The organism is Streptomyces sp. NPDC033216, from assembly GCF_055577115.1.
The window spans coordinates 57,672-267,511 of the sequence record NZ_JBVIQK010000010.1; the positions used below are offsets into that span (position 1 = coordinate 57,672).

195 protein-coding genes, 2 tRNA genes, 1 rRNA gene, 1 other RNA gene, 4 pseudogenes and 2 riboswitches are annotated in these 209,840 nt (G+C 72.0%); of the genes and pseudogenes, 110 read left to right on the top strand and 93 right to left on the bottom strand.

Features of this window, described 5'->3' with window-relative positions; translation table 11 throughout:
* Positions 1-19 precede the first annotated feature (19 nt).
* Entirely contained in the window at positions 20-211 is a 192-nt protein-coding gene (locus tag ACZ5Y0_RS19795) for a hypothetical protein (RefSeq protein ID WP_469129975.1), read from the bottom strand.
* Between the two features lie 237 nt (positions 212-448).
* Here ACZ5Y0_RS19795 and ftsE point away from each other — a divergent pair, with 237 nt between their 5' ends.
* The 5 genes from ftsE (at position 449) to ssrA (ending at position 4,449) form a co-directional block, all read left to right on the top strand.
* On the top strand, positions 449-1,138 hold the full coding sequence (ftsE, locus tag ACZ5Y0_RS19800) for a cell division ATP-binding protein FtsE (RefSeq protein WP_067235911.1): 690 nt from the start codon (positions 449-451) through the stop codon (positions 1,136-1,138).
* Between the two features lie 36 nt (positions 1,139-1,174).
* Entirely contained in the window at positions 1,175-2,092 is a 918-nt protein-coding gene (gene ftsX / locus ACZ5Y0_RS19805; protein WP_469129976.1) for a permease-like cell division protein FtsX, read from the top strand.
* 68 nt (positions 2,093-2,160) lie between these two features.
* Entirely contained in the window at positions 2,161-3,330 is a 1,170-nt protein-coding gene (locus ACZ5Y0_RS19810) for a S41 family peptidase (protein WP_469129977.1), read from the top strand.
* 68 nt (positions 3,331-3,398) lie between these two features.
* On the top strand, positions 3,399-3,941 hold the full coding sequence (smpB, locus tag ACZ5Y0_RS19815; RefSeq protein ID WP_469129978.1) for an SsrA-binding protein SmpB: 543 nt from the start codon (positions 3,399-3,401) through the stop codon (positions 3,939-3,941).
* A gap of 119 nt (positions 3,942-4,060) precedes the next feature.
* Positions 4,061-4,449: a transfer-messenger RNA gene (gene ssrA / locus ACZ5Y0_RS19820) on the top strand.
* Between the two features lie 294 nt (positions 4,450-4,743).
* Here ssrA and ACZ5Y0_RS19825 read toward each other — a convergent pair.
* Positions 4,744-5,988 carry an MFS transporter gene (locus ACZ5Y0_RS19825; RefSeq protein ID WP_469129979.1) on the bottom strand — a complete coding sequence of 415 codons (1,245 nt, stop codon included), beginning with the start codon at positions 5,986-5,988 and terminating at the stop codon, positions 4,744-4,746.
* Between the two features lie 83 nt (positions 5,989-6,071).
* On the opposite strand from ACZ5Y0_RS19825, the gene ACZ5Y0_RS19830 reads away from it, so the two are divergent.
* The 9 genes from ACZ5Y0_RS19830 (at position 6,072) to ACZ5Y0_RS19870 (ending at position 17,713) form a co-directional block, all read left to right on the top strand.
* A complete protein-coding gene (locus tag ACZ5Y0_RS19830) occupies positions 6,072-7,031 on the top strand; it encodes a LysR family transcriptional regulator (protein WP_469129980.1) in 960 nt (319 codons plus the stop codon).
* A 346-nt stretch (positions 7,032-7,377) separates the two neighbouring features.
* A complete protein-coding gene (locus ACZ5Y0_RS19835) occupies positions 7,378-8,793 on the top strand; it encodes a nitrate/nitrite transporter (RefSeq protein ID WP_469129981.1) in 1,416 nt (471 codons plus the stop codon).
* 100 nt (positions 8,794-8,893) lie between these two features.
* Positions 8,894-10,078, top strand: a complete 1,185-nt coding sequence (locus ACZ5Y0_RS19840) for a uroporphyrinogen-III synthase (RefSeq protein WP_469129982.1) — start codon at positions 8,894-8,896, stop codon at positions 10,076-10,078.
* Positions 10,079-10,648: 570 nt separating this feature from the next.
* Entirely contained in the window at positions 10,649-11,245 is a 597-nt protein-coding gene (locus ACZ5Y0_RS19845) for a CGNR zinc finger domain-containing protein (protein ID WP_469129983.1), read from the top strand.
* Positions 11,246-11,587: 342 nt separating this feature from the next.
* Positions 11,588-12,109, top strand: a complete 522-nt coding sequence (locus ACZ5Y0_RS19850; RefSeq protein WP_010039908.1) for a sigma-70 family RNA polymerase sigma factor — start codon at positions 11,588-11,590, stop codon at positions 12,107-12,109.
* Positions 12,109-12,939 carry an anti-sigma factor family protein gene (locus ACZ5Y0_RS19855; RefSeq protein ID WP_469129984.1) on the top strand — a complete coding sequence of 277 codons (831 nt, stop codon included), beginning with the start codon at positions 12,109-12,111 and terminating at the stop codon, positions 12,937-12,939. Before ACZ5Y0_RS19850 ends, ACZ5Y0_RS19855 begins: the two co-directional genes overlap by 1 nt.
* 60 nt (positions 12,940-12,999) lie before the next feature.
* On the top strand, positions 13,000-15,378 hold the full coding sequence (locus tag ACZ5Y0_RS19860) for a HelD family protein (protein WP_469129985.1): 2,379 nt from the start codon (positions 13,000-13,002) through the stop codon (positions 15,376-15,378).
* A gap of 301 nt (positions 15,379-15,679) precedes the next feature.
* Positions 15,680-17,095, top strand: a complete 1,416-nt coding sequence (locus ACZ5Y0_RS19865; RefSeq protein WP_469129986.1) for an NAD-dependent malic enzyme — start codon at positions 15,680-15,682, stop codon at positions 17,093-17,095.
* Positions 17,096-17,431: 336 nt separating this feature from the next.
* Entirely contained in the window at positions 17,432-17,713 is a 282-nt protein-coding gene (locus ACZ5Y0_RS19870) for an HU family DNA-binding protein (RefSeq protein ID WP_004000874.1), read from the top strand.
* 148 nt (positions 17,714-17,861) lie between these two features.
* On the opposite strand, the gene murA is transcribed toward ACZ5Y0_RS19870, so the two are convergent.
* Positions 17,862-19,208 (bottom strand): UDP-N-acetylglucosamine 1-carboxyvinyltransferase, encoded by a 1,347-nt coding sequence (gene murA / locus ACZ5Y0_RS19875; RefSeq protein WP_363088558.1) that lies wholly within the window; start codon positions 19,206-19,208, stop codon positions 17,862-17,864.
* Positions 19,209-19,470: 262 nt separating this feature from the next.
* On the opposite strand from murA, the gene ACZ5Y0_RS19880 reads away from it, so the two are divergent.
* The 11 genes from ACZ5Y0_RS19880 (at position 19,471) to ACZ5Y0_RS19930 (ending at position 32,649) form a co-directional block, all read left to right on the top strand.
* Positions 19,471-20,043 (top strand): YqgE/AlgH family protein, encoded by a 573-nt coding sequence (locus ACZ5Y0_RS19880; protein WP_469129987.1) that lies wholly within the window; start codon positions 19,471-19,473, stop codon positions 20,041-20,043.
* A gap of 29 nt (positions 20,044-20,072) precedes the next feature.
* Complete coding sequence (locus ACZ5Y0_RS19885) at positions 20,073-20,357, top strand: DUF3039 domain-containing protein (protein WP_280881958.1); 285 nt, start codon at positions 20,073-20,075, stop codon at positions 20,355-20,357.
* 232 nt (positions 20,358-20,589) lie between these two features.
* Positions 20,590-21,882, top strand: a complete 1,293-nt coding sequence (locus tag ACZ5Y0_RS19890; protein ID WP_469129988.1) for an extracellular solute-binding protein — start codon at positions 20,590-20,592, stop codon at positions 21,880-21,882.
* A 4-nt stretch (positions 21,883-21,886) separates the two neighbouring features.
* Positions 21,887-22,834 (top strand): carbohydrate ABC transporter permease, encoded by a 948-nt coding sequence (locus tag ACZ5Y0_RS19895; RefSeq protein WP_469129989.1) that lies wholly within the window; start codon positions 21,887-21,889, stop codon positions 22,832-22,834.
* Entirely contained in the window at positions 22,831-23,685 is an 855-nt protein-coding gene (locus tag ACZ5Y0_RS19900; protein WP_469129990.1) for a carbohydrate ABC transporter permease, read from the top strand. The genes ACZ5Y0_RS19895 and ACZ5Y0_RS19900 overlap by 4 nt, the downstream gene beginning before the upstream one ends.
* Position 23,686: 1 nt before the next feature.
* On the top strand, positions 23,687-25,321 hold the full coding sequence (locus ACZ5Y0_RS19905) for a beta-N-acetylhexosaminidase (RefSeq protein ID WP_469129991.1): 1,635 nt from the start codon (positions 23,687-23,689) through the stop codon (positions 25,319-25,321).
* A gap of 275 nt (positions 25,322-25,596) precedes the next feature.
* A complete protein-coding gene (locus ACZ5Y0_RS19910) occupies positions 25,597-26,490 on the top strand; it encodes an FAD binding domain-containing protein (RefSeq protein WP_469129992.1) in 894 nt (297 codons plus the stop codon).
* Entirely contained in the window at positions 26,487-28,208 is a 1,722-nt protein-coding gene (locus ACZ5Y0_RS19915; RefSeq protein WP_469129993.1) for a (2Fe-2S)-binding protein, read from the top strand. Before ACZ5Y0_RS19910 ends, ACZ5Y0_RS19915 begins: the two co-directional genes overlap by 4 nt.
* Positions 28,205-30,514, top strand: coding sequence for a xanthine dehydrogenase family protein molybdopterin-binding subunit (locus ACZ5Y0_RS19920; protein WP_469129994.1), 2,310 nt, complete (start codon positions 28,205-28,207; stop codon positions 30,512-30,514). Before ACZ5Y0_RS19915 ends, ACZ5Y0_RS19920 begins: the two co-directional genes overlap by 4 nt.
* Positions 30,515-30,947: 433 nt before the next feature.
* Positions 30,948-32,129, top strand: a complete 1,182-nt coding sequence (locus ACZ5Y0_RS19925) for an SUKH-4 family immunity protein (protein WP_469129995.1) — start codon at positions 30,948-30,950, stop codon at positions 32,127-32,129.
* A gap of 28 nt (positions 32,130-32,157) precedes the next feature.
* Entirely contained in the window at positions 32,158-32,649 is a 492-nt protein-coding gene (locus ACZ5Y0_RS19930) for a hypothetical protein (protein ID WP_469129996.1), read from the top strand.
* Between the two features lie 33 nt (positions 32,650-32,682).
* Here the strand turns inward: ACZ5Y0_RS19930 and ACZ5Y0_RS19935 are convergent.
* Positions 32,683-32,754: transfer RNA gene (locus ACZ5Y0_RS19935), tRNA-Cys, on the bottom strand.
* A gap of 254 nt (positions 32,755-33,008) precedes the next feature.
* Between ACZ5Y0_RS19935 and ACZ5Y0_RS19940 the strand changes: the two genes are divergently transcribed.
* The 5 genes from ACZ5Y0_RS19940 to ACZ5Y0_RS19960 all read left to right on the top strand — a co-directional run bounded on the left by ACZ5Y0_RS19940 (position 33,009) and on the right by ACZ5Y0_RS19960 (position 39,965).
* Positions 33,009-34,463 carry an MFS transporter gene (locus tag ACZ5Y0_RS19940; RefSeq protein WP_469129997.1) on the top strand — a complete coding sequence of 485 codons (1,455 nt, stop codon included), beginning with the start codon at positions 33,009-33,011 and terminating at the stop codon, positions 34,461-34,463.
* Positions 34,464-34,746: 283 nt separating this feature from the next.
* Positions 34,747-36,540, top strand: coding sequence for a DEAD/DEAH box helicase (locus ACZ5Y0_RS19945; protein ID WP_469129998.1), 1,794 nt, complete (start codon positions 34,747-34,749; stop codon positions 36,538-36,540).
* Positions 36,541-36,926: 386 nt separating this feature from the next.
* Positions 36,927-37,571: an IclR family transcriptional regulator gene (locus ACZ5Y0_RS19950; RefSeq protein ID WP_073495779.1), complete on the top strand. Its 645-nt coding sequence runs from the start codon at positions 36,927-36,929 to the stop codon at positions 37,569-37,571.
* A gap of 246 nt (positions 37,572-37,817) precedes the next feature.
* Positions 37,818-38,609 carry a S16 family serine protease gene (locus ACZ5Y0_RS19955; protein ID WP_469129999.1) on the top strand — a complete coding sequence of 264 codons (792 nt, stop codon included), beginning with the start codon at positions 37,818-37,820 and terminating at the stop codon, positions 38,607-38,609.
* Positions 38,610-38,738: 129 nt separating this feature from the next.
* The gene (locus ACZ5Y0_RS19960; protein ID WP_469130000.1) at positions 38,739-39,965 is read left to right on the top strand and encodes a cytochrome P450; all 1,227 of its coding nucleotides are present in this window, start codon (positions 38,739-38,741) and stop codon (positions 39,963-39,965) included.
* A gap of 287 nt (positions 39,966-40,252) precedes the next feature.
* Here ACZ5Y0_RS19960 and ACZ5Y0_RS19965 read toward each other — a convergent pair whose 3' ends face one another.
* The 10 genes from ACZ5Y0_RS19965 to ACZ5Y0_RS20010 all read right to left on the bottom strand — a co-directional run bounded on the left by ACZ5Y0_RS19965 (position 40,253) and on the right by ACZ5Y0_RS20010 (position 49,459).
* Complete coding sequence (locus ACZ5Y0_RS19965) at positions 40,253-41,515, bottom strand: cytochrome P450 (RefSeq protein ID WP_469130001.1); 1,263 nt, start codon at positions 41,513-41,515, stop codon at positions 40,253-40,255.
* The gene (locus tag ACZ5Y0_RS19970; RefSeq protein WP_469130002.1) at positions 41,512-42,129 is read right to left on the bottom strand and encodes a GTP-binding protein; all 618 of its coding nucleotides are present in this window, start codon (positions 42,127-42,129) and stop codon (positions 41,512-41,514) included. Before ACZ5Y0_RS19970 ends, ACZ5Y0_RS19965 begins: the two co-directional genes overlap by 4 nt.
* On the bottom strand, positions 42,110-42,466 hold the full coding sequence (locus ACZ5Y0_RS19975; RefSeq protein ID WP_469130003.1) for a DUF742 domain-containing protein: 357 nt from the start codon (positions 42,464-42,466) through the stop codon (positions 42,110-42,112). The genes ACZ5Y0_RS19970 and ACZ5Y0_RS19975 overlap by 20 nt, the downstream gene beginning before the upstream one ends.
* Positions 42,463-42,882 (bottom strand): roadblock/LC7 domain-containing protein, encoded by a 420-nt coding sequence (locus tag ACZ5Y0_RS19980; RefSeq protein ID WP_469130004.1) that lies wholly within the window; start codon positions 42,880-42,882, stop codon positions 42,463-42,465. Before ACZ5Y0_RS19980 ends, ACZ5Y0_RS19975 begins: the two co-directional genes overlap by 4 nt.
* Before the next feature lie 117 nt (positions 42,883-42,999).
* Positions 43,000-44,877, bottom strand: coding sequence for a sensor histidine kinase (locus tag ACZ5Y0_RS19985; RefSeq protein WP_469130005.1), 1,878 nt, complete (start codon positions 44,875-44,877; stop codon positions 43,000-43,002).
* Between the two features lie 437 nt (positions 44,878-45,314).
* Complete coding sequence (locus tag ACZ5Y0_RS19990) at positions 45,315-46,262, bottom strand: glycine betaine ABC transporter substrate-binding protein (protein WP_469130150.1); 948 nt, start codon at positions 46,260-46,262, stop codon at positions 45,315-45,317.
* A 5-nt stretch (positions 46,263-46,267) separates the two neighbouring features.
* Complete coding sequence (locus ACZ5Y0_RS19995) at positions 46,268-47,089, bottom strand: ABC transporter permease (protein WP_469130006.1); 822 nt, start codon at positions 47,087-47,089, stop codon at positions 46,268-46,270.
* Complete coding sequence (locus tag ACZ5Y0_RS20000; RefSeq protein ID WP_469130007.1) at positions 47,086-48,318, bottom strand: betaine/proline/choline family ABC transporter ATP-binding protein; 1,233 nt, start codon at positions 48,316-48,318, stop codon at positions 47,086-47,088. Before ACZ5Y0_RS20000 ends, ACZ5Y0_RS19995 begins: the two co-directional genes overlap by 4 nt.
* Positions 48,311-48,958, bottom strand: a complete 648-nt coding sequence (locus ACZ5Y0_RS20005; protein ID WP_469130008.1) for an ABC transporter permease — start codon at positions 48,956-48,958, stop codon at positions 48,311-48,313. The genes ACZ5Y0_RS20000 and ACZ5Y0_RS20005 overlap by 8 nt, the downstream gene beginning before the upstream one ends.
* A gap of 6 nt (positions 48,959-48,964) precedes the next feature.
* Complete coding sequence (locus ACZ5Y0_RS20010) at positions 48,965-49,459, bottom strand: Lrp/AsnC family transcriptional regulator (protein ID WP_469130009.1); 495 nt, start codon at positions 49,457-49,459, stop codon at positions 48,965-48,967.
* A gap of 122 nt (positions 49,460-49,581) precedes the next feature.
* On the opposite strand from ACZ5Y0_RS20010, the gene hppD reads away from it, so the two are divergent.
* Positions 49,582-50,727, top strand: a complete 1,146-nt coding sequence (gene hppD, locus ACZ5Y0_RS20015) for a 4-hydroxyphenylpyruvate dioxygenase (RefSeq protein WP_469130010.1) — start codon at positions 49,582-49,584, stop codon at positions 50,725-50,727.
* Positions 50,728-50,796: 69 nt separating this feature from the next.
* Here the strand turns inward: hppD and ACZ5Y0_RS20020 are convergent, their stop codons facing one another.
* Complete coding sequence (locus ACZ5Y0_RS20020) at positions 50,797-52,263, bottom strand: tetratricopeptide repeat protein (RefSeq protein WP_469130011.1); 1,467 nt, start codon at positions 52,261-52,263, stop codon at positions 50,797-50,799.
* A gap of 92 nt (positions 52,264-52,355) precedes the next feature.
* On the opposite strand from ACZ5Y0_RS20020, the gene ACZ5Y0_RS20025 reads away from it, so the two are divergent.
* The gene (locus ACZ5Y0_RS20025) at positions 52,356-53,762 is read left to right on the top strand and encodes an FAD-binding oxidoreductase (protein WP_469130012.1); all 1,407 of its coding nucleotides are present in this window, start codon (positions 52,356-52,358) and stop codon (positions 53,760-53,762) included.
* Between the two features lie 9 nt (positions 53,763-53,771).
* Here ACZ5Y0_RS20025 and ACZ5Y0_RS20030 read toward each other — a convergent pair whose 3' ends face one another.
* Positions 53,772-54,248: an SsgA family sporulation/cell division regulator gene (locus tag ACZ5Y0_RS20030; RefSeq protein WP_469130013.1), complete on the bottom strand. Its 477-nt coding sequence runs from the start codon at positions 54,246-54,248 to the stop codon at positions 53,772-53,774.
* Positions 54,249-54,489: 241 nt separating this feature from the next.
* Between ACZ5Y0_RS20030 and ACZ5Y0_RS20035 the strand changes: the two genes are divergently transcribed.
* Both ACZ5Y0_RS20035 and ACZ5Y0_RS20040 read left to right on the top strand, forming a co-directional pair.
* Positions 54,490-56,121 (top strand): RDD family protein, encoded by a 1,632-nt coding sequence (locus tag ACZ5Y0_RS20035; protein WP_469130014.1) that lies wholly within the window; start codon positions 54,490-54,492, stop codon positions 56,119-56,121.
* A gap of 203 nt (positions 56,122-56,324) precedes the next feature.
* On the top strand, positions 56,325-57,032 hold the full coding sequence (locus ACZ5Y0_RS20040; protein WP_469130015.1) for an RDD family protein: 708 nt from the start codon (positions 56,325-56,327) through the stop codon (positions 57,030-57,032).
* 66 nt (positions 57,033-57,098) lie between these two features.
* On the opposite strand, the gene ACZ5Y0_RS20045 is transcribed toward ACZ5Y0_RS20040, so the two are convergent.
* Positions 57,099-57,371 carry a hypothetical protein gene (locus ACZ5Y0_RS20045; RefSeq protein ID WP_469130016.1) on the bottom strand — a complete coding sequence of 91 codons (273 nt, stop codon included), beginning with the start codon at positions 57,369-57,371 and terminating at the stop codon, positions 57,099-57,101.
* Between the two features lie 354 nt (positions 57,372-57,725).
* On the opposite strand from ACZ5Y0_RS20045, the gene ACZ5Y0_RS20050 reads away from it, so the two are divergent.
* The gene (locus ACZ5Y0_RS20050) at positions 57,726-60,071 is read left to right on the top strand and encodes an immune inhibitor A domain-containing protein (protein WP_469130017.1); all 2,346 of its coding nucleotides are present in this window, start codon (positions 57,726-57,728) and stop codon (positions 60,069-60,071) included.
* Between the two features lie 145 nt (positions 60,072-60,216).
* Positions 60,217-60,561 (top strand): hypothetical protein, encoded by a 345-nt coding sequence (locus tag ACZ5Y0_RS20055; RefSeq protein WP_469130018.1) that lies wholly within the window; start codon positions 60,217-60,219, stop codon positions 60,559-60,561.
* A 48-nt stretch (positions 60,562-60,609) separates the two neighbouring features.
* On the opposite strand, the gene ACZ5Y0_RS20060 is transcribed toward ACZ5Y0_RS20055, so the two are convergent.
* Both ACZ5Y0_RS20060 and ACZ5Y0_RS20065 read right to left on the bottom strand, forming a co-directional pair.
* Complete coding sequence (locus tag ACZ5Y0_RS20060) at positions 60,610-61,197, bottom strand: nicotinamidase (protein ID WP_469130019.1); 588 nt, start codon at positions 61,195-61,197, stop codon at positions 60,610-60,612.
* Positions 61,198-61,296: 99 nt separating this feature from the next.
* The gene (locus ACZ5Y0_RS20065) at positions 61,297-62,643 is read right to left on the bottom strand and encodes a nicotinate phosphoribosyltransferase (protein ID WP_469130020.1); all 1,347 of its coding nucleotides are present in this window, start codon (positions 62,641-62,643) and stop codon (positions 61,297-61,299) included.
* A gap of 55 nt (positions 62,644-62,698) precedes the next feature.
* Between ACZ5Y0_RS20065 and clpS the strand changes: the two genes are divergently transcribed.
* The 7 genes from clpS to ACZ5Y0_RS20100 all read left to right on the top strand — a co-directional run bounded on the left by clpS (position 62,699) and on the right by ACZ5Y0_RS20100 (position 67,465).
* Complete coding sequence (gene clpS / locus ACZ5Y0_RS20070; RefSeq protein ID WP_469130151.1) at positions 62,699-63,016, top strand: ATP-dependent Clp protease adapter ClpS; 318 nt, start codon at positions 62,699-62,701, stop codon at positions 63,014-63,016.
* An 11-nt stretch (positions 63,017-63,027) separates the two neighbouring features.
* Positions 63,028-63,630, top strand: coding sequence for a DUF2017 domain-containing protein (locus ACZ5Y0_RS20075; protein ID WP_469130021.1), 603 nt, complete (start codon positions 63,028-63,030; stop codon positions 63,628-63,630).
* A gap of 342 nt (positions 63,631-63,972) precedes the next feature.
* Complete coding sequence (locus tag ACZ5Y0_RS20080) at positions 63,973-65,406, top strand: amino acid permease (RefSeq protein ID WP_469130022.1); 1,434 nt, start codon at positions 63,973-63,975, stop codon at positions 65,404-65,406.
* Between the two features lie 130 nt (positions 65,407-65,536).
* Entirely contained in the window at positions 65,537-65,959 is a 423-nt protein-coding gene (locus tag ACZ5Y0_RS20085) for a M67 family metallopeptidase (protein ID WP_469130023.1), read from the top strand.
* 79 nt (positions 65,960-66,038) lie between these two features.
* Entirely contained in the window at positions 66,039-66,134 is a 96-nt protein-coding gene (locus ACZ5Y0_RS20090; protein ID WP_309504872.1) for a putative leader peptide, read from the top strand.
* Between the two features lie 91 nt (positions 66,135-66,225).
* Positions 66,226-66,504 carry a MoaD/ThiS family protein gene (locus ACZ5Y0_RS20095; protein WP_469130024.1) on the top strand — a complete coding sequence of 93 codons (279 nt, stop codon included), beginning with the start codon at positions 66,226-66,228 and terminating at the stop codon, positions 66,502-66,504.
* Between the two features lie 10 nt (positions 66,505-66,514).
* Positions 66,515-67,465 (top strand): PLP-dependent cysteine synthase family protein, encoded by a 951-nt coding sequence (locus ACZ5Y0_RS20100; protein WP_469130025.1) that lies wholly within the window; start codon positions 66,515-66,517, stop codon positions 67,463-67,465.
* A gap of 220 nt (positions 67,466-67,685) precedes the next feature.
* Here the strand turns inward: ACZ5Y0_RS20100 and ACZ5Y0_RS20105 are convergent, their stop codons facing one another.
* Entirely contained in the window at positions 67,686-68,147 is a 462-nt protein-coding gene (locus ACZ5Y0_RS20105) for a type II toxin-antitoxin system PemK/MazF family toxin (protein ID WP_469130026.1), read from the bottom strand.
* Between the two features lie 251 nt (positions 68,148-68,398).
* Here ACZ5Y0_RS20105 and ACZ5Y0_RS20110 point away from each other — a divergent pair, with 251 nt between their 5' ends.
* A complete protein-coding gene (locus tag ACZ5Y0_RS20110; RefSeq protein ID WP_469130027.1) occupies positions 68,399-69,151 on the top strand; it encodes an MBL fold metallo-hydrolase in 753 nt (250 codons plus the stop codon).
* A gap of 93 nt (positions 69,152-69,244) precedes the next feature.
* Here the strand turns inward: ACZ5Y0_RS20110 and ACZ5Y0_RS20115 are convergent, their stop codons facing one another.
* Positions 69,245-70,552, bottom strand: coding sequence for a PTS transporter subunit EIIC (locus ACZ5Y0_RS20115; RefSeq protein ID WP_469130028.1), 1,308 nt, complete (start codon positions 70,550-70,552; stop codon positions 69,245-69,247).
* A gap of 201 nt (positions 70,553-70,753) precedes the next feature.
* A complete protein-coding gene (locus tag ACZ5Y0_RS20120) occupies positions 70,754-72,052 on the bottom strand; it encodes a PTS transporter subunit EIIC (RefSeq protein WP_469130029.1) in 1,299 nt (432 codons plus the stop codon).
* A gap of 179 nt (positions 72,053-72,231) precedes the next feature.
* Between ACZ5Y0_RS20120 and ACZ5Y0_RS20125 the strand changes: the two genes are divergently transcribed.
* The 4 genes from ACZ5Y0_RS20125 to rdgB all read left to right on the top strand — a co-directional run bounded on the left by ACZ5Y0_RS20125 (position 72,232) and on the right by rdgB (position 74,561).
* Complete coding sequence (locus ACZ5Y0_RS20125; protein ID WP_469130030.1) at positions 72,232-72,465, top strand: PTS sugar transporter subunit IIB; 234 nt, start codon at positions 72,232-72,234, stop codon at positions 72,463-72,465.
* A gap of 79 nt (positions 72,466-72,544) precedes the next feature.
* Complete coding sequence (gene rph / locus ACZ5Y0_RS20130; RefSeq protein ID WP_469130031.1) at positions 72,545-73,282, top strand: ribonuclease PH; 738 nt, start codon at positions 72,545-72,547, stop codon at positions 73,280-73,282.
* A 234-nt stretch (positions 73,283-73,516) separates the two neighbouring features.
* Positions 73,517-73,927 carry a hypothetical protein gene (locus ACZ5Y0_RS20135; RefSeq protein WP_469130032.1) on the top strand — a complete coding sequence of 137 codons (411 nt, stop codon included), beginning with the start codon at positions 73,517-73,519 and terminating at the stop codon, positions 73,925-73,927.
* 31 nt (positions 73,928-73,958) lie between these two features.
* The gene (gene rdgB, locus ACZ5Y0_RS20140; RefSeq protein ID WP_469130033.1) at positions 73,959-74,561 is read left to right on the top strand and encodes an RdgB/HAM1 family non-canonical purine NTP pyrophosphatase; all 603 of its coding nucleotides are present in this window, start codon (positions 73,959-73,961) and stop codon (positions 74,559-74,561) included.
* 55 nt (positions 74,562-74,616) lie between these two features.
* Here the strand turns inward: rdgB and ACZ5Y0_RS20145 are convergent.
* The 3 genes from ACZ5Y0_RS20145 to bcp all read right to left on the bottom strand — a co-directional run bounded on the left by ACZ5Y0_RS20145 (position 74,617) and on the right by bcp (position 75,951).
* A tRNA-Leu gene (locus ACZ5Y0_RS20145) sits at positions 74,617-74,692 on the bottom strand.
* Complete coding sequence (locus ACZ5Y0_RS20150; protein WP_469130152.1) at positions 74,654-75,367, bottom strand: HNH endonuclease signature motif containing protein; 714 nt, start codon at positions 75,365-75,367, stop codon at positions 74,654-74,656. Before ACZ5Y0_RS20150 ends, ACZ5Y0_RS20145 begins: the two co-directional genes overlap by 39 nt.
* Positions 75,368-75,483: 116 nt before the next feature.
* A complete protein-coding gene (gene bcp / locus ACZ5Y0_RS20155; protein WP_469130034.1) occupies positions 75,484-75,951 on the bottom strand; it encodes a thioredoxin-dependent thiol peroxidase in 468 nt (155 codons plus the stop codon).
* Positions 75,952-76,052: 101 nt separating this feature from the next.
* Between bcp and ACZ5Y0_RS20160 the strand changes: the two genes are divergently transcribed.
* From ACZ5Y0_RS20160 to ACZ5Y0_RS20170, 3 genes are all read left to right on the top strand, one after another.
* On the top strand, positions 76,053-76,382 hold the full coding sequence (locus ACZ5Y0_RS20160) for a DUF3618 domain-containing protein (protein ID WP_469130035.1): 330 nt from the start codon (positions 76,053-76,055) through the stop codon (positions 76,380-76,382).
* Positions 76,383-76,426: 44 nt separating this feature from the next.
* Positions 76,427-76,783, top strand: coding sequence for a GroES family chaperonin (locus ACZ5Y0_RS20165; protein WP_073496233.1), 357 nt, complete (start codon positions 76,427-76,429; stop codon positions 76,781-76,783).
* A 54-nt stretch (positions 76,784-76,837) separates the two neighbouring features.
* Positions 76,838-76,910: riboswitch (guanidine-III (ykkC-III) riboswitch) on the top strand.
* Between the two features lie 35 nt (positions 76,911-76,945).
* Positions 76,946-77,266 carry a DMT family transporter gene (locus tag ACZ5Y0_RS20170; protein ID WP_469130036.1) on the top strand — a complete coding sequence of 107 codons (321 nt, stop codon included), beginning with the start codon at positions 76,946-76,948 and terminating at the stop codon, positions 77,264-77,266.
* Between the two features lie 4 nt (positions 77,267-77,270).
* Here ACZ5Y0_RS20170 and ACZ5Y0_RS20175 read toward each other — a convergent pair whose 3' ends face one another.
* The gene (locus ACZ5Y0_RS20175) at positions 77,271-79,679 is read right to left on the bottom strand and encodes a transglycosylase domain-containing protein (protein ID WP_469130153.1); all 2,409 of its coding nucleotides are present in this window, start codon (positions 79,677-79,679) and stop codon (positions 77,271-77,273) included.
* A gap of 641 nt (positions 79,680-80,320) precedes the next feature.
* Here ACZ5Y0_RS20175 and ACZ5Y0_RS20180 point away from each other — a divergent pair.
* Genes ACZ5Y0_RS20180 through ACZ5Y0_RS20195 form a run of 4 tightly spaced genes read left to right on the top strand, consistent with a single transcriptional unit; the run spans position 80,321 to position 83,671 of the window.
* Positions 80,321-81,121, top strand: coding sequence for an ABC transporter permease (locus ACZ5Y0_RS20180; RefSeq protein WP_469130037.1), 801 nt, complete (start codon positions 80,321-80,323; stop codon positions 81,119-81,121).
* A 43-nt stretch (positions 81,122-81,164) separates the two neighbouring features.
* Complete coding sequence (locus ACZ5Y0_RS20185; protein WP_469130154.1) at positions 81,165-81,989, top strand: ABC transporter permease; 825 nt, start codon at positions 81,165-81,167, stop codon at positions 81,987-81,989.
* A gap of 10 nt (positions 81,990-81,999) precedes the next feature.
* On the top strand, positions 82,000-82,989 hold the full coding sequence (locus tag ACZ5Y0_RS20190) for an ABC transporter ATP-binding protein (protein WP_469130038.1): 990 nt from the start codon (positions 82,000-82,002) through the stop codon (positions 82,987-82,989).
* Positions 82,990-82,999: 10 nt separating this feature from the next.
* Entirely contained in the window at positions 83,000-83,671 is a 672-nt protein-coding gene (locus ACZ5Y0_RS20195) for a DUF1707 SHOCT-like domain-containing protein (RefSeq protein WP_469130039.1), read from the top strand.
* 150 nt (positions 83,672-83,821) lie between these two features.
* On the opposite strand, the gene ACZ5Y0_RS20200 is transcribed toward ACZ5Y0_RS20195, so the two are convergent.
* Entirely contained in the window at positions 83,822-85,195 is a 1,374-nt protein-coding gene (locus ACZ5Y0_RS20200) for an SGNH/GDSL hydrolase family protein (protein WP_469130040.1), read from the bottom strand.
* A gap of 183 nt (positions 85,196-85,378) precedes the next feature.
* Between ACZ5Y0_RS20200 and ACZ5Y0_RS20205 the strand changes: the two genes are divergently transcribed.
* Complete coding sequence (locus tag ACZ5Y0_RS20205) at positions 85,379-86,689, top strand: DUF445 domain-containing protein (RefSeq protein ID WP_469130041.1); 1,311 nt, start codon at positions 85,379-85,381, stop codon at positions 86,687-86,689.
* A gap of 53 nt (positions 86,690-86,742) precedes the next feature.
* The gene (locus ACZ5Y0_RS20210) at positions 86,743-88,314 is read left to right on the top strand and encodes an MFS transporter (RefSeq protein ID WP_469130042.1); all 1,572 of its coding nucleotides are present in this window, start codon (positions 86,743-86,745) and stop codon (positions 88,312-88,314) included.
* 447 nt (positions 88,315-88,761) lie between these two features.
* On the opposite strand, the gene ACZ5Y0_RS20215 is transcribed toward ACZ5Y0_RS20210, so the two are convergent.
* Positions 88,762-89,247 carry an ATP-binding protein gene (locus ACZ5Y0_RS20215; RefSeq protein WP_469130043.1) on the bottom strand — a complete coding sequence of 162 codons (486 nt, stop codon included), beginning with the start codon at positions 89,245-89,247 and terminating at the stop codon, positions 88,762-88,764.
* Between the two features lie 213 nt (positions 89,248-89,460).
* Here ACZ5Y0_RS20215 and ACZ5Y0_RS20220 point away from each other — a divergent pair, with 213 nt between their 5' ends.
* Entirely contained in the window at positions 89,461-90,321 is an 861-nt protein-coding gene (locus ACZ5Y0_RS20220) for a helix-turn-helix domain-containing protein (protein ID WP_469130044.1), read from the top strand.
* A 9-nt stretch (positions 90,322-90,330) separates the two neighbouring features.
* A complete protein-coding gene (locus ACZ5Y0_RS20225; protein ID WP_469130045.1) occupies positions 90,331-90,573 on the top strand; it encodes a DUF397 domain-containing protein in 243 nt (80 codons plus the stop codon).
* Between the two features lie 54 nt (positions 90,574-90,627).
* Here the strand turns inward: ACZ5Y0_RS20225 and ACZ5Y0_RS20230 are convergent, their stop codons facing one another.
* Complete coding sequence (locus ACZ5Y0_RS20230) at positions 90,628-91,755, bottom strand: 8-amino-7-oxononanoate synthase (RefSeq protein WP_469130046.1); 1,128 nt, start codon at positions 91,753-91,755, stop codon at positions 90,628-90,630.
* Between the two features lie 151 nt (positions 91,756-91,906).
* Here ACZ5Y0_RS20230 and bioB point away from each other — a divergent pair, with 151 nt between their 5' ends.
* The 4 genes from bioB to ACZ5Y0_RS20250 all read left to right on the top strand — a co-directional run bounded on the left by bioB (position 91,907) and on the right by ACZ5Y0_RS20250 (position 96,162).
* Positions 91,907-93,097 carry a biotin synthase BioB gene (gene bioB, locus ACZ5Y0_RS20235; protein WP_469130047.1) on the top strand — a complete coding sequence of 397 codons (1,191 nt, stop codon included), beginning with the start codon at positions 91,907-91,909 and terminating at the stop codon, positions 93,095-93,097.
* Complete coding sequence (locus ACZ5Y0_RS20240) at positions 93,090-94,370, top strand: adenosylmethionine--8-amino-7-oxononanoate transaminase (RefSeq protein ID WP_469130048.1); 1,281 nt, start codon at positions 93,090-93,092, stop codon at positions 94,368-94,370. Before bioB ends, ACZ5Y0_RS20240 begins: the two co-directional genes overlap by 8 nt.
* Before the next feature lie 2 nt (positions 94,371-94,372).
* The gene (gene bioD / locus ACZ5Y0_RS20245; protein WP_469130049.1) at positions 94,373-95,125 is read left to right on the top strand and encodes a dethiobiotin synthase; all 753 of its coding nucleotides are present in this window, start codon (positions 94,373-94,375) and stop codon (positions 95,123-95,125) included.
* Between the two features lie 311 nt (positions 95,126-95,436).
* Positions 95,437-96,162: a class I SAM-dependent methyltransferase gene (locus ACZ5Y0_RS20250; RefSeq protein WP_469130050.1), complete on the top strand. Its 726-nt coding sequence runs from the start codon at positions 95,437-95,439 to the stop codon at positions 96,160-96,162.
* Between the two features lie 82 nt (positions 96,163-96,244).
* Here the strand turns inward: ACZ5Y0_RS20250 and ACZ5Y0_RS20255 are convergent, their stop codons facing one another.
* Both ACZ5Y0_RS20255 and ACZ5Y0_RS20260 read right to left on the bottom strand, forming a co-directional pair.
* Positions 96,245-96,619 carry a fic family toxin-antitoxin system, toxin component gene (locus ACZ5Y0_RS20255; protein ID WP_469130051.1) on the bottom strand — a complete coding sequence of 125 codons (375 nt, stop codon included), beginning with the start codon at positions 96,617-96,619 and terminating at the stop codon, positions 96,245-96,247.
* Positions 96,620-96,623: 4 nt separating this feature from the next.
* Complete coding sequence (locus tag ACZ5Y0_RS20260) at positions 96,624-96,866, bottom strand: toxin-antitoxin system HicB family antitoxin (RefSeq protein WP_469130052.1); 243 nt, start codon at positions 96,864-96,866, stop codon at positions 96,624-96,626.
* Between the two features lie 137 nt (positions 96,867-97,003).
* Here ACZ5Y0_RS20260 and ACZ5Y0_RS20265 point away from each other — a divergent pair, with 137 nt between their 5' ends.
* From ACZ5Y0_RS20265 to mug, 8 genes are all read left to right on the top strand, one after another.
* Entirely contained in the window at positions 97,004-97,810 is an 807-nt protein-coding gene (locus ACZ5Y0_RS20265) for an ABC transporter ATP-binding protein (protein WP_469130053.1), read from the top strand.
* A gap of 4 nt (positions 97,811-97,814) precedes the next feature.
* Complete coding sequence (locus tag ACZ5Y0_RS20270; RefSeq protein WP_469130054.1) at positions 97,815-100,382, top strand: ABC transporter permease; 2,568 nt, start codon at positions 97,815-97,817, stop codon at positions 100,380-100,382.
* A 154-nt stretch (positions 100,383-100,536) separates the two neighbouring features.
* Positions 100,537-100,962, top strand: coding sequence for a GNAT family N-acetyltransferase (locus tag ACZ5Y0_RS20275; protein ID WP_469130055.1), 426 nt, complete (start codon positions 100,537-100,539; stop codon positions 100,960-100,962).
* A gap of 237 nt (positions 100,963-101,199) precedes the next feature.
* The gene (locus tag ACZ5Y0_RS20280; protein ID WP_469130056.1) at positions 101,200-102,534 is read left to right on the top strand and encodes a hemolysin family protein; all 1,335 of its coding nucleotides are present in this window, start codon (positions 101,200-101,202) and stop codon (positions 102,532-102,534) included.
* Positions 102,531-103,544, top strand: coding sequence for a hemolysin family protein (locus ACZ5Y0_RS20285; RefSeq protein WP_469130057.1), 1,014 nt, complete (start codon positions 102,531-102,533; stop codon positions 103,542-103,544). The genes ACZ5Y0_RS20280 and ACZ5Y0_RS20285 overlap by 4 nt, the downstream gene beginning before the upstream one ends.
* Positions 103,545-103,642: 98 nt before the next feature.
* The gene (locus ACZ5Y0_RS20290; protein ID WP_469130058.1) at positions 103,643-104,431 is read left to right on the top strand and encodes an SGNH/GDSL hydrolase family protein; all 789 of its coding nucleotides are present in this window, start codon (positions 103,643-103,645) and stop codon (positions 104,429-104,431) included.
* 83 nt (positions 104,432-104,514) lie between these two features.
* Positions 104,515-105,957: an adenylosuccinate lyase gene (gene purB, locus ACZ5Y0_RS20295; protein ID WP_469130059.1), complete on the top strand. Its 1,443-nt coding sequence runs from the start codon at positions 104,515-104,517 to the stop codon at positions 105,955-105,957.
* Positions 105,954-106,499: a G/U mismatch-specific DNA glycosylase gene (mug, locus tag ACZ5Y0_RS20300; protein ID WP_469130155.1), complete on the top strand. Its 546-nt coding sequence runs from the start codon at positions 105,954-105,956 to the stop codon at positions 106,497-106,499. Before purB ends, mug begins: the two co-directional genes overlap by 4 nt.
* 32 nt (positions 106,500-106,531) lie before the next feature.
* Here mug and ACZ5Y0_RS20305 read toward each other — a convergent pair whose 3' ends face one another.
* Genes ACZ5Y0_RS20305 through ACZ5Y0_RS20315 form a run of 3 tightly spaced genes read right to left on the bottom strand, consistent with a single transcriptional unit; the run spans position 106,532 to position 108,676 of the window.
* Positions 106,532-106,972 carry a hypothetical protein gene (locus ACZ5Y0_RS20305; protein ID WP_469130060.1) on the bottom strand — a complete coding sequence of 147 codons (441 nt, stop codon included), beginning with the start codon at positions 106,970-106,972 and terminating at the stop codon, positions 106,532-106,534.
* Positions 106,973-107,030: 58 nt separating this feature from the next.
* Complete coding sequence (locus tag ACZ5Y0_RS20310) at positions 107,031-107,753, bottom strand: ABC transporter permease (RefSeq protein ID WP_469130061.1); 723 nt, start codon at positions 107,751-107,753, stop codon at positions 107,031-107,033.
* Positions 107,754-107,755: 2 nt separating this feature from the next.
* Positions 107,756-108,676 (bottom strand): ABC transporter ATP-binding protein, encoded by a 921-nt coding sequence (locus tag ACZ5Y0_RS20315; RefSeq protein ID WP_469130062.1) that lies wholly within the window; start codon positions 108,674-108,676, stop codon positions 107,756-107,758.
* A 108-nt stretch (positions 108,677-108,784) separates the two neighbouring features.
* Between ACZ5Y0_RS20315 and ACZ5Y0_RS20320 the strand changes: the two genes are divergently transcribed.
* From ACZ5Y0_RS20320 to ACZ5Y0_RS20330, 3 genes are all read left to right on the top strand, one after another.
* Positions 108,785-109,939 (top strand): sensor histidine kinase, encoded by a 1,155-nt coding sequence (locus tag ACZ5Y0_RS20320; RefSeq protein WP_469130063.1) that lies wholly within the window; start codon positions 108,785-108,787, stop codon positions 109,937-109,939.
* A gap of 14 nt (positions 109,940-109,953) precedes the next feature.
* Complete coding sequence (locus ACZ5Y0_RS20325) at positions 109,954-110,628, top strand: response regulator (protein WP_469130064.1); 675 nt, start codon at positions 109,954-109,956, stop codon at positions 110,626-110,628.
* An 88-nt stretch (positions 110,629-110,716) separates the two neighbouring features.
* A complete protein-coding gene (locus ACZ5Y0_RS20330) occupies positions 110,717-111,874 on the top strand; it encodes an ROK family transcriptional regulator (protein WP_469130065.1) in 1,158 nt (385 codons plus the stop codon).
* Positions 111,875-112,036: 162 nt separating this feature from the next.
* On the opposite strand, the gene ACZ5Y0_RS20335 is transcribed toward ACZ5Y0_RS20330, so the two are convergent.
* Together ACZ5Y0_RS20335 and ACZ5Y0_RS20340 are read right to left on the bottom strand one after the other, a co-directional pair.
* Positions 112,037-112,798, bottom strand: coding sequence for a GntR family transcriptional regulator (locus tag ACZ5Y0_RS20335; protein WP_469130066.1), 762 nt, complete (start codon positions 112,796-112,798; stop codon positions 112,037-112,039).
* A 405-nt stretch (positions 112,799-113,203) separates the two neighbouring features.
* A pseudogene (locus ACZ5Y0_RS20340) lies at positions 113,204-113,479 on the bottom strand (RNA polymerase subunit sigma-24); the annotation flags it as partial.
* A gap of 158 nt (positions 113,480-113,637) precedes the next feature.
* Here ACZ5Y0_RS20340 and ACZ5Y0_RS20345 point away from each other — a divergent pair.
* On the top strand, positions 113,638-114,468 hold the full coding sequence (locus ACZ5Y0_RS20345) for an alpha/beta fold hydrolase (RefSeq protein WP_469130067.1): 831 nt from the start codon (positions 113,638-113,640) through the stop codon (positions 114,466-114,468).
* A gap of 93 nt (positions 114,469-114,561) precedes the next feature.
* Here ACZ5Y0_RS20345 and ACZ5Y0_RS20350 read toward each other — a convergent pair.
* Positions 114,562-115,407: pseudogene (locus tag ACZ5Y0_RS20350) on the bottom strand (EamA family transporter); the annotation flags it as partial.
* Here ACZ5Y0_RS20350 and pdxR point away from each other — a divergent pair.
* The 3 genes from pdxR (at position 115,398) to ACZ5Y0_RS20365 (ending at position 120,168) form a co-directional block, all read left to right on the top strand.
* A complete protein-coding gene (gene pdxR / locus ACZ5Y0_RS20355; RefSeq protein ID WP_469130068.1) occupies positions 115,398-116,825 on the top strand; it encodes a MocR-like pyridoxine biosynthesis transcription factor PdxR in 1,428 nt (475 codons plus the stop codon). The pseudogene ACZ5Y0_RS20350 and the gene pdxR overlap by 10 nt on opposite strands.
* A 156-nt stretch (positions 116,826-116,981) precedes the next feature.
* Positions 116,982-118,556 (top strand): alkaline phosphatase D family protein, encoded by a 1,575-nt coding sequence (locus tag ACZ5Y0_RS20360; protein WP_469130069.1) that lies wholly within the window; start codon positions 116,982-116,984, stop codon positions 118,554-118,556.
* A gap of 238 nt (positions 118,557-118,794) precedes the next feature.
* The gene (locus ACZ5Y0_RS20365; protein WP_469130156.1) at positions 118,795-120,168 is read left to right on the top strand and encodes a GNAT family N-acetyltransferase; all 1,374 of its coding nucleotides are present in this window, start codon (positions 118,795-118,797) and stop codon (positions 120,166-120,168) included.
* A 198-nt stretch (positions 120,169-120,366) separates the two neighbouring features.
* Here ACZ5Y0_RS20365 and ACZ5Y0_RS20370 read toward each other — a convergent pair whose 3' ends face one another.
* Entirely contained in the window at positions 120,367-121,584 is a 1,218-nt protein-coding gene (locus ACZ5Y0_RS20370; protein WP_469130070.1) for a trans-sulfuration enzyme family protein, read from the bottom strand.
* A gap of 60 nt (positions 121,585-121,644) precedes the next feature.
* Between ACZ5Y0_RS20370 and ACZ5Y0_RS20375 the strand changes: the two genes are divergently transcribed.
* Positions 121,645-122,136 carry an Lrp/AsnC family transcriptional regulator gene (locus ACZ5Y0_RS20375; protein WP_469130071.1) on the top strand — a complete coding sequence of 164 codons (492 nt, stop codon included), beginning with the start codon at positions 121,645-121,647 and terminating at the stop codon, positions 122,134-122,136.
* Positions 122,137-122,169: 33 nt separating this feature from the next.
* Entirely contained in the window at positions 122,170-123,861 is a 1,692-nt protein-coding gene (locus ACZ5Y0_RS20380; RefSeq protein WP_469130072.1) for a DUF885 domain-containing protein, read from the top strand.
* 374 nt (positions 123,862-124,235) lie between these two features.
* On the opposite strand, the gene ACZ5Y0_RS20385 is transcribed toward ACZ5Y0_RS20380, so the two are convergent.
* The gene (locus ACZ5Y0_RS20385) at positions 124,236-124,733 is read right to left on the bottom strand and encodes a rhodanese-like domain-containing protein (protein ID WP_469130073.1); all 498 of its coding nucleotides are present in this window, start codon (positions 124,731-124,733) and stop codon (positions 124,236-124,238) included.
* Between the two features lie 122 nt (positions 124,734-124,855).
* Between ACZ5Y0_RS20385 and ACZ5Y0_RS20390 the strand changes: the two genes are divergently transcribed.
* Positions 124,856-125,302, top strand: a complete 447-nt coding sequence (locus tag ACZ5Y0_RS20390; protein ID WP_469130074.1) for an Lrp/AsnC family transcriptional regulator — start codon at positions 124,856-124,858, stop codon at positions 125,300-125,302.
* On the opposite strand, the gene ACZ5Y0_RS20395 is transcribed toward ACZ5Y0_RS20390, so the two are convergent.
* The 5 genes from ACZ5Y0_RS20395 to ACZ5Y0_RS20415 all read right to left on the bottom strand — a co-directional run bounded on the left by ACZ5Y0_RS20395 (position 125,296) and on the right by ACZ5Y0_RS20415 (position 131,957).
* The gene (locus tag ACZ5Y0_RS20395; RefSeq protein WP_469130075.1) at positions 125,296-128,286 is read right to left on the bottom strand and encodes an AAA family ATPase; all 2,991 of its coding nucleotides are present in this window, start codon (positions 128,284-128,286) and stop codon (positions 125,296-125,298) included. The two genes, ACZ5Y0_RS20390 and ACZ5Y0_RS20395, sit on opposite strands and share 7 nt — an antisense overlap.
* Positions 128,287-128,437: 151 nt before the next feature.
* The gene (locus ACZ5Y0_RS20400; RefSeq protein ID WP_469130076.1) at positions 128,438-129,601 is read right to left on the bottom strand and encodes an exonuclease SbcCD subunit D; all 1,164 of its coding nucleotides are present in this window, start codon (positions 129,599-129,601) and stop codon (positions 128,438-128,440) included.
* A gap of 421 nt (positions 129,602-130,022) precedes the next feature.
* A complete protein-coding gene (locus tag ACZ5Y0_RS20405) occupies positions 130,023-130,649 on the bottom strand; it encodes a YigZ family protein (protein WP_469130077.1) in 627 nt (208 codons plus the stop codon).
* A 31-nt stretch (positions 130,650-130,680) separates the two neighbouring features.
* Positions 130,681-131,229, bottom strand: a complete 549-nt coding sequence (locus tag ACZ5Y0_RS20410) for a SixA phosphatase family protein (protein WP_469130078.1) — start codon at positions 131,227-131,229, stop codon at positions 130,681-130,683.
* A complete protein-coding gene (locus tag ACZ5Y0_RS20415) occupies positions 131,226-131,957 on the bottom strand; it encodes a hypothetical protein (protein WP_469130079.1) in 732 nt (243 codons plus the stop codon). The genes ACZ5Y0_RS20410 and ACZ5Y0_RS20415 overlap by 4 nt, the downstream gene beginning before the upstream one ends.
* A gap of 128 nt (positions 131,958-132,085) precedes the next feature.
* On the opposite strand from ACZ5Y0_RS20415, the gene ACZ5Y0_RS20420 reads away from it, so the two are divergent.
* On the top strand, positions 132,086-132,493 hold the full coding sequence (locus ACZ5Y0_RS20420) for a CoA-binding protein (protein WP_469130080.1): 408 nt from the start codon (positions 132,086-132,088) through the stop codon (positions 132,491-132,493).
* A gap of 55 nt (positions 132,494-132,548) precedes the next feature.
* On the top strand, positions 132,549-133,772 hold the full coding sequence (locus ACZ5Y0_RS20425) for a 4-hydroxybenzoate 3-monooxygenase (RefSeq protein WP_469130081.1): 1,224 nt from the start codon (positions 132,549-132,551) through the stop codon (positions 133,770-133,772).
* Positions 133,773-133,805: 33 nt separating this feature from the next.
* On the opposite strand, the gene ACZ5Y0_RS20430 is transcribed toward ACZ5Y0_RS20425, so the two are convergent.
* The 3 genes from ACZ5Y0_RS20430 to ACZ5Y0_RS20440 all read right to left on the bottom strand — a co-directional run bounded on the left by ACZ5Y0_RS20430 (position 133,806) and on the right by ACZ5Y0_RS20440 (position 135,957).
* Complete coding sequence (locus ACZ5Y0_RS20430) at positions 133,806-134,366, bottom strand: YbaK/EbsC family protein (RefSeq protein ID WP_469130082.1); 561 nt, start codon at positions 134,364-134,366, stop codon at positions 133,806-133,808.
* Between the two features lie 43 nt (positions 134,367-134,409).
* Positions 134,410-134,982 (bottom strand): helix-turn-helix domain-containing protein, encoded by a 573-nt coding sequence (locus tag ACZ5Y0_RS20435; RefSeq protein WP_469130083.1) that lies wholly within the window; start codon positions 134,980-134,982, stop codon positions 134,410-134,412.
* 192 nt (positions 134,983-135,174) lie between these two features.
* On the bottom strand, positions 135,175-135,957 hold the full coding sequence (locus ACZ5Y0_RS20440; protein WP_469130084.1) for an acyltransferase: 783 nt from the start codon (positions 135,955-135,957) through the stop codon (positions 135,175-135,177).
* A 109-nt stretch (positions 135,958-136,066) separates the two neighbouring features.
* Between ACZ5Y0_RS20440 and ACZ5Y0_RS20445 the strand changes: the two genes are divergently transcribed.
* Positions 136,067-136,594 carry a gamma carbonic anhydrase family protein gene (locus ACZ5Y0_RS20445; protein ID WP_469130085.1) on the top strand — a complete coding sequence of 176 codons (528 nt, stop codon included), beginning with the start codon at positions 136,067-136,069 and terminating at the stop codon, positions 136,592-136,594.
* 32 nt (positions 136,595-136,626) lie between these two features.
* Here ACZ5Y0_RS20445 and ACZ5Y0_RS20450 read toward each other — a convergent pair whose 3' ends face one another.
* Positions 136,627-137,280, bottom strand: a complete 654-nt coding sequence (locus ACZ5Y0_RS20450; RefSeq protein ID WP_469130157.1) for a DedA family protein — start codon at positions 137,278-137,280, stop codon at positions 136,627-136,629.
* A gap of 262 nt (positions 137,281-137,542) precedes the next feature.
* Positions 137,543-139,459: an RICIN domain-containing protein gene (locus tag ACZ5Y0_RS20455; RefSeq protein ID WP_469130086.1), complete on the bottom strand. Its 1,917-nt coding sequence runs from the start codon at positions 139,457-139,459 to the stop codon at positions 137,543-137,545.
* Between the two features lie 396 nt (positions 139,460-139,855).
* On the opposite strand from ACZ5Y0_RS20455, the gene galU reads away from it, so the two are divergent.
* Entirely contained in the window at positions 139,856-140,818 is a 963-nt protein-coding gene (galU, locus tag ACZ5Y0_RS20460; RefSeq protein ID WP_469130087.1) for a UTP--glucose-1-phosphate uridylyltransferase GalU, read from the top strand.
* A gap of 406 nt (positions 140,819-141,224) precedes the next feature.
* Here the strand turns inward: galU and ACZ5Y0_RS20465 are convergent, their stop codons facing one another.
* A complete protein-coding gene (locus tag ACZ5Y0_RS20465; protein WP_469130158.1) occupies positions 141,225-141,662 on the bottom strand; it encodes a DUF4442 domain-containing protein in 438 nt (145 codons plus the stop codon).
* Between the two features lie 163 nt (positions 141,663-141,825).
* Here ACZ5Y0_RS20465 and ACZ5Y0_RS20470 point away from each other — a divergent pair, with 163 nt between their 5' ends.
* The gene (locus ACZ5Y0_RS20470; protein WP_469130088.1) at positions 141,826-142,839 is read left to right on the top strand and encodes a DUF8017 domain-containing protein; all 1,014 of its coding nucleotides are present in this window, start codon (positions 141,826-141,828) and stop codon (positions 142,837-142,839) included.
* An 85-nt stretch (positions 142,840-142,924) separates the two neighbouring features.
* Positions 142,925-144,283, top strand: coding sequence for an MFS transporter (locus tag ACZ5Y0_RS20475; protein ID WP_469130089.1), 1,359 nt, complete (start codon positions 142,925-142,927; stop codon positions 144,281-144,283).
* Positions 144,284-144,545: 262 nt separating this feature from the next.
* On the opposite strand, the gene ACZ5Y0_RS20480 is transcribed toward ACZ5Y0_RS20475, so the two are convergent.
* The 3 genes and pseudogenes from ACZ5Y0_RS20480 to ACZ5Y0_RS20490 form a co-directional block, all read right to left on the bottom strand.
* Entirely contained in the window at positions 144,546-145,391 is an 846-nt protein-coding gene (locus ACZ5Y0_RS20480; RefSeq protein WP_469130090.1) for a spermidine synthase, read from the bottom strand.
* 370 nt (positions 145,392-145,761) lie between these two features.
* Positions 145,762-146,931 carry an elongation factor Tu gene (gene tuf / locus ACZ5Y0_RS20485; protein ID WP_469130091.1) on the bottom strand — a complete coding sequence of 390 codons (1,170 nt, stop codon included), beginning with the start codon at positions 146,929-146,931 and terminating at the stop codon, positions 145,762-145,764.
* Between the two features lie 339 nt (positions 146,932-147,270).
* Positions 147,271-147,468 (bottom strand): annotated as a pseudogene (locus ACZ5Y0_RS20490) (DNA alkylation repair protein); the annotation flags it as partial.
* Between the two features lie 49 nt (positions 147,469-147,517).
* On the opposite strand from ACZ5Y0_RS20490, the gene ACZ5Y0_RS20495 reads away from it, so the two are divergent.
* Positions 147,518-148,312, top strand: a complete 795-nt coding sequence (locus ACZ5Y0_RS20495) for a TVP38/TMEM64 family protein (RefSeq protein WP_469130092.1) — start codon at positions 147,518-147,520, stop codon at positions 148,310-148,312.
* A 25-nt stretch (positions 148,313-148,337) separates the two neighbouring features.
* On the opposite strand, the gene ACZ5Y0_RS20500 is transcribed toward ACZ5Y0_RS20495, so the two are convergent.
* A complete protein-coding gene (locus tag ACZ5Y0_RS20500; protein WP_469130093.1) occupies positions 148,338-149,507 on the bottom strand; it encodes a thiolase family protein in 1,170 nt (389 codons plus the stop codon).
* A gap of 149 nt (positions 149,508-149,656) precedes the next feature.
* Here ACZ5Y0_RS20500 and ACZ5Y0_RS20505 point away from each other — a divergent pair, with 149 nt between their 5' ends.
* A complete protein-coding gene (locus ACZ5Y0_RS20505) occupies positions 149,657-150,130 on the top strand; it encodes a winged helix-turn-helix transcriptional regulator (RefSeq protein ID WP_469130094.1) in 474 nt (157 codons plus the stop codon).
* Positions 150,131-150,241: 111 nt separating this feature from the next.
* Here ACZ5Y0_RS20505 and ACZ5Y0_RS20510 read toward each other — a convergent pair whose 3' ends face one another.
* Both ACZ5Y0_RS20510 and ACZ5Y0_RS20515 read right to left on the bottom strand, forming a co-directional pair.
* Entirely contained in the window at positions 150,242-151,168 is a 927-nt protein-coding gene (locus ACZ5Y0_RS20510) for a DUF6807 domain-containing protein (protein WP_469130095.1), read from the bottom strand.
* Positions 151,165-152,334: a Gfo/Idh/MocA family protein gene (locus ACZ5Y0_RS20515; protein WP_469130096.1), complete on the bottom strand. Its 1,170-nt coding sequence runs from the start codon at positions 152,332-152,334 to the stop codon at positions 151,165-151,167. Before ACZ5Y0_RS20515 ends, ACZ5Y0_RS20510 begins: the two co-directional genes overlap by 4 nt.
* A 306-nt stretch (positions 152,335-152,640) precedes the next feature.
* Between ACZ5Y0_RS20515 and ACZ5Y0_RS20520 the strand changes: the two genes are divergently transcribed.
* Entirely contained in the window at positions 152,641-153,516 is an 876-nt protein-coding gene (locus ACZ5Y0_RS20520; protein WP_469130097.1) for an undecaprenyl-diphosphate phosphatase, read from the top strand.
* Between the two features lie 568 nt (positions 153,517-154,084).
* On the opposite strand, the gene ACZ5Y0_RS20525 is transcribed toward ACZ5Y0_RS20520, so the two are convergent.
* Positions 154,085-154,663 (bottom strand): TetR/AcrR family transcriptional regulator, encoded by a 579-nt coding sequence (locus ACZ5Y0_RS20525; RefSeq protein WP_469130098.1) that lies wholly within the window; start codon positions 154,661-154,663, stop codon positions 154,085-154,087.
* Between the two features lie 71 nt (positions 154,664-154,734).
* On the opposite strand from ACZ5Y0_RS20525, the pseudogene ACZ5Y0_RS20530 reads away from it, so the two are divergent.
* Both ACZ5Y0_RS20530 and ACZ5Y0_RS20535 read left to right on the top strand, forming a co-directional pair.
* Positions 154,735-155,336: pseudogene (locus ACZ5Y0_RS20530) on the top strand (dihydrofolate reductase family protein).
* Between the two features lie 116 nt (positions 155,337-155,452).
* The gene (locus ACZ5Y0_RS20535; protein ID WP_469130099.1) at positions 155,453-155,632 is read left to right on the top strand and encodes a hypothetical protein; all 180 of its coding nucleotides are present in this window, start codon (positions 155,453-155,455) and stop codon (positions 155,630-155,632) included.
* A gap of 139 nt (positions 155,633-155,771) precedes the next feature.
* On the opposite strand, the gene ACZ5Y0_RS20540 is transcribed toward ACZ5Y0_RS20535, so the two are convergent.
* Positions 155,772-156,887 (bottom strand): AI-2E family transporter, encoded by a 1,116-nt coding sequence (locus tag ACZ5Y0_RS20540; protein ID WP_469130100.1) that lies wholly within the window; start codon positions 156,885-156,887, stop codon positions 155,772-155,774.
* A gap of 148 nt (positions 156,888-157,035) precedes the next feature.
* On the opposite strand from ACZ5Y0_RS20540, the gene ACZ5Y0_RS20545 reads away from it, so the two are divergent.
* Both ACZ5Y0_RS20545 and lnt read left to right on the top strand, forming a co-directional pair.
* Positions 157,036-157,512, top strand: a complete 477-nt coding sequence (locus ACZ5Y0_RS20545; protein WP_469130101.1) for a nuclear transport factor 2 family protein — start codon at positions 157,036-157,038, stop codon at positions 157,510-157,512.
* Between the two features lie 90 nt (positions 157,513-157,602).
* Positions 157,603-159,168: an apolipoprotein N-acyltransferase gene (gene lnt / locus ACZ5Y0_RS20550; RefSeq protein WP_469130102.1), complete on the top strand. Its 1,566-nt coding sequence runs from the start codon at positions 157,603-157,605 to the stop codon at positions 159,166-159,168.
* On the opposite strand, the gene ACZ5Y0_RS20555 is transcribed toward lnt, so the two are convergent.
* Positions 159,086-159,997: a Gfo/Idh/MocA family protein gene (locus ACZ5Y0_RS20555; RefSeq protein WP_469130103.1), complete on the bottom strand. Its 912-nt coding sequence runs from the start codon at positions 159,995-159,997 to the stop codon at positions 159,086-159,088. The two genes, lnt and ACZ5Y0_RS20555, sit on opposite strands and share 83 nt — an antisense overlap.
* Before the next feature lie 532 nt (positions 159,998-160,529).
* Between ACZ5Y0_RS20555 and ACZ5Y0_RS20560 the strand changes: the two genes are divergently transcribed.
* Together ACZ5Y0_RS20560 and ACZ5Y0_RS20565 are read left to right on the top strand one after the other, a co-directional pair.
* Positions 160,530-161,042, top strand: coding sequence for a DinB family protein (locus tag ACZ5Y0_RS20560; RefSeq protein WP_469130104.1), 513 nt, complete (start codon positions 160,530-160,532; stop codon positions 161,040-161,042).
* Positions 161,043-161,159: 117 nt separating this feature from the next.
* A complete protein-coding gene (locus tag ACZ5Y0_RS20565; RefSeq protein ID WP_469130105.1) occupies positions 161,160-161,669 on the top strand; it encodes a hypothetical protein in 510 nt (169 codons plus the stop codon).
* A gap of 16 nt (positions 161,670-161,685) precedes the next feature.
* On the opposite strand, the gene ACZ5Y0_RS20570 is transcribed toward ACZ5Y0_RS20565, so the two are convergent.
* The 7 genes from ACZ5Y0_RS20570 to ACZ5Y0_RS20600 all read right to left on the bottom strand — a co-directional run bounded on the left by ACZ5Y0_RS20570 (position 161,686) and on the right by ACZ5Y0_RS20600 (position 167,705).
* A complete protein-coding gene (locus ACZ5Y0_RS20570; RefSeq protein ID WP_469130106.1) occupies positions 161,686-162,165 on the bottom strand; it encodes a hypothetical protein in 480 nt (159 codons plus the stop codon).
* 100 nt (positions 162,166-162,265) lie between these two features.
* Entirely contained in the window at positions 162,266-162,949 is a 684-nt protein-coding gene (gene ung / locus ACZ5Y0_RS20575) for a uracil-DNA glycosylase (RefSeq protein WP_469130107.1), read from the bottom strand.
* 79 nt (positions 162,950-163,028) lie between these two features.
* Entirely contained in the window at positions 163,029-164,612 is a 1,584-nt protein-coding gene (locus tag ACZ5Y0_RS20580) for an ABC transporter substrate-binding protein (RefSeq protein WP_469130108.1), read from the bottom strand.
* A 212-nt stretch (positions 164,613-164,824) separates the two neighbouring features.
* Positions 164,825-165,586 (bottom strand): SDR family oxidoreductase, encoded by a 762-nt coding sequence (locus tag ACZ5Y0_RS20585; protein ID WP_469130109.1) that lies wholly within the window; start codon positions 165,584-165,586, stop codon positions 164,825-164,827.
* Positions 165,587-165,605: 19 nt separating this feature from the next.
* On the bottom strand, positions 165,606-166,367 hold the full coding sequence (fabG, locus tag ACZ5Y0_RS20590) for a 3-oxoacyl-ACP reductase FabG (RefSeq protein WP_469130110.1): 762 nt from the start codon (positions 166,365-166,367) through the stop codon (positions 165,606-165,608).
* A 169-nt stretch (positions 166,368-166,536) separates the two neighbouring features.
* The gene (locus tag ACZ5Y0_RS20595) at positions 166,537-166,953 is read right to left on the bottom strand and encodes a DUF3037 domain-containing protein (protein WP_469130111.1); all 417 of its coding nucleotides are present in this window, start codon (positions 166,951-166,953) and stop codon (positions 166,537-166,539) included.
* The gene (locus tag ACZ5Y0_RS20600; protein WP_469130112.1) at positions 166,950-167,705 is read right to left on the bottom strand and encodes a HipA family kinase; all 756 of its coding nucleotides are present in this window, start codon (positions 167,703-167,705) and stop codon (positions 166,950-166,952) included. Before ACZ5Y0_RS20600 ends, ACZ5Y0_RS20595 begins: the two co-directional genes overlap by 4 nt.
* A 199-nt stretch (positions 167,706-167,904) precedes the next feature.
* Between ACZ5Y0_RS20600 and ACZ5Y0_RS20605 the strand changes: the two genes are divergently transcribed.
* Complete coding sequence (locus ACZ5Y0_RS20605) at positions 167,905-168,393, top strand: Rieske (2Fe-2S) protein (RefSeq protein WP_469130113.1); 489 nt, start codon at positions 167,905-167,907, stop codon at positions 168,391-168,393.
* Here the strand turns inward: ACZ5Y0_RS20605 and ACZ5Y0_RS20610 are convergent.
* Positions 168,380-169,033 (bottom strand): cysteine hydrolase family protein, encoded by a 654-nt coding sequence (locus ACZ5Y0_RS20610; protein ID WP_469130114.1) that lies wholly within the window; start codon positions 169,031-169,033, stop codon positions 168,380-168,382. The genes ACZ5Y0_RS20605 and ACZ5Y0_RS20610 overlap by 14 nt on opposite strands.
* 160 nt (positions 169,034-169,193) lie before the next feature.
* Here ACZ5Y0_RS20610 and ACZ5Y0_RS20615 point away from each other — a divergent pair, with 160 nt between their 5' ends.
* Positions 169,194-169,661 (top strand): pyridoxamine 5'-phosphate oxidase family protein, encoded by a 468-nt coding sequence (locus ACZ5Y0_RS20615; protein ID WP_469130115.1) that lies wholly within the window; start codon positions 169,194-169,196, stop codon positions 169,659-169,661.
* 32 nt (positions 169,662-169,693) lie between these two features.
* Here ACZ5Y0_RS20615 and ACZ5Y0_RS20620 read toward each other — a convergent pair whose 3' ends face one another.
* The gene (locus tag ACZ5Y0_RS20620; protein ID WP_469130116.1) at positions 169,694-170,596 is read right to left on the bottom strand and encodes a LysR family transcriptional regulator; all 903 of its coding nucleotides are present in this window, start codon (positions 170,594-170,596) and stop codon (positions 169,694-169,696) included.
* A gap of 75 nt (positions 170,597-170,671) precedes the next feature.
* Between ACZ5Y0_RS20620 and ACZ5Y0_RS20625 the strand changes: the two genes are divergently transcribed.
* Positions 170,672-171,625, top strand: a complete 954-nt coding sequence (locus ACZ5Y0_RS20625; RefSeq protein WP_469130117.1) for a DMT family transporter — start codon at positions 170,672-170,674, stop codon at positions 171,623-171,625.
* A gap of 353 nt (positions 171,626-171,978) precedes the next feature.
* On the opposite strand, the gene ACZ5Y0_RS20630 is transcribed toward ACZ5Y0_RS20625, so the two are convergent.
* A complete protein-coding gene (locus ACZ5Y0_RS20630) occupies positions 171,979-173,310 on the bottom strand; it encodes an aminotransferase class I/II-fold pyridoxal phosphate-dependent enzyme (protein WP_469130118.1) in 1,332 nt (443 codons plus the stop codon).
* Positions 173,311-173,345: 35 nt separating this feature from the next.
* Here ACZ5Y0_RS20630 and ACZ5Y0_RS20635 point away from each other — a divergent pair, with 35 nt between their 5' ends.
* Positions 173,346-174,047, top strand: coding sequence for a pyridoxamine 5'-phosphate oxidase family protein (locus ACZ5Y0_RS20635; RefSeq protein ID WP_469130119.1), 702 nt, complete (start codon positions 173,346-173,348; stop codon positions 174,045-174,047).
* Positions 174,047-174,682 (top strand): FMN-binding negative transcriptional regulator, encoded by a 636-nt coding sequence (locus tag ACZ5Y0_RS20640; RefSeq protein ID WP_469130120.1) that lies wholly within the window; start codon positions 174,047-174,049, stop codon positions 174,680-174,682. The genes ACZ5Y0_RS20635 and ACZ5Y0_RS20640 overlap by 1 nt, the downstream gene beginning before the upstream one ends.
* 196 nt (positions 174,683-174,878) lie before the next feature.
* Here the strand turns inward: ACZ5Y0_RS20640 and ACZ5Y0_RS20645 are convergent, their stop codons facing one another.
* The gene (locus tag ACZ5Y0_RS20645; RefSeq protein WP_469130121.1) at positions 174,879-175,883 is read right to left on the bottom strand and encodes an EamA family transporter; all 1,005 of its coding nucleotides are present in this window, start codon (positions 175,881-175,883) and stop codon (positions 174,879-174,881) included.
* A 75-nt stretch (positions 175,884-175,958) separates the two neighbouring features.
* Positions 175,959-176,543: a hypothetical protein gene (locus ACZ5Y0_RS20650; RefSeq protein WP_469130122.1), complete on the bottom strand. Its 585-nt coding sequence runs from the start codon at positions 176,541-176,543 to the stop codon at positions 175,959-175,961.
* 499 nt (positions 176,544-177,042) lie between these two features.
* On the opposite strand from ACZ5Y0_RS20650, the gene ACZ5Y0_RS20655 reads away from it, so the two are divergent.
* A complete protein-coding gene (locus tag ACZ5Y0_RS20655) occupies positions 177,043-177,480 on the top strand; it encodes a type II toxin-antitoxin system Rv0910 family toxin (protein ID WP_469130123.1) in 438 nt (145 codons plus the stop codon).
* A gap of 84 nt (positions 177,481-177,564) precedes the next feature.
* Here ACZ5Y0_RS20655 and ACZ5Y0_RS20660 read toward each other — a convergent pair whose 3' ends face one another.
* The 4 genes from ACZ5Y0_RS20660 to ACZ5Y0_RS20675 form a co-directional block, all read right to left on the bottom strand.
* Positions 177,565-178,185: a PadR family transcriptional regulator gene (locus ACZ5Y0_RS20660; RefSeq protein ID WP_469130124.1), complete on the bottom strand. Its 621-nt coding sequence runs from the start codon at positions 178,183-178,185 to the stop codon at positions 177,565-177,567.
* A gap of 346 nt (positions 178,186-178,531) precedes the next feature.
* Complete coding sequence (locus tag ACZ5Y0_RS20665; protein WP_469130125.1) at positions 178,532-179,374, bottom strand: class II glutamine amidotransferase; 843 nt, start codon at positions 179,372-179,374, stop codon at positions 178,532-178,534.
* A 70-nt stretch (positions 179,375-179,444) separates the two neighbouring features.
* A complete protein-coding gene (locus ACZ5Y0_RS20670; RefSeq protein ID WP_469130126.1) occupies positions 179,445-179,867 on the bottom strand; it encodes a DUF7144 family membrane protein in 423 nt (140 codons plus the stop codon).
* Positions 179,868-180,377: 510 nt separating this feature from the next.
* Positions 180,378-181,436 carry an NAD-dependent epimerase/dehydratase family protein gene (locus ACZ5Y0_RS20675; RefSeq protein ID WP_469130127.1) on the bottom strand — a complete coding sequence of 353 codons (1,059 nt, stop codon included), beginning with the start codon at positions 181,434-181,436 and terminating at the stop codon, positions 180,378-180,380.
* Positions 181,437-181,512: 76 nt separating this feature from the next.
* On the opposite strand from ACZ5Y0_RS20675, the gene ACZ5Y0_RS20680 reads away from it, so the two are divergent.
* The gene (locus tag ACZ5Y0_RS20680) at positions 181,513-182,322 is read left to right on the top strand and encodes a PhzF family phenazine biosynthesis protein (RefSeq protein ID WP_469130128.1); all 810 of its coding nucleotides are present in this window, start codon (positions 181,513-181,515) and stop codon (positions 182,320-182,322) included.
* Positions 182,323-182,399: 77 nt separating this feature from the next.
* Here the strand turns inward: ACZ5Y0_RS20680 and ACZ5Y0_RS20685 are convergent, their stop codons facing one another.
* Together ACZ5Y0_RS20685 and ACZ5Y0_RS20690 are read right to left on the bottom strand one after the other, a co-directional pair.
* On the bottom strand, positions 182,400-183,179 hold the full coding sequence (locus ACZ5Y0_RS20685; RefSeq protein ID WP_469130129.1) for a CPBP family intramembrane glutamic endopeptidase: 780 nt from the start codon (positions 183,177-183,179) through the stop codon (positions 182,400-182,402).
* A 160-nt stretch (positions 183,180-183,339) separates the two neighbouring features.
* Positions 183,340-184,857, bottom strand: a complete 1,518-nt coding sequence (locus tag ACZ5Y0_RS20690; protein ID WP_469130130.1) for a glutamate-cysteine ligase family protein — start codon at positions 184,855-184,857, stop codon at positions 183,340-183,342.
* Between the two features lie 578 nt (positions 184,858-185,435).
* Between ACZ5Y0_RS20690 and ACZ5Y0_RS20695 the strand changes: the two genes are divergently transcribed.
* Both ACZ5Y0_RS20695 and ACZ5Y0_RS20700 read left to right on the top strand, forming a co-directional pair.
* Positions 185,436-186,020, top strand: coding sequence for a hypothetical protein (locus ACZ5Y0_RS20695; protein ID WP_469130131.1), 585 nt, complete (start codon positions 185,436-185,438; stop codon positions 186,018-186,020).
* Positions 186,021-186,376: 356 nt separating this feature from the next.
* Entirely contained in the window at positions 186,377-186,583 is a 207-nt protein-coding gene (locus ACZ5Y0_RS20700) for a DUF5999 family protein (RefSeq protein WP_469130132.1), read from the top strand.
* Positions 186,584-187,025: 442 nt separating this feature from the next.
* Here the strand turns inward: ACZ5Y0_RS20700 and ACZ5Y0_RS20705 are convergent, their stop codons facing one another.
* From ACZ5Y0_RS20705 to ACZ5Y0_RS20720, 4 genes are all read right to left on the bottom strand, one after another.
* Entirely contained in the window at positions 187,026-188,087 is a 1,062-nt protein-coding gene (locus ACZ5Y0_RS20705; protein WP_469130133.1) for an endo-1,4-beta-xylanase, read from the bottom strand.
* A 56-nt stretch (positions 188,088-188,143) separates the two neighbouring features.
* Positions 188,144-188,908, bottom strand: a complete 765-nt coding sequence (locus ACZ5Y0_RS20710) for a carbohydrate ABC transporter permease (RefSeq protein ID WP_469130159.1) — start codon at positions 188,906-188,908, stop codon at positions 188,144-188,146.
* Positions 188,909-188,970: 62 nt separating this feature from the next.
* On the bottom strand, positions 188,971-189,969 hold the full coding sequence (locus ACZ5Y0_RS20715) for a carbohydrate ABC transporter permease (protein WP_469130134.1): 999 nt from the start codon (positions 189,967-189,969) through the stop codon (positions 188,971-188,973).
* Between the two features lie 6 nt (positions 189,970-189,975).
* Positions 189,976-191,268: an extracellular solute-binding protein gene (locus ACZ5Y0_RS20720; protein ID WP_469130160.1), complete on the bottom strand. Its 1,293-nt coding sequence runs from the start codon at positions 191,266-191,268 to the stop codon at positions 189,976-189,978.
* Between the two features lie 722 nt (positions 191,269-191,990).
* Between ACZ5Y0_RS20720 and ACZ5Y0_RS20725 the strand changes: the two genes are divergently transcribed.
* From ACZ5Y0_RS20725 to ACZ5Y0_RS20740, 4 genes are all read left to right on the top strand, one after another.
* Positions 191,991-192,386: a TOBE domain-containing protein gene (locus ACZ5Y0_RS20725; protein ID WP_469130135.1), complete on the top strand. Its 396-nt coding sequence runs from the start codon at positions 191,991-191,993 to the stop codon at positions 192,384-192,386.
* A 170-nt stretch (positions 192,387-192,556) separates the two neighbouring features.
* Positions 192,557-193,378 (top strand): molybdate ABC transporter substrate-binding protein, encoded by an 822-nt coding sequence (modA, locus tag ACZ5Y0_RS20730; protein WP_469130136.1) that lies wholly within the window; start codon positions 192,557-192,559, stop codon positions 193,376-193,378.
* A complete protein-coding gene (gene modB / locus ACZ5Y0_RS20735; RefSeq protein ID WP_469130137.1) occupies positions 193,375-194,208 on the top strand; it encodes a molybdate ABC transporter permease subunit in 834 nt (277 codons plus the stop codon). Before modA ends, modB begins: the two co-directional genes overlap by 4 nt.
* Entirely contained in the window at positions 194,205-195,296 is a 1,092-nt protein-coding gene (locus tag ACZ5Y0_RS20740; protein WP_469130138.1) for an ABC transporter ATP-binding protein, read from the top strand. Before modB ends, ACZ5Y0_RS20740 begins: the two co-directional genes overlap by 4 nt.
* Before the next feature lie 71 nt (positions 195,297-195,367).
* Here ACZ5Y0_RS20740 and gcvP read toward each other — a convergent pair whose 3' ends face one another.
* The gene (gene gcvP / locus ACZ5Y0_RS20745; RefSeq protein WP_469130139.1) at positions 195,368-198,253 is read right to left on the bottom strand and encodes an aminomethyl-transferring glycine dehydrogenase; all 2,886 of its coding nucleotides are present in this window, start codon (positions 198,251-198,253) and stop codon (positions 195,368-195,370) included.
* 183 nt (positions 198,254-198,436) lie between these two features.
* A riboswitch (glycine riboswitch) is annotated at positions 198,437-198,532 on the bottom strand.
* 117 nt (positions 198,533-198,649) lie between these two features.
* Between gcvP and ACZ5Y0_RS20750 the strand changes: the two genes are divergently transcribed.
* A complete protein-coding gene (locus tag ACZ5Y0_RS20750; RefSeq protein ID WP_469130161.1) occupies positions 198,650-199,021 on the top strand; it encodes a PRC-barrel domain-containing protein in 372 nt (123 codons plus the stop codon).
* Positions 199,022-199,502: 481 nt separating this feature from the next.
* On the opposite strand, the gene ACZ5Y0_RS20755 is transcribed toward ACZ5Y0_RS20750, so the two are convergent.
* The 11 genes from ACZ5Y0_RS20755 to rrf all read right to left on the bottom strand — a co-directional run.
* Positions 199,503-200,924: a DNA polymerase IV gene (locus tag ACZ5Y0_RS20755; protein ID WP_469130140.1), complete on the bottom strand. Its 1,422-nt coding sequence runs from the start codon at positions 200,922-200,924 to the stop codon at positions 199,503-199,505.
* Positions 200,925-200,993: 69 nt separating this feature from the next.
* Positions 200,994-201,677, bottom strand: a complete 684-nt coding sequence (locus tag ACZ5Y0_RS20760; protein ID WP_469130141.1) for a MerR family transcriptional regulator — start codon at positions 201,675-201,677, stop codon at positions 200,994-200,996.
* 239 nt (positions 201,678-201,916) lie between these two features.
* On the bottom strand, positions 201,917-202,390 hold the full coding sequence (locus ACZ5Y0_RS20765; protein ID WP_073494403.1) for a bifunctional nuclease family protein: 474 nt from the start codon (positions 202,388-202,390) through the stop codon (positions 201,917-201,919).
* Positions 202,391-202,469: 79 nt separating this feature from the next.
* On the bottom strand, positions 202,470-203,207 hold the full coding sequence (ftsR, locus tag ACZ5Y0_RS20770; protein WP_469130142.1) for a transcriptional regulator FtsR: 738 nt from the start codon (positions 203,205-203,207) through the stop codon (positions 202,470-202,472).
* 43 nt (positions 203,208-203,250) lie between these two features.
* Complete coding sequence (locus ACZ5Y0_RS20775) at positions 203,251-204,138, bottom strand: FHA domain-containing protein (protein ID WP_469130162.1); 888 nt, start codon at positions 204,136-204,138, stop codon at positions 203,251-203,253.
* 82 nt (positions 204,139-204,220) lie between these two features.
* Complete coding sequence (locus ACZ5Y0_RS20780; RefSeq protein WP_469130143.1) at positions 204,221-205,084, bottom strand: DUF881 domain-containing protein; 864 nt, start codon at positions 205,082-205,084, stop codon at positions 204,221-204,223.
* A gap of 5 nt (positions 205,085-205,089) precedes the next feature.
* Positions 205,090-205,422 (bottom strand): small basic family protein, encoded by a 333-nt coding sequence (locus ACZ5Y0_RS20785; protein ID WP_003988855.1) that lies wholly within the window; start codon positions 205,420-205,422, stop codon positions 205,090-205,092.
* The gene (locus ACZ5Y0_RS20790; protein ID WP_469130144.1) at positions 205,419-206,315 is read right to left on the bottom strand and encodes a DUF881 domain-containing protein; all 897 of its coding nucleotides are present in this window, start codon (positions 206,313-206,315) and stop codon (positions 205,419-205,421) included. The genes ACZ5Y0_RS20785 and ACZ5Y0_RS20790 overlap by 4 nt, the downstream gene beginning before the upstream one ends.
* Before the next feature lie 107 nt (positions 206,316-206,422).
* Complete coding sequence (locus ACZ5Y0_RS20795; protein ID WP_469130145.1) at positions 206,423-208,918, bottom strand: sugar phosphate nucleotidyltransferase; 2,496 nt, start codon at positions 208,916-208,918, stop codon at positions 206,423-206,425.
* A 116-nt stretch (positions 208,919-209,034) separates the two neighbouring features.
* Positions 209,035-209,643 (bottom strand): CDP-alcohol phosphatidyltransferase family protein, encoded by a 609-nt coding sequence (locus ACZ5Y0_RS20800; RefSeq protein WP_469130146.1) that lies wholly within the window; start codon positions 209,641-209,643, stop codon positions 209,035-209,037.
* A 109-nt stretch (positions 209,644-209,752) separates the two neighbouring features.
* Positions 209,753-209,840: ribosomal RNA gene (gene rrf / locus ACZ5Y0_RS20805) — 5S ribosomal RNA — on the bottom strand; the annotation flags it as partial.

Sequence of the window (209,840 nt, forward strand, 5' to 3'; positions counted from 1 at the left end):
GGGTCGGTGTCGTACGGGGCTACGCGGTCTGGTGGGCGAGCAGCGCCACCGCGGCCACCAGCACCGCCAGCAGCGCGATCAGTGCCATCGGGTTCAGTCCCGCGAAGAAGTTGTCCTGTTGCAGCCGCTCGCGGTTCGCGCGGCACACCGAGCACCGGCCCTCGCTCACGGGCGCGGCGCAGTTAGCGCACACCAGCCGGTCGTACGTCATGCGCTCGCCCTCCTTGCACCGGTTCCACGTAGAGAACGCCCGCCCTGACGCAAACGTTCCCCTCCACTCTGCCAGGTTCCGCGGGATTCAGCGCGGGGTCCCGGCAGGAGCTGCCTCACAGGGCGGTGGCCGTACAAAAACGCACAAGCCGCACGCAACCGTGACCGGTGCCTGCGCACGCCTCCCCGGTTCGCGTATGGTCACGCTCATCTACCCCCGGCGACCCGTGGTGCATCCGTGATCCGATTCGACAATGTCTCCAAGGTCTACCCCAAGCAGACCCGCCCCGCACTCAGGGATGTGTCCCTGGAAGTGGAGAAGGGCGAGTTCGTGTTCCTCGTGGGGTCCTCCGGCTCCGGGAAGTCCACCTTCCTGCGGCTGGTCCTCCGTGAGGAGCGGTGCAGTCACGGTCAGGTGCACGTCCTCGGCAAGGACCTCGCGCGCCTGTCCAACTGGAAGGTGCCGCAGATGCGCCGCCAGTTGGGGACGGTCTTCCAGGACTTCCGGCTGCTGCCCAACAAGACGGTCGCCGAGAACGTCGCCTTCGCGCAGGAGGTGATCGGCAAGTCCCGCGGGGAGATCCGCAAGTCCGTGCCGCAGGTGCTCGACCTCGTCGGGCTCGGTGGCAAGGAGGACCGGATGCCCGGCGAGCTGTCCGGTGGTGAGCAGCAACGGGTGGCCATCGCCAGGGCCTTCGTGAACCGGCCCAAGCTGCTGATCGCCGACGAGCCCACCGGCAACCTCGACCCGCAGACCTCCGTCGGCATCATGAAACTGCTCGACCGGATCAACCGGACGGGTACCACCGTGGTGATGGCGACGCACGACCAGAACATCGTGGACCAGATGCGCAAGCGCGTCATCGAGCTGGAGAAGGGCCGCCTCGTCCGCGACCAGGCCCGCGGCGTCTACGGCTACCAGCACTGACCGCGACCGTCCACGGAAAGGCTTGAACAACCCGCCATGCGCGCCCAGTTCGTACTGTCCGAGATCGGTGTCGGTCTCCGTCGCAACCTGACGATGACCTTCGCCGTCATCGTCTCCGTCGCCCTGTCCCTCGCCCTGTTCGGCGGGTCGCTCCTGATGAGCGACCAGGTCAACACGATGAAGGGCTACTGGTACGACAAGGTCAACGTCTCGATCTTCCTCTGCAACAAGAGTGATGCCGAGTCGGACCCCAACTGCGCCAAGGGCGCGGTGACCGAGGACCAGAAGAAGCAGATCAAGTCCGACCTCGGCAAGATGGCGGTCGTCGACTCGGTGACGTACGAGTCGCAGGACGACGCCTACAAGCACTACAAGGAGCAGTTCGGCGACTCCCCGCTGGCCAGTTCGCTCACGCCGGACCAGATGCAGGAGTCGTACCGGATCAAGCTGAAGGACCCGCAGAAGTACGAGGTCATCGCGACCGCCTTCGACGGGCGGGACGGCGTGCAGTCGGTGCAGGACCAGAAGGGCATCCTCGACAACCTCTTCGGGCTGCTCAACGGCATGAACTGGGCGGCGCGGGCGGTGATGGCGCTGATGCTCGTGGTGGCGCTGATGCTGATCGTCAACACCGTGCGCGTCTCGGCGTTCAGCCGACGGCGTGAAACCGGGATCATGCGCCTGGTCGGCGCCTCGGGCTTCTACATCCAGGCGCCGTTCATCGCCGAGGCCGCGGTCGCCGGTCTCATCGGTGGCGGAGTCGCGTGCGGATTCCTCGTGCTCGCCCGGTACTTCATCATCGACCACGGCCTGGCCCTGTCCGAGAAGCTGAACCTGATCAACTTCATCGGCTGGGACGCGGTGCTGACCAAGCTTCCGCTCATCCTCGCCACCAGCCTGCTGATGCCCGCGCTGGCTGCGTTCTTCGCCCTGCGCAAGTACCTGAAGGTGTGACGCATGCCAAGGGGGTCGTACGGTCAAGCGACCGTACGGCCCCAACGCGTTCCCCTAGACTCACCGCCATGTCAGGCCGCGTCCCGTTCAGTTCGTCCCGCCGCTTCGGCCGCGGGGCCGCCCTGACCTTGGTGTTCGCGAGCGTGCTCGTCGCGGGCGCGGCGACCGGCTCGCTGCCCGACGACGGCGGCGGGGCCGCGTCCGGCACGGCCCGCGCCACCGGCCCCACCAACTCTCCCGAGGCCGTGACCAGGGCCGCCGAGGAGGCGATGGCCGACGGAAAATCGCCCCTGGAGGCCGCCGAGCGCGCCGTCAGCCGCAGCGGGGACCGCTGGGCGGCGGTGTACTCCGAGCGCGAGTACGAGGAGTTCGCGGAGTCCCTCGACGGCCAGTACACCGGCGTGGGCCTGGAGGCGCGGCGTGAGCGGAACGGCCGGATCGAGGTCACCAAGGTGCAGGCCGGGTCGCCGGCGGCCGCCGCCGGGATCCGCGCGGGCGACCGGCTGCGCGCCGTCGACGGACGCGCCGTCGACGGACGTCCGGTCACCGACGTCGTCTCCTTACTGCGCGGTGACGCGACGGACGCGCCCGCCGGCACCACCGTCCGTCTCGGCCTGGAGCGCGGCACACGCGCGTGGACCGAGACGCTGCGCCGGGCCCGCCTGTCCACCGACTCTGTCACCGTGCGCACCCTCGCCGGGGGCGTCACCGTCATCAGGATCACCGCGTTCACCAAGGGCGTCGGCGACGCCGTCCGCACCGCCGTCGACTCCACCCCGGACGGCACCGGGATCGTCCTGGACCTGCGCGGCAACTCCGGGGGCCTGGTCACCGAGGCCGTCGCCACCGCCTCCGCCTTCCTCGACGGCGGCCTCGTCGCCACCTACGACGTCGACGGCGAGCAGCGCGCCCTGCACGCCGACTCCGGCGGCGACACCACGCGCCCCCTGGTGGCCCTCGTCGACGGCGGCACCATGAGCGCGGCCGAACTGCTCACCGGTGCCCTGCGGGACCGCGGCCGGGCGGTCGTCGTCGGCTCCCGCACCTTCGGCAAGGGCTCGGTCCAGATGCCGAGCCGGCTGCCCGACGGCTCGGTCGCCGAGCTGACCGTCGGCCACTACCGCACCCCGTCGGGACGGACCGTCGACGGCACCGGCGTCACCCCGGATCTGGAGGCGGACGAGGAGGCGCTGGAGCGGGCCGGGACCGTGCTGAGCGGGCTCGGGGACGCCTCGTGAGCGTCCGGCCACGTCCCTGGTAATCGGCTTTCCCTCCAGGCCCCCGCAGGTGCGAAAATGGCCCGACTATGAACAAGGCAATGTACGTACCCAAGGAGTCCCAGCCGAAGCAGGGCAAACCGGCCGCGGAGAAGACCAAGGGCCAGCGCAAGATCGTCGCGCAGAACAAGAAGGCCCGGCACGACTACGCGATCATCGACGTCTACGAGGCCGGTCTCGTGCTCACCGGCACCGAGGTGAAGTCGCTGCGCCAGGGCCGTGCCTCGCTCGCCGACGGCTTCGTGCAGATCGACGGGAACGAGGCGTGGCTGCACAACGCCCACATCCCGGAGTACAGCCAGGGCAGCTGGACCAACCACTCCGCGCGCCGCAAGCGCAAGCTGCTGCTGCACCGTGAGGAGATCGACAAGCTGGCGTCGAAGTCGGAGGAGACGGGCCACACGATCGTGCCGCTCGTCCTGTATTTCAAGGACGGCCGCGCGAAGGCCGAGATCGCGCTGGCGCGAGGCAAGAAGGAGTACGACAAGCGGCAGACCCTGCGGGAGAAGCAGGACCGGCGGGAGTCGGACCGCGCGATCGCGGCGGCGAAGCGGAAGCAGCGCGCCCAGTAGCGGACCGGTGGCCGGTCGACGGAATGGACTGGCATCGTGCCGCGTCGGTCACGTACGATGGCCACAGTCCTCCACAGAGGGGACGTGCCGCCCCCTCGGGGGCGTTGAAAAATCAACATGGGGATGATCGGTTTCGACAGCGGCTGTTGAAGCAGGGGAAGCGTGTCGAGGAAGCGGCAATGATCTCGTAAACCATATGTCGCAAAAAATAATCGCCAATTCCAAGAGCGATTCCCAGTCCTTCGCCCTCGCTGCCTAATAAGCAGTGAGTGAAGGACCCTTAATGGGTGTCAGCCCGGGAGTGTTCCCGACCCGGATCCTGGCATAATCTAGGGGACTAAACCATCGAGCCCGGCCACGGGGTTCGATGGGAAACCAAACAGTGGCTGGGCCCGTCGGCGACTTGTTCGCGTGATCGCCGGGGCCGAGAAAATCACAGCGAACTGCACACGGAGAAGCCCTGATTCTGCACCGTTGGACGCGGGTTCGATTCCCGCCATCTCCACCACCCCATGTGAAGAGAGAGCCCCGCCCCCTCACGGAGGCGGGGTTTTCTGTTGTCCGTCGGACGAGAGCCGGGCGCGTGGGCCCGTGTCACCCCCTTCCTCGGACCGGCCGGCAGCGGGTCGCCTTCCGCACCTCCTCGCCGGCCGGCTTCCCCGTCAACGGCTGCACCGTCGGCGTGCGCTCGAAGGTGTCGCCCGGGCGTGCACGCACCGCGTCGTCGTGGACCTGCTTCGGGCGCGTCGACGGGGATCGCGGGATGCGGCCGGGCCCGGGCTCGCAGGGTGTCTCGTCCGGGTCAGGCGAGCCCGGCCCGCCCCGGACGAGAGGCCCTGGCCGCGCCGGTCGTCTCCGGTACGCCCCGCCGGACGGCCGCCAGGGAGATCAGCAGCGCCGTCGCCGCCGCGAGCACCGGTATCCCGTAGCCCGCCTGCGGGGAGACCTGGTCGGTGACCCAGCCGCCGGCCGCGCTGCCGCAGGCGATGCCGCCGAGCAGGCCCGTCACGGCCAGGGTCATGCCCTCGTTGAGGCGGCCCGGCGGTGTGCGCTCCTGGACCAGCGCCATCGTGGTGACCATCGTCGGTGCCGTCGCCGTCCCCGCCACCAGCAGCGCGCCGGCCAGCAGCGGCAGCGAACCGGCCACCGCCGCCGCGAACAGGGGCAGCGTCAGCAGGACGGTCATCGCGGCCACGCTCCACGGATGCCGGCGCGTGGCCGGGCCCGACAACCGCACCGCCCCGAACGCCAGCCCCGCCGCGCACGATCCGGCCGCCTGGAGCGCGAGCACCGCACCGGCCGCGGCGGCGTGCCCCCGCGTGTCCGCGAAGGCGATCGTCACGACCTCCGTCGCCCCGAACACCGCCCCCAGCGCCAGACAGCACAGGAGAAGCGGGACGACGCCGGGCGCGCGCAGCGGCGACGGTCCGGCCGCCGTACGGGGGTGGGGCGGCGGCTCGGTCGCGCGCTGGGCGGTGAACACCAGGATCCCGGTCACCAGCAGCGCGGCCCCGGCCAGCGTGCCGGCCTCCGGGAAGAACGTGCCGCACAGGAAGGCGGCGAGGACCGGGCCCAGCATGAAGCACAGCTCGTCGGCGGCCTGCTCGAAGGAGTTCGCGGTGTGCAGGCCGGCCGGGTCGCCCTGGAGAAGATGGCTCCAGCGGGCGCGGGACATGCCGCCGGTGTTGGGTGTGGTCGCGGTGGCGGCGTACGCGGCGAACAGGGTCCAGTCCGGGGCGCCCCCGCGCACGCACAGGACCAGCGCGAGGCTGCCGAGCAGCGCGAACAGCGTGGCGGGTACGGCGATCCGGGCCTGCCCGTACCGGTCGACGAGTCGCGCGATCCAGGGCGCGACCAGCGCGGTCGCGGCGAGCCCGGTCGCGGTGACGGCACCGGCGAGGGCGTACGAGCCGCGCGTGTCGGCGATCATCACGACCGCGCTCACGCTGAACATGCCCATGGGCAGGCGGGCCATGAGGTTCCCGGCGGTGAAGGCACGGGCGCCGGGGACGGCGAGGAGGCGGCGGTAGGGGTTCGGCTGCGGCATGCCTCCACCGTCGCCCGCGGACGATCATGAGGTCCAACACCTGTTCGATGCGGATTCACGCACGCACGTTGTAAGTTCGCCCGATGCCCGCTCATCTCGATCCCCGCCTGCTGCGTGCCTTCCTCGCCGTCTCCGAGGAACTCCACTTCACCCGCGCCGCGGCCCGCCTCTACGTCGCCCAGCAGGCCCTCAGCCGGGACGTACGGCGGCTGGAGCGCGAGCTGGGCGCCGAACTGTTCCTGCGGACCACCCGGCAGGTGACGCTCACCGCCGACGGCGAGCGGCTGGTGCCCCACGCGCGCGACGTGCTCCGCGCGCTGGACGACCTGCTCGCCGCGTTCGGTCCGGCCCGCCCCCTGCTGGTCGACCTGAACTCCCCGGGACTGGCCACCGGCCGCAGGGTGCTGCACCGGGCCCAGGAACTCGCCCCCGAGCACGAGCTGATGGCCCGTTTCGAGAGCGGTCTGACCGGTGCCGCCGTGGAGATCGTCGCGGGCCGGCTGGACGCGTCGTTCGGCCGGTACGCGGGCCTGGACCCGGTGCTGAGGGCCCGGTTGGACCACCAACTCGTGCGCTACGAGCCGATGGCGGTCCTGCTGCCCGAGGGGCACCCGCTGGCGTCGGCGGCGGAGGTTCCGCTGTCCGCGCTGGCCGGGGAGCGGGTCTACGCGGGCGCGGGGAATCCGCGGACCCCGGAGTGGACCGACCTGGCCCGACTCCTGTTCGAGGGGCGCGGCATCGAGATCGCGCCGCCCGTCCCACTCGCCGTGGGGGAGGAGGAGTTCCGGCGGATCATGGCCAAGGAGCCCTCCCCGATCCTCGCGGTAGTGGGTTTTCCGGGCATGCCTGGAGCCGTGCTGCGGCCGCTCGTCGACCCGGTCCCGCTGTCCCCCGTGTCGCTGGTCTGGCGGAAGGGGTCGGCCCATCCGGCGCTCGATGTGCTGCGCCGGGCTGCGGTCGAAATCGGGGGTGCCGAGGGGTGGCTGGAGCGTCCCGCCGGGGGATGGATTCCAGCCATGGACATGGCTGGTGTGCAGGAATGAGACGGCGCGTACCCGTGAACGGGACATCGAACGCCCGGTCCGCCGGGGGCACGGCGCGACCGTCCTGATGGCCCCAGCTGCCGCCCGGCCGGCCGCTCACGCGGGCTGTGCCGTCCGTTTCGGCCTGGGGAGGACCTGGCGGAGGGACGACGCCCGAGGATCCGGCCGACGTACGGCCGGAAGCCCACCGGGCCCGACCTCTCATCCCGCCCGCGCGCGAGGTGAGAGCAACGTTCCCTTCCGGTCACCCACAGCCACAGGCCGGAAACGCGCCCTCCCTACCTTCGGGACTCATCACCGCTCGTCCCCCCGAACCACCCCGAGCCCCGGAGCACGTGGAGGCGTCATGACAGCCCCTGGTACAGCCCCCGCACCCCCGACCGACCCGCATGCCGCCTCGGCCCCCTCGAAGAAGGGAAGCCGCTGGATCGAGGAGTGGGACCCGGAGAACGAGGCCTTCTGGAACGCCAAGGGCGAGAAGATCGCCCGGCGCAACCTCCTCTTCTCCGTCCTCTCCGAGCACATCGGCTTCTCGATCTGGACCCTGTGGTCGGTGCTGGTGCTCTTCATGGGCCCGGAGTACGGCCTCACCCCCGCCGACAAGTTCCTGCTCACCTCCGTGGTGACCCTCGTCGGCGCGGTCGTGCGGGTGCCGTACACCTTCGCCGTCGCCGTGTTCGGCGGACGGAACTGGACGATCATCTCCGCCGCCATGCTGCTCGTCCCCGCGACCGCCGCGTTCACGGTGATGGAGCCGGGCACGTCGTTCAGCACCTTCCTCCTCGTGGGCCTGCTGGCCGGCGTCGGCGGCGGCAACTTCGCCTCCTCGATGACCAACATCAACGCCTTCTTCCCGCTCCGTAAGAAGGGCTGGGCGCTCGGCCTCAACGCAGGCGGCGGCAACATCGGCGTGCCGGTGATCCAGCTGGTCGCCCTCGCCGTCATCGGCGCGGGCGGCGGGCCGCGCGTGCTGCTCGGGATCTACATCCCGCTGATCTTCGTCGCCGCGACCCTCGCAGCGCTGTACATGGACAACCTGGCGTCCGTGAGGAACGACACCGGGGCCGCGATCGACGCCGCGAAGGACCGCCACACCTGGATCATGGCCTTCCTCTACGTCGGGACGTTCGGGTCGTTCATCGGGTACTCCTTCGCCTTCGGGCAGGTCCTCACCAACCAGTTCGGGCGTACGCCGCTCCAGGCCGCCTATCTCACCTTCGTCGGCCCGCTCCTCGGCTCCCTCATCCGCCCCGTCGGCGGCTGGCTCGCCGACCGCTACGGCGGGGCCCGCATCACCCTCTACAACTACGTGGGCATGGCCGCCGCCACCGCCGTCCTGGTCTTCGCCAGCATGCAGAAGTCGCTGCCGCTGTTCGTCTGCGTCTTCGTCGTCCTGTTCGTCCTCACCGGGCTCGGCAACGGGTCGACGTACAAGATGATCCCCGGCATCTTCCAGACGAAGGCCGTCGCGAAGGGACTCGTGGGCGAGGAGGCGGCCGCCTACGGACGCCGGCTCTCCGGCGCTTCCATGGGACTCATCGGAGCCGTCGGCGCGCTGGGCGGCGTCGGCATCAACCTCGCCTTCCGGCAGTCCTTCCTCTCCTACGGCACCGGCACCGGTGCCTTCATCGCCTTCCTCGCCTTCTACGGCGTGTGCTTCGCGGTCACCTGGGCCGTATACCTTCGCCGCCCGGCCGGTCGGATCACCGCCTCCGGCACCGCATCCGAGGCGAAGTCGCAGCTCAGCTACGCCGAGGTGTGACGTAACACTGGCGACACGAAGCCGAACCGAGCCTGTCACGCACCCTTGGCAGGCTCGCTCGGCATGTAGGTCCATACGACTCCAGTGCGGGACGAGAGTGATGTACGAGCAGCAACAGCAGCGACCGGACCACGACCCGGACGGCCGGGGCGCCGAACAGCACGGGCTCCTCGCCGGCTTCACGGTGGGGGTGACCGCCGCGCGCCGCGCCGACGAGCTCGGGGCGCTGCTCCAGCGGCGCGGGGCGGCGGTGCTGCACGCGCCCGCTCTGCGGATCGTGCCGCTCGCCGACGACGGCGAACTCCTCGCCGCAACCAAAAACCTCCTCGACCAGGCGCCCGACGTCGTGGTGGCCACCACCGCCATCGGCTTCCGCGGCTGGGTGGAGGCCGCCGACGGCTGGGGGCTCGGCGAACAGCTGATCGCCCGCCTCGGCGGTGTCGAACTGCTCGCCCGCGGGCCGAAGGTCAAGGGCGCGATCCGCGCCGCGGGGCTCACCGAGAAGTGGTCGCCGTCCAGCGAGTCGATGGCCGAGGTCCTCGACCGGCTGCTCGGGGAGGGCGTCGAGGGCCGCCGCATCGCCGTCCAGCTGCACGGCGAACCGCTGCCCGGCTTCGTGGAGGCACTGCGGGTCGGGGGAGCGGAGGTGGTGGGCGTGCCCGTGTACCGGTGGATGCCGCCGGAGGACATCTCGCCGGTCGACCGGCTGCTGGACGCCGCCGTCTCGCGCGGACTGGACGCGGTCACCTTCACCAGCGCGCCCGCCGCCGCCTCCCTGCTGTCCCGCGCCGAGGAGCGGGGCCTGCTGCCCGAGCTGCTCACCGCCCTGCACCACGACGTGCTGCCGGCCTGTGTCGGCCCCGTCACCGCGCTGCCCCTTCAGGAGCGCGGGGTGGACACCGTCTCTCCCGAGCGGTTCCGGCTCGGGCCGCTCGTGCAACTGCTGTGCAGGGAACTGCCGGGCCGGGCCCGCGCGCTGCCCGTCGCCGGGCACCGGGTCGAGATCCGGGGTCATGCCGTGCTGGTCGACGGCTGCCTCAAGCCCGTACCGCCGGCCGGGATGTCCCTGCTGCGGGCGCTGGCACGGCGGCCGGGCTGGGTCGTGCCGCGCGCCGACCTGCTGCGGGCGCTGCCCGGGACGGGGAAGGACGAGCATGCCGTGGAGACGGCGATGGCCCGGCTGCGGACCGCTCTGGGGGCGCCCAAGCTGATCCAGACCGTGGTGAAACGGGGGTACCGGCTGGCGCTGGACCCCGCGGCCGACGCGAAGTACGCGGACGCGTGAGGTGCGCAGTGTGACCGACGCGGAGGCTGCCTCCCCCGGACCCCCGCTTGCGGCCTGAACGGCCTCGGCCACGAACTCCCCTGGCGGGAGAAGGACTCCCGGACGGGCTGACACCTCCGACCCCGGCGTCACGGAGGAACAGGGGACGGGCTGATGTTCCGGCCCCTGTGCCGGGTGGTTCCCTGGGCGGAGCGGGGGTCCGCTCCGGTGCCGGGAGGACCCCCGACGGGCCGGGGGTCCGCTCCGGTGCCGGTAGGTACCCCGGACGGTTTGATGTTCCGTCCCTGTGCCGGGTGTTCCCTGGGCCGGCCGGGGGCCCGCTCCCTTGCCGGGACGGAGACCCCCGACGGGCCGGGAGTCCGCTCCCGTGCCGTGAGGGACCCCGGACGCTTCGATGTTCCGGCCCCTGTGCCGGTTGCAGGCCGGGAGCTTCTCCCCGGCGCGCGGGAAGGACCGTCTGACGGGCCGAAAGACACACCCCCGTCCGGGGTCTTCCGGCGACCCGCCCCCGCCCCGCACTGTGAAAGGTGACGCTTCCCCAAGCAGCCTCTCCTCGGCGGTGACAGGCACATGGCACTGGGCACGGGCACTCCCAGCTACGACCTCCGCTTCGACGCCGGGCGGATCTGCCTGGACCTCCTCGCCACCGCCCACCCCCTCGAACGGCTCGACGCGCTCCCGCCGTTGTGCGCCTGGATCGCCGGGTCCGGTCTCGTGCCTCCTGGCACCCCGCTGCCCCACGCCGGTCCCTCCTGGCCGCCCGCCTTCCGGGAACTGCGCGGCAGTGTCCGCCAGTTGGTGTCCGGATGGCTCGCCGGCGAGACGCGGCCGGTGTACGGTCCCGCCCTCGCGCACGTCAACGCCGTCGCACGTGCCGCGCCCCCGGTCCCCCGTGCCGTACGAGCGCAGGACGGTGGGCTCGTGCGGGAGCTGGAGGGGGGCCCGGAGTGCGCGGCGCTGCTCGCGGTGGTCGCGCGGGACGCGGTGGAGTTGCTCACCGACCCCGTCGCGCGAGCGGCCCTGCGGCAGTGCGCGGGGGACAACTGCCCGATCGTGTACGTCGACACGTCCCGCGGGCGGCGTCGGCGCTGGTGCTCCAGCGAGGTCTGCGGGAACCGCGAACGAGTCGCCCGGCACCGCCGGCGCGCGGCGCTCGCGCGTGCCTGAGCGCCGCAGCGAGGCAAGTGGGCTGTCCGCTATGGGGTGTTCGTGACCGTGCCGTCGAAGTGATTTCGATTACACGCCGTTTACCTTCGCCCGTCACCGGGAAGCGCTTCCCGACTTCTCGCCTGTGGGGGAAATGTAAAGAAAGAGGGGCGGGAATGTGCCCCGATGTTCCCCTTGTCATGTCAACTCACAGAAATCTGTCACTCCGGTTTGAACACGCGTGGGGCCGCGTCCGTACCGGTGGGGGAGCGACCGACTCGGGGGAACCCCCGGACACCGGAGGTGGGCGTGCGCAAGGATGCGGCCGTGGCCAATGAACGTGGATCGAGGGCCCGACATCGCATGTCCCAGCCCTCGGAACCCGATGAGGAGCTGATGCGTGCTCTGTATCGGGAGCATGCCGGACCTCTCCTCGCGTATGTCCTGCGACTGGTTGCCGGCGACCGGCAGCGCGCGGAGGACGTCGTGCAGGAGACACTCATCCGAGCCTGGAAGAACGCCGGTCAGCTCAACCGGGCGACCGGATCGGTACGCCCCTGGCTGGTGACGGTCGCGCGTCGCATCGTCATCGACGGCCACCGCAGCCGGCAGGCCCGGCCGCAGGAGGTCGACCCGTCGCCGCTGGAGGTCATCCCCGCGGAGGACGAGATCGACAAGGCGCTGTGGCTGATGACGCTGTCAGACGCTCTCGACGACCTGACCCCGGCCCACCGGGAGGTGCTCGTCGAGACGTATTTCAAGGGGCGTACCGTCAACGAGGCGGCCGAGACGCTGGGCATACCCAGCGGCACCGTGCGCTCACGGGTCTTCTACGCCCTGCGGTCGATGAAGCTGGCTCTCGAGGAGCGGGGGGTGACGGCGTGATGAGTGTTTACGGGGGATTCGGAACGGGTGGTTCGGGTATGTCTGGCCCCATGCAGGGATCTATGCAGGGATCTCCGAGCCCGAGCGAACACGAGACCGTGGGCGCCTATGCCCTGGGGATTCTCGACGACGCCGAGGCAACCGCTTTCGAGGCGCATCTCGCCGGGTGCGAGTGGTGCGCGCAGCAGCTCGACGAACTGGCCGGGATGGAGCCGATGCTGGCCGCGCTCGCGGACCTGCCCGGCGCCGGGACCCCCGCGATCGGTGAGTCCCTGTCCGCGAAACCGGGCCCGCGACTGGTCGAGAAGCTCGTCGTGGAGGTCTCCGACCGCCGCGCCCAGAAGCGTCGGCGCAGCATGTACATGATCGCGGCCGGTGTCGCGCTGATCATCGGCGGCCCGCTGGTGGCCGTGGCGGCCGGCGGCGGCGACGACAGTGGCGGCACCGGCATCGAGGCGGGTGTGAGCCCCGCGAAGTCGGCCTTCGAGACGCTCTCCGACAAGGTCACGGGCACCGACCCGGGCACCAAGGTCACCGCGACCGTCGCCATGGGCGAGAAGGCCTGGGGCACCGAGGCCGTGGTCGAGCTGAAGAACGTGGCGGGCCCCAACAAGTGCTCGCTCATCGCCGTCGGCAAGAACGGCGAACGGGAGACCATTTCGTCGTGGTCCGTCCCGGAATGGGGTTATGGCCTGCCCAACGCCAAGACCGAGCAGGCCAAGAACCCGCTCTACGTCCAGGGCGGCGCCGCGTTCACCCCGAACGAGATCGATCACTTCGAGGTCATGACCTTCGACGGAAAGAAGCTCGTCGAGGTCGACGCGCCGTAGCCTCCGGGGTCCCCCTTCGCGTACGGTTGACGGCTGCCCAGCACGTCAGAAGGGGGCCCGGTGGCCGCTCAGGCTCAGCAGGAATCCGCGGTCGACTCGGTTCAGGACTCAGTTCGTGACCGTGAGATCAGCGTCGAGCAAGAACACCTGGACCGGGTGTACCGGCGCCTCGAGGAGAAGATCCACGAGGCCGAGTTCCTCATGCACGACGCGGCCCGCCGCGGCCAGGTCGGCACGCCCGGCGCCCTGGCCGAGCGGGACGCGCAGGTGTTCCGGGCGGGGGTCCACCTCAACCGCCTCAACAACGAGTTCGAGGACTTCCTCTTCGGCCGGATCGACCTGCTCCCCGGCAAGGACGGCAGGAAGGGCCCCGACGGCGCCTACACCGCCGTGGAACCCGCGGACGGCGCGATCCGCGACGACAACACCGCCGACATCGCCGAGACACTCCACATCGGACGCATCGGGGTCCTCGACGAGGACTACGCCCCGCTCGTCATCGACTGGCGCGCCCCGGCAGCCGCGCCGTTCTACCGGTCCACGCCGGTCGACCCCGGCCGGGTGGTACGCCGCCGGGTCATCCGGTCCAAGGGGCGCCGGGTCCTCGGCGTCGAGGACGACCTGATGCGCCCGCAGCTCACGGCCCGCCTCGACGGCCGGGAACTGCCCGTCATCGGCGACGGCGCCCTCATGGCAGCCCTCGGCCAGGCCCGCAGCCACACCATGCGTGACATCGTCGCGTCCATCCAGGCCGAGCAGGACATGGTCATCCGTGCCCCCGCCGCCTCCGTCACCTACGTCGAGGGCGGGCCGGGCACCGGCAAGACCGCCGTCGCCCTGCACCGGGCCGCGTACCTCCTCTACCAGGACCGCCGCCGGTACGCGGGCGGCATCCTGATCGTCTCCCCGACCCCGCTGCTGGTGGCGTACACCGAGGGCGTCCTGCCCTCCCTCGGCGAGGAGGGCCAGGTCGCGATCCGCGCCATCGGCTCCCTCGTCGACGGCCTGGAGGCCACCCTGTACGACTCCCCGGCGGTCGCCCGCGCCAAGGGGTCGTACCGCATGCTGAAGGTGCTGCGGAAGGCGGCGCGCGGGGCGCTCGAAGTGGGGCGGCCGGGCGACGGCGCCCCGGCCGGGCAGCTCGCGTTCGGGGAGGACGACGACGCCGAGGCCCGTCCGCGGACTCCCGCCGGTACGCCCGACCGGCTGCGCGTCGTCGCCTTCGGGCGGCGTCTCGAACTGGAGGCGGGGGATCTCGACGCCATCCGGCAGAGCGCCCTCAGCGGCACCGCGCCGGTCAACCTGCTGCGCCCGCGCGCCCGCAAGCTCCTCCTGGACGCCCTGTGGGAGCGCTCCGGCGCGTCAGGCCGGCACAGCGACCCCGAACTGGCCGCCGAGCTGCGCTCCTCCTTCGACGAGGACGTGACGGGTGAGGACTCCTTCATCGCGTTCCTCGACGCCTGGTGGCCCGAGCTGACCCCGACGTCCGTCCTCGCCGCCATGGCCGACGAACGCCGGCTCGGCCGCTGGGCCCGTCGGATCCTCAACCCCGGCGAGGTCCGCAAGGTCGCCCGTTCGCTGAGGCGAGAGGGCCACTCGGTGCACGACATCGCGATGCTCGACGAGCTGCAAGCGATCCTCGGCGCCCCGGCCCGCCCCCGCAGAAGACGCGAACTCGACCCGCTGGACCAGCTCACCGGCCTGGAGGAGCTGATGCCGGTGCGTGAGGAATCGCAGCGCGAGCGGGCCGAGCGCCTCGCCCAGGAGCGCACCGAGTACGCGCACGTCATCGTCGACGAGGCTCAGGACCTCACGCCGATGCAGTGGCGCATGGTGGGCCGCCGCGGCCGGCACGCCACCTGGACGGTCGTCGGCGACCCGGCCCAGTCCTCGTGGTCCGACCCCGACGAGGCCGCCCAGGCCCGCGACGAGGCCCTCGGCAGCCGCCCGCGCCGCCGCTTCCAGCTCACCGTGAACTACCGCAACCCGGCGGAGATCGCCGAGCTGGCCGCGAAGGTGCTGGCGCTGGCGATGCCCGGTGCCGAGTCCCCGTCGGCGGTGCGGTCGACGGGAGTCGTACCGCGTTTCAGGGCGGTGGAGGACACCCTGGGCACCACCGTGCGGGCGGAGGCCGAACGTCTCCTGGAGCGGGTCGACGGCACCGTCGGCGTCGTCGTGGCCATGAACCGGCGCGAGGAGGCCCGGCGCTGGCTCGCCGGACTCGGCGGCCGTGTGGTGGCCCTCGGCAGCCTGGAGGCCAAGGGCCTGGAGTACGACGCGACGGTGGTCGTCTCCCCGGCAGAGATCGCCGACGAGTCCCCGGCCGGCCTGCGCGTGCTGTACGTGGCCCTGACCAGGGCGACCCAGCAGCTCACGGTCGTCTCGGCGGACCGCGACGAACCCGACGGGGACGGGGTGCCCGATCTGCTGAGGGACTGATTCCCGGGAAGTACGCGCACGGGAATGGTCTTTGGGGATCCGTTTGTTAGCCTGGGTGTGACACCGGCTCGATCCAAGCCCCCGGGCCCAACCTTCGTCGCTACGAGCGACCACTTGCCGCGAGGCGAGCATGGCGGGCCGGTGTCATAGACAGACGAGAGAGGCCCACGTCCGTGTGACGTGGGCCTCTCTCGCTGTGAACTCAACGTTCGCAACCCAGGGGTGGCTAACGCCTACCCAGCAGTAGGTGCGACGATCGGACGGCATCCAGCGTCACAGGTGAAAGCAGAGGAAGTCGGCCATGGCAACGGCGCCCAGCGTCTCCTACTCGATGACGGTCCGGCTGGAGGTGCCCGCGAGCGGAACCGCGGTCTCCCAGCTCACCGGGGCCGTCGAGTCCCACGGAGGCTCGGTGACCGGCCTCGACGTCACGGCTTCCGGCCACGAGAAGCTCCGCATCGACGTCACGATCGCGGCCACGTCCACCGCGCACGCCGACGAGATCGTCGAGCAGCTCCGCGGTATCGAGGGCGTCACCCTGGGCAAGGTCTCGGACCGTACGTTCCTGATGCACCTCGGCGGCAAGATCGAGATGGCGTCGAAGCACCCGATCCGCAACCGCGACGACCTCTCGATGATCTACACGCCGGGCGTGGCCCGCGTCTGCATGGCGATCGCCGAGAACCCCGAGGACGCCCGCCGCCTCACCATCAAGCGCAACTCCGTTGCGGTCGTGACGGACGGCTCGGCCGTGCTGGGCCTCGGCAACATCGGCCCGATGGCCGCCCTGCCGGTCATGGAGGGCAAGGCCGCCCTCTTCAAGCGGTTCGCCGGCATCGACGCCTGGCCGATCTGCCTGGACACCCAGGACACCGACGCGATCGTCGAGATCGTCAAGGCCATCGCCCCGGGCTTCGCCGGCATCAACCTGGAGGACATCTCCGCCCCCCGCTGCTTCGAGATCGAGGCCCGGCTGCGCGAGGCCCTCGACATCCCCGTCTTCCACGACGACCAGCACGGCACGGCGATCGTCGTCCTCGCCGCCCTCACCAACGCCCTGCGGGTCGCGGGCAAGGCCATCGAGAACATCCGCGTCGTCATGTCCGGCGCGGGCGCGGCCGGTACGGCCATCCTCAAGCTGCTGATCGCGGCCGGCGTGAAGAACGCCGTCGTCGCCGACATCCACGGCGTCGTGCACGCGGGCCGCGAGGACCTCGTCGACGCGGCCCCCGGCTCGGCGCTGCGCTGGATCGCCGACAACACCAACCCCGAGGGCCTCACCGGCACGCTGAAGGAGGCCGTGCGCGACGCGGACGTCTTCATCGGCGTCTCCGCCCCCAACGTCCTGGACGGCGACGACGTGGCCGCCATGGCCGACGACGCGATCGTGTTCGCGCTCGCGAACCCCGACCCCGAGGTGGACCCGGCCGTCGCCCGTCAGACGGCCGCCGTCGTGGCCACCGGCCGCTCCGATTTCCCGAACCAGATCAACAACGTGCTGGTCTTCCCGGGTGTGTTCCGCGGCCTGCTGGACGCCCAGTCCCGCACCGTCAACACGGAGATGATGCTCGCTGCCGCGAAGGCCCTCGCCGACGTGGTGACCGAGGACGAGCTGAACGCGAACTACATCATTCCGAGCGTCTTCAACGACAAGGTCGCCGGCGCGGTGGCCGGGGCCGTGCGGGAGGCCGCGAAGGCCGCCGGGGCCACCGTCTGAGAACCCGCCGTCCGCGGGGGGCTGTGAGGATCGCCACGACGTGCCATGAAACCGGCGCGTCGTGGAACCCGGTACGCATGACCGCCATCTATGGTAGGCGGCTAGTCAGTGGCGCTTTCGTGTGACTCCCAAGGGTGTTCTCACGACTCCTGCGGGTGCCGGATTGGCTTTCCCGCCGCAGGTGGGGGCAGGATGCGTCTCTGGGCGCGAGGGTCTGACATGGGACCCGGTCCGGGGACTTTCCGAGGACCCTGGCAGCATCGGCTTCGCTGTGCCCAACATGCGGCTCCGCCGCGTGGCACGCCTCAACGGCAAGAAGAACACGGGAGTAAGAACATGAACCGCAGTGAGCTGGTGGCCGCGCTGGCCGACCGCGCCGAGGTGACCCGCAAGGACGCCGACGCCGTGCTGGCCGCGTTCGCCGAGGTCGTCGGCGACATCGTCTCCAAGGGCGACGAGAAGGTCACCATCCCCGGCTTCCTGACCTTCGAGCGCACCCACCGTGCCGCTCGCACCGCCCGCAACCCGCAGACCGGCGACCCGATCCAGATCCCGGCCGGTTACAGCGTGAAGGTCTCCGCGGGCAGCAAGCTCAAGGAAGCCGCCAAGGGCAAGTGACGCTCCGCTGAGAGCGCCGTGGGGTGACTGCGGGCCGTCTGTGCGGCACGCAGTTCCCCGCGCTCCTTCGGACGCGTCGAGATACGCCGATGGGGCGGCGACCCGGTACCGGGTCGCCGCCCCATCGGCGTATCTCGCGCGGGAGCCGCTATCCGAGTGCCTTGCCCGGCAGCTCCACCTTCGCGCCCAGCTCCATCAGCTTGTCCATGAAGTTCTCGTAGCCGCGGTTGATCAGATCGATCCCGTGGACGCGGGACGTGCCCTGGGCCGCGAGGGCGGCGATCAGGTACGAGAAGCCGCCGCGCAGGTCGGGGATGACCAGGTCGGCGCCCTGGAGCTTGGTCGGGCCGGACACGACCGCGGAGTGCAGGAAGTTGCGCTGGCCGAAGCGGCAGTCGGAACCGCCCAGGCACTCGCGGTACAGCTGGATGTGGGCGCCCATCTGGTTGAGCGCGGACGTGAAGCCCAGCCGCGACTCGTAGACCGTCTCGTGGACGATGGACAGGCCCGTGGCCTGGGTGAGGGCGACGACCAGCGGCTGCTGCCAGTCGGTCTGGAAGCCCGGGTGGACGTCGGTCTCCAGGGCGATCGACTTCAACTGGCCGCCGGGGTGCCAGAAGCGGATGCCCTCGTCGTCGATCCGGAAGGCGCCGCCCACCTTGCGGTAGGTGTTCAGGAAGGTCATCATCGAGCGCTGCTGGGCGCCGCGGACGTAGATGTCGCCCTCGGTCGCCAGCGCCGCGGACGCCCAGGAGGCGGCCTCCAGACGGTCCGACAGGGCGCGGTGGTCGTAGCCGCCGAGTTTGTCCACACCGGTGATGCGGATCGTGCGGTCGGTGTCCATCGCGATGATGGCGCCCATCTTCTGTAGGACGCAGATCAGGTCCTCGATCTCCGGCTCGACGGCCGCGTTCGCGAGTTCCGTGACGCCCTCGGCGAGGACGGCCGTCAGCAGGACCTGCTCGGTCGCGCCGACGGACGGGTACGGCAGCACGATCTTCGTGCCGCGCAGCCGCTGCGGGGCCTCCAGGTACTGGCCGTCCGCCCGCTTCTCGATCTTCGCGCCGAACTGCCGCAGCACGTCGAAGTGGAAGTCGATGGGCCGGCCGCCGATGTCGCAGCCGCCCAGGCCCGGGATGAAGGCGTGTCCGAGGCGGTGCAGCAGCGGGCCGCAGAACAGGATCGGGATCCGGCTGGAACCGGCGTGCGCGTCGATGTCGGCGACGTTGGCGCTCTCGACGTAGGTCGGGTCGAGCACCAGCTCACCCGGCTCCTCACCCGGACGGACCGTCACCCCGTGCAGTTGCAGCAGGCCGCGTACGACCCGCACGTCACGGATGTCCGGAACGTTGCGCAGTCGGCTCGGCTCGCTGCCCAACAGGGCGGCGACCATGGCCTTGGGTACGAGGTTCTTCGCACCGCGGACACGGATCTCGCCCTGAAGCGGGGTTCCGCCGTGGACAAGCAGGACGTCGTCTGAGCCGTTGACGGTCATGTATCTCGCGTTCCGTGGAGTGGGGCAGGGCCGGAGAGGACAGAGTAATCGCCGTGGACCCCCGTCCCGTAAGCCCGAGGGCGGCTCAGGGTCGTCATGGCTGTGTCACAACACGAACCGTTTCCTGTCGGGTACATGGCGTCACCGTGGGCCGGCCGGCGTCCTCGTGCGCCCGGACCGCATCCGTGCGCCCGGCCTGCCCTCACTCCGTATGCCCCGGTCGCCTCCCCACGCGCGGGGAAGATGGGGGATCATGTCTGGCATGACCGAGGTGTCCTCGCTCACAGGGCGGCTGCTCGTGGCAACCCCCGCCCTGGCGGACCCGAACTTCGACCGCGCGGTGGTGCTCCTCCTCGACCACGACGAGGAGGGCTCGCTCGGTGTCGTCCTCAACCGCCCGACGCCGGTGGGTGTCGGCGACATCCTGGAGGACTGGGCGGACCTCACCGGTGAGCCGGGTGTCGTCTTCCAGGGCGGCCCGGTCTCCCTCGACTCGGCGCTCGGCGTCGCCGTGATCCCCGGTGGCACCGCCGTCGACGGCACGCCGCTCGGCTGGCGGCGGGTGCACGGCGCGATCGGCCTCGTCGACCTGGAGGCCCCGCCGGAGCTGCTCGCCTCGGCCCTCGGCTCCCTGCGGATCTTCGCCGGGTACGCCGGCTGGGGTCCCGGCCAGCTGGAGGACGAGCTGGTGGAGGGCGCCTGGTACGTGGTGGAGTCCGAGCCCGGCGACGTGTCCTCACCCTCCCCGGAGACCCTCTGGCGCGAGGTCCTGCGCCGTCAGCGCAACGAACTGGCGATGGTGGCGACGTACCCGGACGACCCTTCGCTCAACTGACGCGTGTGACCTTCAGTACCCTTGGCCGTATGAGCACTCTTGAGCCCGAGCGCGGCACCGGAACGGGGACCCTCGTAGAGCCGACGCCGCAGGTGTCGCACGGCGACGGTGACCACGAGCGCTTCGCGCACTACGTCCAGAAGGACAAGATCATGGCGAGCGCGCTCGACGGGACTCCCGTCGTGGCGCTCTGCGGCAAGGTGTGGGTGCCCGGTCGCGACCCGAAGAAGTACCCGGTGTGTCCCATGTGCAAGGAGATCTACGAGTCCATGGGGTCCGGCGGCGACGACGACAAGGGCAAGGGCGACAAGTAGCCGGTAGTCCGGCGGCCGGCTGACTTTCCCGGAGGCCCCCAGGGTGCGCTTTGGCGCACCTTGGGGGCCTCTGTGCCGTTTGCGGGCCGTGCCGCGTTGCAAGGGATGCGTCGACTGGTCACAGAGTGGTGGAGACCTCTTGTGGTGGTGTTCACCGAGTCCCTAGCCTCCCGAGTGTTGTGCACAGCGAAACCGTCATTGCGCATGTTGCAACGCCTCGGAGGAACGCTCCATGAAGCCGTCCGTCCGCATCGCCGCAGTGCTGACCGCCCTGGTCACCGCCGCCTGCGCCCCACAGACCTCCGCCAACCCCTCCTCCGCCAAGGACGACAAGAGCGGCACACTGCGCGTGTGGCTCTTCCAGGAGGTCGGCAACGATCCCAAGCGGAAGGTCGTCGACTCCGTCGTCGCCGGCTTCGAGAAGACCCACGCCGCCACGGACGTCGAGGTGGAGTACATCCCGGTCGAAACCCGCGCCCAGCGCGTCAAGTCCGCCTTCAACGACCCCGGGTCCGCGCCCGACGTGATGGAGTACGGCAACACCGACACCGCCGGCTACGTGAAGGACGGCGGACTCCTCGACGTCACCGAGGAGTTCACCTCCTGGGCCGAGACGAAGAACACCGACCCCACCGCCCGCCGGTCCGTCACCGTCGACGGGAAGATCTACGGCGCCCCCCTCTACGTCGGCGTCCGCGCCCTCTACTACCGCACCGACGTCTTCGGGGAACTCGGCCTCGCCGTCCCGAGGAGCATGGCCGAACTCGCTTCCACGGCCCGTACGATCCGCGCCGCGAAGCCCGAGCTGTACGGCCTCGTCGTCGGCGGCGCCTACACCTACGGCGCGCTGCCCTTCGTCTGGGCCAACGGCGGTGACCTCGCCACCGGCAAGGACGGCTCGTACGCCTCCGCCATCGACAGCGCCGCCGCGCAGAAGGGCATCACGGCGTACACCGCGCTGTTCGGCGACGACAACTGCCCCGCCGCCAAGTGCGCGGGCATGGGCGGCAACGACACGATCACCGCCTTCGCCGCGGGCAGGGCGGGCATGGCGATCGGCGGCGACTTCAGCCACACCGCCGTCGAGGCCGGCAAGGTGAAGGGCGAGTACGCCGTCGTGCCGCTGCCCGGCGTCCGGGCCGGCTCGATCGCGCCGGCCTTCGCGGGCGGCAACAACCTCGGCGTCCTCAGGAGCACCTCCCACCGCACCCTCGCCGTGCAGCTGACGCAGGCGCTCGCCTCCAAGCGGACGCAGGCGCGGCTGTTCGACGCGATGGGCTTCCTGCCGACCTACACGGACGTCCGTGACGCGGCGGCGGAGCGCAAGCCGTACGTGAAGCCGTTCGTGGAGACCCTGGCGGCGGGCACCAGGTTCGTGCCGTCCTCGCCCGCCTGGTCACGGATCGACTCCCAACTGGTCCTGCCGACCATGTTCCAGGAGGTCGTCAGCGGCCGGAAGGACGTGGCGGCCGCCTCGGGGGAGGCGGCCGAGAAGATGGACGCCGCCTTCGGCAGCGTGGGCTGAGCCGATGGTCGCGCACGGCACGGCGGCCGTGGAGAAGCGCCCCGCGCCCCTCACGGCCCCGGCCCCCCGCAGGCGGACCCGCGGTGCCTGGACCCCCTGGCTCTACCTCGCCCCCGCTCTCGTCGTCCTCGCCGGGCTGCTGGGCTATCCGATCTACCAGCTCGGCCTGATCTCCCTCTTCCGTTACACCCAGGCACAGGTCAGCGGTGGGGAACCGACCGTCTTCCGGGGTTTCGGCAACTATGCCGACCTCTTCGCCGACGACCGGTTCTGGCAGGTGCTGTTCGCGACGGTCGTCTTCGCGGCGGGCTGTGTGCTGTCCACCCTCGCCGTGGGCTGCGCGCTCGCCGTGCTCCTCACGCGCGTGCGTGCCGTGCCGCGGCTCGCGCTGATGCTGGCCGCGCTGGGCGCCTGGGCCACCCCCGCGGTCACCGGCTCGACGGTCTGGCTGTTCCTGTTCGACCCCGACTTCGGACCCGTCAACCGCGTCCTGCGACTGGGCGACCACTCCTGGACGTACGGCCGTCTCAGCGCCTTCCTCCTGGTCCTGCTGGAAGTGGTGTGGTGCTCCTTCCCGTTCGTGATGGTGACGGTGTACGCGGGCATCCGCGCCGTACCGTCCGAGGTGCTGGAGGCGGCCGCCCTGGACGGCGCCTCGCAGTGGCGCACCTGGCGGTCGGTCCTCGCGCCGATGCTCCGGCCGATCCTGGTGGTCGTCACCGTCCAGTCGGTGATCTGGGACTTCAAGGTCTTCACGCAGATCTACGTCATGACCAACGGCGGCGGCATCGCCGGCCAGAACCTCGTCCTGAACGTCTACGCGTACCAGGAGGCGTTCGCGTCCTCGCAGTACGGGCTCGGCGCGGCGATCGGCGTCGTGATGCTGCTCATCCTGCTCACCGTCACCCTCGGCCACCTGTGGCTGCTGCGCCGCCAGGGGGAGGAGACATGAGACTTCCACGGTGTCCGGGAGGAGTCGTGCGGCACCCGTGGCGGGCCGCCGCCGACGCCTGCGCGCTGCTGGTCACGGCCGTCGTCGCGTTCCCGCTGTACTGGATGGTGCTCGGCGCCTTCAAACCGGCCGGTGAGATCGAGTCGAGCGAACCCCGTCCCTGGACCCTTTCCCCGTCCCTGGATTCCTTCCGCCGCGTCTTCGGGCAACAGGAATTCGGCCGTTACTTCCTCAACAGTCTCGTCGTCGCGGTCACGGTGGTGATCGTCTCGGCGGCCGTCGCGTTTCTCGCCGCGACCGCCGTCACACGATTCCGGTTCCGCTTCCGGACCACCCTGTTGATCATGTTCCTGGTGGCCCAGACGGTGCCGGTGGAAGCCCTCACGATCCCCTTGTTCTTCGTCATGCGGGACGCCGGTCAGCTGAACACCCTGGGCGCGCTGATCCTGCCCCACATCGCCTTCTCGCTGCCGTTCGCGATCTGGATGCTGAGGGGCTTCGTGAAAGGCGTTCCCGAGGCGCTGGAGGAGGCCGCGTACCTCGACGGGGCGAGCCGTGCGCGATTCCTGTGGCAGATCCTTTTCCCGCTCGTGCTGCCGGGCCTGGTGGCCACGAGCGTGTTTTCCTTCATCTCCGCCTGGAACGACTTCCTCTTCGCCAAGTCCTTCATCATCAGTGACACTTCGCAGTCGACCCTGCCGATGGCGCTGCTGGTGTTCTACAAGCCCGACGATCCCGACTGGGGCGGGGTGATGGCCGGTTCGACGGTGATGACGATTCCGGTGCTGGTGTTCTTCGTACTCGTACAGCGACGACTTGTCTCCGGCCTCGGCGGAGCGGTGAAGGACTGACGTGACTTCTGGCGACGACATCATTCCGGCGCCGCGCGCCGTCGAGGGACCCATGCGGTGCGGGGAGCTGCTGCTGGACGCCTCCACCACCCTGTGGGCCGCGCCCGGCACGGAGAGCACCGAACGCTGGCTGCGGGCGACGATCGGCGCCGCGCACGGCCTGCCGCTGCGGCCCGGTCCCGAGGAGGCACGCGACGGCGTACGGCTGCTCGTCGACGACACGTTGGAGCCGGAGGCGTACCGGCTGAGCGTCGTCGTCGACCGGGGCGTCGAGATCCGCGGCGGTGACCCGGCCGGCGTCTTCTGGGGGGCGCAGACCCTGCGCCAGCTCCTCGGTCCCGAGGCGTTCCGGCGCGCTCCGGTGCGCCCCCGCACGTGTCACGGAATTCCGCACCAGATCGTCGAGGACGGCCCCCGTTTCCGCTGGCGGGGTCTCCTGCTCGACGTGGCCCGGCACTTCATGCCCAAGGAAGGCGTCCTGCGCCAGCTGGACCTGATGGCCGCGCACAAACTCAACGTCCTCCACTTCCATCTGACCGACGACCAGGGCTGGCGGATCGAGATCGAGCGCCACCCGCGACTGACCGAGGTCGGCGCCTGGCGCTCCCGCACGAAATTCGGCCACCGTGCCTCGCCGCTGTGGGACGACAGACCGCACGGCGGCTTCTACACCCGCGACGACATCCGCGAGATCGTGGCGTACGCCGCCGAGCGGCATATCACCGTCGTCCCCGAGATCGACGTGCCGGGGCACTCGCAGGCGGCCATCGCCGCCTATCCGGAACTCGGCAACACCGACGTCGTCGACACCTGCGCCCTCTCCGTCTGGGACACCTGGGGGATCAACCCGAACGTACTCGCGCCCACCGACAACACGCTGCGCTTCTTCGAGGGGGTCTTCGAGGAAGTCCTCGAACTCTTCCCCTCGGAGTTCATTCACGTCGGCGGTGACGAATGCCCCAAGGAGCAGTGGCGCGCCTCGCCCACCGCGCAGGCCCGCATCGAACAACTCGGTCTCGCCGGCGAGGAGGGACTACAGGCCTGGTTCATCCGGCACTTCGACACCTGGCTCGCCGCGCGCGGGCGGCGGCTCATCGGCTGGGACGAGATCCTGGAGGGTGGTCTCGCCGCGGGCGCCGCCGTGTCGTCCTGGCGGGGTTACGCCGGCGGGATCGCCGCCGCGCGCGCGGGGCACGACGTCGTCATGTGCCCCGAGCAGCAGGTGTACCTGGACCACCGGCAGGACGGCGGTGCCGACGAACCCGTGCCGATCGGCTACGTCCGCAGCCTGGAGGACGTCTACCGGTTCGAGCCCGTGCCGCCCGAGTTGACGGCCGAGGAGGCGGCACACGTGCTGGGCCCGCAGGCCAACGTGTGGACCGAGGCGATGGAGGATGCCGCGCGCGTGGACTACCAGGTCTTCCCCCGGCTCGCGGCCTTCGCCGAGGTCGCCTGGAGTCGGCTGCCCGCCCCCGAGCGGCGGGACTTCGCCGACTTCGAGCGGCGGATGGAGGCCCACTACGAGCGGCTCGACGCCCTGGGCGTCGCCTACCGGCCGCCGGGCGGTCCGAAACCCTGGCAGAAGCGCCCCGGCGTGCTCGGCCGGCCGATCGAGGGCGCGCCCCCGACCCGCTGAGCCCAACTCCCCGACGCCGAACCGCTGGGCTCGCTCCGCACGCCCCAGTCAGGAAAAACCCCGGCAGGGTCACCGAAGACTGGCGATCCGCGCACACCGGCGAAGTCATGCGAATACGGACCATGTTCCGGACGAGGTGGGCGAATGCCTCCTAGCGGACCCCCGCGCTCGGGCCTTGCGAAGATGTGCCAGAGTTGCCACGTCCGCCCTGTCAGCACGTACCGTACGGCAGCACAGGTGGGACCAGGTGGGGCAGCGGGAAGGGGCAGCCGGTTTTGACCACGCACGCACCGCACGCGGGGCAGGCCGTCACGCTGCCCGCGACACTGGACGAAGCAGTGGCGGCACTCGCCGCCACGCCGGCCGCCGTGCCGGTGGCGGGCGGCACCGACCTGATGGCCGCCGTCAACTCCGGCCAGCTCAGGCCCGCCGCCCTCGTCGGCCTCGGCCGCATCAGCGAGATCCGCGGCTGGCAGTACCAGGACGGGCACGCCCTGCTCGGCGCCGGACTCACCCACGCCCGCATGGGCCGCCCCGACTTCGCCGCCCTCATCCCGGCGCTCGCCGCGGCCGCGCGCGCCGCGGGCCCGCCGCACATCCGCAACGCGGGGACCCTGGGCGGCAACATCGCCTCCGCGGCCCCCACGGGCGACGCGCTCCCCGTGCTGGCCGCGCTGGAGGCGACCCTGATCATCGCGGCCCCGGGCGGCGTCCGCCGCGAGATCCCGGTGTCGCACCTGCTGGCAGGGATGGACATGCTGCGCGGCGGCGAACTCATCGGGTACGTGCGCGTGCCGCTGCTGCACGCCCCCCAGGTCTTCCTGAAGGCGACCGGCCGGACCGGCCCCGGGCGGGCGGTCGCCTCCGTCGCCCTCGTCCTGGACCCCGCCCGGCGCGGAGTCCGGTGCGCCGTGGGCGCCATAGCGCCGATGCCGCTACGGCCCCTGGAGGCCGAGCAGTGGGTCGCCCGGCTCATCGACTGGGACAACAACCGGGCCCTCGTCCCCGAGGCGCTCAGCGCCTTCGGCGAGTACGTCGCCGCCGCCTGCATCCCGGACCCGGTCCCCGCCGAGGACGGTTCCGTGCAACCGCTACCGCCCGCCGTACTGCACCTGCGGCGCACCGTCGCCGCCCTGGCCCGACGAGCACTGGGGAGGGCACTGTCATGACCGACGACCAGCAAGGACAGGGCGCGCCACCGGGCGGCGGCCGCTGGGACCCGCTGCCCCAGGGCGACTACGACGACGGCGCCACCGCCTTCGTGAATCTCCCCGAGGGCGGCATCGACGCCCTCCTGGCCGCCCGTGGCGACGGCAGCCCGCTCGCGGCGCCCGGCCACGGATACGTGCCCCCCGAGATCGAGGCGACGCACGACGGGGCCGACCCCGCGGCGCCCGGCAACGGCACCTGGGCGGCGTCCGCGGGCGGCACGGACTGGCCCGCGCCGGCGAGCGGGACGGCCGGCGGCGACCGGTTCACGTACCACCCCGGCGCCACCGGGCAGTGGACCTTCGACGACACCCGTGCGCCCGCGGAGCCCGCCCCCGCGCCCGGCCACGACGTGACCGGTCAGTGGTCGATCCCTGTCGCGGGCGGCGATCTGCCCGACGAGTCGGGCGAGTTCACCACCTCCGCGCTGGTCGAGCAGTGGGGCGGCGGAACGCCCCCGGCCACCCTGCCGGGCGGCGCGTCCGCGCCCTGGGCGACGGAGCCCACGCCGGACGAGCGGTCCTGGAACCCGGCGACCGACGGGGCCGGCGCACCGCTCGCCGAGGCCGCCGGAGCGCGAGCGGACGCGCCCGCCTTCGGGCACGCCCCGCGGCACGAGGCCGCCGACCCCGTCTCCCACGAGCACCCGGACTCCCACGAGGGCCCGGACTCGCACGAGGACCCGGACTCCCACGAGGGCCCGGACTCGCACGAGGGCCCGGACTCGCACGAGGACCCGGGCGAGCGGCCGCCGCCCGGAGGGCCGTACGAGGCCGCGTCCGGCCCCGTGGAGGCCCAGCGGCCGTCCCCCGAGGGTCCCGATGGCCCCGGAGGTCCCGAAGCCGCTCACGAGCCCACCGAGCGCGCCGGGGCCGCCGAGGACCCGCGGCCGGCGGCAGCCCCGGACCCGGCCACCCGCGCGGACGAACACCACGACCACCCCGAGCAGGCCGCCTCCGGCGCGTCGTCCACGCGCGTGGACGACGACCCCGAGGCGGAGCCCGCGGGTGAGGTGGAGCCCGCGGGTGAGGCGGCCCACCACGAGGACCACCCCCTCGCCTCCTACGCCCTGCGGGTCAACGGCTCCGACCGGCCCGTCACCGACGCCTGGATCGGCGAGTCGCTGCTCTACGTCCTGCGGGAGCGGCTCGGACTCGCCGGCGCCAAGGACGGCTGCTCCCAGGGTGAGTGCGGGGCCTGCAACGTCCAGGTGGACGGGCGCCTCGTCGCCTCCTGCCTGGTCCCGGCCGTCACCACCGCCGGCAGCGAGATCCGCACCGTGGAAGGCCTCGCCGTCGACGGGCAGCCGTCCGACGTGCAGCGGGCGCTCGCCCGGTGCGGGGCCGTGCAGTGCGGCTTCTGCGTGCCCGGCATGGCGATGACCGTGCACGACCTGCTGGAGGGCAACCCCGCTCCCACCGAGCTGGAGGCCCGTCAGGCGCTCTGCGGCAACCTGTGCCGCTGCTCCGGCTACCGGGGCGTCCTCCAGGCCGTCAAGGACGTCGTCGCCGAACGCGAGGCGCATTCCTCCGCGGACGCCGAGCCGGACGGCGACGAGGCACGTATTCCCCACCAGGCGGGCCCCGGCGGCGGCGGCATCCACGCGTCGGCCTTCGAGAACCCCGCGCAGCCCCACCCGCACGACCCGGCGTACGGCCAGGACGGAGGCCAGGCGTGACCAACGAAGCAGCCACCGTGACGAGCCCCGCGGAGGCCGCCCCGGCCCCCGAGCCGATCCCGCACGGCCTCGGTGCCTCCCTGCCGGCCGCCGACGCCCGCGCCAAGACCGAGGGCACCTTCCCGTACGCGGCCGACCTGTGGGCCGAGGGCCTGCTCTGGGCGGCCGTACTGCGCTCCCCGCACGCCCACGCGCGCATCGTCTCCATCGACACCACCCACGCGCGGGACATGCCCGGCGTGCGGGCCGTCGTCACGCACGAGGACGTGCCCGGCAGACCGCTGCACGGACGCGGCCAGGCCGACCGCCCGGTGTTCGCCTCCGAGGTCGTACGCCACCACGGCGAGCCCATCGCGGCCGTCGCCGCCGACCACCCCGACACCGCGCGGATGGCCGCCGCGGCCGTCATCGTCGAGTACGAGGTGCTCGACCCGGTCACCGACCCGGAACTCGCCTTCGAGGCCGAGCCGCTGCACCCCGACGGCAACCTGATCCGGCACATCCCGCTGCACCACGGCGACCCGGCCGCCTCCGGTGAGGTCATCGTGGAGGGCCAGTACCGCATCGGCCGCGCCGACCCCGCCCCCATCGGCGCCGAGGCCGGTCTCGCGGTGCCCAGGCCCGACGGCGGCGTGGAGCTGTACCTGGCCTCCACCGACCCGCACAACGACCGGGACACCGCCGCGGCCTGCTTCGGCCTGACACCCGATCAGGTGAAGATCGTCGTCACCGGCGTGCCCGGTGCCACCGCCGACCGCGAGGACCAGGGCTTCCAGCTCCCGCTCGGCCTGCTCGCGCTGCGGACCGGCTGCCCGGTCAAACTCACCGCGACCCGCGAGGAGTCCTTCCTCGGCCACGCCCACCGCCACCCCACACTGCTGCGGTACCGCCACCACGCGGACGCCGAGGGCAGGCTGGTCAAGGTGGAGGCCCAGATCCTCCTCGACGCGGGCGCCTACGCGGACACCTCCGCCGAGGCCCTGGCCGCCGCCGTCTCCTTCGCCTGCGGCCCCTACGTCGTCCCCAACGCCTTCATCGAGGGCTGGGCCGTCCGCACCAACAACCCGCCCTCCGGCCACGTCCGCGGCGAGGGCGCGATGCAGGTCTGCGCCGCCTACGAGGCGCAGATGGACAAACTGGCCAAGAAACTCGGTGTGGACCCGGCGGAGCTGCGGCTGCGCAACGCCATGGCCACCGGCGACGTCCTGCCGACCGGCCAGACGGTGACCTGCCCGGCGCCCGTGGCCGAGCTCCTCCAGGCCGTCCAGGACTTCCCGCTGCCCGCCCTGCCGAAGGACACCCCCGAGGAGGACTGGCTGCTGCCCGGCGGTCCCGAGGGGGCGGGCGAACCGGGCGCGGTGCGGCGGGGCGTCGGCTACGGCCTCGGCATGGTCCACATGCTCGGCGCCGAAGGCACCGACGAGGTCTCCACGGCCACCGTCAAGGTGCAGGACGGCGTCGCGACGGTCCTGTGCGCGGCCGTCGAGAGCGGCCAGGGCTTCACCACGCTCGCCCGGCAGATCGTCCAGGAGACGCTCGGCGTCGACGAGGTGCACGTCGCGTCCGTCGACACCGACCAGCCCCCGGCCGGCCCCGGCTGCCGCGGCCGGCACACCTGGGTCTCCGGTGGCGCGGTGGAACGCGCGGCCAAGATGGTCCGCACCCAGCTCCTCCAGCCCCTCGCGCACAAGTTCGGCATGTCCACCGAACTCCTCCAGATCACCGACGGCAAGATCACCTCGTACGACGGCGTCCTGTCGACGACCGTCGCCGAGGAACTGCGCGGCAAGGAGCTGTGGGCCACCGCGCAGTGCCGCCCGCATCCCACCGAGCCGCTGGACGGGGCCGGTCAGGGCGACGCGTTCGTCGGCCTCGCCTTCTGCGCGATCCGCGCCGTCGTCGACGTCGACATCGAGCTGGGCTCGGTACGGGTCGTGGAACTGGCGGTCGCCCAGGACGTGGGCCGGGTACTCAACCCGGCACAGCTCGCCGCCCGGATCGAGGCGGGCGTCACCCAGGGCGTCGGCATCGCCCTCACCGAGAACCTGCGCACCCCGCGCGGTCTGATCCGTCACCCCGACCTCACCGGCTACGCCCTCCCCACGGCCCTGGACGCGCCGGACATCCGGATCGTCAAGCTGGTCGAGGAACGGGACGTGGTCGCGCCGTTCGGCGCCAAGGCGGTCAGCGCGGTCCCGGTCGTGACGTCCCCGGCGGCGATCGCCTCCGCCGTGCGGGCGGCGACCGGTCGCCCGGTGAACCGGCTGCCGATAAGGCCGCAGGCGGCCGTCGTCACGGGCCAGTGAGCATCGCCCCGGCGTGACGGGGCGCGAGGAGCACCCCCGGCGTCGACGGGGAGGCCCACTGGGGCTGCGGCTGCGGCTGGGGCTGGGGCTGCGGCACCGGCCCCGATGGTCGGCGCGGGGCCGCCGCGGACACGGACGCGCGCGTCGCCCGACGCCCGTCGCCCGACGCCCGTCGCCCGACGCCCTCGGGCGGGACGCGACGCTCGGCGCCCGTCCGACGACGGCGTCCACCGGACCGGTCCGCACGCGCACGTCACGCATCCGACTCCGCCCGGACACCACGCAGTTGTCCGCGGGGGAGCGGGCCGACGCGATACTCGAGGGGAGGGAACGCGCGCGCGTGGCCCGACGTCCTTGCTGTCGAGGGCCGTTGTCAGTGGTGCCGCGTAGGGTGCGGAGCAGTGGGACGGCGAACTTCACGCACGGGGGACCGATGAGCACGACCAGCACCACCACCGGCACGCCGGTGATCACCCTCTCCGAGGCCGAGCTGGATCCGTACGTCACCCACGCGCCGAGCCGCCGCTGGCTGACCGGCCCCGGACTGCCCGACGTCGGAGCGCTGGTGACGTTCGAGGCGCTGCGCGCGGACGGCCTGCGCCCGGTCGCCGAATCCACCGCCGACCCCGACCACCGGCTCCCCGACGGCCTGCGCGGCCAGCTGGTCATCGGCGGACTCCTCGGCCTGGCGGGCCCCGAGACCGAGTCCGTGCTCCTCGACGGCGCGACCGGCGAGATCACGTCGACGTACTTCCTCCACGACCGTCCCGACCTGATGGACCGTCGGCCCCTCGCCCCCTCCCTGGAGAAGCTCGTTCGGTTCGCCACGGCCGCCGACGAACTCGCCGCACTGAGAGGCCAGTTCGCGGCCTACGCCGGGCGTTTCGGGCCCGAAGCGGTGGCCGAGGCGTCCGGACAGCTCCTCGCGCTGTACGAGTCGGGGACGGACGGCGAGGTACCCCCGTTCTGGCGGCTGGCCGCCGTGATCCGTCCCCTGGCGCTGGTCGCGGGCCCCGGCACCCGCTCCGGGCTCGCCCTGGACCTGCCGCCCAGGCTGCTCGACGAGGAGTTCGACACCGGCGCCATCGTCCGCTTCGAGGAGGTCGACTTCCCGGCCGCCCTCTCCCACGAGCCGACCCGCCGCTTCCTGCGCGAGACGGGACTGCCCGAGGAGTGCGTCTGGTTCTCCCTCGACCTGGACGTCCCGCTGCCCACCCTCGCCGCGCACCGGGCGGACGAGCCGCACACCGAACTCCCCGAGGGCGCCGACCGGCTGATCCGCCTCGGCCACCTCGTGGAGGACACCAGCCTCGTCCTCGACGGCGCCACCGGCGCGGTGCTGGCCTGGAGCGAGACGGAGGCCAGACTCCGCCCGTTGAACGCCGACATCTCGACCCTGGCGTTCACCCTCTGGCTCGTCCACCGCGAGCACACCCTCGACGCCGAACACGAACTGACCGTGGCCTACGACCAGTTGGCCGCCACCATGACCCGTACCCTGGCCGCCCTCGACCCGGTCGCCTGCGACCCGACCCCGAGGACGCCCACCGACGACGGCTGGCGCTACTGGCCGGGCATGTTCGAGGACGAGGCGGGTGGCGGACTCTACGCTTGACCCCGGTCCGCGTCGTAAGGTCCCCCGCATGGACTGGCTGGCTCCCGTGAACACCCTGACCGGCGCGGCTATCGGCATCGGATCGACCCTGCTCGCCGACCGCCTCCGATGGCGCCGCGACCGCGAGGCCCTCCACCAGGACACCCGACGGCAGGCCTACGCGGCGTTCATGGCGGCACTGTCCGACGCCTACAGCCGCCTGCACGAGACCGCCCGCGAGGCCCTCCCCCCGGCGGAGGCCCGCACGGCGGCCCACGAGGTCTTCACCACCAGCAACCTCTACCCGCTGCGCTACGAACTCGCTCTGATCGCCCCATGGGACGTCATGGCCCCGGTCAACGAGGCCTTCTGGAAGGTCCGCGCCCTGCGCGACCTGGTGGCGACGGGCACCGCCACGGACGCCCCGGAGTTCCGGACCCACGTGCGCGACTACCTGACGGCCACGGAAGCGGCCCAGGCCGCGATGCGCAAGGACCTCGGCACGACATGGCCGGAGGAGAGGGCCGGGCGGGAACCGTAGACCGGGACGCGCCCGGCGAGAGGACGGTGTGGGAGGCCGTGGCGGGATTCGAACCCACGTAACTCGCTTTGCAGGCGAGCCCCTGAACCACTCGGGCACACGGCCGTTCGGCGGGTCCTCCGGGGAGTGCCTCCCTTCGAACCGCTTGGACATGACCGTAGGCCCCGGAAACCGGGGGCTCAAGGGAGCCGCGGTGGCCGCAACGCGACTGCCATGTTCCGTTCACGAACAGGGGCCCCGTGCCGTTCACGAACCGGGCGATCCGGCGGCGGTCGGGAGTGGCGTAGGACCAATGGACGAGGATCGGTCCCGACTCCCGACAGGGGTCAATGTCAGTTGCGGGCCTTACTCTGGCCGTCATGGCCGTCCATGAACCTCGCGACACCGGTGTCGCAGACGTACCCGGGAAGTCCAGCTCGCGTCGGCCGGAGGGGACCGTGCTCGGGCGGGACCACCGGGCCCTGAGCATCGGGATCGTGTCCGTCGTGCTGCTGATCGCCTTCGAGGCGACCGCGGTGGGGACGGCCATGCCGGTGGCGGCGCGGGAGCTGGACGGGCTGTCCCTGTACGCCTTCGCGTTCTCGGGGTACTTCACGACCAGTCTCTTCGGCATGGTGCTGGCCGGTCAGTGGTCCGACCGGCGAGGCCCGCTGGGTGCGCTGACCTGCGGGATCGCCGCCTTCGCCGCGGGCCTTCTGCTGTCGGGGACCGCCGGGGTCATGTGGCTGTTCATCCTGGGGCGGGCCGTGCAGGGGTTCGGCGGCGGGCTGGTCATCGTCGCGCTGTACGTCGTCGTGGGACGGGCCTACCCGGAGCGGCTGCGGCCCGCGATCATGGCGGCCTTCGCGGCGAGCTGGGTCGTGCCGTCGGTCGTGGGGCCGCTGGCGTCCGGCGCGGTGACCGAGCATCTCGGCTGGCGGTGGGTGTTCCTCGGGATCCCCGCCCTCGTCCTCTTCCCGCTCGCCCTCGCGCTGCCGCAGATACGGCGGCGGGCCGCGGGCCCGGTCGACGGCGCCGCGAACGCCTCCTCCGGCCGGCGCCGCATCCGCCTCGCGCTCGGCATCTCCCTCGGCGCGGCACTGCTCCAGTACGCCGCCCAGGACCTGCGCCCGCTCTCCGTCCTGCCCGCCGCCGCGGGCGTCGCCCTGCTGGTGCCGGCCGTTCTCGGGCTGCTGCCGCACGGCACCTGGCGGGCGGCCCGCGGCCTGCCCTCGGTGGTGCTGCTGCGCGGTGTCGCCGCGGGGTCGTTCATCGCCGCCGAGTCCTTCGTGCCGCTGATGCTGGTCACCCAGCGCGGCCTCAGCCCGACCCTCGCCGGGTTCTCCCTCGCGGCCGGCGGGGGAACCTGGGCGCTGGGCTCCTGGGTGCAGTCCCGGCCGCGCGTGGAGCCGTACCGGGACCGGCTGACGACCGGCGGGATGCTGCTCGTCTCCGGGGCCATCGCCGCCGCGCCGAGCGTTCTGATCGACGCGGTGCCCGCCTGGACGGTAGCGGTCGCCTGGGGCTTCGGCTGTTTCGGGATGGGCCTGGTGATCTCCTCGACGAGCGTGCTCCTGCTCCAGCTGTCCGCCCCCGAGGAGGCCGGTTCCAACTCGGCCGCCCTCCAGATCTCCGACGGCCTGTCCAACGTGCTGCTGCTGGCCGCGGGCGGTGCCGCCTTCGCGGCGCTCGGTGGCGGGACCGTGTCGCACGCGACCACCGAGGCCTCCGGCGCCTCCCATCCGGCCGCCTTCGCCGCCGTCTTCCTGCCGATGGCGGCGGTGGCTCTGGTGGGGGCGTGGGTGACGACGAGGCTGCGGGACGAAGCCGGCTGATGCCGTCTGGTGCCCTGCTGCACATGTGAGGGGGCGTCCTCGCGGTACGCAGTCCGACGTCGACGAGGCCGAGCGGTCGTCTTCGATGTCCGTCAGGGCGCTCCGGACGTTCCGAAGATCGCCGCCCGGCTGCCGGGCTCCGCACGCGGAGCGGCGGACGCGATGTGAAGTGAGTCGCATCGACCGGTGACAGGGTGCCGTCCGCGGTGACGCCATCCGGCCGCCGGTAGGGTGGCCCGGTTGTCATACGTAGCCGTGCCGAACGACCCACGAACCGGAGACCGTGACTACCACCGCCGCCTCCACCTCGCACCACCTCTCTCCCGCCTTCCCCGGCCGGGCCCCCTGGGGTACCGCCAGCAAGCTGCGTGCCTGGCAGCAGGGGGCGATGGAGAAGTACCTCCAGGAGCAGCCACGCGACTTCCTCGCCGTCGCCACCCCCGGCGCCGGCAAGACGACCTTCGCGCTGACCCTGGCGTCCTGGCTGCTGCACCACCACGTGGTGCAGCAGGTGACCGTGGTCGCACCCACCGAGCATCTGAAGAAGCAGTGGGCGGAGGCGGCCGCGCGGATAGGGATCCGGCTGGACCCCGAGTACAGCGCCGGGCCGCTCAGCAAGGACTACCACGGCGTCGCCGTGACGTACGCGGGCGTCGGCGTGCGGCCGATGCTGCACCGCAACCGTGCCGAGCAGCGCAAGACCCTCGTCATCCTCGACGAGATCCACCACGCCGGTGACTCCAAGTCCTGGGGCGAGGCCTGCCTGGAGGCGTTCGAGCCGGCCACGCGGCGGCTCGCGCTCACCGGTACGCCGTTCCGCTCCGACACCAACCCCATCCCCTTCGTGACGTACGAGGAGGGCAACGACGGCATCCGGCGCTCGTCCGCCGACTACACGTACGGCTACGGCTCCGCCCTCGCGGACAACGTCGTCCGGCCCGTCATCTTCCTCTCCTACAGCGGCAACATGCGCTGGCGCACGAAGGCCGGCGACGAGATCGCCGCGCGGCTCGGCGAGCCGATGACGAAGGACGCGATCAGCCAGGCCTGGCGCACGGCGCTCGACCCGCGCGGCGAGTGGATGCCGAGCGTGCTGCGCGCCGCCGACCAGCGGCTCACCGAGGTCAGGAAGGCGATCCCGGACGCGGGCGCGCTGGTCATCGCCTCCGACCAGGAGTCGGCCCGCGCCTACGCCAAGCTGATCCGTGAGATCACCGGGTCCAAGGCGACCCTCGTCCTGTCCGACGACGCCGGCGCGTCCGACCGGATCGACCAGTTCAGCCACAGCACCGACCGGTGGATGGTCGCGGTGCGGATGGTGTCGGAAGGCGTCGACGTGCCGCGCCTCGCGGTCGGCGTGTACGCCACCACCATCTCCACGCCACTGTTCTTCGCGCAGGCAGTCGGCCGGTTCGTCCGGTCGCGGCGGCGCGGCGAGACCGCCTCCGTGTTCCTGCCGACCGTGCCCGACCTCCTCGGCTTCGCCAACGAGATGGAACGCGAGCGCGACCATGTCCTCGACAAGCCCAAGAAGGACGGCGAGGAGGACCCGTACGCCGAGGAGGACAAGCTCCTCCAGGACGCGGAGAAGCAGCAGGACGAGGACACCGGCGAGCAGGACATGCTGCCCTTCGAGGCACTGGAGTCCGACGCCGTCTTCGACCGGGTCATGTACAACGGCGCCGAGTTCGGCATGCAGGCCCACCCCGGCAGCGAGGAGGAGCAGGACTACCTCGGCATCCCCGGACTCCTGGAGCCCGAGCAGGTGCAACTGCTCCTCCAGAAACGGCAGGCCAAGCAGATCGCGCACAGTCGCAGGAAGCCCGACACGGAGGCCGACCTGCTGGAGCTGCCTGCCGAACGGCGGCCGGTCGTCTCCCACAAGGAGCTGATGGAGCTGCGCAAACAGCTCAACACGATGGTCGGCGCGTATGTCCACCAGAGCGGCAAGCCGCACGGGGTCATCCACACCGAGTTGCGGCGGGTGTGCGGCGGGCCTCCGAGCGCCGAGGCCACGGCCGGGCAGCTGCGGCAGCGCATCGCCAAGGTGCAGGAGTGGGCGACCCGGATGAGGTGACGCCACGGGGCGTTCCGACGTTCCGCCGTCACCGTCGCGCCGGAGTCGGCACTGCGGGGCGTTCCGACGTTCCGCCGTCACCGTCGCGCGGGGTCGGCGCCGCCAGACCACGACCGTACGTATGGGGACAAACACAGGTAGTCCATACCGGCCACTGACCGGATTCTGGACGGAGCCTTCCGCTGAGCGAACCTGCTTCGCTACTGTCCCGCTACGCACACGCCCCGTGGCAGCGCCGCCGCGGAGCGCAGCCGTGAAGCGACCGGGTCCGGACACGCCGGGCCCCTCTGCCGATCGGCGGCCTCTGACGCGCGTCGCTGACGGGACTCGGCGACGCATCCGCCGCTGTGGAGGCCGCCGACCTCACCACTTAAGGAGTGGGCGTCGTGACCGCGGAGACCTCCCAGACGCTCGACAGGGGACTGAGGGTCCTCAAGCTGCTGGCCGATACGGACCACGGGCTGACCGTCACCGAGCTTTCCAACAAACTGGGCGTGAACCGGACGGTTGTGTACCGGTTGCTCGCCACGCTGGAGCAGCACGCACTGGTACGACGTGACCTGGGCGGACGAGCCCGGGTCGGACTCGGGGTGCTGAGGCTGGGCCGGCAGGTGCACCCCCTGGTGCGGGAGGCCGCGCTGCCCGCGCTCCGGTCGCTGGCCGAGGACATCGGGGCGACCGCGCATCTGACGCTCGTCGACGGGGCGGAGGCGCTGGCCGTCGCCGTTGTCGAGCCGACGTGGACCGACTACCACGTGGCCTACCGGGCCGGGTTCCGGCATCCACTGGACCGGGGGGCGGCGGGCAAGGCGATCCTTTCCGCCCGGCAGCGAACGGCCTCCGGGGAGCCCGGGTACACCCTGACCCACGGCGAGCTGGAGGCCGGCGCGAGCGGGGCCGCGGCCCCGCTGCTGGGCGTGACGGGGGTGGAGGGCAGCGTGGGTGTCGTGATGCTGGCCGACGCGGTGCCGGAGCGGGTGGGGCAGCGGGTGATGGACGCGGCGCGGGAGGTGGCGGAGGCGTTGCGCTGACCGCGCCGGCCGACCTGTCGGCGGCCGCTCGACGCTGCCGTCTCCCCGCTGATCCGACGCCGGCCGCTGCCGTTGCCCGGCTGATCTGACGCCGGCCGCCGAGCGGGGGCGCGGGGCCGCACTGAGCCGGGTGTGGTGCGCGGGACCGGGTGGGCGCCGGGAGGAGCGGGCCGGCGGGCGGCGGCGAGGGGCGCGGGCCGGGCACCGGCGCGTGGTCGGCGTCGAGGGGCGCGTTAGATTGGGCGCGTGCTCTCACGCCTCACTCGTCCCCAGGCCCTCGTCGTCTGCGCGCTTCCGCTCGTGGCGTTGTTCGCCACCGCGGGGCTGGCGCCGTTGCCGTTCTCGGTGGCGCAGCCGGGGATGACGGCGAACGTGCTCGGCGAGAACAAGGGCACGCCGGTCATCACGATCTCGGGGGCACCCACCCGTGACACGAGCGGACAGCTGCGGATGACGACCATCGAGGCGACCGGCCCGGACGCGGACGTCTCCCTGGGCGATGTGATCGACGGCTGGTTCCGCACGGACCAGGCGGTGTTGCCCCGTGACTCGGTCTACCCCGCCGGGGACAGCACGAAGGAGATCGAGCGGTACAACACCGAGCAGATGGAGGAGTCCCAGGACACCGCGACCGAGGCCGCCCTGAGGTACCTCGACCGCACCGACGACGGCATCAAGGTCACGCTGAAGCTCGCCGACGTCGGCGGCCCCAGCGCGGGCCTGCTGTTCTCCCTGGGGATCGTCGACCGACTCGACGGCGACGGCAACGGCGGCGACCTCACGGGCGGTCGTACGATCGCCGGCACCGGAACCATCGACGCGGACGGCAGGGTCGGCGCGGTCGGCGGCGTGGCACTGAAGACGCAGGCCGCCCGCCGGGACGGCGCGACCGTCTTCCTGGTGCCGAAGGCGGAGTGCTCCGACGCCGAGTCCGAGCTGCCCGAGGGGCTGCGCCTGATTCCGGTGACCACCCTCGAGGGCGCGGTCGACTCCCTCGTCAAGTTGGAGAAGGGCCAGGGCTCCGTGCCGAGCTGCTAGCTGCCGGACGGGATCGGTTTTCGGCCAACGATCGTCCATCGTTGAACAGCTGGCCGGGACAGGCTGTCCCGGCCGCGGAGTGATCAATAACCTTGTGCGGTAAACCGGTTACCGATCTCAGGGAGCTCCATGCCCACCGCTCAGCAGGTCCCCGACATCCTGTCGCCCGAGTTCGCTGCGGATCCCTACCGGGCCTATCGCATCATGCGCGAGAGCGCCCCGCTCTTCTGGCACGAACCCACGCGGAGCTACGTCATCTCCCGTTATGAGGACGTCGAGCGCGTCTTCAAGGACAAGAGCGGCGAGTTCACCACCGACAACTACACCTGGCAGATCGAGCCGGTGCACGGCAGAACGATCCTTCAGCTCAGCGGACGGGAACACGCGGTGCGGCGGGCCCTCGTCGCCCCCGCCTTCCGCGGCAGCGACCTCCAGGAGAAGTTCCTGCCGGTGATCGAACGCAACTCCCGTGAGCTGATCGACGCCTTCCGGTCCACCGGCTCCGCCGACCTGGTGGCCGATTACGCGACCCGCTTCCCCGTCAACGTGATCGCGGACATGCTGGGCCTGGACAAAGCCGACCACGCCCGGTTCCACCGCTGGTACACGTCGGTCATCGCCTTCCTCGGCAACCTCTCGGGCGACCCCGAGGTGGCGGCGGCGGGGGAGCGTACCCGGGTGGAGTTCGCCGAGTACATGGTGCCGATCATCCGGGAGCGCCGCGACAGCCTCGGCGACGACCTGCTGTCGACGCTGTGCGCCGCCGAGGTCGACGGCGTGCGGATGAGCGACGAGGACATCAAGGCCTTTTGCAGCCTGCTGCTCGCCGCGGGCGGCGAGACGACCGACAAGGCCATCGCGGGCATCTTCGCCAACCTGCTGCGGCACCCCGAGCAGCTCGCGGCCGTCCGGGAGGACCGCGGCCTCATCGCCCGCGCCTTCGCCGAGACGCTGCGCTACACGCCTCCCGTGCACATGATCATGAGGCAGTCGGCCGCCGAGGTCACGCTCAGCTGCGGTGTCGTACCGGCCGGAGCCACCGTCACCTGCCTGATCGGCGCCGCCAACCGGGACGAGGACCGCTACCGGGAGCCGGACCGGTTCGACATCTTCCGCGACGACCTGACCACGACCACCGCCTTCTCGGCCGCCGCCGATCACCTCTCCTTCGCGCTCGGCCGGCACTTCTGCGTCGGTGCCCTGCTCGCGAAGGCCGAGGTCGAGATCGGTGTCGGCCAGCTCCTCGACGCCATGCCCGACCTCCGCCTCGCCGACGGCGCCGAACTCGTCGAACAGGGCGTCTTCACGCGGGGACCGCAGGCGCTGCCGGTGCGGTTCACCCCCGTCGCGGACTGAGTCCGGACCAGGGCCGCGCGCGGGGGACCGCCGCCCCGGGGCGTGGGCGTCCGCGCCGCGTCGGCGTCCGGTGCGGTGCCGGCGGACGCGGGCCGGGACCGCAGGGGACCTGCCGCCGCCGCACGCGTCCGCGATCGGCGGTCTCGCCGCGCCCTTTCACGCGACCCGTCGCGCCCGCGTCCGCGATCGGCGGTCCCGCCCGCCGCACGCGCCACGGACCTGGGCCGGCCGGCCCGGAGCGGTCCCCGGTTTCCGGTCTCCGCCGCCCCGCCCCGGCCGGTGCTCGGCTACCGCACCGCCGGGGTGAACTCCACCGGCAACGAGTGCAGGCCGCGCATCCACACGGACGGGCGCCAGGTGAGCTCCTCCGGCTCCACGGAGAGGACCAGGTCGGGCAGGCGTTCCAACAGGGTCTCCACCGCGGTGCGCGCGATCACGTCGGCCAGCAGCGGGGCCGGGTAGGGGCACCGGTGCTCCCCGCTGCTGAACGACAGGTGCGCCGAACTCTCCGCCCCGACGTGCGACTCGGGCCAGATCTGCGGGTCGGTGTTGGCCGCGGCGAGTCCCAGCACCAGGCAGTCGCCCGCCCGGATCAGACGTCCGCCCAGCTGGGTGTCGCGCACGGCCCAGCGGCCGATGAAGTTCTGTGTCGGTGTGTCGAGCCAGAGGACCTCGTTGAGCGCCTCGCCCACACTGAGCCTGCCCCCCGACACGCTCAGGGCGAACCGCTCGTCGGTGAGCAGCAGCCGTAGCGTGTTGCAGATCCAGTTGGCGGTCGGCTGCTGCGCCGCGGCGATGACGGAGATCAGGTCCTGCACGACCTCCTCGTCGGTCAGCCCGGCCGGATGCAGCAGCATGCGCGAGGTGACGTCCGGGCCCGGACGCTCCCGCTTCTCCTTGACCAGTTGCTGGATCCGCTCACCCACGCGCGTGTACGCGGCCACCGGGTCGTCGCCCTCCGCGGCGTCGAGGGAGATCCGCAGGTCCTCCACGAGCTGCCGGGTGGCCTCGCCCGCGTGCGGCATGCCGCACATCTGGACTGCGGCGCGCATCGGCAGCGCGTGCGCGTACATGCTCATCAGCTCGGCCTGGCCGCTTCCGGCGAACGTCGCGATGAGCCGGTCGGCGAGCTGCCGGCAGTCGCGCGACAGCTGGAACTGGTCGACCCCCTCCAGCGCCTCGGTGATGACCCCGGCCCGCCGCCGGTGCTCCTCGCCCTCGGTGAACAGCACCGAGGGCTGGTACCCGACGAACGGCAGCAGCGGCCAGTCCGCGGGGATGTTCTCCCACTGGTTCCAGCGCCGTGAGTCGCGGGCGAACAGCTCGTCGTGCCCGGTCACGTAGCCGACCTCGGCGTAACCGAGGACCAGCCAGGCGGGGATGTCCCCGTCGAGCAGCACGGGCGCCACCGCGCCGTGCTCCCGGCGCAGGGCCCGGTACAGGTGCGCCGGTGTCTGCTGGTACTCCAGACCGCCCAGCCGCACGGCGCCCGCGTGCGCCGGGCAGGCCGGACCGGGCGTGTGCGGGGGACGGGATCCGGTGTCGGTCACGGTGTCATCTCCTGGGCCATGGCCAGTTCGTGGAGGTGGTCCACGAGGGTGATCAGTACGTCCTTGCCCGATGCGCGGACGCGCGCGTCGCAGTCGACGAGCGGCACGTGCTCGGGCAGGCAGAGCGCCTGGCGGATCTCGTCGAGGGAGTACCGGTCGGGTTCGTCGTCGAACCGGTTGACGGCCACGACGAAGGGCGTCCTGTGGTGCTCCAGCCGGTCTATCGCGTACCAGGACTCGTCCATCCGGCGCGTGTCGACCAGGACGACCGCGCCGAGGGTGCCGGAGAAGAGCCGGTCCCACAGGAACCAGAACCGTTCCTGTCCCGGCGCGCCGAACAGGTACAGCACCATGCGCTGGTTGAGGCTGATGCGGCCGAAGTCGAAGGCGACCGTCGTGGTGCTCTTCGTGGCCACCTGCCGCGTCTCGTCGACACCGACCCCCGCCTGCGTCATCACCTCCTCGGTGTTGAGCGGCCGGATCTCGCTGACCGAGCGGACCAGGGTCGTCTTGCCGACCCCGAAGCCGCCCACGACGACGATCTTCAGGCCTGTCTCGGCGGCATCGGACAGGGGCGTACGCAGGGAAGGCAGGTCAGAGGTTGCGGAGCCCATGCAGCACCTCCTTGAGAAGGGCGGAGTCGGGGAGCGCTGCGAGGGACCGCGGCGCGGGCGGGTGGCGGGCGGTGACACGGCCCATGGCGAGCAGGTCGCCGAGGAGGATGCGCACCACCGTGATCGGCAGTCTCATCTCCGCTGCGACCTCCACGACGGCCGTCGGATGCCGGCACAGATCCAGGATCCGCGCGTGCTCCGACTGCATCCCGGAGGTGGGTGCGCTTTCACTGACTATCAGGGTGACCAGGTCGAATGCGTTGTCCGCACGGCTGCGCCCGCCCGTGATCGTATAGAGCCGGTCGGGGTCACCGGTGTCCACGGGCCGACGCGTCACGACGATGCGCTCCCCTGCGCGCCCCTTCGGGGCTCGGCCCGCAGGTGCTCGCCGATCTGCTCGACCAGCTCGGTCATCTGGTGACCCACGACTCCGGGGTCGGCGCTCTCCTCGCCGAGGAGTGCCAGGTGCGCGCCGTCACCCGCCTGCACGATGAAGAGCTGACCGCCGTGGAACTCGGTCATGGAGTGACGGACCCCACCGCTCCCGTCGCCGAACTCGACGGACGCACCCTGGGCGAGAGCCTGCATGCCCGAGCAGATGGCTGCCAGCTGGTCGGCCTGGTCGAGCGCCAGGTGTTCCGTCCAGCACAGTTTCAGGCCGTCCCGGGACAGGACGAGGGCGTGCCGGGCGCCGGGAACGCGTTCCAGGAGGCCCTTCAGGAGCCAGGTGAGGCTGTTGTCGGTGGTCTGCATGGTAGGTGATGGGACGGTAGGGCCGGGGGCCCGGTCACCGCCCCGTCCTCCAATCTCACGAGCTGAAGCGGGGAAGAGGGCGCCGTGGCTCCGGCGCCGGAGGGCAAGGATGCGGGGTTACCGGGCGGCCGGCGGCTCGGGCCGGGTGCCGGGTCCGGCCCCGGACGCGCCGGTCTCGCCGGTCTCGCCGGCGGAGGTGCGTCCGCTGTGGAAGGCACCGAAGCGGGTGCCCGCGTCGCGGGCCGGAGGAGGCGCCTGCCCCGGTGCGCCCGACGCGGGGGTGTCGGCGGTCGTCCGGCGCTGCCGGCGCTCCTGCTCTGCCTCGGCCATGGTGCGGCCGGGGGCGCGGACGGGCAGGCCGTTCGGCGTGGCCGCCGGCGCCCGGCGGGACGCGTCGCGACCGAGCGCCTCCGCCGGAGCCGGAGCCGGAGCCGGGGTCGGAGCCGCAGCCGGGGTCGGAGCGGCGGCAGCCGGCCGCACGGCGCGAGCGGGCAGTCCGTCCGTCGTGGGCGCTTCGCCCGCCAGGGGCACTCCACCCGGCAGGGACACCTCGCCCGCCGGCTGTGCGGCGCCCGTGGTGGGCCGCGCGGACCCGGGCGCAGACGTCCCGTCGACGGGGCGGTGTGCCGTCTCCTGCGGCGCGGCGTCGCGCCGCTGGGCGATCAGCTGCCGGGGCAGCAGGACGACGACGCCGGTGCCGCCGCGGGACGAGGGCCGGTAGTTGACGCTGATGCCGTACTTGACGGCCAGCCCGCCGACCACGGCCAGGCCGAGCCGCGTGCCGGGCAGGGAGGCGAGGTCGGTCATGTTCCCCGCCACGGCCTCCTCGGCGTGCCGCATCGCCGCGTCCGCCATCTTCAGGCCGCTGTCCTCGACCGTGACGACGAGCCCGGCGCTGTGCTCGTCGACGTACACGTGGACCTCGTCGATGGGCGGCGAGAAGTTGGCCGCGTTGTCCATCAGTTCGGCGATCAGGTGCATCACGCCTTCCGCGGCGAAACCGGAGATCGCGGCGTTCGTGGAACAGTGCAGCCGTACGCGCTGGTAGGCCGCGATCCGACCGGCCGCGCCGCGCAGGATGCTCTCCATCACGATCGGCTTGTTCCAGGCGCGGCTGGACCGACCGCCCATGAGGAGGGCCAGCCGGTCGGTCATGAGGCCCAGCTGGGAAGTGCTGTGATCCAGCTTCAGCAGGTCGCCGAAGATCTCCTCGCCGTGCCGTTCCTGCATCTCGCGCAGATCGGCGAGCATGCTCACGGTCTTGGCCTGGACCCGGCTCAGGGCCTTCGCGGAGGCGGCCTGCGCGGCGGCGGCCCGCCGCTCGCTGCGGGCGAGTTCCCGTACGAACGCCTCGACGGGCGCCCGCAGCAGGGAGGACGGCGGCCATTCCCGCCCGGCCAGCACGGTGTCGGCCGAGTTGCCCTCCCGCAGCTGCCCGACCAGGTCGGGCAGGACCGTCCGCGTCACCTGCGCGACCTCTTCGGTGACCTGCGCCAGTTCCTCGCGGGAACGCCGCCGTTCTGCGTCCGAGGCCGCCGCGTACTGCACGACCTGCTCCAACGCGGAGCTGAAGGCCTCCACGGTCCGGCGCAGTTGGGCGTCGGCGGGCAGCGTCACCTGCTCCAGGGCGTCCTTGGCCCGCGCCCCTTCCCGGAGCCGGTTCACGAGGACGGGCACGGTGACGTTCACCAGGTGCGCCGACTCGGCGGACTGCTGCGCCGACTGCCCGGCCAGCCGGGCGACTTCGGCGTCCTTCGCGGCGGTGGCCCGGCGGGCCCGCCGGAGCAGCAGGACGCAGACGAGGACGGTGGCCGCCACGCAGCACCAGGCGGCCACAGCCGTGACCACCGTCCAGGTGCGGGCCGTGGCGGGGGCCGTCGCCACGGCCGTACCCGCGGCCGCGGCGCTCAGCAGCAGCACGGTCACGGGTACGGCCGGCGAGGCGTGGGGGAGTTCGGCTGACCGACGCTGACTGGGTGGTGCAGGCAGAGGCATGCCGCGGTTCCTCGGTCCTCGAGAGCAGGAAGAACGGATCGACCGACACGACGGCCGCAGGCCCGGAAGAGAGGATGATGTGATCTTCTGATCCGGGTACCGGCTCATGCTAGTCATTGCGCCGGGAGTGGTGATCACACCGCTCGCCCCGCCTGCCGGGGAGACGATTTCGTCGCAAAGCCGCTGGTGGAAACGGGCATCGTGCTCTCCCCAAAAGGGTGTTTTTCTCCCGATGTCCCGCCCGCGCAACGGGCGGCGAAGGGCTGGAATGCCACGGGGCCCGTGCCCGGAGGGCGTGGTCGACGAGAGCGGAGCGTCGGTTTCCGGTCAATTCTGAAAGCCCGACGCCCAGCACGAGTCGAAACACGTACAGGCCAATCACAGATTCCCCATGAAATCCGCCATGCGGGGTGGGGGGGACAGCCGGTCGCGGGCCCCTACTTCACGAGCCCCTCCGCCTTCATCCAGTCCAGCGCGACCTGATGCGGGTCCTCCCCGGCCACGTCCACCTTCGCGTTCAGTTCCTGGGCGACCGCGTTGTCCAGTTTCGCGGTCACCGGGTCGATGACCTTCGCGATGGCCGGCCACTTCTCGAAGGTCTTGGTGTTGATCACCGGCGCCGCGTTGTAGTTGGGGAAGAACTTCTTGTCGTCGGCCATCACCACCAGACCCATGGACTTGATACGACCGTCGGTGGTGAAGACCTCGCCGTAGGTGCAACTGCCCTTCGCGGCCTGGGTGTAGATGATCCCGGTGTCCATCTGCGTGACCCGGTTCGCCGGTACGGTCATGCCGTACGCCTTCTGCATGCCCGGCAGTCCGTCCGCGCGGTTGGCGAACTCGCTCTCCACGCACAGCGTGACGGCCTTCGGGTCCGACCGGGACAGCGCGGCCACCTCCGACAGCGTCCTCGTGCCGTACCTCCTGTAGTTGGCCTGGTTCATCGCCAGCGCGTAGGTGTTGTTCAGCCGGGACTGCGGCAGCCAGGTCACCCCGTTGCGCACGTCCGCGTCACGCACCGCCTCCCACTGCTTCCGCGGGTCGGTGACGGGCTCGCTGTTGCCCTGGTACGTGATCCAGGCGGTGCCGGTGTACTCGTACATGGCGTCGGCGTCGCCCGTGCGGATCGCCTCACGGCCGCCGATGGAACCCTGGATGCCGGTGCGGTCCAGGACGTCCGCGCCCGCCGCCTCGAAGGCGATGCCCATCATCGCGCCGAGGATGAGGTTCTCGGTGAACGACTTGGACGTCACGGTGAGATGGGCGCCCCTGAGCGGCTCGCCCTGCCCGATCGAGCCGGGGGAGACGTCGTCGACCATGGGGGAACCGCTGGTCAGCCCGCAGCCGGAGGCCAGCACCAGCGCGCCCGCCAGCCACAACCGCATCCTTCTCACCGCCCCACCTCCAGGCCGCGCGGCCGCAGCAGCACCTCGGCCAGCGAGGCCAGCCAGTCCACCAGCAGGGCCAGTGCCACGGTCAGGACGGAGCCCAGTACCAGTACCGGCATGCGCTGGTTGGTGATGCCGGCGGTGATCAGCACGCCCAGTCCGCCGCCCCCGCCGAAGGTCGCCAGGGTGGCCGTGCCCACGTTCAGGACGAGCGCGGTACGGACGCCGGCCAGGATGAGCGGCACCGCCAGCGGCAGTTCCACGCGGGTGAGCACCCCGAGCGGGGACATGCCGATCCCGCGGGCGGCCTCCAGCAGCGTCGGGTCGTTCGCCTTCAGGCCGGCGATGGTGTTGGAGAGCACCGGCAGGACGGCGTAGGCGATGATGCCGATCAGGGCGGCCCTGCGGCCGATGCCCAGCCAGATCACCAGGAGCGCGAGCAGACCGATCGCAGGGGTCGCCTGGCCCATGTTGGCGACGGCCATCGCGGCCGGGGTGGCCTTGCGGAAGGCCGGCCGGGTCAGCAGGACGCCCAGCGGGATCGCGATGAGCAGCACGAAGAAGGTGGAGATCACCGTGAGCTGGACGTGCTGCCACAGCGCCTTGGACACCTGCCCCCCGGCCAGCGCGTTCTCGGAGAGGGAGTCCAGCTCCGCCTGCTCGAACCAGAGCCAGGTGGCGAGCAGCATCGCCACCAGGAACGCGGGCACGAGGGTCAGTTTCTGCCAGCCGACGTGGCGGCGCGGGGGAGCGGGAGCCGGTGTCGCGGGCTCCTCCTGGTCCGCTCGCTCGTCCAGCCGGTCGTCCAGCTCGGGGGCGCTCACGCCTTCGCCTTCCCGCCGGGACCCTCCTGTTCCGCGTGCGTCTGCGCGGCTCGGGCCTCCTCCAGCTCGTGCTGGGCCTCCAGCGCCTCCAGCCGGTCGGCCTCCAGCAGCTCGTGCACCGAGTTCATCAGCGTCTCCATGTCGACGACCCCGGTGTACTCGCCGCGCCGCCCGGTGACCGCTACCCGGCCGGTGTTGTCGGTCAGGACCGCCTCCAGGGCGTCCCGCAGGGTCGCGTCCCGGGTCACCGTGTCGGTGACCAGCGTGCCGGCGCGGGCCAGCGAGCCCTTGGCCCGCATCAGGTCGCCGCGCCTCAGCCACTTGTAGGGCCGGCCGCGCTTGTCGAGGAGCAGGATCTCGTTCGTCCCGCTGGAGCGGATCCGGTTGAAGACGGTCTGGAGCGGGTCGTCGACGGACACCGTCGGGTACCCGGTGATCTCCACGTCCCGCACGCGCGTGAGGTTGAGCCGCTTCAGGGCGGCACCGGCGCCCACGAACCCGGACACGAAGTCGTCGGCCGGGTTGGTGAGGATCGCCTCCGGGGTGTCGAACTGGGCGATGTGCGACCGTTCGCGCAGCACCGCGATCCGGTCGCCCAGCTTGATCGCCTCGTCGAAGTCGTGGGTGACGAACACGATCGTCTTGTGCAGCTCGTGCTGGAGCCGGATCAGTTCGTCCTGGAGGTGGTCGCGGGTGATCGGGTCCACGGCGCCGAACGGCTCGTCCATCAGCAGCACCGGCGGGTCCGCCGCCAGCGCCCGCGCCACGCCGACCCGCTGCTGCTGTCCTCCGGACAACTGGCGCGGGTACCGGTGGAGGAACTCGCCGGGATCCAGCCCGACCAGGTCGAGCATCTCCTCCACCCGTTCCCTGATCCGGCCCTTGGGCCAGCCGATCATCTTCGGTACCAGCGCGATGTTCTGCGCGACCGTCATGTGCGGGAACAGCCCGGACGCCTGGATCGCGTAGCCGACCTTGCGGCGCAGCTTCACCGGGTCGATGTCGGTGACGTCCTCGCCGCCGATGCGGATCCGGCCGCCGCTCGGCTCGATCAGCCGGTTGATCATCTTCAGGGTCGTCGACTTCCCGCAGCCGGACGGCCCGACGAAGACGACGATCTCGCCCGCCTTGATCTCCATGTTCACGTTGTCCACAGCGGGGGCCGGACTGCCCGGGTAGCGCTTGGTGAGGTTCTCCAGCTCGATCGCGGCGCCATGGGACTCAGACACGGATCCCCCTCGGAATGGTCAGCCGCCCCACGAGGACGTACACGGCGTCGAACAGCAGGGCCAGCACGATGATCCCGAGCGTGCCCGAGAGCACCTGGTTGAGCGCGTTCTTGCTGCCCAGGGAGGCGAGGCCGCGGAAGATCTCGTTGCCGAGGCCGGGCCCGGAGGCGTAGGCGGCGATGGCCGCGATGCCCATCAGCATCTGCGTGGAGACCCGGATGCCGGTCAGGATCGGCGGCCAGGCCAGTGGCAGCTCGACCCGCGCCAGCCGCATCACCCCGGACATCCCGATGCCCTTGGCCGCGTCCACCAGGGACGGGTCCACGCCGCGCAGCCCCACGACGCAGTTCCGCACGATCGGCAGCAGCCCGTACAGCGTCAGCGCGATCACCGTCGGCGGCACGCCCAGGCCCACCACCGGGATCAACAGGCCGATCATGGCGAGGGAGGGGACGGTGAGGATGGTGGAGGTGGCTGTGGTGGCGAGGTTCCCGGCCCATTCCCTGCGGTAGGTGACGACCCCGATCAGCACGCCGATCAGGGTCGCCAGGACCATGCACTGGAAGACGGCGCTGGCATGCTGGTAGGCGTCGGTGAGCAGCTGCTGGTGCCGGTTGCCCAGGTACTCCCAGAAGCTCACACGCCCTCACCCCGTCGCTCGGCCAGGCCCTTCCCGATCGTCCGCGGCCTGCTCCACCAGCGGGATGATCCGCAGGGGAACGGGGTTCTCCATCACGATCGCGGTGGAGGCCCGGACGATGCCATCAAAACCGACAACCCGGTCGATGACCCGCTGGAGATCGGCGTTGGAACGGGCCACCAGACGGCACAGCATGTCCCCGGTGCCGGTGGTGGTGTGCAGCTCCAACACCTCCGGCACGGACGCCAAGTGGGCCCGTACGTCGGCGCCTTGGCCCTGCCGGATCTGGAGCGTGGCGAACGCGGTGACCGGGTAGCCGAGCGCCGCCGGATCCACCTGCGGACCGAATCCGCGGATGACTCCGTTCGACTGAAGCCGGTCCAGCCGCGCCTGCGCGGTCCCCCGGGCGACGCCCAGCCGCCGGGACATCTCCAGCACACCGATCCGCGGTTCCCGCGCCAGCAGCACGAGGATCCGCCCGTCCAGATGATCGATCGCCATGCCCGCCTCCGAGATGGTCACCCTGTACAGAAACGCCGCCACAACCGCCGTACCACTGAGCAGAGTGACCAGTGGTAGGAAGAACTATTGCGCACCTTGCAGGGTCGCGCGACGCTTCGGCCATGACGCAGACCACACACCACACCCCCGACACCGCCCGGCAGGCCGACCCCTTCCCGGTGAAGGGAATGGACGCGGTCGTCTTCGCCGTGGGCAACGCCAAGCAGGCGGCGCACTACTACTCCACCGCCTTCGGCATGAAGCTGGTCGCCTACTCCGGACCGGAGAACGGCAGCCGCGAGACCGCCGCCTACGTCCTGGAGAACGGCTCCGCCCGCTTCGTGTTCACCTCGGTGATCAAACCCGCCACCACCTGGGGCCACTTCCTCGCCCAGCACGTGGCCGAGCACGGAGACGGCGTCGTCGACCTCGCCATCGAGGTCCCGGACGCGCGCGCCGCGTACGCCTACGCCCTGGAGCACGGCGCCCGCTCGGTCGCCGAGCCGTACGAACTGAAGGACGAGCACGGCACGGTGGTGCTGGCCGCGATCGCCACCTACGGCGAGACCCGCCACACCCTCGTCGAGCGCGGCGGCTACGACGGCCCCTACCTGCCCGGCTATGTGGCCGCGAGCCCGATCGTCGAGCCGCCCGCCCACCGCACCTTCCAGGCGATCGACCACTGCGTCGGCAACGTCGAACTCGGCCGGATGAACGAGTGGGTCGGCTTCTACAACGACGTCATGGGCTTCACCAACATGAAGGAGTTCGTGGGCGACGACATCGCCACCGAGTACAGCGCCCTCATGTCGAAGGTCGTCGCCGACGGCACGCTCAAGGTCAAGTTCCCGATCAACGAGCCCGCCGTGGCGAAGAAGAAGTCCCAGATCGACGAGTACCTGGAGTTCTACGGCGGCGCGGGCGTCCAGCACATCGCCCTCAACACCAACGACATCGTCCAGACGGTCCGCACCATGCGCGCCGCCGGCGTCCAGTTCCTCGACACCCCCGACTCGTACTACGACACCCTCGGCGAGTGGGTCGGCGACACCCGAGTCCCCGTCGAGACCCTGCGGGAGCTGAAGATCCTCGCCGACCGCGACGAGGACGGCTACCTGCTCCAGATCTTCACCAAGCCGGTCCAGGACCGTCCGACCGTCTTCTTCGAACTCATCGAACGGCACGGCTCGATGGGCTTCGGCAAGGGCAACTTCAAGGCCCTCTTCGAGGCGATCGAGCGGGAGCAGGCCAAGCGCGGCAACCTCTGATCCGGCCGGAGCGTGTCGCGACAGGGGCGTCGTCCGCCCGCGGGGCGGACGCGACCTTCGCGACACGCCCTAGGAGAACTCCGGCACCCGTGCCACCGACGGCTCGCCCAGCGCCTCCAGCGCCGTGCGAGCCGTCCGCGCGTGCAGCGGGGAGAAGTACGGGTTGATCCGCAGCGCCTCCTCCAGGTGCCGCCGCGCCGCCCCGTCCCGCCTCAGCTGCCGCTCGATCATCCCCCGGTGATAGCTGTACGGCGCGCTGCGCACCGTCCCCTCGTGCGCCCGGTCGGTGGCGATCACGGCGTACCGCAGCCCCTCATCGTGCCGCCCGGCCCGGTGCAGGGCCCAGCCCAGCGCGTCCGCGACCTCGATCCCCGGCTGGCGCCGCCACTCCGCGCGCAGCCGCCGCACCGCCGCCGCCGGATCCCCGTGGTCGGCCTCGAACCGGCCCAGCACCAGATCCCCGTCCACCCCGCCGGCCGCCTCCCGCCGGACCCGCTCGCGCAGCAGGTCGTACTGCGCACGCGCCGCCCGGGTCATCCCCAGCGACTCGTACAGCTCGCCCAGCTCCAGCGCGTACTGCGGCAGCGGCTGCTCGGCGAGGGCCGCCTGGTACGCGCCCAGCGCCCGCGAGGTCCGGCCCAGCGCCGCCAGCGCCCGTCCCTGCCCGGCCCGCGCGGCCCACTGGTCGGGATCGAGCCGTAGCGCCTCCTGGAAGTGCCGCAGCGCCGGCTCCCGGTCGCCCCGCTCCCAGGCGAGCTGCCCGGCCCGCTCCAGCCACGCCGCCCGCTCGGCGGGGGAGGCCGCCCCGGCCGCCGCGTCCGACAGCGCGGCCGCCGCGTCCTCGCGCCAGCCCTGGTCCCGGTAGACGGCCGCCGCCCGCCCCAGCACCGCGGGACCCGCGCGCAGCTCCAGCAGCCGGTCCAGGGTGGCCTTCGCCTTCTTGTGGTCGCCGAGCCCGGTGTAGGCGTCGATCAGCTGCGGATACGCCGTCCAGCGCTTCGGGTCCAGCTTGCGCGCGGCCTCGCCCCAGGACCGCGCGGCCGGGAAGTCCCGGCGGGCGTTGGCGAGGGCGGCCAGGCCGACCAGGGCCTCGGCGTTGCGCGCGGGACGCACCGACAGGGAGGTCCGCAGGGCACGCTCGGCCTTCGGGTAGAGGGTGGCCACGTCGGCGGTGCGCCGGCCGCGCTCGACGTAGGCCGCGCCGAGGACCGCCCAGGAGCGGGCGTCGTCCGGATGCGCGCGCACCCGCGCCTCGCGTTCACCGATCAGCGCCGCCAGATCGGGCAGCGCGGCCGCCACCCCGGTACGGACCGCCGCCTGCGCCTGGGCCCCCGGAGCGGGCGCGGACGCCGGCCGGTCGGTCCTCTCGCCCGGCAGGCACAGCAGGGCGCCGCCCAGCGCCAGACAGCCGGCCGCCAGTGAGCCGATCAGGACCCGCCGACGCAGCCGGGCACGGGCCGTCTTCGGCGCGGGCCGCGTCCCGGCGGCTTCAGCGGCTCGGGCGGCTTCGGCGGCGGTCTCGGTAGCGCTCTGCATGGTGTTCACTGTGCGTCAGCGCGACGAGCGGGCGTCGGTATCCGCCGGGTGCCGCAGACGGGGTTCACACCGATGGCGGCGGGTGCGACGCTGTGATCATGAGCCGTATCGAAGCCCCTCGCGACGAGGTGACCGGCAACCTCCTCGACCGACTGCTCGACGGCCTGCCCGCCGAGGCGGTCCTCACCGATCCCGACGTCACGGCCGCCTACGCCCACGACATGGCGAGCTTCTGCCCGGCCGGCACCCCGGCCGCCGTCGTGCTGCCGCGCACGGTCGAACAGGTCCAGCACGTCCTGCGCACCGCCACCGGGCTGCGCGTCCCGGTGGTTCCCCAGGGCGCCCGCACCGGCCTGTCGGGCGCCGCCAACGCCTCCGACGGCTGCCTGGTCCTCTCCCTGACGAAGATGGACCGCATCCTGGAGATCAGTCCCGTCGACCGCATCGCCGTCGTCGAGCCCGGCGTCGTCAACGCGGTCCTGTCCCGCGCCGTGGCCGAACACGGCCTGTACTACCCGCCGGACCCCTCCAGCTGGGAGATGTGCACGATCGGCGGCAACATCGGCACCGCCTCCGGCGGCCTGTGCTGCGTCAAGTACGGCGTCACCGCCGAGTACGTCCTCGGCCTGGACGTCGTCCTCGCCGACGGCCGCCTGATGTCCACCGGCCGCCGCACCGCGAAGGGCGTCGCCGGATACGACCTCACCCGCCTGTTCGTCGGCTCGGAGGGCTCCCTCGGCGTCGTCGTCCGGGCCACCCTCGCGCTGAAACCCCAGCCGCCCCGTCAACTGGTCCTGGCCGCCGAGTTCGCCTCCGCTGCCGCCGCCTGCGACGCCGTCTGCCGGATCACGGCCGACGGCCACGTCCCTTCCCTCCTCGAACTGATGGACCGTACGACGGTCAAGGCGGTCAACGAGCTGACCCGCATGGGCCTGCCGGAGACCACCGAGGCCCTTCTCCTCGCCGCCTTCGACACCCCGGACCCGGCCGCCGACCTCGCCGCCGTCGCCGCGCTGTGCGAGGCCGCCGGCGCCACCCAGGTCGTCCCTGCCGAGGACGCGGCCGAGTCCGAACTCCTCCTCCAGGCCCGGCGGTCCTCGCTGGTGGCCCTGGAGGCGGTCAAGGGCACGACGATGATCGACGACGTGTGCGTGCCCCGCTCCCGGCTCGGCGACATGCTCGAAGGCGTCGAGCGCATCGCCGAGAAGTACCGGCTCACCATCGGGGTCTGCGCCCACGCCGGCGACGGCAACACCCACCCCACCGTCTGCTTCGACGCGGCCGATCCCGACGAGGCACGGCGCGCCCGCGAGTCCTTCGACGAGATCATGGCGCTCGGCCTGGAACTGGGCGGCACCATCACCGGCGAGCACGGCGTCGGCGTGCTGAAGAAGGAGTGGCTGGCCCGCGAGCTGGGCCCTGTCGGCGTGGAGATGCAGCGGCAGATCAAGCACGTCTTCGACCCGCTGGGCATCCTGAACCCCGGCAAGCTGTTCTGAACCGCGCGCTCACGCACCGTCCTTCGACTCGTCCGACGGCCACGGGTCGCGCAGCCACAGGTCGTCCGCCGGAAGGGGGGCGAGCAGCTCGGCCAGAGCCCCGTCGACGCCGAGCCGTTCACCCTCGGTTCCCGGGGGCACCACCCGCAGCGTCCGCTCCAGCCAGGCCGACACCTGGGCGGCGGGCGCTTCGAGGAGGGCGTCACCGTCGGGTGAACTCAGCGACATCATGACGAGGCCCCGCCCCCTCACCTTCGCCGGCCACACCCGCACATCCCCGTGCCCGCACGTGCGGAACACGCCCTCCACGAGGAGTTCCCGGGCGAACGTCCAGTGGACGGGGTACTCCGAGTCGATGTGGAAGCTGATGTGGACGGCGAAGGGGTCGTCGCTGCGGTAGCCGAGCCGCGCCGGGACCGGGACGCTGCGCTCCGGCGACAGGACGAGCCCCAGCTCCAGCTCCCGTTCCACCACGGTGTGGTGCATGTCCGTTCTCCTCTCGGTACTGATCCGTACGCGGGGGAGAGCGGGTCCGGCGCCGGGCATTACGCGGGTCCGGAGAACTTTCTCTCGAGGGTTCTCCTCGCGGGCCGTCCGATCGTGTGAAGCGCGTGCACGCCGTTGCCCGGAAAGGAGTGGGAACGGCAGGACTGGCGATGGGGGTTGCGCCCGTCTGGTAGATGTGGAGGCCCCCATCCCACCCCCGAGCAGATACGGGACGACGGACATGAGCGCCCCAACCCCGGCACCCGGCGACGACAGGCCCCGCGAGGGGTACTACCCGGACCCCTCCATCCCTGGATACGTCCGGTACTGGAACGGCGCCTCCTGGGTGCCCGGCACCAGCCGGCCGGCCCCGTCCGACGGCGTACCGCTCGCCCCGCCGGGGGCGTCCTCGGCCCCTTCCTCGCCGGCCCCCGCCGGCGCCTCGGCCCCCGCCTCGGCCTCCGTCGAGGAGACGGGCCCGCACTTCTTCGACGAGGACCCGCAGCAGTACGGCAGCCAGCCGGAACCGGCCTCCGCGTGGGCCGCCGACCGCTCCCGACAGTCCGGCTTCGGCGGCGACCAGGACCGCCGCGTCTTCTGGGGCAGTCCCCAGACCCCGGACCCGCAGTACCCAGGCGCGCAGACCCCGGGCGCGCAGACCCCGGACCCCCGCACGGCACCGCCCCAGGCCGCGCCCGACGCCACCTTCATGTCCCGCCGCCCGACCACGGGCCCGGCCCCCGCGGACGAGGGCACGATGATCTTCCGCACGCCGTCCCAGCGCGCCCCGGACCAGGAGGGCTTCGGCCCCCAGGGTCCGGTCGGAGTGGGCGGCTCGGCGGCCCCCGCCGGTGCGGCCGGCTCAAGTGGGCCCGGTGCCGGGGCCTTCGGCCCGCCGGGCTCCGGAGCGTCCGGCGAGCCCGGCTTCGGCGCGGGCAAGGCCGCCGCCGAACGGGCCGGGGCGGCCCAGGGGGTGCCCACGCCGGGAACCCCCGCCGCGCCGGCCGTACCCGCGCAGGGCGCCTCCGCGCCGGCGGTACCCGCGCAGGGCGCCTCCGCGTCGGCGGTACCCGCGCAGGGCGCCTCCGCCCCGCAGGCAGCCGCCCCGGCGCAGGCCGCCCAGGCCCCCACCGGTCCCCGGCAACCGGCTCCCGGCGCTCCCCACCCGGCCGGCGCCCCGGGCGCCCCCGGCCTCCCGCGGCAGGCCGGGGAACCTCAGGGGGCCGGAGCGGTCGGCGGCGGCGCGCCCATGGCTCCCGGGCCCGGTGGCGGGCAGCACTCCTGGGCGCAGCAGGTGCATCAGCTCGCGGGTGCGGGGGACGATCAGCCCGTGGCGCCGTGGAAGCCGCCGGTGGACGACGTGTTCCAGGCCGCCGCCCGCCGTCAGGCGGCGGCGCGTCCCGCGGGCCTCGGCAGGCGGCTCGGTGCGCGGCTCGTCGACACGCTCGTGCTCGCGGCCGTCACCGGCGCGGCGGCTGTCCCGCTCGGCCTGAAAGCGGTCGAGCACGTCAACGACAAGATCGACGCGGCCCGGCTGACCGGCGAGAAGGTCACGGTCTGGCTGCTAGACGGCACCACGTCGGCGTACCTCGGTGTCGTGCTGGCCGTCCTTCTCGGCTTCGGCATCGTGTACGAGGCGCTGCCGACCGCGAAGTGGGGCCGCACCCTGGGCAAGAAGCTGTTCGGTCTGGAGGTGCGGGACATCGAGGGCCACCAGCCGCCGACGTTCGGCCTCGCCCTGCGCCGCTGGCTGGTCTACAGCGTCCCGAGCCTCCTCGGCGTCGGGATCGTCGGCGTCCTGTGGGGCCTGTTCGACCGGCCGTGGCGTCAGTGCTGGCACGACAAGGCCGCCCACACCTTCGTCGCGGGCTAGGCGTGTCCGACGATTCGCGTCGCGCACCCGGCGGAAATCGTCAGACACGCCCTGGGGCGCAGTGCCGTCCGACCCGCGGGCGGACGGGACTGACGAGACACGCGCCCTGGTAGGCCCTCCGCGGCCGGCCGGCCACGGCATCTGGTACCCCGGACGGCCGCGCGCCGGATGCGAGGGCGGGCGGTTCGCGGTCGACTCGGCCCATGACGACCGAACCGCCCCCCGGCTCCGGCGGCGAGCCGCCGGAGGACGATCCGTTCAGGAAGCAGCCCCCGCAGCAGCCGCCGTACGGTCAGGGGCAGGGCCCGCAGGGTTCGCCGTACGACAGGCCTTACGGCGGTGCGGGCGGGCAGCAGCCCCCGCCGTACGGAGGTGGGCAGCAGCCGCCGTACGGCGGTGCCGGCGGGGGCGGGCCCTACGGGGGTGACCCCTACGGGGGGTATCCCGCCGACCCGCTCTCCGGGATGCCCCCGCTCGCCGACAGCGGCAGGCGCACGCTGGCGCGGATCATCGACATGATTCTGGTGACCGTCGTCGTGTGGCTGCTGACGTGGGCCTTCGGGGTCAGCGAGTACGACGTGGACGGCGACGGCCTCGAGGTCGGCAAGTCCCTCGCCCAGTCCCTCGTGGCCGCCGTTCTGTACATCGCCTACGACACCGTCATGACCGCCAAGTCCGGCCGGACGCTGGGCAAGAAGTGGCTGGGCCTGCGCGTGGCCAATCTCGACAACGGCTCCACGCCCTCCGCGCAGACCTCGCTGGTGCGCGCCCTCGTCCTGTGGGTGCCGTTCGCGTTCTGCTGCGCCTGTCTGTGGACGGCCGTCTGCGGTGGCTGGAGCTACTTCGACAAGCCGTACAAGCAGGGGCTGCACGACAAGGCCGCCAAGACGGTCGTGGTCAGCACCGGCTGACGGCATGCCGGTACGGCGAGAGGGACCGCTCCTTCGGCACGGGCGCGGTCCCTCTCGGCATGGCCTTCAGCGTGCCGACGGCTCCCGGACCGGCTCGGGTGCCCTGGCGACCGAGGCGGGTACGGGCTCGTTCCCGGTGGAGCGCGCCACGGTGACGGTGGCCTGACGCCGGGGTGCCGGGAGGGTCAGCGCGACGAGCACGCCGAGGGCGAGCGCGGTGACGGCGATGACCGCGACGAGCGAGACCGAACTCGTCCGTGACAGCAGCAGCATGGCTAGCGTCGAGAGGATGACGGTGCAGGAACCGTACGTGAGCTGTGCGGCAGTCGGACGAGGCATGGCAATCGTGTCCTCGGAAGCGGGGGCGGTCTCGACTCTATTCGGCTGCATGCCCGACGGGAACGAGCGGTAAGCGTGAGCTGACACACGGTGCCGGTGCGCAGGGGGCGCACAGAGTCATGGCGTCCACTCGCTGGACGGGGCCGCGCGCCCCGGTCACGTTACGGTCACGTGTCCGCAATACGAACTCCGGCTCCCAATAATGCGTTGACCTGTCCAAGTCAAGGTCTGTCTTTTCTGGTGAAGCAGTAGTCAAATGACGGCACTTGACTACACGCGTATAACCGCGCGCGGACTTCCCTTGACATGGATCCCCCTTCCGCGCACACGGCACGCGTTAGGGGAGGAAATCAAGTGACCAGTAGATCCTGGACGTTCAGGACGGCCGCCACGGTCGTCGCCCTTGCGGCGGCCTCGGCGACGTTCTCGGCGTTCGCCGTGGCGCAGGCGGCCGACGGTGCGCCGGCCGGCACCACGGCGGTGGACCGGCACGACCCGCAGCCGGCCAAGGCCCGCGAGCACGACTTCGACGGGCCGCTCAGCAAGACGCAGGAAGCCCAGCGCGAGGAAGCCCTCGAGCAGGTCATATCCGGCGAAGCCACGGTCAAGAACCGGGACGGCTCCAAGGTCGTCCAGCTCGACAGCCGCAGGGGCGCGAGCAAGTACGTCGAACTCGGCCGCGAGAAGACCGACAAGATCTTCACGATCCTCGTCGAGTTCGGCGACCAGATAGACAGCCGCTACGGCGGCACCCCCGGCCCGCTGCACAACCAGATAGCGGCGCCGGACCGCACCAAGGACAACAGCACCGCCTGGCAGGCGGACTACGACCAGCAGCACTTCCAGGACCTGTACTTCGGCACCGGCAAGAAGACTGAGTCGCTGAAGAAGTACTACGAGAAGCAGTCCTCGGGACGCTACTCGGTCGAGGGCGAAGTGACCGACTGGGTCAAGGTCCCCTACAACGAGGCCCGTTACGGCTCCAACGACGCCACCACCGGTGCCTGGTACGCCGTGCAGGACGGCGTCAACGCCTGGGTCGCCGAGCGCGAGGCCGCCGGTGACACGGCCGCCGAGATCAAGGCGGAGCTGGCCGAGTTCGACCAGTGGGACCGCTACGACTACGACGCCGACGGCGACTTCAACGAGTCCGACGGCTACATCGACCACTTCCAGATCGTGCACGCCGGCGAGGACGAGTCCGCGGGCGGCGGCGCCCAGGGCGAGGACGCCATCTGGGCCCACCGCTGGTACGCCTTCGGCACCGACGCCGGTTCCACCGGCCCGGACACCAACAAGCTCGGCGGCGCCCAGATCGGCGACACCGGCATCTGGGTCGGCGACTACACCATCCAGCCGGAGAACGGCGGCCTCGGCGTCTTCGCCCACGAGTACGGCCACGACCTCGGCCTGCCCGACGAGTACGACACGGCGGGCGGCGAGAACTCCACCGGCTTCTGGACGCTGATGTCCTCCGGTTCCTGGCTCGGCACCGGCAAGGACTCCATCGGTGACCTGCCCGGCGACATGAACGCCTGGGACAAGCTCCAGCTCGGCTGGCTCGACTACGAGGTCGCCAAGGCGGGTGTGAAGTCCAGGCACACGCTGGGTCTGGCGGAGTACAACACCAAGAACCCGCAGGCCCTCATCGTCGCGCTGCCCGACAAGAGGGTCACCACCGACGTCGTCGTGCCGGCCCAGGGCGCCACCCAGTGGTGGAGCGGCAGCGGTGACGACCTGCGCAACACCCTGACCCGCTCGGTCGACCTGACCGGCAGGTCGACGGCGGCGCTGTCGCTGGACGGCTGGTGGGACATCGAGACCGGCTACGACCACCTCTACACCGAGGTGGCCACGGACGGCTCCAACTGGACGCCGATCGACGGCAGGCTGGCCGACGGCACGGCCATCCCGCGCGACGGCAGCGGCAAGCCCGCCCTCACCGGCACGGTCGACGCCTACCAGAAGCTGACGTACTCGCTGGACGCCTACGCGGGCCAGAAGGTCGACGTCCGCTTCCGCTACGCCACCGACGGCGGTGTGGCCCAGAAGGGCTTCGCGGCCGACCAGATCACGGTGACCGCGGACGGCGCGGTCCTGTTCTCCGACAACGCGGAGAGCGCGGACGCCGCGTGGACGGCCAACGGCTTCACCCGCATCGGCGCGGCCATCACGGACGACTACGCGCAGTACTACATCGCCGAGAACCGTCAGTACGTCTCGTACGACAAGGTCCTCAAGGTCGGCCCGTACAACTACGGCTTCTCGACGACCCGTCCGGACTGGGTGGAGCACTACCCGTACCAGAACGGCCTGTTGATCTGGAAGTGGGACACCTCCCAGGCCGACGACAACACCAGCCAGCACCCCGGCGAGGGCCTGATCCTCCCGATCGACTCGCACCCGGCCCCGCTGAAGTGGTCCGACGGCACCCTGATGCGCAACCGCGTCCAGGCCTTCGACTCCACCTTCAGCTGGTACCCGACCGACGCGATCACGCTGCACAAGGCCGACGTCGCCACGAAGATCAAGGCCCGTCCGGGCGTCCCGGTCTTCGACGACGGCAAGTCGTCCTACTACGACGCGTCGAACCCGCTGGCCGGCGTCAAGATCACTGACACCAACACCTCGATCAAGATCGTCAGCGAGCCCCTGAGTGGCTCGACGGTCACCGTGAAGGTGGGTCCGTCGGCCAAGTAGCCGACGTTCCTCCTGGTCAGAAGCGTATCGGCGGCAACCCTCTGGCGGGTTGCCGCCGATCGTGTTTAGGTGCCTCCTGTGCCCTTCTTATTGACAGACCCACGGATGACCGTTCCGACGCCGACACGCACGGGGGTGTGACCGCATGGCCGCAGGAGGTTTCTGCACATTGCCGAACGGCTCGGTGGTGGTGGCGCTGAACCTGCCCAGCCCCGCCGCCGAAGGCGCCGCCGCCGTACGCGTCCTCGTCCTCGCCCAGAACCGCGCCCGAGCCCTGACCAGGCTCCGCAACCTGGGCCTGCGCGCCGTCTACCTGCGGGGCAACGCGGCTCCGCCCAGCCCGGACGAGATCACCGCGGTCCTGCACCATCCCGACGGCCTGATATGGCGAACGGCCCCCGACAACGCTGTCACGGGCCTGGTCGGCGTCCCGGAACTGTGGCGCCCGATCCGCTCCCTGCTCCGCCGCCCGGCGGCCACCGGGACGTAGGAGCAGGCCGGGAAGCGTACGGGCCGCGCGCCTACCGCTGCGGCCGGGTCACTGCACGACCGGCTTGCCCGACAGCTCCACGCCCGCCCCGCGCAACTCCTCGAGCGCCCGCTCGGTGGTCTGTGCGGCGACGCCGGCGGTCAGGTCGAGCAGGACCTGGGTGCGGAAGCCCTCGCGGGCCGAGTCCAGCGCCGTGGCCCGGACGCAGTGGTCGGTGGCGATGCCGACCACGTCCACCTCGTCGATGCCGCGGGCGCGCAGCCAGTCGGCCAGCGTGACGCCGTTCTCGTCGGCGCCCTCGAAGCCGCTGTACGCGGCGGCGTAGGCGCCCTTGTCGAAGACCGCGTCGACGGCTCCGGAGGCGACCGCCGGGGCGAAGTTCGGGTGGAAGCCCACGCCCTCGGTGCCGGCGACGCAGTGCGCGGGCCAGGAGTGCACGTAGTTAGGATTGTCGGCGAAGTGGCCGCCGGGGGCGATGTGGTGATCGCGGGTGGCCACCACATGGCGGTATCCGGCCGGGGCCTGCCCGATCAGCTCGGTGATCGCGGCGGCCACATCGGCGCCGCCGGACACCGCGAGGCTGCCCCCCTCGCAGAAGTCGTTCTGCACGTCTACGACGATCAAGGCGCGGCGCATGGTGGGTGTCCTTCGACTGAGGGTGGGGTGATCGAGCCTGGAGACTTCGGGGCCGGTGAGGGTGGGGGCGACACCGCCCCCACCCGCCGGCATTGGCCTCTAGCTACCCGAGCGGCCAGGGACGTACTCCGTCGGAATGACGGGTTCCCCTCGCGAGAGCTGCGTAGCGGACAACGGCAGCTTGGCTCGGGCGACCGTGTGCCGGTCACGGACCACGTCCAGCGGCTCGCGGGCGACGACCTCGCCGCCCTTGATCAGCTCGACCAGCAGCTGGTGGTCCGCCAGCTCGGCCGGGACCTGGCCGGTGCCGACGACCTCCGCCTCGGCCACCCCGTCCGCGTCCGGCCTGCGCGCGGCCCACTTGCGGCCGCCGATCGACGTCTTTCCGCCGGACGACTTCTTCGCCACCGGCACCAGCGGTGCCTTCGGGTCGTCGGACTCGGCGCGGGCGACCAGCTTGTAGACCATGGAGGCCGTCGGATGTCCGGAGCCGGTCACCAGCTGGGTGCCGACGCCGTACGCGTCCACCGGTGCCGCGGCCAGTGAGGCGATGGCGTACTCGTCGAGGTCCGAGGTCACGATGATCCGCGTGTCCGTCGCGCCCAGCTCGTCCAGCTGCTGGCGCACCCGGTGCGCGACGAGCAGCAGGTCACCGGAGTCGATGCGGACGGCGCCCAGCTCGGGTCCGGCGACCTCCACGGCCGTGCGGACCGCCTCGGTGACGTCGTAGGTGTCCACGAGCAGGGTGGTGCCCCGGCCCAGGGACTCCACCTGGGCGCGGAAGGCGTCGCGCTCGCTGTCGTGCAGGAGCGTGAAGGCGTGCGCGCTGGTGCCCACCGTGGGAATGCCGTAGCGGAAACCGGCGGCCAGGTCGGAGGTGGTGGCGAAGCCGCCGACGTACGCGGCGCGGGACGCGGCCACCGCGGCCAGTTCGTGGGTGCGGCGGGCGCCCATCTCGATCAGCGGGCGCTGCCCGGCCGCCGAGGACATCCGCGAGGCGGCGGCCGCGATCGCCGAGTCGTGGTTGAGGATGGACAGGATCACGGTCTCCAGCAGCACGCATTCGGCGAACGAGCCCTCCACCCGCAGGATCGGCGAGCCGGGGAAGTACACCTCGCCCTCCGGGTAGCCCCAGACGTCACCCGAGAAGCGGTAGGAGGCGAGCCATTCCAGGGTCGCCTCGTCGACGATCCGCCGCTCGCGCAGGAAGCCGAGGACGCCCGCGTCGAAGCGGAAGTTCTCGACGGCGTCCAGGACGCGTCCGGTGCCGGCCACCACGCCGTAGCGCCGGCCCTCAGGCAGCCGCCGGGTGAAGACCTCGAAGACGCTGTGCCGCTCGGCGGTGCCCGCTTTCAGCGCGGCCTGCAACATCGTCAGCTCGTACTGGTCCGTGAAGAGCGCCGTCGAGGGAACGTCCACCGGCAGCCCGAGATCCGCTGTGTTCATGGCAGGATCGTACTCCCTTTTCGTCGGTGTGACGATTTCCTCGGTGCATGGCAGCATGGTCAGTGTGACGTCACCCGCTCCCCTAGAGATCGAACGCACCGAGTCGGCGCAGGAGGTCTTCGCCGTACCCGAGCCGGACGTCCCCTGGGTCACGATCGTCCACAACGACCCGGTCAACCTCATGAGCTACGTGACGTACGTCTTCCAGACGTACTTCGGCTACTCCAAGGACAAGGCCACCAAGCTCATGCTCGACGTCCACCACAAGGGCCGGGCGGTCGTCTCCAGCGGAAGCCGCGAGGAGATGGAACGCGACGTGCAGGCGATGCACGGATACGGACTGTGGGCCACCCTCCAGCAGGACCGGAAGTAGTCACCTCACCGATGCCAGGACACTTCGAACCGATCCCCGGCGGCGGCGCGGCCGTCGCCCTCGACGACGTCGAGATCTCCATCATCCGGTCGCTGGCCGTCCAGCTCCTCGAGCTGATCGGCCCCGGTCCCGCGGAGGACGCCTCAGCCGACCCGCTCGCCGAGCTGTTCGCCGAGGGCCCGAGCGAGCCGCCCTCCGACCCGGTCCTCAAGCGTCTCTTCCCCGACGCCTACATCGACCCCGAGGCCACCCCCGGGCCTCGCGAGGCGCAGGAGCGGCGCTCGCGCTCCGCCGAGTTCCGACGCTTCACCGAGAACGACCTCAGGGCCGGCAAGCGCGAGAACGCCCTCGCCGTCGTGCGTTCCCTGGACGCACTCGTCGCCGAGGGCGACGACGTGGCGGTGCTCGAGCTGTCGCCCGAGGAGTCCCAGCAGTGGCTTCGCACGCTCAACGACCTGCGCCTGGCGATCGGCTCCCGGCTCGACATCACCGACGAGGACGACACCGACCTCCTCTACCGGCTGCCGGACGAGGACCCGCGCAAGCCGATGGTGATGGCCTACCTGTGGCTCGGAGGCCTCCAGGAGACGCTCGTGACCACCCTCATGCGCTGAGAACCCGCCGTTATGACGTGATGTGTGACGGTCCCGTGTTCGCTCAGAGGACGCTCAAATCCGGATAACGATCGCGTCACCGATGCGGCCGACTGTGTCCCTTTTGTGTCCAGTTTGGCCGCTTCTCCTTGTGGAGTGCGCCACACGCCGACCGCGCGATCACTGTGGCGGCCGTGATAAATCTTCACGACCGCCCGGCGAACACCACCCGTATGTTCGCCGGGTGCGCCACCGAGCCGGCGGATCGCCGACCAGGCACAACGCTCCATCAATCCGGGGGGATCGAGACCCGATCCGTGGCCGACGAAGGCCCGGTTCGGCATGGAGAAAGGCGCACCACACATGACCTCCGCTCAGGTCGACACGGAAAAGGCCCCAGAGGAGCCGGGAGAGGGTTACGAGCGCGGACTCGGCAGCCGCCAGGTCCAGATGATCGCGATCGGCGGCGCCATCGGCGTCGGCCTGTTCCTGGGAGCCGGGGCGAACATCGCCAAGGCCGGTCCCAGCCTCATCCTCATGTACGCCCTCGCGGGCGTGATCATCTTCTTCATCATGCGGGCGCTCGGCGAGCTGCTCCTCTACCGCCCGGTCTCCGGGTCCTTCGCGGAGTACTCCCGCGAGTTCCTCGGCCCGTTCTTCGGCTACTTCACCGGCTGGACGTACTGGCTGATGTGGGTCGTCACCGGCATGGCGGAACTGACGGCCGCCGCGATCTACGTCAACTACTGGTTCCCGGCGGTCCCCCAGTGGGTGACGGCGCTGGTCTTCCTCGTGATCCTCTTCGGGGTCAACCTGATCTCCGTGAAGCTCTTCGGTGAGCTGGAGTTCTGGTTCTCGATGGTCAAGGTCACCGCGCTCATCGGCATGATCGTCATCGGCCTCGGCGTCCTCACCTTCGGCTTCAGCTCCGCCGGCGACACCGCCGCCGTCTCCAACCTGTGGGCCTTCGACGGCTTCTTCCCCAAGGGCGTCGGCTCCTCCCTCATGACCCTCCAGGGCGTCATGTTCGCCTACCTCGCCGTCGAGCTGGTCGGCGTCACCGCGGGCGAGTCGGAGGACCCCGAGAAGACCCTCCCGAAGGCCATCAACACCCTCCCGTGGCGTATCGCGCTGTTCTACGTCGGCGCGCTCACCGTCATCCTCTGTGTCGTCAAGTGGACGGAGTTCGCGCCCGGCGTGAGCCCCTTCGTCGCCGCCTTCGCCAAGATCGGCATCCCGGCCGGCGCCGCCATCGTCAACTTCGTCGTGCTGACCGCCGCCCTGTCCTCCTGCAACTCCGGCATGTACTCCACCGGCCGCATGCTGCGGAACCTGGCCGACAGCGGCGAGGCCCCGGCCGTCTTCCGGAAGCTGTCCTCCACCAAGACGCCCGCCCTCGGCATCGCCGTCTCCGTCGCCTTCATGGGTATCGGCGTGGTCCTCAACTACGTCGTCCCCGAGAAGGCCTTCGGCTACGTCACCTCCGTCGCCACCGCGGCCGGCATCTGGACCTGGCTGATGATCCTGATCAGCCACGTCCTGTACCGCCGCGCGGTCGACGCGGGCCGCCTGCCCGCCTCGTCCTTCCCGGCACCCGGCGGCGCCAAGTGCAGCTACGTCGCCATCGCCTTCCTCCTCTTCGTCACCGGCCTCATCGCCTACGACGCCGACTCCCGTGTCTGCCTCTACGTGATGGCCGGCTGGGCCGCCGCCCTCGGCGTCGGCTGGGCGGTACTGAAGACCCGCAATCCCCAGATCACCCAGCGCCCCCGGCCCGAACCGGAGAAGGTGGGCTGACCACCGAGGACGTCCAGCCGCAGGGAGCACTCGTGGCGCTCCCTGCGGCTTGCCGCTCAGGACGTCCGGCATATGGGCCGCGCCGTACCGCCCCTCGGTACGGCGCGGCCCTCTGCTTATCCTGGCGACCATGCTGACCATCACCCAGGCCCTGTTCGACCAGATCGTCGCCCACGCGCGCGAGGACCACCCCGACGAGGCGTGCGGCGTGGTCGCGGGCCCCGCCGGCACGGACCGCCCCGAACGGTTCATCCCCATGCTCAACGCGGCCCGCTCGCCCACCTTCTACGAGTTCGACTCGCAGGACCTGCTCAAGCTCTACCGCGAGATGGACGACCGCGACGAGGAGCCGGTGGTCATCTACCACTCCCACACCGCCACCGAGGCCTACCCCTCCCGCACCGACCTCTCCTACGCCAACGAGCCCGGCGCCCACTACGTCCTCGTCTCCACCGCCGACACCGACGACGCCGGCCCCTTCCAGTTCCGCTCGTACCGGATCGTGGACGGCCAGGTCACGGAGGAGGAGGTCAAGGTCGTGGACTCCTACTGATCCCGACATCCGGTCGGAAAGCTTCCATCATGTGGGATCACACTCCAGGGGCCGGACGGGGAATCGATACGATGAGCCCATGGTTTTCCACGACGTGAGCGAGAAGACGCCGGGCGCACTGCTCGTGGCGCGGCTGCACGTCGACCTGTGCAGGCTCGCCAGCGCCATCTGTTGACGCCGGCCCCGCCGCCGTCCGGCCGTGCGCCGCGGCGCCCTCACACGCATGTATCCGCGCTGCCCACACCTTCCGACAGGAGCCCTGAGCCATGGCCATCGAGGTCCGCATCCCCACCATCCTCCGCCAGTACACCGACGGCAACAAGGCGGTGGAGGGCAGCGGTGGCACCCTCGCCGACCTGTTCGCCGACCTCGAGACCCGCCACACCGGCATCCAGGCCCGCATCGTGGACAACGGCCAGCTGCGCCGCTTCGTCAACGTGTACCTGAACGACGAGGACGTCCGATTCGTCGACGGCATCAACACCAAGCTGGCCGACGGCGACACCGTGACGATCCTGCCGGCCGTGGCCGGCGGCATGGCCTGAGCCGATCCCGATGCGCTACGACTCCCCCCTCGCCGCGGTGGGCAACACCCCTCTGGTGCGCCTGCCGCGGCTCTCGCCGTCCGCCGACGTCCGCATCTGGGCCAAGCTGGAGGACCGCAACCCCACCGGCTCGGTCAAGGACCGCCCCGCCCTGCACATGATCGAGCAGGCCGAGAAGGACGGCCGGCTCACCCCCGGCTGCACGATCCTCGAACCCACCAGCGGCAACACCGGCATCTCCCTGGCCATGGCGGCCAAGCTCAAGGGCTACCGCATGGTCTGCGTCATGCCGGAGAACACCTCGCGGGAACGCCGCGAGCTGCTCCGCATGTGGGGCGCCGAGATCATCCCCAGCCCCGCCGCGGGCGGCTCCAACACCGCCGTACGCGTCGCCAAGGAACTGTCCGCCGAGCACCCCGACTGGGTGATGCTCTACCAGTACGGCAACCCGGACAACGCGGGCGCCCACTACGCCACGACCGGTCCGGAGATCCTCGCCGACCTCCCGTCCGTCACCCACTTCGTCGCCGGACTCGGCACCACCGGCACCCTCATGGGGGTCGGCCGCTACCTGCGCGAACACAAGCCCGACGTCAAGATCGTCGCCGCCGAGCCGCGCTACGACGACCTCGTCTACGGCCTGCGCAACCTCGACGAGGGCTTCGTCCCCGAGCTGTACGACGCCTCCGTCCTCACCACCCGCTTCTCCGTCGGCTCCGCCGACGCCGTCACCCGCACCCGTGAGCTTCTCCAGCGGGAGGGCATCTTCGCCGGCGTCTCCACGGGCGCCGCCCTGCACGCCGCGATCGGCGTCGGCAAGAAGGCGCTCACCGCGGGCGAGAGCGCCGACATCGTCTTCGTCGTCGCCGACGGCGGCTGGAAGTACCTCTCCACCGGCGTCTACACGGCCGCCACCACCGAAGAGGCCATCGAGACGCTCCAGGGCCAGCTCTGGGCGTGACACGCCGGATCGTCAGCCGGGGCCTTGCGTCCGGATCATGTCCGGACGCGAGCCCCCGAGGGCGTGTCCGGCGATCCCCGCCGCTTGCGCGACACCTGGCACGGCACTTTCCCGCGTTGTCCGATCACCCGAGGACATCCCGTACGCGCGCGATCCTCCGCCCTGCGGCGCACCGCACCGGACGCCGCGCACCGATCCGACGCGCATGGTCGGAGACGCCCTAGTCCGCCAGATGACGGACCTGGTCCCACAGGGCCGGTTCCACCGCGCCCACCCGGCGCCGGAAGTCGCCCAACGGGACCTGGCGCAGCTCGTCCGTCTCCAGGAAGCTCGCCCGCCCCCGCGCGTCCCCGACCGCGCCCGGCGGCAACGGGATCACCCCGGCACGCTCGTCGTGGTACTTGCTGGTGATCTTCGCGACGGTCACCCGGTCGCCCCGCACCATCAGCACCAGGCACGGCCGGTCCTTCGCGCCCGGCCCGTCCTCGAACGGCACGTTCGCCCACCAGATCTCCGCCGGCCGCGGCCGCCCCGCAGCGCGCCCGCGCGACCGCTCCGGCCGCCCCGGTGGCCGGGACCTGCGCCCAGCCGGACGCCGACCGCGTCCCCAGCCGTCGACGAGCGTGGCGACGAGCGCGAGAAGCACCACCGCCGCGAGAGCCGGCCACCAGAAGCTGTCCATGCGCACGACGGTACCGGGGGCGCGTTCTCCCGTGTGCGCCCCTCCCGCGCGCCACCGCGCTCCGGGTCCAGCCGAACCGGTGACAGCACAGGTGAGTTCCCCCACAACGGCCCCTGGCGGAGGAGCGACCTGAGGTTTCGCGCCTTACGCTCGACGGACCGCACGACCCCTGTCGCCCCCTTTTCACGACCGTCCGTTTTCCGATCTTCCCCGGTACTTCCCGGTTTCCCGCCAGCGGAGGTTTCTGCTCTATGAAGCTCACCGTCGTCGGCTGCTCGGGGTCGTTCCCGTCCGCGGAATCGGCCTGCTCGAGCTACCTCGTCGAGGCCGACGGCTTCCGGCTGCTTCTCGATATGGGCAATGGCGCCCTGGGCGAGCTGCAGCGCCACTGCGGTCTCTACGACCTCGACGCGATCTTCCTGAGTCATCTGCACGCCGACCACTGCATCGACATGTGCGCGTACTTCGTGGCCCGCTACTACCGCCACGACGGCGGCCGCTGCGCCCCCATCCCGGTCTACGGGCCCGAGGGCACCGAACACCGCCTCACCACGGCCTACGCCGACACCCCCTCGGCCTCCTCGATGAGCGAGGTCTTCGACTTCCACACCGTCAAGCCCTCCACCTTCGACATCGGCCCGTTCACGGTCCACACGGAACGCGTGGCCCACCCGGTGGAGGCGTACGGCATCCGCGTCGAGCACGACGGGCGCACGCTCACCTACTCCGGCGACACCGGGGTCAGCCCGGCCCTGGACGAACTCGCCCGCGACAGCGACCTGTTCCTGTGCGAGGCCGCGTTCACGTACGGCAAGGAAAACATCCCCGACCTGCACCTCAACGGCCGCGAGGCGGGTGAGACGGCGGCCCGGGCAGACGCCCGGCGCCTCGTCCTCACCCACATCCCCCCGTGGACCGACCCGCAGATCAACCTCGCGGACGCCCGCGCGGCGTTCGACGGGCCGACGGAAGTGGCGGCGCCGGGGGCGTCGTACGAGATCTGAGGTCCTCGCCACGCGAAGAGGCACGAGGGAGCACGACGGAGGCCCCCGGAGCGGTTCAGGGCTCCGGGGGCCTTCGCGTACGTCAGGTGAGGCTCACGCCTTCGTGAGGTCCTCGACCTCCTCCTCGGGCTCGCGGCCGGGGGTGGTGAGGTTGAACTTGGTGATGGCGAAGCGGAAGACGACGTAGTAGATCGCGCCGAAGGCCAGGCCGACGGGGATCATCAGCCAGGGCTTGGTGGAGATGCCCCAGTTGATGAGGACGTCGGTCAGACCGGCCGAGAAGCTGAAGCCCATGTGAATGCCCAGCGCCCAGGTGACCGCCATGGAGATCGCGGTCAGCACGGCGTGGATCGCGTACAGCAGCGGCGCGATGAACATGAACGAGAACTCGATCGGCTCGGTGACACCGGTGACGAACGAGGTCAGCGCCAGCGACATCATCATGCCCGTCACGGCCTTGCGGCGCTCGGGACGGGCCGTGTGGGCGATGGCGAGCGCGGCGGCCGGCAGGCCGAACATCATGATCGGGAAGAAACCGGTCATGAAGAGGCCGGCGTCCGGGTCACCGGCGAAGAAGCGCGGCAGGTCACCGTGGAAGACGGTGCCGGCGGAGTTGGTGAAGTCGCCGATCTGGAACCATGCCACCGAGTTGACGAACTGGTGCATGCCGATCGGGATGAGGGCGCGGTTGATCAGGCCGAAGAGAGCCGCGCCGAAGGAGCCGAGACCGGTCATCCACTCGCCGAAGTCGGTGATGACGTCACCGATGGGCTGCCAGCCGACCACGACCAGGACCCCGAGGAGGGTGCCGACGGCGGCCATGATGATCGGCACGAGCCGTCGGCCGTTGAAGAAGCCGAGCCAGTCGACGAGCTGCTTGCGGTGGTAGCGCTGCCACAGCACCGCCGTCAGCAGACCGAGGACGATGCCACCGAGGACACCCGGGTTCTGGAAGCTCGCGGTCTGCGCGGCCTCGTTGCCCTTCTGCCAGAAGCCGCCGCCGAGCCCGGTCGCCGTGTAGGTGGCGCCCTCGTGACCGTCCTCGATCGGGAACTGGTGGATCACCGCGTAGTAGGTGAGGAAGCTGACCACGGCGGCGAGGGCCGTCGAGCCGTCGGCCTTCTTCGCGAACCCGATGGCCACGCCTATGCAGAACAGCAGGGGCAGCCCGAAGGAGCTGTCGAGGATGGCGCCGCCGGCACCGGCGAACACCTTGGCGACGTCGGCAGGGAGGTGCAGCTTCTCCTGCACGTCCGCCTGGCCGAGTCGCAGCAGGAGCCCCGCCGCGGGCAGCACGGCGATGGGCAGCTGTAGGCTGCGGCCGACCTTCTGAAGGCCCTGGAACAGGCCTGATCCCCACTTCTTCGTGGGGGCCGCCGTTGGCGAGGTGGCGGTGCTCATAGACTTCCTCCATCGGGTGGTGGTCTACACCACTCAGTGGTGTAGACCTGTTCTAGCACGATGAAGGCGATATAAGGAACCCGTCAAAACTGCGACCGGAGCGCTACGCAACGCACCCGCCCGAGCCATCCTCACCGGGCATGACGAAGCGCCCCCGGACCCACGGTCCGAAGGCCCAAACCCCAGGCCCCGCAAGGCGCTTCAGGCCTTGGTGGCGTCCTCCCGCTCCTCCTCCGGCTCCCGCCCCGGCGTCTTCAGATCGAACCGCGTGATCGCGAAGCGGAAGATCACGTAATAGACGACGGCGAAGCCCAGCCCGATCGGGATCATCGCCCAGGGCCTGGTCGCCAGATTCCAGTTGATGACGTAGTCGATGAGACCCGCCGAGAAGCTGAAACCGTCGTGCACCCCCAGCCCCCACGTCACCGCCATCGACACACCCGTCAGCACCGCGTGGACCGCGTACAGCAGCGGCGCCACGAACAGGAACGAGTACTCGATCGGCTCCGTGATGCCCGTCACGAACGACGTCAGCGCCACCGACAGCATCAGACCCCCGACCTCCTTGCGGCGGCCCGGCCGCGCGCAGTGCGTGATCGCCAGAGCCGCCGCCGGCAGCGCGAACATCATGATCGGGAAGAAGCCCGAGGTGAACTGACCCGCGTCCGGGTCGCCCGCCAGGAACATGTTGATGTCACCGTGCACCACCGACCCGTCCGGCTTGGTGTACGAGCCGAACTGGAACCAGATGGGCACGTTCAGGAACTGATGCAGACCGATCACCAGCAACGCCCGGTTCGCCACCCCGAAGATCCCCGCACCCCAGGCGTCCAGCCCGTCCAGCCAGTCACTGAAGTTCTCCAGCGCGTCACCGATCGGCGGCCAGACCCACAGGCACAACGCCGCGAAAGCGATGGCCACGAACGCCATGATGATCGGCACCAGTCGGCGCCCGTTGAAGAAACCCAGCCAGTCCACCAGCTTCGTACGGTGAAAACGCTGCCAGAAGTAGGCCGCCAGCAGACCGATCACGATCCCGCCGAAGACACCCGGGTTCTGGTAGGTGAAAGCCCCCACCGTGTTGTCCGTAGCCTGACAGCCGACGCCCGGCACGACCTTCGACCCCGGAGGGCAGTCCTCCGGGAACTGCCGCAGCACGTTGTAGTACACGAGGAAACCCGCCACCGCCGCCAACGCGGTCGAGCCGTCGGACTTCTTCGCCATCCCGATGGCCACGCCCACACAGAACAGCAGGGGCAGACCCAGCTGACCGTCCAGCAGGGCGCCACCCGCGCCCATCATCACCTTCGAGACGTCCGTCCACCCCAGCCCGTCGGCCCCGAACACATCCGGCTGGCCTAGCCTGTTGAGGATGCCCGCGGCCGGCAGCACCGCGATCGGCAACTGAAGACTGCGCCCCATCTTCTGCGCGCCCTGGAACAGACTGTTCCACCGCGCCCGCGCGGGACCGACCGTCGTGTCGGCGCTCTCGGCACTCATGGTTTGGCGACCGCCTGTCAGGTGGTGTAGACCAGCTACGGACCATTTCGTTGCTGTGACGTCATCCTTCGATACATCCGGCACGATCGCTCGCAAAGATGGGCCAACTGTGGGTTACTGCGACCAAGCGGTCCGGACCAGGTCGCATCAGGCAATTCAGGGACGTCAGGGAGAAGGACATGGCCAGCAAGGCTGAGAAGATCGTCGCCGGGCTCGGCGGCATCGACAACATCGAAGAAGTCGAAGGCTGCATCACCCGCCTGCGCACCGAGGTCATCGACGCCAACAAGGTCGACGAAGCCGCCCTGAAGGCCGCCGGCGCCCACGGCGTCGTCAAGATGGGCACCGCCATCCAGGTCGTCATCGGCACCGACGCCGACCCCATCGCCGCGGAGATCGAAGACATGATGTGAGCCCCACCGCTCACCCCGTAGGGGCCCCACCGCACCCGCGGGAGGGGCCCCTACCCCACCTGCCGCTAGGCTCGACGCCATGTCTCGCATCGACGGCCGCACCCCCGAACAGCTCCGCCCCGTCACCATCGAACGCGGCTGGAGCAAGCACGCCGAAGGCTCCGTCCTCGTCTCCTTCGGCGACACCAAGGTCTTCTGCACCGCCTCCGTGACCGAAGGCGTCCCCCGCTGGCGCAAAGGCAGCGGCGAAGGCTGGGTCACCGCGGAGTACTCCATGCTCCCCCGCGCCACCAACACCCGCGGCGACCGCGAATCCGTGCGCGGCAGGATCGGCGGCCGCACCCACGAGATCTCCCGCCTCATCGGCCGCTCCCTGCGCGCCGTCATCGACTACAAGGCACTCGGCGAGAACACCATCGTCCTCGACTGCGACGTCCTCCAGGCCGACGGCGGCACCCGCACCGCGGCCGTCACCGGCGCCTACGTCGCCCTCGCCGACGCCATCACCTGGGCCCAGGGACGCAAGCTGATCAAGGCCGGCCGCCAGCCCCTCACCGGCACCGTCTCCGCCGTCTCCGTCGGCATCGTCGGCGGCATCCCCCTCCTCGACCTCTGCTACGAGGAAGACGTCCGCGCCGAGACCGACATGAACGTCGTCTGCACCGGCGACGGCCGCTTCGTCGAGGTCCAGGGCACCGCCGAGGCCGAGCCGTTCGCCCGCGACGAACTCAACTCCCTGCTCGACCTCGCCGTTTCAGGCTGCACCGAACTGGCCGCGCTTCAGCGCACGGCACTTGATACCGTCCTGCAAAAGTAAAGAGCACGCCAAAGAGGACCGGACGCGCGGGCAACCCCGCCGTCCGCCCCGGCGTCTTGCGCAGTACGGCGGCCCGCGCACGGCCGTACCCACGGCGGCCCGCACGACGGCCGCCCGTACGGCCGTCGCCACGGCCGTACCCAAGGCCGGCGCGCACGGCCGCACACGCGGCCCGCACCACGGCCGAACACCACGGGGGCCTCCCGGGGCCTGCACAAGGGGAGGAACACAGACATGTCCGAGATCGCGAGCCGTCACCGACGCCGCCGTATCACCATCGCCGCCACCACCGCGGCCGTCGCACTCACCGTGGGACTGACCACCACCGGTTGCGACGCCGTGAACAAGGCACTCGACTGCGTCCAGACCGCCGATTCCATCGCCGACAGCGTCACCGACCTCCAGCAGGCCGTGGGGAACGCCGCCAACGACCCGACGCAGACCCAGGAGTCCCTCACCTCCATCGAGAAGAACCTCGACAAGATAGGTGACAAGTCGGACGACGCCGACGTCAACAAGGCGGTCGACGACCTCCGCGAGGCCGTCACCAACGTCCGCACCGCCGTCGAGAAGGGCGACAACACCCCCGACCTCAGCCCCGTCACCGACGCGGCGGGCGAACTGACCAAGGTCTGCACGCCGTAGAACCCTCACGCGGAGTCGGGATACTGGGCGCATGACCCGCCTGATCCTCGCCACCCGCAACGCCGGAAAGATCACCGAACTCCGGGCGATCCTCGCCGACGCAGGCCTGCCCCACGACCTCGTCGGCGCGGACGCCTACCCCGACATCCCCGACGTCAGGGAAACCGGCGTCACCTTCGCCGAGAACGCCCTCCTCAAGGCCCACGCCCTCGCCCAGGCCACCGGCCACCCCGCGATCGCCGACGACTCCGGCCTCTGCGTCGACGTCCTCAACGGCGCCCCCGGCATCCTCTCGGCCCGCTGGTCCGGCAAGCACGGCGACGACCGGGCCAACCTGGAACTGCTCCTCGCCCAGCTCTCCGACATCGCCGACGAACACCGAGGCGCCCACTTCGCCTGCGCGGCGGCCCTGGCCCTCCCCGACGGCACGGAACGGGTCGTCGAGGGCCAGCTGAGGGGCACCCTCCGCCACACCCCGACCGGCACGAACGGCTTCGGCTACGACCCGATCCTCCAGCCCGACGGCGAAACCCGCACCTGCGCGGAACTGACGCCGGCGGAGAAGAACGCGATCAGCCACCGGGGGAAGGCGTTCCGGGGGCTGGTGCCGGTGATCCGGGAGTTGCTGGCCTGAGACAACGAAGAGGCCCCGCACCTTTGCATCGAAGGTGCGGGGCCTCATCTACCCGTGGGCCCGGTGGGACTCGAACCCACGACACACCGGACCTAAACCGGCGCCCTCTTGGCCAGCTGGGGTACGGGCCCAGGTCGCTTACTGTACTGTGCCTGGCTCGGTAACGAGGCAGTGACGTCCTCCCTGCGGTGGTTCGAGAAGCTGCTCGTCTGACTGTGGCGTGAAGGACACAGGTACCTCAGGTTCTTCCGCCGGTTGTCCAGACGCTCGCCGTTGATGTGGTCGACCTCCAGCCGGAGGGGCATGCCGTTCCATTCAGGGCCTGTGCCACAGTTCTTGCAGACTTCCTCAATGCCCCTTTGCCGCAGTCGGTGCCGTAGGCGGCTGCCCGGAATTCTGCCGGCGTCCGGTGATCCCGAGGTGAGTACATCGCCCCGCGAGCCCTTCGGCCCTCCACGTTGCGCTGTGAAGTGGGAGGTGTCGATGCCCAGCGTCGTGATACGGCGACTGATGTGGGCGTTATTGCCGCCAACCGGGTTGATGCCCAGGCGGCGAACTACTTCTCTGATGCTGCTCGACGCTGCCACCACTTCTCGAAGCAGTGCTTCGCTGTGGCGTGTCCAGCGGCTGGGGAAGTGGGAGACGTCGACGCATGCCTCCGCCATCTTCTGGCGCAGATAGCGTCTACTGCCCGCTGTCGGCGTCCCTCCACACCCTCGCACGGCATCGTCCCAGCTCGCCGTCGCACGAGCGGCCTCATGGAGCAATTCACGTGTGTACTTCGCACCCATCGAAACGCCCTCCATCTCCGACCACCCGTTCGTGGTCTCGCACGGAGTGACGAACCGCTTGTCGGACAGTCACGCCGACATGGGGCGGCCCGCGTCGACGGGGTCGATGCGGGCCGGGTGGCGGGGGTGTCTCAGATGCCCAGGTCCTTGATGATCTTGGCCACGTGGCCGGTCGCCCGGACGTTGTAGAGGGCGTGTTCGACCTTGCCCTGCTCGTCCACGACGATCGTCGAGCGGATGACGCCCATGTACGTCTTGCCGTAGTTCTTCTTCTCCCCGAAGGCCCCGTAGGCGTCCAGGGTCTTTTTGTCGGGGTCGGCCAGGAGGGTGACCTCGAGGGACTCCTTCTCGCGGAACCTGCCGAGCTTCTCGGGGGTGTCGGGGGAGATGCCGATGACGTCGTACCCGGCGCCGGCCAGCAGTTCCAGGTTGTCCGTGAAGTCGCAGGCCTGCTTCGTGCAGCCGGGGGTCAGGGCGGCCGGGTAGAAGTAGACGATGACCTTGCGGCCCTTGTGGTCCGACAGGGACACCTCGTGGCCGTCGGCGTCGGGGAGGGTGAAGGCGGGGGCCACGTCCCCGGGCTGGAGTCGCTCGCTCATCGGTCCAGCGTAACGGGGGGTCCTGACAGTGCGGGCGCGCGGGGAACTGACAGACTGTCCAGAACACCTAGGAAACGTCGGCTCACTTCGGAGGCCCCACCGTGGCGGACACGTCGGACACCAGAACCCCGGCGCAGATCGAGGCGGACATCAGGCGCCGCCGAGAGACGCTGGCTGAGACGCTCGACGAGATCGGGGTGCGGGTGCATCCGAAGACGATCGTCGGCGATGCCAAGGCGAAGGTGGCGGCCAACGTCGATCACACGCTCGGGAAGGCCTATGTGCAGGTCAACCGCGCGGTGAGCGATGTGCGGGCGCAGTTCGTGGACGAGGACGGCGCACCGCGCCTGGAGCGGGTGGTGCCGGCGGCCCTCGTGGTGGTCGGCATCGTGGGACTGCTCGTGTTCGGTGCGCGGCGTCGTAAGGGCTGACCCGGAGGCGTGCCTGCCGGGCGGAGACAGGTAGGTTCGTCGGTGTGAGTGGTAAGAGAAGCGAGCACAGCAGCCACGACGACAAGCTTCCCATCCGGATGCTGCACGACCGGGTCCTGGTGCGTCAGGACGCCAGTGAGGGTGAGCGGCGTTCCGGCGGCGGGATCCTGATCCCGGCGACGGCGGCCGTGGGCCGTCGGCTGGCGTGGGCGGAGGTCGTGGCGGTGGGTCAGAACGTGCGGACCGTGGAGCCGGGTGACCGGGTGCTGTTCGACCCGGAGGACCGGGCCGAGGTGGAGGTGCGGGGCATCGCGTATGTGCTGATGCGTGAGCGGGATCTGCACGCGGTGGCCGCGGACCGGTTCGAGGGGTCGGAGGACTCTACGGGCCTGTACCTCTGATGCGGAGGCTGGGGAAGGGCCGGTGACCATGGTCACCGGCCCTTCCCCCGTGGGTTTTGCCATTAATGTGAAGGGAGCCCGACGAGACGCGCCGTACCGGGATGTGTGCAGGCAAAGACGACGCACCGTTCTGTCGAGTGTTCGTGTCCCGGAGGTGCTGTCGTGGCCTGGGTTGTGTTGATCGTCGCCGGTCTGCTGGAGGTGGGCTGGTCGGTCGGGATGAAGTACACCGACGGCTTCACGCGTCCGGTGCCCAGTCTGTTCACGGGTGCGGGGATCGTCGCCAGCATGGTGCTGCTGTCGTATGCCGCGCGTTCGCTGCCGATCGGGACCGCCTATGGCGTGTGGGTCGGGATCGGGGCGGCGGGGGCGGCGGTGTTCGGCATGGTGGTGCTGGGGGAGCCGGCGACCGCCGCCCGGATCTTCTTCGTGTGTCTGCTGCTGGTCGCGGTGGTGGGGCTGAAGGCGACCTCGGGGCACTAGGCGGTCATTCGTCGATCGGCTTTCGGGTGGTGAGCTGGGGGAACGCGCCGCCCAAGGTGCCGGTGCCGCCGCCGTTCGAGGTGCCTCCGTCGGTGGTGCCGCCGTTGGACGTGTTCCCGGTGGCGCCTCCTTCGGTCGCGCCGCCCGTGGTGGGGGTGCCGCCGGTGGTGCCTTGGGAGGTGCTGCCGCCGGTGGTGCCGCCGGTGGTGGGAGTGCCGCCGGTCGTCGTGGCGCCGGTGGTGCCGTCGGTGGTGCCGCCGTCGGTCTGGCCCTGGTTCGTGCCGGGGGACTGGTCGTTCCGGCCGCCGGTGGTGGCGTCCTCGTCGTCGTCCTCGGTCGGCTCGTTCCGGGAGGGCTCGGAGGAGGGGTAGGCGGTCTCCTCGGAGCCTTCCTGGATCCGGAGGGTGAAGTCGTGGGCGGGGGTGCCCTTGAGGGCGTTCTTGGTGAACTGGGCCCAGATCTGCGTGGGCGCTCCGCCGCCGTTGATGCGGGGCAGGCCCATCACACCGTAGAGCGGCTTGTGGGCGGCGGTGACGGGGTCCTGGCCCATGACGGCGACGACGGTGGCCAGGTCGGGGGTGTAACCGGCGAACCAGGCGGCGGTGTCCTTCTCGGCGGTGCCGGTCTTGCCGGCGGCGGGGCGGCCGGCGGCGAGTGCCGCGGTGGCGGTGCCGTTCCGGACGACGCTGCGGAGCACGGAGGTGGTGGTGTCGGCGGCTTCGCGGCTGACGACCTGGGAGGTCTTGCGCTCGGGGAGGGCGAGGACGTCGGTGCCGTTCTTGGTGATCTTGTCGATCAGGGTGTAGGTGCCGTGCCGGCCGTGGTTGGCGAGCGTGGCGTAGGCCTCGGCCATGTCGAGGACGCTGGCGTTGGCCGTGCCGAGGGCGATCGACGGGTAGGGGTTGAGGTCGGGGGTGTCGCCGGGCAGGCCGAGGTCGACGGCGGTCTGCCTGACCTTCTCGGGGCCGACGTCGACGGCCATCTGCGCGTACACGGAGTTCACGGACTTGTCGGTGGCGGTGCGGACGTTGATGTCGCCGTAGTTGACGTTGTCCTCGTTCTCGGGCGCGTAGGTGTCGCCGGTCCAGCCCTGTACGGGGCGTTCGTTGGTGCCGTCGTAGACGGTGTTGGGGGTGATGGGGCGACGGTCCTGGGTCTCGGAGTCGTTCTCGATGGCCGAGGTGAGGACGAACGGTTTGAAGGTGGAGCCGACCTGGAAGTCCCGGCGGGTGGCGTTGTTGGTGTACTGCTTGATGTAGTCGATGCCGCCGTAGAGGGCGAGGACCTTGCCGGTCTTGGGTTCGACCGCGGCGCCGCCGGCGCGGACGTAGGTGTCGACCTTGCGGTTCTTCTGGTCGAGCTTGTCCATGAGCTGGTCGTCGACGGCTTCGACGAAGGCGTCCTGCTTCTTCTTGTCCAGGGTGGTGGTGATGCGGTAGCCGCCGGATTCGAGTTCGCCGGCGGTGGCGATCTTGTTGGTGTGCAGGTAGTCCTTGATGGCGTTGACGAGGTAGCCGCGCTGGCCGGACATGCCGGTGTCGGCGCCGGAGGTCTCCTTGGGGGTGGGGAACTTCAGGCCGGTGCGGTCGGCCTGGCTGAGCCAGCCCTTGGTGACCATGCCGTCGAGGACGTAGTTCCAGCGGGCTTCGGCGGACTTGCGGTTCTCGGGGTGGGCGATGACGTCGTACTCACTGGGCGCGTTGACCAGGGCGGCGAGGTAGGCGCCCTGGGCGGGGGTGAGTTCGGCGGCGTCGACGCCGTAGTAGGCCTTGGCGGCGGCCTGCATGCCGTAGGCGTTGCGGCCGAAGTAGCTGGTGTTGAGGTAGCCCTCGAGGATGTCGTTTTTGGAGATCTCGCGGTCCAGCTTGATGGAGATGAAGAACTCCTTCACCTTGCGGGTGACGGTCTGTTCCTGTGCGAGGTAGTAGTTCTTCACGTACTGCTGGGTGATCGTGGAGCCGGACTGTTTGCCCTTGCCGGTGGCGGTGTTCCAGCCGGCCCGGAGCATGGCCTTGGGGTCGATGGCGGACTCGGTGTAGAAGTCGCGGTCCTCGGCGGCGAGGACGGCGTGCTGGGCGGCTTTGGAGATCTGGGAGAGGCCGACGTTCTCGCGGTTGACGGTGCCGTCGCGGGCGATCTCGGTGCCGTCGGCGTAGAGGTAGACGTTGCTCTGCTTGGTGGCGAGGGCGTTGGCGGGCGGGATCTTCACCAGGGAGTAGCCGACGAGGAACAGGCCGGCGAGGAGGAGCGCGCCGAGGACGACGGTGCCGAGGATCATGCGCCAGGTGGGGAGGAGCCGGCGCAACCCGGTGCGCTTGGGGCGTTTGGGCTTGGCGCCGGCGGTGGGGCCTGCCGCCGCCTGGAGCGCGACGGGTGTATCGGACTTACCGGGCCTGTCCGACGTACCGGGCATGTCGGGTGTGTCGCGCGTGCCCGGCGCCTCGGGTGATCCGATCGCTTCGGGACCGCGGGACGCTGTGGGGGCGGGTGCCGCCTTGGGGGTGTGCGCCGCCTTCGGCGCATGGGCCGTTCCGGGGGTTCCGGCCGTCTCGGGTGTACGGGCCGTTCCGGGGGTTCCGGCCGGCTCGGGGGTGCGCGCCGTCCTGGGCGCACCGACCGTCTCGGATGTGCCCGCCGTCTTGGGTGTGCCCGCCGCTTCGGGTGTGCCCGCCGCCTCGGGTGTGCCGGTCGCCCGGCCCTCGGTCGGCTGCTTCGGCTGCGGCTCGTCGCTCATGTGTTGCTCGGACTCCTGATTCGCCTCGTACGTTCCCGTACGTCTCGTACGCCTTCTGGGCCCCCTGGTGAAGACTCTCCCACCCGGCGTTCCGTTCCCGGCAATCGGCGCGTGTTGTGCCACACACGCCGCATGCCGCTGGTACCGCACGTGTGACGGTCACACACGTGTCGCACCTGTCGCACGGGCGCCCACGTGGCGCACGCACCGGAGTGCCCGGAAATCGCGTGGCACGCGAGGGGTCCGCCCACTAGGCTCCTGCGCTTCGCCGCCGTGGCGGGATCGGCGCGGGATCGGCGCGGGTGAGGAGGGTTGGTGCCGTGGGTTCGGTGCGCTTGTACGCGGCCGTGGCGGCGGGGGGCTTCAGAAGGTACGCGACCTATCGTGCGGCGACGGCGGCGGGGGTGTTCACCAACACGGTTTTCGGTCTGATCCTCGTCTACACCTATCTGGCGTTGTGGGACGAGCGGCCGCAGCTGGGGGGTTATGACCAGGCGCAGGCGGTGACGTACGTGTGGCTGGGGCAGGCGCTGTTCGCGACGCTGGCGATGCAGGGCGGCGGTTTCGAGGCGGAGCTGACGGAGCGCATCCGTACGGGTGCGGTGGCGATCGATCTGTACCGGCCCGCGGATCTCCAACTGTGGTGGCTGGCGGCGGACCTGGGGCGCTCCTGGTTCCAGTTGCTGGGGCGGGGGGTGATCCCGTTCGCCTTCGGGACGCTGCTCTTCCCTACGGCGCTGCCCGCCGATCCGGTGTCGTGGCTGCGGTTCCTGGTCGCGTTGCTGCTGGCGATGGTGGTGAGTTTCGGTATCCGGTTCCTGGTCGCGTTGAGTGGTTTCTGGTTGCTGGACGGCACGGGCGCGCTCCAGATGCTGGTGGTGACGGGGATGTTCTGCACGGGCATGGCGCTGCCGCTGAACGCCTTCCCGGAGCCGTTGGGCGCGATCGTGCGGGCCTTGCCGTGGTCGGCGATGCTCCAGCGGCCGGCGGACCTGCTGATGGGGGAGACGGGGGCGCTGGGTACGTACGCCTTCCAGGCGGGGTGGGCGGTGGTGCTGCTGGCGCTGGGCCGGGTGGTGCAGGCGGCGGCGACGCGGCGGGTGGTGGTGCAGGGTGGGTGAGGCCGGCCGGGTGCGGGAGACGGGGCTCGTGCGGGAGGCGGGGATGGCGCGGGACACGGGCCGGGTGCGGGAGGGGCTGCGGGCGTACCGGCTGGTCGCCGGGATGTGGATCCGTTCGACGATGGCCTACCGGTTGTCGTTCGCCATGACTTTGGTCAGCGGGCTGCTGGTGACGGGCCTGGACTTCGTCGCGATCTTGCTGATGTTCTCGCGGGTCGATGTGCTCGGCGGCTACTCGCTGCCGGAGGTGGCCTTCCTGTACGGGCTGTCCGCGACCTCGTTCGGAATCGCGGACCTGGTGATCGGGTCGGCCGGCCGGCTGGGCGCGCGGGTGCGCGACGGCACGCTCGACACGCTGCTGGTGCGTCCGGCGCCGGTGCTGGCGCAGGTGGCGGCGGACCGGTTCGCGCTGCGCCGGCTCTCCCGTATCACGCAAGGGGTGCTGATTCTGGGGTACGCGCTGGCGGCGACGGACGTCGACTGGACGGTCGTGAAGGTGCTGCTGGTGCCGGTGACACTGATCAGCGGTGCGGTGATCTTCGGTGCGGTGCTGGTGGCGGGCGCCGCGTTCCAGTTCGTGGCGCAGGACGCGGCGGAGGTGCAGAGCGCGTTCACGTACGGCGGCCAGACGCTGCTCCAGTATCCGCCGACGGTGTTCGGGAAGGAGCTGGTGCGCGCGGTGACGTTCGTGTTCCCGCTGGCCTTCGTCAACTGGGTGCCGGCGGCGTACGTGCTGGGACGGCCGTATCCGCTGGATCTGCCGGGGTGGGCGGCGTACGCCCCGCCGCTGGTGGCGGCGGCCTGCTGCGCGCCGGCCGGGCTGGCCTGGCGGGCGGGGCTGCGGTCGTATCGGAGCACGGGAAGCTAGCGGGGGAGTCGTGGTGGACACGTTCATCGAACTCGACGGTGTCGAGAAGGTTTTCGACGTGCGCAGACGTACCGGTTTCCTGCGGCGGGAGCGGCGGCAGGTGCGGGCGGTGGACGGGTTGTCGTTCACGGTGGCGCGCGGCGAGATCGTCGGGTACATCGGGCCCAACGGCGCCGGGAAGTCGACCACGATCAAGATGCTGACGGGCGTCCTCACGCCCAGCGGCGGCCGGCTGCGGGTGGCGGGCATCGACCCCGCCCGTGAGCGGACCCGTCTCGCGCACCGCATCGGGGTCGTGTTCGGGCAGCGGACGTCGTTGTGGTGGGACCTTCCCCTGATCGACTCCTACCGGCTCGCGCACCGCATGTACCGCATCCCGGACGCCCGGTACCGAGACAACCTCGGCCGGCTGGTCGAACTCCTCGACCTTTCGAGCCTGTTGGAGGTGCCGGTGCGGCAGTTGTCGCTCGGCCAGCGGATGCGCGGCGACATCGCGGCGGCGCTGCTGCACGACCCCGAGGTCCTCTACCTCGACGAGCCGACGATCGGCCTCGACGTCGTATCGAAGACCAGGGTGCGGGAGTTCCTGGCGGAGTTGAACACCGAGCGCGGCACCACGGTCCTGCTCACCACCCACGACCTCCAGGACATCGAGCGGCTCTGCTCCCGCGTGATGGTCATCGACCACGGGCGCATGGTGTACGACGGCCCCCTCGCCGGGCTGCACGAGGCGGGGGAGAGCGAGCGGACCCTGGTCGTGGACCTGGAACGGGAGCTCCCGCCCATCGACGTGGGCCCCACGGCACGGGTCGTGCGGGTGGAGGGGCCGCGCCAGTGGCTGGCCTTCCCGGCGTCGCGGTCGGCGGCCCCGCTGGTGGCGCGGATCGCGGCGGAGTACCCGCTGGTGGACCTGTCGGTGCGGGAGCCGGACATCGAGACGGTGATCGGCCGTATGTACGCGGACAAGGAGACCGTAGTGCCGGGCGCGGGGAACTCGTAGGCTGCTGTTCATGACCGACGACGCAGTCCCGGACCTCCGTGCCTCCGACGCCGACCGTGAGCGTGTCGCCGAGGTTCTGCGGGACGCCCTCGCCGAGGGCCGGCTCGACATGGCGGAGTTCGAGGAGCGGCTGGACGCGACGTACCGGGCGCGGACGTACGGCGAGCTGACGCCGATCACGCGTGACCTGCCCGCCGCGGGGGTGGCTCCGCCGCCCGCCGTGTCCCTGTACAAGCCGGAGGAACGGGGCGACGGGGACGGGGCGTGGGCCGGGCGGATCGTGGGCGGCGAGGGGTCGTCCCCGTGGGCCGTGGCCGTCATGTCCGGTTTCCAGCGCAAGGGGCGGTGGACGGTGCCCCGGCGGTTCACCGGCTTCGCCTTCTGGGGCGGCGGGGAGATCGATCTGCGCGAGGCGGACTTCGCGGCCGGGGAGGTCGTGATCAACTGCGTCGCCGTCATGGGCGGGATGAACGTCGTGGTGCCGCCGGGGGTCGAGGTCGTGGTGCGGGGGACGGGGATCATGGGCGGGTTCGACCACCGGGAGCACGGGGTGCCGGCGGGGCCGGGCGCTCCGCGAGTGGTGATCACCGGGTTCGCCTTCTGGGGCGGGGTGGGCGTGGAGCGCAAACGGCGGCGGGAGCGGTTGCGGGGGCGGGACAGACGCCGTCACCTGGGGCACTGAGCCCGTTCCGGCGCGCGGGGGTGGGCCGCGCCGCCGGCGTGGCGGGGTGGCGCCCACCACTCTCGGCTCCGCTCGAGCGGGGGACTCCCGGCGCACCCCCCGTGCCGCCTCGGGTGGCACGCGTGGCCACCGTCCGGGCGGGCCCGGCCGCTACAGCTCCGCCCGTCCCGCGGCCCCCCTCAGCTGCTCCCACCCGATCAGCTCCGCCATCTTCCGGTACCCCCTGTCGCTGGGGTGGAGATGGTCGCCGGAGTCGTACTCCGAGCGGAGCCGGCGCGGGTCGTACGGGTCGTGCATCGCCCGGTCGACGTCCACGACCGTGTCGTAGACCGAACCGGACCGGATCGCCGCGTTGATCCGCTGCCGTACGGCCTCGCGCGGGCCGGTGTAGCCGCGGTGGCCGCGGAAGGGGAGCAGGGTGGTGCCGACGGCCTTGATGCCGTGGTCGTGGGCGCGGCGGACCAGGGTGCGCAGGCCGTCGAGGACGGCGTCGGGGTCGGCGGTGTTCCGGGCGCGGAGGATGTCGTTGACGCCGAGGTCGATGACGACGGCCCTGACGTTCGGCCGGGCGAGGACGTCGCGGTCGAAGCGGCTGAGGGCGCTGGGGTTGACGGCGGGCCGGCCGGGTCCGTCGGTGAGGACGCGGTTGCCGCTGATGCCGGCGTTGACGACGCCGTAGCGCGGGGCGTCGTCGTCGCCGTCGGAGAGGGAGGCGCGGAGCCGGTCGGAGAGGACGTCGGGCCAGCGGCGGTTGGCACCGGGGGTGGAGGTGGCGCCGTCGGTGAGGGAGTCGCCGAGGGCGACGACGGTGCCGTCGGCCTCGTGGGTGAGGACGTCCAGCGCGGTGAGGTGGCGCCAGGAGGCGCTTCGTCCGGTGTACGGCGCTCCCGTCGCGTCGCCCGTGTGCTCGCCGTCGGCGACGTAGCTGGTCTGCTGGGCTCGGTGGTGGAAGGTGACCGGGCCCGCGGAGGTCGGAGTGTAGAGGCTGACCAGCACGTCGCTGTCGCGGGGCACGGCGAGGGGGGCGGCGTCACTGACGGCCTGTCCGCCCGCCGGGATCGTGATCGTGGGGCGGCCGCCGAAGGTGAGCCGGCGCAGGCTGTCGGGGGCGGCGGCGGGGCCGTCGTCGTCGGCCGCGACGGCCAGGGTGGCCGCGCCGACGGTCAGCGGGCCGGTGCCGTAGAGATTGGACAGCGTGATGCGGGCACTCGTCCCTGCGGCGCTGGTGTGGACGACGTTGCGCACCGTGCGGCCCGCCGTGCCGTCGGTCCCGGTGAGCGGTTCGCCGCCGACGGGGGCGGCGGCCCAGCTGCCGACCCAGACGCCGGTGGCGGCGGCCGCGGCGGCGTGGGGGCCGGTGCGGGAGGCGGCGGGGGTGTCCTCGCGGCGGCGTCCGCCGTCCCCGGCGTCGACCCCGGTGTATATGGCGGCCGAGAGGCCCACGATCACGGCGAGGATCCCGGACAGAAGGGTGTGGTGGCGGGTGCGGGGCACCCCGACACCCACGCCGTCATGCCTGGTCATGCGGGTGTGTTGCTCCTCGGACGAGGGAGCGGCGAGGCTCCGACGAAACATTCAGGAGATCACCGTTGAACTCCCCCACCTGACAGACGCCGGGAACTCCTGTTTCGTTCCAGGAGTCGGACGGGCGGGGACAATGGTGTAGTGCGGGTCACGGGGGACCGGGAACGGGTGGAGCGGGAGCGGATGGAACGTACGGGAACGCAAGACAGGGCGATGCCCGCGGCGCGCGCCATGAGCGTCTTCAGCGCCGCCGACGAGGAGCGCCGGCGCGGGGTGCGGCGCATGAAGCTCACCGCGACCGGGCTGCTGGTGTTCGTGGCCGTGGTGTACGTCCTCGCCGAGTGGGCCTCGCACCGGGGCGCCGGTGCCTGGGCGGGGTATGTGGCGGCGGCGGCCGAGGCGGGCATGGTGGGCGCGCTCGCCGACTGGTTCGCCGTGACCGCCCTGTTCCGCCATCCGCTGGGCCTGCCCATCCCGCACACGGCGATCATCCCGACCAAGAAGGACCAGCTGGGCGTCTCCCTGGGTGAGTTCGTCGGCGAGAACTTCCTGTCGGGGGACGTCGTGCGGCAGCGGTTGCGCGCGGTCGGCATCGGGAGCCGGCTGGGGGCGTGGCTGGCGGAGCCGGAGCACGCGGACCGGGTGACGGCGGAGCTGGCGACGGCGCTGCGGGGCGCGCTGACCGTGCTGCGGGACTCCGATGTGCAGGCGGTGGTCGGGGAGGCGATCACGAGGCGGGCGAACGCCCGGGAGATCGCGCCGGGGATGGGCAAGATGCTGGAGAAGGTCGTCGCGGACGGCGGTCACCGGCGGGCCGTCGACCTGGTGGTGGCGCGGGCGCACGACTGGCTGGTGCTGCACGCCGACTCGGTGATGGACGCGGTGCAGGGCGGCGCGCCTGGCTGGACCCCCCGGTTCGTCGACAAGCGGGTCGGCGAGCGGGTCTACAAGGAGCTGCTGCGGTTCTGCGCGGAGATGCGGGACATGCCGTCCCACCCGGCCCGTGGCGCCCTGGACCGCTTTCTGCGGGACTTCGCCTCCGACCTTCAGTCCGACTCCGAGACCCGCGCGAAGGTGGAGCGGCTCAAGGGCGAGGTGCTGGGCCGCGGCGAGGTCCAGGACCTGATCGCGTCGGCCTGGACGGCCGTACGGTCGATGATCGTGTCGGCGGCCGAGGACGAGCGCAGTGAGCTGCGGCTGCGGGTGCGGGCGGCGCTGCTGTCGCTGGGGTCCCGGATGGCCACCGAGCCGAAGGTGCAGGGGAAGGTGGACCGCTGGGTGGAGGGCGCGGCGGTGCACGTGGTGTCGACCTACCGCAGGGAGATCACCCTGCTGATCACCGACACGGTGGCGGGCTGGGACGCCGAGCACACCACGCGCAAGATCGAGGCGCACATCGGCCGTGACCTCCAGTTCATCCGCATCAACGGCACGGTGGTCGGGTCGCTGGCGGGCCTGCTGATCTACACGGTGGCGCGGGCTCTGGGGGCGTAGCGGCATTTCCTCGGGGAACCTGATGGTGGTTCCGCTCGACGAGGAGGGCGTCCATGACAGCTGCCGCACCGGCCGAATCCGGCCGAACCATCACGACGAACATCCCCGCCCGCCTGGACCGCCTCCCCTGGTCACGCTGGCACTGGACGATCGTGATCGGTCTCGGCACCGTGTGGATCCTCGACGGCCTCGAAGTCACGGTCGTCGGCAACATCGCCGGGCGGCTGTCGGAGCCCGGCAGCGGCCTGCCCATCACCTCCGGGCAGGTCACCGGCATCGCCGCCGCGCTGTACGTGGCGGGCGCCTGTGTCGGCGCCCTGTTCTGGGGTCGCCTGACGGACCGCTGGGGCCGCAAGAAGCTCTTCATGATCACGCTGGCGGTCTATCTCGCCGCGACCGCCCTGACCGCGATCTCCTTCGACACCTGGTGGTTCCTGCTGTTCCGCTTCCTCACCGGCTTCGGCATCGGCGGCGAGTACGCGGCGATCAACTCCGCCATCGACGAGCTGATCCCGGCGCAGTACCGGGGCCGCGTCGACCTGATGATCAACGGCAGCTTCTGGCTGGGCGCGGTCGGCGGTTCGCTGCTGTCGATCCCCGCGCTGAACACGGACCTGTTCGCGGCGAACGTGGGCTGGCGGCTGACGTTCGCGCTGGGCGCCGTCCTCGCCCTGGTCATCCTCCTCGTACGACGACATGTCCCCGAGAGCCCGCGCTGGCTGCTGATCCACGGCCGCGACGGGGAGGCCGAGGAGATCGTCTCCTCCATCGAGCGGCGGATCGAGTCCGAGAGGGGTGCCCCGCTGCCCGCGGCCGAGGGCGAACTCACCATCCACCAGCGCCCCAGCGTCTCCTTCGCCGAGATCGCCCGCACGGTCTTCTCCGACTACCGCCGCCGCGCCGTCCTCGGCTTCTCCCTGTTCATCGGGCAGGCCTTCCTCTACAACGCGATCACCTTCGGCTTCGGCGCGATCCTCACCACGTTCTTCGACGTGCCGACCGGTCACACCGGCTACTACTTCGCCGTGATCGCCCTCGGCAACTTCTTCGGCCCGCTGCTGCTCGGCAAGCTGTTCGACACGGTCGGCCGCCGGATCATGATCTCGTCGACGTACCTGCTCTCCGGCCTGCTGCTGTTCGGCACCGCCTGGCTGTTCGACCGCGGCTCGCTGAGCGCGACGACGATGACCGCCTGCTGGTGCGCGGTCCTGTTCTTCGCCTCCGCGGGCGCCTCCAGCGCCTACCTCACGGTCTCCGAGATCTTCCCGATGGAGACCCGAGCCATGTCCATCGCCTTCTTCTACGCTCTCGGCACCGCCGCGGGCGGCATCAGCGGCCCCCTGCTGTTCGCCGACCTCACCGGCACGGGCAAGGTGGGCGACACGGTCCTGGCCTTCCAGATCGGCGCGGCCCTGATGTGCGCGGCGGGCCTGGTCGCCGCGTTCCTCGCGGTACGGGCCGAGCGGCGCTCCCTGGAGGACATCGCCAAGCCCCTGACGGCGGCGGCGACGACGGCCCGTACGGCTGTGGCGGCCGGGTCCGCCGGCAAGGCCGGGAACTCCGACAAGGCGGGCGGTCCGAGGGGGCCGCAGCCTCCGCAGGGGCCGAAGACGGCCACGGCGTGACCGTCGCCGACCGGCGGCCGCAGGCCCCCGACCCCGCGCCCGGCGGGGGCGGGGGCCTGCGGCGGCTACGGCCCCGACCCCGCCCCGCTGCCGCACCGGTGACTGCCGGTGGCCGACCGTCGACCCCGACGGGCGCCGCGACGTGACCTGGCCTGGCCTGGCGTGGAACGGCGTGGCGTGAGCTGTGAGCCGACGTGGCGTGCGGGTCGGCCGGGTGTGCGGCGGGAAGGGGGGGGGGGGGAAGGGGGGGGGGGGGGGGGAGACCGCCCCCCCCCCCCCCCCCCACCCCCCACACCCCCCCCCCCCCCCCCCCCCCCCCCCCCCCCCCCCCCCCCCCCCCCCCCCCCCTGCCCCCCTCCCCCCCCCCCCCCCCCCCCCCCCCCCCCCCGGGGTCCACTCCAGGCCGGCGAGGGGCGCTCAGCGGCTCAGGGCGGCTCCTGGGGCCCGTCACGGCTCCTGCTGTGCCACCGCCGTCGCCCGCGCCACGCTCCCGGCGGGTTCCGCGGGCTCGGCGGGGACCGCCCAGGGCAGCTCGATGAAGACGGTCTTGCCTCCCTCGCGCGTGGGGCGGACCCGGAGCCTGCCGCCGCACTCCGCGGTCAGCCATCTGACGATCACCATGCCTCGGCCGTTGTCCTGCTGGACGGCGGCCGGCAGTCGTTGGGGGAAGCGGGGGTGACTGTCGGTGACGCCGATGCGAAACCGCTCGTAGCGGTCCAGCACGAGGTCCACCGTGAAGGTGGGTGACTGCCCGAAGGTGTGCTGTACGGCGTTGGTGGCCAGCTCGGAGACGATCAGGCGGACGGTGTCGGCCGGCTCCCCGGCGGTGGGCAGGCCCCACCGCGCGAGGGTGTCGAGCACGTAGGTGCGGGCAGTGGACACCGAGGCGGGATCGCTCGGCAGAGTGACGGATGCTTCCAGGTGTTCTGCCATGGCGTCGTCGTCCCTTTCCCACGGGACCGGAGTCCGACACGGTGCGGATGGTTCGAGTACGGTCCCGGACTGGTGCTTCGGCGCCAGAGTGCCATCACCGCGCCGGTCACGCGTGGCGATCCACCAGGATCTGCATATATCTGTCGCTCGATGCGGTGAACTCTGCGACGGCAGAGCGTATTTGGAGGATTCGGAAGGAGTAGGGAGGATCTCATGCAGCACGGTCCCGCGGTGCGCCGCCGGAAGCTGGGCGCCGAACTGCGGACGCTGCGCTCGCGCGCGGGGCTCACCAGTGGCGAGGCGGCCCGGCTCGTGGGCTGGCACCAGTCGAAGGTGAGTCGGATCGAGACCGGCATCAGTGGTACGAAACCGGCCGACGTGCGGCTGCTCCTCGACGCCTACGGCGTGGAGGACGCCCAACTGCGGGAACTCATGCTGGCGTTGACCGGTTCGGTCGAGGGTGACGGCCGGGAACACTGGTGGCACGCCTATCGCGGGGTCCTGCCGCCCACCTACCGGGACTTCATCAGCCTGGAGTCGCAGGCGAGCGCGATGCGCACCCTGGAGACGACCGTCGTGCCGGGGCTGTTGCAGACCCCCGCGTACGCCCGTGCGGTGACCCGGGCCGCGGTGGACGGTCTCGACGAGGACCGGCTGGACACGCTGGTGGAGGTGCGGCTGGCCAGGCAGGGCGTGTTGCGGGCCCGGCCGCCGCTGGAGCTGGACGCGGTGCTCGACGAGGCGGTGCTGCGGCGGGAGGTGGGCGGTCCCGAGGTCATGGCCCAGCAGCTGGAGCGGCTGACGGAGGCGGCGCGACTGCCGCAGGTCAGGCTCCAGGTGCTGCCGTTCAGTGCCGGGGCGCACATCGGCGTCACCGGCCCTTTCGTCATCTTCTCATTTGCGAGCACTTCTGATCTGGATGTGGTTGTTCTCGACCACTTGACGAGTAGCCTCTATCTCGAACGGAAAGAAGACCTCCAGGCCTACACCGAGGCCTTCAACGCCCTTCGGGCACACGCACTTTCGCCCGGGGACTCACTGGATTACCTCGCCGCGACAGGTGACGGCGCGTAAGGAGGCACCATGACCGCACTGCCTCGGAACGTCCCCCCCAGCACCGATCTGCCCGGCCTCCCCGATCCCCCGGGTCTGCGGTGGCTGCGCAGCAGCTACAGCACGGGGGCCAACAACTGCGTGGAGACGGCCCGCCCGGCCTCCGGGCGGTGGGCCGGTCTGCTCGCCGTACGCGACTCCAAGGACCCGGCCGGACCCGCCCTGCTCTTCTCCCCCGAGAGCTGGACGGACTTCACGGCAGCGTTCCACTGACCCCTGCCCGACGACCAGCCGCCGACTGCCGGCCCACGGCCGTGTCACGCCGACTCATGGCCGTGTCTCGCCGATCACCCGTACGGCGCGTTCGATCTGCCCCTCACCGAGGTCCGCGCGGGCGGTCAGCCTCAGGCGTGAGATGCCGTCGGGCACGGAAGGAGGGCGGAAGCAGCCCACGGCCAGGCCCGCCGCCCGGCAGTCGGCCGCCCAGCGCACCGCCCCCTCCGGGGACGGCGCCCGCACGGAGACGACCGCGGCGTCCGGACGCACGGCTTCCAGTCCCGCGGCCGTCAGGCGTGCGTGCAGCTCACCCGCCACCGCACGCGCGCGTGCCGCGCGTTCCGGCTCGCGGCGCAGCAGCGTCAGGGCGGCCAGGGCCGCGCCCGCCGCCGCCGGGGCGAGGCCGGTGTCGAAGATGAACGTCCGGGCGGCGTTGACCAGATGGTCGATCACGCGCGCGGGGCCGAGCACGGCGCCGCCCTGACTGCCCAGCGACTTGGACAGCGTGACCGTGACGACGACGTCGTCCGCTCCCGCCAGTCCCGCCGCGTGCGGCGCGCCGCGGCCGCCCGTGCCGAGGACGCCGAGGCCGTGGGCGTCGTCCACGACCAGTCCGGCGCCATGCTCCCGGCACGCCGCGGCGAGGGCGGCCAGCGGGGCCGCGTCCCCGTCGACGGAGAAGACCGTGTCGCTGACCACGACGGCCGGGCCGCCCGGCGTGCCCAGCGCCTTGCGCACGGCGTCCGGGTCCGCGTGCGCGACCACCTGCGTCGTGCCACGGGCCAGCCGGCAGCCGTCGATGAGCGAGGCGTGATTGCCCGCGTCGGAGACGATCAGGGAACCGTGCGGGGCCAGCGCGGTGACGGCGGCGAGGTTGGCGGCGTACCCCGAGGAGAAGACGAGGGCCGCCTCGAACCCGCAGAAGTCGGCCAGTTCCCGCTCCAGCTCGGCATGCAGCTCGGTGGTGCCGGTGACGAGCCGGGATCCGGTCGCGCCGCCGCCCCAGGTGCGCGCGGCCCGCGCCGCGCCCTCGGTGACCTCGGGGTGGCGGGCCAGTCCCAGATAGTCGTTGCTCGCGAGGTCGAGAAGCGGCGAGTCCGCCGGACGGGGGCGCAGGATCCGTACGAGTCCGGCACTCCGGCGCGCCTGGGCCTGCTCGTCGATCCAGCCGAACGCCATGGCTCGTCCTCCGGGGAATTTGTAGGCAGTGGACAGACACTAGCCGCACGTCGCGTATCCCATGGTGTGGCAATACCCACACGTCGAATGCCCTTCGTTGTACGAACTCTCCCTGGCCCGCGCACGGGTCGGTAAGACAGGATCGGCTCTCATGGACCTGCTGAACACGCTGGTGGACAAGGGGCTTCGGCGCGAGCTGCCGACCCGCGAAGAGGCGCTGGCCGTCCTGGCCACGTCCGACGACGACCTGCTCGACGTGGTGGCCGCGGCCGGAAAGGTACGCCGTCACTGGTTCGGGCGACGGGTGAAACTCAACTACCTCGTCAACCTGAAGTCGGGCCTGTGCCCGGAGGACTGTTCCTACTGTTCCCAGCGGCTCGGCTCCACGGCCGGGATCCTGAAGTACACCTGGCTCAAGCCCGACGAGGCCTCGAGGGCCGCCGCCGCGGGGCTGGCCGGGGGCGCCAAGCGGGTGTGTCTGGTGGCGTCCGGCCGCGGGCCGACCGACCGCGACGTCGACCGGGTGTCCGCGACCATCAAGGCGATCAAGGACCAGAACGAGGGCGTCGAGGTGTGCGCCTGCCTGGGTCTGCTCTCCGACGGTCAGGCGGAGCGGCTGCGCGAGGCGGGCGCGGACGCCTACAACCACAACCTGAACACGTCCGAGGAGACGTACGCGGACATCACGACCACCCACACGTACGCCGACCGGGTGGACACGGTGCAGAAGGCGCACGCGGCCGGTCTGTCGGCGTGCTCGGGGCTCATCGCCGGCATGGGCGAGTCGGACGAGGACCTCGTCGACGTCGTCTACTCGCTGCGCGAACTGGACCCCGACTCCGTCCCGGTGAACTTCCTGATCCCGGTCGAGGGGACCCCGCTGGCCAAGGAGTGGAACCTCACCCCACAGCGCTGCCTGCGGATCCTGGCCATGGTGCGGTTCGTCTGTCCGGACGTGGAGGTGCGCATCGCGGGCGGCCGTGAGGTCCATCTGCGCTCGATGCAGCCGCTCGCCCTGCACCTGGCCAACTCGATCTTCCTCGGCGACTACCTCACCACCGAGGGCCAGGCCGGCCGGGCCGACCTCGACATGATCGCGGACGCCGGGTTCGAGGTGGAGGGCGCGGGCGAGGTGACCCTGCCCGCCCACCGGGCCGGTGCCGGCTGCGGGTCGCACGGGGGCGGTGGCTGCGGCTCCCACGAGTCGGCCGACGGCTGCGGGTCGCACGAGGGTGGTGGTGCCCGCGGGTCCGCTTGCGCCCCGCAGGCGAACGAGGCCCGTACGGACCTGGTCGCCGTCCGCCGCCGGGGCGCCGGGACGGACCTCGCGCCCAATGCCTGAGCGAGCCGTGTCCGAACTGCTGGACCTCGACCGACGGCATGTGTGGCATCCGTACGGTCCGATGCCGGGCCGGGTGGACCCGCTCGTCGTGGAGTCGGCGAGCGGGGTGCGACTGCGACTCGCGGACGGCTCGGGCGAGCTGGTCGACGGCATGTCGTCCTGGTGGGCGGCGATCCACGGCTACAACCACCCGGTCCTCAACGAGGCCGCGCGGGTCCAGCTCGGGCGGATGAGTCACGTGATGTTCGGCGGACTCACCCACGAGCCCGCCGTACGGCTGGCGAAGCTCCTTGTCGACATGTCGCCCGAGGGGCTGGAGCATGTGTTCCTCGCCGACTCGGGGTCGGTGTCGGTCGAGGTCGCGGTGAAGATGTGCCTACAGTACTGGCGTTCGACGGGTCGCCCCCGCAAGCAGCGGCTGTTGACGTGGCGCGGCGGGTATCACGGCGACACCTGGCAGCCGATGTCCGTCTGTGACCCCGAGGGCGGGATGCACGACCTGTGGACCGGGATCCTGCCCCGGCAGGTCTTCGTCGGCGCGCCGCCCGCCGAGTACGACGAGACGTACGCGGGCGAGCTGCGCGCGGCGATCGGACGGCACGCCGACGAGCTGGCCGCGGTGATCGTGGAGCCGGTGGTGCAGGGCGCGGGCGGGATGCGGTTCCACTCCCCGGCCTATCTGACGGTGCTGCGCGAGGCGTGCGACGAGCACGACGTGCTGCTGGTGTTCGACGAGATCGCGACCGGGTTCGGACGCACGGGCGCGCTGTTCGCCGCCGGGCATGCCGCGGTGACCCCGGATGTGATGTGCGTGGGCAAGGCGCTGACCGGCGGATATCTCACGATGGCCGCGACGCTGTGCACGGCACGGGTCGCCGACGGCATCTCGCGGGGCGAGGTGCCGGTGCTGGCCCACGGCCCGACGTTCATGGCCAATCCGCTGGCCGCGGCGGTCGCCTGCGCCTCGATCGAGCTGCTCCTCGGACAGGACTGGCTCGCCGAGGTCCGGCGGATCGAGGCGGGGCTGCGGGCGGGCCTCGCCGCGGCGGCGGACCTGCCGGGTGTGAAGGACGTACGGGTGCTCGGCGCCGTCGGGGTCGTCCAGCTGAACCACGACGTGGACATGAAGGCCGCCACGGAGGCCGCCGTGCGCGAAGGCGTCTGGCTGCGGCCGTTCCGCGACCTCGTCTACACGATGCCGCCGTACGTCACCGGGGACGAGGACGTGGCGCGGATCGCGCGGGCGGTGTGCGCGGCGGCACGGGAAGGATGAACATGCCGATTCTGGTGATCACGGGGACGGGCACGGAGGTCGGCAAGACCGTCACCACCGCGGCCGTCGCCGCCTCCGCGCTGGCGGCGGGCCGCTCGGTGGCCGTGCTGAAGGCCGCGCAGACCGGCGTACGGCCGGACGAGCGCGGTGACGCGCAGGAGGTCGAGCGGCTGGCGGGCGCCGTCACGACCGCCGAACTGGCCCGCTATCCGGAGCCGTTGGCACCGGCGACGGCGGCCCTCAGGGCGGGGATGGTGCCCGTGCGGCCGCGTGAGGTCGCCGACGCGGCGACCAAGCTGGCCACCGAGCACGACCTGGTCCTCGTCGAGGGGGCCGGTGGGCTCCTGGTGCGGTTCGACGAGGCGGGCGGCACGCTGGCCGACGCCGCGGAGCACTTGCGTGCGCCGGTGCTGGTGGTGGCCTCGGCGGGCCTGGGCACGCTGAACACGACCGAGCTGACGGCTCGTGAACTGCGGTCCCGTGGAGTGGAGTTGCTCGGCGTGGTGATCGGCTCCTGGCCCGACTCCCCCGACCTGGCGATGCGGTGCAACGTCACCGACCTGCCGGACGTCGCCGGCGCCCCGCTGCTCGGCGCGCTGCCCGCCGGTTCGGGGTCGCTCGCTCCCGCCGAATTCCGTACGGCCGCGCCCGGCTGGCTCGCGTCACGGCTGGACGGGACGTGGGAGGCGGAGACGTTCCGGAGCCGGACCGAGCCTCCGGCCTGGAGCTGGTCTGCACGGTCGTGCGAGGGTTAGTCGCCCCCCTCCCCCGGCAGCCGGATCAGTCCGACGCGGGAGCGGAGGCCCGAGCGGTCGAGACGCCGCGCAGGTGGTGGTCGAGGGTGCGGGCGGGGGCGAGGGGGTCAACCCGGACTCCTCGGCGCCTCTGAGCAGGGCGACCGGTGACGGCGTGGGGTGTGTGTCGTTCACGGAGGACACGGCAACGCCGCCGCGACCCGAACAACCGCACGACTTCATCCGGTGGCCCGGTGCGTGGAAGCCGTGGGTGTGACGGGCCCGCAGAGGGGACAATCCTGCTAGGCGCGTCCTGCCCCTGGGAGGTCCCCATGCCGATACGGTCCACCGGCTCCGGCAAGGTGCCGGGTGATGGCGTCCACCACCCGCTGTTCGCGCGCTGCTACGCCCGGTTGAGCGTGACCGCGGAGACCAGCGGGGGCCTGGCCGCGCTGCGCGGCCGGCTGCTCGCGGGGCTCTCCGGCCGCGTCATCGAGATCGGCGCGGGCAACGGCCTGAACTTCGCCCACTACCCGAGCACGGTCTCCGAGGTCGTGGCGATCGAACCGGAGCGGCTGCTGCGCACGCTGGCGGTGGAGGCCGCCCCGCGGGCCGAGGTGCCCGTGGATGTCGCGCCGGGCGCGGCCGAGGCCCTGCCGGTCAAGAGCGAGGCCTTCGACGCGGCGGTGCTCTCGCTGGTCCTGTGCAGCGTGCGGGACCTGCCGCGGGCCCTCGCCGAGGTGCGGCGGGTGCTGCGGCCCGGTGGCGAGGTGCGGTTCCTGGAGCACGGTACGGGCGGCGGCCCGGTCATGGCGTTCACCCAGCGCGCCCTGGACCGGACGGTGTGGCCGCTCCTCGGCGGCGGCTGCCACCTCTCCCGCGACCCGGTGGGCGCGCTGCGCGACGCCGGGTTCGAACTCGGCCCCTACCGCCGGCTGCTGGTGCCGGAGAAGGGCCCGGTCCTTCCTTCGTCGTACTGTCGGCTGGGCACGGCCTGGCGGCCGGTCAGCGACGGGGCGCACCGCCAGGTCGTTGGGATCAGGCCCGATCAGGCCTGATCTGGGAACGGGTTCCGGTGCCAGGGTCCCTCCCACGCCTTTGGGCCGAGGGGCCCTGGGGTGGTCCCTCGGGCCACGGCGTTCACAGGCTCCACCGGCGGAGTTCCCGCGTGATGTCGTACACCGACGCCTCGCCGCTCTTGACCAGCCGGGCCAGGTCGCGCACCTGTTCGGGGGAGGTCACGACCTTCGCTCCGCTCGCCACCAGGTACGCGTAGGCGACGGCGCACGCGAAGAGGGCGTTCGAGCGTTCCAACGCCGGAACGTGCAGGAGGAGTTGGAGGAGCGACGCCGCGCGGGCGTGCGGGGAGTCGTAGACGGGGACGTCGAAGATCCGGGCGTCATGGCGCGCCACCGCCGCCACCAGCGCGCCCCAGTCGGTGACCTGGGGGTCTCCGGGTGTCTTCTGTTCGGCGATCATCAGCAGCCACGCGAGGTCGATCGTGAGGTCGCTCAAGGGGTCAGCGGCGACCTTCGTGGGCGCCGCCCTCGCGGGCCGCACCGAACTCCTCCGCGAAGACGTTCTCGTACTGCTTCATGAAGTCCGCGGCGGCCTCGACGAACGTGTGGCCCGTCTCGCCGGCGTCCTGCCTGACCAGTTCCTCGATGTAGCGGTTGACGCTCATGCCGCGCGCGGTGGCGCGCTCGCGGGCGGCCTTGGCCGTGCCCTCGTCGACGCGGACGTTCAGCTGAGTCTTGGCCATACCTCGAAGCTAGCGCCGGTCTGCTAGCACTCGCAAGGGCGGACAACCATCGAAAAGGGATACTGGGTGTGCGCCCGGTCACACTACCCTCGGCCGGGACAACCGCACCGCACGTCCAAGCGAGCGAGGAGGCAGCCTTGTCCACACCTGCTGCGCAGCACGCCCCCGGTCTGGCCTCGGCCGAGGACCTGGCGGCGCGCGCCCGGGGTCTGACGAAGGCTTACGGCTCGGGTGAGACGACCGTGCTCGCCCTGGACGCGGTGGACGTGGACATCGTCCGCGGGCGGTTCACCGCGGTCATGGGACCGTCGGGCTCCGGGAAGTCCACGCTCATGCACTGCCTGGCCGGACTCGACACCGTGTCCGCCGGTCAGGTGTGGCTGGGCGACACCGAGATCACGGCACTGAAGGAACGGGAACTGACCCGGCTCCGGCGGGACCGGATCGGGTTCATGTTCCAGGCGTTCAACCTGATCCCGACGCTGAACGCCGTCGAGAACATCACCCTGCCGATGGACATCGCCGGGCAGAAACCGGATCAGAAGTGGCTGGACCAGGTGATCGACACGCTCGGCCTGCGGGACCGCCTCAGACACCGGCCGTCCCAGCTCTCCGGCGGCCAGCAGCAGCGCGTGGCCTGCGCCCGCGCGCTCGCCTCCCGGCCCGAGCTGATCTTCGCCGACGAGCCGACCGGCAACCTGGACTCGCGCGCCGGTCTGGAGGTCCTCTCGTTCCTGCGCCAGGCGGTGGACGGCCTGGGCCAGACGGTCGTCATGGTCACCCATGACCCGGGGGCCGCCGCCCACTCCGACCTCGTGCTCTTCCTCGCGGACGGCCGGGTGGTGGACGAGATGGAACGGCCCACGGCCGAGGCGGTGCTGGAGCGCATGAAGCGGTTCGACCTGATCCGTGCGCAGGGGGCCGCGGCCCCCGGGGAGGGCTGAGCAGGTGCTGAAGGCGACGCTGAGGAGTTTCCTGGCGCACAAGGGCCGGCTGCTGCTGTCCGCCCTCGCCGTCGTGCTGTCGGTGGCGTTCGTCGCGGGCAGCCTGATCTTCTCCGACACGGTGACGCGCACCTTCGACCGGCTGTTCGCGTCCACCTCGGCCGACGTCACGGTGGAGCCGCGGGACGACCTCGACGCCTCCGTGCCGACCGGCGCGGTCCAGACCGTCCCCACCGCGCTCACCGGCCGGGTGGCCGCCGTCGACGGTGTCGCCTCGGCACACCCGGACGTCAGCGTGGAGAACATCACCGTCGTCGACAGTGCGAACGAGTCCGTCGGACCGACCACGGGCGCGCCCACCATCGCCACCGACTGGTACGTCACCGACCGCAGCCCGGTGGAACTGACCTCGGGGCACGTCCCGCGCGGCGCGGGCGAGGCCGTGCTCGACGCCGACACCGCCGACAAGAAGGACGTGAAGATCGGTGACACGCTGACCGTGCTGGCCCAGCCCGGCTCGTTCCGGGCCGAGGTCGTCGGCATCGCCACCTTCAAGACCACCAACCCCGGTGCCGCCCTCCTCTTCCTCGACCCCGAGGTCGCCGCGACCCGGCTGCTCGGCTCGGCCGACCGGGCCACGAGCATCTCCGTCGAGGCGGCGCGCGGGGTGAGCGACGCGGAGCTCAAACCCCGGATCGCCGCCGCGCTCGGCACCGGGCCCTACGACGTGCGCACGGCCGACGAGCAGGCCAAGTCGGCGGCGGAGGACCTCGGCGGTTTCCTCGACATCATCAAGTACGTGATGCTGGGATTCGCCGGGATCGCCGTGCTGGTGGGCGTGTTCCTGATCGTCAACACGTTCTCGATGCTGATCGCCCAGCGCACCCGCGAACTGGGCCTGCTGCGCGCCCTGGGCGCCGACCGCCGCCAGGTACGGCGCTCGGTCCTCACCGAGGCCGTGCTGCTCGGCCTGGTCGGCTCCACGGTGGGCCTCGCGGCCGGCATCGGCCTGGCGGCGGGCCTGATCCGGCTCATGAGCGCCTTCGGCATGAACCTCAGTACCGCCGAGATGGTCGTCGGCTGGGCCACCCCCGTGTCGGCGTACGTCGTCGGGGTCGGCGTCACCTTCGTGGCCGCCTACCTCCCGGCCCGCCGCGCGGCCACGGTGTCGCCGATGGCGGCCCTGGCGGACGCGGACGTCACCGGCGTGGGACGTCCACTGAGGGTGCGCGCGGTGGTCGGAGCCGTCGTCGGGGTCCTGGGCGCGGCGGCCCTGGTGGGCTGCGTGACCGCGTCGGGGACCGCGTCCGCGGCCTCTCTGCTGGGCCTCGGTGTCGTCCTCACGCTCATCGCGACGGTCGTGGCGGGCCCGCTGCTCGTGCGCCCGGTGATCCGGGTGCTCGGCGGGGCCTTCCCGGCGCTGTTCGGCTCGATCGGCCGGATGAGCCAGCGCAACGCCCTGCGCAACCCGCGCCGCACCGGCGCCACCGCGGCCGCGCTGATGGTGGGCCTCGCCCTGGTGGGCGGCATGTCGGTGGCGAGCGCCTCGATGTCGAGCTCCTTCGACCAGCAGATCGACAAGACACTGGGCGCCGACTTCGTCATCCAGAACACCAACTTCACGCCCTTCTCGCGGGAGGTCACCGACCGGGTCCGCGAGACGGAGGGCGTCGGCCTCGTCGTACGGCAGCGGTTCGCGCCGATCGCCGTACGGCTGCCCGACGGCCGGCGGATCAAGACGACGGCCGCCGGATACGACAGCCAGGTCGACGAGGTCGCCCATGTCACGTACGCGCGCGGGGACACGGCCGCCGCGCTGGCCGACGGGGCGCTCGGCATGGACGTCGACTTCGCCGCGGACCACGGCGTGCGGGTCGGCAGCGTGCTGCCCGTCGAGTTCCCCGGTGAGCGGAGCGCTTCGTTCCGGGTGGGAGCGCTCACCGACCAGGACTCCGCCGAGGGCTTCGGCATGCAGGGCGGCCTCTTCTTCGGCATCGCTACCGTCGAGAAGTACGTGCCGGGCGGGCAGGACTCCGCGCTGTACGTCAACGCGGCCGCCGGCACGGACGCCGACCGGCTGCGGCCCCGCCTGGAGCGGACGCTCGATCCGTATCCGCAGGTGCAGGCGCGCGACCAGGCGGACTACAAGGACCTGGTCCACGACCAGATCGCCGTGCTGCTGTACCTGGTGTACGCACTGCTCGCCCTGGCCATCATGATCGCGGTGCTCGGCGTGGTCAACACGCTGGCGCTGTCGGTGGTCGAGCGGACCCGGGAGATCGGGCTGCTGCGGGCGATCGGGCTGTCCCGACGGCAGTTGCGCCGGATGATCCGCCTGGAGTCGGTGGTGATCGCGGTGTTCGGCGCGGTCCTGGGGCTGGCGCTGGGGCTGGTCTGGGGGGTGTGCACCCAGCAGGTGCTCGCCTTGCAGGGCATGAAGGCGCTGACGATCCCGTGGGGCACGATCGTCGGCGTCGTCGTCGGCTCCGCGGTGGTCGGGGTGGTGGCCGCGCTGCTGCCGGCGTTGCGGGCCTCGCGGATGAACGTGCTGGCGGCCATCGCGCACGAGTGAGGCGATCACGGCGACGACGGGCCGGAGGGTCCTACCCGTGCCCGCGCGCGGGGGCCGTCACCAGCGTCGCGGTGCGGCTGCGTCCGGCCCGCCGGTGGCCGTCCGGATGCTGGAATCCGGCTCCGGGGTGTCCCCCGCGTGATGGGATCGCCCCATGTCTGAACTGCGCATACGGGCCGCGACGCCCGACGACCTGGACACCGTGCTGGCCTTCTGGAAGAAGGCCGCCGAGGGGACGAGCATCAGCGACGACAGGGAGGGCGTGGAGCGGCTCGTCGCCCGCGACCCCGAGGCGCTGATCCTGGCGGAGCGCGGCGGCGAACTGGTGGGCACGGTGATCGCCGGGTTCGACGGCTGGCGCTGCCACCTCTACCGGCTGGCGGCGCATCCGGCGTACCGCCGCCAGGGCATCGGCTCGGCGCTGCTCGCCGCCGCGGAGGAACGGTTCGTCCGGCTCGGCGGGCGGCGCGCCGACGCGATGGTGCTGACGCGCAACGAGACCGCCCACCATGCGTGGCGCTCGGCGGGGTACACGCCCGAGGAGAAGTGGCGGCGCTGGGTGAAGCCGCTGACCGGCTGAGCCGGCGGCGACCGGACTCGCCGAGCCCGGCACCCCGCCGCCTTTGCCGGTCCTTTACCCTTGGGGGCCGTACGGTCCGTACGGTCCCCTCGACCGCACGGTTCCTCTCCGTGCGGTCACCCCGTCGCTACACCGAGTTCACGAAAGGTGTGAGCCTCCGCCCATGGGCGAGCCTCCCAGTTCCCGCCGTCGCGCGATCCTCCCCGCCCTGCCCGATCATGGGACGGAGGTGAACCGGTGATGGAACTGCTCCTGCTGTTGGTGGCGATCCTGCTCTCGCTCGCGTGCGGCGCCTTCGTGGCCGCGGAGTTCTCGCTGACCACCGTCGAACGCGGCGAGCTGGAGCGGGCCGCCGAGCGCGGCGAGCGCGGCGCGGCCGGCGCTCTCAAGGCCGTCCGCAACCTCACCTTCCAGCTCTCCGGCGCCCAACTCGGCATCACCGTCACCAACCTGGTCGTCGGCATGCTCGCGGAACCGTCGATCGCCAAGCTGATCTCCGGCCCGCTGGAGTTGCTGGGCCTGTCGAGCACCACGGCGAGTTCCGTCGCCCTGGTGCTGGGCACGGCGCTGTCCACGGTGTTCCTGATGGTCGTCGGTGAACTGGTGCCGAAGAACTGGGCGATCTCCACGCCGCTGGCCATGGCCAAGCGGGTGGGCAACGCGCAGCGCTGGTTCAGCGCCGCCTTCCGGCCGTTCATCAGCCACCTCAACAACACGGCCAACGGGATCGTACGCCGCTTCGGCCTGGAGCCCGCCGAGGAGCTGGCCTCCGCCCGGGGCCCCCAGGAGCTGGCGGCACTGGCCCGCCACTCGGCCCGGCAGGGCGCACTGGAGGCGGACACCGCCGAGCTGTTCGTGCGCACCCTGAACCTGGCCGACCTGACCGCGGAGAACGTGATGACCCCCCGCGTACAGGTCATCGCCCTCGACGCCCAGGCGACCTGTGAGGACGTCGCGAACGCGACCCGGGCGACGGGACTGTCCCGGTTCCCCGTGTATCGCGGCGGGCTGGACACCGTCGTGGGCACCGCGCACATCAAGGACGTCCTGGCCGTGCCGGCGGAGCACCGCGCGCGCGTGCCCGTCGCCGAGCTGATGCGCGACCCCCTGCTCGTCCCCGAGTCCCTGACCGTGGACCGGCTCCTCGACCGGCTCTCCGGCAAGCGGACGATGGCCGTGGTCATCGACGAGTACGGCGGCACGGCGGGCGTGGCGACCCTGGAGGACATCGTCGAGGAGGTCGTGGGCGAGGTCCGCGACGAGCACGACCCGCACGAGACGCCGGACCTCGCCCGCGCGGGCACCGACGACGAGGGGCGCCAGACGTACTCCGCGGACGGCGCCGCCCGCACCGACCAGCTCGCACGCGTCGGCCTGTACGTCCCCGAGGGCCCCTACGAGACCCTCGCCGGTCTGGTCGCCGCCGAGCTGGGCCGTATCCCGGCGGTCGGTGACACCCTGGACGTGGCCGGCTGGCGCATGGACGTCGTCGACGCGTCCGGGCGCCGGGCCGCACGCGTACTGCTGCACGCGCCGCTCACCCAGGACCACGTGGAAGAGGTGGACCGGTGACCGCCGTCCAACTGCTCATCGGCCTGGCGACCCTGGTCGTCAACGCCTTCTTCGTCGGCGCGGAGTTCGCGTTGATCTCGGTACGCCGCTCCCAGATCGAGCCGTACGCCGAGCAGGGCGACCGGCGCGCCAAGAGCGTGCTGTGGGGCCTGGAACACGTGTCCGCGCTGCTCGCGGCCGCACAGCTCGGCATCACGCTGTGCACCCTGGTTCTCGGTGTGGTCGCCGAACCGGCGATCGCGCACCTGCTGGAGCCGGTCTTCCACGCGGTCGGCGTTCCCGAGGGCGCGGGCCATGTGGTCTCGTTCGTCATCGCGCTGACCCTGGCGACGTATCTGCACATGCTGCTCGGCGAGATGGTGCCGAAGAACATCTCGCTCGCCGAGCCGGTGCGCAGCGCTCTGTTGCTCGGACCGCCGCTGGTCACGCTCTCCCGAGCGCTGCGGCCGGTGATCTTCACGATCAACGCCTTCGCCAACGGCCTGCTGAAGCTGCTGCGGATCGAGACGAAGGACGAGGTGACGGCCTCGTTCTCGGACGCGGAGCTGGCACAGATCGTCCGCGACGCCGGTGAGGCGGGCCTTCTCGACGACCGCGCCCAGGAGCGTCTGCACGACGCGCTGGAGCTGGGCCGCCGCCCCGTGCGGGATGTCGTCCTGCCGCTGGAACGCGTCGTCTACGCGCGCGTGGGGGTCACCCCGGAGGGGCTGGAACGGCTCGGTGCCGAGTCCGGGTTCTCCCGCTTCCCCGTGGTGGACGAGGGGCGCCGGATCGTCGGCTACCTGCATGTGAAGGACGCGCTCGACGCCTCGCCGCGCGACGAGCCGTTCCAGGTGCGCGATCTGCGGCCCATCGCCCGGGTGCGGGAGACGACGCCCCTGGACGACGTCCTCACCGCCATGCGCGGCAGCCGCACCCATCTGGCGGCCGCGCTCGGCTCCGACGGGCGGCTCGCCGGGCTGGTCACCATGGAGGACGTGCTGCGGGAGTTGTTCGGGCAGCGGACCTGATACCGCGCGACGGGAGGGCCCGACCGCTGGGTATGGAGTGCGGGTCACGGGGGTGACCGACCGCTGGGTATGGCGTGCGGGTTACCATCGCTGACGCCATGCAGACGAACACCACTCCCCCGTACTCCACCCTGGTCGCGGTCGGCGACTCCTTCACCGAGGGCATGTCGGACCTGTTGCCCGACGGCACCTACCGGGGCTGGGCAGACCTCCTCGCGGGCCGCATGGCCGCGTACACGCCCGGTTTCCGATACGCCAACCTGGCGGTGCGCGGCAAGCTGATCGGCCAGATCGTCGAGGAACAGGTGCCGGTCGCGGCCACCATGGGCGCCGACGTCATCACCCTGGTCGGCGGCCTCAACGACACCCTGCGCCCCAAGTGCGACATGGTCCGGGTGCGGGACCTGCTGACCGAGGCCGTGGAGCGGCTGGCCCCTTCCTGCAAGCAGCTCGTTCTGATGCGCAGCCCCGGCCGGCAGGGCCCGGTGCTGGAGCGGTTCCGGCCGCGCATGGAGGAGTTGTTCGACTGTGTCGACGGCCTCGCCGCCCGGCACGGCGCGCTGGTCGTCGACCTGTACGGCGCGCCGTCCCTCGGTGACCCGCGGATGTGGGACGTGGACCGGCTGCACCTGACGGCCGAGGGCCACCGCCGGGTCGCCGAGGCGGTCTGGCAGGGCCTCGGGTACGACCCCGAGGACACCGAGTGGCACGAGCCGATGCCCGCGACGGTGCCGCCCGCCTGGGTCGCGCGGCGGGTGGCCGACGCCCGGTTCGCCCGCCGGCACCTGCTGCCGTGGATCGCCCGCCGCCTCACCGGACGTTCCTCGGGCGACGGCCTGCCGCCGAAGCGTCCCGACCTGCTGCCCTACGAGGGACCGCTGCCGTAGCCGGGCGTGACCCGGCTCTCGTAGCTTCCGCCGAACAGGGGCATGGCGCCGGCCTGCACGAATCGCCAGTAGAATCCGTACACGTGACTTCCGCTCCCGCCAAGCCCCGCATCCCCAACGTCCTCGCCGGACGCTACGCCTCCGCCGAGCTGGCCACCCTGTGGTCGCCCGAGCACAAGGTGAGGCTGGAGCGTCAGCTCTGGCTCGCCGTGCTGCGGGCCCAGAAGGACCTCGGGATCGAGGTGCCGGACTCGGCGATCGCCGACTACGAGCGTGTCCTCGACCAGGTCGACCTGGGCTCCATCGCCGAGCGCGAGAGGATCACGCGGCACGACGTGAAGGCGCGGATCGAGGAGTTCAACGACCTCGCCGGCCACGAGCAGGTCCACAAGGGCATGACGTCCCGCGACCTCACGGAGAACGTCGAGCAGCTCCAGATCCGGCTGTCGCTGGAGCTGGTACGCGACCGCACGGTGGCCGTGCTGGCGCGGCTGGGCAAGCTGGCCGGCGAGTACGGCGAGCTGGTCATGGCCGGCCGCTCGCACAACGTCGCCGCCCAGGCCACCACGCTGGGCAAGCGGTTCGCGACGGCGGCCGACGAGCTGCTCGTGGCGTACGGGCGGGTCGAGGAGCTGCTCGGCCGCTACCCGCTGCGCGGCATCAAGGGTCCGGTGGGCACCGCCCAGGACATGCTCGACCTGCTCGGCGGGGACACGGGCAGGCTCGCGGAACTGGAACAGCGGATCGCCGGACACCTCGGCTTCTCCCAGGCGTTCACCTCGGTCGGCCAGGTGTACCCGCGCTCGCTGGACTACGAGGTCGTGACCGCGCTGGTACAGCTGGCGGCGGCGCCGTCCTCGCTCGCCAGGACGATCCGGCTGATGGCCGGGCACGAGCTGGTGACCGAGGGCTTCAAGCCGGGCCAGGTCGGCTCCTCGGCGATGCCGCACAAGATGAACACCCGCTCCTGCGAGCGCGTCAACGGCCTCATGGTCATCCTGCGCGGCTACGCGTCGATGACCGGCGAGCTGGCGGGCGACCAGTGGAACGAGGGCGATGTCTCCTGCTCGGTGGTGCGCCGCGTCGCGCTGCCGGACGCCTTCTTCGCGCTCGACGGTCTGCTGGAGACGTTCCTGACGGTGCTCGACGAGTTCGGTGCCTTCCCGGCCGTCGTCGCCCGTGAGCTGGATCGCTACCTGCCGTTCCTCGCCACCACCAAGGTGCTGATGGGCGCGGTGCGGGCGGGTGTGGGCCGGGAGCTGGCGCACGAGGCGATCAAGGAGAACGCCGTCGCGTCCGCGCTGGCCATGCGCGAGCAGGGCACCGAGCGCAACGAGCTGCTGGACAGACTCGCCGCGGACGAGCGCATCCCCCTGGACCGTGCGCAACTCGACGCGCTGATGGCCGACAAGCTGTCCTTCACGGGCGCGGCCGCCGGCCAGGTGGCCGTCGTCGTCGGCCGGATCGAGGAGATCGTGAAGGGGCGGCCGGAGGCCGCCGGTTACACCCCGGGGGCGATCCTCTGACCCGCTTCACCCAGGCGGAACTGGAGGCCGCCCGCGACCGCCTCGTACCCGACGTCGCCGCGGGCGGCCTCCGTGTGCTTTTCTGCGGCATCAACCCGGGCTTGATGACGGCGGCGACCGGCCACCACTTCGCCCGGCCGGGAAACCGCTTCTGGCCGGTGCTGCACCTGTCCGGATTCACTCCCCGCCTGCTGAAACCGGCCGAGCAGGGGGAACTGCTGTCTTACGGCCTGGGCATCACCAATGTCGTGGCGCGGGCGAGTGCGCGGGCCGACGAGTTGACGGCGGCGGAGTACCGCGAGGGCGGCCGGCTGCTCCGGGAGAAGGTGGAACGGCTGCGGCCGCGCTGGCTGGCGGTGGTGGGCGTGACCGCCTACCGGGTGGCGTTCGACGACCGTACCGCCCGGGTGGGGCCGCAGGAGCGGATGATCGGGGACACGCGCGTGTGGGTGCTGCCCAACCCCAGCGGGCTGAACGCCCATTGGACGGCGGCGACGATGGCGGAGGAGTACGCGCGGCTGCGGGTGGCGGCCGAGGCCTGACCCCCGGCCTCGCGGGCCGGCCGATCCGCAGGTCAGGGCGGGTCGGTCTCGGTGACGAGCAGGAGGAGCCGGACCTCGTCGTCCTGGTCGACGTCGGCGACTCCGAGGGCCGCCCATCGGCCGTGCTCGGGCAGCTCCCAGAGGTACACGTCCGCCACGAGGAGGCTGAACCGGGCCCAGGGCTCGGGTATCTCCTCGTGCGCGGCCCGCAGGCGGATCGTCTGGAGGCCGAGGCGGTGTGGCTCCCCCCATCGCTGGGTCAGTTCTCCCGCCAGGACGTCCGTGTCGTCGTGGAACCGCTCCACCTCTGCCACGCGCAGGGCCGGGTCGGCCTGCCGCAGACCGTGGCTCGCCGCTAACGGCGCCAGGTGGAAGCCGGGTCCGCCCTCACCGACGTCCCACCTGCCGTCCGCGGCGGGGAACCCCCGGCAGGACAGCACGTCCGCGAGAGCGAGGTACTTCTCCGTGTCCATGTGACCCAGTAAACCCGCGCCCACTGACAATTGGCGTCGCGTCAGGGGGCCGGCACCTTCAGGCGTCCCGGCACCGCACCCGCCACGCCCCGGCCACGAGGGCGGCCGCCGCCCACAGTGCTGTCACCGTCAGGCCGGTCCACGGCCCCAGGGCGCCGTCCCACGTGCCGTGGAGGGCGACCTGGCCGGCCCGGTCGGGGAGGAGGTCGGCGACGGAGCCGGACATGTCGCCGACCACGAACGACACGATCAGCAGGAACGGGATGAGGATGCCGAGCGTCGCCGCCCCGCTGCGCAGAACGGCTGCCAGTCCGGCGGCGAGCAGGGCCATCAGCGTGAGGTAGAGCCCGCAGCCGACGGCCGCGCGCAGCCCTTCGGCCGTGTCCAACCCCTCGGCCCGCTCGCCGAGCGCCGCGCGGCCCACGGCCCAGGTCAGCAGGCCGGTGAGCTGGCCGACGGCCAGGACGGGCAGGGCGATCGCCGTGGCCTTGGCGGCGAACCAGCGGCCGCGGCGCGGGACCGCGGTCAGGGATACGCGCAGCGCGCCGCCCTGGAACTCGGCCGCCACCGCCGTCGTCCCGAAGGCCACCGCCGCGATCTGTCCGAAACTGACGCCGAAGAAGGCGGAGAACAGCGCGTCGCCGTCGTCCGCTTCGGTGTCGGCCGCGGCGAACAGGGAGAAGGCGACGGTGGCGAGCAGGACCGCGCACAAGGTGGCGGCCTGTGACCGCAGCGTGCGGATCTTGATCCACTCGGCGTGGAGTGCGGGCGTGAATCCCATGGTCAGGCCTCCTGGGGAGCGGCCGCGAACTCGGCTTCGGCGGCGGTCAGATCGAGGTAGGCCTGCTCCAGCGTGCCTTCCTCCGCGGTCAGTTCCAGCAGCGGGACGCCCGCCTCGGACGCCAGACGGCCGATGTCGTCCACGCGCGCGTCATCCACCGTCCAGTGCCCGTCGTCGTGGGCGAGCCCGACGTGACCGTGCCGGGCGAGGGCCTTCTCCAGCGCGGTGGGGTCGGAGGTGCGGACCCGTACGCGGGGCCGCACGCGCGCGTCGATGAAGTCCCGCATGGGGGTGTCGGCGAGCAGGCGGCCCCGGCCGAGGACGATGAGATGGTCGGCGAAGGAGGCCGTCTCGTTCATGAGGTGGCTGGAGACCAGGACGGTGCGTCCCTCGCCCGCGAGGCGGCGCAGCAGCCCGCGGATCCAGACGATGCCTTCGGGATCCAGGCCGTTGGACGGCTCGTCGAGGAGCACCACCCGGGGGTCACCCAGCAGGGCGGCGGCGATGCCCAGCCGCTGCCGCATGCCGAGGGAGTACGTCCTCACCCGGCGGCGCGCGGCCGGCGCGAGCCCGGTCTCCTCCAGCACCTCGTCGACCCGGCCGACGGGGATGCGGTTGCTCGCGGCGAGGACCCGCAGGTGGTCGCGGCCGGTGCGGGAGCCGTGCGGGGCCTGGGCGTCGAGCAACGCCCCGACGTGGCGCAGGGGTTCGGACAGTGTGGCGTAGGGGCGGCCGCCGAGCGTGGCGGTTCCCGAGGTCGGCCGGTCGAGGCCGAGGACGAGGCGCAGGGTGGTGGACTTGCCGGCTCCGTTGGGGCCGAGGAAGCCGGTGACGCGGCCGGGCAGGACCCGGAAGGTGAGCCGGTCCACGGCCCGCCGGGGGCCGAACTCCTTGGTGAGGTCGCGGACGTCGATGCTGGTCATGGCACTACGGTGGCCGCCGCTCCCGGTGTCGGTCCTCCCCCGCCGGTGGGTTCAGTCTCCCCCGCCCGGGGGAGGACCGTGGTCGGTGGCGCCTGTCACGATGTCCGCATGGGCCGCTTCCTGCGCCCGCTGCGGCGGGGGACGACGTACACGCGACTGGTGCATCTGTGGGTGCCGATGCTGGTCGTGAGTGTCTGGCTGTTCGTCGACTTGTCGAGGCCGTGGGTTCCCGCGCTGGCCCTGATCCCGCTCGGGCTGATCCCCGCGGTGCGCACGGGTGAGGGAGTGCAGGCGCAGTTGCTGCTGTCTCCGGGCGTGCGGGATCCGGGGTTCTCCGTCGCTCCGGCGACGGCCTGGCGGGACCGGCTGCGCACGGTGCTGTGGCTGGAGACGCGGATGGCCCTCGGGGTGGTGACCGCCGCCGCCTGTGTGTGGCTGCCGACCCTCGCCGTTCTGCTGGCCGGCATCGCGCGCGGACACGTGCCCCGCGACGTCCCGGTCCTCGGCGACGCGACGCCGCACTGGGGGTACGCCCTCCTGGTGCCGCTGCCCCTCCTCGTCTGGTACGGGCTGGTCGTGGGGCTCGGCGCGGCGGTCACCGCCCTCGCGCGAAGGCTCCTCGGCCCCTCGGTGGGCGAGCGCCTCGCGGCCCTGGAGGAGCGCACCGAGCAGCTCCTCGAGCGCAACCGCATCGCCCACGAGCTGCACGACTCCATCGGGCACGCCCTGACGGTGGCCGTGGTGCAGGCGGGCGCGGCACGGGCGGCGGGCGACCCGGCCTTCACCGACCGGGCGCTCGGCGCGATCGAGGAGACCGGCCGGGCGGCGCTGGAGGACCTGGAGCGCGTCCTCGGGGTGCTGCGCGAGGCGGAGCGGCCGGTGAGCGGCCGGCCGACGCTGGCCGAGGCGGAGCGGCTGCTGGAGTCGGCGCGCGCGTCGGGCGCGAAGGTGGACGCCGAGCTGACCGGGGCGCTGGAGACCGTGCCGAGCCCCGCGTCCCGCGAGGGGTACCGCATCCTCCAGGAGGCCCTGACCAACGCGCTGCGGCACGCCGGGTCCGTTCCGGTCCGGGTGAGGATCGAGGTCGCCGCCGGCCTGCTCAGCCTGGAGGTCCGCAATCCGCTGACCGCGCACCTGCCCGCCCCGGTCCGGGGCAACGGGCTGCGGGGCATCCACGAGCGGGCCGCGTTGCTCGGCGGACGGGCGTCGACCGGGCCGCACGAGGGCGACTGGCAGGTGCGTGCGGAGCTGCCGCTGCGCTGATCTACCCTGGCCGGATGCCGGTCACCGTGCTCCTCGTCGACGACGAACCCCTCGTACGTGCCGGGCTGCGGGCGGTGTTGGAGGCGCAGCCCGACATCGAGGTCGTCGGGGAGGCGGCGGACGGGGCGGCGGTGATCCCGCTGGTGCGGCGACTGCGGCCCGACGTGGTCGCCATGGACGTACGGATGCCGTTGATGGACGGGATCGAGGCCACGCGCGCGGTGCTGCGCACGGTCGGGCAGCCGCCGAGGATCCTCGTCGTGACGACCTTCGAGAACGACGAGTACGTGTATGAGGCGCTGCGCGCGGGGGCGGACGGTTTCCTGTTGAAGCGGGCCCGGCCCGCCGAGATCGTGCACGCGGTGCGGCTGGTCGCCGAGGGCGAGTCCCTGCTGTTCCCGGCGTCGGTACGGCGGCTGGCCGCCTCGTACGGCGAGCGGCCGGGGAACCGGGGGGCTCGGGATCTGCTGGAGCGGGCGCGGCTGACCGAGCGGGAGGCCGAGGTGCTGCGGCTGATGGCCCGTGGGATGTCCAACGTGGAGATCGCCGCGCGGCTCGTCGTCGGCACGGAGACCGTCAAGTCGCATGTGAGCGGGGTGCTGGCCAAGCTGGGGGCCCGCGACCGCACCCAGGCGGTGATCACGGCGTACGAGTCGGGGTTCGTCGCGGCGGGCCGGACCGGCGGGTGAGGTCGCCCGGTGCGCGGTCCGCACTCGCCGGGGCGCGTCGCGCCGAGTACCATCCGCCCCACACGCGCACGAGCTGGGAGGACGGACGTTGGGGCGGCTGACCGGCGGGGATCCCTCGCTGTTGCGAAGGATCAATTCCGCGGTGGTGTTGCACGCGCTGCGTGCCGCCGACTGCGCGACGCTCACGGAGATCACGCGGGTGACGGGGCTGTCCCGGCCGACCGTCGAGGGGGTCGTCGAGGACCTGATAGGGGCCGGTCTCGTCGTCGAGAAGGCCGCCGAGGAAGGGGCCGCCCGGCGGCAGGGGCGCCCGGCACGCCGGTTCCGGTTCCGGGCGGAGGCCGGTCATCTGCTGGGCCTGGAGATCGGGGCGCACCGGGTGGCCGTGCTGCTGGCCGACCTGGACGGGCGGGTGCTGGGCGCGCAGGCGAAGGACGTCGACGAGAGGGCGCCGGCCGACGAGCGGCTGGAACGGCTGCGGACCGCCGTCGCCGAGCTGCTGCGGCGGGCGGGGGTCCCGCGCAGCTCCCTGCGGGCCGTCGGCGTGGGGACGCCCGGCATCGTGGAGGCGGACGGGACCGTACGGCTGGGCACCGCCCTGCCCGAGTGGACGGGGTTTCGGCTGGGCGAGCGGCTCAGCCGTTCGTTCAAGTGCCCGGTGCTGGTGGAGAACGACGCCAACGCCGCGGCCGTGGCCGAGCACTGGAAGGGCTCCGCCACCGAATCCGACGACATCGTGTTCGTGCTGGCCGGGCTGAGTCCGGGGGCGGGTTCGCTGATCGGCGGGCGGCTGCACCGCGGGTACGGCGGGGCGGCCGGGGAGATCGGCGCGCTGCACCTGCTGGGGCGCGGGGTGACGCCGGAGACGCTGCTGTCCACGACGGACGAACCACTGCATCCGCTGGACGAGCAGGCGGTCGCCGAGGTGTTCACGCAGGCCCGCAAGGGTGATCAGCGGGCTCGGGCCGCCGTCGACCGCTTCATCCAGCGGCTCGTCCACGACGTGGCCGCGCTGGTGCTGGCCCTCGACCCGGAGCTGGTCGTGGTGGGGGGCTGGGCGGCGGGTCTGGACGGCGTACTGGAGCCGCTGCGCAAGGAGTTGGCGCGCTACTGTCTGCGTCCGCCGAAGGTGGCCCTGTCCCTCCTCGGCGAGGCGGCCGTGGCGACCGGAGCCCTGCGGCTGGCCCTCGACCACGTCGAGGAGCAGCTTTTCGCGGTGGAGGGCACCGTGACGGGGCGGGCGTGAGCCGCGTTCCGCGGCGACACCTACCTGGAGCCCTGGCTCTCCGAGGTGGCCGCCCGAGGAACGCGGCGCGCCCCGCGGTGGTCCTCGCGGGGCGCGCCGGCTGTGCGGTCGGGTGGGCCGTGTGCGGGCCGTTCAGGGGCCCGCCGTGCGGTCACCCGGCGGTCAGGACGCCTGCCGTTGCGGGCCGTGGTGGATCTCGACGCCGCCCGACGCGCCGAAGGTCAGGCGGCAGGTGTCCGCCCGGTACGTGGCCAGGGAGAGTGCCGCGGTGCGGCCCTCGGTGAAGAAGCGCGTGGTGACGACGAGGACGGGCGCGCCGGGGAGCCGGTCGAGTTCCTTCGCGTCGTCCGCGCGGGCCGAGCCCAGTTCCACCGCGCGGTCCTCGCCCTCCAGCGCCAGGCGCTGGAGTTCGCGCAGCACCGCACGCGCGCGTGCGGCACCGGACGGGGTGTCGATCGCGGCCAACGCGGGCACCGACGACCGCGGCACGTAGAGCAGTTCCGCGGCGACGGGCTGACCGTGGGAGACCCGCGAGCGGCGCACGATGTGCACGGCCTCGTCGCGGTCGGTGCCCAGCGCGTCGGCGACAGCCGGGGGCGGGGCCGCGACCGCGCAGTCGACGGGCTGCCAGGCGTCGTCGGACGCGCCCGGCCATGCCTGCTGCTCCGTGCCGACGTCGACGCCGACCCGGGGCGGCGCGACGGTCGTGCCCACGCCGCGGCGGCGCTGGAGCCGCCCCTCCAGTTCGAGCTGTTCCAGGGCCTGCCGGAGCGTGGCGCGGGCGACGCCGAAGCGTGCGGCCAGGTCCCGCTCGTTGGGCAGGATCTCGCCCACGGTGAACTCCGAGTCCAGTGCCTCGCTGAGCACGGTCCTCAGATGCCAGTACTTCGGTTCCGGTACCGATTCCAGTTGCGTGGTCCCCACCCTGTCCTCCGCAATCGCCGTGGTACGGCGGCGTTTTCGCGCCCTTGTTTATTAAAGGTTGTTGCACTTCTCTGCGACCATAGGACGGCCCCCACCCTTGGTCAAGACCAATCCTCGAACCACGGCGGAGCCAAGGTCTCCGGCGGCGAAGGGTTCACGGAGCGTGCGAGCTCGACTGTCCCCGTGACATCACGCCAGGCCCCCGTCGTGTCGTGGACGGGAGCCGGGGTGCCGGGCCGGGGGTGCCGGGGTGCCGGGAAGGATCTACGCGGTCGGTGCCCGCAGCCTGGCGGGGTTGCGGACGACGTAGACGGCCTGGACACGGCCGTCGGCGACGTCGGGCTGGAAAGACAGCGACCGGTGCGCCCCCCGGACCGGAGGAGAGCGGCGGGACCGCCTCGGAGCGGAGTCGGCGAGGACGGCGCGGTCGGCGGTGTCCTGGACGGTGCCGCCGAAGTCGGTGACGTGGGGCTCGGGCAGCCATGGGCCGGCGTAGGCCTCGTCGCGGGCCCTGATGCGGGACAGGCGGTCCAGGGCGGGGCGGCTGACGACGCGGACCAGGCAGGCGCGGGGTTCACGGACCCCGCCGCGGTCGGCGGCGGACCAGCGCATGCGGTAGGCGACGCCCAGCAGGAAGGAGCGTTGCTCCTCGAAGACGTCCATCACGGTGTCTGCGCTCACCCCGTCCCGGGGCCCGAGGCCCCGTCCAGACGGCGCACCCACCGGGGACTACCCGTCGGTAGCAATTGCTGACAGGCTGTCTACCCGACCCTGCCGCCGGCCCGCCCCGCCGCCGTCGGCCCGTACCGCGTCCGCCTGTTCAGACGAGGAGCACCCCCATGTCCGCCACCGCCTCCTTCCCGGTCCCGACCCCCGGTGGGCCGCGGCCCGTCACCGTCTCCTACGCGCGCGTGGGACGTGGCGAGCCACTGCTCCTGCTGCACGGCATCGGACATCACCGGCAGGCCTGGGACCCCGTGGTGGACATCCTGGCCACCGAGCGCGACGTGATCACGGTGGACCTGCCCGGCTTCGGCGCGTCCCCGTCCCTGCCCGACGGACTCGCCTACGACCTGCCCACGACGACCGCGGTGTTCTCCGCCTTCTGCGAGGCCATGGGACTGGACCGTCCCCACGTCGCGGGCAACTCGCTGGGCGGTCTGCTGGCCCTGGAACTGGGCCGGGAGAAGCGCGTACGGTCCGTCACCGCCCTGTCCCCGGCCGGGTTCTGGTCGCAGGCCGAGCGGCGCTACGCCTTCGGCGTGCTGCTGACGATGCGACAGATCGCGCGGCGGATGCCGCTGCCGCTGGTGGAGCGGCTGTCGCGGTCGGCGGCCGGTCGGACCGCCCTCACCAGCACCATCTACGCGCGCCCGGCCCGCCGCTCACCCGAGGCCGTGGTCGCCGAGACGCTGGCGCTGGCCGGGGCCACCGGGTTCGACCAGACCCTGCGGTCCGGTGCGGCCGTCCAGTTCACCGACGACGTCCCCGGCGTCCCGGTCACGGTCGCCTGGGGCACCCGCGACATGCTGCTGGTGCGCCGCCAGGGCGTCCGCGCCAAGCGGATCATCCCCCGGGCCCGTCTGGTACGGCTGCCCGGCTGCGGTCACTGCCCGATGAACGACGACCCGGCGCTCGTCGCCCGCGTGCTGCTCGACGGCAGCCGCTGAGACGTCTCCAGAGCGGTTCGACACCCCCGCACCGAGGGCGACCCCGGCCCCGACGAGGACGCTGCCGACGGCCTGCGCGGGGCCGTAGGAGCCCGCTCCGACGAGCGGCGCGGTGCAGGCGGCGGCGACGGGGATGAGACCGGAGAACAGCGTGGCACGCTCCGCCCCGATCCGCTGCATGCCCATGTACCAGCAGACGAATCCGACGACGGTGACGACGACCGCCTGCCACAGCAGCGCGGCCGTCTCGCCGGCGTCCGGCCGCCGCAGCCATCCGCCGCCGTCGAGGACCAGTCCCACGGCCGCCGACTCGACGGCGGCCAGTCCGCACACCGTGGCCGACAGCAGCCGCGGGCCCAGGGGCCGCAGCACGGGGACGGCCAGCACCGCGAAGCCGACCTCGCCGCCCAGGGCGCACACCGAGTAGGCGAGACCCGCGCCGTCCGTCCGGCCCCAGCCCTGCACGGTGAACGCGCCGACCGCGACCAGCGACGCGCCGTGCAGGACCGTGCGGCGGGGACGGCGTCCCGCCAGGAGCGGCACGAGAACCGCGACGACGACGGGCGCGCAACCCACCAGGACGCCGGGGACCGCCGGCTCGGCCGAACGTTCGGCGGCCAGGACGGCCAGGTTGAACCCGACCATGCCGACGGCCGCGAGCAGGGCGAGGCGGGCCCACTGGCGCGAGGTGAGCGCGCGCAGGCGAGGCAGGGCGCCCGCACCGGCGAGGGGCACGAGCAGCAGGCACGCGAGGCCGTAGCGCAGGGCCTGACCGCCCACGTACGGGTAAGCGCCCAGGACGCTGTTGGCGGTGAAGGACGCTCCGACGAGGACACAGGCGAGCGCCGCGAGAAGGGAGCCGCGCGGGGTGGTGACGTTCATGACGGTGACGCTAGGAAGCGTGGCGGCCCGGTTTAAGGTCCACTTCCATGACCTCATCGGGGACCAATCAGGGCGGCGATGCCGCCTCCGTCGCGTGGGAGGTGCTGCTGCCCGCCGTCTCCGCGCCGCCGCGCGCACGTGGCCGCACCCTCCAGGCGGCCCTGCGCGAGGCGGTCCGCTCGGGGCGCCTCGCGCAGGGCACCCGGCTGCCGTCGAGCCGCGACCTCGCGGCCGACCTCGGTGTCTCGCGCGGGCTGATCACCGAGGCGTACGAGCAGTTGACGGCCGAGGGGTATCTGCGCAGCGGACGCGGCGCCGGGACCTGGGTGGGCGGTGCCGTGCGCGCCGCGCCGCCCCGCGCGCGTGACCTCGCGCCGCGCACGCCCGGCACACGGGCCGACTTCGTGGCGGGTACGCCGGACCTGTCGCTGTTCCCGCGCGCCGCGTGGGCCGCCGCGCAGCGCGGGGTGCTGGCCGAGCTGCCCCACCACGAACTCGGCTATCCCGACCCGCGCGGGCTGCCCCGGCTGCGCACCGCGCTGGCCGGACTGCTCGCCCGGCGGCGCGGTGTGGTGGCCGATCCCGAGCGGCTCGTGGTCGTTTCCGGCGTGGCGCAGGCGACGGCTCTGCTGGGGCTGGTGCTCCACGCGCGCGGCATCGACGCCGTGGGCGTGGAGGACCCCGGCAGTCCGCAGCACAGCGCCCTGTACGCGGCGGCGGGCGTCACCGCCGTACCCGTCCCCCTCGACTCCGAGGGGCTCGTCCTGGGGCCGCTGGAGGCGTCGGGCGTACGGTCCGTCGTGACGACGCCGGCCCACCAGTTCCCGACGGGTATCGCCTACTCGCCGCGGCGGCGCACCCGCCTGCTCGACTGGGCGCGGGCCGTGGACGGCTTCGTGCTGGAGGACGACTACGACGGCGACTTCCGCTACGACCGTGCTCCCGTGGGCGCGTTGCAGGGCCTGGACCCGGAGCGGGTGGCGTACACGGGGTCGGTCAGCAAGTCCCTCGCGCCGGGGCTGCGACTCGGCTGGCTGCTCGTGCCCGAGGCGCTGGCGGACGAGGTCGTCGAACGCAAGCGGACCCTAGACCTGGGTCATCCGGCCCTCGACCAGGCGCTGTTCGCCCGCTTCGTGGAGCGCGGCGACTACGACCGGCAGTTGCGCCGCTGCCAGCGCGCCTACCGCGACCGGCGGGACGCCCTCGTTGCGGCTCTCGCGGAGCACTTCCCCGGCACCCGCGTGACCGGTATCGCCGCCGGCCTCCACGTCATCGCGGCGCTGCCGGGCCGCTACGGCCCCGAGACGGCGTTCGTGGAACGGGCGGGGGCGGCGGGCGTGGCCGTACGCCCTCTCTCGCGGTACGCCCACGCGGGCACCGTCACCGGGCCCGAGGTGCGCCTGGTCCTCGGGTACGCGCATCTGTCACCGGCGCGGATCCGGGAGGGAGTACGTCTGCTGGCCGGCGCGGGGTGAGCTCGGGGCGGGGCGACGGAGGGCCGGGCGGGACGACGGCGGAGGCCTGCCACCCGCCGCGACCAGTTGTTCACCCCTGGTTCGCGTGCGCGCCGCGGCATGCCAGTAGGTGTGGCCGTGCACACCCCGCAGGTCCCCGCACCAGGAGGCTCACCCATGTCCCACCGTCCGCTCCCCGGGCGCCGCAGCGTCCTGCGCGGCTCGCTCGCCGCGTCCGCCGCCCTGACCCTGCCCGTCGGCCTCGGCGCGGCGCCCGCCCTCGCCCTGTCGGGTCGCCCCCGGGCGGGGTGGGGTGTGCAGACCGGGGACGTCGCCACGGACTCCGGACTGGTGTGGGTGCGTGCCGACCGGCCGGCGCGGATGATCGTCGAGACGTCGGCGACGGAGTCGTTCCGCAACACGCGCCGCTGGCGCGGGCCAGTGCTCGGTGCCGGGACGGACTTCACCGGCACGACCCGGCTGCACGGGCTGCCGCCCGGCCAGGAGATCCACTACCGCGTGCTGCTGGCCGACCCGGAGGACCCGCGCCGTACCGGCGAGCCGGTGACCGGCAGCTTCCGGACCGTCTCCCCGCGGCGGCGCGACGGCGTGCGGTTCGTCTGGTCCGGTGACCTGGCGGGCCAGGGCTGGGGCATCAACCCGGAGCTGGGCGGTTACCGGATCTACGACGCGATGGCCGCGCTGGACCCGGACTTCTTCCTGTGCAGCGGGGACAACATCTACGCCGACGGCCCGATCGGCGAGACCGTGGCACTGCCCGACGGGCGGACGTGGCGGAACGTCACCACCGAGGAGAAGACGAAGGTCGCCGAGACTCTCGCGGAGTTCCGCGGCAACTTCCGCTACAACCTGCTGGACGAGAACCTGCGGGCGTTCAACGCGCGCGTGCCCTCCATCGTCCAGTGGGACGACCACGAGGTCACCAACAACTGGTACCCGGGCGAGATCCTCGCCGACGCGCGGTACGCCGAGAAGCGCGTCGACGTGCTGGCCGCCCGCGCCCGGCGGGCGTTCTCCGAGTACTTCCCGACCTCCACACTGCGCCGCCCCGGTGGCCGTGTCCACCGGGTGCAGCACCACGGCCCGCTGCTGGACGTGTTCGTCCTGGACATGCGCACCTACCGGAACGCCAACTCCCCCGACGACCAGGACTCCGACGCCCAGGGCATCCTCGGCGCGGAGCAGTTGGAGTGGCTCAAGCGGGAGCTGTCCCGCTCCCGGGCGGTGTGGAAGGTGATCGCCTCCGACATGCCGCTCGGCCTGGTCGTCCCCGACGCCACCGACGGCGGGCCGAACTTCGAGGCGGTCGCCCAGGGCGATCCGGGGAGGCCGCTCGGCCGTGAGCTCCAGATCGCCGAACTGCTGCGGTTCGTCAAGCACCGCCGGATCACCGGCACGGTGTGGCTGACGGCCGACGTCCACCACACCTCGGCCCACCACTACGACCCCTCACGGGCCGCGTTCAAGGACTTCGCGCCGTTCTGGGAGTTCGTCTCCGGCCCGCTCAACGCGGGCGCCTTCCCGGCGAACACACTGGACGGCACCTTCGGTCCGGACCGTGTCTTCGTCAAGGCCCCCACCACCGCCAACGTCTCCCCGGCCGACGGCTACCAGTTCTTCGGCGAGGTCGACATCGACGGCGAGAGCGGAGAACTGACCGTGCGGTTGCGCGAGCAGGACGGCACCGTGCTGTTCACCAAGGTGCTCCAGCCGGGCCGGGTCGGTCAGTGATCCCCCAGGCCCGAACTCCCTTATCCTGAGGGGCGCTCCGCGCACCGGCGTCATCTCCCGGTGCGCGGCGCGTTCGGACGGAGCGCGCCCTGAGGACGTAGAAGATTTAACAAAAAGGACAAATGCATCCTTTACCCAGCGGTCACAAACCGTTCGCGACCGCGCAACACCGTTCCTTCACAGTGGCGGCATGAATCGAGACATGTCTGATCCGACGCGGGCGAAGCACGGCCGCCCGGTGCACCACTGGCGGCGGGACGTCGTGGAGCTCGCGGCCCTGTTCACGGCGGTCGCGGTGGCCGACGTGGTCGCCGACCTCGTGGGCCACGGCCCCCACGGTCCACGACTGCTGGCGATCTCCGCCGCCGCCCTGATCGCGACGGCCGGGTTCCACGTCTGGTGGGCACGCCGCCACGGCCACGCGCCGCCCAGCGGCGATACCGATGCCCGGCCGCCCTCCCCCGAGGCGCAGGCCGGGCCGTCCGGACTCCCCGACGGCGCCGCCGGGGAGAGCACCCTGTGGCGGATGCGGACGACGGTGAAGGACGCTCCGGGATCGCTGGCCGCGCTGTGCACGGCGCTGGCGGAGCACCGCGTCGACATCCTGAGCCTCCAGACGCACCCGCTGGGTGAGGACACCGTGGACGAGTTCCTGCTGCGGGCGCCCGGTTCGCTCGCGGCGGCCGGGATCAGCCGGGCCGCGGCGCTGGCGGGCGGCTCCGGCACCTGGATCGAGCGCGCCGACGCCCACGACCTGGTCGACGCCCCGACCCGGGTCCTGGGCCTGGCCACCCGGACCGCACTGGACGCCGCCGAACTCCCGCTGACGCTTCGCCAGTTGCTGGGTCGCTGCACGATCCGCTCACTGCCCGCCGCGGTGCGCGGGGGACGCGGACCGGAGGGCGTGCCGGTGGAGGGGGTCCTGGAGGACACCGTGATGCGTCTGCGGGCGCCGGAAGGCGGAGTGATCACCGTGGAGCGGCCTTACCTGCCGTTCACCCCCACCGAGTTCGCGCGGGCGCGGGCCCTGGTGGAACTGGACGCCCGGCTGGGTCCGCGCGTCCCATCGGGCCAGGACGTGCTGACGCTGCCCGAGGGCGAGGCCATCACCGTGCGCCGGGCCGACCCCGGTGACCTGGAGGCGGCGAAGGCGATGCACGAGCGTTGCTCGCCGCGCACGCTCGGCTTGCGCTACCACGGGCCGGTCGGCGACGCCGACCGCTACCTCAACCACCTGCTCAGCCCGCGCTTCGGCCGTACCCTCGCCGTGCAGACCCCGTCGGGGCGCATCGTCGGCCTCGGCCATCTGCTGTGGGACGGCGACGAGACGGAGGTCGCGCTGCTCGTCGAGGACCGGTGGCAGCGGCGCGGCATCGGGGCGGAACTGCTCGGCCGGCTGGTCGCGATGGCCGTCGAGGCGGGCTGCGAGAGCGTGTACGCGGTGACGCAGGCCTCCAACACCGGCATGGTCGCCGCCATGCGCGGCCTCGGCCTCCCGCTCGACTACCAGATCGAGGAGGGCACGCTCGTCATCACCGCCCGCCTGGACACGGCCGCCGCCGGTGCCGGGCAGGGGTACGGGTGGCACGGGGACCGGATCGTCCGCGACTGATCCTGACGCCCTTGCGGGGAGCTCCGTCCGAGCCGGACACCCTGCGCGGAACCTCGTCCGAGCCGGACACCCTGCGCGGAACCTCGTCCGAGCCGGACACCCTGCGCGGAACCTCGGCGGCCGTGCGGAGGCCCCCCGACGGGCCCGGCGACTCGAGTGTCGCCGGGCCCGTCGGGCTGTCGCGGGCGAGCCGGACGGTCAGCCGGCCCGGACCGCGGCACCGGTCAGCGCCCCGTCCAGATCCGCCCACAGGTCGTCGAGGTCCTCCAGGCCCACCGACATCCGCAGCAGCCGGTCGCTCACCCCGGCGCCCCTGCGCTCCTCGGCGTCCACGATGCGGTGGCTGATGGACGCCGGGTGCTGGATGAGCGTGTCGACGCTGCCGAGACTCACGGCCGGGGTGATCAGGCGCACGCCGGCGATCACCTCGTGCGGGTCGCCGTGCACCTCGAAGGCGACCATCGCGCCGCCGATCCGCGGATAGTGCACGCGGGCCACGCGCGGGTCGGCGGCCAGCCTGCGGGCCAGTTCGGCGGCCGTCGCGGAGGCCGCGCGCACCCGGACCGGAAGTGTCGACAGGCCCCTCAGCAGCAGGTAACCGGCCAGCGGGTGCAGCACCCCGCCCGTGGCGAAACGTATCTGCCGCAGCCGTCCGGCGAACTCCTCGTCGCAGGCCACCACGCCCGCCAGAACGTCCCCGTGACCGCCGAGGTACTTCGTGGCGCTGTGCAGCACCAGCCGCACGCCCTGCTCGGCGGGGCGTTGCAGCACCGGCGTGGCGAAGGTGTTGTCGGCGAGCAGCGGCACCGAGCCGCAGGAGTGCGCGACCGCCCGCAGATCCACCTCGGCGAGGGTCGGGTTCGCGGGCGACTCGACCATGACCAGACCGGTGTCCGGTCGCAGCGCGTCCGCGATCCCGGCCGGGTCGGTCCAGGTGACCTCCGAGCCCAGCAGCCCGGCGGTCAGCAGGTGGTCGCTGCACCCGTACAACGGACGGACCGCGACCACGTGCCGCAGCCCCACGGAAGCACGGGCCAGGAGCACCGCGCTCAGCGCGGCCATGCCGCTGGCGAACGCGACGGCGCTCTCCGTGCCCTCGAGCCGGGCCAGCGCCGTCTCGAAGCGGGCGACGGTCGGATTGCCGAGCCGGCCGTAGACCGGGGGACCCTCCGGTTCGGCGCCGGTGGCCGCGAACGCGTCGATGCGGGCGGCCTCGGCCCGGCTGTCGTAGGAGGGATAGGTGGTGGACAGGTCGATCGGCGGGGCGTGCAGGCCCTGCCGGGCCAGGTCGTCCCGCCCGGCGTGCACGGCCTCGGTGGCCAGTGCGCGGGGCGCTCCGGACAGGCGTACGTCGTCGTACGCGTGCGTGCCCGCGGAACCCGGGTACGCGTGTGTGCTCGCTGAGGCTGAGTCCATGCACGGCAGGGTGAACAACGGGCGGGTTCACCGGGGCGGAGGCCGTGCTACGTTCGGCCGATGGCCGAATCCGTCGTACTCGACCCGGTGGACCTCCAGCTGCTGCGGCTGCTCCAGAACGACGCCCGGACGACCTACCGCGACCTCGCCGCACAGGTCGGCCTCGCGCCGTCGACGTGCCTGGACCGGGTGACACGGCTGCGCCGCTCCGGCGTGATCCTCGGCAACCGGCTGCGGCTCGATCCGGCCAGGCTGGGGCGGGGACTGCAAGCGCTCCTGTCCGTGCAGGTGAGGCCGCACCGGCGGGAACTGGTGGGGCCGTTCGTGGACCGCATCCGAGGGCTGCCGGAGGCCCTCACCGTCTTCCACCTCACCGGGCCCGACGACTACCTCGTCCACGTCGCCGTCGCGGACATGGCCGACCTCCAGCGGCTCGTCCTGGACGAGTTCACGGCACGCCGGGAGGTGGCCCGGGTGGAGACGCGGCTCATCTTCCAGCAGTGGGACTGCGGACCGCTGCTGCCGCCGACGACTTCGGGACAAACGCCGTGACGTGCGGCACCGCCGCGTACGAGGATGGTGCCCATGTCACAGACCAACAGCCCGCTGCCCCGTGCGATCGCCGACGCCTACGTCGACGACCTCATCTCCCTCGACCCGGTGACCGGCACCTTCCTCGGCGTGCGGGAGAGTTCGAGCCGTCTGCCCGACTTCTCGCCGGCGGGCCAGGAGGCGCGCGCACAACTGGCACGCGACACCCTCGCCAAGCTGTCCGCGGCGGAACGCGCGCCCGGCGCGGACAGTGACATCGAGCGCCGGTGCGCACGTCTGCTGCGCGAGCGCCTGACCGCCCAACTCGCCGTCCACGACGCCGACGAGGGCCTGCGCGAGGTCAGCAACCTGACCTCGCCGGCCCATCAGGTGCGCGAGGTGTTCACCGTGACGCCCACGGAGACCGACGCGGACTGGGCGGCGATCGCCGAGCGGCTGCGCGCGGTGCCGACGGCGCTCGCGGGCTACCGGGAGTCCCTGGCGCTCGGCCTGGAACGCAAGCTGTACGGTCCTCCCCGCCCGGCCGTCACCTTCGTCGGACAGCTCGCCCAGTGGACGGACACCGACGGCTCGGGCCGCGGCTGGTTCGAGGACTTCGTCTCCGCCGGCCCCGAGGCGCTGCGCCCCGAACTGGACGAGGCGGCCCGGACCGCGAACGCCGCCCTCGCCGAACTGCGGGACTGGATGCGGGACGTGTACGTGCCGGCCGTGGACGGCGCGCCGGACACCGTCGGACGGGAGCGATACGCCCGCTGGTCGCGCTACTACAACGGCACCGACCTCGACCTCGACGAGGCGTACGCCTACGGCTGGGCCGAGTACCACCGGATCCTCGCCGAGATGCGGCGGGAGGCGGAGAAGATCCTGCCGGGCGCCGCCACGCCATGGGTGGCCCTCGCGCACCTCGACGAGCACGGCAAGCACATCGACGGCGTCGACGCGGTCCGCGACTGGCTCCAGGGTCTGATGGACCAGGCGGTCGACGCGCTGGACGGCACCCACTTCGAACTCGCCGAGCCGGTACGCAAGGTCGAGTCGTGCGTCGCGCCGCCCGGTGGCGCCGCGGCCCCGTACTACACACCCCCCTCGGAGGACTTCTCCCGCCCCGGCCGCACCTGGCTGCCGACGATGGGCCTGACCCGCTTCCCCGTCTACGACCTCGTCTCCACCTGGTACCACGAGGGTGTGCCAGGCCATCACCTCCAGCTGGCCCAGTGGACCTATGTGGCCAAGGACCTGTCCCGCTACCAGGCCACCGTGGGCGGGGTCAGCGCCAACGTCGAAGGCTGGGCGCTGTACGCGGAACGCCTGATGGACGAGCTGGGCTTCCTCACGGACGCCGAGCAGCGGCTCGGCTATCTGGACGCGCAGATGCTGCGTGCCGTGCGCGTCATCATCGACATCGGCATGCACGCGGAACTGGAGATCCCGGCCGACTCCCCGTACCGTCCGGGCGAGCGCTGGACTCCGGAACTGGCCGAGGAGTTCTTCAATGCGCACAGCAGCCGCCCGGGAGACTACGTGGCGAGCGAGCTGACCCGCTATCTGAGCATCCCCGGCCAGGCGATCGGCTACAAGCTCGGCGAACGCGCCTGGCTGCTGGGCCGGGAGCGGGCCCGCGAGCGCCACGGCGACGCCTTCGACCTCAAGTCGTGGCACATGGCGGCCCTGTCGCAGGGTTCGCTGGGCCTGGACGACCTGGTGGACGAACTGGCCCGGCTCTGACACACGGGAACCGCAGCCGCGACGCCCGACCGCACCCGCCGCCGCGCGTCGGGCGGCCCACGCGCTGGTCCGTACTGGCGGGGCTCCGGGCCGCGGAATGACGCGCAGGGGGCGGGTGGCCGCACGGGCGGGGCGGCCCGTCGTGCGGACGGGCCGTCGCGGTCGGACGGGGCCGGTCGTGTCCCCCACGGACCATGGCCGAGGGCCGCGCGGTCCGCGCCCGGTCCCCGGCGAGCAGGGCGCGCCGCTGCGCAGCCCGCCGGCAGTCGCGTTGCCCTCAGGCAGTCGCGGTCGGACCGGGGCGGTCGCGCCGCCCAGGGACCCTTGCCGGCAGGGCCGCGCGGTCCGCGTCCGGCCGGCGCCCCTCCCGTCTGTCAGCAGCCGCATTCCGCCGTTCCCACCGGCGAGGTGAGCGGGTCGGCGTCGCGCCGTCCGCGCCCCTGCCAGGTCTCGAACGGAAAGCCCTCGCGCGCCCAGTACTCGAAGCCGCCGAGCATCTCCTTGACCTGGTAGCCGAGTTCGGCGAGCGCGAGGGCCGCACGAGTGGCGCCGTTGCAGCCCGGGCCCCAGCAGTACGTCACCACGGGCACGTTCTTGTCGAGGAGCTGTGCGGCCTGCTCGGCGATGAGCGCGGTCGGCAGGTGCACGGCTCCGGGGATGTGCCCTTGGTCCCAGGAGTCGGTGGAGCGGGAATCCAGGAGGACGAAGCCGGGGTCACCGCCGGCCTCGAGCGCGGCGGCCACGTCGGAGACGTCGGCGTGGAAGACGAGGGAGGCGTGGAAGTAGGCGGCGGCGGCGGCCGGGGCGGCGGGGGCGAACCGCAGGACACCGTTGGTGGCGGCCGTGGCGGTGATGGTGGTCGTGGCGGTCATGCGGGGACCTCTCCGTGCGGTGGCGATGACCACAAAACTACGGTCGGGGATTCGTCCCGATGAAGTGCCGTTCCCCGGCATGGACCTTGCCGGGCCGGGGATTCCCCTGGTATTCCTCGGCAATGACCGTGTATTCCCCGGACGCCACCGACTGGCGCATTCTCGAGGTCCTCCAGCACGAGGGCCGGGCCAGTTACGCCGACCTGGCGCGGGCCGTGTCGATGTCCGCGAGCGCGGTCACCGAGCGCGTGCGGCGGCTGGAGGAGGCGGGCGTCATCCAGGGGTACGCGGCGGTGGTGGACCCCGAGCGGCTGGGGTTGTCGATCCTCGCGTTCGTGCGGCTGCGCTACCCCAACGGCAACTACAAGCCGTTCCACGACCTGGTGGCCGTCACGCCCGAGATCCTGGAGGCGCACCACGTCACGGGCGACGACTGCTTCGTCATCAAGGTCGCCGCCCGCTCCATGCGACATCTGGAGGAGCTGACGGGCAAGATCGGCTCCCTGGGGTCGGTGACGACCAGCGTCGTCTACTCCTCGCCCCTGCCCCGCCGCCCGCTCGGTCACTGACCCCGCTGCCGCACCACCGACCCGGATCGTCCCTTCACGATCTCCAACTGTGCGTGGATGCGCCGCCGCAGATCGGCGACATGGCTGACGATGCCCACACTGCGGTCGCGTTCGCGCAGGGAGTCGAGGACGTCGAGGACCTCGTCCAGGGTCTGGTCGTCGAGGCTGCCGAACCCCTCGTCGATGAAGAGGGTGTCCAGCCGGACCCCGCCCGCCTCGTCCGTGACGACGTCGGCGAGGCCGAGGGCGAGGGCCAGGGAGGCGAAGAAGGTCTCGCCGCCGGACAGGGTGGCCGTGTCCCGTTCGCGTCCCGTCCAGGCGTCGACCACGTGCAGCCCGAGCCCGCTGCGGCCGCGCCCGGCCCGGTCGTCGGAGTGCACGAGGGTGTACCGCCCGGACGACATGCGCTGAAGGCGGACGGTCGCGGCGGCGGCGACCTGTTCCAGGCGGGCGGCCAGGACGTACGCCTCCAGGCGCATCTTGCGCTCGTTGTCCGCCGAGGTGCCCGCGGTGAGTCCGGCCATGCGGGCCACCCGGTCGTACTCCTCGCGCAGCGGCCCGAGCCGCCGTACGGCGTCGGCCGCTTGTGCGGAGAGCCGGTCGAGTTCGGCGCAGCGCCGGGCGGCCGCGTCCTCGGCGGAGGCGGCCCTGCGCAGCCGTTCGGCGGCCCGGTCGGCCTCCTGTCCGGCCGCTGTGAGGTCGACGGCGGGCCGCTGGGCGGCGGCCACGGTGTCGGCCTCGGCGAGGACGGCCCGTACGGCGGCCTCCTCGAACTGCCAGGCGTCCAGGCGGCGTTGCAGCTCGCGGTGGGCGGCCCCGTCCAGGAGGGCGTCGGCGGCGGCCCGCGGGGTGTCGAAGCCGGCCCGGAAGGCGGCCTCGTCGACGCGTCCGTCGGCCGCCTTGAGGCGGTCGGCGCTCTCCTCGGCGGCGCGGGCGGCGTCGGCCGCGCCGGTGAGCCGGGCGGCCTGCCGCTCCAGCTGCTCGGCGCGCGCGGACACGCTGGGTGCGCCGCCCCGGGCTTCGGCCAACTCCTCCTCCAGCGCTGCCCGCTCGCGCTCCAGCCGCTCGCGGTGGCCGACCCGCGAGGCGGCTCTGACGGCGGCCTCCCGCTGGGCGGCCGTGCGGCGCTCGTGCTCCTGCTCGGCCCGGCGCAGCTCCTCGCGCGCGGGGTGCAGCGCGGAGGCGTCCCGGCGGGCCGCAGTGTAGGTGCGCTCCAACTCGTCCGCTTCGGAGACGAGCTGGTCGGTGGGGGTGTCGCCGGCCTCGGCGCGGGCGGCGGCGAGGTCCTCCCGGAGGAGACCGAGGGCGCGCTCGGCCTCCGCGCGGTCGCGCTCGGCGCGCTGTGAGGCGGCGAGGGCCTGTTCCTCCGCCTCGCGATCGACGTGTCCGGCGACCTTGCGGGCGGGGTCGGGGTGGTCGGTGGCGCCGCAGACCGCGCAGGGTTCGCCGTCGCGCAAGGTGGCGGCCAGTTCGGCGGCGATGCCGTTGAGCCGTTGTTCCTTGAGGTCGAGCCAGTGGGTGCGGGCCGCGAGCGCCCGCTCACCGGCGGCGAGGGCGTGCCGCCGGGCGTCGTCGGTGTCGCGGGCGAGCCGGTCGCGCAGCCGGGCGGCGGTCAGCCGGCGCCGGGCGGGCTCGCGTTGCACGGCGAGCTGTTCGGCGCGGGTCGCGGCCTCCTGAGCGGACTCGACCCGCTCCTGGAGAGCGGCGCGGGTGGCGTCCCAGTCGGCGAGCCAGGCCCCGGTCTCCGCGAGGACGTCCTCGTCGGCGCGCTCCTGCCGGTCCAGGTCGGCGCCCTCCGCGAGGAGACCGGCCAGCCGTCGCTCGCCGCGGCGGGCCGACTCCAGCCCGCCCAGCTCCTCCGCGGCCCGGCGGGCGGCGGAGGCGAGCCCGGCCGCGCCGGCGTCGGCGAACCGCTCCGGCAGCAGCGCACGCGCGCGTGCCTCGGCGGCGGCGGTCTCGCGGTGCTCGGCGTCGGCGGCTTCCCGCAACTCCAGGGCCGGCGCCACCGCCTCCGCCTTGCGCGCCCGCTCCATCCGCGCCTGCGCCTCACGGTGCGCCCCGGCCCGCTCCTCCAGCAGCCGGGCCCGCTCCCGTGCCTCGGCGAACCGCCGCTGCAACCGGTGGAGTTCGCGTACGTCGGCCAGCGCGCGCTCGGCGGCGGCCTGCGCGGACTCGGCGGCGAGCCGACCGCACCCGGCGATCGTGAGCTGCTCACGCGCGGTGACGCGGGCCACGGCCGCGGCGGTCAGCACGGCCTCGGCCAGGCCCGGTTCGCCCGGTGCCAGCTCGGGCAGTTCCATGGCGTCACCGGCGGCCTGCTGCATGCGGTGGGCGTCGGCCAGGAGTGCCGTGTCGCCCTCACGCACGCGCGCCTCGACCGTACGCCGCCGCTCGGCGAGCCGCTTCTCGACCTCGGCGAAGCGCTGGGTGTCGAAGAGCCGGCCGAGCAGTCGGCCGCGTGCTTCGGCGTCGGCGCGCAGGAACCGCGCGAAGTCGCCCTGGGGCAGCAGCACGACCTGGCAGAACTGCTCACGGCTCATGCCGAGCAGCTGGGTGATCTCCTCGCCGATCTCCTGGTGGGAGCGGCTGAGGTCCTTCCAGGTCCCGGTGACGGCGTCGTGCTCGCGCAGCCAGGTCTGCGCCTTCTCGACGGTGGTGCCGGTGCCGCGCTTCTTGCGGCGCTCCCAGGGTGGCTGCCGGGTGACCTCCAACCGCCGTCCGGAGACGGTGAGTTCGAGAGTGACCTCGGTGCGGGTGCCGGGGGCGGCGTGGTCGCTGCGCAGGGTCAGGCCCTGACCGCTCTGCCGGGCGCCGGGGACGGATCCGTACAGCGCGTAGCACACGGCGTCCAGGACGGAGGTCTTGCCCGCGCCCGTCGGCCCGTGCAGGAGGAAGAGCCCGGCGGCGGACAGTTCGTCGAAGTCGACCCTCTGCGTGCCGCCGAAGGGTCCGAAGGCGGTGATGTCGAGGCGGTGCAGCCTCATCGGGCCTCCCCCCGGTGGTCGTCGAGGCGAGGTCCCCGAGCCGGCAGCGGGCCCCGGACGGACGCCGCCGGAACGGGCAGGTGGCCGGGGTGGGGCGAACCCGCGGCCGGGACGGCCGGACTCGACGCCCTCCGCAGGGCCGTCCAGTGTCTCACCGCGCCACCTCCCGCACGGTGTCGTCGGCGCGCACCGCGTCGAAGGCGTCCCGCAGCACGCCCTGCTCGCGCGCGTCCGGGCCCGCGCCGCGCACGTGCGCCACGAAGTCCTCGGCGATCTCCTGGTCGCTGCGGCCCGCGAGACGCCGGGCGTAGGACACGTCCGGGTCGTCCGGGGTGCGCTCGGGGGCGAAGACAAGGCTGAGGGTGTGCGGGAAGCGTTCGGTGAGCCGTGCCATCGGGTCGGCCGGGCGCACGGCGTCGGTGAGGGTCGCCTCGACCCACGCCTGCTCGTACCGGTCGAGCCGGGGGTCGGCCAGCAGTTCCGCCAGCGTACCGCGCAGCCGGGCCAGCGCGCGGGGGACGGGACAGTCGATCCGCTCGGCGGTGACGCCTCCGTCGGGGTCGAGGTCGATCAGCCACATGGTCTTGCGGTGGTCGGCCTCCGAGAAGGAGTACGGCAGCGGGGAGCCGGAGTAGCGGACGCGCTCGGTGAGGGTCTGGCAGCCGTGCAGATGCCCGAGTGCCACATAGTCGACGCCGTCGAAGACCCCGGCGGGCACGGAGGCGACCCCACCGACGGTGATGTCCCGCTCGCTCTCGCTGGGCAGGCCGCCGGTGACGAAGGCGTGCGCGAGGACGACCGAGCGGGTGCCCCGCGGGCGGCCCGCGAGGTCGGTCCGGACCCGGTCCATGGCCGCGGCCAGCACCGCCTCGTGTCCGGCTTTCTCGACGTTGAACTCGTCCTTCACCAGGGCGGGTTCGAGATAGGGCAGCCCGTAGAAGGCGACGTCACCGAAGGCGTCCGGCAGGATCACCGGTGTGCCGACCGAGGCCGGGTCGGTCCGCAGATGGACGCCCGCGCGCCCGATGAGTCCGGCGCCCACGCCGAGCCGCCGCGCGGAGTCGTGGTTTCCGGAGATCATCACCGTGGGCACGCCCAGGTCGGCGAGGCGGTGCAGGGCGTCGTCGAACAGCTCGACGGCGGCGAGCGGCGGGACCGCCCGGTCGTACACGTCTCCCGACACGACCACCGCGTCGACCTCGCGCTCACGCACGGTGGTCACGAGGTGGCCGATGAACCCGGCCTGGGCACCGAGCATGTTCACCCGGTGGAACGCCCGGCCCAGATGCCAGTCGGAAGTGTGCAGGAGCCTCATGATCCCCGAGCGTAACGGCAGGGTCCGACAGCGCGGGCGGTTACTCCGGTAAGTCCGGTTCCCCTAGTCCCATTTGTCAGAAAAGTAGCTTTTCGCGCAATCATTCCCGGTTGACGGGGCGGTCGTTTCGGCGACTTTCGGTCCATGTGAGAGGAACCACTCGGCACTGCCACCCCGCGCCCTGAAGTCGTCGCTCCCAGGGTTCGGGTGGGAGCGCGGGGGAACGGCATGGAACCGGTCGACGCCGTCGCGGCGGCAGGAGTGGCGCTCGTGGTGAAGGGTGCGCTCGAGGCGGCCGGGCAGGAGACCGGCCGGCCCGGCTGGAACGGCGGAGCGCGCCTCGTGGAGCGGATCCGCGCGCGCTCCTCGTGGCGATGCCTAGGCGGGGAGGGCGCCCTGGACAGGGTGATCACCACCCCCGTCAGGCGTCCCCGTACGCCTCCCCGCCCACCTCGAACCCCGCCGTGCCCGCCGTCACGTCCGCGAGCCAGGCGCGGAAGGCGTCCACGTCGGCGTCCGGGAGGCCGATCTCGATCGTGACCGCCTCGCCGTAGCGGACGCCGCGGACCTCGCGGCCGGTGGAGCGCAGGTCGTTCTGCACCTTGCCGGCCCGCTGGTGGTCGACCGTGACCGTGGCCAGCCGGAAGCGGCGGCGGGTGGTCGTGCCGACGACGTCCAGGGCCTCGCCGACGGCGCCGCCGTAGGCGCGGATGAGGCCGCCGGCACCGAGCTTGACGCCGCCGTAGTAGCGGGTGACGACGGCGACGACGTACCGCATGTCGCGGCGCAGCAGCATCTGGAGCATCGGGACGCCTGCGGTACCGCCGGGTTCACCGTCGTCGCCGGCCTTCTGGACGCGGGCGTCGGCCCCGATGACGTACGCCCAGCAGTTGTGGCTGGCGTCGGCGTGCTCCCTGCGGACGGCCGCCACGAACGCCTGGGCCTCCTGTTCGGTGGCCGCCGGGGCGAGCGCGCACAGGAAACGGGAGCGGTTGACCTCGGTCTCGTGGACGCCCCGGTGGGCGACGGTGCGGTACTCGTCCGGCATCGGGCCAGCCTATGCCGTCCTCGACGCCGCCTCAGCGGCCGTCCTTGCGCCCCCTCGGCACGGCCGTCCAGGTCAGCAGGGCCGACCCCGGGGTCAGGTCGGCCCAGGTGGGGGCGTGCCGGGCCAGGACGGCGACAGCGGAGGTCGGGAACTTCACGCGGACCGGGTCCAGGGCGTCGTCGAGGGCGTCCCCGGCCAGTGCCAGGACGAGTTCCTGGAGGCCGGGATTGTGTCCGACCAGCAGCAGGGTGCGGACGTCGGCGGGCGTCTCGCGGGCCACGGCCAGCAGCTCGGGTGCGGCGGCGGCGTACAGGCGCGCCTCGTACCGGACCGGCGGCGGGGTGCCCCACTGGGCCGAGGCCAGTTCCCAGGTCCGGCGGGCACGTACAGCGGTGGAGCACAGGGCGAGGTCCGGCAGGCAGTCGGCGTCGGCCAGCGCGCGCCCGGCGGCCGGGGCGTCGCGCAGGCCGCGGGGGGCGAGCGGCCGCTCGTGGTCGGGCACGCTCTGCGGCCAGGCCGACTTTGCGTGCCGCAGGACGACGAGCCGGCGCGGCGGCCCGGCCGCGGTGCCGGCGCTCACCTCGGGGCTCCCACGTCACGGGTGAGCTCGAGGCCGAGGAGACGGTCGGCGTAGGCGTACGTCTCGAAGCGGGCGCCGTCCGGGAGCCGCGGCCCGGCCTCCTCCACCGAGCGCAGCACGCTGAGCACCGCGGGCAGGTCCAGATCGTCCTCCCAGGCGGTCCGCAGCCGCTCGCGCAGTTCCTCGGGGACCGGGCGGGACGGGCTCCGCGCCCAGTCGGCGACGGCCCGCCGCCAGCGGGCGAGGGTGGCTTCGGCCTCGCGCAGCGCGGTGGTGCCGAGCGGGGCGGGTGCGCGGTGGTGGTGGCAGAGCAGGGCGAGGCGGAGGGCGGCGGGATCGGGGCGCGCGGAGGGCAGGTCCTCCGGCCGCACCGCCGCGACCGGGACCCACACGCCCTCCCCCGCCGCCGCGGCCTCCTCCTCCGCCGCCACGTGCACGGCCTGGGCCTCGCCGAATCCGCCGGCGAGGCCCCGGCCGTCCTCGAAGGGACGGACGCCGAGCGTGGTGGCGGCCGCCCGCAGCTCCGCCTGCTCGCGTTCGCCGGTCAGCACGGGCAGGACGGACGTCCCGCCGAGTTCCAGCACCCGGACGACGAGATCGGCGACGAGGAGGACGCGGAGCGTGCCGGTGCCGTACCCCGAGGCACGGGCCTCGACGCGGGTCAGGCCACGGCGGACGGGGGCGGCGGCGACGGGCTCGCCGGTTCGGGCGTCGATGATGCGCAGCACGGGGCCGAGCGTAGGCGGGCGCGGGGCCGTCCGCAGTCCCGGGTGCGGAATCGGTGCACGTCGTCCGATGTTGAGCGGATGGGCGCCGTCGGGCGTCCGGTGATGTCCGTCCGTCAGAGGAGGCCGCCGTGTACGGCGACGAGGCAACGATCCGCAGGATTCTCACCGAGCTGGGCGACACCTGGGCGGTGGTGGGGCTGTCCACGAACCCGCGACGGGCGGCGTACGGCGTCGCCGAGGTGCTCCAGCGCTTCGGCAAACGGGTCGTTCCCGTCCATCCGAAGGCGGAGACCGTGCACGGGGAGCGGGGGTACGCCTCTCTCGCGGACATCCCCTTCGACGTGGACGTGGTGGACGTCTTCGTGAACAGCGACCTCGCGGGAGCCGTCGCGGACGAGGCGGTCGTCAAGGACGCGAAGGCGGTGTGGTTCCAGCTCGGCGTGGTCGACGAGCCGGCCTACGCCCGCACCCGGGCGGCCGGCCTGGAGATGGTGATGGACCGTTGCCCGGCGATCGAGATCCCCCGGCTGGGCTGAACGGGTGACGGCACCGGCCCCCTGCCCCTCCTGAGGGGGCCTCCATAATGTGCGGGTGACCACCACCTCCCTCCACGCCAACTCCCCTTCGGCGCCTCACGTCCCGGTCGTCGTCGTGGGCGCCGGGCCGGCCGGGCTCGCCGTCGGCAACATCCTGCGGGCCGCCGGCCTCGACTGCGTGATCCTGGAGACGGAGAGCCGCGAGTTCATCGAGGGAAACCCGCGCGCGGGCGTCCTGGAGGAGGGGGTCGTGCGCGGCCTCCAGGAACGCGGCCTCGCCGACAACCTGTTGAAGTGGGCCCAACCGCACACCACGTGCGAGTTCCGCTTCGGCGGTGAGGGCTACCGCTTTCCCTACGGCGACCTGACGGGGCGTCACCACTTCGTCTATCCACAGCCGTTGCTGGTGACGGACCTGGTGCGCGAGTACGTCGACGTGCGCGGCGGTGACGCCCGCTTCTCGGTGCGCGACGTCGAACTGCGCGATCTCGGCACGGACCGCCCCTCGGCGTCGTACACCTGCCCGCGCACCGGGCAACGGCAGTCGCTGCTGTGCGACTTCGTCGTCGGGGCGGACGGGGCGCGCGGGGTCAGCCGGGCCGCGGTGCCGCCGGAGAAGGTGCGGATCGCCCGGCACGACTACGGCATCGGCTGGCTGGCGCTGCTCGCGCAGGCCCCGCCGTCCTCCGACTGTGTGCTGTTCGGCATCCATCCCAACGGGTTCGCCGGGCACATGGCCCGCAGCCCCGAGGTGACCCGGTACTACCTTCAGTGTCCGCCCGGCGACGCCCCGGAGAACTGGTCGCACGACCGCGTCTGGACGGAGCTGCGCGTGCGCCTCGGGGCCGCGGACGCCCCGCCGCTCACGGAGGGGCCGCTGATCGAGAGACGTGTGCTCGACATGCACGACTACGTGGTGGAGCCGATGGCGTACGGGCGGCTGTTCCTGGCCGGGGACGCGGCGCACCTCGTCGCGCCGATCGCCGCCAAGGGCATGAACCTCGCGCTGCACGACGCGTTCCTGCTCGGCGACGCGCTGGTCGGGTATCTGACCCGGGGGGACGGCGGTGGCCTGGACGGCTACTCGGAGGCGTGTCTGCGGCGGGTGTGGGACTACCAGGAGTTCTCGCAGTGGCTGTCCGAGGTCTACCACGGCGCCTCGACGGGCGACCCGTTCCGGGCGGGCACCACCCTCGCCCGGCTGCGTCGCCTGTTCACCTCCCCGGCCGCCGCCGGCGCCTTCGCGGAGCAGTATCTGGGGGCGGCGCAACACTACTGACAGCCGGGGCCGGTCTCCGCGCCCCACGGCGCCTCAGACCGCGACGCCCAGTCCGTCCGGCACGACCGCGCCGGGCAGTTCGGCGAACGCCTTGCCGGGCACCAGCAGTTTGCCGCGCCGGCGTCCGCTGCCGACCAGGACGTACGGCAGGTCGACGACCGTCGAGTCCACCGACACGGGCCAGGCGGCGGGGAGTCCGACGGGGGTGATGCCGCCGTACTCCGTACCGGTGGCCGCCACCGCCGTGTCCATCGCGGCGAACGAGGCCTCGCGGGCGCCGAGTCGGCGGCGCACCACGCCGTTGACGTCGACGCGGGCGGTGGAGAGCACGACACACACGGCAAGGGTGGTCTCGCCGCCGCGCCTGCCCGCGACCACCACGCAGTTCGCCGACTGCTCCAGCAGTTCCCGTCCGTAGTGCTCGACGAGAACGGCCGTGTCGGCCCACTGGGGGTCGGTCTCGACGTAGACGATCCGGTCGGCGGGCACGCTGCCGCTCCAGTGGCGTACGGCGTCGGCGACCGGGCCGGCCAGCTCGTCGAGGCAGTCGGGGGCGGGCCTGGCGTCGTCGAAGTGTCCGACGGGTGCGTCCATGACCGCACGCTGACAGCGGGGTCGCGCCGGTCTGCGGGGTGTCTCAGCGCACGGGCGGCACCGACACGGTGAGCACCATCTCGGTCGGGATCTCGCCCTGGTTGGCGTAGGTGTGGGCCGCGTCGGCCGCGAAGGTGACACTGGCGCCGGCCGGGACACGGTACTCCGCTCCCTCCACGGTGAGGGTGAGTTGGCCGGCGGTGACGTGGGCGATCTCGACCGTGCCGGCCGGGTGCGGGTCGGAGCCGCTGCTGTCGCCCGGCATCAGCCGCCAGTCCCACATCTCCAGCGGACCGGGCGCCTCGGTGCCGGCCAGGAGCCGGCTGTAACTGCCCGCGTCGGTGTGCCACAGGCGGACCACCTGGTCGGCGGGCACGACGCGCACCTCGGGTCCCTGCTCGTAGTCGAGGAGGGTGGTGATGCTGATGCCGAGCGCGTCGCCGATCTTCACGACGGTACCGAGACTGGGGTTGGTGCGGGCCTGTTCGATCTGGATCAGCATGCCGCGGCTGACTCCGGCGCGGGCGGCGAGCGTGTCGAGGGTGAAGCCGCGTTCGGTGCGCCATCGCTTGACGTTGCGCGCCAGAGACTGGGTCAGCAGGTCGAGATCTGCCACATTCCGTCCAATTCCTCCCGTTCCGGACAGGGTCCGGAGTTTACTATTTTAGCCCAAGGGTTCATCCCACTGCACTACGACCTCATGCACCCGCTCGTGCACCGAACTGTACTGCGGGGGACCGGGTGACAGCACTCCTCGCCCTGGCCACGAGCCTCCCGCGGGTCCGCCGACTTCGGCGGCGGAGAGGCGTCAGATCGCGCCGCTCACATCCCCGTTCCGGTCCAGTGCGGCCAGTCTCGCCGCCGACTCCTCGTCCAGCCCCGACAGCGCGACCAGCTGGTCGGACGTCACGCCGTCGGGGATCGGCACCGGGGCCGGGGTGCGCAGCGGCGGCTGCCAGCCGTCGCCGGGAGTCCACCGCCGTACGACCCGGGCGGGCGCCCCCGCCACCACGGCGTGGTCGGGCACCGTGCCGCGCACCACCGCGCCTGCCGCGACGACCACGTTCCGTCCGATCCGCGCCCCCGGCAGGATCACCGCGCCGGTGCCGATCCAGCAGCCGGAGCCGATCTCCACCGGCTCCATCCGCGGCCACTGCTTGCCGATGGGCTGGTGCGGATCGTCGTAGGAGTGGTTGGTGGAGGTGACGTAGACGTACGGCCCGAAGTAGCAGTCGCTGCCGATGGTGACCGTCGTGTCGGCGATGACATGGCTGCCGCGCCCCAGGACGACGCCGTCGCCCATCCGCAGGATCGGGTCCGGGCCGAGGTCGAGGTCCGGCATCAGGCCGGCCGTCAGCGTGACCTGCTCGCCCACGATGCAGTGCGCGCCGAGGTGGATCCAGGGCTCACCGAAGACCGTGCCAAGCGGGAACGCGAGCCGGGTGCCGGCGCCTATCGAACCGAAGCGGAGGCCGCCGGGGTGTTCGGCGGTGACGGAACCGGAGCGCTGCACCCAGGCCCAGCCCGCGTGGACGGCCCGCTGGGTGAGGCGGCGCCGCCAGGATGAGAACGTGTTCTTGCGCTTCGGCACCCGCTCACCGTACTCAGCGGGCGGTACCGCCAGGACATCACGGGGCTGTGATCTTCACCCCACCGGGTGGCGTACCGTGCGGGGCGGAGACGGACACGAGGAGACGGTGATGACGCACAAGGCGCTGACAGTGGGCATCGGCGGCAGGGAACCGAAGATCGACGGCGAGGCGTTCGTGGCGCCGACGTCCTGCGTCATCGGGGACGTGACACTGGCGGCGGGTGCGAGCGTCTGGTACGGCGCCGTACTGCGCGGTGACGTCGAACGCATCTCCGTCGGGGCGCGGAGCAACATCCAGGACAACTGCACCCTGCACGCCGACCCCGGCTTTCCCGTGACCATCGGCGAACGGGTCTCCGTCGGCCACAACGCGGTCGTCCACGGGGCCAGCGTCGGCGACGACTGCCTCGTCGGGATGGGCGCGACCGTGCTCAACGGGGCGGTGATCGGTGCGGGTTCACTGGTCGCCGCGCAGGCGCTGGTGCCGCAGGGGATGCAGGTGCCGCCGGGTTCGCTGGTCGCGGGGGTGCCTGCCAGGATCAGGCGTCAGTTGACGGAGGAGGAGCGTCAGGGCGTCACGCTGAACGGCACCATGTACGCCGACCTGGCCAAGGCCCACGGCGAGATCCACGAGTAGGGCGGTACCGCGGGAGGGCGCACGGCCGCGACCTACTCGGCAGCCGCCACCGCCTCGGCCTTCGGCTCGGCCTCGGCCTGCTGCCCCGCGTTCTTCGCCTTGCGCTTCAGCACGATCATCGAGGTGAGGCCGATGAGCACGGCCACCACCAGGCCCAGCCAGGAGAACTTCTTCAGCCAGGACTCCGCGACGACACCCACGTAGTAGATGACGGCCGTCGTCCCGCCCGCCCACACGATGCCGCCGAACAGGTTGGCGGCGAAGAACCTCCAGTAGGGCATGTGCAGCACGCCCGCGAGCGGCCCGGCGAAGATCCGCAGCAAGGCGATGAAACGGCCGAAGAACACGGCCCACACGCCCCACTTCTCGAAGGACCGCTCCGCCGTGGCGATGTGCCCCTCGCTGAAGTGCCGGGGGAACTTCTTGCCCAGCCAGGCCAGCATGGGGCGGCCGCCCTTGCGGCCGATGGCGTAACCGATGGAGTCGCCGATCACCGCACCGGCGGTGGCACAGGCCCCGAGGATCAGGGGGTTGATGTCTCCGTGCTGCGAGGCGAGCAGCGCCGCGGAGACGAGGATGATCTCCCCCGGCAGCGGGATGCCCAGGCTCTCCAGTCCGATGACCAGGCCCACCAGCCCGTAGATGGCGACCGCGGGTACGGCCTCGAGCCATTCCTGGACGTGCACCGCCGGTTCCTCCCGTTCGAGTCCTGCTTCCCGGCGCGCCGCGACCGGGCGCACGCCGGGAAGCCTACCGGGTCGGCCGGGGCGCCGATCCGCCCCGTGGGCGCCCTGTGGTGCGGCTCGCCCCAAGCAGCGACAGCACGTCGGCGGCTGCCGGTCGTGTTCGGCGGCTGCCGGTCGTGTTCGGCGGCTGCCGGTCGTGTTCGGCGGCTGCCGGTCGTGTTCGGCGGCTGCCGGTCGTGTTCGGCGGGGACGGCCGGCCCGCTCAGCGGCCGAGCGCGGTGGTCACGCCGGTGAGTGCGGCCTCCGCCCCTTGGTCGACGCCGCCGAGCACCTGGTCCACCGCCTCGACCGGGCCGGGGAGGGCACGGGCCGTGGGAGCGGGCTCCCTCTCCTCCTCGCAGCAGTCGACCTGGACGTAGCGTGTGTCGTACGCGGGGGTCGGCGGCCGGGCGCCAGGCGCGGACTTCTCGGGAGCGGGAACGGGAGCGCTGTCGTCCGGCCCCGGCGGCCGCGCCTCGTCCGGGGCGCCGGACGGTTCCCCCGGAGCCGGTTCCCCCGCGGCCGGGGCCCGCCCGGCCTCCTCCGCCTCCTCCGCCGCCGCGTCGAACGCCCACCGCTGGCCCGCCGATCCGTCCCGTTCCGTGACGGTGACGTCCGGCCGTGACCGGCCCGTGCGGGGCGCGACCACCAGGCTCCCGTCGCCGCGCCGCATCAGCAGTTCCCCGCGGACGGTCAGGTCGAAGAGGACGCTTCCGGGACGCGCCGCGCACCGGGCCAGTGTGACCGTCCCGCGTCCGGGGTCGCCGGCCAGGCAGAGGGACGGGACGGCGGCACTGCGCAGCAGGCCGTCGTCCTGGTAGGACCACCGCTGGGAGGCGGCCGAGGAGCAGGCAGCGAGGACGGCGGACGCCCCGGACTCGGCCCGGCCGCCGTCGGTGTCCAGGCAGAGTCCCGTGGCCGTGGCCCGCAGGCGGCCGTGGGCGATCTCGACGGGGTTCGCGGCGGAGGCGGCGGCCGGGGCGGACCGGGTGGACGCGGGGCCGTCCGGGGTGGACGCGGGGCCGTCCGGGGTGGACGCACCCGTGCCGGTGTCCGCGGCACCCGTGCCGCCGGCGGGTGCGCCCCACGTGGCGCCGGGGACGGGGACACCGTCGTCATCGGACCAGCCCCGGTTCGCCAGCACGGTCGCGAGCAGCGCGAGGGAGGTCAGACCGACACCCACCAGGACGGACCGGGAGCGGTGCCCCGGCAGGGCGAGCAGGCCCGCCGAGGTGGTGCGGTGGCGGCCGGTGCCGCCGGACGGGCGGGCCGCGGCCGGCCGGATCGCCGTCGCCGCCTCGGCGGAAGCCGTGCGTGCGGGGCGGGAGTCGAGGTAGCGGCGGGCGCCCCACCCGAGGACGGTCTCGGCGAGCAGTATGTCCAGTCCACCGTCGAAATGGCCGAGCTGTTCGGCGGCGTGCCGACAGTGGCGGCAGTGGGCGAGGTGGTTCCGGACATCGGGCAGCAGTGTCCCGCCGCGACGCAGGGGAACGTCGAGAAGGCGGTTGTGGAAACGGCATTCGCTCGACGGGGCGAGTTCCCGGTGGGCGCGTACACAACCGGCCCGGAATTGTTCCCGCGCCCGTTCCAGACCGGCCGTGGCGGTGAGGGTGTCCACACCCAGCAGGAGGGCGGGTACGGCGAGCGGTTCGGCCTCCACCTCCGTATGCCACAGCAGGCATTGGGAAGCGGCGGGCAACGACTGGAAAGCGCGTTCGGCGAGTTGTCGCCTTTCGGGGGTGACGGTCCGGGCGGCGCGCAGTCCGCGACCGCCCACGGTTTTGCGCAGTTCCGGCAGGACGGCGACGACCCCGTCCGCGCCGGCCCAGGCACGGACCGTGTCCCGTACGGCGACGAGGAGTTGGGGGCGCAGCGCGCCGTCGGTGTGTCCGCCTGCCAGGCGGCCGAACACCTCGTGGAAGGCGGCTGCGGTCACCAGACGCGCGGCCGCTCCGGTGTCGGCCAGGCAGACGGTGGCGTAGTCGTGGACGGCGTGCCAGTGCCGGGCGAGGAGCAGGGCGACGGCGCGGGGGTGACCGCCGGCCGCGCCCAGCCGGGCGGCGAGGTCGCGGTCGGAATCCCCGGGGGTCCATCCGGGGCGTGGCGGGTAGGGCGGGCGTGGGGGGTTCGGGGACTGCACGGAACCGTTTCCTTCCGATGCGGCGAACGGCACACGAAATACGCGTCCGTCGGAAAGCAGGTGCCTGATTGGTGCGTACTTTTGGTCTGACCAGGTGTGTTGCCCTGATCGACGGGCCTTGGGGGGAGGCTCACCTTCGCACACGCGCCTCACGGGAAACAAGGAGTTCGAGTGACCGGAGTCCACCACCCGCTCCTGGTGGAATAGTTACCGTCGGTATGCGCACCCTTATTCGAAAATAAGCGAGAGCGAAAGCCTCAACAGGGGTGCGGGAAAAGCCGGATGGCACGCCGAATCTCCGACGTGCCGCCCGGAACGTCGGGCACCGCCCCACCTACAGGTGTCTCAGATGTGTCTCTCGGGGAACTCTCAGCCGCGTGGTGCAGCGTGATCGTCATGAACGCCCCCCACCCTTCCTCCCCTCTCCTTCCGGCGCCCGCGACCGTCCCCGCCGTCCGCAAGGCGGTCGTCCCGGCGGCCGGGCTCGGCACCCGATTCCTGCCCGCGACGAAGGCGACGCCGAAGGAGATGCTGCCGGTCGTCGACAAGCCGACCATCCAGTACGTCGTCGAGGAGGCCGCCGCGGCCGGTCTGGACGACCTGCTGATGGTCACGGGCCGCCACAAGCGGGCTATCGAGGACCACTTCGACCACGCCTTCGAACTGGAACAGGCCCTCGCGGCCAAGGGCGACACCGTGCGGCTGGACGCGGTGCGCGATCCGGCCCGGCTCGCGGACATCCACCACATCCGCCAGGGCGACCCGCTCGGCCTCGGTCACGCCGTGCTGTGCGCCCGCAACCATGTGGGCGACCAGCCCTTCGCCGTCCTCCTCGGCGACGACCTCATCGACCCGCGCGACGCCCTGCTCAGCCGCATGCTGGAGGTCCGCGGCCGGTACGCCGGCAGCGTGGCCGCCCTGATGGAGGTCCCGTCGGAACAGGTCCACCTCTACGGCTGCGCGGCCGTGGAGCCGTCCGGGGAGGACGGCGTCGTACGGGTCACAGGACTGGTCGAGAAGCCCGCACCCGAGGACGCGCCGAGCCGGTACGCGGTCATCGGGCGGTACGTCCTCGATCCCGCCGTCTTCGACGTCCTGGAGCGTACGGCACCCGGCCGCGGCGGCGAGATCCAGCTCACCGACGCGCTCCAGGAACTGGCCGCGGACGGCACGGTGCACGGAGTCGTCTTCTCCGGCCGCCGCCACGACACCGGGGACAGGGCCGACTACCTGCGCACGGTGGTCCGACTGGCCTGCGACCGGGACGACCTGGGCCCGGAGTTCGTGGCCTGGCTCAAGGAGTTCGTGGCGGAGGTCGCGGAGAGCGGAAGGGCGGGGCGGGAGCGGTCGGCGGCTTGAGGGCGGGGACCGCAGGAGTCACGTCACGCCGGCGCACGGCGGATGCCGGCGCGAGGCCGAGGGCGTCACGCGCCGCCGACGCCCGGCGGCGTGAGGGCGCGGGACACCGGGGCCACCGCGGCCCGTACCCGGAAGTGCCTGACCGTGGGGCACCGGAGCGCGTGAGGCGAGCGCCCGGCGCGACGAGCGGGCCAGAGCCGCGGAGTCACGCAAGGCGAACGCCCCGCGCGACGAGCGGGCCGGGGGCACCGTAGCCGCGTGAGGAGAACGCCCGGCGCTCGGCGCACACGGTGACGCCGACGCCACGACACGCGACGGCACCGCCCGTCGGCGCCCGCCGGCCTCGGGAGGCAGGACCCCAGACGGTCGTAGCCGCGCCCGGGGACCTTCCTCGAAAGCCGCCCGCTCAGCCGTTGGGCCGCAGGGTCCACACCACCGTCATCTCACCGGTCACCGCGCCGTCCGCGCGGCGGATCTCGATCGCCACCGGGAATTCGGGCCGCTCCCCCGCGTCCAGCTCGGCGACGACCTCGGCCGCCGGGCGCCCCAGGGTCGCCGTCGCGGTCACGGCCCCCATCGCGAGCTTGCGGTAACCGATCTCGGCACGGACGGCGAGCGGCACGGCCCGCGACAGCTGGTCCCCGAACGCGGCGAGCACGATCGCCCCGCTCGCGGACTCGCCGAGCGTGAACATCGCCCCGGCGTGCGGCCCGCCCACGTGGTTGTGGAACGCCTCCTGATCCGGCAGAGCCACCACGGCCTTCTCCGGCCTGGTTTCGAGGAACTCGAGGTTCAGGGTCCGGGCCATGGGCACGGTGGCGGCGAGCATCTCGCCGATGGACATCTGGTCTGCGCTCATGCGGTGATGTTACCCATGAGTAGCGTCGAGTGGCCAGGGGCAAGGAGTGGAACCCGCGCGGGGAAAGGCGTGCCACGGCGGAATCGGTACCGCCCTGACGAGGGGCGGTGACCTGTTCGTGTCATGGGCGGCACTAGGGTTTCTGGCCATGTGGCCAGGACAGCAGCCGCCCGGGGGAGAGCAGAACCCGCAGGCGCAGAACAATCCGTACCAGCAGCCGGGATACCAGCAGCCGAATCCGTATCAGCAACCCGGATACCAGCAGCAGCCCAACCCCTACCCGCCGACGCCCCAGTGGGGCACGCCGGGGGTCCCGGGCTCCCCGCAGTCCGGCGGTGGCGGCGGCAACCGGACGAAGGTGGTCGCGATCGTGGCGGCCGCCGCCGTCGTGGTGGCCGCCGGTGTCACCGGATTCCTGGTGCTGGGCGGCGATGCCGACGAGAAGCCGCAGGCCAAGGGCAGTCCGAGCCCGCCGGTGTCGGTCGAGCCGAGCGACTCGGCCTCCTCCTCGACCGGCACGGACGACAACCCGCGCGGCACCGAGACCGAGAAGCCGACCGTCGCGGGCTGGAAGGTCGTCGTGAATCCCAAGTGGGGTATCGCCTTCGACGTGCCCGCGGACTGGGAGGTCCAGTCGCCGGGCCTGAGCCAGGGCTTCGAGTGGAAGGACAAGGAACAGCCCGACGGCTACGACTCGATCATTCAGTCGGGCACGGCCGAGTACAAGTCGAAGTGGTGCACGTCCGACGACGACAAGGACGGCGAGACCGACGAGACCGCGCTGGCCATGGTCGGCAGCAAGGGCGCCGAAGGGGCCAAGAGCACCGACGAGATCGCCATCAACACCCCGGCCTGGTGGGTCTTCGGCGGTTACACCGAGCCGGACCGCAAGAGCATCACCTTCGACAAGAAGGCCACCCCCTTCACCACAGCCTCGGGCGTCAAGGGCAGCTACGCCTGGGCGCAGTCGACGAACACGCCCCAGAAGGGCAAGTGCGACAGCGACGGCAAGGCGATCACCTTCGGATTCAAGAACTCCGACAACGACTACGTGTCGTGGAACCTGTACGGCGCGAAGGGTGTGAAGGACGAGCTGCCCAAGGCGACGATCATGCAGATCCTCGCCACGGTGCGGCTGCACGGGGAACCGACCGGCGGCTGAGGCCCAGGCCCCACCGCCGGTCCCGGGCGCGACCCGCCCGATCATCGGTTTGGCAGATCGGCGGGCGGGCGGGGATAGTCGGCCGGTGACCTCAGCCGCCGACCCCCGTCCCCGCCTGCGCAGACCCTCCTGGGCGGGCCGCAACTACAGCCTGCTGACGGCCGCCGCGTTCGTCACGAGCCTCGGCAGCCACGGAGCCCTCATCGCCGCCGCGTTCGCCGTCCTCGAAGCCGGTGGCGACGGCGGCGACGTCGGGCTGGTGGCGGCGGCCCGCACGTTGCCGCTGGTGCTCTTCCTGCTGATCGGCGGCGCGATCGCCGACCGACTGCCGCGGCACCGGGTGATGGTCGCGGCCAACGCCCTCAACTGCCTGTCCCAGGCGGCGTTCGCCGCGCTCGTCCTGACCGGCGAGCCCCGGTTGTGGCAGATGATGCTGCTGACCGCGCTCGGCGGCACCGGTCAGGCCTTCTTCAGCCCGGCCGCCGAGGGGATGCTGATGTCCTCGGTCCAGGGCGAGCAGGCCGGGCGGGCGTTCGCGGTGTTCAGGATGGCGATGCAGGGAGCGGGTCTCGGCGGCGCGGCCCTCGGCGGGGCCATGGTCGCGGTGATCGGACCGGGCTGGGTCCTCGCGGCGGACGCCGCCGCATTCGCCGTCGCCGGGTCGCTGCGCGCGTTCCTCGACGTCGGTCACATCCCGGCACGCCAGGGGGGTGGCGGCCTGCTGGCCGATCTGCGCGAGGGCTGGCGGGAGTTCAGCGGCCGTCCGTGGCTGTGGGGCATCGTGCTCCAGTTCTCCATCGCCAACGCCGTCGTCGGTGCCGCCGACGCGGTCTACGGCCCCCTCGTAGCCCGGGACCATCTGGGCGGGGCGGGCCCCTGGGGTCTCGCCCTCGGCTTCTTCGGGGCGGGCACGGTGGCCGGCGCGTTGCTGATGACCCGTTGGAAACCGCGCCGCCTGCTCTTCGTCGGCACCCTCTGTGTCTTCCCCCTGGCCCTGCCCTCGGCGGCACTGGCCGTGCCCGTGCCCGTGGGTGTCCTGTGCACGGTGATGTTCCTGACCGGCATCACCCTGGAGGTGTTCGGCGTCTCCTGGATGACCGCCCTGCACCAGGAGATCCCGGAGGAGAAACTCTCCCGCGTCTCGGCCTACGACTGGTTCGGCTCGGTCGCCCTGGTCCCCCTGGCGACGGCCCTCGCAGGCCCCTCCGAGTCCCTCTTCGGCCGCACGGCCTCCCTGTGGGGCTGCGCCGTCCTGGTCGTCGTGGTCACGGCGGCGGTCCTGTGCGTACCGGACGTACGCGGCCTGACCCGCCGCACGAAGCCGGTGACCGGGCGGACGGCGGCCGCGGACCCCGTCGGGCCCCACCCCGAGCCGCAACCGAGCCACGCAGTCCCGGCTCCGGTCCCGGCGGAGCCGGACGGAGACCGCGGCGCGCTCGGGTGAGAGCCGCGGACCACTCCCCCGCCCCCGAACCCGGCGGCCGGCACGGGCCTCCCCGGCCGGTGCGGCGACGGAGCGAACCCCGCGTCCCCACACGGGTGGGGCCGCGGGCCGGTTCACGCGAGGCCGGACGCCCCCTCGGACGGCACGCTTCCCTCGCCCTCCGCGCTGCGCAGCCCCGGCCGGGCTGGAGACACCCGGACCCGCCGCCCGGCCGGGGGGCCGGAAGGGGCCAGGGCCGCAGGGTTGGGAAGCGTGGACCCCTTCACCCGATCCCGAACGCCCCCTCGGGCGGCACCGGTGACGGAACCGCCTCCTCGTCGCTCACCGGGCGCGCCTCGCCGATGAACTCACTCAGTGGCGGGCCGTGTTCGACGCGGGCGGGGAAGGCGTCGGAGGCGGTGCGGCGGGCCAGGGGCGAGACGTCGAGGGGCTGGTGGGCGGCGACGAGGACGGCGTTGCCGAAGCGGCGGCCGCGCAGGACCGCCGGCTCGGCGATGACCGCGAGATGCTCGAACACCTCGGCGAAGGTGGCGAGTTGCGAGCGCAGGAAGGCGAACGGGGCGGCGTCCGCGAGGTTCGCCAGGTAGACGCCGTCGGCGCGCAGGACCCGTCCGGCCTCGCGGGCATAGGCCAGGGTCGTCAGGTGGGCGGGGACGCGGGAGCCGCCGAAGACATCGGCCACGAGGATGTCGGCGGAGGCGGTCGGGGCCGTCTCCAGCCAGCCGCGCGCGTCGGCCGCGTGCAGGGTGATGCCGGTGCCGGCCGGGACCGGCAGGTGCTGGGCCACGAGGTCCAACAGCCCCCGGTCGGCCTCCACGACGTCCTGCCGGGAGCCCGGCCGGGTCGCGGCCAGGTACCGGGGCAGGGTGAACGCCCCGCCGCCGAGGTGCAGCACGTCCAGCGGACGGCCGGCCTCGGCGACGGTGTCCAGGACGTGCCCGAGCCGCCGGGTGTACTCGAACTCCAGGTGCGTGGGCTCGTCCAGGTCGACGTACGACTGCGGCGCCCCGTCGACCGTCAACAGCCAGGCCCGCTCCCGGTCGACGTCGGGCATCAGCTTGGCGGTGCCGTGGTCGACGGCTCGGGTGACGGGTATGGAGTCGTTCACCCTGCCATTCTGCCTGCGTGCCCGCAGGGACGCGGAGCCCACCCGGAGCGCGGGCCCACCCGGAGCGCGGAGCCGTCGAAGGTGCGAGGCACCGCACAGGTGCGAGGCACCGCACAGGTGCGAGGCACCGCACAGGTGCGAGGCACCGCACAGGTGCGAGGCACCGCACAGGTGCGAGGCACCGGTCAGACCCGAGGCACCACAGGAACGCGAGGCACGGCAGTCGCGAGGCCCCACGGAAGCCCGGGGCGCCCCAGCCATGAGGCACCACGGAAGCGCCGGGCACCCCGGCCGTCAGTCACGACAGGAACGCGGGGCACCGCGGGACCGGCCACGCGCCGGCCCGCGGTCCCCCGCGCGCGTCCCGCTGTCACTCGACGGCGGTCACCGTGCCCGCCCCCACGGTCCGTCCGCCCTCCCGCACGGCGAAGCCGAGGCCGGGCTCCAGCGGCACCTCGCGGCCCAGCTCGACGGTCATGGCGACCGTGTCACCGGGCCGCGCGACGGCCGCCTCGGCGAGGTCGACGCGCCCGACCACGTCCGCCGTACGGATGTAGAACTGCGGCCGGTAGCCGGTGGAGACGGGCGTCGAGCGCCCGCCCTCCCGTGTCGACAGCACGTACACCTGCGCAGTGAAACGCCGGCTGGGCACGATGCTCCCCGGCGCGGCCACCACGTGCCCGCGCCGTACGGCGTCCCGTGGTACGCCCCGCAGGAGCAGCGCCACGTTGTCCCCGGCCTGCGCCTCCTCCATCGGTTTGCCGAAGGTCTCCAGGCCGGTCACCACCGATTCGACGCCGGCGCCGAGCACTTCGACCCGGTCGCCGAGACGGACCGTGCCGCGCTCCACGGCACCGGTGACGACGGTCCCGCGCCCGGTGATGGTGAGCACGTTCTCCACGGGCAGCAGGAACGGCGCGTCCACATACCGCTCGGGCATCGGCACGTAGGTGTCGACCGCGTCGAGCAGCGCGTCGATCGACGCGGTCCAGCGCGGGTCGCCCTCCAGCGCCCTCAGCCCGGAAACCCGTACCACGGGCGCGGAGTCGCCGCCGTAGCCGTGCGCGGTGAGCAGGTCGCGGACCTCCAGCTCGACGAGGTCGATCAGCTCCTCGTCGCCCGCGTCGGCCTTGTTGAGGGCGACGACGATGTGGTCGACGCCCACCTGGCGGGCGAGGAGGACGTGTTCGGCGGTCTGCGGCATGATCCCGTCGAGCGCGGAGACGACGAGGATCGCCCCGTCGAGCTGCGCCGCGCCGGTGACCATGTTCTTGACGTAGTCGGCGTGACCCGGCATGTCGACGTGCGCGTAGTGCCGGGTGTCGGTCTCGTACTCGACGTGCGCGATGTTGACGGTGATGCCGCGCGCCGCCTCCTCGGGGGCGCGGTCGATGCGGTCGAACGGCACGAAGGTGCCGGTCCCGCGCCCGGCGAGGACCTTGGTGATGGCGGCGGTGAGCGTGGTCTTGCCGTGGTCGACGTGACCCATGGTGCCGATGTTCAGGTGCGGTTTCGTGCGCACGTAAGCCGTCTTGGGCATGGCGATACCTCGAAGCCTCTCGGAGGGTGCTGTGTGGCGGCCCGGGCGGCGATGGGCACGCCGGCCGGGGCGGGGACCCCGAGGAACTGGCCGACCCTCCCCCTGCGGGGTCCGCCGGTCGATCCGGAGAGGGTCAGCTTCGGGCGCCGTCGACAGTGGCCACGAGAACGGGAACGGCAGCCTTCGGCGCATCCGCGACCGCGGATGCAGCGAGGTGGAAGGCGTACCGGAACATGGGGCCGATCCTCGCCGAGGGTGCGAGCGGTGTCGAACGGTTTTCCCCCGGCGGGCGGGGTCCGGGGCCGCCGCTGGGCGCCCGCGCGGACCGGACTACTCCGTGAGGACGGTCCGGGACAGGGCCCGGCGCTCGGGTGCCGGGATGCCCAGGAAGGGGGCCACGTCCTTCATGTACGCGCGCATCGTCACCGCCCTGGCGGGATCGGCCGCGGCGCCGTACACGACGGTCAGCCGCTCCAGGACGGTGTCGGCGAGAGCGCTCGGCGGTACGTCCGCCGCCGCCGCTCCTGTGACGGTCATGAGACGAACCATACGGCGATCACACATGTCCTTCGGTTAGTGTCGCCGGATGCTCGATGCCCACACCCGCTCTGGGGGCACCGCCACGGCCTCTCCCCGGGCCACCGCCACTGAGCTGGTCGTCCCCGTACCGCTCGCGCCCCTGCCCCTGGCCGCCCCGGCGCCCACGGGGTTCGCCGCGCGCTGCACGAGAGCCGTGCTCTCGCCGTGGGCCCGGTTCTCGCTGCTGGTCGCTCTGCTCCTGGCGGCCGCGTCGACCGTGCTGCTCCTCGAGCCGCAGCGGCTGCTCTCGGAGGGCTGGCCACCCCAACTGGGCGGTGTCGCCGCGGCGTCCGTGTTCGCGGTGGCGTACGGACTGTGCACGGTGGCGTTCGTGCCGCGGCCGTTGCTGAACCTGGCCGCCGGGGCGCTGTTCGGCTCGCAGCTGGGGACCGGTGCGGCGCTGGCGGGCACAGTGGTGGGCGCCGGGCTCGCCTTCGGTCTCGGCCGGATCCTCGGCCAGGACGCGCTGCGACCCCTGCTGCGGGGACGGCTCCTGAAGGCGGCGGACGGCCAGTTGAGCCGGCACGGGCTGCGGTCGATGCTGGCGGCCCGCCTGTTCCCGGGGGTGCCGTTCTGGGCGGCGAACTACTGCGCCGCCGTATCCCGCATGGGCTGGCTGCCGTTCCTGGTCGCGACCGCGATCGGTTCGCTCCCGAACACGGCCGCGTACGCCGTCGCCGGGGCGAGCGCCTCCTCCCCCACCTCGCCGCTCTTCCTGGTCTCGATGGCGGCCATCGCGCTGCCCGCGGCGCTGGGCGCGGTGGTGGCCTGGCGCAAACGCCACCACCTGCGCCGCCGCTGACGCCGCGCAGGCATCCTGCCGTGCGTCACACCCCTTCGAGGATCATCGCGTTGGCGAGACCGCCCGCCTCACACATCGTCTGGAGGGCGTAACGGGCCCCACGTTCGCGCATGGCGTGGACGAGCGTCGTCGTCAGCCGGGTGCCGCTCGCGCCCAGTGGGTGGCCGAGCGCGATCGCGCCACCGTGCACGTTGACCTTGCCGAGGTCCGCGCCGGTCTCCTGCGCCCAGGCGAGGACGACGCTGGAGAAGGCCTCGTTGACCTCGAACAGGTCGATGTCGTCCAGGCGCAGGCCCGCTCGGCGCAGCACCTTCTCGGTCGCCGGGACGACGCCGGTGAGCATCAGCAGCGGGTCGGAGCCGGTGACGGCGAAGCTGTGCAGGCGGGCCAGCGGGCGCAGTCCGAGCCGGGCGGCGGTGTCGCTGGAGGTGATCAGCACCGCCGAGGCGCCGTCGTTGATCGGACTGGCGTTGCCCGCGGTGACGTTCCACTCGATCTGGGGGAAGCGCTCCGCGAAGGCGGGGTCGTGGTAGGCGGGCCGGAGCCCGGCCAGGACGTCCAGGCTGCTGTCCGGGCGCACGCACTCGTCGTGCGATACGCCGTCCAGGGGCGCGGTCTCGGCGTCGAAGAGGCCCTTCTGCCAGGCGTCGGCCGCCTTCCGGTGCGAGGAGACGGCGAAGGCGTCCATCTGGTCGCGCGTGATCGACCACTTCGCGGCGATGAGTTCGGCGCTGATGCCCTGTGGGACCAGGCCCTGCGGGTAGCGCTCGGCGACTCCGGGGCCGAAGGGGTCCTTGCCGGGCGGCACGTTGGACCACATCGGCACGCGGCTCATCGACTCCACACCGCAGGCCACGACGAGGTCGTAGGCGCCGGAGATGACGCCCTGGGCCGCGAAGTGCACGGCCTGCTGGGAGGAGCCGCACTGCCGGTCGACCGTGGTCGCGGGCACCGTCTCGGGGAAGCCCGCCGACAGGGCGGCGTAGCGGGTGGTGTTCATGGCCTGCTCGCCGACCTGGTCGACGGTGCCGCCGATGACGTCGTCGATGAGCGCGGGGTCGACGCCGGAGCGTTCGACGAGGGTGCGCAGGGTGTGGGCGAGGAGTTCGACGGGGTGCACATGAGCGAGGGAGCCGTTCGGCTTGCCCTTGCCGATCGGGGTGCGTACGGCTTCGACGACAACTGCGTCACGCATGGGGGGCCTCCTTGGCCGGCGGGCGGTGACCGGCCCGCCGGAACGCGGCGATTACCGGTGAGTAGGAAATCCGAACCCACCCTAGCGCTGTAGGTTGGAATTTCAAACCCGCGAGTTGGGAAATCCAACCCTCCTCTAGACTGAGCGGCATGGCCGCCTCCACCAAAGACCCGCGTCCCTGCTCCATCGCCGACGCCCTGGCGCTCGTCGGCGAGAAGTACTCCCTGCTCGTCCTGCGGGAGGTGTGCCTGGGCAATGGCCGTTTCGACCAGCTCGTACGCAACATCGGCGCCCCGCGCGACATCCTGGCCACCCGACTGCGCAGGCTCGTGGACGCGGGGATCCTGACCAAGCGCGCGTACAGCGAGCGCCCGCAGCGCTTCGAGTACCGGCCCACCCGGGCGGGACTCGAACTGGAGCCGGTCCTGCTGACGCTCATGGCGTGGGGCGACCGTCACCTGCGCGCGGACGACGACCGCCCCATGGTCGTCGAGCACGTCTGCGGCAACGAGATGGTCCCCGTGGTCACGTGCACCGCCTGCGGCGCCCCCGTCCAGCACGAGGATCTCACCGCCCACCCGCAGACCCCGGGCTGGACGGTGACGGGCCCGGCGGCCGCCTGAGGTTCTCCGTCCGGATCGGACCGCGCGGGCCCGGCGCGATCCGGACGGAAGGCTTCCCGCGTGTCGGCCCGCGACGCGGTCCGGGTGGCCCGGCAGCCGGCCGGACCCCGCTCACCAGGGATGCGCCGCCAGGTACTCGGCGATCTCCTTCCGCTCCCAGGCACCGTCCGCGACGACCACCCGGTAGCGGCGGGTGAGGGTGTCGCCGGGCGCCAGCTCCAGTTCGTCGTGGAAGGCCCAGGACGGGGCGATGCCGGCGAAGGGCTCGTTGCGGACGAACCAGTGCGCCGGGTGGGCCCCCGCGTCGCCGGACTGGTCGTTCTCGGGGGCGTGCGCGAAGACGACCGTGGCGTGGCCGTCGGTACCGTCGTGCTCGCCGGACAGCGCGAGCCAGGGGCCCTGCGTTCCCATCAGCTCGGGCCCCTCCCCTTCGGAGCCGATGATCCGGCCGTCGCGGAAGGCCCGCGGGCCACGCCAGAACAGGCCCGTATAGCCGGCCATCTCCCGTCCGGCGGTGGTCGGACTGCCGAACCTCAGCGGCTCCTCCCGGCGGTTGGTGATCGCGCTGGTCCAGGTCAGCGCCCAGGAACCACCGGCCCGGTCCACGTCGTGCACCTCGATCCGGCGCCGCTCCTCGGCCCACAGCTCCCCGCCGTACGGATGCCAGGTGAGCCGCTCGGCGACGACGACCCGGTCGCCGTCGGCCGTGACCTCGTCGAATCCGGTGTGCGCCATCGAGCCGACGCGCTCGGGGAGTTCGAGATACCCCTCGCCGTGGACGTAGCTGTTGCCGCCCCACAGGTTCGCGCCCGAGAGGTGGGAGGCCGTCAGGGACAGCCCCTTGTGCCAGCGGTGGTCGTTGGGCCGGTAGTCGGTGACGACATCGCCGGCCAGGGTGCGCAGCGGGTGGACGTACGGCTTCGGCGCCTCCCAGGCGGCTTCGGGCCGGTAGACGTAGGCGAGCAGTTCGACACCGGTGTCGCGGTCGGTCACGGTGATGCGGTCCCCGTGGGCGTGGACGAGACGCAGCCCGCTCATGCCGACACCCCCCGGCGGTCGACGGGAGAGACGGTCGGCTCGACGGCGGGTGCCCAGCCGGGGGCACCCCCGTGCAGGGCCGTGTAGAACGGGTCACCGGGGGCGATCTCCCCCCGCTCGACCGTCACGTCCGTGAAGGCCGACTTGTACAGGGCGCTGATCAGTTCCAGGCTGGTGCGCCCGTCGGCGCCGCTGCTGCGCGGCCGCTCCCCCGCCCGCATGGCGGCGACGAGCCCTCGCAGCTGGGCCAGGTGCGAGCTGGGCACGTCGGTGCCGAAGTCCTGCCATGCGGCGGCCTGTTCGGCGGGGACGTCCCGTGCCGGGGTGATCCGCCAGTTCGCGTTGCCGTGGCCGTAGAGATGGGTCAACTCGACGGTGGCCCGCTCGCAGTCGATGCGGATACGGCTGACCTCGTCGGGGCTGAGGACGCTGTTCACGATCGTGGCCATGGCGCCGTTCTCGAACCGGACCAGGGCGGTGGAAACATCCTCGGTCTCCACGTCGTGGACGAGCCGGCCGGCCATGGCCCGCACCTCGCTCCACGGTCCGAGCAGATCGAGCAGCAGATCCATCTGATGGATGCCGTGGCCCATCGCGGGCCCGCCGCCCTCGGTCCGCCAGCGCCCGCGCCAGGGAACGGCGTAGTAAGCGGTGTCGCGGTACCAGGTCGTCTGACAGTGCGCGACGAGCGGCCGTCCCATCGCCCGCTCGGCGAGCAGGCGCCGTACGTGGTCGGAACCGGAGCCGAAGCGGTGCTGGAAGACGATCGAGGCGTACGGCCCTCCCCCGGCCCCCTCCTCGGCCGTCACGGCGTCGTAGTCGGCGAGGGTCGGCACGGGCGGCTTCTCGCACCACACCCAGGCGCCGGCCCGCAGCGCGGCCACGCTCTGCTCGCGGTGCAGGGTCGGCGGGGTGCAGATCGTCACCAGGTCGGGGCGCTGCTCCGCGAGCATCCGCTCCAGGTCGGTGTGAGCGTGCGGGATCCCGCCCTCCGCGCAGAAGGCCTCTACGGCGCCGGCATCGATGTCGACGGCCGCGACGACCTCGGTCTCACCCTCCGCGGCGAGCTGGGCGAGCGCGGGCAGGTGGGAGCCGCGGGCGATGGCGCCGGTGCCTATGACGGCGGCGCGGATCCGGCGTCCGGCGAGCGGAGGGGATGGGGACATGGGCGAGATCAGCACTCCTCCGACGAACGACCCGGCACGGGAGGGAGAGCGGCCTGCTCCGGGGAACGAGATAGCAAGCGCTTTCTCCCGGCAGCAACGTAAGCGGCGCCCCCCTGGCCGGTCAACACATACGCCCTGCTCGGCCGCCGTGCGCGCTTCCCCTGTGCGGCCTCCTTCGAAACCCCTGTGCCGGGCCTGTCACCCAGGGGCGCTACGCTGCCTTCCGACACATCACTTGATCACCACGCGCGGCGGCTCGCCGTGTCCGTCGCCCCCCCCCGATCGGCACTTGGACTCCGTAACCTCATGTCTTGGTTTGAATCACTCATCCTCGGACTCGTCCAGGGGCTGACCGAGTTCCTCCCCGTCTCCTCCAGCGCGCACCTGCGGCTGACCGCGGCCTTCGCGGGCTGGGAGGACCCCGGGGCCGCCTTCACGGCGATCACGCAGATCGGCACGGAAGCCGCGGTGCTGATCTACTTCCGCAAGGACATCGGACGGATCATCTCGGCGTGGTCCCGGTCGCTCTTCGACAAGACGATGCGCAAGGACCACGACGCCCAGATGGGCTGGCTGGTGATCGTCGGCTCGATCCCGATCGGCGTGCTCGGCGTCACGCTCAAGGACCAGATCGAGGGGCCGTTCCGCGACCTGCGGATCACGGCGACGATGCTCGTCGTCGTCGGCATCGTCATCGGCATCGCCGACCGGCTGGCCGCCCGCGACGAGAACGGCGGCCGGCACCGGGCACCCAAGCAGCGCAAGAGCCTGGAGAACCTGGGCGTCAAGGACGGCCTGATCTTCGGCCTCTGTCAGGCCTGCGCCCTCATCCCCGGCGTCTCCCGTTCCGGCGCCACGATCAGCGGCGGCCTGTTCATGGGCTACAAGCGCGAGTCCGCGGCCCGTTACTCGTTCCTGCTCGCCATCCCGGCGGTGCTGGCCTCCGGCGTCTTCGAACTGAAGGACGCCATGGAGGGCGGACATGTGGCCTGGGGGCCGACGGCGTTCGCGACGGTGATCGCGTTCGCCTCCGGATACGCCGTCATCGCGTGGTTCATGAAGTTCATCAGCACGAAGTCGTTCATGCCGTTCGTGTACTACCGCGTCGTCCTGGGCATCGTGATCATCGCCCTCGTCGCGATGGGCGTCCTGAGCCCGCACGCTGCGGAGTCGGCGGGCTGACCCCGCGCGGGCGGCAGTTCACCCGCGCTTCACCGGCGCGGCCGTGCCGTTGCCGGGAGGTCGGCTTTCGACTCCCCGGCGGGCTCCGGTGAGACACCGCCCCGTCACGGACCGGTCGGCACACGGGGCTGCCACGGGCCGGCCGGCAGCGCCACGGCCTGCGCGTGCATCGAAGTCCCGTCCGCCCGGCGACACTGGGGCGCACCCCCCAGAAGCCCGCAGGGGGCACTCCCAGCCGCGTGATCGAGACCGCCCCGACGCACCGGTATCCGGGCACCCCTCCGCCTTGCGACCGCACGCACCGGACGCCGCCGGGCCCGCCCTGCGGGGGGGGCCGCCCGCCAGCCCGGAGGGCGGACGACTCCACTTGCGGTCGGCACACCTAGGGCCTGTCGTCTGGATCATCCCGGCGTCGCGGGGTCCGGCACGTGCGTCTGCGGCGTTGTCGCCGGTTGCCGATGCTCCGCGTCGCCGCCCTCCTCCGCCGTGCAGCCGCACGCACCGGACCCCGCTCGGGTCGACCCCATGGCGCCGCAGCTCACGGCCAGGCTGATCCAGACGACAGACCCTAGTCCGCCGCCACGATCCGATCGACCGCCGCCGTCACCAGTCGTTCACGCTCCGCCTCCGTGAAGACGTCCGGCAGGGTGAGCTGCTCGACGATCAGCCAGTTCAACGTCAGGATGAGCAGTTTGACGGCCATGGCGTCTCCGGGGAGGCCGGACGCCTCGTGGTAGGCGACGTTCGCGTCCACGTCGGCCCGCACCCGCTCGGTGAGGACCTTGCGCAGCTCAGGGCGGCGGGTGGCCTCCAGCCGCAGCTCCAGCAGGGCGAGATAGCCAGTACGGAACGCGGCGATGCGGCCGACCAGCTCACGCATGAGCCCGGCGTACGCCTCCCGGTCGCGGCCGGCCGACCGCTGGCGGGCGATCGTGGCCTCGTCGGGCTGGAGCCGCTCATAGACACGGGCGCCGGCCTGCGTGAGCAGGTCGTCGCGGTTGGCGAAGTAGTTGGACGCGGTGCCGACGGGCACGGCGGCCTCCGTGTCCACCGCCCGGAAGGTCAGACCTCGGGCGCCCTCCCTGGCCAGGACCTCGATCGCGGCATCCACGAGGGCGGCGCGCCGCTCGTCGTTCCGTCTCACCATTGGCACCACTCCAATTGCAGTACTACGTCCGAACCACTACGGAGAGAGTACTACGTAAGGAGTCAGCGCAGATGCGAAAGCTCGTGCACTACGCGCCGTCACGCTGGACGGCCGCATCGCGGGCCCCGGCGGCGAGTACGACTTCGTCCCCCAGGGCGACGAGCGGCAGGCCGCCGCCCACTCGACCCGGATGAACGCGCTGTACCCCGAGACCGTCCCGACCGCCCTCCGCACGGCCGCCGGCATCGCCGCGGACGCACCCGACCGGCACTTCGACACCGTCGTCATGGGCCCCGGCACCTACCGGCCCGCCGCGGGAACACGGCATCACCAGCCCGTACGCGCACCTGCGCCAGTACGTCGTCTCCAGCACTCTCGAGCCCGACGTCGACCCGGCCGTCACCGTCGCCCCCGGCGACCCGCTCACCCTCGTCCGCCGGCCAAGCGGGAGGAGGGAACCGGCCTGGACATCTGGCTCTGCGGCGGTGGCAAGCTCGCGGGCGCCGTCCTGCCCGAGATCGACGAACTGGTGCTGAAGCACTATCCGGTGGTCGCCGGCGCGGGAATCCCGGCGCTCGACGGCGCCTTCGACCCCACCGCCTTCGACGTCGCCGAGCGCACCGCCTTCCCCGACGGCGTCACCGTCACCCGCCTCACCCGCGCCCGGCAGTGAGCGGCGGCCGACGACCGCGCCCGCCCGAGCGGTGGCGGTGGCTCGTGACCAAGCGCATAGGGTTCGTGTAGTCACCCGGTAGCGCAGTGTCAGTGCTTGCCCCTAGGCTGTTGCCCATGTCCCCGAGTTCATCAGGCCCTGGTTCCGTGCGGTCCGCCGCCGAGCTGAACGAGCAGATCCGGGCGCTGTGGCTGCGCGCGGGCGGATCGCTGTCGGCCCAGGAGCGGGCGGAGTACGAGCTGCTGGTGGCGGAGTGGGCCAAGGCCGTCCGCGGCGAGGTCGTGAAGGCGGCCTGAGACCACCCCCGTCGCCGGACCGGCCCCGGCCTCCGCCTCGATCCCGGTCGCGGCCCACGGCCCCTCCACCACCCGCCCCGGCCGCGCCCCCCTCAAGGCTCCCGCCGACACGGCACGCCCCGCCTCCCGTCAGGACCCGCTACGACGGCACCACGACCCCGTTGTGCACCCCGTCCGCCCCCGGCTCCTCGGCCGGGTCGCTGAGTTGCTCCCGTACGTAGTTCCACACCACCGCGAGCACCGCGGCGACCGGCACGGCGAGCAGGCTGCCGACGATTCCGGCCAGGTTGCCGCCCAGCGTCACCGCCAGCAGGACCACCGCCGCGTGCAGGCCGAGCCCCCGGCTCTGGATCATCGGCTGGAAGACGTTGCCCTCCAGCTGCTGCACCACGACGATGATGGCCAGCACGATCAACGCGTCCGTCAGACCGTTGGAGACCAGCGCGATGAGGACGGCCACGAATCCGGCGAACAGCGCGCCCACGATCGGCACGAACGCCGAGACGAAGGTCAGCACCGCCAGCGGAAGCACCAGCGGCACGTCCAGGATCCACAGGCCGAGGCCGATCAGCACCGCGTCGAGCAGACCGACGAGCGCCTGCGAGCGCACGAACGCGCCCAGCGTGTCCCAACTGCGCGAGGCCACCGTGGGCACGTCCACGGCGAACCGGCCGGGCAGCTGACGGGTCAGCCACGGCAGGAACCGCGGACCGTCCTTGAGGAAGAAGAACATCAGGAAGACCGCGAGGACGGCGGTGACCAGACCGTTGACCACCGTGCTCACTCCCGTGACGACGGTGGTGACCATGCTCCCGAGGCCGTCCTGGGCGCGGGCGACCGCACTGTCGGAGGCCTTGGTGATCTGGTCGTCGCCGATGTTCAACGGTGGCCCGGCCGCCCATTCACGCACTCTCTGGACGCCTTCGACCACGCCGTCGGACAACTCCCCGGACTGGGAGGCGACCGGCACCGCGATCAGCGCCACGATGCCTGCGGCGACCAGGAGGAACAGGACGGTCACGAACGCCGCGGCGAGGGCGGGTGGCCAGCCGTGCCGGCGCAGGAAGCGCGTCGGGGGCCAGGCCAGAGTGGTGATGAACAGGCCGACGATGAGGGGCCAGACGATCGACCACATGTGCCCCAGCAGCCAGAGCGCGACCGCGAGCCCCACGAGGAGCAGCAACAATTCGACGGATATACGCGCCGACGCACGGAGTGCGGCGCGGGTCCTCGTGGAACTCAACGTGGCAGACATGCGGCCAACCCTATGGGTACGCCGGTCATGGACACGCACGGCCCCGGTTCCCGCTCAGCAGGGGTCTCCCGGCGGTTCGGGGCACTGATCGGCCGGACATACCCGCACGGCCCTTGGCGCCACGCCCGCCATGCCCAACACTCGGGCCATGACGCAGCGTGTGGAGCTCGCCGCCGTGATGGACCGCCTGGCCGTCGACGGTCTGATCACCGACTACGCCGTCGCCGTCGACGACGGCGACTGGGCGGCCTACCGGGACTTGTTCACTCCGGACGGGCGGGCGGACTACCGCTCGGCCGGCGGGATCGAGGGAGAGGTCGGGGAAGTCGCCGCATGGCTCGAGGAGAGCATGCGGCTGTTCTCGATGCGCCAGCATCTGATCGTCAACCGCAGGCTGCGTTTCGGGGTCCTGGAACAGGACCCGGGCGACACCGCACGGGTCCTGGCCGACTACGTGAACCCGATGCGGCTGGCCGCCGGGGACGGTCCCGCCACGGCCCCGGACTTCGTGTGCGGCGGCCGGTACGCCTTCGAACTGCTGCGGACGGAGGACGGCTGGCGGGTGCGCGAGGTGGTGGTGCGGGAGAAATGGCGCCGGCTGCCAGGACAGGAGGCCACCGGCTGAGCGGTTGACGCTCCGTCCGCCGAGGGCCGTCCGATCGGAGATGGCCCCGGACACGCACACCGGAGCGACCACGGGGTAGAGAGGTGCCGTATGAAGACGTTCGGTCACTGGCTCTCCTCCCCGTGGCGGCGCTCCGCCCTCGCGGCCCTGGCGGGCGCGCTGCCCGTCCCTGCCTACCCGGCGCCCGGCCTGTGGTGGTGGGCGTACGTCGCGCTGGTCCCCTGGCTCCTGCTGGTGCGTTCGGCACCGACCGCGAAGCGGGCGCTGTACGACGGCTGGGCCGGCGGGTTCGGGTTCATGCTGTCGATGCACGTCTGGCTGCTGCCGAGCCTGCACGTGTTCACGCTGGTCCTCGCCGCGCTGCTGGGCGCGCTGTGGGCGCCGTGGGGCATGCTGGTGCGCCGGTTCCTCGGCGGGGTGGCCTCGCGGGGCCGGGCGGGGGCCGCTCTGCTGGTGCTGCCCTCGGGCTGGCTGGCCGTGGAGCTGGTCCGCTCCTGGCAGGGGCTCGGCGGGCCGTGGGGCGTGCTCGGGGCCAGTCAGTGGCAGGTGGAACCCGCGCTGCGGCTGGCGTCGGTCGGCGGGGTGTGGCTGCTGGGCTTCCTGGTGGTGGCGGTGAATGTCGCCGTCGCCCTGCTCGTCGCGGTTCCGGAGCACCGGGTCCCGGCCGTCGCCGGCCTCGTGGCGACGGCGGCGGCGACCTCGGCCGCGTGGGTGTGGTCGCCGCGGCCGGACGGCGACGGGCGGACGCGGATAGCGGTCGTCCAGGCAGGTGTCGTCGACGGGCCCGAGCGCCGGTTCGACCGCGAGGAGCAGCTGACCCGCCGGCTCGTCGGGCAGGACGTCGATCTGATCGTCTGGGGCGAGAGCAGCGTCGGCCACGACCTGGCCGCCCGGCCCGACCTGGCCCGCCGCCTCGCCGCGCTGTCGCGGGCGACCGGTGCCGACATCCTGGTCAACGTGGACGCCCGCCGCTCGGACCGGCCCGGCATCTACAAGAGCTCGATGCTGATCGGACCGGACGGACCGACCGGCGACCGGTACGACAAGATGCGGCTGGTGCCGTTCGGCGAGTACGTTCCCGCCCGGTCGCTGCTGGGCTGGGCCACGTCGGTCGGCAAGGCGGCCGGAGAGGACCGGCGGCGCGGCAGGGAGCAGGTCGTGATGAACGCCGGGCCCGGCCTGCGCGTCGGCCCGATGGTGTGCTTCGAGACGGCGTTCCCCGACATGAGCCGCCATCTCGTCGAGGACGGCGCCGACGTCCTGGTCGCCCAGTCGTCGACGTCGACGTTCCAGAACAGCTGGGCCCCCGCCCAGCACGCCTCGTTGGGCGCCCTGCGGGCCGCGGAGACCGGCCGCCCCTTCGTGCACGCCACCCTGACGGGTGTCTCGGCGGTGTACGACGCGAGCGGCGAGCGCGTCGGCCCGTCACCGGGGACGGACGCGAGTACCACGGCCGTCTACCAGGTGCCGCTCGCGGACGGTGTCACCCCGTACGTCCGCTTCGGCGACTGGCCGGTCCACGCGGCCCTGATCGTCCTCGCGGGACTGGGCCTGGTGGAGGGGGCGCGGGCGATCAGGTCGCGCCGGAACGCTCCCGCACCGCACGGACCACCCGCTCGCACAGTTCGTGAGTCGCCAGCGCGTCCCGGGCGCTGAGCGTCTTCCCCGCGCGGACGGCGTCGAGGAAGGCCAGTACAGCCTGCTCGATGCCGCGCTGACGGGCCACCGGCACCCAGTCGCCGCGCCGCCGCACGGTCGGCTGCCCCTTGTGGTCGACGACCTCGGCGAGATTGACGACCTGACGCTTGGTGTCCTGGCCGGACACCTCCAGGATCTCCTCGTTGGACCCGCTGAGCCGGTTCATCACCCCGAGCGCGGTGAAGCCCTCACCGGCGAGCTGGAGGACGACGTGGTGCAGCAGCCCGGCCTCGACGCGGGCCCGCACGGTCACGTCCTCGACCGGCCCCGGCACGAGGAAGCGCAGGGTGTCGACGACATGGATGAAGTCGTCGAGGATCATCGCCCGCGGCTCCTCCGGCAGGCCGACGCGGTTCTTCTGCATGAGGATCAGCTCGCGCGCGTGGTCGGCGCACTGCGCGTACCCGGGGGCGAAACGCCGGTTGAAGCCGACGGCCAGACTCGTCCCACGCTGCTCGGCGAGCGCCACGAGCCTTTCCGAGTCGGCGAGTTCGTACGCCAGCGGCTTGTCGACGTAGGTCGGGACCCCCGCCTCCAGGAGCCGGGTGACGATCTCGGGATGGACGGCGGTGGGGGCGTGCACGAAGGCGGCGTCCAGGCCCTGGGCGAGGAGCGCGTCGAGGTCGCGGTGGCACTGCCCGGCCGGCAGCCGCAGGGTGCCGGCCACCCGGTCGAGGGTGGCCGCGGTACGCGTCTGGAGATGGAGTTCGATGCCGGGCAGCGCGCCCAGCACCGGCAGATACGCCTTCTGCGCGATGTCGCCGAGTCCGATACAGCCGACCTTCACGAGGGCTCCTCCACTCCTGGTCCGCGCCTGCCTGCACGGCAGCATACGGGGCCCGCGGCGACCGCCGGCGGGCGATCCGGTCGATGCCGCGCGGCAGGAGCCCAGGCCCGGCCGCCGACAGCGCCGCCGCTCCCGGGTTCGCACGGCGACAGCGGCTGCCCGCGCCGGTTTCCCCCTGCCATGACCGCGACGGCCAGGCGCAGGACGACCGCGCCCCAGGCCACTCGCCGGTGATCGCGGCCGTCTCCGGTCCGAAGCCGCCCACTTCGACCGTGGTGAACCTGGACCGGCGCCTCCCCTGCGGGTCTCGTCGCCGCACGGGTTGCCGCCGCACAGGCCCACCGCGCGGCGATCCGGCGCACCGGCCCCGGCCGCGCTCCTACCACGGCGCGACGGGCGTCCGGGCGCCGGCCCGGAGGTGAGCCGGACCGGGCCGGGCCGGGGCGACCGCCGACCGGGACGACCGCCGGCCGACGGTCTCCACGGTGGAAAACACGTGGTGGCAGCGGGCCGGGTGGGCGACCATGCGGACATGACGACGCAGCGCACCGAACCCGCCCAGAACGCCGACGAACGCACCATGCTGGAAGGCTGGCTGGACTACCACCGCCAGACCCTCGCCCGGAAGTGCGAGGGCCTCACCGACGCTCAGCTCCGCACCGCGTCCGTGCCGCCGTCCGAGCTGTCCCTGATGGGACTGGTGCGGCACATGGCGGACGTGGAACGCAGTTGGTTCCGCAGGGTCCTCGTGGACGACGAGGCCGGCCCGATCCACTACAGCGACGAGGACCGCGACGGCGAGTTCCACCTCACGGACGAGGACACCTGGCAGGAGGCGTACGCCACCTGGCAGGCCGAGATCGGGATCGCCCGGCGCAACGCCGCCGACTTCACGCTGGACGGACTCTCCCGCGGCAGGAGCCGGTCCACCGGGGAGCCGTTCAGCCTGCGCTGGATCTACACGCACATGATCGAGGAGTACGCGCGGCACAACGGCCACGCCGACCTGCTGCGCGAGCGGATCGACGGCGTCACCGGCGACTGAGGCCGCGTCACCCCGAACCCCCACGCGCCCTCCCCACGGGGTGCGAGATCACCCGTGCGGGGCATCCTCCGCTGGTCCGCCGTGCCTCGGCGGGCCGGAGCCAGCAGAGTGGCGCGGGTGCAGCGAACGACGACAACCGCGACGCTTCTGGTGACCGTGGCCGTCACGGCCCTCGCCGGATGCGTGACCGTCCAGCCCCCGTCCGTGCCGGGTCCGCCCGCGGCCCCGGCCCAGCCGTCCGTGCCGCGGCTCGACGGGCGGGCCGGTTCACAGGTGGGGCAGGCACCGGCCGAGGAGGCTCTGGAGAGGGTCGGGCCCGAGCACGGACAGGAGTCGACGACATCGGCACCACCACGGCGTACCGCACCCACGGCGCCCGCCGAGCAGCACCCGTCCTCCCGCTCCCGTCCGAAGCCCTCGTCCCCCCGCTCCCGCCCGCAGGCCCCGACGCGCCCCGCACCCGCCCGGCCGGAGCGCCATCGCCCCGCGCTGCCCCGTGTCGACATCCCCGACGTGAAGGGGGAGGGGCGCGGGAACACCGATGTGTGCGCCCTCGGCAAGAAGTACGGGGGGTGGCGGGCGGGCAGCCCTGAGGCCGTGATCTGCGAGGGCACGTACGGCCGTTGAGGATCCGCCGCCTCGGCTACTCGGAGCGGAGGTTGTCCGGACCGCTCTCTCCCAGCCGCAGCTCCATCCGGCTGATGGCCGCCCGCAAGCCGTCGCCGTAGGTGTCGTCGCCCAGTCCCCGGGCCGCTCGGCGGGCCTTTCGCACATGGGTGCGGGCGGCTTCCGTACGGCCGAGTTTGACGTAGTCCGCGGCGAGGTTGAGGTGGAGCGAGGGGTACAGCGCCCGCACCGCGGGGGCCCGCTCGTGCTCCTCCGCCGCGGTCAGCGCCCTCAGATCCCAGGCCAGTTCGTCGAAGGGGTCGTCCTGGGTGTCGGCGAGGTAGTGGGCGACGGTGCAACGGTGCAGCGGGTCGCCCTCCTCGCCCAGTTCCTCCCACAGCTCCAGCAGGCGGCGCCTGGCCTCCTCCCGGTCTCCCCCGTGGTGCAGCATCACGAGTTGCCCGATCCGGGTCAGCACGGCGTCGGACGCCGCCTGTTCCTCCCGATACTCCGCCACGAGCCCTCCTTGCGTTGTTGCGAAGACGCTAACCGCAGGCACCGGAGATCCCGGTCAGGCGGCACCGGGCAGGTCCGGCCGGGACCCGCCCCGGCGAGGGTCAGGTCAGGTTCGGGACCGTCCAGTCGATCGGCTCGTGCCCCTGCCGGGCCACCGCCTCGTTGATCTGCGTGAACGGGTGGGAGCCGAAGAACTTCTTCGCGGACAGCGGGGAGGGGTGCGCGCCCTTCACCACCACATGCCGGCTCTCGTCGATCAGGGGCAGCTTCTTCTGTGCGTAGTTCCCCCACAGGACGAAGACCGCCGGGTCGGGCCGCTCGGCCACGGCGCGGATCACCGCGTCGGTGAACCTCTCCCAGCCCTTGCCCTTGTGCGAGTTGGCCTCACCGGCGCGGACCGTGAGGACCGCGTTCAGCAACAGCACGCCCTGCTGGGCCCACGGCATCAGATAGCCGTTGTCCGGGACGGGGGTGCCCAGCTCGGCGTGCATCTCCTTGTAGATGTTGCGCAGCGACGGCGGGATCTTCACCCCGGGCCGCACGGAGAAGCACAGGCCGTGTCCCTGCCCCTCGCCGTGGTACGGGTCCTGGCCGAGGATCAGGACCTTCACCCGCTCGTACGGGGTCGCGTCGAGCGCGGCGAAGACCTCCTCGCGCGGAGGGTAGACGGGACCCTTCGCCCGCTCCTCCTCGACGAACTGCGTCAGCTCCTCGAAGTAGGGCTGCTTCAGCTCGTCGCCCAGGACCCCGCGCCAGGTCTCGGGCAGCATGGCGATGTCGGTCACGTCAACGTCCTCCGTCGTGCGGTCACTTACAGGCCACAGAACCTACAGGTGACCACTGACAACGGGCTCCCCGGTGTGCCTACCAGCTGGTCTTGCGGGACAGCTCCCACACCATCATGATCGTCGAAGGGTCCAGCGCCCGCTCCGCGCCGGAGACGTCCTCGTTCGCGGCGATGTACTGCTTGCCCTGCCACAGCGGCAGCAGCCGGGCGTCGTCCACGAGGATCTGCTGGGCCTCCTGGAAGTCCTTCACCACGTTGGCGCGGTCGCTCTCCTCGCGGGAGCGGGGCAGCAGCACCTGGGTGATCTGCTTCGCCGGGTAGGGCGTGCCGAGCGCGTTCTGCTCACCGACGAAGGGGGCGATGAAGTTGTCGGCGTCCGGGAAGTCGGGGGCCCAGCCGCGTCCGAACACCGGGTACTCGCCCTTCTGGTAGCCCACCACGTAGGTCTTCCAGGGGCGGCTCTTGAGGGTGACCTCGAACAGCCCCGAGGCCTCCAGCTGGGCCTTGAGCTCCTTGAACTCCAGGGCAGTGTCGGAGCCGTAGCGGTCGGTGGTGTACCAGAGGGTGAGCGGCACGGGGTCGCTGATGCCGGCGTCGGTGAGGATCGCGCGGGCCTTGTCCGGGTCGGGGTCGCCGAAGTCGTCGAAGAAGCCGGTGGTGTGACCGGTCAGGCCCTTGGGGACCATCGAGTACAGCGGGTCGACGGTGTCCTTGTAGACCTTGTGGGCGATCGCGGCCCGGTCGATGACCTGGGCGACGGCCCGACGCACGGCGACCTTGTTCGACCAGCGGTCCTTGGGGTTGAACACCAGGTAGTTGATGTTGCTGGCGGCGCCCTCGACGAGCTGGAGCCCCTCGTTCTCGTCGCTCTTGTTCTCCAGGGTGACGATGTCGTCGGCGGCGAGACCCTGGTAGGTGATGTCGATCTGCTTGCCGCGCAGGGCCTTGACCATCTCGCCGGAGTCATGGAAGTAGCGGATGGTCACCGCGTCGTTCTTGCGGTCGGCGGAGCCCTTGTAGCGGCCGTTGCGGACGAGTTCCGCCCGGTCGCCCTCCTTGAAGTCCTTCAGGTCGTACGGACCGGAGCCCACGATGCCGTCGCCCTCGCGGAGCGCCTCGGCCGGGTAGTCGTCGGGGGCGACGAGGGACATGCCGGGAGTGGCGAGCACGAACGGGAAGGTGGCGTCGGCCTTGTTGAGGCGGAAGACGACCTCCCGGTCACCGACGGCCTCGACCCGGTCGAGGCTGCCGAGCAGTCCCGCGGGACCGGTGGGCGCGTTGATCGCGACGATCCGGTCGAAGGTGTGCTTCACGGCCTTCGCGTCCAGCTTGTCCCCGTTGGAGAAGGAGAGGCCCTCGCGCAGTTCGCAGTGGTACGCCCGACTGGTGTCGTCGGTGAACTCGCAGGTGGCGGCGTCGGGCTGGGGTGTCGTCGCGCCGTTCGGGTACGACAGCAGGGTCTGGTAGACGTTGCGGAACAGCTCCCAGGAGCCGTCCCAGGCGGCGGCGGGGTCCAGCGTGCTGGGTGCGCTGGTGGTGCCCACGACGATCGGCCCGGCGTCGTCGGAGCCCTCCTCTCCCAGGAGGCCGCATCCGGCCACCACCAGGGATATGGACACGATCGCCGCGACCTGCTGCAAGGATCGGTTCCGGTTGAACACGCGCACGCTCCTCGATCTGCCATGCCAAGGGTTGGCAGACCATACCGCAGCGCCACGGCGACTGAACCCGCCCGCATGTCACGTTCTTGATCACTTCGGCGATGACGACGTTGTCATGCCCCGGTGCGACAGCCGTGCGGCGGATCACGGCGCGACGGGCGCCCCTTCCGGTGTCGGAAGCGGCGCCCGTGTCCCGTGCGGCGGGGGCGTGGTCAGGCCACGCCCGCGTTCAGGAACAAGCCGCCGTCGACGACGAGGGTCTGACCGGTCACCCAGTCCGACTGCTCCGAGGTGAGGAACGCGGCGGCGCCGCCGATGTCGGAGGGCACGCCCAGCCGGGCCAGCGGGTAGGTGGCGGCCGCCTCGGCCTCCCGGCCCTCGTACAGGGCCTGGGCGAACTTGGTCTTCACCACGGCCGGGGCGATGGCGTTGACCCGCACCTTCGGCGCGAACTCGTGCGCCAGCTGCTGGGTCAGGTTGATCATCGCGGCCTTGCTGACGCCGTACGCGCCGATGAAGGGCGAGGGCGCCAGGCCCGCGACGGAGGCGATGTTGACGATCGCGCCGCCGTTGTCCTTCTGCCAGGCGTGCCAGGTGCGCTGGGCGAAGCCGAGCGCCGAGATCACGTTGGTCTCGAACACCTTGCGGGCCACGTTCAGGTCGAGGTCCGCGATCGGGCCGAACACCGGGTTCGTACCGGCGTTGTTGATCAGGTGGTCGACGCGACCGAACGCCTCCATGGTGCGTTCGACGGCGATCGCCTGGTGGGCCTCGTCGTGGGCCTTGCCGGCGACGCCGATGACGCGGTCGGCGCCGAGCTTCTCGACGGCCTCCTTGAGGGCGTCCTCGTTGCGTCCGGTGATGCACACCCGGTCGCCGCGGGCGACGAGCGCCTCGGCGACGCCGTAGCCGATGCCGCGGCTGGCGCCCGTGACGAGGGCGACCTTGCCGGAGAGTGCGGGCAGTTCAGTCATGTCCGTGACCCCTGGTGATCTAGTTGAGCGGTCCGCCGGCGACGTACAGCACCTGGCCGGAGACGAATCCGGTGGCCTCGCCCGTGAAGAAGGCGATCGCGTTGGCGACGTCGTCGGGCTCACCGACACGCGCCACCGGGATCTGGGTGGCGGCGGCGGCCTTGAACTCCTCGAAGCCCATGCCGACGCGGGCGGCGGTCGCGGCCGTCATGTCGGTGGCGATGAAGCCCGGCGCCACCGCGTTGGCGGTGATGCCGAACTTGCCCAGCTCGATGGCGAGGGTCTTGGTGAAGCCCTGGAGACCGGCCTTGGCGGCCGAGTAGTTGGCCTGGCCGCGGTTGCCGAGCGCGGAGGACGAGGAGAGATTGACGATCCGGCCGAATCCGGCGTCGACCATGTGCTTCTGGACCGCCTTGGTCATCAGGAACGAGCCGCGCAGGTGCACGTTGAGCACCGTGTCCCAGTCGCCGGCGCTCATCTTGAACAGCAGGTTGTCGCGGAGCACACCCGCGTTGTTGACGAGGATCGTCGGGGCGCCGAGCTCCTCGACCACGCGCGCGACCGCCGCCTCCACCTGGGCCTCGTCGGAGACGTCGGCGCCCACCGCGATCGCCCGGCCGCCCGCCGCGGTGATCTTCTCGACGGTGTCCTTGCAGGCGGCCTCGTCGAGGTCGATCACCGCGACCGCGCGGCCCTCGGCGGCCAGCCGTACGGCGGTGGCGGCTCCGATGCCGCGCGCCGCGCCCGTGACTACTGCGACCCGCTGCTCTGTGGTGGCCATTGCTGCTTCTCCTCGCCCTCGAGAATGTACGTCCGTGTGGGCAGCGACCGTTCTGATCACCGTCGATTCGGTGAGCGACCGCTTAGTACCCTCGGCAGACGTGACGCTAGAAGCCTTGGCACCCGGTGTCAACGCCACACGAGGGCGGTGTGATGCATCACCCGGCCCGTCACCTCACCAGGAGGTCCAGCAGACGGTCGACCTCGGCCGCGGGATCGGTGGTGAGCCCGGTGTGCACGGGTCCCGGCTGCACGACCGTCGAGCGGGGGGCGATCAGCCAGCGGAAGCGCCGCCCGGCGTCGTCGTCGGACGCCTGTCCGGCCGCCTCGCCGCCACCGCACACGCCCTCCACGGCGCGCAGCGCGGCGCGCACCCCGGCCACGTCCGCGTCCGCGTCCAGCGCCAGCAGCCGCGCCTCGTCGAGGTGGGTGCGGGCGCCGACGTAGCCCTGGGCTCGGCAGTAGACGAGCACACCGGCGTTGATGCACTCGCCGCGCTCGACGCGGGGCACGATGCGCAGCAGGACGTACTCGTAGATGTCCCGCTCATTGGCCTCGCTGGCCCTGATGATGTGGCGCTCGTTCACTCGGCCCCCTTGATGCGTTCGTGGATGACGGCGGCGCGCGCGAGGAGGGGTGCCGCGTAGGCACTCCGGAGCGCGTCCGGGGTGTGGAAGCCGGGCTCGTCGGTCAGCCAGGCGTCGGGGATCTCGCCGGTGACCTCGGCGAGGAGCTCGGCGGTGATCAGGGGCGCCAACTCGGCCGCGGCGGCCGCGATGTCCGGGTGGAAACGGGCGAGGGCGTGGTCCGAGGCGTCGTACGGACGGGCCGCGGAGGCCTCGGCGGAGGGCCAGTTGTGGTGCCAGATCATGGTGGCGCCGTGGTCGATGAGCCACAGGTCGCCACGGTGCACGAGCAGGTTGGGGTTGCGCCAGGAACGGTCGACGTTGTTGACGAGCGCGTCGAACCAGACGATCCGCCCGGCCTCGGCGGGGTCGACCGGGAAGGCGAGCGGGTCGAAGCCGAGGGCTCCGGACAGGAATTCCATGCCGAGGTTGGTGCCGCCACTGGATCTCAGCAAGTCCTGCACCTGCTGGTCGGGTTCGCCGAGGCCCAGCACGGGGTCCACCTCTACCGTGACCAGGCGTGGAACCCTCAGGCCCAGGCGGCGGGCGAGTTCTCCGCAGACGACCTCGGCGACGAGCGTCTTGCGACCCTGCCCGGCACCGGTGAACTTCAGGACGTAGGCGGCCAGGTCGTCCGCCTCGACGAGGCCCGGCAGCGATCCGCCCTCACGCAGGGGCGTGATGAAACGGGTCGCGATGACTTCCTTGAGCATCGCTCCAGGCTACTGGGGTCGCGCGGGTCCGCGGAGCCCGGCCGAATACCGCCCGGCAACCGTGGCTCACGCCCCGCTCACCGCGAACAGGTCAGGATCTCGGGGCGGGTCCGATCGGGCTCGACCCTCGCTGAACAGGCGGCGTCCGGAGCCCGTACCTCTCGGCAGATCCTCGAGCCTTACCGAAGGGAACCCCAGCATGACCAGCGCATCGATCCAGTCCACCCCGGGACCCGCCCGTCGCACCGTCGTGGCGGCCGCCGGAGCCGCCGGGCTCGCCGTCGCGCTGAGCGCGTGCGGAGGCTCCGACGACGACTCGTCCGGTGCGGTGGACTCCTCCGGCCCGGCCGCAGCGACCGGCGGTTCCACGTCCGCGAACACCGACGGCGGCGCCGCGGCGGGTACGGCTCTGACGACGACCGCGGACATCCCCGAGGGTGGCGGTAAAATCTTCGCCGACCGGAAGGTGGTCGTCGTGCAGCCGACGGCGGGGCAGTACAAGGCCTACTCGGCGGTGTGCACCCACCAGGGCTGCGCGGTGAAGAGCATCGCCGACGGCGTCATCAACTGCCCCTGTCACAACAGCAACTTCTCCATCACCGACGGCAGCGTGAAAAGCGGCCCGGCGACGAAACCGCTGCCGGAGCTGCAGATCAGCGTGAGCGGTGACTCGATCACTCTCGCCTGACGCGCCCGTCCCCCCGTGCGAAGCACGCCAGGACCTCGTCCGTGGTCGCGACCGTGGCGACCAACGCGAGGGTGTGGCGGATCATCGCGGGGGTGTACCGCGACGGCACCCCCGCGACGGCGTCGGACGGCACGACGGTGGTGTAGCCGCGGTTGACCGCGTCGAAGACCGCGTTGGGGATCGCCACGTTGGCGGAGACACCGGTGACGACGAGTGTGCGGCAGCCGAGGTTGCGCAGCAGCGCGTCGACGTCGGTGCCCTGGATCGGCGAGAGTCCGTGCAGACGCCGTACGACGAAGTCCTCCTCCGTGACCTCGATCGGGGGCGCGACCTGGACGGCGGCGGTGCCGGTCAGCTGTCGGACCGGGAGGCGTTCGGCGGCGCGGAACAGGCGGGCGTTGCGGTTCGCTCCCCGGCCGTCCGGACGGCGTTCGGCGACCGCGTGGATCACCTGGACGCCGCTGTCGTGGGCGCCGGCCACCAGCCGCGCGACGTTGGCGAGGGCGCCCGACGAGCGCGCCGCATGGGCGAGTTCGGGCAGGGCGGCGTCCGTGCCCACGACGCCACGCTGGCATTCCACCGTCAACAGGACGGTGTGGCGGGGATCGAGCAGATCACCGAGTCGTACGGACGACGGCATGGCTCCCCCTGGGGGCCGGTGCGGGTCAGGTCGGGGCGAGGGTAACCACCGTTGCGCGAGCAGGGAAGAAGACTCATCCTGTGCGGACCGTCCTTTTCTGACGTGTTGTCAGAAACACCTCTGACACGACGTGAGAGAAGCGAAGAGAGAAGAGGGCCGGATGACCGTCACTCAGCGCAGGGGCCGGAAGATCATGATGTCGCCGGGCGAGGTGAGCGCGTTCCTCACCATTCAGCGCACCTGCCGGGTGGCCACCGTGTCCGCCGACGGCACCCCGCACGTGAGCGCCCTGTGGTTCCTGTGGGACGGCTCCGCCCTGTGGCTGTACTCCGTGGTGCGCAGCAGACGCTGGACCGACCTGCGCCGGGACCCACGAGTCGCGATCGTGATCGACACGGGCGAGGAGTACGACTCGCTGCGGGGCGTGGAACTGTCCGGCACCGTGGAGTTCATCGGCGAGATCCCTCGCACCGGGGAGCTGTGCGCCGAACTCGACTCCGTCGAGACACTGTTCGCCCGCAAGAACTTCGGCCTGGAAGCCATGCCGCACGACGGACGGCACGCGTGGGCACGGCTGCGCCCCGAGAAGGTCGTGTCATGGGACTTCCGCAAGCTGGGCGACCTGTAGGAGAGGCGGCCGGCCAGGCACCGGGACCGGCGTCAGACGACGGTGTCCGCCGCCGACTTGAGGGCCCTGACCGCCGCCCTGATCGACGGACGGCGGTCGGCGTCCGCCCTCCACACGGCGTAGACGTGCCGGCGCAGCCGCTGCCGGAGCGGGACCATGACGATCCCCTCCGGCACCGGGTGCCGCCCGAGCAGCGGAGCGATGCACACACCCAGCCCGGCTGCGACCAGACCGAGTTGAGTGTGCGTCTCGGCCGCGCGGTGGCCGACGATCGGCTCGACGCCCCGCGAGCGGAGCGTGAACATCAGCCACTCGTGGCAGAACTCGCCGTCGCCCCAGGTGATCCACTCGTCCCCGGCGAACTCCCCGAGGTCCACCTCGTCCCGCCCCGCGAGCGGATGCCCGGCCGGCATCGCCACGTCGGCGGGGTCGTCCAGGATCGGCGCCTTGACCAGACCGTCCGGCACCGGCATCGGCTTGTTGTACCAGTCCAGGACGACGGCGAGATCGAGGTCGCCGCGGATCACCTGCGCGATGCCGTGCTCCGGCTCCAGCTCACAGGAGCGCACGCGCAGGCCGGGGTGCTGCTCGCGCAGATCGGCGAGCGCGGTGGGGAACAGCCCGCGCGCGGCGGTCGGGAACGCCGACAGCCTCAACTCCCCCACCACCTGACCGCGCTGGGCCTCCAGGTCGGACTGGGCCAGCTCGACGTGCGACAGGATGCGGGCCGCGTGATCGGCGAGCAGCCGACCCGCGTCCGTGAGCCGCACACCCCTCCCGTTCTTGGCGAGGAGCTGCTGTCCGACCTCCCGTTCCAGCTTGGCCATCTGCTGCGAGACGGCCGAGGTGGTGATGTGCAGCCCGGCCGCGGCGCCGCTGACCGAGCCGTGCCGGGCGAGGGCGTCGAGGGTGCGCAGGCGCTCCAGGTTCAACATGTAAGTGATGCTACGAGATATCGCTCGCGAAATCTCGCTTGTGCTACGAGATGGTTGTCAGGGACGGTGATGACCATGACCACCGCCGCATCCACCGCCGCCACCGGTTCTCCGTCCACGTCCTCGGACGCCAGGCCTTCGGCCGCACCCCGTCCCACCGTGGACTGGCGCCTGCGTTTCGGGTTCCTCTCGCTGATCTGGGGCTTCAGCTTCCTGCTCATCAAGGTGGGCACGCAGAGCTACGCGCCGTTCCAGGTCACGCTCGGCCGGTTGGCGTTCGGGACGGCGGTGCTGGCGGTCGCCATCGCGGTGAAGCGGGACCGGCTGCCGCGCGGGGCACGCACCTGGGCGCACCTGACCGTCGCCGCGCTCCTGCTGAACGCGGTGCCGTTCTCCCTGTTCGCCTACGCGGAACTGACCATTCCGTCCACCCTGGCGGGCATCTGCAACGCGACCTCGCCCCTGTGGGGCATGGCCCTGTCCCTGGTGGCCCTGTCCGAGGACCGGCCGACCCGGGTCAGGGTGGCGGGCCTGGGCCTGGGATTCCTCGGCGTGCTGACGGTCCTGGGCGCCTGGCAGGGCTTCAGCGGACTGGACGCCCGCGGCACCGCGCTGGCGCTGCTGGCCTCGCTGAGCTACCCGGTCGGCTGGATCTACGTCCGCCGCACGCTGGCCGGCACCGGAGCCTCGGCCCTGTCGATGACCGGAGCACAGCTCTTCCTGGCCACCCTGCAACTCGCCGTGGTGACCCCGTTGTTCACGACGTTCCCGACCCGCTTCCCGGTCCTGCCGTTGCTGGCGATCGCGGCCCTGGGCGCCCTCGGCACCGGCCTCGCCCTCCTCATCCAGTACGGCTTGGTCACCGAGGTCGGCCCGACGACGGCGCAGATGGTCACGTACTTCATCCCGGTCATCGCGACGGCCGCCGGAGTGGCCCTGCTCGGCGAGTCCCTCACCTGGTCGACACCGGTGGGAGCGGTCATCGTCCTGGCGGGAGCGGCACTGACACAGGCGCGGGGCAAGGCGTAGGACACGGGGTCGGGGGACGACGGACCGCGGGGCGGGGACGGCGGACCGCGGGGCGGGGACGGCGGACCGCGGGGCGGGGACGGCGGACCGCGTGGCGGGGACGGCGACCGACGCTGTCCGCCGGGCGCCGGACACGACGTGGCCGGGCACCCGCTGGTCGTAGACCACGCCCGCCCCCGCTCCCGCGCACCACATCCACCTGGAGCCCCCCCCCAGGGGCCGCGCCCCCGCCCCTCGGGCCCACGCCGTACCCAGTCCGCCTGCCCACGCACCCCCCACGCCCCGCTTCGCACCGCAACCCCTCACACCCCACCCGCCCCCACGTCCGGCTTCCCCGCGACCGAGCGCCCCGCCTACACGAACCCCCGTCCACTGCCCACCCGCACCGCGGAAGCCACCGCGTCCGCCAACGCCTCCACCTCGCCCTGCCCCAGCGTCGACACGGTGATCCGGATCCCGGGCGGAGCCGCGAGCCGGAATCTCGCGCCGGGCGCGACCGCCCACCCCGCGTGCAGCAGCCGCGCCACCGCCCCGGTCTCGTCGGGCACGGGGATCCACACGTTCATCCCACTGCGGCCCCGCGCCGGGACCCCCCGGTCCGCCAGCGCGGCGATCAGCGCGTCCCGGCGCGTCCGGTACGCGCCGGCGACCGCCGCGGTGTCCACCGCTCCGTCCACCCACAGGCGCACGACGGCCCGCTGGGTGATCCGGCTGACCCAGCCGGGCCCCAGGCCCTGGCGTCCGCGGACCCGGTCGAGGGTGACCTCGTCGCCGGTGAGGACGGCGAGCCGCAGGTCGGGCCCGTAGGCCTTGGCGACCGAGCGGACGAAGGCCCAGTGCCGGGTGACTCCCGCGAGGGGATGCACGGGCAGGTCGACGATCCGGTGGCCGTGGTCGTCCTCGATGAGCAGGGTCTCCGGATGCCGGCGCAGCACGGCCCGCAGGGCACGCGCGCGTGCGGCGTCCACCGCGGCGCCGGTCGGGTTCTGCGCCCGGTCGGTCACGATCAGGACGCGCGCGCCGGCTTCCAGGGCACGGCCCACGTCCTCCGGGAGCGGCCCGTCGTCGTCGACGCCGACCGGGACCGTACGCAGCCCGAGGGCCGGGACGAGGTCGAGGAGCGAGCCCCAGCCGGGGTCCTCGACGGCCACCGTGTCGCCGGGCTTGACGTGGACGGCGAGCACCCGCTCGATGGCGTCCAGGGAGCCGGAGGTGACGGCCACCGGCCCGGCCGGGACCCCGTCGGCGTCCAGTTCGGCGCGGGCCAGCCTCGCCAGTTCCGGCTCGACCGGCTCGTGTCCGTAGAGGACCGGCTCCCGGTCGCCCCGCTCGGCCGCCCAGGCGAAGGCCGGCCCGAGCGGCGGCAGCAGCGCGGTGTCCGGATTGCCCGCCGACGCGTCCCGCACCCCTTCCGGGACCTGGACCCGGATGAATTCGCGCCCGGTCGTGGCCGGCTTCGAGCGCACCCTGCTGCCCCGACGGCCGTCCGTCTCGATCACCCCGCGTTCGCGCAGGGTGCGGTAGGCGGCCGCGACGGTGTTCGGATTCACCCCGAGCCGCTGAGCCAACTCCCGCATCGGGGGCAGCGGTTGGCCCGGCTCCAGCTCACCGCCGCCCACCGCCTGCTCGACGCTCGCGGAAATGTCGGCTGCGCGCCGACCTCTGATCGGATACTCTCCTAGCACAAACCAGATTATGCACTAGTACAATGGAGAACGCCATGCAGGGGACCACGCAGCCGCAGGGGCCCGCACGGGCGACGACGTCACCCGCCGTCTACACCCCGACCGAACGCACGGTCCCCACCCGGTCCGCGGAGAAGGCTTCGTACGACAAGGATTTGGTGCACGCGATACTCGACGAGGGATACGTCTGCCACCTCGGCTTCGTCCGCGACGGAGCGCCGGTCGTGCTGCCGACGCTGTACGGCCGGGTCGGCGAGACGCTGTATGTGCACGGTTCGACGGGCTCGCGCCCGCTGCGGATGACCGGCCAGGCCGACCCGGGGCTTCCGGTGTGCCTGACGGTGACGCACGTGGACGGACTGGTCCTGGCCCGCTCGGCCTTCCACCACTCGGTCAACTACCGCTCCGTGGTGGTGCACGGCCTCGCCTACGACGTCACCGACCGCGAGGAGAAGCTCGCGGCGCTGGACGCCCTGGTCGACCACGTCGTCCCCGGCCGTGCCGCCGACTCCCGGCCGGCCGACAAGAAGGAACTCGCCGCCACCGCGGTCATCCGCATCGACCTGAACGAGGTCTCGGCCAAGACCCGCACCGGCGGGGTGAACGAGGAGCCCGAGGACCTCGCCCTCCCGTTCTGGGCCGGGGTGATCCCCCTCCGCAAGGGTTACGACACCCCCCTCCCCGAGGCCGACCTGCTCCCCGGCACCGAACTCCCCGGCTACCTCCGGGCCCTGTGATGCTGATCCACCCCTGGGACTCCCCCCGCGACGACGCCGAGTGGCAGGGGTGGCTGGCCGAGCGCGACTTCGGTCAGCTCGCGGTCAACGGCCGGCCGGGCGACCCGCCATGGGTCCAGCCCCTGCACTTCGCGTACGACCCCGACCGCGGTGAGGCCGTCACCCACCTCGCGCGCCCGAACCCGCTGTGGGCGGAGCTGGAGGCCGATCCGCAGGTCGTGCTGAGCGTGGTCGACGACTACGTGTACGTACCCGGCCCCTGGCAGGCGCCGCCGGAGGGTCCGGCCGAGCACGGCACACCGACGAGCTTCTACGCGGCGGTCCAGCTGCGCTGCACGGCCCACCTGGTCGACGATCCGGACGCCAAGGCCGACCTGCTGAACCGGCAGACGGGCCACTTCCAGCCGGAGGGCGGTTCCGCCCGGGTCGCGGCGGGCGAGGTGCCGTACGGCCGTCTGCTCTCCGGCATCCGCGGGATCCGGCTCGAAGTGACGGGCGTACGGGCCAAGTTCAAGTACGCGAACCACCGGCCGGCCGAGATCCGGCAGCGCATCGCGGCGGGCCTCGCGGCACGTGGCGGTCCGGGGGACGCGGCGGCACGCGCACACCTGCTGCGCCGCGGGCCCACGAGGTGACCGTACGACGATGCCCGGCGCTTCCGCCGGGCGCGGCTCACCGCGACCAGGTCCGCACGTGCCGTGACGCCGGCCCGCCGGGTCGGGGAACGAGGGGGCCGCGTTCGGAACGGCCCTCGCGCCGCGTCGTGCCGGCCTGCCGACGGTCGGGGCAGAGCCCCGGGGCCGTGCGGGCCCAGGGGGACGCGGTCCCGCGTCAGGTCGACGTCCCGCGGGCGGACAACTCCCGCTCGGGGCTGCCGCCTGCCACCGGTTCCGCGGTGCCCTTGGCCGGGGTGGAGGACTGTGCGATGAAGGCGCCCATCAGGACGACGGCGCCCCCGACGATCTGCGGCGCCGAGAGGTGCTCGCCGAGCAGGACCCAGGCCAGGACGGTCGCGATGACCGCCTCCAGGCAGGCCACGACACCCGCCACCTGCGGGGAGAGCCGACGCACGGAGACCACGCCGGTGACGTACGCGACGACCGTGGCGATCAGGACGATCCAGCCGAGCAGCAGCCAGGCGGGGACCCCGGTGCCGTCCATCGTGGCGGAGTCCGCGAGGAGCGACCAGTCCATGCCCCAGGGGCGGGCGACGGCCGTCAGGACGACGGCACCGACGAGGAGACCGTAGGCGATCACGCCGAGCGGGTCGGGAGCGTCGTCGCCGGAGTCGCTGCCCTGGTCGGAGAGCACGAAGTAGCCGACCTGGCAGCAGGCGGCGGCCAGCGCGAAGGCCAGGCCGAGCGCGTCGAAGCCGAGCCCCGACCAGACCTCGACGACACAGGCGAGCCCGCCCACCGCGAGGACCACGCCGAGCGCGGCGGCCCGGGTCACCGGCCGGCGCTGCACGAACCGGACCCAGCCGAGCACGAGGGCGGGCGCCAGGTACTCGACGAGCAGGGCGACACCGACGGGGATGCGGGAGATGGAGGCGAAGTAGAACGCCTGGACGCCGGCCACACCGAGCAGGCCGAACCCGGCGAGCAGCGCGGGGCGGCGGCGCACCAGCGCGCGGTGGCGCACCGCCAGGGGCAGCATCACCAGGGCCGCGCCGGTCACCCGCAGCCACACCACGTGCAGCGGGTCGAGCCCCGCATCGATCAGCGGCTTCGCCGCCACTCCGGATCCGCCGAAGGCGATGGCCGACCCGACCGCCAGAGAGAGCCCGATGCCCCTCCCGCGACCCACCTGACTGCTCACAGACCTATGCACCGGCACATGATGACAGGCCAGGACATGACCGTCATCTCTGTTGACACCTGTCTCAACCGCTGGACGGGGAAAAAGTCCTGCTCAGCACCGGTCGCCCTCCCCGGCGCGCTCGTCGGGGCCCTCCTCGATCCGGGCACACACGTCCAGGGGGTCGACGCCCGCCCGGCCCAGCACCTCGACGGCACGGGCCTGCGGGTCGGCGAGGATCGCGGCGAGCAGGTCGACTCCGCGGGTGATGTCGCCGTCGGGGAGCCGGTCGGTGTCCGGGCCGCGCGATCCGCGGCGCCCGGCGGCCCGCACGCGCGCTTGCCGCAGTGCGGCGGACGCCAGGGGCGAGAACCCCGTGGCGCTCATGACGACGGGCAGGCCGCCGGAGTCCTCGACGCCGCCCTGCCAGCGCAGGCCGTAGCCGATGCTGCGCTGGACGAGATAGCCGAAGAGACGGGCGAGCTGCGGACCGCTGCCGAAGGCGGCGCGCACCTCGGGGTCGTTCTCCAGGAGGGAGTGCAGCAGGTGTGCGGTGTCGACCTGCCGGTCCCCGTCCCGGACGGCCCGTCGGCGAGCGCCCTCGACCGCCGCCGCCAGCTCGTCACTGACTCCGGTGTCGTCTTCCACGGCCCGGAACTCGTGGTCGCGGACCGGCTGCCGGGGGATACGGGGTTGCACATCTCCCACCCCATCAGCCCCGGCCCGCCGGGTCATCCACGGAGGGAACCATCTTCGCGTCCCGCGGAGAGCGGAGAGCGGGGGCGCAATCTCCTCCTCGCGGAGGAGATCAGGCCGTTTCCGTCCAGGGGCGTGCGCCGCCGTTGCGCGCGCCCCTGGGGCACCCGCGGGCGCCCGCCGTCACGTCTCGCGGCCATGGGGGGGAGGAGGTTGCCGACTGGTGACCCTGGCCTCGGTCGACGGCGGACCGTCCGTGTACCGGGTGTACGCCCGCGGCTGACGCGCTGTCCGCCGATCCGTTCCGGGAGGCGTGGCACTGCCTCGACGAGGGGCCGTCCCGCGCGCGTGGGCCCTGTTCGAGGCGGTGGGGGTACGGGCGGGTGGGCAGGTCCGGCAGCCCTCAGTTTCCTGACGGTTCGTCATTATTGATAGTTCGCGCCACTGCCGCTACCTTCCGCGTCACCGCAGCCCGAGTCGCCGGACACGAAGAGGTGGTCGCATGGCCGAAGTCAGCGCGGAGGCACTTGTCCAGGCACCGGCCGAGAGGGTCTGGGCGCAGCTCACGGACTGGTCCGCGTACGGGAAGTGGAACGCGACCCACACCGACTTCCCCCAGGGCGGCCCGAGGACGCTGGAGGTGGGCGGGACCTTCCAGGAGAACATGAAGCTGATGGGCTTCCCGGCCGAGGTCGAGTGGACCTTCGAGGAACTGGAACCGGCGCGGGTGCTGGCCATCCGCGGCAAGGGCCCGATGGCGGTGACCGTCGTGACGCGCTACACGCTGACGCCCGACGGCGACGCCACGGGCGTACGGATCGACGGCGAGTTCACGGGCGCGGCCGTGTCGCTCATGGCCGGCAGGCTGAGGGACTCGGCGACGGCCGCGCTCAACGAGTCGCTGCGCAAGCTGGACGGGCTGACCTCGATGACGGCCTGAGGCCGCCCCGGCCCGCGTACGGCAGCGGAAGGCGTCCCACGAGGTCGTCCGCGGGGCGCCTTCGCCTGCCGTGCCGCACAGCCGTCAGTCCTCTTCGGCGAGGATCAGATACAGCTTCTTGCGAGCGTCGTTGATGACCGTGAGCGCCTTCTCACGTTGCTCCTTGCTGCCGGTCTTCCAGACCTGCCCGAAGGCCTCCATCAGGCCGAAGCCGGCCTGCCGGATCTCGCCGAGTGCCTCCCAGTCGACCCCGCGGGAGGCTTCCTCCCAGGGGGCCTCGGGACCCTCCTCGGCCGCCGTACGGCCCGCGTCGGTGAGGGAGAACAGCTTCTTGCCGCCCTCCGACGCACTGCTGATCAGGCCCTCGTCCTCCAGCAGCTGGAGGGTGGGGTAGACCGAGCCGGGGCTCGGCTTCCACGCGCCGCCGCTGCGCTCGGCGATCTCCTGGATCATCTCGTAGCCGTGCATGGGCCGGTCCTTGAGCAGCGCCAGGATCGAGGCCCGCACGTCACCGCGCCGAGCCCTCCCCCTGGGGCCGCCACGCCCTCGCCCGCCCCAGGGCCCACCGAACCCCGGTCCACCCGGCCCACCCGGTCCACCGGGCCCGAAGGGGCCGAAGGCCGCCCGACGCCCGTCGAAGCCGCCCCCGCCACGCCGGGAGAAGCCGTCCTGTCCATGTCCACGCTCGTATCCGTGGGTACGCATCGCCATCACTCCGTTCATTCGGTCGTTGATCGTTCGCGATGCGTCAACGATATATCGGGACTGTTCGCATGACAAGACCTCCGTGTGCGCGCCGACGGCCGGGGCGAGCCGGAACGCGCGAGGAACTCCGACCCCGAGTCCGGGTGGCACCGGTGGCCGGTGGCTGGGTCGCTCTGTGGGGCTGTCGTCCCGCGGTGACTCGGGAGTCCGCCCGGCTCGCTCTTTGCTCACTTCGAGCATGGACCCGGCCTTCGCACGAGGCCACCGCTCCACCGGCGCCCCGGCCTGCCGGACGGGGCGTGACGCGATTTCAGTGGGTCCCCGTGGGGCGGGACATGGACGGGTATCAGGCCACGGCCGGCTCGAGCGGAGCGAACGGGAGCATCTCGTCGCCCTCGGGTTGCACCACGCCGTAGGTGCTCTCGGGGACCGCGTTCCAGGCGCCGGGGAGGTCACCGAGGGGTTCGGACACGATGAGGCGGGTGCCGTCGGCGACCCCGCGCAGGAACTCCACGTCCGGGTGGAGGGAGCGCAGAGTCTCCACCCGGGTGCTGTAGAACAGCGAGCGCGAAGCCTTCTGGCTGGAATAGCGGAAGCCCCACAGCCGCTCGCCGTCCGTCAGGGCCAGCGTCATCTGGAGCGGGAACTCCACCCCGTGCTCATGACCGGTCCGTTCCACGAGGCCCGCCATGCGCGCGACGGCGCCCGGCGGGTCCTGCTCCAGGCCGAAGGTGAGGGCCAGGTAGAACATCATCTCGGAGTCCGTGGAGCCCTCCATGTCGAGGAACAGCTCCGGGTCGACGGCGAGCGCGAGGTCCCGCCGTACGCGGTGGAACTCCGCGATCGCGCCGTTGTGCATCCACATCCAGCGGTCGTGGCGGAACGGGTGGCAGTTGGTCTGCTGCACCGCCGACCCCGTCGAGGCGCGGATATGGGCGAAGAAGAGGGGGGAACGGACATGACCGGCGATCTCCCGCAGATTGCGGTTGCTCCACGCCGGGCCGATCTCCCGGACGATGGCCGGGGTCCGCAGTTCCGGTCTGTACCAGCCGACTCCGAAGCCGTCGCCGTTGGTCGTCTCGACACCCATCCGGGAATGCAGACTCTGGTCGATCAGTGAATGCGTCGGCTTGTAGAGGATCGTCTCGAGCAGGACGGGCGTACCCGAGTAGGCGAGCCATCGGCACATCGCGCGCCGCCTTCCTGGCCGTTCGGGACGCGCGCGGACGGCTGACGCCCGCCCGCGCGCGGAAGGTTGGCTACCGCAGCGAGGCGGTGTCCGACCGCGACACGCACAGGCCCCAGATGACGAACCCGGAGAAGGCGATCATCACGACGGACCAGACCGGGTAGTACGGCAGCGACAGGAAGTTGGCGATGACGATGAGTGCCGCGATGGCCACCCCGGAGACCCGTGCCCACATCGCCCCCCGGAAGAGTCCCAGGCTGATGATCACGGCTACCGCGCCGAGCACGAGATGGATCCAGCCCCAGCCGGTGAGGTCGAACTCGAAGACGTAGCTGCGGGTCGTGACGAAGACGTCGTCCTCGGCGATGCCCATGATGCCGCGGAAGATGTCCAGGATTCCTGCGAGCATGAGGATCACGGCCGCGAACACCGTCAGGCCCTCGGCCCAGTGCTGCTTGGTGGTCCCGGTGTGCGAAGTGTGAGTCGAGCTCATACCGTCGCCTCGATTCGGTGTCGTGGGTGTTCGTCGGCCGAAGGCGGACGCGGACGCCACGGGAACGGGGCGCAGAGGTCGGACGCCGGGATCGGTTCCGTCAAGCACTGCGGGAAGCGCAGTGATCCGGATCGCCCTCCTCAAGCCCGGTCATGGCGCTCACCGCCACTTCTCGTCATGCCTTGGGCAACGCTCCCTCCAGCATCCCAGCGTCTCCGTGAGTTCGCGCGGTGGGAGGCGTCCGTGCCCCTGAGCGATGTGGGGGACCGGTGGGCCCCAGGGATGTCACCCCTGCTTCCCGCCGGGTGGATGCCCGCGTGTCGGGCACGGAGAGGGGGCTCCCGTGGGCTCGTACGCGCCGCTCGCAGCACCGAGGTCGTCCGGAGCACCGCGGTCTCACCCACCGTCGCCGCATCGGCGAAGCGGCGACGGTCTACCCGGTGCGACCGAGGGGCGGGGTCGCCCTGACGGCCTCGTGGCACCTGCCGCCTGGTCACGCCCCTTGGTGCCTCAGGCGCTTGGTCCCACCCGCTCCCGGTACCACTGCGCCGCGGCCCTCAGGCGGCTCAGCGGGCCGGGGCCCGGTGGCTCGGCCGTCAGTTTCCAGACCTCGTCCGCGCGGTACCAGTGGTCGCGGCCGAGCAGGGCGAACTGGCGTTCCGACGCCCGGCCGGGCGTGGACCGCAGACGCTCCACACAGGTGGCCCAGGGCCAGTCGACGTCAGGGCGGGGCGGCAGCACGCCGTGCTCCGCCAGCACCGCCAGCAGGTCACCGACGCGCACGGGGTCGGGGTGGCCCACGTGGTACACGCCGGGGGGCACCGGATGCGGCCCGGTGGCGATGGCGGCGATCAGACGGGCCAGGTCACCGACGTCGACCACCGACAGCAGGGCACGGCCGCCGTCCCACTCGGCCGGCACCCGCTCGACCAGTTCCCGCAGGCCGGGCACGACCCAGCGGTCCCCGGCCCCGAGCACGATCCCCGGCCGCAGGACGACCGCGCCGGCCTCCCTGGCGTAGGCCTCCCCGGCCAGTCGGGTCCGGCTCACGACGGAGGCCGGCTCGGCGGGAATCTCGTCCACGGCGATGCCCCGGTGCGGGCCGGCGCCGTACACCGCTGCCGTCGACAGGTGCACCGCGCGGTGGACGCCGGCCCGCCGGGCCTCGGCCATCAGCGCGCGGGTGGCGTCGACGTTGACCGCCTCGCAGAGTCGCTCGTCCCCGCCGATGTACGAGGCCAGGTGGACGACGGTCCGAGCGCCCTCGCACAGACCGCGCACCACGTCCGGCTCGGTCAGATCTCCGCGCACCCACTCGACGGACCCGGCTTTCACGGCCCCCGCCCTCACTCCGTCCCGGGGGATCGTGCGGACCAGGGCGCGCACCCGTGCTCCCCGACCCAGCAGCGCGCCGAGCGCGTGGGACCCGATGAAGCCCGTCGCACCCGTCAGCACCAGTGTGCCCTCGTCGCTCCTCGTCCTGGTGCCGTTCAGGGAGATGTCCTTCCGCCAGTCGTCACGCCCGCCGAGGCCGGTCGCCCACACCGCGACCAACGTCCGGGCACGCACGGCCGGTTCCCCGACCGGTCCAGGACTCGACGATTGGCCTTGGCCCTCGTCGGCCCCCGCCGCCTACCGTCGCCACATGCGGATCCGAATCGTCGACGCCTTCACCGACCGCCCCTTCGCCGGGAACCCGGCCGGGGTCCTCCTGCTCGACGCCTTCCCGGGCGACGACCGGCTCCAGAACGTGGCCCTGGAGGTCAACCAGGCCGAGACGGCGTTCTCGCACCCGCTGCCGCCGGGCGGCGAGGCGGACTGGGCGTTGCGCTGGTTCACGCCCGTCACCGAGGTGGCGATGTGCGGTCACGCCACGCTCGCCACCGCTCACGTCCTGTACAGCACGGGCGCCCACTCGGGGCCGGTGCGGTTCGCGACCCGGAGCGGCGTGCTCGTCGCGACGCCGGCCGAGGACGGTTCGATCACCCTGGACTTCCCGACCGCCCCGCTCACACGCGTGGAGGTCCCCGACGGTGTCGCCGAGGCCCTGGGCGCCGAACCGTTGGCGGCCTTCGACACCGGCCCGGACGTCGGCGACCTGCTGATCGAACTCGCCGACGAGGAGACCGTTCGCGCGCTGCGCCCCGACCACAGGGCCCTGTGCGCCCACTCCGCGCGCGGCGTCATCGCCACCGCCCGCGCCGGACGCCCCGGCCTCGGCCACGACTTCGTCTCCCGCTGCTTCTTCCCGAACGTCGGCATCGACGAGGATCCGGTGACCGGCAGCGCCCACACGGCCCTGGCGCCGTTCTGGTCGGGTCGCCTCGGCCGCGCCGAGCTGACCGGTCTCCAGGCCTCACCGCGCTCCGGTCACGTGCGGACCGAACTGCGCGGCGCCCGCACCCTGCTGAAGGGCCGCGCGGTCACCGTCATCGAGGGCGACCTGCTCGCGTAGGCGGCGCCGGTGTTCGGCGTCCGCCTGGGCATGCGGTCGACGTCAGGCCCCGGGCCAGGGCCGTACGCCGCTTGCCCTCATGCCGTGGGCAGCCAGTCCACCTTGCCCGCCAGCAGCGCGTATCCGACGAAGGCTCCGATGTCGAGCAGGGAGTGTGCGACGACCAGGGGCCCCACCCGCCCCCAGCGCCGGTACAGAAAGACGAACACCACGCCCATGACCATGTTGCCGACGAACCCGCCGACGCCCTGGTAGAGGTGGTACGAGCCGCGCAGCACGGAGCTGGCCGCCAGGGCGCCGACCGGTGTCCATCCCAGCTGGCGGAGGCGGCGCAGCAGGTACCCGACGACGACGACCTCTTCGAGGATCGCGTTCTGGAGCGCCGAAAGGATCAGCACGGGGTACTTCCACCACACGTCGGGCAGCGCCTCGGGGACCACCGTGAGGTTGAAGCCGAGGCCGCGGGCGGCAAGGTAGAAGGCGATGCCGGAGCTGCCGATGACGGCGGCGATCGCGGTGCCACGGCCGAGGTCCGGCCAGGGGCGGGTGCGGTCGAAGCCGAGGATGCGCAGGCCCTGTCCCTCACGCAGCAGGAGGTGCGCGACGAGCGCGACGGGGACGAGGGCACTGGCGATCCCGAACAGTTGCCAGGCGAGATCGAGCCAGGGACGGCCAGGCGCGGCCGAGGCGTTGAGGGTCGCCGCCTGGTCCTTGAGGCCGCCCGGCTCGGTGACCGATCCGACGAAACTGATCAGGGCGGAGACGCCACTCGCACCGAGCGAGACGCCCAGGACGAGCAGCGTCTCGTCCCGGAGGACGCGTCGGGAGAACTGCTCCTGCGGAAAAGAACCAGCCACCTACCGGGCCTCCACCTTCGCACCTGCCGCACCACCGTCGGACGTCACAGCTTGCCCGATCGGTGCGATGCGACCGGCGGCGACCCCACTCCACGCGGATCCGGCGCACGGGCCACGCGTCGAGGGGCGCGGGATCCGGGCTCCCGCGCCCCTCGCGCTCTCACCCGGTGGGGACGGGCTCCGGCAGTCCCACCGGCCAGGTGTGCGCCGGCTCCCCCTGATGACTGAGTTCCGCGTAGCGCCGGGTCGTCGCCGCCAGCGCCTCGTCCCGCGACAGCCCGGCATCCAGCGCGCGATGGAACGTCGCCACCTGCCAGCTCGCCCCGTTGGTCCGCCGCCGGCACCGCTCCTCGATGATTCCCAGATACAGGTCCCGGTCGGCCGGCTCCACGCCCCACGCGTCCAGCCCGGCCTCGGCCAGCGGCAGCAGCTCGTCACGTACGAGGCTCACCGCGTCGACCTCCGCGACGCCCCCCAGGCGGCCGCGCCGGGGCCAGCGCAGGCGGGCGTCGATGCCGTAGCGGCAGGCGGCGTCGAAGTTGGCGGCGGCGGTCTCGAAGGGCATCCGGGTCCAGACCGGCCGTGATTCCTCGGCCAGGGCGCGGACCACGCCGTAGTAGAAGGCCGCGTTGGCGACGACATCGGTCACCGTCGGGCCGGCGGGCAGGACACGGTTCTCGACGCGCAGGTGCGGCACGCCGTCGGCGATGCCGTAGACGGGGCGGTTCCAGCGGTAGACGGTGCCGTTGTGCAGGACCAGCTCGGCGAGCTTGGGGGTGCCACCGGCCGCCAGGACCTCCGTCGGATCCTCGTCGTCGCAGATGGGCAGCAGGGCGGGGAAATAGCGCAGGTTCTCCTCGAACAGCTCGTACGCGGAGCTGATCCAGCGCTCGCCGAACCAGGTCCGCGGGCGCACGCCCTGCGCCTGGAGTTCCGGCGGCCGGGTGTCGGTGGCCTGCTGGAACAGCGGGGGCCGGGACTCGCGCCACAGCTCGCGGCCGAAGAGGAACGGCGAGTTGGCGCCGATGGCGATCTGGGCGGCGGCGACGGCCTGCGCGGCGTTCCACACGTCGGCGAAGCGGTCCGGCGTGACCTGGAGGTGCAGCTGCACGGAGGTGCAGGCGGCCTCCGGGACGATCGACTTCGAGGTGCAGGACAGATGCTCCACGCCGTCGATGTCGAGCAGGAACTCCTCGCCGCGGGCGGCCACGATCTGGTCGTTGAGGAGGGTGTAGCGGTCGACATCGGAGAGGTTGGACGTGACCAGGTCGTCACGGTCGAGAGTCGGCAGAATACCGATCATGACGATTCCGGCGTCGACCTCGCCCGCCTTTCGGTGGGCATATGCCAGCGATGTGCGGACTTCCTCCGCGAGCCGGTCGAATACCCGCCCGCCCAACCGGTGTGGAGCTATGTTCACTTCCAGATTGAACATGGCGAGTTCTGTTTGGAAATCTCGGCTGGCGATCCGCTCCAGCACTTCACCGTTCAGCATTTTCGGCAGACCGTCGGCGCCCGCGAGATTCAGCTCGATCTCCAGCCCCATGAGATTCTTGGGGCGGTCGAAGCTCTGCTGGGCCAGCAGCCGCTCCAGCACCGTCAGACACTGTCGCAACTTGTCGCGGTAGCGCTGACGATCGGACAGGTCGAACGCGCCTGCCACGACCTTCTCCCCCATCGGGCGTCCCTCCTCGCGTGGGCGGTCCGAGGATCCGGCCCGCCGGTGTCACCGGGGTCAGGTGGGATGATGCCCGGCCCCGTCGATCGATAACGTCACCTACCCGGCATGGCACCCGCTACTCTGACCGAAGCCGTGGGGGTGACCGGAGGCACATTCACGGGGCATGCGGCATTCGGCCGATGCACGAACTCGGCATCTCGTGAAAAACGCCGACGAGAATAGGCCGACCGCTGCCTTTGCATATCCTGAGGTCATCGAGCCGCACCCCGCTTCGAATCGGGATGATTCACACGTATCGCCGTCCTGATGGAAACTTGACGAGTATCCCCGAAGCGGCTAGACGAAACACAGTCTGAACACGTGTCGTATAAACTTTGCGAACAAGGCAGAGAAGGTGGACACCCGCGGTCGAAGCAGCCTGTCGTCGTCCCCGGGACGCACGGCAGGCCGCAGGCGCACCCTCGTTCCCAGACCCCGGCCCCCGCCTCTCCGACCTCACCCTGAGAGCTGACAGCGCCGTCCGCCCCACCCACGCCCTCGTGCCACCGTGCCTGTCGAATGAGAGGCGACCCACCATGCCGCTGCATGTCCCCCCGGCTCCCGCGCCCGCCCTGCGCTCCGTCCTCACGGCACTCGGTTCCCCCACCGCGGTCCGCGAGGCGAGGACTCCCTCCCTGCGTACCGCCCAGGGACCCGTCACCCCGGAACTCCCGCTGCCCCTGCACGTCCTGGACCGGATCACCCCCGAGGGCGTGTCCGCCACCAGGCTGGCCGGCTGGCGCTTCCTGATCCGCTGCGGCGACCGGACGCTCGCCGCGGCCGAGACCCGGTTGACCCCGGACGGCTGGACCTTCGCGCACTTCTTCGAAGGCCCGTACCTCGCCTCCACCGAACTGGCACTGCGCCAGGCCGAGTCGACGACCCAGCCGTACCAGGCGCGCCTGCTGTCCGTGCCCAGCCTGTACATGCTCACCCTGTGGCTGCACGGCGACTGCGCCTCGGACGGCACCACCGGTCATCCGGCGGCGACCGACCTGTTGGTGCCGCTGGCCCCCGCACCACCCGGCATCGCCGCGCACCGCCCGCACCGGGTCGCCGAACTGCTGCCGGTCCTCAGCCTCCGGGTGGCCCGGCCGCCGCTGCTCGGCTCACCGGCCTGACCCGTACGCCCGCAGCCCCCGTACCCCGCCACCGCGGCCCCGGTGGCGGGGTACGGTGCGCCGCTGCACCGGCCCGAGGCGGACCGTGCGGACTCCGGGCCATGCGGACTAGCCCCATTCGGCCAGCCGGAACCACCCGAAGTGACCGTGCGGTGGGAATGAACCGCTCGCGCGGGTGACGCGTCCTGAACCTGTGAGTAGCGGTGCCGCGAAATCCCTGCGGATCGACGCCCGTAGGGCAACACTGGGTTCCGACCGACTTATCACAACGGGGGGCGGCCATGAACGACGTTTCACGCCGCGAGACTGACACGACACACCTTCCGCACACCACGCCAGAGCGAGAGATCCCCTCCATGTGCCAGCACCAGCCACCGTGCCCGACAGCCGACTCCGCCGACCGGGAATCCGCCCGCCTCGTGGCGCACCACCCGGAACAGGGCTGGAGCCTGCTGTGCAACGGCGTCCTGCTCTTCGAGGACACCGGCGAGATCCTGCCGGACGGCCGGATCATCGCACCGCACCGCCCGCTGACCGGGGGCCGGATCGTCACGGCCGCCTGAGCACCACCTGCTGAGCACCATGGCTGATCGGGGTGTGCGAGAACCTCGCACCGTCCGATCGGACCGCTTGATGAGTCCACCTGCGCAGCACCGCCTCGGCATCACGCGGACGGCACCCAGGAAACACCGTCCGCCGACCCGAGGGGCCGGACCGCAGCCGCCGCTGCGCGCCGGCCCCGACGCGCGTCCGGGAGTGTTCACTCCCCGTGTTCCCACGAGTTCCCTCCTGTGTCCGGCTGGGGGTCTGGCGCCACCCAGCGCCTGCTGTCCCTCGGCCATCGCGGGATCGACCTGACCGCGAGCCCGCCGCGACTGCTCCGCTCACGGGCCCGCTTCCCCCGGCCAACGGGCCGGCGCCGGCCGGCGTCGCCGTCGCCGTCGCCGAATCCCTGGTCGTCTCGGGGCAGCGTTCGCGTCGGCACCCTGGTGCAGCGCCTCCACTTCAACGCCTCTGCTTCAGCGCATCTCGGATCGCGTGGTACGCCGGCTTCGGCGCGAGCTGCTCGTCCCACGGCAGGGCCGCTCCCTCGCCCGGGAAGAACGCGGGGATCCACGAGTACTTGTCCGTGTAGTCCCAGAGGGTGATCCCGGCGCACCGCCGTACCGCGAGGCACGCCTTCGTCATGTCCCGGTACCAGTCAGCCTGTTGGGCCAGCTTCGCCTCGGTCGCGGGCAGCTGCATCCGTACGTCGACCTCGGTGAGCGCGGTGTCCAGGCCGAGGCGTCCGAAACGGCGGAGGTTGTCCTCCAGGCTCGCCGGATAACCGTACTGGAGGGCGAGGTGTGCCTGGAGGCCGAAGCCGTGCAGCGGGACTCCTTGCGCCTTCAGTTCCTTGGCGAGGTCGTGGTAGGCGTCGCTCTTGGGGCCGACGGCCTCCACGTTGTAGTCGTTGAGGTAGAGCCTGGCCTTGGGGTCGGCCTGGTGGGCCCAGCGCAGGGCGTCGGCGATGTAGCCGGGGCCCAGCGTCTTGTAGAAGACCGTCTCCCGGTAGGTGCCGTCCTCGTTGAACGCCTCGTTGACGACGTCCCACGAGTAGACCTTGCCGCGGTAGTGCCGCACCTCGGTCTGGATGTGGTTCCTCAGGACGGCCCGCAGCTCGGGGGCCGTCCACTCCCGTTCGGTGAGCCAGCCGGGCAGCTGGCTGTGCCAGACGAGGGTGTGGGCGCGGATCTTCTGGTGGCCGGCGCGGGCGAGGTTCACGATCTCGTCGCCGGCGGAGAAGTCGAAGACGCCCTGCCGGGGTTCGGTGGCGTACCACTTCATGCCGTTGCCGGGAGTGATCATGTCGAACTCGTCGCGGAGGATGTCCGTGTAGGCGGTGTCGGTGAGTTCGGGATTGTCGGTGGCGCTGCCGAAGTAGCGGCCGTGACGCTCGGCGAGGTCGGCGAGCGTCCGGGGCTTCTCGTGCGCCTGTGCGGACGGGCCGGTGACGACACCGGTGCCGACCAGGACGGCGGCGAGGACTCCGGCGAGTCCGAGGCGGGTGCGGGGGGTGCGGGGCATGGTGCGACTCCTCACGATCGGTGGTGTCGTCGGGCCGTACGTCTCGGGCGCGCTCGTCACCCCTTCGTGGCGCCGGCGGTGAGTCCGCCGACGAGCTGGCGCTCGGCGACGGAGTAGAAGGCCAGGGCGGGGACCATGGCGAGGACGAGATACGCGAAGACGCGGGCGTACTCCGCCGAGTACTGGCCCTGGAACTGCTGCACGCCGATGGGGATCGTCCACCAGGTGGAGTCGGTGAACACCAGCAGCGGCAGGAAGAAGTTGTTCCAACTGCCCACCACCGCCAGCACGGAGACCGTTCCGAGGGCGGGACGGGCCATCGGCAGCAGGATGCGCCAGAAGAAGCCGAGGGGGCCGCAGCCGTCGAGAGTGGCCGCCTCCTCCAGCTCCGCGGGTATCTCCCGGAAGAAGCCCCGCAGGATGACGATGGTCATCGGCAGTCCGAAGGCGGCCTGCGGCAGGATCACCCCGAGTGGGTTGTCCAGCAGGCCGAGCTGGCGCAACAGCAGGAACAGCGGCAGGGCCGCCACCGCGAACGGGAACATCAGCCCCATCGTGAACAGGGTGAACAGCGCCTCGCGGCCGCGGAAGGTGAACCGGGCGAAGGAGAAGGCGGCGAGCGCGGACACCGCGACCACGACCACGGTGGTACCGACCGCGATCAGGGTGCTGCTGCCGACCAGTTGCCAGAACGCGCCTGAGCCGAGGATGTCGGTGTAGTTGGAGGTCACCCACGAGTCGGGCAGGCCGATGGGGTTGCGGGACAGTTCGTCGGTCGATTTGAAGCCGGACAGGACGGCGTAGACGAGGGGGACCGCCATCGCCGTGCCGGCGGCGACGAGGACGATGTGCAACGGAAAAGTACGGCCTGTCCTGCGGGCGCTCACGAGCCGCCTCCTCTCATGGTGGTGGTGGCCCCCTCGAGATCGCGGCGGAGCACGAACCGCTGGTAGGCGAGGGCGAAGACGAGGCTGATGGCGAACATGGCCACGCTGATCGCGCTGGCGTAGCCGACCTGGTAGCGCTTGAAGCCGTACTGGAACATGGTCACGGCCATCGTCTCGGAGTGGTGGTCGGGGCCGCCCGCGGTGGTGACCCACACCAGGTCGAACAGCTGGACCGAGCCGATGACGGACAGGAAGACGCTGATCCGCAGGGTCGGTGCGAGCAGCGGCAGGGTGACGTGGCGGAAGCGCTGCCAGGACCCGGCGCCGTCGATGAGTGCGGCCTCGGTCAACTCGGCCGGGATGGACTGGAGTCCGGCCAGGTAGAGCATCATGTGGAAGCCGAAGTACTTCCACGTCATGACGAGGAACAGGGTGGCCATGACGGTGGACGGGTCGGCGAACCACTCCCCGCCCAGGCCGTCCAGACCGACCGCCCCGAGCACGTGGTCGGCGAGGCCCTGGTCGGGCGCGAAGATCATGGCGAACAGCACGCCGGTGATCGCCTCGGAGAGGATGTACGGCGCGAAGAACAGCGTCCGGTAGACGGCCCGCCCGCGGATGCGCTGGTTGAGCGCGACCGCCAGGGCGAGCGCGAACGGCAATTGGATCACGAGCGAGAGCACGACCAGGAGCAGACAGCGCCACAGGTCGCCGAGGAAGACCGGGTCGTCGAGGAGGCGGGTGAAGTTGTCGCCGCCGATGTAGTCCTCGGGCATGCCGAAGCCACCCCAGCGGAAGAACGAGGCGTACAGCGCGAACAGCATCGGCAGCAGCACCAGCACGCCGAACAGCACCAGGGCGGGCACCTGGAAGACGACGGCGGTGAGCCAGTGGCGTGCGCGCCGCCGGGCCCGCCCGCGGGCGGCTTCGGCGGCCGGGGGCGGCGAACCGACGTCCGGGCCGCTGCGCTTGTCCGGGAGGTAGGTCGAGGTCATCGCCGGCTACTGCTCTTCCTTCGCGACCTTGGTGATCGACTGGGCGACCTGCGTGGGTGACTTGGAGCCGGCTATCAGAGCGGCGACGCTGTCGTTGATCTCCTGGCCGAGGGCCGGTGCGTACGCCTGGTCGAGGTAGAGCTGGAAGCCGGTGGCGGCCTTCAACTGGGCTTGTACGGCCTTGAGGTTGGGGTCGGTCAGCGCGCTCTCGGCGGCGGGCACCACGGGCAGCACACCGGTCTTCTTGACCAGTTCGCTGTCGGTGGTGGCGGAGGCGAAGAACTTGAGGAAGTCGACGGCCTCCTGCGGGGCGTCGGCGCGCAGGGCGTGCCCGCCGCCTCCGCCGAACACCTCGGTGAGCTTGCCCTGCCCGCCCTCGACCTCGGGGAACGGGAAGAACCCGAGGTCGGCGCCGAGTCCCTTGCCGGCGTCGGCCTCCACCACCGGCGCCCACTGGCCCATGAGTTCCATCGCGGCCTTGCCGTTGCCGACGGTGGCGGCCTGCCCGGTGGGGCTGGAGTAGGCGGCGCCGAGAAAGCCCTTCTGGAACGGCTGGAGGTCCACCAGGTCCTGGAGGTGTTGCCCCGCCTGGACCAAGCCGTCCCCGGTGAAGTCCTTGTCCTCGTCGGCCTTCTGGAGGGCGTCGATCCCGGCGGTGCGCATGGCGAGGTAGGCCCAGTAGTACATGCCGGGCCACTTCTCCTTGCCGGCCAGGGCGAGCGGGGTGATGCCGGCGGACTTCAACTTCCTCACGGCGTCGAGGAATCCGCTCCAGGTGGTGGGCGGCGCGCTGACGCCGGCCCGCTCGAAGAGGGCCTTGTTGTACCAGAAGCCGATCATGCCGACGTCGAACGGGATGCCGTAGGCCTTGTCGCCCAGCAGGTACGGCTCCTTGGCGACGGGCAGCAGGGCGTCCGCCCAGTCCTCGGTGCGGTCGGTGAGGTCCTCGACGAGTCCGGCGTCGACCTGCTGCTTCAGTACGCCCCCACCCCAGGTGTGGAAGATGTCGGGCAGCTTCCCGGAGGCGGTCAGCGCGGTCATCTTCGACTTGTAGGCGTCGTTCTCGAGCTGGACGATCTTGATCCTCACCTTGGGGTTCTGGGCCTCGAACTGCTTGGCGAGCGCGGCCCAGACGTCCTTGGTCGGCTGGGTGGTGGAGATGTTCCACCACTCGATGGTGGTCGTCCCCGACGACCCTCCGTCCGAGTCGCCGCCGCAGGCGCTCAGTGCCGTCATGCCAAGACCGGCCGCGGCGGAGGCCGCCAGGAAGCCTCGTCGGGAGAGTCCCGAGTCGCCCATCATGTGCTCCTTGGGGTACTGGGCGACCCCAGGGCCACCCGCGAGATCGAAAGTTTCGGTCGCAATCCAGAAAGCTTCGCTGCTGCCGCACCCTAGGGATAGCCTCGGACGGGTGGCAACCCCTGGGGCGCAGAGAACTTCCCGCATCACTGTGAGAGGTCCGACAGATCGAACAGGCCGAAACATTCGCCCTGATCGGCGAACTTTACGGAGCGGACTGTAGAGGGCCGTCCCGGGAGGGACAAGACCGCGCGTCGGCCCCACGGCGAGCCGGAGGGACTCGTTGCCCGCCGGCGATCGGTGCCTCGACGCGACGTCGAGTGCGAGGAGGTTGACGCGCGACCCGCGCGGCAGATTGAGGGGTTCGGCCCTCGGGGGTCGTCCTTCCCCGGCTTCTCGACACGGGCGACGGCAGGCCGTGTCGCCCGACACCCCCTACGAGACCCCGCACCGGCCGCCCAGAACTCGGGCAGTCCGTGGATACGGGCGCCGGCGAACCCCCGGACGACGGCGACGGCCCTGTTCGGCCAGAGAGAGCGCGCCCCGGCCACCCGTGAGAGCGTGGCGGAACCGGACCGCACCCGCCGCTCCCGCGTCACGCGGGCCGGCGGGGGCGTCCCTCCGCGCCGACCTGCGATCCCTACGACACGAACGACCGCCGTACGGCCGTACGCGCAGGCCCGCTCCTCCCCCACCCCGACCTGCCCCCTATCGTGGCCGGCATGCAGTCCTACACCATCGGCCAGGCCGCGCGCCTGCTCGGCGTGAGCCCCGACACCGCACGCCGCTGGGCGGACGCGGGCCGGGTGCCGACGCACCGCGACGACACCGGACGACGCCTCATCGACGGCGGGGACCTCGCCGCGTTCTCGGTCGAACTCGCCGGATCCGGTGGCGAGGAGGGCGGCGCCTCCTACACCTCGGCCCGCAACGCGTTCCCCGGCATCGTCACCGCGATCAAACTGGGCGACGTCGCCGCCCAGGTCGACATCCAGGCGGGCCCCCACCGCCTCGTCTCCCTGCTGACCCGCGAGGCCGTCGAGGAACTCGGCCTGGAGGTCGGCATGGAGGCCACGGCCCGCGTGAAGTCGACCAACGTCCACATCGACCGCGCCTGAGACTAGCCGGACACCGCCGGCCGAGCACCGAACGCCTGTCGCACCTGCGGACCTCCAGGCCCGATCCTTCCCGCGTATGCGTGGCCACAGCTGACCTGTGCCTCGCACCTGCGGCAGTATCATCGCGGCAGGGGCCCGTCCGGGGCCGCGACGACAGCGAGGAGCGCACCGTGACGACCCGATCAGTTCGCCTGGGCCGCCGCACACCCCGCGCCACGGGCGCGCTGGTCGCCGCGCTGCTGGTGCTGAGCGCCTGCTCCTCCTCCGACGGCACCTCGTCCGGGGCCGGGTCCCCCGCGTCAGGTCCGGCGCAGCTGTCCGGCACGGTGACCGTCTTCGCGGCGGCCTCCCTCCAGGAGAGCTTCACGGCCCTGGGCAGGAAGTTCGAGAAGACCCACCCCGGCACGAAGGTCGTCCTCAACTTCGGCGGCAGCGACGCCCTCGCCGCGAGCATCACCAGCGGCGCCCCCGCCGACGTGTTCGCCGCCGCCAGCAGCAGGACGATGGCGATCGTGACGGAGGCCGGGGCCGACGCCTCCGCCCCGGTCGCCTTCGCCCGCAACCAGCTGGAGATCGCCACCCTGCCGGGCAACCCCCACCACGTCGCCTCCCTCGAGGACCTCACCAAGTCCGGCCTCAAGGTCGTCCTGTGCGACAAGACCGTTCCGTGCGGCACCGCGGCCCAGAAGGCCCTCGACGCGAGCGGGCTGACGCTCACCCCCGTCTCCTACGAGCAGGACGTCAAGAGCGCCCTGACGAAGGTGGAGCTCAAGGAGGCCGACGCCGCGGTGGTGTACAGGAGCGATGTGCGCGCGGCGGGTGACAAGGTGGAGGGCGTGGACTTCCCCGAGTCGGCCGACGCCGTCAACGAGTACCCCATCGTGGCGCTCAAGGACGCCGGGAACGCCGAGGCCGCCAAGGCCTTCGTCACCCTCGTGCGCTCCGCCGAGGGCCAGAGGGCGCTGACCGAGGCCGGGTTCCTGAAGCCGTGACGCCCCCCGCCTCCGACACCCGCGAGGGCGACCGGCGTCCCGGCCGGATCCGCACCGGCGTCCCCACTGCCCTCCTGCTGCCCGCCCTGCTGGGCCTGGCCTTCCTGCTGTTGCCCCTCGTCGCCCTGCTGATCCGGGCACCCTGGCAGAGCCTCCCCGAGCAGCTGGCCAGCCCGCAGGTATGGCAGGCCCTGCGACTGTCCCTGGTCTGCGCCACGTCGGCGACCGCCGTGAGCCTGGTCGTCGGCGTGCCCCTGGCCTGGCTGCTGGCCCGCACCGAATTCCCCGGCCGGGGGCTCGTGCGGGCGCTGGTGACGCTCCCGCTGGTCCTGCCGCCGGTCGTGGGCGGGGTGGCCCTGCTGCTCGCCCTCGGCCGCAACGGCGTGGTCGGACGGTGGCTGGACGCCTGGTTCGGAGTCACCCTGCCGTTCACCACGGCCGGCGTCGTCCTCGCGGAGACCTTCGTGGCGATGCCGTTCCTCGTCATCAGTGTCGAAGGCACACTGCGCGCCGCCGACCGCCGTTACGAGGAGGCGGCCACCACCCTGGGCGCCTCCCGCCTCACCGCGTTCCGCCGGGTCACGCTGCCCCTCATCGCGCCGGGCATCGCGGCGGGCGCCGTGCTGGCCTGGGCACGAGCGCTGGGCGAGTTCGGCGCGACGATCACCTTCGCGGGGAACTTCCCCGGCCGTACCCAGACGATGCCGCTCGCCGTCTATCTCGCCCTACAGAACGACCCCGAGGCCGCCATCGCGCTCAGCCTGGTGCTGCTGGCCGTCTCCATCGCCGTGCTGGCGGGCCTGCGCGACCGCTGGATGACCGCCTCATGAACACCCCCGACCGCGCGACGGACGCCCCCGGCCGCACCCCCGGCACGGCCGACGGCCTCGACGCCCACCTCGTCGTCGACCGGGGCGCCTTCCGCCTCGACATCGCCCTGAGCGCCGCTCCCGGCGACGTCGTCGCCCTGCTGGGCCCGAACGGCGCCGGCAAGACGACGGCCCTGCGCGCCCTCGCCGGCCTGGTGCCGCTCACCGGCGGCCGGCTCCACCTGGACGGCAACCCGTTGGAGCGTACGCCGCCGGAGTCCCGCCCGGTCGGGGTGGTCTTCCAGGACTACCTGCTGTTCCCGCATCTCAGCGCCCTGGACAACGTGGCGTTCGGACCGCGCTGCCACGGCGCGAGCAAGGCCGAGGCACGTTCCCTGGCCGCCGGGTGGCTGGAGCGGATGGGCCTCGCCGAGCACGCCGGCGCCAGACCACGTTCGCTCTCCGGTGGCCAGGCCCAGCGGGTCGCCCTGGCCCGCGCCCTGGCCACCCACCCCCGGCTGCTCCTGCTCGACGAACCCCTCGCCGCCCTGGACGCCCGCACCCGCCTGGAGGTGCGCGCCCAACTCCGGCGCCACCTGGCCGAGTTCGAGGCGGTCGCCGTACTCGTCACGCACGACCCGCTCGACGCCATGGTCCTCGCGGACCGCCTGGTCGTCGTCGAGCACGGCACGGTCGTGCAGGAGGGCGCCCCCTCCGACATCGCCCGCCATCCACGTACCGACTACATCGCGCAGCTCGTCGGCCTGAACCTCTACCGCGGCCGCTCCGACGGCCACACGGTCCGCCTCGACGCCGGCCCCGCGGTGACCACCACGGAGGTCCTGTCCGGGCCCGTGTTCGTCGCGTTCCCGCCGAGCGCCGTCACCCTCCACCGCGACCGTCCCACCGGCTCCAGCGCCCGCAACCTGTGGCGCTGCGCGGTCGCCGGCCTGGAGACCCACGGCGACCAGATCCGCGCCGACCTCACCGGCGAACTCCCGCTGGCCGCCGATCTCACCACGGTCGCCGCCGCGGAACTCGACCTGCGTCCCGGCGCCACGGTGTGGGCCACGGTCAAGGCGGCCCAGACGCACGCCTACCCCGCCTGAGCCGCCCACGACACGCCGTGAGGCCCCCGCCCCGACCGGGACGCGGGCCTCATGACGTAACAACCGGCGGATCAGTCCTGGTACGCGTCCAGCGGCGGGCAGGAGCAGACCAGGTTCCGGTCGCCGAAGGCCTGGTCGATGCGGCGCACCGGCGGCCAGTACTTGTCGGCGGCGGACACGCCGGCCGGGAAGACGGCCTCCTCGCGCGTGTAGGCGTGGTCCCACCCGCCGCCCAGCGCGGCGGCCGTGTGCGGAGCGCCCCGCAGCGGGTTGTCCTCGGCGGGCCACTCACCGGCCCCGACCTTCTCGATCTCGCCGCGGATGGCGATCATCGCCTCGCAGAACCGGTCCAGCTCGGCCAGGTCCTCCGACTCGGTCGGCTCGATCATCAGCGTCCCGGCCACCGGGAACGACATCGTCGGCGCGTGGAAGCCGTAGTCGATGAGCCGCTTGGCCACGTCGTCCACGCTGACACCGGTCGCCTTCGTCAGCGGACGCAGATCGATGATGCACTCGTGCGCGACCAGCCCGCCGGGACCCGTGTAGAGCACCGGGTAGTGCGGCTCGAGTCGCTTGGCGACGTAGTTGGCGGACAGCACGGCCACCTGCGTGGCCCGCTTCAGCCCCTCGCCGCCCATGAGCCGCACATAGGCCCACGAGATCGGCAGGATCCCCGCGGAACCCCACGGCGCGGCCGAGATCGGCCCCACACCCGTCGCGGGCCCGGCCTCCGGCTGGAGCGGGTGGTTCGGCAGATACGGCGCCAGGTGCGACCGTACGGCCACCGGGCCCACGCCCGGACCGCCGCCGCCGTGCGGGATGCAGAACGTCTTGTGCAGGTTCAGGTGCGAGACGTCGCCGCCGAAATGCCCGGGCTTGGCGAGCCCGACAAGCGCGTTGAGGTTGGCGCCGTCGACGTACACCTGGCCGCCCGCCTCGTGCACCTGCGCGCAGATGTCGGCGACGTGCTCCTCGAACACCCCGTGCGTCGACGGGTAGGTGATCATCAGCACGGCCAGCTCGTCCCGGTGCTTCTCGATCTTCGCCCGCAGGTCCTCGACGTCGATCTCACCGTCGTCGGCGGTCTTCACGACGACGACCTTCATCCCGGCCATCACGGCACTGGCGGCGTTGGTGCCGTGCGCGGAGGACGGGATCAGGCACACGGTCCGCTGCTCGTCGCCGTTGGCCCGGTGGTATCCGCGTACGGCGAGCAGTCCGGCGAACTCGCCCTGCGACCCGGCGTTCGGCTGAAGGGACACCTTGTCGTAGCCGGTGACCTCGGCGAGCCGCTCCTCCAGCTCATGGATGAGCGTGAGGTAGCCCCGCGCCTGCTCGGCGGGCGCGAAGGGGTGCAGCTGACCGAACTCGGGCCAGGTGACCGGCTCCATCTCGGTGGTGGCGTTGAGCTTCATGGTGCACGAACCCAGCGGGATCATGCCCCGGTCGAGCGCGTAGTCGCGGTCTGCCAGCCTGCGCAGGTAGCGCAGCATCGCGGTCTCGGAGCGGTGCTGGTGGAAGACGGGGTGGGTGAGGATCTCGTCGCCGCGCAGCAGGTCGGCGGGGAGGGTGTCCTGCGTGGCCGCGTCGAGGGCCTCGATGTCGCCCTCGGCCCCGAAGGCCCGCCAGACGGCGGCGATCTGGGCCCGCCCGGTGGTCTCGTCGCAGGCGATCGACACGTGGTCGGCGTCGACGAGGTGCACGTTGACGCCGTTGTCCCGCGCGGCGGCGACGGCCTCGGCGGCCTTCGCGGGCACCCGCACGGTCAGGGTGTCGAAGTAGGAGCCGTGCACGACCTCGACGCCGGCGGCGGTGAGCCCGGCGGCCAGGATCGAGGCGTAGCGGTGGGTCCGCCGCGCGATCGCCCGGAGCCCCTCGGGCCCGTGGTAGACGGCATACATGCCGGCCATGACGGCGAGCAGCACCTGCGCCGTACAGATGTTGCTGGTCGCCTTCTCCCGGCGGATGTGCTGCTCACGGGTCTGCAACGCCAGCCGGTACGCCCTGTTGCCGTCGGCGTCGACGGACACGCCCACGAGCCTGCCGGGCAGGCTGCGCGCGAACTTCTCCTGGACGGCCAGGTAACCGGCGTGCGGCCCGCCGAAGCCCATCGGCACACCGAACCGCTGCGTCGTACCGATCGCGATGTCCGCGCCCAGCTCACCGGGTGAGGTCAGCAGCGTCAGCGCGAGCAGATCGGCGGCAACGGTGACGAGCGCCCCCAGCTCGTGCGCCTGCTCGATGACCGGCTTCAGGTCCCGTACGGCTCCGGAGGCGCCCGGGTACTGGATCAGTACGCCGTTGATCTCGCGCGCGGCGATGTCGGCCGGGATGCCGTCGCTGAGGTCGGCGACGACGACCTCGACGCCGGTCGGCTCGGCACGGGTCTCGATCACGGCGACGGTCTGCGGCAGCGCGTCCGCGTCGATCAGGAAGAGGCCCTTCTTGTTCTTCCCCATGCGCCGGGACAGAGCCATCGCCTCGGCCGCCGCCGTGCCCTCGTCGAGCAGCGATGCGCCGGAGGTCGGCAGCCCGGTCAGATCGGCGACCATGGTCTGGAAGTTCAGCAGCGCCTCGAGCCGGCCCTGCGAGATCTCCGGCTGGTACGGCGTGTAGGCCGTGTACCAGGCCGGGTTCTCCATGACGTTGCGCAGGATGACCGGCGGGGTGAAGGTGCCGTAGTAGCCGAGCCCGATCATCGAGTCCAGGACCTGGTTGCGGGCGGCCAGCGACCGCAGCTCGGCCAGCACCTCGGCCTCGGTCCGTGCGCCCGGCAGGTCCAGCGCGTCGGCGTTCTTGATCACATCGGGGACCGCGGCGGCGGTCAGCTCGTCGAGCGAGCCGTAGCCGACCTGCGCGAGCATCTTGGCCCGCGCCTCCTGGTCGGGCCCGATGTGGCGCTGCTCGAAGGGGATTCCCTGTTCGAGGTCGGAGAGCGGAATGCGATGGGCGGTCATTGCGGAGGCCTCCTGGTCAGACACGACCTTCGAGGGGCACCACTGGCGGGTACCCGGACGGCCTCCCCCTCTGTCATCTCAACCTGAGAGCTTCACCGGCCGCCCGAGGGCACCCGGCTTTCACCGTCGGTGAGAGCGGAAGCCGTCGACGCCGTCGGCACCCGCCCTGCTTTCCAGAGTGACCTCGTCCGTGCGGTACGTGAGCCTGAGAGATTCCGGGGAGGATTTGCTCCTTCGGCGCCTCCGGCGATCTCCGGAGGACTCTCCCGCACGGGGTCAGCAGCCGTTGCCAGACTACCAGCGAGGTCAACGAGGCCTCCTTTCGAGTGGCCGCCGCCCCCGATGTGCTCTTTCGTAGTGCTTACGGATGAGTGTGTGACCAAGTGGAGGGGTCTCGTGCAGACCGACATCGATCCGCGCAACCTGATCGGCCGCAAGGCGTTCGACCGCAACGGCACCAAGATCGGCGTCATCGACGAGGTCTACCTCGACGACGCGACCGGCGTGCCGGAATGGGCGGCCATACGGACCGGCCTGTTCAGCAGGGACGCCTTCGTCCCCCTGGAGCCCAGCGAACTGATCGAGGGCACCCTCCACGTCCCCTTCGACCGCGCCCTGATCAGGGACGCCCCTGACTTCGGCGTGGGCCGACACCTCTCCCCCGACCAGGAACTCCAGCTCTACCACCACTACGGCCTCGACGTGGGCGCCCCTCCGCCGCTCCCGGACCGCGACTTCGGCAGACTGGCGGGCAAGGAGGAGACCTGACCGGAGCGGACGCACCCGTGACCCAGCGCCGCCAGGAGCCCTCGGGTCATGGAGGGGCCGGGCCCGCCGGTGACGCGTCGCATGCGGGAACCGACGGGATCGGTGCGCCCGTCGACGGGACCGATCCGACCTCGACCTCCAGCCCGGAGACGGCGAAGTGCCGCCATGCGGTGGCGGCCCCCGGCCCGTGATTGCGGATCAGGCCGCCCGGGGCGAGTCACGCACCCGGGCGTCGTCGTCGGCATACCGGCCGGGCTCGGTCGTCAGCGCGACGAGATCGATGTCCGAGTCCGCCCGTCCCGGTGCCCCCGCCCCCGCGCCCCGGATCCGACGAGCGGCGCCCCGCCGACGTCCTCGTGTCCCGCAGCCCACCCGGTGACCCGTTCGCACGCCCGCCCGCACCTCGTCACGCCGCACCGCCGAGACCCGGCCGGACCCGTCCGTTCTCGTCCGCCACCGGACAGCACTCCACTCGGTCCCGTCACCGGCCACTCCCCTGCGGTGACCGCACCACGGGCACTTCGCCGGCCCCGCCCGGGACCTGTTGCTCGTCCGGTCTTCGCCGGACCAGCGGCAGCGGATCCGCAGGCTCCAGATCGGGATCGTCGACCCGGAAGGTCCGCACCCGGCCCACCTCCGAGTCGGGTGTCTCGAACCGCACGGTGACCCTCCCCAGCCCGCTGCCCTGCACCCACCCGTGGCCCAGCTCGCAGTGGCGCACGTCGAGCCCCGGCCGCCACCGGTGCTCCGCGGGCACGGCCTCCGCCACGGCGGGCTCCTGCGGCAATTCGTCCTCGGGCCCGTCCGCCCGCATCCCGGCCGCCCGTACCTCGGCCGCCTGCGCGAAGAGGTCCTCCTGCGTGTAGTCGGCCAGCCCGCTGACGCCCACGCCGAGGAGGCGTACACCGCCCGTCGTGTCCACCGCGTCCAGCAGCCGCGCCGCCGCCTCCCGCACCACCACCGGGTCGTCCGTGGGCCCCCGCAGGGTCTCGGACCGGGTGAGCGTGGAGAAGTCGTACCGCCGCACCTTCAGCACGATGGTCCGCCCCGACAGCCCCGCTCCCCGCAGCCGCCGCACACACCGGTCGGCCAGCCGCCGCACCTCCAGCTCCACCCGCACCCGGTCGTGGATGTCCACGTCGTAGGTGTCCTCCACCGACACCGACTTGGTTCCCCGTTCGGCGACCACGGGCCGGTCGTCGCGGGCCAGCGCCATGGCGTACAGCGCGTGCCCGTGCGCCTTGCCCAGCAGCCGTACCAGCTCGTCCTCCCCCGCCTCGGCCATCTCCCCGACCGTGGCGATCCCGGCCCGCCTCAGGTGGTCGCCGGTCGCCGGACCGACCCCCGGCAGCGTCCGCACCGACATCGACGCGAGCAGGGCCCGTTCGGTGCCCGGCTCGATCACCACCAGACCGTCCGGTTTGGCCTGCTCGGAGGCGATCTTGGCGAGCATCTTCGAGGCGGCCAGCCCCACCGACCCGGTGAGCCCGGTGACCGCCCGTATGTCGGCGCGCAGCCGCACCCCGGCCAGCCGCGCCGACTCGCTGTCCCAGGCCGCCTCCCCGGCCTCCAGATCCACGAACGCCTCGTCGAGGCTGAGCGGCTCCACCAGCGGGGACAGTGCCCGCAGCAACGCCATGACCTGGTCACTGATCTGGCGGTAGAACGCGCCCCGCGGTACCAGGTACGCGGCGTTCGGGGCGAGCCGGCGTGCCTGGGCCATCGGCATCGCCGAGTGCACCCCGAAGACCCGTGCCTCGTACGAGGCGGTCGCCACCACCCCGCGCGGGCCGAGCCCGCCCACGACCACGGCTTTCCCGCGCAGGCTCGGCTTGGACGCCTGTTCCGCCTGCGCGAAGAAGGCATCCATGTCGAGGTGCAGGATGGTGGGCGCGTTTCTCACATCTCCGATGCTGCACCACGCCACTGACAATGACGTCGCGCAGCCGTCCGCGCGGCCCTGCCGAAGCCGTCAGACCGCCCGGTTTCGCCGACGGGCCAGCTCGTCCGCCGGGTTGGGCCCGACGAGTGTCTCACCGGTGTCCACGCGCTCTCCGTGCAGCTGCGACAGTGCGCTCTCGACGTCCCGCCACACCACGCCGACGGCGATCCCGAAGATGCCCTGGCCGCCCTGGAGCAGCGCGTGGACCTCGTCCGGCGAGGTGCACTCGTAGACCGTGGCGCCGTCACTCATCAGCGTCATCCGCTCGAGGTCGCTGAAACCACGCTCGCGCAGGTGCTGGACGGCGGTGCGGATGTTCTGGAGGGAGACCCCCGTGTCCAGGAAACGCTTGACGATCTTGAGGACCACCACGTCCCGGAAGCTGTACAGGCGCTGGGTACCGGACCCGTGGGCCGGCCGCACACTCGGCTCGACCAACCCCGTGCGCGCCCAGTAGTCCAGTTGCCGATAGGTGATGCCGGCGGCCGCACAGGCCGTCGGCCCCCGGTAACCGATCTCCTCGGACGCCATGGACGTCGCCCCTCCGCTGCTCGGCACGACCGCCGGTCGCTGCGGTGTGTGATCGGCCGCGCCTCCGTGCTGGGGATACCCCCCGCTCGCGCGGAGCCGAGAGCTCGGGGGAGGGTACGGACCGCTCCCCCCGACACCGAGTCCGGGGGCACCCCCAACCGTACCGTCGCCGCTGCTTCTCACGCCGACCTCCGTCCTTGACCTGCCTTCTCGACGGTAGGCAGTCACCAGGGGTGCGTCAACGATCGCCACACTCGGCACGCCGAGTGATAATCACCCTAGGAGTGGTTTCCCGCGCTCCATCGCGGGGAAAGGCTAGCCGAATGCCCTGAGCGGAAGCCGCAGGACGCTCTCACGCGCCGCCGGCAATTGCCGCGACCGGAGGGCCGGTGGGCCCGCCGGACCGACCCGGCTTCCGACGGCTACTGGTTACTGCTGCCGAAGTCCTCGGGCGAGATCTGGTCCAGGAACTCACGGAACTTCTCCACCTCGTCCTCCTGCTCGTCCGGGATGGCGATCCCCGCGTCGTCCAGCACCGTGTCGCTGCCGTAGATCGGCGTTCCGGTGCGCAGGGCCAGCGCTATGGCGTCGGAAGGCCGCGCGCTCACCTCGACCCCGCTCGCGAAGACCAACTCGGCGTAGAAGACACCTTCACGCAGGTCCGTGATGCGCACCTCGCTGAGCTCCTGGCCGACGGCTTCCAGCACGTCCTTGAAAAGGTCGTGGGTCAGCGGCCGCGCCGGAGCCATGCCCTGCTGGGCGAAGGCGATCGCCGTCGCCTCCCCGGGCCCGATCCAGATGGGGAGGTAACGATCGCCTCCCACTTCACGCAGCAGCACGATCGGTTGGTTGGAGGGCATCTCGACCCGGACACCTACGACATCGAGCTCGTTCACACAGCAACCCTAGGCCGTGCTCGGGACCTTTGGGTAGTCGGGCCTGGAACGGGTGACCGATCCGGGCGACCGGAACCCCTCAGGGCAGGCGCACCCCGAGCGCGGCCTGCACCAGCGCCGCGTGCAACCTGACCGTGAGCTCCGCCAGCTCCTTCGTCCGGGCCTCGGCATGCGCCCTGGTCTGTGGATTGCGGTGCCGCCTGAGCGGTGCGACCACCTGGTCCACCAGCCCCGCCTCACGGTCGGCCGCCGCCTTCATCGCCCGCAGGTGCCGGGGTTCGATCCCGAACCGCCCCAGCTCGGAGACGAGCACGGCCACCGTGACCGCCTCCGCGTCGTAGACCCCGTCCTCCAGCGGCGCGACGAGCCCGTACGACTCCCACTCCAGGAGCTCCCGCTCCTCGATCCCGGCGGCCGCCAACAGCTCGGTCCGCCCGATCCGGGCGGCGGTGGGACCCTCGGCCGGCTCCGGTACCGCCTGTCCGTCCCGCTGCCGGCCCACCGTGGGCAGCGGCGCCGCCTCACCGCGGGCCACGGCGTCCAGATGCTCCCGGATCACCTTGAGCGGCAGATAGTGGTCCCGCTGCATCCTCAGCACATGGCCGAGGCGCTCGACGTCCGCCACGCTGAACTTGCGATACCCCGACGGAGTCCGCTGCGGCTCGACGAGCCCCTCCGACTCCAGGAAGCGGATCTTGGAGATGGTGACCTCGGGGAACTCGTCGCGCAGCAGGTTCAGCACCGTGCCGATGCTCATCGCATCACCGTCCGCTGCGGCGGCGCCGGATCCGGAACCGCCCCTCGGTGTTCGCAGCATGGGCCTCCCCTGGGGGTTCCCCCGGACCAGGTCCGGGGGCGGGTCAGTAGCCTCGCTGGCTCGCGTAGAAGACCAGCCGGTACTTGCCGATCTGCACCTCGTCGCCGTTCGACAGAGGCACCTCGTCGATCCGCTCGCGGTTGACGTACGTGCCGTTCAGGCTGCCGACGTCGGCCACCGTGAACGAACCGTCCTGACGACGCCGGAACTCCACATGGCGGCGCGAGACCGTCACGTCGTCCAGGAAGATGTCGCTCTGCGGGTGTCGTCCGGCCGTCGTCAGGTCGCCGTCCAGCAGGAAGCGGCTGCCCGAGTTGGGGCCGCGTCGCACCACCAGCAGGGCGGAACCCAGCGGCAGCGCGTCGACCGCGGCCTGCGCCTCGGGCGAGAGCGCCGGCAACTGCGTCTGTCCGGTGACTTCGGAGTCGTAGGCCTCGAGACCGGAGATGGAGATGGTGGAGGTCGTCTCCGACGCGCGCTCGGGCGTCAGACCCGGCCTCAGCGGCGCGCCGCAGTTGGAACAGAAGCGGCTGTTCTCCGCGTTGCGGTTACCGCACCTCGTACACACCAGGGCCGACATAGGGGAAAACCCTCCACCCGTGCTTGAGGTTGACGGTTGCCCGAAACCTATGCCGCCGGACTGTGCAGGGTCAACCGACGCCCCGCCCTGGCCTCCGGAAATGTCACCGCCCGGACCAGCCACCTGGTCACGGAACAGGGGCCGCTGGCCCTCGGCGTCAGGCTGTGCGCGGTGACGAGCGGTCGCGTTGTCACCGCTGCCCTCTCGCGCGCTCTTACCGAACAACTTCGCAAACAACTTCACGGGCGATTCCCCTTGACCGAAACAGACCCGCCCGTGGGGCAGGACGAACCCTGAATGACTAGACCGGCCGACCCGGACATCTTCACAACGTCCGTATCCACCAAACAGTTTCCACCACGCACCACTCGATCGGTGCGCCGACCCCCCGCAACCTCATGCCCCTGCCGGACGGCCCCCATGCACCCCCGGTTCACTGCGAGGACGACCGAGCGTAGTCAGGCTGCTCCGCTGCTCGCAAGGCGTCCACGACGATCTCGGTCGATCGCTCCACCGACACGGTGGCCTGCTCCTTCTCCAGAGTCTGCACCACGCCTCCAGGGATGTTGAGCGCCGGTTCGAGGTCCTGCGGCTTGCCGATGACCTTGAAACGATAGGGCGTGTTGATCTTGTTCCCGTCGACGCTCACACTCTTGCCGGATTCCGTCAGATACGTGTCGGCGACGACCCGGACGCCGTTCACCTGGATCGCCTCCGCCCCCGCCGCGCGCAGCTCCTGGATCGCGTCGAGCAGCATGTCCGCCTCGACCGTCCCCTTCGTGTCCTGGATGGTCATGGTGATGCCGGGCCCCTGGGCGGCCACCGTGCCCGCCAGGATGCCCAGCTGCTTCTCCTTCTCGACAGTCTGCTTACGGGCCTCCTCGGCCTGGTCGGAACTGTTCTCGAGTTCCTGCCGCTGCTTCTCGAGACCCTGTTTCTCGTCCTCAAGACGCTGACTGCGGTCATCGAGTTCATCGAGGATGCGCACGAGATCCTCCTGGCGCGCGCCGCGCAGGGCATTGCCGCTGTCGCTGTTGGAGGCCACCTGCACCGCCAGCCCGAAGCCGAGACCGAACAGCAGCAGCGCGACGATGAGTTGGGCCCGGCTCACCCTCGGCGGCCACAGCCCCTGCACGAGCCGCTGACGACCGGTCACCGCGGGCTTGGCGCTCTCCTCCGGCGTCTCCGCTCGCGCAGCGGTCGAGGGAACCTCCTGCGGCAGTTCCTTGCGCAGCCTGGTCGTGGGTGTCTCGTCCCGCGGTGTCTCGCCCGGCTGGGTCGTGTCGTGGTCGCTCATCGCCCTCACGCCCGGAAGACATGCCGGCGGATCGCCGCGGCATTGGAGAAGATCCGGATGCCGAGCACGACCACGACACCCGTGGACAGCTGGGCACCGACGCCCAGCTTGTCGCCCAGGAACACGATCAGGGCGGCAACCACCACGTTCGACAGGAACGACACGACGAAGACCTTGTCGTCGAAGATGCCGTCGAGCATGGCCCGCAGACCGCCGAACACGGCGTCCAGCGCCGCCACGACGGCGATCGGCAGATAAGGCTCGACGACCGCCGGAACCTCGGGCCGGACCAAGAGGCCGGCCACGACTCCCACGACGAGGCCCAGTACGGCGATCACGATGTGCCCTTCCCAGTTCTCGGCTGTGCTGTACGTACGATCACACTCGGTGCTGCGGGCACCCGGATGTCCTTCTCCACCGAGATGGCCGTCCGGATGCCGAAGTTCTCCTGGAGGGCATGCAGATACAGCCCGTCGGGGCTGTTCTGGAACCGGGTGCTCAGGTTCTTCCCGTCCCCCACCGCGAGCACCGTGTACGGCGGCACCAGCGGCTTGTTGTCCACCAGTATCGCGTCGCCCGCGGCCCTGATCGCCGACAGGGCCGTCAGTCGCTGCCCGTTGACGGAGACGGCCTCGGCACCGGACGCCCACAGCCCGTTGACCACGCGCTGCATGTCACGGTCGCGGACCCGTCCGGTGTCGGAGAAACCGGAGGTCTCGCGCGGGTCCCCGTCACCGCCGGTGGAGGCCTCCTCGGCGTCGTCCACGACCAGTCGCACACCGGGCCCGTGCACCTCGACGGCGCCCGCGAGAATCCCGACCAGCTCCGCCTCGTCGCCGCCACCGCTCTCCCGGAGCGCCTCTCGCTGCCGCGCGCTCACGTCGTCACGCAGTTTGTCGACGGTGTCCTCGAGCTTGTCCGCCGCCTCCGTCTCGCCGTCGATGCGGTCGATCAGCTCCTCGCGCTCCTTGGCCACGACCGGGGCGGCGATCCGCGCCTGGGCCGCTCCCACGGTCACGACGAGAGCCGCGAGCACCAGGCCGGCGGCCAGCCCCAGCTTCGAACGCAGCGTTCTTGGCAGGCCTCCGACGCCCTCGGCCCGCTTCCGGGCGGCAGCCTCGGCATATCCGTCGTCAAGGCTGTGGTCCATGACGTTGGTGAGCAGCGACATGGACGCGTCCGGGCGCGACGCGCGCGCGGATGTGCTCCGAACGGGGGGCTGCTGCGGCATGCCGCACATCGTCGCACGTCGCGCCCGCTACCTCCGAACGGCCCCACCGACGTGCCGGACAGGCCCCTTTGGGGGCACTTGTCCGGCACGCGCGTGTGGTAGGTGTTTCAGCGCCCGGCGCTGTCGACGACAGCCGCCCACTCGTCGAGCAGCGCCTGTGCGGAGGCGTCGTCGGGGCCCTCGGCCCACAGGTGCGTGACGGCCTCGGCCGGGTCCGGCAGCACCATCACCCAGCGTCCGTCCGTCTCCACCACCCGGACACCGTCGGTGGTGTCCACGAAGCGGTCTCCGGCGGCCTCGACGACCCGACGCATCACGAGACCCTTGACGGCCCACGGAGTGGCCAGATCCCGCTTCAGGACGTGCGCCCGCGGGATCCGCGCGTCGATCTGGCTCAGCGTGAGCTGCGTCCGGGCCACGAGCCCGATCAGCCGCACGAAGGCCGCAGTACCGTCGAAGACGCTGCTGAACTCGGGGACGATGAAGCCACCCTTGCCGTCCCCGCCGAAGATGGTCGACTCGTCCCGGCCGACCCGGGTCAGGTCGTCGGGCGAGGTCGTCGTCCACTCCACCTGCGTGCCGTGGTACGCCGCCACCTGCTCGGCGATCCGCGTCGTGGTCACGGGCAGCGCGACCCGCCCGCTGCGCCGCTCGGCGGCCACCAGGTCGAGCAGCACGAGCAGCGCCCGGTCGTCCTCGATGATCCGGCCTTTCTCGTCGACCAGGGAGAGCCGCTCGCCGACCGGGTCGAACCGCACGCCGAAAGCGGCCCGCGAGGACGCCACGATCTCCCCGAGCCGCACCAGGCCGGAGCGCCTCTGGTCACCGGTCTCGGTCGGCCGTGCCTCGTTGAGACCGGGGTTGACGGTCAGCGAGTCGACCCCGAGCTTCCCCAGCAGACTGGGCAGGACGAGCCCTGCACTGCCGTTCGAGGCGTCCACCACGACCTTCAGCCCGGCTTCGGCGATCCCGGTCGTGTCCACGTTCCGCAGGAGCGAACCTGTGTACGAGTCGAAGACACTGGCCGGGAAGTGCAGGTCCCCGATCTCTCCGGGGAACGCCCGCCGGTACTCCTGTCGGGCGAACACCCGGTCCAGCTTGCGCTGACTGCCTTGTGACAGGTCCGCGCCCTCCCCGTCGAAGAACATGATGTCCACGGAATCCGGCACCCCGGGCGAGGTACGGATCATGATTCCGCCGGCACTGCCCCGCGCCGTCTGCTGCCGCGCCACGGGCAACGGCACATTCTCCAGATCCCGTACGTCGATGGCGCTGGCCTGCAACGCGGAGATCACCGCCCGCTTCAGAGCACGCGCACCACGGGAGTGGTCGCGGGCCGTGGTGACGGTGGAGCCCTTCTTGAGCGTGGTCGCGTAGGCCCCGGCGAGGCGTACGGCCAGCTCCGGCGTGATCTCGACGTTCAGGATGCCCGAGACGCCCCGCGCGCCGAAGAGGTGCGCCTGGCCCCGCGACTCCCAGATCACCGAGGTGTTGACGAACGCGCCGGCCTCGATGGTCTTGAACGGGTAGACCCGCACATTGCCCTGCACGATCGATTCTTCACCGATCAGGCACTCGTCGCCGATGACGGCGCCGTCCTCGATCCTGGCCGCTCGCATGATGTCGGTGTTCTTGCCGACGACGCAGCCGCGCAGGTTGCTGTGCTGTCCGACATACACGTTGTCGTGCACGACGGCCTTGTGCAGGAAGGCCCCGCTCTTGACGACGACGTTGGACCCGATGACGCTGTGCTCGCGGATTTCCGCCCCCGCCTCCACCTTGGCGTAGTCCCCGATGTAGAGGGGGCCCCGGAGAACGGCGTCCGGATGCACCTCGGCGCCTTCGGCCACCCACACGCCCGGCGAGATCTCGAAGCCGTCGAGTTCGACGTCGACCTTGCCTTCCAGCACGTCGGCCTGGGCCTTCACATAGCTCTCGTGCGTGCCGACGTCCTCCCAGTAGCCCTCGGCGATGTAGCCGTAGATCGGCTTGCCTTCCTTCATCAGCTGCGGGAAGACGTCGCCGGACCAGTCCACTGGGACATCGGCCTCGACGTAGTCGAAGACCTCGGGCTCCATGACGTAGATGCCGGTGTTCACGGTGTCGGAGAAGACCTGGCCCCAGGTCGGCTTCTCGAGGAAGCGCTCGACCTTGCCCTCCTCGTCGACGATCGTGATGCCGAATTCCAGGGGATTGGGCACCCGCGTCAGGCAGACGGTGACGAGTGCGCCCTTTTCCTTGTGGAAGTTGATCAGCTCGGTGAGGTCGAAGTCGGTGAGGGCGTCGCCGGAGATGACGAGGAAGGCGTCGTCCTTCAGCGCCTCCTCCGCGTTCTTGACGCTTCCCGCGGTACCGAGTGGCTTCTCCTCGTTGGCATAGCTGAGCTCCATGCCGAGCTCCTCGCCGTCACCGAAGTAGTTCTTGACCAGTGAGGCCAGGAACTGGACGGTGACGACGGTCTCATTGAGCCCATGCCTTTTGAGCAGCCTCAGAACGTGCTCCATGATCGGCCGGTTGGCCACCGGCAGGAGCGGCTTGGGCATGCTTGAGGTCATGGGACGAAGGCGTGTGCCTTCGCCTCCGGCCATCACGACGGCCTTCATGTCGGAAGCGTCCTCCTTGAAGAGACGGTCTAGCCGACTTCACCCGTCCAGATTGTCCCGCACTTTTCCGTAGCGGGCCATCGAGCCAGGGCTGAGTGCCAATCGGTTCGGCAGGATCAGTCGGCCGGGACGTCCGCACGGACCAGGCGGCGGACTTGTACCACGTACAAGACTCCTGCCCACCAATAGAGGGTTGTACCCCATCCCGCGAACGCCCATCCGAAAATAGCCGCGAGTGACGCCGGCCATCCACTTCCGTCACTGAGCAGCAGTAGCGGGAAGGCGTACATCAGGTTGAAGGTGGCCGCCTTCCCGAGGAAGTTCACCTGTGGCGGGGGATAACCGTGCCGCCTGAGGATGCCCACCATCACCAGCAGCATCAGTTCTCGTGCCAGAAGTGCTGCGGTCAACCAGAGGGGGAGGATTTCCCTCCAGGTGAGACCGACCAAGGTGGAGAGAATGTAGAGGCGGTCCGCGGCCGGGTCGAGGAGCCGGCCGAGGCTGCTGACCTGGTTCCAGCGCCGGGCGAGCTTGCCGTCCAGATAGTCGCTGATTCCACTCAGGGCCAGCACGAGGAGAGCCCAGCCGTCGCTCTGCGGTCCCCCGAACTCCGGCCTGAGGATCAGCCACAGGAACAGCGGTACGCCCAGGAGACGCGCCATGCTGAGGATGTTGGGGATGGTGAGGACCCGGTCGGTCTGCACACGGGTCTCTTGGACCTCCACCCGGGGGCCTCCAGTAGAAAACGAGCCAACGATGCCCCCTGACCTTACCTCAACGCAAAAAAGCTCTGGCTCTTGGGCGTTGTGCCCAAGAGCCAGAGCTCTAAAAATTGTTCGGCGGCGTCCTACTCTCCCACAGGGTCCCCCCTGCAGTACCATCGGCGCTGTAAGGCTTAGCTTCCGGGTTCGGAATGTAACCG

Excerpts from the sequence above, each read along its gene's own strand:
- ACZ5Y0_RS19795 (WP_469129975.1), bottom strand. The coding sequence starts at position 211 with ATGACGTACGACCGGCTGGTGTGCGCTAACTGCGCCGCGCCCGTGAGC.
- ftsX (WP_469129976.1), top strand. The coding sequence starts at position 1,175 with ATGCGCGCCCAGTTCGTACTGTCCGAGATCGGTGTCGGTCTCCGTCGC.
- ACZ5Y0_RS19810 (WP_469129977.1), top strand. The coding sequence starts at position 2,161 with ATGTCAGGCCGCGTCCCGTTCAGTTCGTCCCGCCGCTTCGGCCGCGGG.
- smpB (WP_469129978.1), top strand. The coding sequence starts at position 3,399 with ATGAACAAGGCAATGTACGTACCCAAGGAGTCCCAGCCGAAGCAGGGC.
- ACZ5Y0_RS19825 (WP_469129979.1), bottom strand. The coding sequence starts at position 5,988 with ATGCCGCAGCCGAACCCCTACCGCCGCCTCCTCGCCGTCCCCGGCGCC.
- ACZ5Y0_RS19830 (WP_469129980.1), top strand. The coding sequence starts at position 6,072 with ATGCCCGCTCATCTCGATCCCCGCCTGCTGCGTGCCTTCCTCGCCGTC.
- ACZ5Y0_RS19835 (WP_469129981.1), top strand. The coding sequence starts at position 7,378 with ATGACAGCCCCTGGTACAGCCCCCGCACCCCCGACCGACCCGCATGCC.
- ACZ5Y0_RS19840 (WP_469129982.1), top strand. The coding sequence starts at position 8,894 with ATGTACGAGCAGCAACAGCAGCGACCGGACCACGACCCGGACGGCCGG.
- ACZ5Y0_RS19845 (WP_469129983.1), top strand. The coding sequence starts at position 10,649 with ATGGCACTGGGCACGGGCACTCCCAGCTACGACCTCCGCTTCGACGCC.
- ACZ5Y0_RS19850 (WP_010039908.1), top strand. The coding sequence starts at position 11,588 with ATGTCCCAGCCCTCGGAACCCGATGAGGAGCTGATGCGTGCTCTGTAT.
- ACZ5Y0_RS19855 (WP_469129984.1), top strand. The coding sequence starts at position 12,109 with ATGAGTGTTTACGGGGGATTCGGAACGGGTGGTTCGGGTATGTCTGGC.
- ACZ5Y0_RS19865 (WP_469129986.1), top strand. The coding sequence starts at position 15,680 with ATGGCAACGGCGCCCAGCGTCTCCTACTCGATGACGGTCCGGCTGGAG.
- ACZ5Y0_RS19870 (WP_004000874.1), top strand. The coding sequence starts at position 17,432 with ATGAACCGCAGTGAGCTGGTGGCCGCGCTGGCCGACCGCGCCGAGGTG.
- murA (WP_363088558.1), bottom strand. The coding sequence starts at position 19,208 with ATGACCGTCAACGGCTCAGACGACGTCCTGCTTGTCCACGGCGGAACC.
- ACZ5Y0_RS19880 (WP_469129987.1), top strand. The coding sequence starts at position 19,471 with ATGACCGAGGTGTCCTCGCTCACAGGGCGGCTGCTCGTGGCAACCCCC.
- ACZ5Y0_RS19885 (WP_280881958.1), top strand. The coding sequence starts at position 20,073 with ATGAGCACTCTTGAGCCCGAGCGCGGCACCGGAACGGGGACCCTCGTA.
- ACZ5Y0_RS19890 (WP_469129988.1), top strand. The coding sequence starts at position 20,590 with ATGAAGCCGTCCGTCCGCATCGCCGCAGTGCTGACCGCCCTGGTCACC.
- ACZ5Y0_RS19895 (WP_469129989.1), top strand. The coding sequence starts at position 21,887 with ATGGTCGCGCACGGCACGGCGGCCGTGGAGAAGCGCCCCGCGCCCCTC.
- ACZ5Y0_RS19900 (WP_469129990.1), top strand. The coding sequence starts at position 22,831 with ATGAGACTTCCACGGTGTCCGGGAGGAGTCGTGCGGCACCCGTGGCGG.
- ACZ5Y0_RS19915 (WP_469129993.1), top strand. The coding sequence starts at position 26,487 with ATGACCGACGACCAGCAAGGACAGGGCGCGCCACCGGGCGGCGGCCGC.
- ACZ5Y0_RS19925 (WP_469129995.1), top strand. The coding sequence starts at position 30,948 with ATGAGCACGACCAGCACCACCACCGGCACGCCGGTGATCACCCTCTCC.
- ACZ5Y0_RS19930 (WP_469129996.1), top strand. The coding sequence starts at position 32,158 with ATGGACTGGCTGGCTCCCGTGAACACCCTGACCGGCGCGGCTATCGGC.
- ACZ5Y0_RS19940 (WP_469129997.1), top strand. The coding sequence starts at position 33,009 with ATGGCCGTCCATGAACCTCGCGACACCGGTGTCGCAGACGTACCCGGG.
- ACZ5Y0_RS19960 (WP_469130000.1), top strand. The coding sequence starts at position 38,739 with ATGCCCACCGCTCAGCAGGTCCCCGACATCCTGTCGCCCGAGTTCGCT.
- ACZ5Y0_RS19970 (WP_469130002.1), bottom strand. The coding sequence starts at position 42,129 with ATGGGCTCCGCAACCTCTGACCTGCCTTCCCTGCGTACGCCCCTGTCC.
- ACZ5Y0_RS19980 (WP_469130004.1), bottom strand. The coding sequence starts at position 42,882 with ATGCAGACCACCGACAACAGCCTCACCTGGCTCCTGAAGGGCCTCCTG.
- ACZ5Y0_RS19985 (WP_469130005.1), bottom strand. The coding sequence starts at position 44,877 with ATGCCTCTGCCTGCACCACCCAGTCAGCGTCGGTCAGCCGAACTCCCC.
- ACZ5Y0_RS19990 (WP_469130150.1), bottom strand. The coding sequence starts at position 46,262 with ATGCGGTTGTGGCTGGCGGGCGCGCTGGTGCTGGCCTCCGGCTGCGGG.
- ACZ5Y0_RS20010 (WP_469130009.1), bottom strand. The coding sequence starts at position 49,459 with ATGGCGATCGATCATCTGGACGGGCGGATCCTCGTGCTGCTGGCGCGG.
- hppD (WP_469130010.1), top strand. The coding sequence starts at position 49,582 with ATGACGCAGACCACACACCACACCCCCGACACCGCCCGGCAGGCCGAC.
- ACZ5Y0_RS20020 (WP_469130011.1), bottom strand. The coding sequence starts at position 52,263 with ATGCAGAGCGCTACCGAGACCGCCGCCGAAGCCGCCCGAGCCGCTGAA.
- ACZ5Y0_RS20030 (WP_469130013.1), bottom strand. The coding sequence starts at position 54,248 with ATGCACCACACCGTGGTGGAACGGGAGCTGGAGCTGGGGCTCGTCCTG.
- ACZ5Y0_RS20035 (WP_469130014.1), top strand. The coding sequence starts at position 54,490 with ATGAGCGCCCCAACCCCGGCACCCGGCGACGACAGGCCCCGCGAGGGG.
- ACZ5Y0_RS20040 (WP_469130015.1), top strand. The coding sequence starts at position 56,325 with ATGACGACCGAACCGCCCCCCGGCTCCGGCGGCGAGCCGCCGGAGGAC.
- ACZ5Y0_RS20045 (WP_469130016.1), bottom strand. The coding sequence starts at position 57,371 with ATGCCTCGTCCGACTGCCGCACAGCTCACGTACGGTTCCTGCACCGTC.
- ACZ5Y0_RS20055 (WP_469130018.1), top strand. The coding sequence starts at position 60,217 with ATGGCCGCAGGAGGTTTCTGCACATTGCCGAACGGCTCGGTGGTGGTG.
- ACZ5Y0_RS20060 (WP_469130019.1), bottom strand. The coding sequence starts at position 61,197 with ATGCGCCGCGCCTTGATCGTCGTAGACGTGCAGAACGACTTCTGCGAG.
- ACZ5Y0_RS20065 (WP_469130020.1), bottom strand. The coding sequence starts at position 62,643 with ATGAACACAGCGGATCTCGGGCTGCCGGTGGACGTTCCCTCGACGGCG.
- clpS (WP_469130151.1), top strand. The coding sequence starts at position 62,699 with ATGGTCAGTGTGACGTCACCCGCTCCCCTAGAGATCGAACGCACCGAG.
- ACZ5Y0_RS20075 (WP_469130021.1), top strand. The coding sequence starts at position 63,028 with ATGCCAGGACACTTCGAACCGATCCCCGGCGGCGGCGCGGCCGTCGCC.
- ACZ5Y0_RS20080 (WP_469130022.1), top strand. The coding sequence starts at position 63,973 with ATGACCTCCGCTCAGGTCGACACGGAAAAGGCCCCAGAGGAGCCGGGA.
- ACZ5Y0_RS20085 (WP_469130023.1), top strand. The coding sequence starts at position 65,537 with ATGCTGACCATCACCCAGGCCCTGTTCGACCAGATCGTCGCCCACGCG.
- ACZ5Y0_RS20090 (WP_309504872.1), top strand. The coding sequence starts at position 66,039 with ATGGTTTTCCACGACGTGAGCGAGAAGACGCCGGGCGCACTGCTCGTG.
- ACZ5Y0_RS20095 (WP_469130024.1), top strand. The coding sequence starts at position 66,226 with ATGGCCATCGAGGTCCGCATCCCCACCATCCTCCGCCAGTACACCGAC.
- ACZ5Y0_RS20100 (WP_469130025.1), top strand. The coding sequence starts at position 66,515 with ATGCGCTACGACTCCCCCCTCGCCGCGGTGGGCAACACCCCTCTGGTG.
- ACZ5Y0_RS20105 (WP_469130026.1), bottom strand. The coding sequence starts at position 68,147 with ATGGACAGCTTCTGGTGGCCGGCTCTCGCGGCGGTGGTGCTTCTCGCG.
- ACZ5Y0_RS20110 (WP_469130027.1), top strand. The coding sequence starts at position 68,399 with ATGAAGCTCACCGTCGTCGGCTGCTCGGGGTCGTTCCCGTCCGCGGAA.
- ACZ5Y0_RS20115 (WP_469130028.1), bottom strand. The coding sequence starts at position 70,552 with ATGAGCACCGCCACCTCGCCAACGGCGGCCCCCACGAAGAAGTGGGGA.
- ACZ5Y0_RS20120 (WP_469130029.1), bottom strand. The coding sequence starts at position 72,052 with ATGAGTGCCGAGAGCGCCGACACGACGGTCGGTCCCGCGCGGGCGCGG.
- ACZ5Y0_RS20125 (WP_469130030.1), top strand. The coding sequence starts at position 72,232 with ATGGCCAGCAAGGCTGAGAAGATCGTCGCCGGGCTCGGCGGCATCGAC.
- rph (WP_469130031.1), top strand. The coding sequence starts at position 72,545 with ATGTCTCGCATCGACGGCCGCACCCCCGAACAGCTCCGCCCCGTCACC.
- ACZ5Y0_RS20135 (WP_469130032.1), top strand. The coding sequence starts at position 73,517 with ATGTCCGAGATCGCGAGCCGTCACCGACGCCGCCGTATCACCATCGCC.
- rdgB (WP_469130033.1), top strand. The coding sequence starts at position 73,959 with ATGACCCGCCTGATCCTCGCCACCCGCAACGCCGGAAAGATCACCGAA.
- ACZ5Y0_RS20150 (WP_469130152.1), bottom strand. The coding sequence starts at position 75,367 with ATGGAGGGCGTTTCGATGGGTGCGAAGTACACACGTGAATTGCTCCAT.
- bcp (WP_469130034.1), bottom strand. The coding sequence starts at position 75,951 with ATGAGCGAGCGACTCCAGCCCGGGGACGTGGCCCCCGCCTTCACCCTC.
- ACZ5Y0_RS20175 (WP_469130153.1), bottom strand. The coding sequence starts at position 79,679 with ATGCCCGGTACGTCGGACAGGCCCGGTAAGTCCGATACACCCGTCGCG.
- ACZ5Y0_RS20185 (WP_469130154.1), top strand. The coding sequence starts at position 81,165 with ATGGCGCGGGACACGGGCCGGGTGCGGGAGGGGCTGCGGGCGTACCGG.
- ACZ5Y0_RS20195 (WP_469130039.1), top strand. The coding sequence starts at position 83,000 with ATGACCGACGACGCAGTCCCGGACCTCCGTGCCTCCGACGCCGACCGT.
- ACZ5Y0_RS20200 (WP_469130040.1), bottom strand. The coding sequence starts at position 85,195 with ATGACCAGGCATGACGGCGTGGGTGTCGGGGTGCCCCGCACCCGCCAC.
- ACZ5Y0_RS20205 (WP_469130041.1), top strand. The coding sequence starts at position 85,379 with ATGGAACGTACGGGAACGCAAGACAGGGCGATGCCCGCGGCGCGCGCC.
- ACZ5Y0_RS20210 (WP_469130042.1), top strand. The coding sequence starts at position 86,743 with ATGACAGCTGCCGCACCGGCCGAATCCGGCCGAACCATCACGACGAAC.
- ACZ5Y0_RS20215 (WP_469130043.1), bottom strand. The coding sequence starts at position 89,247 with ATGGCAGAACACCTGGAAGCATCCGTCACTCTGCCGAGCGATCCCGCC.
- ACZ5Y0_RS20220 (WP_469130044.1), top strand. The coding sequence starts at position 89,461 with ATGCAGCACGGTCCCGCGGTGCGCCGCCGGAAGCTGGGCGCCGAACTG.
- ACZ5Y0_RS20225 (WP_469130045.1), top strand. The coding sequence starts at position 90,331 with ATGACCGCACTGCCTCGGAACGTCCCCCCCAGCACCGATCTGCCCGGC.
- ACZ5Y0_RS20230 (WP_469130046.1), bottom strand. The coding sequence starts at position 91,755 with ATGGCGTTCGGCTGGATCGACGAGCAGGCCCAGGCGCGCCGGAGTGCC.
- bioB (WP_469130047.1), top strand. The coding sequence starts at position 91,907 with ATGGACCTGCTGAACACGCTGGTGGACAAGGGGCTTCGGCGCGAGCTG.
- ACZ5Y0_RS20240 (WP_469130048.1), top strand. The coding sequence starts at position 93,090 with ATGCCTGAGCGAGCCGTGTCCGAACTGCTGGACCTCGACCGACGGCAT.
- bioD (WP_469130049.1), top strand. The coding sequence starts at position 94,373 with ATGCCGATTCTGGTGATCACGGGGACGGGCACGGAGGTCGGCAAGACC.
- ACZ5Y0_RS20250 (WP_469130050.1), top strand. The coding sequence starts at position 95,437 with ATGCCGATACGGTCCACCGGCTCCGGCAAGGTGCCGGGTGATGGCGTC.
- ACZ5Y0_RS20260 (WP_469130052.1), bottom strand. The coding sequence starts at position 96,866 with ATGGCCAAGACTCAGCTGAACGTCCGCGTCGACGAGGGCACGGCCAAG.
- ACZ5Y0_RS20275 (WP_469130055.1), top strand. The coding sequence starts at position 100,537 with ATGTCTGAACTGCGCATACGGGCCGCGACGCCCGACGACCTGGACACC.
- ACZ5Y0_RS20290 (WP_469130058.1), top strand. The coding sequence starts at position 103,643 with ATGCAGACGAACACCACTCCCCCGTACTCCACCCTGGTCGCGGTCGGC.
- ACZ5Y0_RS20305 (WP_469130060.1), bottom strand. The coding sequence starts at position 106,972 with ATGGACACGGAGAAGTACCTCGCTCTCGCGGACGTGCTGTCCTGCCGG.
- ACZ5Y0_RS20310 (WP_469130061.1), bottom strand. The coding sequence starts at position 107,753 with ATGGGATTCACGCCCGCACTCCACGCCGAGTGGATCAAGATCCGCACG.
- ACZ5Y0_RS20315 (WP_469130062.1), bottom strand. The coding sequence starts at position 108,676 with ATGACCAGCATCGACGTCCGCGACCTCACCAAGGAGTTCGGCCCCCGG.
- ACZ5Y0_RS20320 (WP_469130063.1), top strand. The coding sequence starts at position 108,785 with ATGGGCCGCTTCCTGCGCCCGCTGCGGCGGGGGACGACGTACACGCGA.
- ACZ5Y0_RS20325 (WP_469130064.1), top strand. The coding sequence starts at position 109,954 with ATGCCGGTCACCGTGCTCCTCGTCGACGACGAACCCCTCGTACGTGCC.
- ACZ5Y0_RS20345 (WP_469130067.1), top strand. The coding sequence starts at position 113,638 with ATGTCCGCCACCGCCTCCTTCCCGGTCCCGACCCCCGGTGGGCCGCGG.
- pdxR (WP_469130068.1), top strand. The coding sequence starts at position 115,398 with ATGACCTCATCGGGGACCAATCAGGGCGGCGATGCCGCCTCCGTCGCG.
- ACZ5Y0_RS20360 (WP_469130069.1), top strand. The coding sequence starts at position 116,982 with ATGTCCCACCGTCCGCTCCCCGGGCGCCGCAGCGTCCTGCGCGGCTCG.
- ACZ5Y0_RS20370 (WP_469130070.1), bottom strand. The coding sequence starts at position 121,584 with ATGGACTCAGCCTCAGCGAGCACACACGCGTACCCGGGTTCCGCGGGC.
- ACZ5Y0_RS20375 (WP_469130071.1), top strand. The coding sequence starts at position 121,645 with ATGGCCGAATCCGTCGTACTCGACCCGGTGGACCTCCAGCTGCTGCGG.
- ACZ5Y0_RS20380 (WP_469130072.1), top strand. The coding sequence starts at position 122,170 with ATGTCACAGACCAACAGCCCGCTGCCCCGTGCGATCGCCGACGCCTAC.
- ACZ5Y0_RS20385 (WP_469130073.1), bottom strand. The coding sequence starts at position 124,733 with ATGACCGCCACGACCACCATCACCGCCACGGCCGCCACCAACGGTGTC.
- ACZ5Y0_RS20390 (WP_469130074.1), top strand. The coding sequence starts at position 124,856 with ATGACCGTGTATTCCCCGGACGCCACCGACTGGCGCATTCTCGAGGTC.
- ACZ5Y0_RS20395 (WP_469130075.1), bottom strand. The coding sequence starts at position 128,286 with ATGAGGCTGCACCGCCTCGACATCACCGCCTTCGGACCCTTCGGCGGC.
- ACZ5Y0_RS20400 (WP_469130076.1), bottom strand. The coding sequence starts at position 129,601 with ATGAGGCTCCTGCACACTTCCGACTGGCATCTGGGCCGGGCGTTCCAC.
- ACZ5Y0_RS20405 (WP_469130077.1), bottom strand. The coding sequence starts at position 130,649 with ATGCCGGACGAGTACCGCACCGTCGCCCACCGGGGCGTCCACGAGACC.
- ACZ5Y0_RS20430 (WP_469130082.1), bottom strand. The coding sequence starts at position 134,366 with ATGGACGCACCCGTCGGACACTTCGACGACGCCAGGCCCGCCCCCGAC.
- ACZ5Y0_RS20445 (WP_469130085.1), top strand. The coding sequence starts at position 136,067 with ATGACGCACAAGGCGCTGACAGTGGGCATCGGCGGCAGGGAACCGAAG.
- galU (WP_469130087.1), top strand. The coding sequence starts at position 139,856 with ATGAACGCCCCCCACCCTTCCTCCCCTCTCCTTCCGGCGCCCGCGACC.
- ACZ5Y0_RS20465 (WP_469130158.1), bottom strand. The coding sequence starts at position 141,662 with ATGTCCATCGGCGAGATGCTCGCCGCCACCGTGCCCATGGCCCGGACC.
- ACZ5Y0_RS20470 (WP_469130088.1), top strand. The coding sequence starts at position 141,826 with ATGTGGCCAGGACAGCAGCCGCCCGGGGGAGAGCAGAACCCGCAGGCG.
- tuf (WP_469130091.1), bottom strand. The coding sequence starts at position 146,931 with ATGCCCAAGACGGCTTACGTGCGCACGAAACCGCACCTGAACATCGGC.
- ACZ5Y0_RS20495 (WP_469130092.1), top strand. The coding sequence starts at position 147,518 with ATGCTCGATGCCCACACCCGCTCTGGGGGCACCGCCACGGCCTCTCCC.
- ACZ5Y0_RS20500 (WP_469130093.1), bottom strand. The coding sequence starts at position 149,507 with ATGCGTGACGCAGTTGTCGTCGAAGCCGTACGCACCCCGATCGGCAAG.
- ACZ5Y0_RS20505 (WP_469130094.1), top strand. The coding sequence starts at position 149,657 with ATGGCCGCCTCCACCAAAGACCCGCGTCCCTGCTCCATCGCCGACGCC.
- ACZ5Y0_RS20510 (WP_469130095.1), bottom strand. The coding sequence starts at position 151,168 with ATGAGCGGGCTGCGTCTCGTCCACGCCCACGGGGACCGCATCACCGTG.
- ACZ5Y0_RS20515 (WP_469130096.1), bottom strand. The coding sequence starts at position 152,334 with ATGTCCCCATCCCCTCCGCTCGCCGGACGCCGGATCCGCGCCGCCGTC.
- ACZ5Y0_RS20520 (WP_469130097.1), top strand. The coding sequence starts at position 152,641 with ATGTCTTGGTTTGAATCACTCATCCTCGGACTCGTCCAGGGGCTGACC.
- ACZ5Y0_RS20525 (WP_469130098.1), bottom strand. The coding sequence starts at position 154,663 with ATGGTGAGACGGAACGACGAGCGGCGCGCCGCCCTCGTGGATGCCGCG.
- ACZ5Y0_RS20535 (WP_469130099.1), top strand. The coding sequence starts at position 155,453 with ATGTCCCCGAGTTCATCAGGCCCTGGTTCCGTGCGGTCCGCCGCCGAG.
- ACZ5Y0_RS20540 (WP_469130100.1), bottom strand. The coding sequence starts at position 156,887 with ATGTCTGCCACGTTGAGTTCCACGAGGACCCGCGCCGCACTCCGTGCG.
- ACZ5Y0_RS20545 (WP_469130101.1), top strand. The coding sequence starts at position 157,036 with ATGACGCAGCGTGTGGAGCTCGCCGCCGTGATGGACCGCCTGGCCGTC.
- lnt (WP_469130102.1), top strand. The coding sequence starts at position 157,603 with ATGAAGACGTTCGGTCACTGGCTCTCCTCCCCGTGGCGGCGCTCCGCC.
- ACZ5Y0_RS20560 (WP_469130104.1), top strand. The coding sequence starts at position 160,530 with ATGACGACGCAGCGCACCGAACCCGCCCAGAACGCCGACGAACGCACC.
- ACZ5Y0_RS20585 (WP_469130109.1), bottom strand. The coding sequence starts at position 165,586 with ATGACTGAACTGCCCGCACTCTCCGGCAAGGTCGCCCTCGTCACGGGC.
- fabG (WP_469130110.1), bottom strand. The coding sequence starts at position 166,367 with ATGGCCACCACAGAGCAGCGGGTCGCAGTAGTCACGGGCGCGGCGCGC.
- ACZ5Y0_RS20600 (WP_469130112.1), bottom strand. The coding sequence starts at position 167,705 with ATGCTCAAGGAAGTCATCGCGACCCGTTTCATCACGCCCCTGCGTGAG.
- ACZ5Y0_RS20605 (WP_469130113.1), top strand. The coding sequence starts at position 167,905 with ATGACCAGCGCATCGATCCAGTCCACCCCGGGACCCGCCCGTCGCACC.
- ACZ5Y0_RS20610 (WP_469130114.1), bottom strand. The coding sequence starts at position 169,033 with ATGCCGTCGTCCGTACGACTCGGTGATCTGCTCGATCCCCGCCACACC.
- ACZ5Y0_RS20615 (WP_469130115.1), top strand. The coding sequence starts at position 169,194 with ATGACCGTCACTCAGCGCAGGGGCCGGAAGATCATGATGTCGCCGGGC.
- ACZ5Y0_RS20620 (WP_469130116.1), bottom strand. The coding sequence starts at position 170,596 with ATGTTGAACCTGGAGCGCCTGCGCACCCTCGACGCCCTCGCCCGGCAC.
- ACZ5Y0_RS20625 (WP_469130117.1), top strand. The coding sequence starts at position 170,672 with ATGACCACCGCCGCATCCACCGCCGCCACCGGTTCTCCGTCCACGTCC.
- ACZ5Y0_RS20635 (WP_469130119.1), top strand. The coding sequence starts at position 173,346 with ATGCAGGGGACCACGCAGCCGCAGGGGCCCGCACGGGCGACGACGTCA.
- ACZ5Y0_RS20640 (WP_469130120.1), top strand. The coding sequence starts at position 174,047 with ATGCTGATCCACCCCTGGGACTCCCCCCGCGACGACGCCGAGTGGCAG.
- ACZ5Y0_RS20655 (WP_469130123.1), top strand. The coding sequence starts at position 177,043 with ATGGCCGAAGTCAGCGCGGAGGCACTTGTCCAGGCACCGGCCGAGAGG.
- ACZ5Y0_RS20660 (WP_469130124.1), bottom strand. The coding sequence starts at position 178,185 with ATGCGTACCCACGGATACGAGCGTGGACATGGACAGGACGGCTTCTCC.
- ACZ5Y0_RS20665 (WP_469130125.1), bottom strand. The coding sequence starts at position 179,374 with ATGTGCCGATGGCTCGCCTACTCGGGTACGCCCGTCCTGCTCGAGACG.
- ACZ5Y0_RS20670 (WP_469130126.1), bottom strand. The coding sequence starts at position 179,867 with ATGAGCTCGACTCACACTTCGCACACCGGGACCACCAAGCAGCACTGG.
- ACZ5Y0_RS20680 (WP_469130128.1), top strand. The coding sequence starts at position 181,513 with ATGCGGATCCGAATCGTCGACGCCTTCACCGACCGCCCCTTCGCCGGG.
- ACZ5Y0_RS20690 (WP_469130130.1), bottom strand. The coding sequence starts at position 184,857 with ATGGGGGAGAAGGTCGTGGCAGGCGCGTTCGACCTGTCCGATCGTCAG.
- ACZ5Y0_RS20695 (WP_469130131.1), top strand. The coding sequence starts at position 185,436 with ATGCCGCTGCATGTCCCCCCGGCTCCCGCGCCCGCCCTGCGCTCCGTC.
- ACZ5Y0_RS20700 (WP_469130132.1), top strand. The coding sequence starts at position 186,377 with ATGTGCCAGCACCAGCCACCGTGCCCGACAGCCGACTCCGCCGACCGG.
- ACZ5Y0_RS20705 (WP_469130133.1), bottom strand. The coding sequence starts at position 188,087 with ATGCCCCGCACCCCCCGCACCCGCCTCGGACTCGCCGGAGTCCTCGCC.
- ACZ5Y0_RS20710 (WP_469130159.1), bottom strand. The coding sequence starts at position 188,908 with ATGGCGGTCCCCCTCGTCTACGCCGTCCTGTCCGGCTTCAAATCGACC.
- ACZ5Y0_RS20715 (WP_469130134.1), bottom strand. The coding sequence starts at position 189,969 with ATGACCTCGACCTACCTCCCGGACAAGCGCAGCGGCCCGGACGTCGGT.
- ACZ5Y0_RS20720 (WP_469130160.1), bottom strand. The coding sequence starts at position 191,268 with ATGGGCGACTCGGGACTCTCCCGACGAGGCTTCCTGGCGGCCTCCGCC.
- ACZ5Y0_RS20725 (WP_469130135.1), top strand. The coding sequence starts at position 191,991 with ATGCAGTCCTACACCATCGGCCAGGCCGCGCGCCTGCTCGGCGTGAGC.
- ACZ5Y0_RS20740 (WP_469130138.1), top strand. The coding sequence starts at position 194,205 with ATGAACACCCCCGACCGCGCGACGGACGCCCCCGGCCGCACCCCCGGC.
- gcvP (WP_469130139.1), bottom strand. The coding sequence starts at position 198,253 with ATGACCGCCCATCGCATTCCGCTCTCCGACCTCGAACAGGGAATCCCC.
- ftsR (WP_469130142.1), bottom strand. The coding sequence starts at position 203,207 with ATGCTGCGAACACCGAGGGGCGGTTCCGGATCCGGCGCCGCCGCAGCG.
- ACZ5Y0_RS20780 (WP_469130143.1), bottom strand. The coding sequence starts at position 205,084 with ATGAGCGACCACGACACGACCCAGCCGGGCGAGACACCGCGGGACGAG.
- ACZ5Y0_RS20790 (WP_469130144.1), bottom strand. The coding sequence starts at position 206,315 with ATGCCGCAGCAGCCCCCCGTTCGGAGCACATCCGCGCGCGCGTCGCGC.
- ACZ5Y0_RS20795 (WP_469130145.1), bottom strand. The coding sequence starts at position 208,918 with ATGAAGGCCGTCGTGATGGCCGGAGGCGAAGGCACACGCCTTCGTCCC.